Below are 173,694 nucleotides of genomic sequence, written 5' to 3'. Positions count from 1 at the left end.
TCGCATCACGGTGCGGCCGCCCTGGTATCGTACCGGATGGGCCTACGCGCTCTGGATCCGGGCGGGCGGCGTTATGCTGGCTGGAGGGGTGCGCTTCGGCGTCCACTTGCAGACACGCCGTCTGGCTGCGCGAAACCGCATGCTGGGCCGGCTGGTCGACGAACAAACCGCCGAAATTAACGCCCAGAAGCGATCGCTCGAGGAGGTTGTTGTATCGCTCGAAGCCGCGTATGAGGAGGTTCAGACGGTCAACGAAAACCTCCTGAACACCAACCATGCGCTGGAAGAGCGTACCGATCAACTCCATCAGGCGCTGGAAGCCAACAAGGAGATTCTGGGGATCACGGCGCATGACCTCAAAAACCCCCTCGGGGGAATCATTGGCCTGGCGGAGATGATCCTGGAAGACGCGAGGGCGGACGCCAGCCTGGCGTACGAATCGGTGGAGGACAATCTTCCCCTGTTGAAAGATGAGGCAGAACGGGTGCTCCAGATCATCAAGGATCTGCTGGACAGGCATCGCGAGGGCGAGGAATTGCAACTTCGAAAAGCCCGGGTCGACCTGGGGGGCATCATAACATCGGTGGTTCGATGGAACACGAAGCAGGCCGTCGACAAGGGCATTTCACTCCATGCCGATATCGAGGAGCCCATCCTCGTCGAAGTAGACGAAGTCTCGATCCAGCGCGTGCTGGACAACTACGTATCCAACGCTATAAAATACAGTCCCCCCCAGCGCAACGTCTGGATTGAGATCGCCCGTGGCGCGGCGTCGGATACCCCTCCGGTCATCCGGGTCTCGGTGCGGGATGAGGGTCCCGGCCTCACGGAGGAGGACAAGCAGAAGGTCTTCGGCAAGATGCAGCGACTCAGTGCGAAACCGACGCGCGGCGAGCATTCTACGGGTCTGGGGCTGTACATCGTCAAGCAACTGGTGGAGGCGCACGGGGGACGCGTCGGGGTGGAAAGCGAGCCCGGGAAGGGGGCGACGTTCTGGTTCAGCCTGCCGGCGGGATGAAGCGGCCCGGTGGATGGGCGCATTTCAGCAGGGCCCCGGATTTTTTCGCGCTGGCCGAGCGATGAACGGGTCATGTCCGGGAACGGTTGGATGTCCGTGCCGTTGATTTTTAGGGTTAACACTGTTAATCTGACGCATGGACGAGAGACGAACCGATAAGGCCCATTTCCGGCGGTCCATCCTGGACGCCGCGCGCGTATTGCTCCACCGGGGAGGATACGCCGGGCTGTCCATGCGCAATATCGCGCGTTCCATCGGGTACAGCGCCACCAGCATCTACCTGTACTTCGAGAACAAGGAAGCCCTGTTTAATGCGCTGATCGACGAGGGCATGGCGTTGCTCTACGAGGATCTCGGCGCGGCATGGCAGGCTGCCGCCGGCGACGTGGACGCGCAGTTCCAGGAGCTTTGCGCGCGGTACATCCGGTTCGGACTGCGCTGGCCGGAATATTACGAGATCATGTTTCTGCTCCACCCCGAGCGCAACGCGCGGTTTCCGAAAGACATGTACCGGCGGGCGCGGCGAAATCTGGATTTTATGGTCGACGTGCTCCGCGAGGGGAGGCGTCAGGGGGTGTTTCAGGTGGATGATATCCGCGTGGCGGCGAGCGCGATATGGGCGTCGCTGCACGGGGCCGTGTCGCTGCTGCTGGCGCAGCGGGTCGATGTCGGCATCCCGCACGAGGCGTTTATCGATTCGATCGTCCACCAGCAGGTTCGGGCGGTGAGGGTTCCGTCTCCCGTGACCACGGTGTAACGTTTGTATCTGTACCGGTAGCGCTTCCAGGGTAAGGCCGACGCACGGCCGGGGAAGCCACGACAACCAACCCGCGAGGGCGATTATGAACGAAACAGCCGACAAGCTCAAGCCTGCCCGCACGACCCGGCGCCGGGTGGCGGAAACGCAAGGGCCGCTTCTGGGGAAAACGCTGCCCGATCTGCTCTACGATGCCTGCGCCCGGTACGAGAACCCGAACCTGTATGCGCGTCGGACCGCCGGGACGTGGGAGACGCTTTCGCTCGATGCGTTCCGGATCGAGGTGGAGGAGGTCGCGATGGGATTGCTCGACTATGGCATCGAGCGTGGCGATCGGGTGGCGATGTACATGGAGAGCGATACGCTGTTTTGCGTGGCCGACATGGGGTGCCTGCTCGCCGGCCTCATCGACGTGCCGATCTACCTCTCCCAGGCGCCGGCGACCAACGCGTACATCCTTCGGCACTCGGGCGCCGTGGCCCTCTTCGTCACCAGCATGCCTCTCCTCGAGGAGCTGAATGCCCTCCTGGCCGAAACGGACACCCTCAAGACCATCGTCGTCGCCGAACCGCCCGAGCCGAAAGCGATGACGCTCATGCCCGAGGGCGTCCAGTGGGTCACGATGGACCGGCTCCGCAAACGCGGGCGCGAGCGGATCGACGCCGCGCCGGATGCGATCGCCCGGCTTCGGTCGCGCATCCAGCCCGGGGATCTGGCCACCATCGTCTACACCAGCGGCACCACCGGCGAGCCCAAGGGCGTCATGCTGTCGCACGAAAATATCTCGTGCAACGGCGTCACGGCGGTGAGCGAACTGGGTGATTTTGAACCCGGAGCCGGAGGCGAAATCAGCCTGTCCTTCCTGCCGCTGTCGCATATCTTCGCCCGTACGCTGTATTACGGCGTGCTCTATTTCGGCGTCACGACGTATTTCTCGAACCCGGACCGGCTGTCGGACGACCTGGTCGAGGTACGGCCTACGCTCTTCATCACGGTGCCCCGGCTGCTGGAGAAGATCTACGCCCGCATCCTGGAGAAGGCCACGACCCTGCAGGGGTTGAAGAAAAAACTCCTCAACTGGTCGCTCGAACTCGCCGGCGCCTATTCGCTCGACGATCCGCCGGCGGGGACGTACCGTTTTCAGCTCAAGCTGGCGGATGCGCTCGTGTTCAAAAAATGGCGCGCCGGCCTGGGCGGCCGCATCAAATACATCATCTCGGGCGGGGCGGCCCTGAACGCCGACCTCGCCAACCTCTTCGCCGCGGCCGACGTGAAGGTCCTCCAGGGCTACGGTCTGACGGAGACCAGCCCCGTCATCGCCTTTAACCGCCCGACCCGCAACCGCGCCGGCACGGTAGGCGAACTCCTCCCCGGCGTCGAGGTGAAGATCGCCGAGGACGGCGAAATCATCACCCGGGGCCCGCACGTGATGCAGGGCTATTACAAAAACCCGGACAAGACGCGCGAAGTCATCGACGCCGAGGGCTGGTTTCATACCGGCGATATCGGTGAGATGTCGCCGGACGGATACCTCCGCATCACCGACCGAAAGAAGGACCTGTTCAAGCTGTCGACCGGCAAATATGTGATGCCGCAGCCGCTGGAGAACAAGCTGCTCGCGCACCCGCTCGTCGAGCAAGCCGTCGTCGTCGGCGCCGGCTATAAATACTGCGCGGCGCTTATCTTCGTTAACCAGGAGACCCTCAAGGTCTTCGCCGCCTCGCGAGGCCTCGATCCGAAGATGCCTGTGGAGCGCCTCGTCGAGGAGCCGCAGGTCCTCGACCGGTATCAACAAATGGTCGATGCCGCAAACGAGGACATGGACCACTGGTCGACCATCAAGCGGTTCAAGCTCGTGGCGGATCACCTGTCGATCGAAAACGGCATGCTGACCCCGACGCTGAAAGTCAAACGCGCCCGCCTCCGTGAGGCGTATGCGGATCAGATCAAGGCGTTGTATCCGGCGGACGAGGGGGAATAAAAAGGGGGCGCTGGATACAGAAAGCTCGATACTGGATACTTTGAACGAACTGAGGACGTATGGAAACGCTGACACATAGATCCCCCCAATCCACCCGGACCGGCGCTCGGGCCGGCGTGCTCCCGTTTCGCCGCGTCGCGGTGCTGGGAGCCGGCACGATGGGGGCGCAGATCGCCCTGCACATCGCCAATGCCGGCCTGCCGGTGGACCTGCTCGACATCGCCCCGAAGGAAGGGGGCGACCGCAACGCGGTGGTCGAGAAACTCTTTAAACAGGCCGTCAAACTCAACCCGTCGCCGCTGTTCACCGACGCCGTCGTGAACCGGGTGCGGCTCGGCAACTTCGACGACCACTTCGACCGGATCGCCGCGGCCGACTGGGTCATCGAGGTCGTGGTCGAGCGGATGGACATCAAGCGCGACCTGCACGCCCGCATCGAGGCGGCCGCCGGCCCGGACGCGGTGATCTCCACCAACACGAGCGGTCTGCCGATCCATGCCATCGCCGAAGGGCGCTCCGTCGGGTTCAAGCGCCGATTCCTGGGCACCCATTTCTTCAATCCGCCGCGCTATCTCCATCTCCTCGAAATCATCCCGACGCCGGATACCGAGCCGGCGATCGTCGAGCGGGTGTCCGAGTTCGGCCGCGTGCACCTCGGCAAGGGCATTGTCGTCGCCAAGGATACCCCCAACTTCATCGGCAACCGGATCGGCATCTTCGGGATGATGAAGGCGATCCACGCCTTCGCGGACGGACGGTACACCATCGAGGAAATCGACACGCTGACGGGCACGCTCACCGGCCGGCCCCGCTCTGCCACCTTCCGCACGGCCGACGTGGTCGGTCTCGATACGCTCCGCCACGTAGCCGTGAACCTGTTCGACGGCGTGCCGGACGACGAGAGCCGGGAGACGTTCGCGGTGCCGGCGGTGCTGAACCAGCTCGTCGAAAACGGCGCGCTCGGCGCGAAAACCGGCGCCGGCTTTTATAAAAAAGAAGGCAAGGAAATCAAGTCGATCGACCTCGCCGAAGCCGGCTACACCGCCGCAAAGCCGCTCGACCTGGGCGACATCGCCGCCATCGAGAAGGCCGGCGACCTGGCGGCCCGGCTACGGGCCCTGTACGCCGATACGGGCCGGGCCGGGGCGTTTTTCCGGGAGTCGATGCACGAGCTGATCGGCTACAGCGCCCGCCGCATCCCCGAGATCGCGGACAGTCCGGCCGACATCGACCGGGCGATGGAGTGGGGTTTCGGGTGGGAGATGGGGCCGTTTGCGTCGTGGGACGCCCTCGGCTTCGAGACGGTGCTGGCCGGCTTGCGGGAGGCCGGGGTGACGTTGCCGGCCTGGGTGCCGGCCATGGAGGCGTCGGGCAGCCGGGCGTTTTACCGGGGCAGCGGCGCCGCACGGGAAGTCTACGTTCCGGGCGAAGGCTACGTGAGCGACACGACGCCGGCGGACGAGATCGATCTCGCCGCCATCAAGCAGCGGCCGGCGGCCACGCTGTGGACGAACAAGGAGGCGGGCCTCATCGACATCGGGGACGGCGTCGCGCTCTACGAGTTCAGATCCAAGGCCAATGCGCTCGGCTTCGAGGTGATGCAGGGGTTGATGGATGTCATCGACAAGGTCGAGAACGATCGGGATCTGCGCGGCCTCGTGGTCGCCAACGCCGGCAAGAACTTCGCCGTGGGCGCCAACCTGGCCGAACTCGCCGCAGCCGTGATGGGCCGGCAGTTCGACGTCGTCGATCAGGCCATCGACCGCTTCCAGCAGGCCGTGCTGCGCATCCGCTACGCCCGCAAGCCGGTTGTCGTCGCCACGCACCAGCGCGTGCTGGGCGGTGGCTGCGAACTGGCGATGGCGTCGCCGAATCCCGTGGCCGCGGCGGAGACCTACATGGGGCTCGTCGAGCTGGGCGTCGGGCTCATCCCCGCCGGCACGGGCACGACCCATCTGGCGGCGCTGGCCTCCGAGCGGTCGGCCGGCGGCTTCCCGAGCCAGATCCAGGCGCACATCCAGCGGTTTTTTGAGAACGTCGCGATGGCGAAGGTCTCATCCAGCGCGCGCCAGGCCCAGGAACTCGGCTACCTGCCGCCTCACGCGATCGTCGTCATGAACGACGCCCGCCGCTTCCACGCGGCGAAGCATACCGTCATCCAGCTTTCGGAAGCCGGCTATCTCCCGCCGCCCGAGCGCACGCAGATCCAGGTGCTGGGCCGGCCAGGCAAGGCCGCGCTCGAAGTCGCCGCCCGGCAGTTCGAGGCCGGCAAGTTCATCAGCGCGTACGACCGCCATCTCGCCGTCGAACTCGCCCACGTGCTCACGGGCGGCGACCTCAGCGGGCCGGCGTTTGTGCACGAACGGTATCTGATCGAGCTGGAACGGGAGGTCTTCCTCCGCCTGCTCGGCGAAAAGAAAACCCAGGACCGGATCGAGGCCATCCTCAAAACCGGAAAACCCTTGAGGAATTGACCCCGCAGGGGTCATCCTGAGAAGCGAAGCGACGAAGGATCTCCCTGGCTATAACGCGAGGGTCATCCTGAGAAGCGAAGCGACGAAGGATCTCCCTGGCTAAAACGCGAGGGTCAACCGGGATGACGACACAAGTTTATGGAGAGTGATCATGCAAACGCACGAAGCATACATATTGAGTTCGATCCGCACGGCGGTCGGGAAGGCCAACCGCGGCGCGCTGGTGAACGTCCGGCCCGAGGCGCTCGGCGGGTTTATCGTCTCCGAAGCCATCGGGCGGGTCAAGGGGCTTGAAAAAGAGCGCATCGAGGACGTCCTGATGGGGTGCGCGATGCCCGAGGGGCCGCAGGGCCTCAACATGGGGCGCATCATCGCGCAGATCGCCGGCCTGCCGGACGAGGTGCCCGGCGCCACGATCAACCGGTTCTGCTCGTCGGGCCTTCAGACCATCGTGATGGCGTCGCAGGCCATCATGGCCGGCCACAACGACCTCGTCGTCGCCGGCGGGGCCGAGTCGATGAGCCAGGTGCCGATGAGCGGCTTCTACTTCTCGCCGGACCCGGCGACGGTGGATGCCGACCCCGACGTCTACATCGCCATGGGGCAGACGGCGGAGAATGTCGCGGAACGCTACCAGGTGAGCCGGGAGGATCAGGACCGGTTCGCGCTCCAGTCGCACCAGCGCGCGCTCGCCGCCATCGAGGCCGGGCGCTTCGCGGACGAGATCGCGGCCTACCCGGTCCACGACGTGGTTTACGCCGATGGCGCCACGAAGACGCTGGCGTTCGACTTCCAGGTCGATGAAGGGCCGCGCCGCGAGACGTCGCTGGAGGCGCTGGCGAAACTCAAGCCGGTCTTTCGCGCCGGCGGCACCGTCACGGCCGGCAACGCCTCCCAGATGTCGGACGGCGCCGCGGCCGCCGTCGTCGCCAGCGGCGAGGCGACGCGCGCGCTCGGCGCGGAGCCCATCGCCCGCCTCGCCGGTTACGCCGTGGCCGGCGTGGCGCCCGACGTGATGGGGATCGGACCCGTGCCGGCGATCGCGAAGGTGCTGCGGCAGACGGGGCTTTCGGTCAAGGATATCGGGCTCGTCGAACTCAACGAGGCCTTCGCGGCCCAGGCGCTGGCCGTCATCCGCGAGGTCGGGTTCGACGAAGCCATCGTCAATGTCAACGGCGGCGCCATCGCGCTCGGTCACCCGCTCGGGTGCACCGGGGCGAAGCTCACGGCGACGCTGCTCCACGAGATGAAACGCCGCGGCGTGCGCTACGGCATCTGCACGATGTGCATCGGCGGCGGCATGGGCGCCGCGGCCGTGTTCGAACGGTTGTAACCGCGCGAAGCCGCGCGGACGCGACGTTTTCGTGAGGACGCCCGGGTGGCGCCCACACGGAGACGGCATTTGAAACCTGTTCGGGGGCGACGTTGCGCGACCCTGCAACAAAAAAACCTGCTGCCATGGATCTGCCCTTCTTTCACTTCTTCGCTCAACTGCCCGGATGGCTCGTAGCGCTCAGCATCCTGGCGGTGTTTGTCGTCCTGGGTTATACCGGGGCCTCGCTCCCGATATGGACCATCGCCGGCGTGGCGGCGCTCTACGGGTTCGGCGCGCCGGCGTGGTTGTGGATCGCGTTTGCGGTGCTCGCGGTGGTGTTCAACCTGCCGCCGCTCCGCCGCGCCCTCTTCAGCGGCCCCGTCATGCGGCTGCTGAACGCGCTCAAGTTTCTGCCGACGATCTCGGAGACGGAGCAGGTGGCCATCGAAGCCGGCAACGTGTGGGTGGAAGGCGAGCTGTTTTCGGGCAAACCGGATTTTAACCGGATCATGGCCGAGGCCTACCCGGACCTCACGGCCGAGGAACAGGCCGTGCTCGACGGCCCCATCGAGGAGCTCTGCGCCGTGACGCACGACTGGGACGTCTTCCAGCAAAAAGACCTGCCCGACGCCGCCTGGGAGATCATCCGGCGCGAGCGGCTGTTCGGGATGATCATTCCGAGGGAATACGGCGGCCTTGGCTTCTCGCCGCTGGCGAACAGCGCCGTCGTCCAGAAGCTCTCCTCGCGGTGCGGTCCGCTCGCGACCACGGTCATGGTGCCCAACTCGCTGGGGCCGGCCGAGCTGCTGATTCACTACGGCACCCAGGCGCAGCGCGACCACTATCTGCCACGCCTCGCCACGGGGGAGGAAATTCCCGCCTTCGCGCTTACCGAGCCGGGCGCGGGGTCCGACGCCGGCGCCATCGCCTCGAGCGGCGTGGTGTTCCGTGGGGACGACGGGCAGCTGTATCTCCGCCTCAACTGGAAGAAACGCTACATCACCCTGGCGGCGATCTCGACGGTGCTCGGCCTGGCCTTCAAGCTGCGCGACCCGGAAAACCTGCTCGGCAAGGGCGAGAACCCGGGCATCACCTGCGCCCTGATCCCGACCCAGACGCCCGGCGTGGAGCTGGGCCGGCGGCATAATCCGCTCGGGGTGCCGTTTTATAACTGCCCGACCGAGGGCCACGACGTCGTGCTCCCCGTCGACGCCATCATCGGCGGCGCGGAGGGCGCCGGCCAGGGATGGCGGATGCTCATGGAGTCGCTCGCGGCCGGACGCGGCATTTCGCTGCCGGCCTCGGCTGCCGGCGGCAGCAAGCTGGTATACCGCGTCGCCTCGGCGCACGCCAAGGTGCGCAAGCAGTTCGGCCTGCCCATCGGGCTGTTCGAGGGGATCGAGGAGCCGCTCGCCCGGATCGGCGGCTTCAACTATGTCATGGAGGCGGCGCGCCGCTACACGTGCGGAGCGCTCGACAAGGGCGTCGCGCCGGCGGTGGTGACGGCGATGGCGAAATACAACTTCACCGAGCTGCAGCGCAAGATCATCAACGACGGGATGGATATCCTGGGCGGCAACGCCATCTCGTGGGGCCCCCGCAACCTCCTGGCCACGGCGTATATGAATACGCCGATCGGCATCACGGTCGAAGGCGCCAACATCCTGACGCGGACGCTGATGATCTTCGGTCAGGGCGCCATCCGCTGCCATCCCTATGTCTATGCCGAAACGCAGAGCCTGATGAACCGGGACGCCGCCGGCTTCGACCGGGCGTTTACCAGCCACGTCGGGCACACCATCCGCAATACGGCGCGCGCGATCGTCCTCTCCCTCACGCGGGGGATCTTCGCCGCCTCGCCGGCCGGCGGCGTCGCCCGCCGCTACTGGCAGAAACTGGCCTGGGCCTCGGCGTCGTTCGCGCTGCTGGCGGACATCGCGCTGATCACCCTGGGCGGCAACCTGAAGCGCAAGGAGAAAATCACGGGTCGGTTTGCGGATATCTTCTCCTGGCTCTACCTCTCCGCCGCGACGCTCCGGCGGTTCGAGGCGGAAGGGCGCCGTGAGGAAGACGAACCGTTCCTTCGCTGGGCGATGCAGCACGCCTTCGGCGAGATGCAGCACGCGTTCGACGGGCTGTTCAAGAACTACGAGGTGCCGCTCATCGGATGGCTCTTCCGCGGTCCGGTCGCCTTCTGGTCGCGGCTCAACCCGCTCGGAAACGGACCCCGCGACGCCGTCGGCCACGCGGTGGCGCGGGCCATGCAGGCGCCCGGCGAACAGCGCGACCGGCACACGGCCGGCATCTATATCCCCACCGACGTGGAGGAGGCGCTGGGCCGGCTGGACCATGCCCTCAAGCTGGTCTACGAAGGCGACCACGTGGCGCGCACGATCAGCAAAGCCGTCGGCGCCCGCAAACTGCCCAAGGCGCGGCCGGAACAGCTCGTTCAGGATGCGCTGGCGGCCGGCATCATCTCCGCCGACGAGGCCGAGGTGCTGAAACGCGCCGAGGAAGCCCGCGAAGACGCGATCCAGGTGGATTCGTTCACCCTCGAGGAATACATGCAGGGCGCCGTGACGCCGGAGCGGGTTTAGACGCCTGCCGAGCCACCGGCCCTGTGTCCTGCGCGCCCTAGCGCGTCAGGTTCCACTGAAGGCCGAACGCCGGCATGATGGGGAGCCACGTCTGCGGCTCGGGGATGAGGAGCACCGAGTCGTCCTCCTGGTTGATGGGGAGGTAGTTGAAGAGGCGGATGTTCTTCCGGTTGTAGGCGTTGCGCACCTCGATGTACGCCTCGAGCGTCGACTGGCGGAGGCTGAAGTCGCGCTGGATGCGCACGTCCAGCCGGTGGTAGGCCGGCAGGACCTCCTCGTTCAGCGGCCCGAAGTGTTTCCGGTAGAAGCTTTCGCCACCGGGCGGGCGGACCAGCTCGACATCGATCGCCGTGTAGCGCCACCCGGTGTGATATTGCCAGGTCAGGTTGATCCCCATCCGCGCGCCGAGGCGGAAGCTGGCGTCGGCGAAGAACGTGTGGCGCTGGTCGAAGCGCTTGGCGACGCGGCGTCCATCCACGCGGTCCTCGGCGCGGGACAACGCGTACGAAAGCCAGCCGTTGAAGCGGCTCCCGAATTTTTTATCCAGCAGGATTTCGATGCCCTCGGCGGATCCTGAAGACGGCGTCAACTCGATCCGGTCGTCGCCGATTTCCGGGAAGAGGTTGGTCGCGTCGCCGATCAGGCTGACGAAACGCGGACGGAGGTTCGTTTTGCGTTTCTGGTAGACGTCGACGCGCAGCGAAGCGCTTTCGCCCAGGACGCGGCTCAGTCCCAGCACTCTGTGCTCGGCCCGCTCGGCCGGGTAAAACCGCGCGTTCGGGTCGGGCAGCATCAGTTCATGCAGCCCCTGGGTCTGGTGGAAATACCCCCAGCCGGCGAGGAGGGTGGTTTGCGCGTCGAGCTGGAAGCCGGCGTTCAGGCGCGGGCTGAGGTGGCGGTCGTGGCTCCACGTCGCGGCGTCGTACCGAAGGCCGGCTTCCGCGATGAGCCGCTCGCCCAGGCGCTGGCGAAAACTGCCGTAGCCGCCGGCGCTCGTTCCGCCCCGGCGCTGGGTGAGCCGGGTTTCGAGGTAGGCGGGGCCGGCCTGCAGGGATGCGGCCTCCTCGATAAAATCCGCGCTCGAGTACCGATAAAACGCGTCGTGATTGCGGAGGACAACGCCCCATTTGAGCTGGCTTCGGTCCCCCAGCTCAAGCTGCCAGTCCTGCTTCAGCGCGTAGGTCATGAACGAGCGATGGTCGTACACGCGGTACGAGGCGCGCCCGTCGCTGACGCGGGTATCGACGCCCCGCCGCAGGTGGGCGACATGGCTCAGCGACAGGACGGTTTCCGAATACAATCGGCTGGACCATACGCTGCGCAGCTGGCTCCAGACGTAACCGTTGCCGTAGCTCGTCCGCGCCCGATCGTCGGGTTCGTCTTCCTCGGCGAACTGCAGGTCGTCGCGCGAGCCCAGCGCCTGCAGGGAGACAGTGTGCCGCCGGCCGAGCCGATGGGTGATCCGGGCGAAACCGTCGTAATACCGCGGGGCGTAGTTCTGGCTCTGGCTGGTGAGCTGGAGGAGCAGATCCATATAGCCGCGCCGTCCGAGCACGAGCCAGCTGCCGGCGCCCTGGTTGAACGTGCCCTGTGACTTGACGCGTGCGTTCATCAGGCTGATGCCGACGGACGTCTCGATCCGCTCGGGATCCGGTTCGATCGAGGTCAGGGCGAATACGCCGCTGAGCCGGTTTCCGTATTCCGCCGTAAACGCGCCCGTCATGAGGTCGACGCCGCCGATGGCCTCCACATCCACGATGCTCAACGCGCCGCCGCCGATGTCCTTCAGATGAAAGGGATCCTGCAGTTCGAGGCCATCGAGCGTGACCAGCACCTCGTCGTGTTCGCCGCCGCGTACCGTAAAACGCGCGGAGTAGTCGCTTCCGGATAAACCCGGCATGCGCTGGACGGCCCGATAGATATCGTCGCTGAGGTTGGGCATCCGGTTCAGCTCGTCGCTGGAGAGCGAGCGGAGCGAGCCGGCCGCCGCGCGCTGCATGGAAAAGCGGCCGGGGGTGACGACGATTTCGCTCAGGGAGAGCGAGGCATCGGCCAGCGAGAAGAAGAGGCTCGTGCCGGCCTGGGCGGCCTGGACCTCCACGCCGGCCTGCCGGGTCTCGAAACCGAGCATGCCCGCCTCGGCCGTGTAAAAGCCCGGAGCGATGCCCGCGATGCTGAAGCGGCCCAGCGAATCGGTCGCCGCGCCGAACGAGGTGGTGAGCAGCCGGACATGCGCGCCGGCGAGCGGAAGCCCGGTGGCCGCCTCGACCACCTGGCCTTCGAGGCGCACCGTACGTTCCGGCACGGGGCGGGATGCCGCCGTGCCGCGAGAAGCAGATTGCCCGTACGCGTTCGCCGCGAACAGGCATACCAGCAGTGCCCGGCATGCCACTGGTCGAATCGAGCCCATCAAGGGGAAAACACGGTAAGTCAGACGCATACACACGGCCGGGGGGCCCTGGTTAGCGCGTATCGTCTGTGGTGGGTAAGGGGTAGGTGGGTGGGAAAAGCCGCGCGTCCCGGTGAATTCACGGGCTGTGGGAAGTCGGCGTTTCGCGTGCTCAATTAGCTCATTTTCGCCAACAAATTCAAGTATTTACGTGCATATAAGCAAAGCTGCAACCACGCCGGCCGGCCATGCGCCTGAGGCTACGGCAGCCCGGTCCGGATGGCTCCCCGGGCATTCGCGAATGACCCCGGGGCGGGGTATCCAGCTTTACCTTGCATCCCTGGAACCGAACGGATATTGTTGAACTTCGTGTTAAGGAGACGGGGTACTCAAATAAAGAGACCGCTTCCGTTGACGATAGCTTTAATAACAGACCTTGCGCACCATGGCGCTCCGATCATCCGCTGCCGGTTTACCGGGATGCAGGATCACCGGTGAACGACCGGTCGCTCCGGGGGAAATCCTGCAGCTTGTCCTGCATCCCTGGATCGCTTCGATGACGGGCGTGACGATCCATGAGGTACCACGATGGCTGAATTGCGTCTCGATCACTTTATTGGCGCCCTTCGGGATATGGAGAGCGCGCAGTATCGCATCCTCGACTCGCTCCGGGAAACCCGGGCGGCCTTTCGGAGCAACATCATCTATCCGCATCTCGGCTCGCTCGTCCAGCTTTATGGCGCGCTCCGGCAGATCGCCGGCGGGATGGACGATGTCCACAAGGGCCGGCCGAAACGCATCCGGGAGATCGACCTCCAGAATCAGCAGCTCATGTACGACATCCCCTCGCTCGAAGACGAGAAGTTCGAACTCGTCCGCGAACTCATCGACTGGGCGCTGCCCCACGTCCAGGAGGCGATCGAGGAGGGGAAGACGATTTTTGAATTCGTGGAGGACCAGCTGCACCTCGGCGAAGTGGGCATCGTGCCTTCCTATGTGGAGGAGGGCTACCTGCTCGTGCCCAACCGGCAGCAGGACGAGCTCTACATCCTCCAGTACACCATCTCGCTCTTTACGGATGTCAACGAGCGCTACCGCAGCCTCAAGACGTCGCACGTAAAGACCATCCCGCACCGATCCGTCTTCCGCTCGCCGCACAGCATCAAGCTGGAGCTGATGGAAGAAAATCGCAGCCTCCCCAACCCCGCGACGTTCCTGTGCAACGTCGACCTCGATCTACCCTTCGAGCAAACCCTGCTCCCTGTCGCCAAACGCAAACTCATGCGGCGGCTGTTCACGCAGGGAGGGATGGCGTGAGGGAAGCAAAACGAAACTGCAGCCTGTCGCGAATGCCCGTGACTTCAGCAACACGGGAAGCCCCGAATTTGCGATGTACGATGTGCCTTTAGCGAGGCCACAGATTCTCCCTTCAATCTTAACACGGCGGAGAACTTGTTTTGAAACAAGGCCGAACCGGGTCCGGTTTGTAAAAGAACACGTTTCGAAGTCCAATCAGTTTACGGTGAAAGCTTATGGCGACCAGCAACATGAACGACAACTGGACCTTTGTAAAGTCGCAAATCGAGCTGATCTGGCGAAATGCTGAATTCGACGACACGGAGCTGAAACGCGCCCGCGGCAACCTTCGCAAGATGGTGGACCTGATCCACGAGAAGACGGGAGAGTCTCCGATGGAGATCCGTCAGAAGATGAGCGCCATTTTCTAGTCGCGCTCTGGTTATCGATCGTTTTTGAGGCGCGATGGGGGGTGAACACCGGGTTGAGGGCCATACGTCCTCGCCCAGGATAGCACTGCATCGCGCACGCGGCGGCACCGGTTCTGCACCGGCGCCCTGGAATTGAGCCGGCCCCGAAAAGGCCGGCTTCTTTTTTGCGAACGGGTCGGCGGCACGAGCGTACAAGCGACGCTCCGCCCAGCGCCCGTCGTTTGCGGGCAAAATCTGCCATCCAACGGTCCCGGCCGGCTGTCCCGGAAGTCCGGCCATCGACCCGATCCGTCAATCCCCGAATTATGTCGACCCTCTCTCTAGGAAGACTTGCTCCGGTAACCTCCAAGCCGTTTCAGGACCGCCGGGCCCGGTATGAAACGCTCCTGGCCGAGCTGTTCGAGCGCGCCGACGAAGTGAAGCCGGGCGGCGGGGCACAACGCATCGCGCGCGAGCACGAACGGGGCAAGCTCACGGCCCGCGAACGCATCGCGGCGCTGCTGGACGACGAGAACGATTTCATGGAGATCGGTCTCTTCGCCGGCTACGGCATGTACGAGGAGGAGGGGGGATGCCCGTCCGCCGGCACCGTGATGGGGCTCGGCAAGGTGAGCGGGAAACTCTGCCTCGTGGTGGCCAACGACGCCACGGTGAAGGCCGGCGCCTGGTTTCCGATCACGGCGAAGAAGAACCTCCGCGCCCAGGAGATCGCGCTCGAAAACCACGTCCCGATCATCTACCTGGTCGACTCCGCCGGCGTCTATCTGCCCATGCAGGCCGAGATCTTCCCCGACAAGGAGCACTTCGGACGCATCTTCCGCAACAACGCCATCCTGTCGAGCCGCGGCATCCCGCAGGTCGCGGCGATCATGGGGAGCTGCGTCGCCGGCGGCGCGTACCTGCCCATCATGAGCGACGAAGCCCTGATCGTCGACGGCACCGGGTCGGTCTTTCTCGCCGGCCCCTTCCTCGTCAACGCGGCCATCGGGGAAGTCGTCGACGCCGAGACGCTCGGCGGGGCGACGACGACGTCGGAGATTTCGGGCGTGACGGACTACAAGGTGCCGGACGACGAGACGGCGCTCCGCACGATCCGTGAGCTGGTGAGCCACATGAACCTGAAGCCGCGCGCCGGCTTCCTGCGCGACGAACCGGTGGAGCCGGCGTATCCCGCCGAGGAGATCTACGGCATCATCCCCGAGGCCTCCAACCAGCCGTACGACATGCAGGAGGTCGTGGCCCGGATCATCGACAAGGACTCGTGGACGCCCTACAAAGACGCCTATGGCCGCACGCTGCTCACCGGCTATGCCCGGATCGACGGCTGGAGCGTGGGCATCGTGGCGAATCAGCGGCTCGTCGTGAAAAACAGCCAGGGGGAGATGCAGGTCGGCGGCGTCATCTATTCCGACGCGGCGGACAAGGCGGCGCGGTTCATCATGAACTGCAACCAGAAACGCGTCCCGATCGTGTTCTTCCAGGACGTGACCGGCTTTATGGTCGGCACGCGCGCCGAACACGGCGGCATCATCAAGGACGGCGCCAAGATGGTCAACGCCGTGGCCAATTCGGTCGTCCCGAAGTTCACCGTGATCGTGGGGAATTCGTACGGCGCCGGCAACTACGCCATGTGCGGCCGCGCGTACGATCCGCGGCTGATCTGCGCCTGGCCCACCGCCAAGATAGCCGTTATGGGTGGCAAACAGGCCGCGAAGACGCTGCTCCAGATCGAGGTGTCGAAACTCGAGCGGCAGGGGAAGACGCTGACGCTGGAAGAACAGGCCGCGATGCTGGAGGAGATCGAGGAGATGTACCGCGAGCAGATGACTCCATATTACGCCGCCGCCCGTCTCTGGGTGGATGAGGTCATCGACCCCGCCGTCACCCGCCAGTGGATCAGCCGCGGGATCGACATGGCCGACCACAACGCCGAGATCCCGCCGTTTAATCCGGGGGTTTTGCAAACGTAATCGGCGAGAGGCCGATTACGTGGTCATTTGCTCGCTTCGCGAGCGGTCATTGGTCATAAGCGGCCTTCGGCCGCGGTCATTGGTCGTTTGCTCGCTTCGCGCGCGGTCATTGGTCATACGCGGCCTTCGGCCGCGGTCATTGGTCATTTGCTTGCTTCGCGCGCGGTCATTGGTCATTTGCTCGCTTTGCGAGCGGTCATTGGTCATATGCGGCCTTCGGCCGGGGTCATTGGTTATTTGCTTGCTTCGCGCGCGGTCATTGGTCATTTGCGGTCATTGGTCATTGGTGAGAGTCCCGTAGGTCGGGTTAGCCGTCCTCCAGACGGCGTAACCCGACAGTCCTCCAGCCGGCGTACCTCGAGTCCTCCAGCCGGCGTAACCCGACGGTCCTCCAGCCGGCGAACCCCGACGGTCCTCCAGTCGGCGTAACTCCAGTCGGTGTACCTCGAGTCCTCCAGCCGGCGAACCCCGACCGTCCTCCAGCCGGCGTAACCCGACAGAGGTCTCATCACGTCGACGTCCCCAGTTCTATCGCCTCCAGCTCTTGACCTACGCGTGTCTTCGCAAACACGGCCCGCGCCGGCTGCAGCTTCTCCTCCGTCAATCCCGGCGGGAGATGAACGAGCACCAGATCCTTCGCGCCGGCCCTGCTGGCGATGCGGGCCGCATCCTGCGCCGAGGAGTGATTCGGGAATTCGCCGGTGGCCTCGTGGACGAGCAGGTCGGCATCCCGCGCCAGCTCGACGACCGAATCCGCCGGCTCCGTATCGCACGAGTACGCCAGCACGAAGCCCGTCGACTTCACCTCGATCCGCATCCCGATGGTGGGGACGCTGTGGGTGACGGGGGCCGCGGTAATCCGCCACGAGGCGTCGTCGAGCACGAGATCGTCCACCGGATGCCAGCGCATCTCGGGGAGGCCGATCCAGCGGCTCGTGTCGTACGCGGCGAAGCAGCGGCGCGCCTGGTCGAGCGCCGGCACCGGGCCGTAGATGGGGATGGACGCATGCGTGCCGGCGATGAAGATCTTCTCCATAAACAGCGCAAAGCCGCCGACATGGTCCGGGTGCTCGTGGGTGAGGATGAGGCCGCGGATGGAGGCGATCTCCAGGCCGGCGGCGAGCACGCGCTGGATGACGTCGCCGCCGCAGTCGATCAGGAGCGTGCCGGCGTCGTCGGACAGCGCCAGCATCGTCGTGGTGCGGTGCGCGTCGCTCAGCGAGGCGCCGGTGCCGAGGAGGTGGAGGGTGGGCATAAGGTATGGGGTCGACGATGTGTCCGTATGCCCGTATCCCGTAGGTCGGGTTACGCCGCGTCGGCGGTGTGTCGGGTTACGCCGCCTGTTGCGCGGCTAACCCGACCTACGGGACAAAAATGACCAATGACGGCGGCCGAAGGCCGCTCATGACCGCATGCGAAGCATGCCATGACCGAATAAAACGCGTGCGTTTTATTTCTTCCGCTGCACAATGTAATGCGAAAGCCCCACCAGCGCGGCACGGGCTTCGGAGGCGGGGAATTGAGCGAGCAGCGTGCGCGCCTCGCCGGCGAGCGCCTGCATCCGCTCCTCGGCGTACGCAATCCCGCCCTCGGCGTGGACGAACGAGGCCACGGTCTGGATATCCGACTGGTCTTTCTTTTTCTTCCTGACGATCCGCAGGATCCGCCGGCGCTCCGACGGCGCGGCGGTCCGCAGGGCGACGATCAGCGGCAGCGTCATCTTGCGCTCCTGCAGGTCGATGCCGAGCGGCTTGCCGACGTCCTGCGCGCCGTAGTCGAACAGGTCGTCGCGGATCTGGAACGCGAGGCCGAGGTGTTCGCCGACGGTGTTCATGGCCTCGACCTGCCCGGCATCCGCCGTCGCGCTGAGGGCGCCGCAGGTCGTGCAGGCGGCGATGAGGGACGCCGTTTTATCGGAGATGATGCGGAAATACGTGGCCTCGTCGATGTCGAGCTGGCGCGCCTTCTTGAGCTGCAGCAGCTCGCCCTCGCTCATGCGGCGGACGGCGTCGGAAAGCGCGTGGAGCATGGCGTAGTCGCGGTGCTCCAGGGCCAGCAACAGGCCCCGGCTCAGGAGGAAATCGCCAAAGAGGACGGCGGCCTTGTTTTTCCAGATCGCGTTGATGGAAAGCATCCCGCGCCGGCGGTCGGCCTCGTCCACCACGTCGTCGTGCACGAGCGTCGCCGTGTGCATGAGCTCGACGAGCGCCGCGCCGCGATACGACGCATCCGATACGCCGCCGCAGACCTTCGCGCTGAGCAGCACGAGCAGCGGCCGGATTCGTTTGCCCTTTTGCCGCAAGACGTACCGCGTGACCGTGTTGAGCAGCGCGACATCCGTCTTCATCGACTCCCGGAAATAGGCATCGAACGCCTTCATCTCGGCGTCCACCGGGGCCTGGATGGCCTTGAGCGTACGCGGTACGGGCGTCGACATGGAGGGTGGCTCCATCGGAGAGACGTCTGGGAAGGGCGTGTCCGGCATATCGATCTTTCAAAAAAAATTGAAAGTTTCGGCTATATACATCGGGGCGCAAAAGAAGGTTGCCGCGAGCGGGGTAAAAAACGCCTGGCGCGGGTCGGATGCGGGATGTTGGATGCAAGATGCGAGATGTGGGATGCAAGATGCAGGATGCAGGATGGTGTGCGCTTTTCCACTCCCATAGAAAAAAGCACTCGCATCCCGTATCCCGCATCTTGCATCCTGCATCCCGCATCTAGCATCCGAAACGCTATAGACCAGAGCGGCTCTCACCCAAACTGATAGCCCCGCTTCCGAATCAGCCACAGGAAAAACGGCACGCCGCACAGGGCGGTGACGACTCCGATGGGCAGCTCGACGGGGGCGAAGACGAGGCGGGCCAGGGTGTCGGCCCAGACGAGGAAGATCGCGCCGGTCAGGAAACACGCCGGCACGAGCCGACGGTGCGGCACGCCGACCAGCGAGCGCACGGCGTGGGGGATGATGAGCCCGACGAACCCGATGGCGCCGGCCGCCGCTACCAGGCTGCCGGTGACGAAGGCCGACAGCACGAGGAGCACTTGCTTGAGCCGGCGCACCGGCACGCCGAGGCTCGCGGCGGCTTCGTCGCCCAGGAGCAGCGCGTCGAGCGGGCGCGCGAGCAGCATGAGCGCCGCGGCGCCGATGGCCGCGGAGACCAGCGGCAGGCCGAGGTCGCCCCAGCGCGCGCCGGCGATGGACCCGAGGAGCCAGAACATCACCGTCTTCATCTTCTCCAGCTCGGGTGATGCGAAGGTGGCGAAGGCGCTGACGGCGCCCATCAGGGCAGACATGGCCACGCCGGCGAGCAGGAGCCGGACGACCGACACGTCCCCATCCTCGCGGGCCACGAAATACACCACCGCCATCGTCCCCAGCCCCCCCACGAACGCGGCCAGCGGGAGCGACAGGTGGAGCGAGATCAGCGGGGGCAGGAAGCCCAGATAAAACAGCGAAGCGCCGGCGGAGGCGCCGCTGGACAGACCGAGGATATAGGGCTCGGCAAGCGGGTTGCGCACGAGGGTCTGCATGGCGATGCCGACGACCGCGAGCCCGCCGCCCACCGCGATGGCCAGCAGGGCCCGGGGCATGCGAATCAGCCACACGATGTTCTCCGCCACGGCGTTGCCGGCGGGCGCGGCGTCGAACGTCAGATGCCGCCAGATCACCGCGGCCACGTCGCCGGCGGCGACCCGCGTCGTGCCCAGCGCCAGCGCGGCGATCAGCGTCGCCGCGAGCGCGAGGAGCAGCCCGGCGTAGCGGAGGACGAGGGTCTTCATGGGGTCTCGAACGCCTCCGGATGCAGCTTCATCGCGAGCTGCGTGGCGCCCTCGACCAGCCGGGGGCCCGGTCGGAGGAAAAGGGACGGGGCGAAGCTGTACACGCGTCCGTGTTCGATGGCCGGGGTCAGGCCCCAGCTCGGGTACCGGCGCGCCAGGTCGGCCGCCGTCCGGTCGCCCAGCGTGCCGGCGATCGCGTCGGGCATGGCCGTCAGGACGAACTCTTCGCTGAGCGTCGGCGCGGGCGTATCGATGTTGGCCGTGAGGCTCGTTCCGCCGGCGGCATCGATCAGGTCATGCACGTAGCTGCCCCTGCCGAAGGAAAACAGCGGGTCCTCGCCGATGAGAAACACGACGGAAGGGCGCGAGCCGGCGGCGGCGGTGCGCGCGCGCAGCGCCCGATAGGCCGATTCCAGCCGGCTGGCGGCGGAATCGGCCTCGGCGTGGAGGTCGAGCGCCACGCCGAGGGTGCGCATGACACGGAAGACATCCTCCACGCTCTGGAAGTCGAAATACACGATCGGGATGCCGAGCGAGGCGAACAGGCCGGCGTCGCGGGGATTGTTGACCTGGGTGGCGGCGACGAGCAGATCGGGCTGGAGGGCGGTCAGCGCCTCGAAATCCATCGGATACGAGTTGAAATGCGGCAGGGACGCGACGGCTTCCGGGTAATCGTCCGCGACGCTGACGCCGGCGACGCGCGGTCCGGCCCCGATCGCGTAGAGGATTTCGGTGACGTTGGGAGCGAGCGGGACCACGCGGCGGATGGGGCCGGCCGGGAGGGGCGTTCCGATGTCGTCGGTCAGCCCGGTCGGCGCGTTTTGCGGGCCCGGGGCGTCGCCGCCGCACGCTGCCAGGAGGCCGCCCATCAGGCAGAAAAGGAGCGTGCGGAGCGGGATTCGGAAACGTAGAGGCATGAGGCGGCCGGCTCGAAAAGGGTGCGGAGGTCTTAAAACCCGGGAGCCGGCGTGGCGTTTCGCCGGAGCGGCATTCTGCACCGGCGTAGCGGGCGCCGGGTTAAAACCACGGCGAGACGGTCGATTCCTTTAGGGATCGTCGGACCCGCCGCATCCACCGTGCGGCCGGGCATCGATGACGAGGAATGACAACAGTCGGGCAAAACGTGGCTAAAAAACGCATCTACATCGTCGACGACGAACCGAAGATCGGGGAGCTGTTCGTGAATGTATTGCATCGCGACGGCTTCGAGGCCCTGGCGTTCGTCAGTCCGCAGGCCATGCTCGAGCGCGTAAAAAGCGAGGCGCCCGACGTGATCCTGACGGACCTGGTGATGCCGGAGATGAGCGGGATCGAGGTGATCAACGCGCTGAAGGATCGCGAACCGCCAATTCCCGTCATCATCATGACGGCCCATTCCTCGATCCAGTCGGCCGTCGACGCCATGCGGCTCGGCGCGTTCCATTATCTCCAGAAGCCGGTCAATCTGGAAGAAATGCGCGCGCTCATCGGCAAGGCGCTCGACCTGTATGACGTGCCGGCCGAGGCGGCGGAGAAAAAGAAGCCGCCGGTCCCTCGCAAGGCGCCGCCCGACGATACCCTCATCGGCGAAAGCCCCGCCATCCAGCAGGTGCGCGACGTCGTGCAGACGCTTCGCAACGTCCCGAACACGACGGTGTTGATCCGCGGGGAGACGGGTACGGGTAAGAACCTCGTGGCGCGCGTCATCCACGACACATCGGTCTACAACGCCGGCCGCTTCGTCGAAATCAACTGCGCCGCGCTGCCGGACAACCTCCTCGAAGCCGAGCTGTTCGGGTACGAGCGGGGCGCGTTCACCGACGCGCGGGACGCCAAGCAGGGGCTCCTCGAGGTGGCGGACGGCGGGACGCTGTTTCTCGACGAGATCGATTCGATGAGTCTCGCGCTGCAGGCGAAGCTGCTCTCGTTCCTCGAAAGCCGCAGCTTCCGCCGGCTTGGCGGGGTCGAGGAGATCAAGGTGACGACGCGGCTGATCTGCGCGACGAACGCCCGGCTCGAAGAGCAGATCTCGGCCAAGAAATTCCGGAGCGACCTGTTCTACCGGATCAACGTGGTCAACATCCGGCTTCCCGCGCTGCGCGCGATGGGGCGCGACATGCTCGTCATCGCCCGCCGGCTGCTCGACCAGTTCTGCAAGGATCTCGGCCGGTCCTTCGAGGGGTTCTCGCCGGAGGCCGAGAGCAAGATGCTGGCGCATACCTGGCCGGGCAACGTGCGCGAACTGCGCAACGTGCTCGAACGCGCGGCCATCTTCGGTGCCGGCGCGCGCATCGGCGCATCCGATCTGCTGATCGACCCCGCGCCGGCCGACGCCTTCCACGACGCCGAGGACACGTTCCGTTTCCCGAGTGGCGGACCGCTGGAAGAGCTGGAAAAAGCCTACATCAAACACATCCTCGGTTCGGCCAACGCCAGCTACGCCGAGGTGGCCCGGATCCTCGGCATCTCAAAAAAAACCCTCTGGGAGAAGCGGAAACGCTACGAACTCGACCCGGCTACGGCGGAGGCGGAGGAGGACGTCGAGGGGTGAACCTTTTATGAGGCGTGTCGTTTGTGCGAGAAAACGCGTAGATTCCTCGCGACCCGTTTCTCACCATCCCACGCGCTGTCACCTCCATCATGAGGTCGATTTTACCCGCTCTCGCTTTCGTAGTGCTTTTTCTGGTCGCCGGCTGCTCGGGCGCGCGAGATACGACCACCGTCGCGCCGCCGGAGACCGGGCCGACGATGTCCGAGATTCTCCAGCGGCTCGATGAGTACGAAGACTTCGATGTCTCGCTCTATCCCAACGAGTTGATCGAGACCAACGTCGAACTCGAACACCTGGTGCCGGACGAGCTGATGGAAAACCGGGCCGGCGACGGCGACGGGGCCTCGCGTCGCGGCTACCGGATCCAGCTCGTTTTCGCGCGCGACAAGGAGACGGCCGACAATTCGGTCCAGGAAGTGATCGACTGGTGGCACGAACAGCAGAACCTGCGCCCGAACGACCCCCTCTTCCGCGGCGAACTGCCCGTCCACAACATCTACCAGCAGCCCTACTACCGCGTCCGCATCGGCGACTTCAACAGCCGCGCCGACGCCGAGATGCTCCTCAACCTCGTCATCGAGGACTATCCCCGCGCCTTCATCGTCGTGGATGCCATCGGGCAAGACTGAGGGAAATGGCAAATCGCAAATTGGAAATCGCAAAATGAGGGCCTACAGGTTCGCCTGAGATACCAATTTGTGATTTGCGATTTGCCATTTCCGATCACCTGAGCGCTTGTTCCAGCGTCGTCGATGCGTTCGTTTTTTCGTCGCGGTATTTAACGATGACCGGGGCGTAGAGCGAGATGCCCTGGCTCTTGCCGAAGGCGCTGCCTGAGGCCCGGCTGCCGGGGACGACGACGGCGCCGGCGGGCACTTCGAGCGTTTTCCCTTCCTGCTTCTCGATCACGCGCTCCTGCACCAGGTCGTAGATCCGCGTCGCCCCCGTCAGGATCACGCCCGACGCCAGCACGGCGCGCTCGCGCACGATGCACCCTTCGTAGATCCCGCACCCGCCTCCGACGAACACGTCGTCCTCGACGACCACGGGCATCGCGCCGATGGGCTCCAGGACGCCGCCGATCTGCGCGGCGGCCGAGAGGTGCACGCGCTTGCCGATCTGGGCGCAGCTGCCCACCAGCGCGTGGGAATCCACCATCGTGCCCTCATCCACATACGCCCCCACGTTGATGTACATCGGCGGCATGCACACGACGCCGGGCGCCAGGTAGGCGCCGGTGCGCACCGCCGAGCCGCCCGGGACGATCCGCACGCCGGCGGCGGTCGTCATCGGCTTCAGCGGATAGGTCTCCTTGTCGAAAAACGGAAAGCCGGCGATGGACTGATCCACGATGCCTCCGAGCCGGAAACCCAGCAGGATGCCTTGCTTGACCCACCCGTTTGCGATCCAGGAGCCGTCGGATCGGCGCGTGGCGGCGCGGAGCGTGCCGGCGTTGAGCCCGTCGAGGACTTCCTGGAAGGCGGCGAACGCGAGGGTGCGGTCGAGCTGGTCGGTGGGGAGAGCGGCGTATGCTTCGATTCGAGCCTGGAGGGACATGAGATTAGCGATTAGCGATCAAGGAATGCCGAATGAGGATTATCGGTTAGCGATTAGCGATCAAGGAATGCCGAATGAGGAGTATCGATTAGCGATTAGCGATCAAGGAATGCCGAATGAGGATTATCGGTTAGCGATTAGCGATCAAGGAATGGCGAATAAGGATTAGGGGTTAGCGATCAAGGAATGCAAATTGGCGAGGGAAAGCAGTACGAGCGGGGAAAATAGCCCTCACCAATCGCTAATCCTTGATCGCTAATCGCTAATCAAGTCGGTATCCAGATGTTTTTTACCTGGATGGAGGCGTGCAGGAACGCTTTTCCTTCGCCCTGCGCTCGGGAGGTCCAGTCGATCGGCAGGCCGTGGCTGACCCAGGTTCGCTTCATGTTGTCGGCGGAGCGTTTCTCGACCTGCCGGCTTCCCTCGGCATCCCCGAAGTACCACATGGCGTCGACGTCGTCGTGTTCGACGAGGGTGCGGGCCAGATGGTCGCGGTCGCCGGTGACGATGTTGACCACGCCGCCCGGCACGTCGCTGGTGTCGAGCACCTGGTAAAAATCGGTCGCGGCGAGCGGATGGAGGGGGGAGGGGATGACGACGACGCTGTTGCCCCGCGCGATGGCCGGCGCCACGAGCGAGACAAACGCGAGCAGCGGGCGCTCGTCCGGACACGCGATGCCGATGACGCCGAGGTCGTCGTGATGCGCCACCACGAAACCTTGCAGCGTCGTTTCCTGGACGGTCCCGCCGAATTTGTCGGCCCAGGCGGCGTAGGTGAAGAGCCGCTGGATGCTGAGGTCGACTTCCTTCTTCGCCTCCTTCTCGCCGTAACCGGTCATGGCGCGTAGCGTGCCGGCGAACTCGTCGCGGCGCACGGCCAGGTTTTCGGCGAGATAATAAAGCACCTGGGCGCGGTTGTGCGGCGACCGGTCGGCCCAGCCGCGCGCCTTGTGGGCGGCCTCGACGGCATTGCGGATGTCTTTCCGGTTGCCCTCGCCGACCTGCCCGATGAGCCGGCCGTCCGGGCCGAGCACGGGCCGGCTGTAGTTGCCGTCCGGCCGCGCCTGCTTTCCGCCGATGTAGAGCTTGGCCGTGCGGTCGATCGCCGGCTTCGAGCCGGAACGCGCCAGCGAGGGCCGGCCCGACACCGCTGCACCCCAGCCCTTGTCGCTGGCGTCTGCGCCGTTGGTGTGCGCGGGCGGAGCGGACCGCTTCTGTTTGGCCATCCAGGCAGGGCGCACGTATTCGCGCAGCCCTTCGAGGCCGCCCTCGCGGCCATAGCCGCTCTCCCGATACCCGCCGAATCCGGCGGCGGCGTCGAACAGGTTGGTGCTGTTGACCCACACGCTGCCGGCCTTGATGCGGTGCGCGGTTTCGAGGGCAATAGTGATGTTCTCGGACCAGACGCTGGCCGCCAGGCCGTAGCGGGTGTTGTTCGCCAGCGCGATGGCTTCGGCCGGCGTGCGGAAGGTCATCGCGACGAGCACCGGGCCGAAGATCTCTTCGCGCGCGACCGTCGATGCCGGCGACACGTCGCTGAGCAGGGTGGGGGGATAGAAACAGCCGTTGTCCGGCAGCGCAATATCCGGCTGGAACAGCGTGGCCCCCTCGTCCACGCCCTGCCGCACCCAGCGCTCGATGGTTTCGCGCTGGATGGGGTCGACGACGGCACCGATGTCGATTCCCTTGTCGAGGCTGTCGCCCACCCGGAGGGTCTCCATCCGCCGGCGCAGTTTGTTCAGGAAGGCTTCGGCGACGTTTTCCTGGACGAGCAGGCGCGAGCCGGCGCAGCAGACCTGCCCCTGGTTGAACCAGATCGCATCCACCAGCCCCTCGATCGCCCCGTCCTGGTCGGCGTCGTCGAAGACGACGAAAGGCGATTTGCCGCCCAGTTCCAGCGAGAGCTTCTTGCCCGAGCCGGCCGTGCGGCGGCGGATGATGCGGCCCACCTCGGTGGATCCCGTAAACGCGATCTTGTCGACATCCGGATGGTCGACCAGCGCGGCGCCGGCCTCGTCGCCTCCCGTCACGATGTTCACGACGCCGTCCGGCAGACCGGCTTCGCGGAGGATGTCGGCGAAGACCAGCGCGGTCAGCGGGGTGTACGGCGCCGGCTTCAGGACCACGGTGTTGCCGAGGGCGATCGCCGGCGCCACCTTCCAGGCCAGCATCAGCAGCGGGAAATTCCAGGGGATGACCTGCCCGACGACGCCGAGCGGGACTTCACCGGGGAGCAAGTCGTCCTGCAGCTGGGCGCAGCCGGCGTGGTAATAAAAATGCCGCCCCACGAGCGGGATGTCGATGTCGCGCGACTCGCGGATCGGTTTGCCGTTGTCCATCGACTCGACGACCGCGAGCAGGCGGGCATGTTTCTGGATCTCCCGCGCGATCGCATAGAGCTGTTTCGCGCGCTCGTGTCCGCTGAGCCGGGCCCATCCTTTCTGCGCCTTGCGCGCCGCCTTCACGGCCGCGTCGATGTCGGCCGCCGACGCATCCGCAACGTGCGCGAGCAGGGCGCCCGTCGCGGGATTGCGCACCTCGATGCTCTTTTTCGATGCCGGCTGGACGCTCTTCCCGTTGATGAACAACCCGAACGACCGTCCGTGGTCGTCGAGCCAGGCCGAGGCCACATCGGATGCTTCAGGCGCCGGGCCGTATTCCATGGAGTCGAAGAGTTCAGATATGGTCATCGTCATGATCGTTTCGGGTTCGAGGTTTAAGGTTCAAAGAGGACTGGTCCCCGACCCTTGACCCTTGAACATAGAACCTTGAACTGTTACCCCATCGGCACATGGTGCTTCGCCGCATAGCGTCCGGTGGCGCAATGGGAGAGCTGGCGCTCGAGGTCTGTCAGGAGGCTGCTGGCGCCGATCCGGAACAGGTCGGCGTTGAGCCAGGCGTTGCCGAGTTCTTCCTTGACGAGGATGAGCCAGTTGAGCGCGAGTTTGGCGGTGCCGATGCCGCCGGCCGGCTTGAGGCCCACCCGGACGCCTGTCCGATCGTGGTAGTCGCGGATGCAGCGGGTCATCACCAGCCCGGTTTCGAGGGTGGCGTTGACGGGCTCCTTGCCGGTGGAGGTCTTGATGAAATCCGATCCGGCCATCATGGCGACTTTGCTCGCCATGGCGATATGCCAGGGGGGGCCGATTTCGCCGGTGGCAAGGATGGATTTCATGTGCGCGTCGCCGCAGGCCTCGCGCATGATCCGGATCTCGTCGTACAGGGCCCGCCAGTTGCCCCGCAGGACGTGCTCCCGAGAGATGACGATGTCGATTTCCGATGCGCCGGCTTCCACCGAGGCCCGGATCTCGGCGATACGCTGCGCGAACGGGCTCTGTCCGGCCGGAAATCCGGTGGATACGGCGGCGACCGGGATGCGGCTGCCGGCGAGCGCCTCGAGCGCGTCGCCGATCCGGCTGTGGTAGACGCACACGGCGCCGACGCGCAGCGGCATGTCCGGGACGCCGAGCGCCGCCAGGATGTCGGGCCGGACGGGCTGGCGCGCCTTGCCGCACAGCCGGCGCACGTTGCCCGGGGTATCGTCGCCGGCGAGGGTCGTGAGGTCGAGGCACGAAACGGCGCGGAGGAGCCAGGCGGCCTGCCAGGCTTTTTTGACCGTCCGCCGCGTCCCGAGCGTCGCGGCGCGCTGCCGCAGCGCGGCGGGGTTGACGCGGGAATGCCGCACCCAGGCGAGGTCCAGCTCCGTGCCGGCGTTGCGGGCGATTTCCGTAGGGATCATACGCTGGATTCGGGCGAAGTGAAACGGGCGACTGCCGCGAGCGCGGGGATGCGCCGGAGCGCGATCCGCTCCTCGGGCGACGGGTAGACGGGGCGATCCCGCTCGCGCTCGACCACGCACAGGAAGCCGAGCGGCTGGTCGGGGGCGGCGATGAACTGATGCCACGTATCCGGTGGAACGCGGACGACGTCGAACGGCGCCAGCGTCAGCACCCGCTCGCCCACGACGGCCTGGCCCCGGCCGCGGAGGATAAATACAGCATGTACATGGCGATGTTTCTCGAACGAAGAGTGCCCGTCGGGCCCGATTTCGAAGTATCGGCCCTGGACGGGGAGACCCTCCTCGAACAGAACCTGCCGGCACACGGCCGCGTGTCCGGCGTCATCGGTTTTGTAGGGATGCACGTCCGTTTCGGTCCATCGAAACCCCTCGGGGGCATCTACGAAGCGGCGATGCACCGGCGCGTCGTCCATCGGATTGGCGGGATCAGGAGAGCAGGGAACGGGCGGCGGTCTCGACGCTCTCGCGGAGCGTGCCGGCCCGGGCGGTAAGGTCGGCGGCCTGGAGCAGGCTTCCGCCGATCAGCAGCATGGCATCCAGGCCGAACGCGTCGACGAGCTCGCCGGCGCGCTCGACGGTCATGCCGCCGGCCGGCACGGGCAGCGCGGGGCGGACGCCCGCAAGCGGCGCGCGCATCGTCCGCGCCATCGCGATGCAGGTGTCCCGGTCGTAGCTGAAGCGGCCGCCGTAGTTGGCGAAAATTACGGCATCGGCGCCGAAAAGGCGAAACAGCTTGCCGAACAACGCTTCCGGCGCGATGCGCGTCGCGCCGGCGAAGCTGGGATGCGCAAACAGGGGGATGTCGAGCCGATCGGCGAGCGCGCGGTACGCCGGCAGGCCCACCAGCATCGGAGCGGCCATGACGGCGCCGACGCCGAGCTGCTGCGCGAGGTCGGCCTGCCGTTCGAGCTGCGCCGGCGCGCCGGTGAGGTTGGGCACGTACACGATGCGCCGGCCGAGCCGCTGGCCGGCGTCGTCAACCGCCCGCTGGCAGGCGCGGACCCGGGCCTCGAAAGGGGCGAAAGGGGCGTCGGAGAAATAGTGGTCGTCCTTGATGAAGTCGATCCCGCCGTCGGCGATGCGCGCGCATACGGATGCGATCTCATCCACATTCATCCCCACCGGCTTGATGGCGGCGCAGAGGAGGGGGCGGTCCTGGATGCCGACGGCGGCGCGGAGCCCGGCGATGCCGTGGCGCGGCCCGGGCAGCAGGCTCGTCCAGGCGGCGGTCGGCTCGAAATCGAGCAACGACACCTTTTCGTGCAGGGATACGTTGCCGAACAGGACGTTCAGGCATTGCGCGGCGTCGGTGCAGCCGGTGTCCGGGAGCTGGAGCGTCAGGTGGCAGCCCGGATCGGCCGGCACGAGCGAGAGGATTTCGCCGGCGAAGCGTTCGCGCACGAACGGGTACGCGTGGGCGACGTCGGGCGGCGTCTCGACCGTCTGTTCGATCAGGATCGAGGACGCCAGCGACGCCGCTTCCGCGAGCGGGAGAGCCAGGTTGAGCGTGACCCGCATGCCGGCGCCCGGGTCAGGCGACGGTGCGGGCGTGATAGGCGGCGCCGATGATGCCGGCGTCGTTCTCGAGTTCGGCCGTGATCAGTTCGGCCTCGGTATGCAGCAGGTCGAAAAACTTGGCGCGTTTGTTCGGTTTGCTGACGCCGCCGCCGATGATGATGACGTCCGGCCCGAAGAGAAACTCGATGTGGTCGAGGAATTCCTGCACGCGCTTGGCCCAGGCGCTCCAGCCGAGGTCATGTTTCTTGCGGGCGCTGTCGGCGGCGTAATGCTCCGCATCCCCGCCCTTGAATTCGAGGTGTCCGAGTTCCGTGTTGGGCACGAGGCACTGGTTGATGAAGAGCGCGCTGCCGATGCCGGTGCCGAAGGTGAGGAGCAGGACGAGCCCTTCCCGGTTTTTCCCCGCGCCGTAGGCCAGTTCTGCCACGCCGGCGGCGTCCGCGTCGTTCACGACGACGGTCTTGCACCCCGTCCTGTGCTCGAACAGGGCCTCGGCGTTGGTGCCCAGCCACGATTTGTCCACGTTGGCGGCCGTTTTGGCGACCCCCCGTTTGATGCGGGCCGGGAACGTGCACCCGATGATGCCCTTCCAGGAGAAATGGTCGACGATTTGACAGACCACGTGCGCCACGGCCTCGGGCGTGGCCGGCTGCGGGGTTGGGATGCGGTAGCGTTCCTTCGTGAGCGAGCCGGTTGCCAGATCCACCGGGGCGCCCTTGATGCCGGATCCGCCGATATCGATGCCTAGAATCTCCACGGTTTCTTAAATCTTTATCTGAGTCGGACGGGACAATGCTGCGTGTAAGTGCTAAAATCGAAAACCTAGTTTATCGGGTTTTCAAAAGACGTGAAAAAACAGACAAGTCTATGCGAACGTTCCTTTTTGCCTGCTTGCTGATGACCCTCTCCCTCGGTTCCTGCCAGTGCTCGAACAAGCCGGAGACCGGCCCGGTCGAAAACACGAACTGAGAGCCGGCGTCAGGGTTGCCAGTTCCAGTAGGTGAGCTTCCAGTCGTTGCCTTCGGCGGCGACGGCAGCCACATAGCCGTGCTCGAAGGGGATCGCCTGGAGCGTCCATCGCGCCGGATCCTCCGGGTCGACGCGTGATTGCAGCAGCCGGGCCGGTTCGCCCGGCGTCAGGCTCACGTCGAACTGGTTGAGCGGAAGCGACAGGCCTTCGCCGCGCGCCTTAATATACGCTTCTTTTCGCGTCCAGCAGTTAAAGAACGCGAGCGGCTGTGCGTGCGACGGAAGACCGCGCAGGGTAGCCACTTCCCTGGGCGAAAAAAAGCGTTCGGCCACGCCGTCCTGCGCGGCTTCAGGGCGGACGCGTTCCACGTCGATGCCGATCTCCCGGCCTCGGGCGATGGCGTACAGGGCGTAGCCGCCACTGTGCGACACGTTGAAGGAGAGTTTCTGGCCGTCGATCTCGGCGTTGAGCGCCGGCTTGCCGTAGGGGCTGTAGTAGAATTGCAGCGATTCGGGCCGGCGATCGACGTAGGCGCCGAGTATGTGCCGCAGCACGCCCCGGGCGACGATGTAATCGTTCCGGTTATGGTCGAACTTGTACCGGCCGGCTTTGGCTCGCTCGTCCATCGACAGCACGCTTTCCAGCAGGGCGATGTCTTCGGGGCGCTGGTGTAGCAGCGCGCGCCACACATGGATCTCCTGCGCGGCAAGCGTTAACGATGCGGGTGGCCGGCGCCAGGGAATTGAGGGAACCATTGGATGTGTCACTTATCAAAAAGGCGTATCGCTCGCGAATGGCCCGCACACGCGGCGTGAGGCGCAACGGCCCCGGCGTGTGTGATCGAATGTCGTCACGCCCTGCCCGGGGTTCAGATTTTTGTACCGCAACCGTTCCATCGCCCGTCCTGGCGTCGCATGCGCATTCCTGAAGAGAAGGTAGATGAAGTACGCAGCGCCGTCGGCATCGTCGACGTCGTGGGGGACTACGTTGCGCTCAAGCGGCGGGGGTCGAACTATGTCGGCCTCTGTCCTTTCCACAAGGAGAAAACGCCCTCGTTCAACGTCAACCCCGAAATCGGCATCTACAAGTGTTTCGGGTGCGGCGCCGGCGGCAACAGTTTCCAGTTCCTCATGCGCCTCGAGAACATCGGCTTCGTCGAGGCCGTGCGTATGCTGGCCGACAAGGCCGGCATCGCGCTCCCCGAGGACGACGCGCCGCCGGAAGCCAGCGAAAACGAGGCGATCTACCACGCGCTCCGCTTCGCCGCCCGCTTTTTTTATCGGCATCTCACCCAGGAGCCTGAAGGCCGGGCCGGCCTCGCGTACCTGACGGATCGCGGCTTCACGCCGGAGACGATCAAGCACTTCGGCCTCGGCTATGCGCCGGATGCCTGGGATGCGCTGCTCACGGCGGCCGGCGCGGCGTCGATCGAGGTCGACATCCTCGAAAAGGCGGGGTTGATCATCCCCCGGAAGGACAAGTCGGGCCATTACGACCGCTACCGCGGACGGGTCATCTTTCCCATCTTCTCGCACATCGGCAAGGTGCTCGGGTTCGGCGGGCGCATCCTCAAGCCGGCGGACGACCAGCCCAAATACATCAACTCGCCCGAGACGAGCGTCTACCACAAGAGCCAGGTGCTCTACGGCCTCTCGCAGGCGCGCGACGAGATCCGCCAGCGCGGCGAGGTCATCCTCGTCGAAGGCTACACCGACGTCATCACCCTGCATCAGGGCGGCGTGCGCCATGTGGTGGCGTCGAGCGGGACCGCCCTCACGCCCGAGCAGGTGAAACTGCTGGCCCGCTACGCGAAGCGGGTGCTCGTGCTGTACGATGCCGACTCCGCCGGCGCGAACGCGGCCGTCCGCGGGATCGACATCGTGCTGGAGCAGGGGCTGGCGGTGTATAGCCTGGCGCTGCCGGCCGGCGCAGATCCCGATTCGTTCGTGCGCGACAAGGGCGGCGAAGCGCTGCTGGCGTATATCGACCGCAACCGGCAGGACTTCGTGGCCTTCAAATACGCCCAGGCCCGGGCGTCCGGCGCGCTCGACACGCCAGAGGGACAGGCCCAGGCCATGCGCTCCATCCTGGAAACCGTCGCCCGCCTGCCCGATCCGCTGTTGCGCGAGACCTACCTGCGCCGGGCGAGCGATGTGCTGAAGGTGCCCGACATCGAATTGCGCGGGGTGCTAGATACCATCGGAAAGAAGCAGCGCAAGGCGGCCCCGGCGCCACCGCCTCCGCCCGATCCGTACGCGGTCTACACGGCGGACGACGATGTCGTCTACGACGAGGCGGGCTTCGCCGAGGCGGCGTCAGCCGGCGGCAGCGCGCCGGCGTCCGTCTCCCTGCAGCCCCTCCCTCAGGAGAAGATGCTGTTCCGGCTGATGCTGGAGCACGGCAACCCGATGGTCGAATACATCCTCGGCCACATGTCGATGGATGAGTTCAGCGAAGGCGTCATGCGCAACGCCGTGGAGAAGGTGCTCGAGATGTATCACGCCGGCGGCGTGGAGAGCCAGCGATTCATCGAGTCCGATGCGCCCGCGCCGATCCGCGCGCTGGCGACGGAGGTCCTCATGCAGGAACACGAACCGTCGATGCACTGGGAGCGCAAGCAGAACATCCCCATCCCCCGGTTCAACAAGGAGCCCTACGAGACCGCCGGCGACAGCATGATGCTTCTCAAGCTGCGCCGGGTGAAACAGGCCATCGAGCGACACAATGAGGTCCTCTTCCGGGCGGAAAAAAACGGGGAGGAGCTCCGCCCCATCCAGGAGCAGCTGATGGCGCTCCACGAACTCCAGAAACAGATCAAACGGAAAGCGTTTCTGGAATCGACGTGACGGCCTCCCCCCCGTCCCGTTTATAGACGGTAGACGACGCCGCCGCTCAGGCGGAACGCCTTGCCGACGTTTTCACCGGACACCGTGTAGCCGAAACCGACGCCGACCCCCAGCGAGGAGGTCAGGGGCGTATAGAGATTTCCGCCCAGCCGCAGGAACGAGATCGCGTTCGATGGAAACGGGACGCCCGGCCCGATGTCCGTGCCCTCGCCCGACCGCTGGAGGTGCGCCCATCCATCGGCGTAGATGCGGCGGGCACCGAATCCGCCCCGCAGGATGGCATCGAACGCCCCCGGGACGTCCACCGAGGCGCCGGCCACCGTGACGTCGCTTCGCCAGATGTAGCCGGCCTGCGCGGCCACGAAGGCCCCGCCGGGGAGGTCTACCTGGGCAATGGCGCGGCCGTCCAGGTTGGTCGATCGGTGCCCGATGGCCACCGGCGCATCCACCGCATAGTGGGTGGTGGGAGTCATGGCGCCGACCGATGCGAACAGCTTGAAGGTCGCGTCGGCGAGCGACCGCGTGAGCACGCGCGCCTTCACGCACAGGGCGAGGTCCTGCAGCGCCGACTCGTCGAGCGCCGGGTTGTTGGCCGACCGGGCCGAGATAAACGGCAGGTTGACGATCAGGTCGATCTTCGAGGTCAGGCCATAGGCGGCGTACAGGCTCACACTCTGCGTGGTGATTTCACCGAGACCGGGTTCGGATACCTTTTCGCTGCCGACATAAAACGACTCGTATTGCTCCCAGCTGTAGGATAAGGCGAGGTCCAGGCGGCCCTGGCCCTTGTTGAAGCCGTCGATCAGGCCCTGGGCGGCGGCCGGAGCGGGAATGAGGATGAGGCCGGCCAACACGGCGCCGGCCAGGCGACGCAGGGCGCGCCTGGAATACAGGAATACAGACATGAGGTTGGTAGAGGTTGGTGGACGGCTGCTCAGGCCGGATGATTGCCGTGTGCCGGCAACGGATGCGTCGGGGTATCGAGGGCTTGCAGTAAACGATACCCGCCGGCTTACCGGCGACGTTCGAGCGATGGGTTATATACTGACATGTCGCCTTGAATCGCAATCCGGCCCCTTCATTTTACCCTTTCATGGCGGCGCGGCCTCCTGGAATTTGGCGTCCGCCGCACGGCCCCGGAAGCCGTTTCGGCCGCCGCGTTCTTTCTTCGGATAGGAGGCGTTTGTACGTTCTCGCATAAATAGACGGCGATTCCCGTCGATAAATCATTCAAAAGGCGTATCTTGAGGCGCCCACTCGACGGCGTTTCGCGCGTCAGGCAACCGGCGTCGCGCCGCGACGGCCCGGCGCATCGTGTACGAATCGCACCTGTCACCACCCCTGGAACGTTATTTGGCGGCAATGAAACAGCAGGATATGCCCGAACTGGTCGGCGCGCGCGTGCGCAGCAGCAACGGGCATGAGGAATCCGGCGTGATAGCGCGGTTTCCCACGGCGACGTCCGCCCAGCGCGTGCCTAAAAACGCGTCACTCGATCACACCGGCCTCTACTTCAACCGGGAGCTGAGCTGGATCGACTTCAACTGGCGCGTCCTCTATCTCGCCATGGACGAGCGCATACCGCTGCTCGAACGGGTCCGTTTTCTCGCGATCGCATCGTCCAACCTCGACGAGTTTTTCCGCAAACGCATCGGCGGGCTCAAGCGGCAGGCGGCCGCCGGCGTGCGCCGACTTTCCCCCGACGGCCGCACCCCCGAGCAACAGCTCGCCCTGATCTCGCGCAGCGTGCCCCGGATGTACCGCGAGATGGCGACCATCTGGCAGCGGACGCTCAAGCCGCTGCTGGCGTCGGAAGCCGGCATCCAGGTGGTCAACTACAGCGACCTCGGCACCCGTCAGAAAGAGCGGCTCGACCGGTACTATCAATCCAATATTTACCCGATCCTCACCCCGCTGGCGGTGGACCCCGGGCATCCGTTTCCGTTCATCTCCAACCTCAGCCTGTCGCTCTCCGTCATGCTGCGGCATCCGCGGCGCGGCAGCGAGCATTTTGCGCGCCTCAAGGTGCCCAAGAGCCGGCAGCGCTGGGTGGCGCTGGAAGAACCGAACCACTTCGTGCCCATCGAGCAGGTCATCGAACACAACGTCGAGAGCCTGTTCCGGGGGATGGAGGTGCTCAACGTCAATGCCTTCCGCATCACCCGCAACGCCGATATCCGGCGCAACGAGGAGGAAGCGGATGACCTGATCGAGATGATTTCGGATGAGCTGCAGGAGCGCCGGTCGGCGCCAGTGGTGCGTCTCGAAGTCGATAGCGACATGCCCAACCACGTCCAGCTGCTGCTGATGCGCGAGCTGGAGCTGTCGCCGGAGGACATCTACCAGACCACGGACGGTCTCGTGGATCACACGGATTGCGCGTTTTTCGCCAACCTCGATCTGCCCGAGCACAAATACCCGGTGTGGGAGCCGGCGACGCCGGTCCGCTTTCATCCCACTAGCGACCCGAAGGACGACCCCAACATCTTCGAGGAGATCAAGCGGCGCGACATCCTCGTGCACCATCCGTACGAGTCCTTCCGCGGCACCGTACAGCACTTCCTCGAGATGGCGGCGGACGATCCCCAGGTGCTCGCGATCAAGCAGACCCTCTACCGCACGTCGTCCGACTCCCCCGTGGCGCTGGCGCTGATGCGCGCCGCGCAGAGCGGCAAGCAGGTGGCGGTGCTCGTGGAGGTGAAGGCCCGGTTCGACGAGGAGAACAACATCGAGTGGGCCCAGATGTTGGAGAAGGCCGGCGTGCACGTCACCTACGGCCTCGTCGGTCTCAAAACGCACACGAAAGTCACCCTGGTGGTGCGCGAGGAAGGGTCGCAGGTACAGACCTATTGCCACATCGGGACAGGCAATTACAACCCGACGACCGCGCGGCTCTATACGGATCTGGGCCTCTTCACGGCCGACCAGGCGCGCGGCTACGACCTCGTCAACCTGTTCCACTACCTGACGGGCTACGCGCCGGAGCAGCAGTACAACGAACTGCTCGTCGCGCCGCGGGACATGCGGGACGCCTTCATTCGGCTCATCCGCCGGGAAGTCGATTTTCAGAAAAGCCACGGCAACGGACGCATCGTCGCGCAGATGAACGCCCTCGACGATGTGGAGATGATCAAGGAGCTCTATCGGGCGTCGCAGGCCGGCGTGTCGATCGACCTCATCATCCGCGGCCACTCCCGGCTCCGCCCGGGCCTCGCCCGCTTCTCGGACAACATCCGCGTCATCAGCGTGCTGGGCCGTTTCCTCGAACACGGACGCATCTACTACTTCCACAACAACGGCGCACCGCGCGTCTACATCGGAAGCGCCGACTGGATGCGGCGCAACCTCGACGATCGGGTGGAAGTGGCTACGGAGATCGTGGACGAAGCCATCAAACAACGGCTGATCGAAACGCTGCGCGTCGCCCTCAACGACCGCCGCTCCGCCTGGGAGCTGCGCTCGGACGGCCACTACGTCTTGCGCCGCCCCGGTCCGGGAGAAGAGGATTCAGGCTACCAGGAAGTGATGATGCGCCGCGTCCACGCCTGGAGTCGGGAAGAATGAGGTTCAAGGTTTGAGGTTCAAGGTTTAAGGTTTAAGGGGAAGCATCCTTGAACCTCGAACCTCACACCTTGAACCCTTCTACGGCATCGACGGCGCCTGGTCGGCGGCGAACACCATCCGCTGGGTGAGGCCCATCGGCTGGCCGGGTTGCACGTCTTCGTGGAACCGCCGGCTCGCGACCTGGGCGGAGGTGGACAGCTCCCGCCAGAATCCCGTCTTCCAGAGACTCAGGTGCAGGCTGATGATCGCGTGCTGGATCTGCCGGTAATAGGTGGGGTGCTCCTCGGCCAGCGTCTCGAATCGCCGCGTGAGCAGTTCGAGCTGGGTCATGTTTTCGGTGGTGAATCCGAAGTGACCGATGTCGTCCACCAGCGCCTGGTACTGCTGGTCCCATACCGTCACCTCGGTCGGGTCCGACAGCCAGAAGGCCTCGCGATCGAACCGGAAAACCCGGCTCGGGTCGAACACGGCGAGTCCGTTCGCCTCCAGCCGGCTTGAGGCGCCGAGGGGGAGGAAGAAGCGGACCGGCCCGTTGGCATGCCAGGCGGTGAGGCGGGCATTGCCGGCCGCCGGCACGCGCTCGCCGGCCGCGGCGTCGGGCAGGTCGAAATGGGGATTCAGGGTCCGGAAACGGTTGTAGACCGACGTGTCGGCCGCGGCCGCGCCCCATTCCACTTCGCCATCCAGGCAGGCCAGCGCCTCGATCAGCTCGGCCAGCGTGACGCTGGCGTCGTCGGCCAGCTGGACGCGCTCCATCCGCAGCGTCAGCGACGTGTCGATGGGCGTGCTCTCCGTGCTGCGGAGCGCGCCGTACGCGGACGGCACATAGGTGCGCGAATACGTGCGGAACCCGGTGTCCTCCGAGACCTGGTCGTACCCTTCGGTCAGCGCCCACATGTAGGCGTCCAGCACGGTGGAGGACGGCGTGTACCGTGTCGACGGGTCGTTGAGGTATTTCTGGTAGATCTTGTAGATGTTGAACGGACCCGTGTGGTAGGCCGAAATGCCGGGGATTTCGTGCCCGACGGCGTTGCTGTAGCCTTTCATCAGGATGAACGCCGGCTCCATGGTCAGCATCGGGTGCCATTCTTCCCAGATCTGAACGGGGGCCCCGCGGTCGGTCTGCAGCGCGTAGCTGTAGATCCCGTTTTTTCGGAGCAGGTACGGCATCATCTGGTAGCGCCCGCGCGCGCCGACGGAGGAGACGAGCCGGTCGTCGTTGAAGGTTTCGACGGTGCCGATCTCCGTCGACAGCAGGCTCAGCCCGAGCATGCGCGACAGCTTGATTTCGTATTCGATGAAGCCGGCCTCGCGGCGGCGCGCGTCGTAGATCTGGTCGACGCGGCCCCATTTCACCACAATCGCATCGTTCGGGATGCCCTTGCGGCGGTACTTGGCGACGAGCCGGTTGCTGACGGCCGCGCGGAGCTGGTCCACCAGCTTCCAGTCGGTATCCGGGCCGGCGTAGAATTGTGTGCGCTCCTCCTCGAGGGTGTACCGCTCCAGCAGGCTGTTCGTGCGGCTGTCGATCACGCGGATCGTAAAGTTGTCGTCGACGGCCTGCCGCATCACGTAGATGTTGAGCAGGTCGCGGAACGGCGCGACGAGTTCGCTCTCGATCGGGCTGTGTTTGAGCGAATAGAAGGGCGCCGAAAAGAGGGCGCTGTGGAGGCGGTCGGGGTGATTGTCGAGATCCTTGAGCGTGAACGAGGTACCGACGGGCCGGCCGAACGGGAGCGTGGCCGGATCGACGCGGGTCGACGGAACGTCGGTCCGGTTCGCCGCGAGCCGATCGAGGAACGCCTCCGCCAGCCCTTCGAGCGGACGGGCCCAGACAAAAACGACGAGGATGCAAACCGACACGCCAACCGTCATGACGCTGAGCGAGCGGAGCCACGAGCTGCGCCCGCCAAGCGTGGCCTCTGCCGAGTTTGCGACAAGCTTATCCATAGGTTAATTACACAGCAAAAAGAGTTCTGCACGAGGTGCAAGGAGACGTGCCTGAAGGGAGAGGAGGGACGCGGGCCGGCGAGCCCCGATCATCGCTCGGCCGGCGCCGTCGACGCGGACAAGCGGCGTGCCCGATCGCCGGCGCACCGAGGAGGATGCTTCCATGGTCATGCCGTGGCCTTATCGACCGAAAACGCGCGGGCGCGATCGGTCAGGTGCTGGAAAAGAGGGCGCATCGCTGCACCCATTTTTTCCGGATGAAACTGGACGCCCAGGATCCGGCCGTCCGGTCGCTCGATAGCTTCGATGACGCCGTCGGGCGCGGTGGCCGAAACACGATATCCCTCACCAACAGACGCAAGCGCCTGAATGTGTCGGGTGTTGACCGACACGTTCGTGCGCCTGAGAATATCGTGCAGGACGGATTCGGGTCTGATCTCTATATCGTGCATTTTGGCTCCGCGTTTAGCGCTATGCACCATCGTTTTTTGTTGACGCTCCACGTCGCCATAGATCCGCCCCCCGGCGCGCGCATTGAGCAATTGCATCCCGTAGCAGATGCCCAGGATCGGCAGATGCCGCTCCAGCGCACGCGTCAGATAGCGCTCGTCCGCCGCCGTACGCGCCGGATCTGTGGCCCCGAGGTCTTCCGGCAGCTCGCCGATGAGCCCCTGCACGATCGCCGGCCCGCCGGTGATCACCAGCCCGTCGAGGCGCGCGACCAGCGCGTCGATGACCTCGTCCGGAACGGACATCGGTAAGATCACCGGGATCGCCCCGGTCGACGCGACCGCCTCCACATAGGCGCGGTCGAGCCGCTGCTCGTCTTCGTTGAACGACGTAGTAATTCCGATCAAGACGTCCATCGGTTGGTCTCGGAGGCTGGTTCAGGATGCGCTGGCCGGCGCACCCCTGAGGTCGATGTGAACGGGGCCTGACCGTGGTGGTGGCGCTCATACCACGTCTCGGTCTGCTGCCATCGAGAAAGTCCCCGCCCGGGTGTCCATCCGCTACGTCCTGTGCCCTCTAATAAGCATCATGTAACGCAGGGACCTGTCACGGGGCGGTCACAAAATCGTGCTATCTTCTTTGCATTACGAACTGACGGACGGACAGGGGGCTGGATGCCGGATGCTGGATGTTTGGAATCGCCGGGTATCCTGCGTCCAAACCATGACCCCACGACGTCGAAAGGCCTCGTGCGAAATGAGGAAGAGAGAAGGGCAAACCGCGAGAGGCCCCGGGAGGGGCAGGCAGGCGGTCAGAATGCTGCGGAGGTGCTGCCGCGGCCTTGCGTGCTGAAGACGCGGAAGAGGAACGAGGAGCCGGCCGGCAACGGACCCTCATACCGCGCGGCGCCGGCGTCGGGTTCCGTCCCGTCGGATGAAAAATGGATCGCCATCCCGGGGAAGGCCGTGTTGGCCCTCACCAGCCCGCCATCCACCCGGACCCCCGGAGGCGGAATCCGATACGCAATCCCGCCCGCCAGCCGGTCCAGCCGCGGCAGTTCGCGCTGCCCGAGGCGGTTCGCGAAGACGTTCCACGCGGCCGCGCGCTCGACGGCGCCCCGCGCCGGCGAACTCGTTTCCCAGGATGGCGCCGGAGCCCAGGCGCGTTCGGCGAGGCCGAGCAACTTCGGGAAGATGAGGTACTCGAAGCGCTCCCTCGACACAGCATTTTCACTCCAGAGCTGCCCCTGGATCCCCCGGATCCTGTCGCGCCCGGAGGCCGTAAGCCGCTCGCGGCCGGCCGCCAGGGCGTCGGGGTCGAGCGGGTGCCCCATCCGGTCGGTCCGCGCCGACTTGAACAGGTCCAGCGGGGTGAAGGCGAACGCCGCATAGGTGTCCACAAAGCCGGCCCAGTAGTAGCCGGGTTCTTCCGGGTCCTTGTCGTACGCCAGGTCGAAATACAGGTCGCCGGCGTTGCTCATCACCACGTCGTAGCCGGCATTGGCGAGGCGGTAGGCGTTGTCCTCATCCCCCCAGCCCCATACGGTATTCCAGGTATTGGCCCGCACCTTTTTACCCCGCAGTACCTCGCTCGGGACCTTGCCGGCCTCGCCGTGATGCAGTGCCATCTCTTCCCAGCCGGCCATGACCAGGCCATAGGGCTCGAGCATGGCATAGATCGAGGCGAAAAACGATTCCTTGAGCGCTTCCGGATCCGGGGCGCCGCCGGCATCGCGGCAGGCCGGCGAGCCGACCCATGCGCCACGCGGCACCTCGTCCCCGCCGACGTGGAAGGCGGTGAGCGGGGCGCCGGCCTCGCGGTACAGGGCGACCGTCTCATCGATCACTTTCTGGATGAAGGTGTACGTCGAGGGCAGGCAGACATCGATCACGTTGTCGTTCCACAGCTGGACGGACTGGTACGACGAGGCGTCTTCGGGGTGGATGAGCCGGTATGCCGCGGCCTCGGGGTCGCCGGCGGCCGCCAGCCGGTTGTAGCGCGCCTCCATCGACCGGATCGCGGCGCGGGAGTGCCCCGGGAAGTCGAATTCGGGAATCACCTCGATGTGCCGCTCCAGCGCGAAACGAAGCAAATCGATAAACGCCTCGCGGCTGTAGTATCCCGTGCCGGCAGAAGGCTCGGGGGCGGGTCCAGAGGCGTACGAAGGATACAGCCGGTCGGCCTCGTCGATGGTGTGGCCGCGCCGGGCTCCTACGGCGGTCAGTTCGGGCAGGCCGGCGATTTCCAGCCGCCAGCCCTCGTCGTCCGACAGATGGACATGGAGCCGGTTGAGCTTGTAAAACGCCATCGCCTCCAGGAGCCGCTTCATGCGGTCCGGCTCGTGGAAATTGCGGGCGACATCCACATGCATGCCCCGGAAGGGGAATCGCGGCGCATCGACGATGGCGACGGCCGGCATCACGGCCTCGGGGCCCGTCGCGTCCGGCGGGATCAGCCCGCGCAGGCTCTGGATGCCGTAAAACACGCCGGACGCCGTGGCGCCGCGGATCACGATGCCCTGCGCGGTCGCGTCGAGCCGATAGGCCTCGTCGGCTACGCCGACGCCGGCGCTGACCGGTTCGATCAGCAGCGTGACGATGCCGGGGCCCGTCCCGGTGCCCTCGGCCGTCGCCGGATCGATGCCGAGCGTCTCCCGCAGCGCGCCGGCCAGGTAGCGGGCTTCGCCCGCCAGCCCCTCGCCATGCTGGATGCGGGTCGCGGCGTCGATACGAACGTCACCGCCGGTACGGGTGAGTCGAACAGGGGTGGGGAGGACGGGCGGCAGTTCGGCGGTCGGCAGCAGGGTCAGGCTCGCGTTGGCGTCGTACCGCGAGGCGGGGGTGGGTACCTGCACGATATCGCCCGGGTACCGCGTCGTCTGCTCCGGACGCGTGAAGGGATGGATGCGGACGTGTTCGATGGGCAAGGGGTCGCCGCCTTCGTCCGCCACGAGGTAAAAACCCGCCGGCGCGTCGGTCTTTTTGATCAGCCAGTCGGACGACCGCAGGTCGACGGATACGGAGGCGCCGGGCTCCAGGGGCTGGAAGCCGGGGCCGGGCGAGAGGCGGTAGAAATCGCCGTTGACGTGCTCCACGAGCAGCGGTGTGTCCGGGGCTCCGGCAGCGAAGAGACGGCTGAAGTTGAAATACAGCCGCCAGCCGTGGACCGGGAGGGTGGATGAGCCCTCGTTGGTGATGGTCAGGCGGGAGACGGCCTGCAAGGGCTCCTGAGTCGGGTTCTGGAGGACTTCCCAGTCGACCGCGATCGCGTAGGTGGGAGAGGAAGGAGGCATCGGGTCGCCGGCGCAGCCGGCCAGCAGGAGAAGGACGACCGCAATCAGGAGGCGCGGCATGGTCTGTTACCGTTGGATGTCGAGAAGCGTGATCGGGCGCGGGTCCGGCCTGCCGGCGTGGCCGAGCGACAGTACGAGGACGTCGTCGCCGGCGACTGCGTTGCTGGCCGGAATGCCCAAGCGGCCGTCCAGGAGCAGGTCGGTGACGGCGCTTTTGATCGTCCGCCGGCCGCCTCCGCTGGTCGAAGAGCCGTGAATGAGGCGCAGGGACGACCGGCCGCGCCGGCGGGCCTCGCTCACCGCGCGCTGCGCCAGCCGCACCGCCTCGTCGACGGTCGCCCCGTGCAGGTCGAGCGTCACGGTCTGACCGTCATCGCTGAGGGTGGGAAACGGCATGGCGGATTAAAACTCGTAGAAGGCAAATTGCAAAATGGACCAGGCTCATCGCGGTAGAGGAAGTACCGGAACGTCGCCTTGAACGTTGAAGCTCGATCCTTGGACCTTTAGAACGCGTCGCTTTCGAGCACGACGTTGTCGCGGCCGAACAGGCGTGAGAGGCCGTTCATGAGTTCCGGCGTGGGTTCGACGACGTATTTCCGGCTGTGGACGCGCTGTTTGCCGCCCGGAAGTTCGGGGGCAAAGATATCGAAATAGAGCTTGCATTTGCCCCGGTTCGCGTCGCACAGATCGCGCAGCGCCTCGATGTCGCCCAGTTCGGTCGAGGTGGCATCGACCCGCAGGACGATGCCCTGGATGTACTGGTCGCGCACCTTCCACATCGGGACGATGTCCTGCACCTTGATCTTGACGCTGCCGCCGCGCACGTCGGTGTTGCCGCGGACGAGCACGATCTCATCGACCTTCAGGTACTGCTGGAAGCGATCGAACTCGGACGAGAAGCACGTGATTTCGCCCTGGCCGGTAAAATCCTCCAGGGTGGCGAAGACGATGGGTTTGCCGGTTTTGGTGACCCGTCGCTGGATGTCGGTGATGATGCCGCAGAAGCGGTGCACCGGCGCCTGGGCTCGGAACGGATCGCCGCCGCCGCCATAGGACGGGGCGCCGTCGCCGCTGCCCTGGGCCCGGGCGGCCTGCTGTTCGAGGGCTTCCACGTCGCCGAGTTTCGCCGTCGAGAAGGCGCGCGCTTCCGCGGCGAACTCCTCGAGCGGGTGGCCTGAGACATAGAAGCCGATCAGTTCGCGTTCGGCCTTCAGCGCCCGCGAGCGGGGCCAGGCCTCGACGATGGGCAGGTTGGGCTCCATGGTGAAGGCGTTCGACGAGGCGTCGCCGAAGAGCGAGCTCTGGCCGGCGGCCAGGTCGGCCTGGATCTTCTGCGCGTATTTCATCGCCGGCCCGACGCTTTCCACGAGCTGTGCCCGGTGGCCCTCGAATTCTTCCATCGCGCCGGCCTCGGCCAGGCTTTCGAGGGTCTTCTTGCCGACGACGCGCAGGTCCAGCTTCTTGACGAGCTGAAAGATCGTCGTGTACGGATGCTCCGGATCGCGCGAGGCGACGATGGCTTCGATGGCCGCGATGCCGGCGCCCTTGATGGCGCCCATCCCGATCCGGATCTTGCCGTTCTCGACCGTGAAATGGGCCTGGCTGCGATTGATCGACGGAGGGAGCAGATCGATGTTGAGCCGGCGCGCTTCCTCGAGGAGCACTGCGAGCTTCTTCGTATCCCCCATTTCGTTCGTCATCGCCGCGGCCAGGAACTCGGGGGTGTAGTTCGCCTTCAGATACGCCGTGTGGTAGGCGACGAGCGAATAGGCGGCGGAGTGGCTCTTGTTGAAGCCGTAGCCGGCGAACTTCGCCATCATGTCGAAGACTTCGTTCGCCTTGACCGCGTCGATGCCCTTCTGCGCCGATCCCTCCACAAAGATCTGGCGCTGGGTGTCCATCTCGGACTGCTTCTTTTTGCCCATCGCGCGGCGGAGGATGTCCGCCTGGCCGAGCGAGTAGCCGGCCATCTCCTGCGCCATCTGCATCACCTGCTCCTGATAGATCGGGATGCCGTAGGTGGGGCGGAGGATTTCCTCGAGGACGGGATGCGGATAGACCACCGTCTCGCGGCCGTGTTTGCGGTCGACGTAGTTCGGGATCAGGTCCATCGGGCCGGGGCGATAGAGCGCGTTCATCGCGATGAGGTCGTCGATGCACGTCGGCTTCAGCTTGCGCATCCACTCGCGCATGCCCTCGGATTCAAACTGGAAGATGGCCACCGTATCGCCGCGCTTGAACATGTCGTACGTGGCCGTGTCGTCCAGCGGCAGGGCGTCGACATCGATCTCCACGCCGCGGTTTTCCCGGATGAGGCTGAGCGCGTCGTTGATGATGGTGAGCGTCTTCAGCCCCAGGAAGTCCATCTTCAGCAGCCCGAACGCCTCGATCCACTTGCCGTCGTATTGCGTCGTGACGACCTCGTCGCCCTTGCTTTTCGCGACCGACACCGGCACGTAGTCGCTCACGTCGCCCGGGGCGATGATGACGCCGGCGGCGTGCACCCCCGTGTGGCGTGCGGAGCCCTCGAGCACGGTGGCGTAGTGCATCAGGTTGCGAATCTGGGGATTCGGATCCTTGAGCAGCTGTTTGAACTCGGGGACGGTCGAAAGGGCGAGGTCGAGGTCCACCTTCGGGCCTTCCGGGATCATCTTGGCGATCCGGTCGGCCTCGGACAGCGGGATGCCCAGCACGCGGGAGACGTCGCGAATCACCGACCGGGCGCCCATCGTCCCGAAGGTGATGATCTGGCAGACGTTTTCGCGGCCGTATTTCTGGACGACGTAGTCGATCACGAGCCCGCGACCCCGGTCGTCGAAGTCGATGTCGATGTCCGGCATCGAGACACGTTCGGGATTCAGGAAGCGCTCGAAGAGGAGGTCGTACGCGAGCGGGTCGATGTTGGTGATGCCGAGGCAGTAGGCGACGGCGCTGCCGGCGGCCGAACCGCGCCCCGGCCCGACGCTGACGCCGAGGGTGCGGGCCGCCGTGGTGAAGTCCTGCACGATGAGGAAGTAGCCGGCGTAGCCCATCGTCTTGATCACCCCGAGCTCGTAGTTGAGCCGGTCGACCACATCCTGGCTGAGGGGATGATACCGCTCCACCGCCCGCTCGAACACGAGGTGCTTGAGGTAGGCGTCCATGTCGTTGCCGTACGACTCCGGGATCGGGTAGTGCGGCATGAGCAGGGTGCCCATCGGGAGGTCGAAATGGCATTTGTCGACGATGTCGCGCGTGTTGTTGAGCGCGCTTTCCCGCTGGATGGGCGTAAGCCCCTTCAGCGAGCCGAGCATCTCGTCGGTGCTCTTCAGAAAGAACTGATTATTCTCGAACCGCATCCGGTTCGGGTCGTGCAGGTCCTTGCCGGTCTGCAGGCACAGCAGCACGTCCTGCGCTTCCGCATCCACCTGTTCGACGTAGTGGACGTCGTTCGTGGCGATGATCTTGACGTTGTATTCCGAGGCCCACCGCAGCAGCACCTCGTTGCACCGGTGCTGCTCGGGGATGCCGTGGTCCTGGATTTCGACGTAATAGTCCTCGCCGAAGATCTCCAGATACCGCTCGAACGCGACGCGCCCCGCTTCTTCGCCCTTGTTGAGGATGGTTTGAAGCACCTCGCCCTGGAGGCAGCAGGTGGTGGCGATGAGCCCGGACGAGAGCCGCTTCAGCAGGTCCAGGTCGATGCGCGGCTTGTAGTAGTAGCCCTCGGAGTACGAGAGCGAGGAGAGCTTGATGAGGTTCTGGTAGCCCTGGGCGTTTTTGGCCAGGAGGATCTGGTGGTACCGGACCTTGTCCGACCGGTCCTGCATGCCGCTCGGCGTGATGTAGAACTCGCAGCCGAGGATGGGCTGGACGCCGGCTTTTTTGGCTGCCGTGAAGAATTCCGGCACCCCGTAGAGGTTGCCGTGATCGGTGATCGCCAGGGCGGCCTGCCCGTGTTCGGCCGCCTTCGCTACCATGGTCTTTATCTGGGCGGCTCCGTCGAGCAGCGAGTACTGGCTATGGCAATGAAGATGGCTAAAATCACACGTGTGCATTCCTGAGCGGAAACGTTGGATCCGGAGTTGGCTCGACCTCGAGGCGCGCGATCATCCGGCGAAGAGCGTAGGCCGGCGCGACACCTCCAAGGAACGGAAAATGCGGCCCCCGATCAACGGGTGTGGATAACTCGAATCGGGTCCGGATTCGGCCGGCCGAGGCCACTTTTTTTGCGAATTTGAGCCCTTAAAAGTGTGAATTCCGCCTAAACGGCGAAAAAACCGCGGTGTGAGGCGGGAACGCGAGGGCGACGGACGAGTTTTCCGTGTGACACAACGGAGGCGTGACCGCCTTCCATAGCCAAATGGTGTCATCTGGCGCCTGAAAAGGGGCCAGATTCGGGCAGAAAAGCATTAATGCTTGACTCCACTGGGAGTGGGTGTTACGTTTTTTCCGTCATTTCCCGGGGTAACAGGCGCTGTTGTCTGGCCTCTCGACATCTGTTTCGATTCATCTCAAGGAGAGTAGAAAATGAGCAAATTCGAAGAACTTAGAGATTTTGTACATGGACTGGAGCGCGATTTTTCTCAGTTCTACGAGAAAGGCAACAAAGCCGCCGGTACGCGTGTCCGTAAAGCCATGCAGGATCTGAAGAAAATGGCTCAGGATATTCGTACGGAAGTGCAGGAGAAGAAGGCGTAACCGCTGCTTCCTCCGCCACTTACGATGTGAAAGGCTATGCCATCCGGCATAGCCTTTTCCATTTCCGGCCGGCACGTCTATGCCACGCATTGCTAACCCGTTTGCAGCCCGGGGTCCGGTAGCCGCCATCAGCGCCGTCTGTTATGCGGCGCTGTGTCTGGCGCTGTGGCCCGTACCGCTGCTCAACAGGCTCCAGGTGGAATCGGCCGCGCTGCTCGCGACGGCGGGCTTTTTTGCGGCCGGCCTCGGCGCGCTCCGTTCGTTCGCCGCCGGCGGCGGCTTCGGGCGCGAACTGGGGCGCGCGCTGGCTGCAACCCTCGTCCCGCTCGCGCTGATGACCGCGGCCATGCTCTGGGCGCCGAATTGCACGTACGGGCAGGGGCTGGCCTTTTTCGTGCTCTTCGTACTGCCCAGTGTGGTCCTGGGCGTCTCCCTCGCCTGGGCCCTCGCGCTGCCGCACGGCCGCCGCCGCACGGGCGCCTTCCTCGCCGCCGGCGCGGCGCTGCTCGTCGCGCCGGTCGTGTTCGACATCGGTTTTCATCCCCAGTTTTACAGCTACAACCACGTCTTCGGGGGATTTCTGGGGCCGATATACGACGAGGAACTCCTCATCCGGTCCGGCCTCGTCGTCTACCGCGCGATGACGATGCTCGTCGCGCTGCTGGCCTACACGCTGGGCGAAGCGCGGCGCGGGCGTCGGAAAACGGGGCTGGCGCTGGGCGCGGCGCTGCTGCTGGCGGCCGGCTACGCGCTGGCGCCGCGGCTCGGCATCGTGACGACCTACGGCCGCCTGGCGAGCGAGCTCGGCGGGATGATCGTGACGCCGCATTTTGAGATCTATTACGATCCCGCGTCGCTGACCGACGGCGAACTCCAGGTGCTGGCCGAGGATCACGAATACCGCTATCACGTGCTCGCCACGCGGCTGGGCGTCGAGCCGCCCGAACGCATCCGTTCCTATCTCTACCCCGACGCGGACACACGGGCCCGCCTCACCGGGGCGCGTTTTACCAACGTCGCGCCGGTATGGCTCGGCCGGCCGCAGGCACACGTGCTCCTCGACGCCTACACCGACGTGTTTCCCCACGAACTGGCCCACGTCTTTTCGCGGAGCTTCGGGATGCCCGTCATCCACGCCTCGTGGTCCGTCGGCCTGGTCGAGGGGTTCGCCGAGGCGATGGAGCCGCCGAGCGGCCGGCCCTCGATGGACGAGCAGGTGTATGCCGCAGCGTCGGCCGGCGGCGCGGATCAGGAGGCCATGCTGGCCGTACGCGCGCGAAGCCTGGCGGACCGGCTCTCGCCGTTCGGGTTCTGGACCGGGCGCGGGGCCGTTTCCTATACCATGATGGGCTCGTTCGTGCAGTACCTCATCGCGGCGTACGGCGTGGACCGGTTCAAGGCGGTGTACGCCCGCGGCGATTTCGAGCGGGTCTATGGAAAGTCGGTCGATGCCCTCGCCGGCGAGTGGGAGCGCCATGTTGCGCGTCTGCCGGCGCTGGATATCGGTGTGCGCGGCTATGTGGTGCAGCGTTTTGGCCGGCCCTCGTTGTTCGAGCGGGAGTGCCCCCACTACGTGCCTCCGCATATTCGCCGGTATCGCGAGGCACTCGAGGCGCTGGCCGCCGGCGATACCGTGTCCGCCGAAGGCGCCATCGAGGCCGCACTGGCGATCGATCCGCGCTTCGAGGCGGCGCAGGTCGCGCGGGCCGGACTGCTACTTTCGCATGGCGATGCCGCCGCTGCCCTGGAACGATTCGGCGCCTACACGGTCATTCCCCGGGAGGCGCGTGGCGACACCGTCTCCGTCGGGATGCAGTTTGTGATGGCGGATGCTCTCGCGATGGGCGGAGAGGCCGAGCCGGCGCGCGCGCTTTACGCCGCCATCGAACGCAGCCTGCCCCCGTACCAGCACAACGAGCGGGCGCTCGTCCAGCTGCGCGGTGTCCTCGCCGGGCATCCGGGCCTCGTTCGCATCGCGCGCTCGGCGCTGGAGCCGGAAGCAAAGGCGGAGCGGCTGGACGCCTGGCGCGAGACGACGCCGGCGGTGGCCTACCTGCAGAGCCAGTACCTGGCCGCGGCGGAACGCTTCGACGACGCCATCGCGGCGCTCGACGCGGCGCCGGCGCTGTCGCCGGCCCTCGATCGGCAACGGCTGGTATGGCTGGCCCTGTTTCAGTACCGGGCCGGCCGGGTCGTTGACGCCCTCGCCACCCTCGATCGCGCCATCGCGGCCTTCGACGCCGCCGGCGCGCTCGGTGAAGTGCTTCGGCTGACCGACTTTAAGCGCCGGCTGACGTATATTCAGACGCATCCGCTCCCCATCGAAACGCCCCCGACCGCTCCGTCCTGACCGCCAGACGCCCCAGCCCCATGCCCAGCGCCCTGTCGACCCGTATCTCCAAGCGCCCGTGGCGGCGGAACGTGCCCGTGCTGGCGGCATGGATCGTCCTCGTAGCCGGCTGCGCCGGCGCGAAAGAGGCCGGCGAGGGGAAGGAAAGAGAGCCCTTCATCATCGAGCGCGCCGAAAAAAAGACACGCATCGACATCCCGCTCGGCGAGCCGGATTCCGCCGTGCGCAGCATCCAGCTGTACCGGGTCGGGGTATCGGATGGCCCGGGGACGGAGACCGTGGAGGAGACCCAGTTTCCGGTGATCGCGCTCGGCGCCTCGGGGCAACTGGAGCTGAAATTCGACCTGATGGAACAGGTGGGCCGGCCGCTGAGCGTCTTTTTCTATCATGCCGATGCGGCCTGGGAGCGCGATCTTACGCCGTCGGAATACCTGGGAGGCTTCCATCGGGATCAGCTGATCCAGTATACCCCGTCGCGCGCGACGGACGTGCCCTATGTCCACTACGCGTACCGGTTTCCCAACGATGCGATTTCGTTTTTGCTGAGCGGCAACTACATCGTCCGGATCACGGAGCAGGGGATGGAGGACGACGTGCTTTTCGAACGGCCGTTTTACGTGACCGAACAGGCGATGGGGTTGCAGGTCGGGGTCGAAAACATGCTGCTCAGCGATGGCGGGTTCAACGCCGTCCAGCCCTCGGCCGTTTTCCTGCCGTCGCAGTCCCTGCAGCCCAATGCCTACGATTTCCAGGTATGCTTCGTGCGGAACGGTCGCTTCGAGGCCCCGCGCTGCACGGAGCAGCCGCGGCTCTATCAGACGCCGTCGCTGCAGTTTTATCTGGAACCGAACCAGGCGTTCGAGCCGGAGACGTCGGATTATTTCCTCGATTTGAGTGCGCTCCAGGTCGGGCGGCAGCTCGCGCACATCGCCTTCAACGAGGCGCCGTACCGGGTTCAGCTCGAACCGGATTACGCGCGGTTTCCCGGCAACCCGCTGGCCCCGTTTCTCCGGGGGCAGACCGTCATCGCCGGCGCGGTTCGGGATGTCGCGAGTCCGGACGTGTCGGCGCAATACGTCCAGGTGCGCTTCAGCTTCGTGACGGATTCGGGCCGGCCCATCGAGGGCGGCGTGTCGATCCTGGGCAGTTTCGACGGGTGGGATCGCCGGCGGGCTACTCCCATGACGTGGAACGACGACGAGGAGCGCTACGAGGCCGAGATGCTGCTCAAGCAGGGGCAGTATGAATACCGGTATGTCGGCGGTGGTGGCCGGCTGCCACGCGGCACCGTGCCTCGCCCGGAAAATCTGTACACGGCGCTGGTCTATTTCTCCGACATCCGCTTGCAGACGGATCGGTTGCTCGCGGTGGGCGGCGTGCTCGCGCCCTGAACGCCGGGCTAGCGATGCCGCTCCAGGGCGCGTTCGTAGAGTGCCATGTACTTTTTCGCCGAGGCTTCCCAGGAAAAATCGGCGTTCATCCCTCGCCGCATGATGGCTTCCCAGCGTTCGGGTTGCTGGTAGGCCTCGAGTGCGCGCACCAGGGTGTCGTACACCGATTCCGGCGTAAACCAGCCGAAGGTGAAGCCGTTGCCGGTCTCCGGGTCGCCGTCGCTGTCGTGCACCGTGTCCGCCAGGCCTCCGGTGTGGCGGACGACCGGCACGGTGCCGTAGACCAGGCTGTACATCTGATTCAGGCCGCACGGCTCATAGCGGGAGGGCATGAGGAAGAGGTCGCTGCCGGCTTCGATCAGATGCGACAGGCCCTCGTTGTACCCCACGTACAGGCCAACCTGCTCGGGGAACGTCGCCTGGAGCCAGGCAAAAAACCGCTCGTGGCGGGCATCCCCGCTCCCGAGCACGACGAATTGCACGTCGTGGGCGCGGAGGAACGGTTCCATCATGGGGTGCAGCAGTTCGAACCCTTTCTGGTCGGCGAAGCGGGAGACGATGCCCACGACCGGCGTCCGCTCCCGATAGGGGAGTTTGAAGGCTTCCATGAGCCGGCGTTTGTTCAGCGCCTTCCGTTTGAGCGTCTTGGCCGTGTAGTGGTCCTTTAGGTAGGGATCGATGCCCGGATTCCAGATGTCGACGTCGATGCCGTTCAGGATGCCGAACAGGTCGTGGCTCCGCGAGGCGAGGAGGCCCTGGAGCCCTTCGCCGAATTCCGGGGTCTGGATCTCCCGGGCGTAGTTCTCGCTGACGGTGACCAGCAGGTCGGCGAAGACGAGTCCCGTCTTCAGAAAGGAAAACGAGCCGTAGAGTTCGAAGGGGCCGGCGGGGTAATAATGCTCCTGGGGCAGATCCGCCTTGACGACCGTGAGCGGATTGAACCGACCCTGGTATCCGATATTATGGATGGCCATGACGCTCGCCGCACCCCGAAAGAGGTCGTCCCAGGTATATTTGAGCCGCAGGAAGGCGGGAATGAGCCCGGTTTGCCAGTCGTTGCAGTGGAAGATATCCGCCTTCCAGTGATACCGCTGCAGCACGGCGAACACGGCCTGCTGAAAGAGGATGAAGCGCTCGTCTTCGTCCGGGTCGGACGTGTAGGGGGTGGGGCGGTGGAAATACCTCGGGCAATCGATGAAATACACCTCGACGTCCGAGTCCGGCAATTTGCCGTACCAGGTATGGAATCCGACGTCTGCCAGCCCGACGCGCACCACGATTTCGGACAGATCCGCGGCGTAGACCAGGTCGTGATCGATCGTATGGATCGACTCGTAGAGCGGCAGAAAGACCTTGACGTTGCAGCCCAGACGCGCCAGCGCCTTGGGAAGCGCCCCGCTTACGTCGGCCAGGCCGCCGGTTTTGACGAAGGGTACGCACTCGCTGGTGACGAAGCAGATGTTCATGCAGGGATCGTTGAGAGGTTTGGGGTGGCGGTCGACCGGCAGAGAGCGGCAAGAAAAGGGAACGGGTATTGATTCGCCAGTGGCCACCGGGCGTTATCGGGCCGGAATCCAGAAAAAAGACGGCGTAACCTTAATTTTCTGTTAAGATTCGGAGCGAAGCGCTTTCAGTTAAAAACCGGAAAATACCTCATTCGTTGAGGAAGACAAACCCGATTCAATTCCGACAAAAACGTTTTTAGATATGGTAGACAAAAAACAAAGCCCGAAAGGCAAGACGGTCCGCGTAACGTTCGAGTTGCCGGCGGATGTTGCATCCGATCGCGTCGCCGTCGTCGGCGATTTCAACGCGTGGAATCCCGAGAAAGATCTCATGAAGCTCGACCCCAAAAAGGGGATCTGGAGCAAGGCCATGAGCTTCAAACCGGGCGAGACGCACGAATTTCGCTATGTGATCGATGGCGTTCACTGGCGCAACGACGAAAGCGCCGACCGGTACGTCTCCAATCCGTTCTTCTGCGAGAACAGCGTCCTGGAGCTCTGATCGGGCGGCAGGCGACCTGATGTTAAGGCGCGGCGGGCATGGCCCTCCGCGCCTTTTTTTGTGCCCCCGGCGCCCCCCGGTGTGCGTGCGTTTTTGTGGGATTCGTTGGCCGCCTGACGAAAAAGGGTTGCATCATAATGTACTACTTTAGGAAATTACGGTAACAAAAACGGCACAGGTGCGTTTTGGGGTGAAAACAGCCCGGCAAGCCGGCGGCTTTTGGCCGGCTTCCAGGCGACTTGTGATAGGCACGTGCACACAGCGACCCTGGTGACGCATGGCTTGTCGAAGCGCGCAGGTACCGCCCTGAACATAACGAGGACGCGGACCGAGCGTTCGATATTCAATCACCAATCGGAAAATGGTATGCAAGGAGCATATACGAAATCCTTGATCGCTTTCGCGTTGGTTCTGGGCTTCGCTGGCCAGAGCTACGGGCAGATGGTGCGCCCCTCGCAAACGCTCTTCTTCCGGCCCAGCGTGGGCTACGCGAACTATATCGGGGACAACAACAGCGCGATCACATCCGGCGGCTGGAACGTCCTCGGAGAACTCGGTTACCAGTTCTCCCATCATTTCAGCCTGAGCGGCGTTTATGAATATGCCGACTACTCGGACGTAATCCGCCCGGTGGCCTCGACGAACTTCCCGCGCGTCGGCGCCAATTCGACGCGTTCGTCGATCCAGGCCATCCTCCGCTATAAATTCGGGGTCGATACCGCCAAGATTACGCCCTACGTCCAGGCCGGCGGCAGCGTCGCCATCGGCGGCGACCACCCGCTCGACGAACCGGGCTGGGGCCCGCTCTTCGGCCTCGGGCTCGACTTCTCGGTGTCCCCGCGGACGTCCCTGTTCATCGAACTCAACGCCTCCGGCTCGACGCCGGACGAAGCGACGGACGATATCGACCGCAACCGGGTCGGGAGCATGGACTTCCTGAACCGGTTCAATTTCGGCGCCCAGTTCAATCTGAAGCGCCGCTTCACGCCGGTTGAGGTGGACATGATCAACGGTCCGACCCAGCTCGAAGTCGGCGAAGTCGGCACGTTCACCGCGACGTCCAACGTCGACGCCGCCACGCCGCCGGTCGCGTACCGCTGGGAATTCGGCGACGGCACGGACTCGCCGATGCTCGACGGCACGCACTCGTTCTCGCAGCCGGGCACCTACACGGTCCGCTTCAGTGCCGAAAACAAGGGCAGCTCGGACTCTGGCGTGCACACCGTCGTGGTCGTGCCGCGCCCGAATCCGCCCGAGATCGTGACGATCACGGCGAATCCGCCGACGCCGGACACGCAGACCCCCGTGGCCTTCACGTCCAACGTCGTGGGCGAGACGCCGCTCACCTATGCGTGGACCTTCGGCGACGGCGGTACGGCCAACACGGCCAACCCGTCGCACACGTTCACGACGCCCGGACGTTATACGGTGACCCTCAACATCACCAACCGGAACGGTACGGATCAGCAGACGATGCAGGTCGTCGTCGCGCCGACCGAAGCGGCGTACTGCTCCGAGATCCTGGAGCTCAACGCGGCCTATTTCCCGGCCAACTCGAGCGTGCTTTCGGCGCAGGCCCGCGCGAACCTGCAGGAAAACGTCAACATCCTCCAGGATTGCCCGAACCTCAACGTCCGCATCGCCGGCTACGCCGCGCAGGGCGAACGGAATCCGGACTCGCTGTCCAACGACCGCGCCCGTGCCGTCGAAGAGTTCTACATGCAGAACGGCATCCTGCCGAGCCGCGTGTTGAGTGAAGGCGTCGGCCTCGTGCCCGGCCAGACCAGCGCGAAGGAGGGCCGCGAGCTCTATCGCCGCGCCGATACGCTGCCGATGCGATAGCGTCGTCCGGACGTGCCCGGGGCGGGGCCTGACCGCCGCGCGCCGCGACACGATCGGAAACTGAATTGCCTCAATACAACAGGGCGGCTCCGGTACTCCGGGGCCGCCCTGTGTCGTTTCTTGTAACCGGGGTCGTTCTGGAAAAGCGCATAAAAAAGCAGAAGCCCGATCTTACGGGATCGGGCTTCTGCTAAAGGAGAAATAAACTCTGGCTGAGAAAGGGCTTTACGAAAAGCGTGCCAACTCGGGCGCCGGCCTGCATCGCCGGGCCAATCCCGTTTTCTGCTTCAAATTCGACGGTAGCACGTGATCGTCGTCCACGTTTGATACGCCGCCCCTCAGATCCAGTCTCAGATCGAAGCGCCGGGCGTCTCACCCGAAGAGCCACCGCACGACGTACACCGCGATCAGCATCGCGCTGATGTCGGCAATGAGGCCGGCCGGCACGGCATGCCGCGTTTTTTTGACCTGGACGGCCCCGAAGTAGACCGCGATGACATAAAAGGTCGTTTCGGTCGACCCGAACATCGTGGCGGCCATCTTCACCAGGAGCGAATCCTCCCCGTACTGCTGGATCATGTCCGCAACGATGGCGGCCGAGCCCGAACCCGTCAGGGGGCGGATGATCGCCATGGGCAGCACCTCCGCCGGCACGCCCAGCAGGCTCATCAGCGGCCGCAACCCTTGGATGAGGAAATCGAGCGCTCCCGATGCGCGAAACATGCCGATCGCAAACAGGATGGCGACCAGATAAGGGATGATCTTGACCGCCACGCCGAATCCTTCCTTCGCGCCCTCGACGAATTCCTCATAAACGGGTACGCGCTTGATGAGGCCGTAGAGCGGAAAGCCGACGATGATCGCGGGCAGCACAAAAACAGAAACGAGATCGATGATTGAGCGAAAGACGTCCATGGCGTGCCAGGTGGGTGGTTATTCGTGGAGATCGGCGCCGGCGAGCGGGTCGGACACGCGGTACCGCCGCGACCGGCCAAGCAGCCGGGCGGAGACGACGGCGATGATCAGCGAGAGGGTCGTGGTGATCAGGATCGAGAAAAAGAGCTGGTTCACCTGCAGCCCCATGATGGCCACCAGCAGCGCCGGCGGCACGATCTGCACGCTGGCCGTGTTCATCGCCAGCAGCATCACCATGGCGTTCGTAGCCGTGTCTTTTTGCGGGTTGAGCTCCTGGAGGGATTCCATCGCCTTGATCCCCAGTGGCGTGGCGGCATTGCCGAGGCCGAGCACGTTGGCGGTCAGGTTCAGAACGATGAGTCCGAGCGCGGGATGGTCTTTCGGGATGTCGGGGAAAAGCCGGCGGAACAGCGGCTGCGTGAAACGCACGAGGCCGTGCATCATGCCGGACGTCTCGGCGATGCGCAGCAGCCCCATCCACAACGCCAGCACCCCGACCAGCCCCAGCGCCAGGGTGACGGCGGTCTCGGCGAAATCCAGCGCGGCCGCGGTGATGCGCTGCATCCGCACAAAACGCACGGGCGCGAAGGCCACCGTGGCGGTGAGCGTATCGCCGGCGGCGCCGGACTCCAGCACGCCGCGCAAGTCGTTGTCGCGCGGGGACGTGACGCTCCGGATCGTGCTCAGCGGCTCCGGCAGGGCGACGTCCTTGCCGAACTGCAGCTGCCGGCCCTCGGCTGTGCTGATGACGACGCCGGTGTACGAAGCGGCGAGACCGGATTCGATCCCGTAGCGCTCGCGCGCGATATCGGCCGCGATGCGGACTTCAACCGGCGCGCGGCGGGTTGCCGGACGGTAGCCGTCCGTATAGATGACCGTGACAGGGAGCGGCTCTCCGTTGCGATAGGTGTCGCGCGACAACTCGCCGACATCGACGACCAGCGCGAAGACCAGGCTCAGGATGATGAGACCGCCCCAGATATAGTTCAGCATGGCGAAGATCCGGTGGTGATGGACTGGCCGGAAGATACTGATTTGCGCTCGACTTGCCTTGCACGCCAGCCGGCTCGTATTCTCCGGTGTGGTCCCACCCCTCCATCCTCAACCGGCAACACCGTCTCCATCATGCGCGCCATCACTCGTCTCGCGTTCCTGCTCCTCGTCGCCATGGGCGGCTGCCAGTCTGCCGCCGAGCTCAAGACGCCGGCCGCGCCGGCGCCGGCGCGCGATTTTCCTCTGCACGTGCTGTTTGTAGGGGATCACGGGCACCATGCGCCGTCCGACCGGATGCTGCAGGTCCTCCCGCACCTCGCCTCGCGCAGCATCTTTCTGACCTACACCGACGACCTGCGCGACCTGAACGCGGGGAATCTGGCGCACTACGACGTGGTCGCCCTCTACGCCAACTACGAGGGCGACATGCCGGCGGAGGCCGAACGCGCGCTCGTGGCGTTCGTCGAGCAGGGCGGGGGCTTCGTGCCGATCCACAGCGCCGCCGGCAACTTCCGCACGTCGGACGCTTTCATCGACCTCGTCGGCGGCGCCTTCGAGAGCCACAAGACCGATACCTTCCGGACGGACGACGTGCTTCCCGATCATCCCGCGATGCGGGGCGTCCCGAACTTTGAGAGCTGGGACGAGACGTACGTTCACAAGCGCCACAATCCGGACAAAACCGTGCTGTCCTACCGGGTGGAGGGCGATCACCGCGAGCCCTGGACGTGGGTGCGGACGCAGGGGCAGGGCCGGGTGTTTTACACGGCCTGGGGGCACGACGAGCGCACCTGGGGCAATCCGGGATTCCAGCTGCTGCTCGAGCGCGGCATCCGATGGGCGGCCGGCGACTGGGCCGTCGACCACGACCCCGCGCCACTGCCGTTCGCGTACGTGACCGCAGCGCTCCCGTCCCTCGAATTCAACTCCACGCTTGAAAACGAGCAGAAACCGCGCGACATGCAGCTGCCGCTCGACCCGGCCGCCTCCGAGCGGTTGATGGTGGTCTCGCCGGCGTTCGAGGTCGAGCTCTTCGCCGCCGAGCCCATGATCCAGAAGCCGATCGCGATGAACTGGGACGAGCGCGGCCGGCTCTGGGTGCTCGAAACCGTCGACTACCCCAACGACCTCTACGAGGAGGAAGGGCGCGGCAACGATCGCATCAAGATTCTGGAAGATACCGACGGGGACGGGCGCGCCGACAAAAGCACGATCTTCGCGCAGCAGCTCAGCATCCCCACCAGCTTTGTGTTCGCCAACGGCGGCATCGTCGTCACCCAGGCGCCGCATACGGTGTTTCTGAAAGATACCGACGGAGACGACGTCGCCGACGTGCGCCAGACGCTGTTCTCTGGATGGGGGACCTTCGACACCCACGCCGGCCCGAACAACCTGAAATGGGGCTTTGACAACTGGATCTGGGGCGTGCTCGGCTATTCCGGCTTTGAGGGGAAGGTCGGTGCAGATTCGCTCCGGTTCCGGCAGGGCTTCTATCGCTTCAAACCCGACGGCTCGGAGCTGGATTATCTGCGCAGCACCAATAACAATACCTGGGGCTTCGGCTTTAGCGAGGAGGGCTTTGCCTTTGCCTCCACCGCGAACAACAACCCCAGCGTCTACATGCCGATCCCCGAGCGTTATTACCGGGCGACGCGCGGCTGGGAGCCCGAGCGCCTCGGTTCGATCGCGGAAGACCGGCGCGTCTTCCCCGTGACGACGCGCACCCGGCAGGGGGATCACAAGGGCCATTACACCGGCGCCGCCGGCCACGGCCTGTACACGGCGCGCAGCTTCCCGCCCCTGTACTGGAACCGCATGGCGTTCGTGAGCGAGCCCACCACCCACACGCTGGGCCAGTTCGCGCTGGAGGCCGACGGGGCGGATTTCAAGGCCCTCAACCAGTACAACCTGCTCGGCAGCATGGACGAGTGGACCATCCCGATCCAGGCCGAGGTCGGGCCGGACGGGGCGCTCTGGATGATCGACTGGTACAACTACATCCCGCAGCACAATCTGGGGCCGTTCCGCGAACACTGGGAGGCCGGCAAGAACAACGCCTACGTCACCCCGCTCCGCGACCGCGAGCGAGGGAGGATCTACCGGATTCGCTGGAAGGATGCGCCGGCGTACACCCCCATCCGGCTCGACACCGCCACGCCGGAGCAGCTCGTCGCCACCCTCCGCCACGAAAACCAGCTCTGGCGTATGCACGCGCAGCGGCTCCTGGTGGAGCGCGGCCGGACCGACGTGGCGCCGCAGCTCTACGCCCTCGTGCGCGATCCCTCCGTCGATGCCCTCGGGCTCAACGTCGGCGCCATCCACGCGTTGTGGACGCTCCACGGTCTCGGCGCCCTCGACGGGCGGACGCCGGCCGCGACGGATGCCGCGCTGGGCGCCCTGAGCCATCCCTCCGCCGGCGTGCGGCGCGCCGCGCTCATGACCGCGCCGCGGACGGATGAACTGACCGGGCGCGTCCTCCCGCTCCTCACGGATCCGGATGCCCAGGTGCGCAAGGCGGCGCTGCTGGCTCTGGCGGAGGTGCCGGCCTCGGAAGCCGCCGGCCGGCCGATCCTCCAGGCCATGGGGCGCCCGGAAAACATGGACGACGCCTGGCTGCCCGACGCCCTCGCCATCGCGGCGGCGCGGCATGCGGACGCGTTCTTCGCGGCGCTGGCGGCCGACGGACTGCCGGCCCTCGCTGGCGACGCGGGCACGCGGCAGGCCCAGGCGCTGGCGCGCGTGGCCGTGCATCACGCCGCCGGCGAGTCGCCGGCCGGTCTGGCCTCGGCGCTGATGGCCCTGAAGCGGCTCGACCCGGACCTGGCGGCGGAGGTGCTCGCCGGCATGACGAAAAACGTCCCGGAAGGCGCGATGCCACGCATCCAGATCAACGACCGCATGATGGAAGGCTGGTCGGATGCCGCCCGCGAGCAGCTCCGCGCGCTGAGCGAAAAGATCGGCGGCGCCGCGGCGCCCGGAAACTGATCCCGACGCCCGCCCCGTCTATCAACCGCATTGAACGCGCCAGCGCCGGCATGCCCACCGTCCTCCTCATCGGAACGCTCGACACCAAAGGCGACGAGTTCGCGTTTGTGCAGGAACTGATCCATGCGAACGGCTGCCGGACGCTGGTGATGGATGCCGGCGTGATGGATGAGCCGGCGTTTGCCCCCGACATCCCGGCGGCCGCCGTCGCCGAGGCGGGGGGGACCGCCCTCGAGGCGCTGCGCGCCGAGGGCGACCGGGGGCGCGCGATCGAGGTCATGCTCCGCGGCGTGCGCCGGCTGACGCTCGACCTCTTCGAGGCGGGGCGGATCGACGGCGTGTTGGGGCTCGGCGGCGGCGGCGGAACGAACATCGCCACGGCCGCCATGCGCGCGCTGCCCGTCGGCGTGCCCAAGCTGATGGTCTCCACCGTCGTCGCGGCGGACGTCCGCCCCTACATCGACATCAAGGACGTTACCCTGATGTATTCGGTGGTGGATATCGCCGGCATCAACCGGATCTCGCGCCGCGTACTGGCCAACGCCGCCGGCGCCATCTCGGGGATGGTGCGTCAGGCCCTGCCGCCGGGCGACGACCGCCCGCTCATCGCCGCCTCGATGTTCGGCGTTACGACACCCTGCGTGACGGCGCTACGCCAGCGGCTCGAACGGGAGGGCTACGAGGTGCTCGTGTTTCACGCCAACGGCTCGGGCGGACGCGCCATGGAGAGTCTGATCCGCGACGGGTTTATCGCCGGCGTCGCCGACGTCACCACCACCGAGTGGTGCGACGAGCTGGTGGGCGGGATGTTGTCCGCCGGCCCGGAGCGTCTCGACGCCGCCGGCCAGGCCGGCATCCCGCAGGTCGTGAGCGTAGGCGCGCTGGATATGGTAAATTTCCACGCCAGGGCGACCGTGCCGGATCGGTTTCGCGACCGCACGCTCTACGTGCACAACCCGAACGTGACCCTGATGCGGACGACGCCGGAAGAAAACCGCCGGCTGGGGGAGGTCATCGCGAACAAACTCAATGCGGCGGCGGGGCCAGTCTGCCTGATGCTGCCGCTGCGCGGCGTCAGCACGATCGATGCGCCGGGGCAGCCGTTTTACGACCCCGCGGCCGACGCCGCCCTGTTCGATGCGCTCCGGGCCGGCGTGCTGCCGCACGTCGCGCTCCGCGAGCTAGATGTCCATATCAACGACCCCGTCTTTGCGGAGGCCCTGGCGGACGAGCTGCTGGCGCGGCTTCACGCCTCCTGATACAACCTTACGCGCGTTTGCGAGGCGACCAATGGATGCGGGATACGGGATACAAGATGCGGGATGCAGGATGCAGGATGATTTCCGAAGAACCGTGCGTTTGATCCTGCATCCCAGTATCCTGCATCCCAGTATCCTGCATCCCAGTATCCTGCATCGGAAGACCTGAGGCTATGGTGCTGAAAATCTGTAACTACCTGGTATGATGAACACACTCTTGGTACGGTGTACGGTCGCCGGCCTCGCCGCCGCCGGCGCCGCGCTGCTGGTCGGGATGAGCGCCGTGCATCCGCGCGACGCCGGGCACGTGGCGCCCGATGGGGAGGAAGTCTATATGCACAACTGCATGGACTGCCACCAGGACGGCACCGGCACGCCCGACACGGCACCGCCACTCGATGGCGCCCCCTGGGTGCAGGGCGAACCGGAACGGCTCGTCCGCATCGTGTTGCACGGACTCGTGGGCGAAGTCGTGGTGGACGGGACGACCTACAACGGCGTCATGCCCGGATGGCGCAATCTGCTCGACGACGAAGAAATCGCCGCCGTGCTGAGCTATATTCGCTCGTCCTGGAGCAACGACGCCGCCCGGATCACCCCCGCCGAAGTCGCCGCCATACGCGCCGCCACCGCCGACCGCACCCAGCCCTGGACCGTCGAAGAGCTTGAAGATTAGCGATTAGCGATTTCAGATTTTCACGTTCAACCCCTCACCCTTACCCTCTCCTATGCCTTTCATCCCCTACAACGAATGTCTCCGCCGGCTGCGGCATGAGGTGGCCTCCGGGCGGCCAATCATTGGAACGGGCGCCGGCACCGGCATCTCCGCGAAGTTCGCGGAGCGCGGCGGTGTGGATCTCATCATCATCTACAATTCGGGCCGGTACCGGATGGCGGGACGCGGGTCGGCGGCCGGCATTCTGGCGTATGGCGATGCCAACGCGATCGTGGTGGATATGGCCGGCGAGGTGCTCCCCGTGGTCAAAAACACCCCGGTGCTCGCCGGCGTGAACGGCACGGATCCGTTCCGGATGATGCCGGTCTTTCTGAAGCAGATCAAGGAGATGGGCTTCGATGGCGTGCAGAATTTCCCGACCGTCGGCGTGATCGACGGCAATTTTCGCCAGATCCTGGAGGAGACGGGGATGAGCTACGACCTTGAGGTCGAGATGGTGCGGATCGCGCACGACATGGAGCTGTTGACCTGTCCGTATGTGTTCGACGTGGAGCAGGTGGAGAAGATGGTCGACGCCGGCGCCGACGTGCTCGTGACCCACATGAACACGACGGTGAAGGGGTCGATCGGCGTGAAGACGACCGCCCCGTCGCTGGATGAAGCCGTGGTGCGCATCCAGGAGATGTGCGACCGCGCCAAGGCGCTGCGCCCGGACATCATCGTCCTCTGTCATGGCGGGCCGCTCGGGGAGCCGGAAGACGTGCAGTACGTGCTGGACCGGACGACCGGCGTCGAAGGGTTTTTTGGCGCATCCAGTGTGGAACGGCTGGCGACGGAGGTGGCGATCGAGAACCAGGCCGCACGGTTCAAGGCGATCAAGGTCTGACCCGATGGATATCGAGGATCCGGATCAGCTGGCGGCGTATCTGCGGGCCCGTGGGGACGCGGCGGCCGGCGCGCCGTTCCGTGTGCGGACGCTCGCCGGCGGGGTCTCGAACAAAACCGTCTGGGTGGAACGCCCCGATGGAGCCCACTGGGTCCTCAAGCAGGCGCTCCCGAAGCTCCGGGTGAAGGACGACTGGTTCAGCGATCCGGCCCGCATCCACCGGGAGGCGGAAGGGATGCGCGTTCTGGCCGGCCTGGCGCCGGCGGGTGTCATCCTGCCGTTTCTTTTTGACGACCCCGCGCATCACGTCCTCGCCATGGCGGCGGCGCCCGAGCCCCACCGCAACTGGAAGGACTTGCTGCTCGCCGGCCAGGTAGATCTGGACCTCGTCGATCAGTTCGGGCGCATCCTCGGATGCCTGCACGCCCGGTTCGATGAAGCCGCCTACCCGGGCGATGGGATGCTCCGCGATCGATCTTTTTTTGAAACGCTCCGGCTCGAGCCCTATTACGGGGCGTCGGCGGAGCGTGTCCCGGAGTCCGCGGCGTTTCTCGCGTCGTTGATGCAGGACACGCGGCGCACGGCGCTGACGGTGGTGCATGGCGACTACAGCCCCAAAAACGTGCTGGTCCACGCCGGCCGGCTCATCCTGCTCGACCATGAGGTCATCCATGTCGGCGACCCCGCCTTCGATGTGGGCTTTGCGCTCACGCACCTTCTGAGCAAGGCGCGTCACCTGGAGCCGCATCGCGCGGCGTTCGGCGAAGCGGCCCGTCGGTTCTGGCGCCGATACCACGCGGAGGTGAGCGGCAAGGACGGGTACGACGGGGTCGAGTCCCGCGCCGTCCGCCATACCCTCGGTTGCCTGCTGGCGCGGGTCGTCGGGCGGTCGCCGCTCGAATACCTGTCGGACCGCGAACGCGTGAACCAGCGCGCCGCGGTGGTCGGGGTGATGCAGGACCCGCCCGCCCGTATCGATGCCTTGATCGACCTCATGTTAGCGCAGATGACGCCATGCCCGTAATTCAGCAACTGGAAGGGTTCGAAATTCTGGACAGCCGCGGCCGGCCGACGGTCAGCGCGCGCTGCGTGCTAGCGAGCGGGGCGGTGGGGCAGGCCTCGGTGCCTTCCGGCGCGTCGAGCGGCGCCGCGGAAGCCCATGAATGGCGGGACGGCGACCCGTCGCGGTATGGCGGTCTCGGGTGCCGGCAGGCGGCGCTTCACATCGACACCGACCTCGCCGGCGCGCTCATAGGGCACGAGCTGGCCGATCAGGCTGATCTCGACACGCGCCTCATCGCGCTGGACGGCACGCCGAACAAGGGGCGCCTTGGGGCGAACGCGCTACTCGCCGTATCCATCGCTTTCTGCCGGGCCGAGGCCGCCGAGCGCCGGCTGCCGCTGTTCGTCCATCTGGCCGACCGCGCAGGGAGCGAGCCGGCGCTGCCGCGGCTGACCATCAACCTGTTCAGCGGGGGATTGCACGCCGGCGGCCAGGTGCCCATCCAGGATACGCTGGTGGTGCCGGTGAGCGCCGGGAGCATCGACGACGGGCTGGCGATGACCTACGCCGTCTACCAGGCGGCGGCGCGGCTGGCGAAGGCGCGTTACGGCTACCGGCTCCTCCGCGCCGACGAGGGCGGGCTCGCGCCGCCGTTTCCCGGCGCCGAGGCGATGTTTGACATGGCAGTGGAGGCCATCGAGGCCGCCGGTCTGCGTCCGGGCGCCGATATGGCGCTGGCCATCGACGTGGCGGCGAGCCATTTTTATGCGGATGGCCGGTACGCGCTCGGCGGGGCGCCGCGGGACAGCGACGCGATGATCGAGACCGTGGCCGGCTGGGTGGATGCCTATCCCATCGTCAGCGTCGAGGACGGGCTGGCCGAAGAGGACTGGTCAAGTTGGCCGTTATTGCACGATCGGCTCCGGCATCGGGCGCGAACGGTGGGGGACGATCTGCTGTGCACCAACCCGACCCGCATCGCCCGCGCTATCGCCATCGGTGCAGCCGACACCTTGCTGCTGAAAGTGAACCAGATCGGGACCCTCACCGAAGCGGCCGAGGCGCGCCGGCTCGCCCGCGAAGCCGGCTGGCAGGTGACGGTCAGCGCCCGCAGCGGCGAAACGGAAGACAACTGGTTGGCCGACCTGGCCGTCGGATGGGCAGGAAATCAGATCAAGATCGGCTCGATCACGCAGTCGGAACGACTATCCAAATACAATCGCCTTCTTGAAATCGAACGCCTGGGATCGTTGGGCATGGAAGCGTGGCCCGGGTGAGGCGTGGGGATCGGGTATAGTTGGGGCAGGGCAGGACGATACAAGGGGCGCAAGTCTCATCCGAACGACATCCTGCAATGCGTGCACATTGCACCCTTTTCGTATGTATTCTGGCGTGGCAGGCATGTTGCGTCGCGCTGGCGCAGGATCAGGACGCATCGCGCGCGCTGACGACCGCCGCGGCCATCCATGCGCTTTCCATGGACGAGGCGGCCACCGGACGGCCGATCCGCCTGGAGGGCGTCGTCACGTTTTGCGGCGCACGCGATAGCTGGTACTGTTTCGTGCAGGACGAGACGGACGGGATCTTTCTCGAAAGTCCCAATCGGATGCCGAACGTCGGGAGCCGCGTGGTGGTTACGGGAAAGACCGATGCCGGCTGGTTCACGCCACAGGTGGCGATTGGAAGCCGGATCGACGTCGTGGGGCCCGGGAGATTGCCCGAGCCGTCGGATCGCCCCAATCTGTTTCTCTTCGCCGGCCTGGAGGATTCCCGGATGGTGGAGGTGGAGGCCGTCGTCGCCAGCATCTACGTCAATCCGGACACCGTGCTGAGCACCCAGTTTCAGGGTACGCTGCTTCGGCTGGCTCTCGGGCAGGAAATGATCATCGGCAATGTCAACGACCGTGTGGTTCCCGATGCCCTGCTGGGGGCGCACGTGCGGATCCGCGCGGTGGCCGGCGGGCTCTTCAACGAAGAGCGGCAGCTTACCGGAATCGTCCTGTATATCCCGGGCTGGCATACCATCGACATCGTGCATCCGGGTTTTCAAGATCTGTCCCAGGTGCCGCTGTCGGATATACACGATGTCGGACGCTATGTGGATACGGCGACCGCCCTGTTTCGGCGCATCGAAGGCGTTGTGACGCACCGGACAGCCGAAGGCGTCTATTATGTGCAGGATGAACACGGCGGCATGAGGGTGGAGCCGAATGCGTGGAATACGTCGGTGGTGCAGGTCGGGGAATATGTCGAGGTAGTCGGCATAGCGCGCAAGGGACGCATCGCACCCTATCTGGTCGAGGGACACCTGATCAACCATGGCGCTGCAGCCAGGGCGCCTGTTCCTCGATCCGTATCCCTGGAGGAGCCGCTTGAGTCCATCGTACACAGTAACCTCGTGCGCATCGAAGCCGTGCTGGAAAGCGCCATCGTCGGTCAGGGCGGCGCGTCGCTCGTTGTCAGGGCGGGCGACACCATGGCGGATGCCCGGTTGATCGATCCCTCGGCAGCGGACCTGGACGGACTCCGACCTGGAAGCCGCGTACAACTCACGGGCATCGCCGAACTCACGTTTTTGCCCCGGTTCGACGAACAGCCGACCGTTCGCCCATTGACCCTCACGTTGCGGACAGCCTCCGATGTCGTGGTCGTCGAGGCGGGAAGCTGGTGGACGCGGGACCGTATCCTCGGCGGCGCCATAGCGCTCATGGTGTTCATCGCCCTGGTGCTCGTATGGTCGGGCACGCTGCATGAGCGGATCGCCGTACAGACGCGGACGATACGACAACAGCTCGACAACATGCAGGAGCTAAAGTTCGCCGCGGAACAGGCGAGCATCGCCAAGAGCGCCTTCCTGGCCACGATGAGCCATGAAATACGCACCCCCATGAACGGCGTCATCGGGATGGCCAGTCTGCTCGAAAGCACTGAACTGGATGAGGAGCAACGCGACTATGTCGCCACGATGACGGCATCGGGGCATGCGCTGCTTGCCATCATCAACGACATCCTGGACTTTTCGAAGATCGAAGCCGGCAAGATCGAGATCGATCCGCACGAGGCGGATTTGCTCGAAGTCGTCGAGGCGTCGATGGACACGATTACGCATCGCGTGGTCGAAAAAGGGCTGGAGCTCATCGTATGGATCGACCCGGCCACGCCGCGCAGGGTGATGGTGGATGCGATGCGGCTCCGGCAGGTCGTGATCAATCTATTCTCGAACGCCATCAAATTCACCTCCAGGGGCTCCGTTCAGCTCCGGGTCGAGCCCGAAAAGGAGAATCCCCGGATGCTGCGTTTCCAGGTGATCGACTCCGGCATCGGCATCCCGGAAGATCGGATCGGCCATCTCTTCCAGGCCTTCAATCAGGTCGATTCATCGACGACGCGGATGTACGGAGGGACGGGCCTGGGGTTGGCGATATCGCGGCGGCTGGTCGAATTGATGGGCGGCGAGATCGGCGTATCGAGCGTGAAAGGCCAGGGGGCCACCTTCACCTTCACCGTCGAGGCGCCGGCGCTTCCGGGGGGTGACGCCGGGGAAGAACAGCTCCGCGCGGCGTTGAACGCCCGCCGGATCGTCGTGATCGTGCCGCACCCGGCCGGCCGCGAAGCCGTGGCGTGTTGTCTTCGGGCCTATGGCTGTGAACTGGTCGCCGCGGCGTCCGTGGAAGAGGCGCTGCCTGCTGTGGATCCGGGATGGGCCGACGCGGTGGTGATCGACGAGCGGTCGCTATCTGGATCCGACAGCCAGGCGCTACGGATCGGTGCGCCGGTGATCGTCTTGACCGGGCCCGCCACGCCCCGGCCGGCACTCCCCGGGGCTGTCCTGGTGTCTCGGCCGGTGAAGTCCACCCGGCTGCTTGCGGCGTTGAAGGAGGCGCTGACGGCGCCCCCCGAACCTCCGCGGATCCTGCTGGGCAGCCCGAACACGATCGAACGCCGCATCCTGGAGCGTTTTCTTTCTGAAAGCGGCGTCCTGTTCGAGTTGGCGGAGGACCTGGAGGCCTTCGATGCGGCGCGTCACGCCGGCGACTTTGCCCTCGCCCTCGTCGACGAAGCCTGGTGGCGGAGCCTGCAGACGAAGCCCGGGAAAGGGCGCGTTCAGCGGTACGTCGTGCTGGGCGATGCGGCCGGCGAGGCGCCGTCGTTGCCACGGCCGGTCCGCCGCGAAGCGCTGGAGGGCCTGCTGGGCGGGCTCGCGCAAAACGTCCCGCGCACCCTGGTGTGAAGGGGACACGAACCTTTCGGAGACGTCGCCCGCCGCCGAATAACAGGTTGTCGCAGTTCGCTTAATGCGCGTTCGATTGCGGTCGATACCCCCTGCGTTCTCCCTATGTCTCCGTGCACCCGCAATGCAGATAGATAAACGTATCTGGTGGCCTCTGGCGATCCTGTTATTCGGAGCGCTCCCGCATCGCGCTGCAAGCGGACAAGATGCCGGTGCCGGGTCGTCGGTGCTGACGAGCATCCGCGCGGTACGGAGCATTTCCGCGGAGGACGCGGCGCGGCAGCTGCCCTTGCGCCTCGAAGGCATCATCACCTACTGTGGGGCGCGCGACCGGACGTACTGCTTTCTCCAGAATGGGGAAGACGGCATTTATCTGGAAAGTCCGGCCTCCACGCCGCCGGCAGGCAGTAAGGTGGTGGTGACCGGCACGACGGTGGCCGGCTGGTTCGCGCCGGACGTCGGGCCGGGCGCCCACGTCGAGGTCATCGGCCAGGCTCCGCTCCCGCCGCCATCCGGCCGTCCCATCCACTATCTGTTTTCGGGGATGGAGGATTCGAAGCGGGTCGAAGTGGAGGCGGTCGTGGCGCGGTACACCATCAACGACGACCCCGATGACGTGCTCGTTCCGTACGGCACCCGCCTGAAACTGATGATCGGCCGGGAAACCGTATACGGCTATCTGAACGACACGTCGGTGCCCGAGGGGCTCGTAGGCTCGGTCATCCGCTTCCGCGGCGTCGCCGGCGGCGTCTTCAACGAGTCCCGCCAGCTCATGGGCGTCAATGTGTTCGCGGACGACTGGACGTCGGTGGAATTCGTTCATCCGGGGTTCAGCCGGATGGAGGACGTGCCGCTGACGCACATGGAGGGCCTGATGCAGTTTTCGTCCGACGAAGCGACCCCGCGCTACACGCGGATCGCCGGCGTCGTGACGCACATCGTACCCCGGGGCGGCTTCTTCCTGCAAGAGGGGCGCAACGGGCTGCTCGTGCTGCCGGTGGATTCGGTGGCGCTGGCCGTCGGCGACTCCGTGAGCGCCATCGGGTTTGCCCGACAGGGCGCCGTCAACCCGTATCTCGAGGATGCGCAGATCATGTCGTTCGGCTCAGGCCGCGTCGAACCGGAGCCGATCGTGGTCGATCTGAGCCGGCCGCTCGAATCGAACCTCGACGGCCATCTCGTGCAGATCGATGCCCATCTGAGGGAGAGCCTCGCCTACGGCGGCGGCCTGATCCTGACGTTGCAGCACGGCGACATGACGTTTGATGCCGAAGCCACCGACGAAGAAGCCGTGGCCGTCCTCGGCAGGCTGCGGCCCGGAAGCCGGCTCCGCATGACCGGCGTGGCGACGCTGCATTTCCTGCCGCGTTACGATCCCCAGCCCAATGCGCGTCCGTTTACCCTGGCGCTCCGCACGGCCGGCGACGTCACCGTCCTCGCCGCCGGCTCCTGGCTGACGCGTGAACTGACGCTCTGGATCGCCGGCGCGCTGGTGCTTGTCGTCGCCATGTTTCTCATCTGGAATGGTACCCTGCGGCAACGGATCCTCGTGCAGACGCGGACGATACGCCAGCAGCTCATGCGCGTGGAGGAACTGAAAGAGGCGGCCGAGCAGGCCAGCATCGCCAAGAGCGCCTTCCTGGCCACGATGAGCCACGAAATCCGCACCCCGATGAACGGCGTGATCGGCATGGCGAGTCTGCTCGCCGGCACCGAGCTGGACGATGAACAGCGCGACTATGTGGAGACCATGGCCAGCTCGGGCAATGCCCTGCTCGGTATCATCAACGACATCCTCGATTTTTCGAAGATCGAAGCCGGCAAGATCGAGATCGATCTCCACGAGATGGAGCTGTTCGATGTGGTGGACGAGGCGGCCGACGTGATCGCCCCGCGCGCGGCCGAGCGGGGGCTCGACTTTGTCGTCCGGATCGACCCGGGCACGCCTCGGCGGATCGTCGGCGATTCCACCCGATTGAGACAGGTGCTCATCAACCTGCTCTCCAATGCGGTGAAGTTCACCTCGGCCGGCGAGATCCGGCTCGATGTCGCACCGGAACCGGGCACCACGGACCGCATCCGTTTTTCGGTGACCGATTCGGGCATCGGCATACCGCAGAGCCGCATCGACCAGCTCTTTCAGCCCTTCAGCCAGGTCGACGCGACCACGACGCGACGTTTTGGGGGGACGGGCCTCGGCCTGGCCATCTCCAAACGGCTGGTCGAACTCATGGGAGGCGACATCGAGGTCTACAGCGTCGAGCGGGAAGGTTCCACGTTCACGTTTACCATCTGCGCGGAGGTCGTCGCACTGCGCGACGAGCAGGATCGGGCGCGCCGGGTCATGCTGGATGGGCGCCGGCTCTGCCTCATCGATCCCGTGTCGTCCAGCCGCGAGGGCTTCGCGTTGTTTCTGGGTACGTTCCGGCTCGATGTCGTGGGCGTGAGCACAATCGAGGAGGCCGCCGAAGCGTACGGCGCGGACCGGCCCGATCTGATCCTGATCGACGAGCGCGCCGTGGAGGAAACAGGAGGGGCGTTGCCGGCCGCGTGGACGGGTGTGCCGGTGATCCTTACCACCGCGCTGGACAGCCAGGGGCCGCCGGTGCATGGGGCCATCGTGCTGTCGAAGCCGGTCAAGTTGCGCCGGCTTCTCGCGGCCCTGGAACGGGCCGTCGAGCAGCTCCGCCCGCCGGCGGTGAGCGTGCAGCGTGATGCCGGGCCACGCCGGATCCTGCTGGCCAGCCCGAACCGGATCGAGCGGAAGATCCTCGGGAAATTTCTGTCGGATCTCGGGTACGGCTTCGATGAGGTCGAAGATCTGGCCGAGTTCGTCACGCTGCGCCGCGTCGGCGACTACGCGCTGGCGATCGTGGACGAGATCTGGTGGAAGGACCTCGGGTCGATGCCGCCGTCCGACAAACAGCTCGACTATTTCGTGCTGGGCGCCGCGAAGGACGCCCCCGCCATCCCCCGTCCCGTCCACCTCGATGCGTTGCGCACGGTGCTCGATGCGTGGCAGACCGGCGTGCACGTGGGGTAAACGGGTCCGGGCGGTGCGCGCCTCCTGCGTGTCTTCCAGCCGCTAGGTCTGCTCCCTCTGGCTTTCGGCGTGGAGAAAGCCGAACACCTTCTCGGCGGTTTTTTTGCCCACCACGCCGGCGAGTTCGTCGAAGCTGGCCTCGCGCGTCCGTTTTACAGAGCCGAACGTCTTCAGCAGCTTGCGCGCCGTCTTTTCGCCCACGCCCGGAATGTCGTGCAGCACCGTCGTCAGGGTGGCCGTCGCCCGCTGCTTCCGCTGGAACGTCACCGCGAAGCGGTGCGCCTCGTTGCGAATCCGCTGGAGGAGCTGGAGGGAGGCGCTTGTCCGCGGAATCATCACACTTTCCTGATCCCCTGGGAAGAAGACCTCCTCGAGGCGTTTGGCGAGGCCGACGACCGTGAACTTCCCGTAGGCGTCCACCTCTTTCAGGGCCTGCGCAGCGCTCGACAACTGGCCCTTTCCGCCGTCGATGACCACCAGATCCGGCCAGGGGCCGTTTTCCTCGACCAGCTTGGCGTAGCGCCGGGTGATGACCTCGTACATGGACTGGAAGTCGTCCGGTTTGCCCTCCACGCTGCGGATCTTGAAGGTGCGGTAGGCGCTCTTCTTGGGCCGGCCGTCCTCGAACACCACGCACGAGGCCACGGTGCCGGTGCCGCCGAGGTGCGAGATGTCGAAACACTCGATGTGGCGGGGGAGGCCGCTCATGTGGAGGTCGGTCTGCAGCGTCTTGACGGCATGGGGGATGCGTCCTTCTTCCTGCTTGGCTTTCTGCAGCTTGTATTCGTCGAGCAGCAGCTGGGCGTTGGATTCGACCATCCGGTTCAGGCCGGCCTTGTCGCCACGCTCCGGCGCCTTAATCGTCACCTTTTTGCCCCGCCGCTCACGCAGCAACTCTTCGAGCGGCTCGGGCTCCGAGGGCATCACCGAAACGAGCACTTCTTCGGGGAAAAAGGTCGACTCCGTGTAGTAGTGCTCCAGGAGCGACTGCATCAGCTCCTCGTCGGTCCGGTCCTCGATCTGGCGGAGGTATTTGTGCTGCCGGCCGACGACGGTCCCCTCGCGCACCTTGAAGAGCACCCCGCAGGCCGTGTTGATTTCACGATCGATGGCGAGCGCGAAGACGTCGCGGTCGACGAAGTCCTGGCTCACCATCCGCTGCTTCTCGGAGTACTTCTTCAGCGCCACCACCTGATCACGCAGGGCGGCGGCCTCCTCGAACTTCATCAGGCCGGCCAGACGCTGCATTTCGTCTTCCAGCAGCCGGATCAGTTCGCGGGTATGGCCGTTGAGCAGTTTTTCGATCTGCTGGATGGTGGTGTTGTAGGACGCGGGCGTTTGCTCCCCGACGCAGGGGCCCAGGCATTTTTTGATGTGATACTGAAGGCACACCTGGTACTTGCCGGCGGCGATCGGCTCGGGCGCCAGGTTGAGGCTGCACGTGCGGATCTTGAACAGGCTCCGGATCGTGCTGAGCATCAGGTGCATGTTCTTGACGTCGGTGTACGGGCCGAAGTATCTGGAACCGTCGCGGTGGACGCGGCGTGTGGGGAAGACGCGCGGAAACGGCTCGTTCTTGATGCAGATGAACGGGTAGGTCTTGTCGTCGCGGAGGTTGACGTTGTAGCGCGGCTTGAGCTTCTTGATCAGGTTGTTTTCGAGGATCAGCGCTTCGGCTTCGGTGTCCGTGACGATGATCTCGATGTCCGCAATCTTGCGGACCATGATGTCCAGCCGGCCGTCGCGGGGGCGGCTCTCCTGAAAATACGAGCGCACGCGGCTGCGGAGGCTTTTCGCCTTGCCCACGTAGAGCACCTGCCCGCCGGCGTCCTTGTGCTGGTAGACGCCGGGCCGGGCCGGCAGATTGGCCAGCTTTTCGGCAAGCAGGGTATTTTCCGTCGGCTTCACAGGGCAGAAGGTGGGGAATATGAGGCACATCGGGACATGCTTCAGCATGCACCTGCCCAATTAATCGTTACAACGCATGAAGATCCGGCTCGATGCCAGCTTTTTCAACGTCCGTGCCCGGTGGCGTTCCATCGCCGGCGGGATCGCGTGCGCGCTGACGCTCGCATCCTGCGCCGGCGTCGCGCCGTCGCGGTCGGACGTCGGCTTTCCGGTGCTGGGTTATTATGCCTGGTGGATGGCGCCGCAGGATGCCGAGATCGACCTCACCCTGATCGATACGCTGTTCTTTTTCGACATCGAGATCGATTCGACCGGCGCCATCGCCACCGACCGCGGCTGGCCCGGCGCGTGGACGGCGCTGATCGATCGCGCCCGTGCGGCATCGACCCATGTGGTGCCCGTCGTGACCGTCCCGAACGAGGCGGCGTTCCGGTCGCTCTTCCAGCATCCCGAGGCGGTCACGCGCCTCCGCGAGACGCTGGTGGCGCTGGCGCTCGATCCGGCGTCCGACGGGCTGCATATCGATTTCGAAGTGTTCAGTCCGATGCCCTCGGGCACCCGGGAGGCGTTCACGGCGCTCGTGGCAGGGGTGGCGGCGGAGGTGCGTGCGGCGCGGCCCGTGGCCCTGCGGCCGGAGGGGGGCGGTGAGGCCACGCGTCCGTACGCCGGCCTCTCGGTATTCCTCCCCGCGTTCGACCGGCCGGACGCGTTCGACGAGACCGCCATCGCGGCGGCGGCCGACTACGTGGTGGTGCAGGGTTACGACATCCACTGGAAGGATGCCCCGCGCGCCGGCCCCATCGCACCGCTCCGCGGCTGGGGCGGCGAGAACTGGGAGGCCATCCTGGCGCGGTACGACGCGCTCCGCATCCGCCGGGACCGCATCGTCTTCGCCGTCCCGTATTACGGCTTCGAGTGGCCGACCGTGAGCGACGAGCCGGGCGCCGCCACGCGCGGGCCGGCGCAGATGGTCACCTACGCCCCCTTCGACTCGCTCATGCCGCCCGACTTCGCCGTCGCCGCCTCGCACCGCATCCGCGAGAACGGCCACCGGCGCGACACCCTGAGCGGGGCGCCCTATTACGCCTACCAGGGCGAGGATGGCTGGTATCAGGGCTGGTTCGAGGACCGGGAGAGCCTGAAGCTGAAATACGATTTCATCCGCCACGAACGACTCCGAGGCGCGGCTCTTTTCGCCCTCGGGTACGACCGGGGGGAGATGGAGCCGGCGTTGTGGGAGGAGTAGAATGCACTATTGCTGACTGGTTAGAAACTGTTGAGAATTGGCCCCCCTCTCGTCATCCTCCGGTCAAGCCGGGGGCAGGCTCCCAACTCGATTGGGGATCCAAGCCATCCATGCAAAATGGCTTGGATCCCCGCATGCGCGAGGATGACGAACCCGGAGTATCGCGAGAGCGGGCTTTCGACAACCCCGTCGCGAGCGCCGGAGGCTCCTTCAGATTGGCATGCTGCTCGACTACAGGAGATCCCCGCGTACGCGGGGATGACAAAGCAACTTATTGTTTCACACCACTCGGCGGCATACCGGATGGCGATTTTTGTATCAATCCTCGATAGAACATGGCCGAGATAACGGTTTTTTACGACAAGGTTGGTCAGACCCTCACGGTCTGGTTTGCTGATCGTTCTCGGGAAGTGATATCCGAGGAGACGGGCCATGAAATCGTTCTGATGAAAGATCGCTCGGGCAACGTAATTGGGCTCGAAAAACTCAACTTTGTAGCACCGGATCAGGAGAATCTTCGGGTAACATTCGAAACGGTCTCTCTTTAAATATCGGATCCGTATGAGCGCGACGTAGCGCGTCCCTCCAGTTCATAAAATCCCCAGGTCACCCGTGCAACAACTTCAATTCACCCTTATTCTGCTCAGTGTTCTCTCATTCCCGGCCCTCGCCCAGCCGGCCTCCGTCGACCTCCCGCCCGAGCTCGACCGCGTCCTGCGCGACTACGAGGCGGCTTGGACGGCCCGCGATCCCGCCGCGCTGGCACAACTCTTCGCCGAAGACGGCTTCGTGCTGCCCGGCAGCCACGAGCCGGCCCGGGGCCGTGAGGCCATCGAGCAGTTTTACACCGGGCACGGCGGACCGCTTTTCCTCCGCGCATTCGCCTATGCCACCGAGCGCGAGATCGGCTACATCATCGGCGGCTACGCCGGCCAGGAGGGCGGCCCGGACGACGGCAAATTCACGCTCACCCTCCGAAAGGGCGAGGACGGCCGGTGGCTGATCATGTCGGATATGGACAATTCGAACCGCCGGCGGCCGTGACGGGCCTCCGTTCGATGTGCTAAAAAATGGCCAGGCGTGCATCCTTCCTGCACGTACCACGCATACCCCGGCCAGTATCTTCCTTTGAATTACGCTGATCGCATGCCCCGATCCGTCTTTTCCCGATACGACCTCCGCACGACCGACCTGGCCGGCGCGCGCGCCTTCTACGAACAGCTTTTTGGCCCCGGCTTCTGGAGCGAAGATGTCCGGCTCACGCCGCTACCCGAGCAGGCCATCGCGCGGGGAGCGCCGGCGCACTGGCTCGGATATATCGGAGTGGAGGATGTGGAAGCTATCGCGGGGCAGATCGTCGCTGCCGGCGGGATGCGGCGGGGTCCGACGCTGGTAGATGACGACGGCATCCGCCGCGCGGCGTTGAGCGACCCGTTCGGGGCCGGCGTGGGCGTCGCGTCGGGGCTTGGCGACGTGTTCGCGGACGTGGCGGCGCATCTGCATCACAGCAACGACCCGGAGGCGGCCTCGGTGTATTATGCCAACCTGTTCGGTTGGTCGATCGCGGAGGTCGACGCTACACCGGCCGATATGGGGCGGCATCTCGGGTTTTCGTACGGGGGAGACGGGGCGCCGGTCGGCCGCTTCACCGACGCCGCGCGCCTGCCGCAGGTTCACCACCAGTGGCAGTACTTTTTTCCGACCGGTGACATCGATACAGCCGTTGCCCTCGTGAAGGCCGGCGGGGGCATAGCGCTCCCGATTGTCAACCTGCTGGACGGCACCCGTGTCGTCGCGTGCGACGATCCGCAGGGCGCGGCGTTCGGACTCGTCCAGCGGCGAGGCTGATGGGGGGATGCGGAATATGAGATACGGGATGTGCGATACTGGATCGCTTGTCTTTGAGCGTAGAGATGATTATCGGTACCTATGCCCGTCATCTCGCATCCAGGATCTCGCATCCAGGATCCCAAAACAGTAAAAAGCTCCGCATGAAACACCGGATTACAGGACTTCTCTTATCCTCCATGCTGCTTGCCGCCTGCTCGGCGCCGCCGGTGCGGCAGCAGCCGGTCGGGCGCATGCACGTCCGGTACGAAGATCCAGAGCGGGTGAACTGGGTGCAGGAGGGGCCCCGACCGCTGCTCACGACGCTCTGGTATCCGGCCGTCGCCGGAACCGCGGAGGCGGACTGGACGATCGGGGTTTTCGCCATGGGGCGGAATGCCGAAAACGCCCCGATGGCCGATGCGCCGGCGAAGTTGCCGCTCGTGGTGCTGTCGCATGGCACGGGCGGTGCCGCGGCCCAGCTCTCCTGGCTGGCGGAGGAACTGGCGTCGAACGGGTACCTGGTGGCGGCGGTCAGCCATCACGGCAATACCGGCGCGGAGCCGGCCTACGCGCTGCAGGGCTTCATGCTCTGGTGGGAGCGCGCGCGGGACATCTCGATGGTGATCGACCGCCTGCTGGCCGACGCGCGGTTCGGCCCCCGCATCGATACCACACGCATCGGCGCGGCCGGCTTCTCACTCGGCGGGTACACGGTCCTCGAAATCGCCGGGGCGCGGACGGACCGATTGGCGTGGGAACGATTCTGCGAGCAGGCCGGCGCGGATCCAAGCTGTGTACTCCCTCCCGAGGCGCCCTTCACGCGCGCGCAGGCCGAGTCGCTCGTTGTGCACGACCCGGTCGTGCAGCGGTCGATCGCGCGTTCGGGAGATAGTTATCTGGACGGGCGCGTGAAAGCAGTCTACGCCATGGCGCCTGTCCTCGGGCCGGCGTACGAGCCAGCGAGCCTGGATTCGGTCGCGATCCCCGTCCGCATCGTCGTCGGCGCCCGCGACGATCAGGCGGTGCCGGATGTGACGGCACGCCCTGTCGCCACGCGGATATCCGGGGCGACGCTTGACATCCTTCCCGGCGTAAGCCACTATGCGTTCCTGGCGGAATGCACGTTGCGGGGCCGCATGTTTCTCCGGCAGCTCTGCGCCGATGCGGGGCCCATCGAACGTGGTGAACACCATATCGCCGTTGCAACCGACGCGCGCGCGTTTTTCGATCAATCTTTATCGGGTTCGTCCCACGAGTAGCATCGCTCCGAGCTTATGATCTCATTTCACCCACTGCCCGATTCGTCGTCCATTCGCGACGTGAAAGCCGCCTATCTCGGCAGTCTGCTCGCCCCGATGGACGGCATGTGGGAAAGCGGCATCACGGATCCCGCGCCACACTGGGAAATTCGCCTGGACGGTGTTACCGCCGGCTACTACGCGGCAAATGGCGCCGGCACGCTGCTCCAGTTTTATATACTACCGGCGTTCGAGCGGCAGGCGCGGCGCCTGTTCGACCGGGTAATCGCCCAGGATACGATAGACCGGGCCGTTGTCAGCACCATCGACCCCGCGTTCCTGACGCTCTGCCTGGACGTGCAGAAAGGTATTGCCGTCCACACGTATCTGTACGAAGCGGGCGAGGAAACGCCCCTCTCTCAGCCGGCAGCGGACAGGCCGCTATTTCGAGCCGCGGAGGCAGACGAACTGGAACGCGTCGTGGCGTTTCAACAGGCATGCCTCGGGGGGGAGGCGGATCTGAGCGGCTGGCTTCGGGGGTATTCGACGACCCTGATCGAACGCGGGGAGCTTTTTGTGCTGGCCCATTCGGCGGACTGGATCGGCCTGGGTGAATACCGGAAGAGCGGCACCCAGTCGGGCATCGTCGATCTCGGGATGATGGTAGCGCCGGAGCGGCGAGGCGCCGGCTGGGCGACCTACATCCTCGCCCTGCTCCGGCAGCGCAGCGGCCGGAGCGGGCACAAGCCGATCTGTTCGACGACGGTTGACAATGTGGGCGCGCAAAAGGCGATAACACGTGCCGGATTCATCAGCCGGCACCGCATCTTGGACGTCACGCTGTAGTCAGCGCGCGTGCCCCGCCAGCCACCGCACCGTTTCTTCACCCAATGAAGGACGCCCCTTGCCGTTGCCGGGGGAGATCGAGAGCCGCACATCCGGGTACCGTTCCAGCAAACGGACGGCGTCCGCCGGCGTGAAAGCCGGGTCGGCGTCGTGCCCTGCGATGAGAATGGGTATTTCCGGAGCTTGGGCGCCCGGCGGCATCGGATGCGGCGCGTGCGCAACGGCAGCGCGAACCCGGTGCGGAGCGGCTGCGGCGAGCTGTAACGCCGCGGATGCGCCGAGCCCGAATCCCACCACAGCGGCCGCCGGCACATCGTATGCATCCAGCACGGCGAATGCCTGCCGCGCGATGGCCTCGAGCGTCAGGCGGGTGGCGCGTCCGTCGCCGATGTCCTGCAAATCCACGGCGAGCGTGCACCAGTCCGGCGCGAGGGTATGCATGAGTGCCGCCAGTCCTGAATGAACGGTTTCGCCGGCGTCGTGGAGCAAGAGCACGGCAGGTGCGCCGGGTTTTCCCGTTGCGTACGTGGGCAGATCTTGTCCGGCATGCTCCACAAAGCGCGGCGCAAGCGTGATGGGCTGCTGGGCGCAGAACTCGATCAGGATGCCGCCGGTCGAGCGCGGGTGAAGGAAAAAGATCGATTTGCCGTCCGCGCCGGTCTTCGGGCCCGGGCCCAGCGGCTCCAGGCCGGCATCGACGGCGCGCTGCCAGGCCGACTCGATGTCCGGCACCTCAAACGCCAGGTGATGCAATCCCTCCCGGTGTTTCTCCAGATAAACCGCGATGGCGGAGTCCGGCGCCGTGGCCTCCAGCAGTTCGAGCTTCGCCGAGCCGGCGTTCAGGAAATGCGTGCGCACCCGCTCCGACGCGACCTCTTCGATCTTGTAGACACCAAGATCCAGAACCTTTTCAAGGACAGATGCCGTACGCGTAGCATCCGCTACGGCGATTCCGATATGTTCGAGGCGGGTGGGTAAGGGCATGGGGCGAAGGATGATCGTATATTCCAACCGAAACCATTAACGAGGCATACCACCTATGCGACACAAAGGTTTGATGCGCGCCACGCTATGGACGTCCCTGTTGACGCTGAGCCTGTTGACCGCGCTGCCGGCGGCGGCGCAATCCGAAGAAGAGGCCGTCATGGCCGTCATCCATCGGCTGTTCGACGGCATGCGCGCCGGCGACGGAGACGTCGTCCGCAACGTCTTCACGGCGGATGCGCTGATGCACAGCGTCGTCGTGCGCGACGGCGTAACGTCGCTCCGTCCCGGATCGGCGGCGGAATTCGCGAACGCCGTCGGTCAGCCGCACGACAAGGTATGGGACGAGCGCATCTGGGACCCGCAGGTGCATGTCGACGGCCATCTGGCCACGGCGTGGACCCCATACGCCTTTTATCTCGGCGGGCAGTTCAGCCACTGCGGGGCCAATTCGTTCCAGCTGATGAAAGGGTCGGAGGGATGGAAGATCGTCTATATCGTCGATTCGCGGCGCCAGGCGGACTGCGAGGTGCCGGAGTCGGTGAAACAGGGGAAATGAGCGATGGAAGTTGAAAATCAGGCGCCGTACGAAGGGCCCGAGCCCGACGATCTGTCGGGGTGGAACTGTCTGTTGACCATTCTGGGCATCAACCTTATGATGTTTATCATCGCCACGTACGTAGCGCAGTGCTGGTGAATGCGGTGGTTTGAGGTATAAGGTTCAAGGTTTAACGAGGATGCGTGTATGGATGAATTAACCCTTGACAAAGGGCGCCGGCGCGCGCTCAAACTGCTCGGCGTGTCGAGCGCGGCGGCGCTGGCAGGCGCCTGCCAGACCGAGCCGGCGGCGCCGCCGGCCGAAGAGGCGCCATCGTTTTTCAAGGACACAGCCGGTTTTGTCGAGCACGGCACCCTCAGCCTCGAGCCGCGTATCGAGGATCTGGGCGGCTACATCACGCCGAACGACCAGTTTTTCGTCCGCAACAACTCCTACAGCATCGCGCTGAATGCGGCCGACTACCGGCTGGAAGTGGCCGGCGACGCCGCCGCAAGCCCGCTCACGCTCACCTACGATGAGCTGCTGGCGATGCCGAGCCGCACGGTGTATGCCTACATCGAATGCGGCGGCAACCAGCGGTCGTTTTTTGCCTCCGCGATGGGGCAGCCCGCGCAGGGCACCCAGTGGCAGCGCGGCGGCGTCGGCATGGCGATCTGGGAGGGCGTGCCGCTGCGGGACGTGCTGCAGCGCGCCGGCGTGTCGGAGAAGGCGTCTTTCGTGCAGATGATCGGGATGGACAAGGACTCGCCGGAAGGCGGCTTCCGCCGGCCGATGACCCTGGAGAAGGCGCTGGACGAAGACACGATCCTGGCCTATCGGATGAACGGGGCGCCGCTGCCGAAAGACCATGGCTTTCCGGTCCGCGCCATCGTGCCGGGCTGGGTGGGCAGCAACCAGGTCAAGTGGCTCGGCCGCATCGAAGCGCTCATGGAGCCGGCGTGGACCCGCAACGTGACCACCTCCTACGTGCTGATCGGCGACGCGTACCCGAAAGAGGGCGAGGCGTCCGGCAAGATCATTACCGAACAATCGATCAAGAGCATGCTCATCCTGCCCTGGCCGGCGACGCTGAAACCGGGCCGGCAGCGGCTGCGCGGCTACGCCTATTCGCCCAACGGCCCCGTGGAGCGGGTCGAATGGAAGGCCGATGGGGGCGCGTGGCAGTCCGCGCAGCTGATCGATCCGCCCATGAAATATGCCTGGCGCCGGTTCGAGTTCGAGTGGGACGCCGCCGCCGGAGCGCACACGCTGTCGACCCGCGCGACCGACGCCGCCGGCGTGACGCAGCCGGACGTCCTACCGTTCAACGAGAAAGGGTACCTGTACAATGTGCCCCTGGAGCATCCAGTCACGGTAGCCTGAGGGGAAGGAATGAGGATTCCGTACGTCGCGGTGGCGGCGCTGTTGTTCTGGGGATGCGAGGACCCTGCCGCCGCGGCGCGCGAGCAGCAGGCGCAGGGGAGGCTCGCCTACGAGACGTATTGCGCCAGTTGCCACGAGATCGATCAGGGCATCGGGCCGCGGTTGAAGAATGAGGTGCTGGCGAGCCGCATGGATGCCGGCTCGCTGCTGCAGTATACCCGCCGCAACATGCCCTACCAGGCCGGCAATACCCTCACACCCGGGCAATACCTCGATATTACCGCCTATCTGGTGGCCCGTGGCGGGTTCATGGATTCAACTCGGGTGCTGCTGGAAACCGACGCCGCTTCGATCCGCCTGGCGCAGTGATGCGTTGGGAATCAACCCATCCGGGCGCTGAGGTGCGGTGACATCGAACACGCTTCTCCGCTACGATCGCCCGATGCAGGATCCCCGCCAGCACGCCGCACCCCTCATGTTGCGATGTGCGCTGGCACGCCTCAGTCCTTCACCCGATTCAGCCCCATCGCCCGGATCATCCAGCGGGGCAGGGGCTTGTCGGCCGGGCGCTTGCGGAGGTCGAGGTACCAGTTCCACTTCTTCATGATCGGCACCTTGTGCGCTTCGACGAACTCGATGAGGGTGCCGTCGGGGTCCTCGACATAGCTGAACTGGCCGCTGGCCTCGCCCATGTCGAACGAGTTCATGCTGTCGACCACGAACGGGAAGCCGGCCTGGTTGCATGCGCCCTCCAGGGACGGCATGTTGCGCACGTCGAAGCAGAGGTGGATGAAGCCGAGATCCCCCCAGTATCGATCCTTGAACACCGGCACCGGGAAGCGATCGAAGACCTTGACGAGTTCGATCTCCGAGGCGCCGAACAACGGCCCGAATCCGCCGCGGCCGGGCTGTTCGAGGGCGAGCAGGACCCGGCGCACCCGCGTATTGCCTTCGGGACGGATGGCGGCGAGATCGTCGAACACGCCCTCCTTTTCATAGACGACCTTCGTGTAGCCGAGGACGTCGCCGTACAGCGTCCGCGCCTTGTCGATGTCGGATACGCCGATCTGGCAGCCCACGACGCCGCCGGTGAGGTGGCGGTTGTTTTTCGTGAACCAGGTGTCCGATCCGACGATATCGAACACGTTGCCGTAGGGGTCGCGCAGGAAAAAGTGAGGCCGGCCGGCCGGGTCGGGTTGTACCGGGGACATCACGTCGAGGCCGGCCTGCACGAACTGGCGATGGCTGGCCGCCACGTCGCGCGACTTGATGCGCGCCGCGAAGATGCCGTAGTCGCCGATGCAGATCGGCGCCGCCGGGCCGGTGGGCGTCCGGCTCGTGAACTGCCAGATCTCCATCCCGCCGCCCCCCTGCATATTGATCGCCAGCGTCGCGTTGCGCGCCTGGACCGCCTGCCCGGTGTAGGCCTTCATCAGCGGCGCCTCGGCGGCTTCCTGGAAGACGCGGACGTCCATCCCGAAGTGTTTGCGGTACCAGGCGAAAGCGGCGGTCATGTCGCTCACGCCGATCCCTATTTGCTGGATGCCGCAAATGAGCGCGCTCATGGAAAGGTCCGGTGGTGGGGGGATAGCGGGAGACCGCCGGGCGATGGGCTCCCGGCGGTGTGTTTCGAGACCGACGCGGTGCGCGGAGCCTAGCGGGTGGGCTCGACCAGGTCGCCCGGGACGTCGGTGACGTAGCCGTCGCCCGACGCCGGCTCGAGCCGGAGGTAGTCGCGCAGCGCCGCGAAGGCTTCCAGCGTCCGGGCGACATCGTCGTCCGTATGGGCGGCCGTCGACGTCATCCGGAACAGCACCACGCCTTTCGGCACGACCGGGTACGACACGGCGGAAACGAAGATGCCGTACTGGGTACGGAGCAGATGCATCGCTTCGGTGGCCGTCTTTTCGTCGCCGGCGGGGATGTAGACGGGCGTGATCGGGGATTCCGTCTCGCCGACATTGAAGCCGAGCGCCACGAGGCCGTCGCGCAGCGTGTGGGCGATGTGCCACATGTGGGCGCGCCGTTCGTCGCCGTGCTCCACGAGGTCGAGTGCCGCCATGACGGACTCGACATAGACCATCGGCAGGCTTTTCGCGAAGATCTGGGTGCGGGCGTTGTAGCGGATGTAGTCGATCACCCGCTCGTCGCCGGCCGTCACGCCGCCGATGGCCGCGAAGGATTTGGCAAAGGTGCCGAAGTAGAGGTCGATCTGGTCCTGGCAGCCCTGCATCTCGCCGACGCCGGCGCCGGTCTTGCCCATGATCCCGAAGCCGTGCGCGTCGTCGACGAAGAGGCGGGCGCCGTACTGATTCTTGAGGGCGCAGATCTCGTCAAGCCGGCCGATGTCGCCGGTCATCCCGAAGACGCCCTCCGTGACCACGAGCACGCCGCCCTTGCGGGTCTCGTTGGCTTTCTGGAGCTGTTCTTCCAGGCTGTTCATGTCGTTGTGGCGGAACACCCGGAACGGCTTCCCGCTCGAAGCGACCAGCGCGCCGTCGACGATGCAGGCATGCGAGAGGCTGTCGATGATGATCGTGTCGTTGCCGTCGGTGACGGCGTCGATCGTGCCCATCACGCCCATGTAGCCGTAGTTGAACACCATCGAGGCCTCCTTGTGGAGGTAGCGCGCCATCCGGCGTTCCAGCTCCAGGTGCCGCTCGGTGTTGCCGGACAGCATCCGGGAGCCCATCGGCGACCAGATGCCGTGCTGCCGGACGGCCTCCTCGGCGGTCCGCTGGATGGTCTCGTTTCCGATCAGGCCGAGGTAGTTATTGATCGACCAGACGACGACATCCTGGCCCTTGAACCGCATCCGCGGCGCCGGCGTGCCTTCGAGAATCGGCTGGGTGAAGTACTGATCCTTGGCCTGGCGGTACTTGCCGAAGTACCCGCCGTCGGTGTCGCACTTCTCGAACAGGTCCTTCCGCTCGGCCTTTTTGGCCGCCGGCGCGGGCGTGGGGGCCGGCGCGCCGGTGAACTGGTACGACAGCTTGTCGGCCAGTTCGGAGACGGTGAGGTCGTTAAGCGCCTCGTCCATCGGGACGGTGACTTTCAGGTTGCGCTCGATTTCGAGCTTGAGCTCGACGGTGTCGAGCGAGTCGAGACCGAGCACGCTGAGCGACTGCTCGGGGTCGATGCTCGCGAACGGCATCTTGAGCGCCTTGGCGACGAGTTGCTGGAGGAAGAAGGTGACCAGCGTCTTGCGTTCCCCGTGCGGCAGGTTGGCTAGCGCGCCGCGGTCGAGGAAGGCCTCCGACAGGTCGTCCTCCTCCTCGGCGCGGGCTTCGAGGGCGTGCTGGCCAAGCACGTCGAGGGTGCCGGCCAGGTAGCCGCTGCGGGCGGCATGCCGCTGGATCTTGCCGCTCGAGGTCTTGGGCAGGCTTTTGGGTTTGAGCAGGACGATGGCCTGCACCTGCAACTCGTGCACCAGCGAAACCGCCTTGCGGATCGCGCGGGCCACTTCCTCCACGTTGAGGCCGCGCATGTGGGTGCGTTTGACCTCGATGGCCACCGCCAGCTTTTCCTGGCCGTCGGCGGTGATCGAAAACGCCGCCGCGGCGCCGTGTTCGAGCGCGGCGTGGGATTCCTCGATCGTCTTTTCGATATCCTGCGGGTAGTGGTTGCGGCCCCGGATGATGATGAGATCCTTCAGCCGGCCCGTCACGTACAGGTGGCCGGCCTGGACGAAGCCGAGGTCGCCGGTCCGCATGTACGACACGCCCGGCGTCTCGGCGAGCGTGGCCCGGAACGTCCGCTCCGACTCCTCCTGCCGCTTCCAGTAGCCCTGTGCCATGCTGGGGCCGGAGACCCAGATCTCGCCCACGGCGCCGTCCGGCCGGCGGACGCCCGTGTCGGGGTCGACGATCTGGACGGTCTGGTCCAGCCAGGTCTGGCCGCAGCTCACGAGCGTGCGCTCGTCGTCCACCTTGCCTTTCGCCAGGATGACCTTGTTCTGCTCGAGCGCGGTGCCGCGCACGTTGAGGAGGTGGACGGGCGAATGATGGGGATTGCCGGCGACAAACAGCGTGGCCTCGGCGAGCCCGTAGCAGGGCGAAAAGCCCGTGGCGGCGAAACCGTAGGGCTCGAACGTCTGGATGAATCGATCCAGGGTGTCGGAGGCTACCGGCTCGGCGCCGTTGTAGGCCGTCACCCAGCTGCTGAGGTCGAGACCGGCGCGGTGCTCCGGCGCGATCTTGCGTGCGCAGAGGTCATACGCGAAGTTCGGGCCGCCGCTGATTGTCGCGCGGTACCGGGAGATGGCCTCGAGCCAGCGGACGGGTTTCTGGAGGAAGGCGACCGGCGCCATGAAATAACACGGATAACCCAGGTACAGCGGGTTGAGGATATTGCCGATCAAGCCCATGTCGTGGTAGAGCGGCAGCCAGCCCACGACCACCGAGTCGCCGCTGGTGCCGAAGGCGGCTTCCATCTGGCGCTCGTTGTGGAGGAGGTTGCCGTGGCTCACCATCACACCCTTCGGCGTGCCCGTAGAACCCGACGTGTATTGCAGGAATGCGATCGTGTTCGCGTCGACCCCCGGATCGGTCCAGGCCTCGGCGAGCTCCAGGCCGATGGTGTCGGTGGAAATCACCGTCATGTCCTTCAGGGCCTCATCCTCCGCGAAACGCGCCGCGATGTCGCCCACGATCAGGTCGTTCGTAAGCGTGATGCGCGCGTCGGCATCGCCCACGATACCCTCAATGCGGCTCATCGACCGGTTGCGCCGCGGCGGATACGCCGGCACGGCGATGGCGCCCGCATACAGGCAGCCGAAAAACGCCGCGATATAGTCCAGACCGGCCGGGTAAAGCAGCAGGACGCGCTCGCCGGCGGCGTTCAGCTGCTGCAGCCGGGCCGCGATGCTCCGCACGCGCCGGTCGAGCTCGGCATAGGTATACCGGTCCCCCTCGATTTCCCCATCGATCAGGAAGGTATAGGCCAGACGGTCGGGCTGATGAAGCGCTCGCCAGCGCAGGATGTCGACAAGGCTGGACGGATTCAGGGCGTTAAGGTCTGTACGATCGATCATAGAATGTGTCGGATCACCAGGAAAAAACGGAGAACGCAGCGCGGAATCGTAGGGTTGCTACGCGTGTGGGGCATGGGTGCCGGCGGCGATCGGGCGCATCTTCCGTACTACGCGTACCGTACACCCCTGCGCGGATCGCCTGCGGTCGGGTGTGGTGCGGAAAGGCGGCCTCCCGGCATATGTTCTTCAGGAATGGACCCTAAAATAGGCGAAACGTAGCAATAATGAATGCGGGGTAGCCCGCTTGCGCCAATATTAGCGGAAGATTTAAGGTAGAGCGCCCTGGATAAGTCATTGAAAATCATGAAAATGCGAGATGACGCGGAGCCCCCGCGTGACGCCCGTCGAGGCCCGTTGGGAGGCGCGGCGAAAGCGCCGGCCGGCCCCTCCGAATTGGCCTCTCACGGTTTTTTTTCGGGGTCCGCTAACTTTTCGTCCTCGGGCCGACTCTTGTTGGTAGTTGGATGTAAGAGAGCCTGAGGATCGGATGGGCGCGAGCCGGCAAGAAACTCCGGATGAGGTGCTGGTCGTCGCGGCGATCCTGGGCGACCTGGAAGCCTTCGACGAACTCGCCTTCCGGTACCGGCCGGCGGTGCTGCGGCTGGCCGACGACATCGTCGGGCCGGCGTTCGCCGAAGACATCGCGCAGGATGCGTTGCTGCTCGCCTTCCGGGCGCTGCCCTCGATCGACGATCCATCCCGTTTCGGCGGCTGGCTCCGCGCGATCGCCCGAAACCGGGCCTTCCGGTTTCGACGGCAGTCGGGGCAACGCGCCGGGCAGCGAGTCGAACTCGACCTGTTTCTGCTCGACCAGCTCGGCGTCTTCGTCGCCCCGCGGCCGGTGCTCGACGAAGACCGCGAACAGCTTCGCCGCGCCTTGCGCGACGTGCCGGCGGAATACGCCGAGACGCTCCGGTTGCGTTACCTCGACGACATGCCGATCAAACGCATCGCCGCGTTTCTCGACATCCCGCTTTCAACCGTTAAATGGCGCGTGCACCGGGGCCGGACCCTGCTCCGGGACGCGCTCGACCGACTCGACCCAGACCTGTCATGACCGACCCGTTAGATCGCCTCGCCCGCGTCCTCGCGCAACTGGTAAGCGACGCCGGCTTCGCCCTGCTCTGCGACGCCGACGACGCCGTCCAGCATCATTGCGTCCGGCAGTATAACCAGGTGCTCGCGCAAGTCCGCAAGCTGGAGCCGGATCTGACCGCCGGCTTCGCCCCGCTCGACCTTTCCGCCGGCGCTGGCGTCGTCCGCATGCGTGGCCGCGATCTCCTCGTGCAGCTCAGCTCGACCCGCTCGTCGGACTGGCTCGGCGCCTGGCTCGACCGGATCTTCTCGCCGGGCGACCGTCTCGTCTGCTGCTGATCCACATCCCCTTCTCCTTCATTCGGTATAACGACATGGAACGTGCGCAAGAGATCGCCAAACTGGTCAACGTGCTGCGTCGCACCGCGCGGATGGCGCAACAGGCGGCCTGGGCCGGCGGCGATGCGGACAGCGTCGCCTTCTGCATCAAACAGCACAACAAGGTGCTGGAGCGGCTCACCGAACTGGACGAAGCGGCGGCCGGCGTGTTCGAGCCCCTCGGCGACGACGCCAACCTGACGGTGGTGGCGATGGCGTGCCGGCAGCTCGCCGCGTTTTACGAGGATGAGGTGTCTCACGGCTCCAAATGGGAGCGCATCTACGGGGCCGCGTTCGATACCGGCTCGTTCAAGGAGTTCTGGCGCCAGTCCGCCAAGGACATCGAAGACTTCGGGGAATTCATCCGTGAAAACCTCGACGCCTGGGCGGCGATGCGCAAGAAAGGCGAGGGCAAGGAGGAGAAGAAGGAAGGGGAGGCTTGATGGGTGTGGGAGTTTGGGAGCCTGGGGGTATGAGGATACGGTTTGACTTCCAGGCAGTGCTTTTCCAGAACGCCACTTTTTCGGGGCAAGCTCAAGCTCACCCACACTCCTACTACCGATCCCCTTCTGAAACGTCCGCGCTCCCGTGGCGCACGTAGGGTTCGCGCAGCCTGACGGGTTCCACCGCCGGCTTCTTCTTGCGCACACGCAGATTGATCATTTCCACGAAGACCGAGAAGCCCATCGCGGTGTAGATGTAGCCTTTGGGCACGTGGTGGTCCAGTCCGTCCGCGATCAGGGTGAAGCCGATGAGAAGCAGGAACGAGAGCGCCAGGATCTTGATGGTCGGCCGGCGCTCGACGAAGTCGCCGATGCGCTTCGCAAACAGCATCATGAAGCCCACGGCGATGACGACGGCCGTCACCATGATCCCGACCTCGCTCACCATGCCGACGGCCGTGATGACGGAATCCAGCGAAAAGACCACGTCGAGCAGCATGATCTGGATGATCACGCTCTGAAACGAAGGGGCCCGGGCCACCGACAGCTCGGCCTCGTCGCCTTCCAGCTTCTGGTGGATCTCGTGCGTGCTCTTCGCGATCAGGAAAAAGCCGCCCACGATGAGGATGAAGTCGCGCCCGGAAATTTCATTGCCGAGCACGGTGAACCAGGGGGCCGTCAGCTGGATCACCCAGGCCAGCGAAAACAGGAGCGCGAGGCGAGAAATCATCGCCAGCCCGAGGCCGACGAGTCGCGCCCGGTTGCGCTGATCCGGCGGCAGCTTGCCGGCCAGGATCGAGATGAAGATGATGTTGTCGATCCCGAGCACGAGCTCGAGCGCGGTCAACGTGACGAGCGCGATCCACGCCTCGGGAGAGGAAAGCCATTCCATGGGAACGAGGTACGGGGAAGATGGAGAGGGGAGCCGGACGGTGCGCCGTCAGTTGGGGAAATCGATGCGGACGACGCGGCCCTGCATGCCGGCCGCCCAGCCTTCGCCGGATGGGGCGAAGCCGACGGTCCAGTAATTCAGGGAGTCGAGCAGCGTCCACGTGTGGGCGAGGTCGAGCGTAACGGCCAGCCCCTTCGGGCCGGCGGCGACGAGCGTGGGGGTGGGTCTGCCCGGGGCGAAGGCGATGCCGTAGATCGCGCCGGCAAACGGAGGCGGGGTGGCGAGGTTCCAGGTGTCGCCGCCGTCGGTCGTGACGGCGATGTTCTTCTGGGAGGCATCCGGCGCGGCCATGTCGCCGCCGGCGGCTACCCCCTGGCGGCCGTCCAGCAGTTCGACGGAGGCCAGCCCGGCGGCCGGCGAATCGTGGACGACGGGGGTCTCGGTGATGCGCCACGTCTTGCCGCGGTCGTCGGTGCGCAGGACGCGCGCCGCGCCGCCGGCGCCCGTGCCGATGATCGCCGCCTGGTCGCCGACCGTGCGGACGCACGTGCCGCTGGCCGCGAAGCTGCCCTCGCCGGGCAGGGCGCCGGGCAGGCTCGACGGCGGAATCCGTCGCCAGGTCTCACCGTCGTCGGTCACGATCAGGTAAAATTCCCCCTCGATGGAGTCGCTGAAGGCGATGCCGTGTTGGGCATCCCAGAAATCCATGCAGTCCAGAAAGCCGGCGGGTTCGGGGTTGGTGAACTGCAACTTCCAGGTGGCGCCGCCATCCGTCGTCTTGTAGATGCGGGAGTCGTCGCCGTTGCCGATGCTGAGGAGGTACGCCGTCTGCGCGTCCACGCCGTGGACGTCACGAAACTGGAGGGAATCGGCGCCGGGCACAACGCCCGTCTGCCAGGTGGCGCCGCCGTCCGTCGTTCGGGCGAAGGTGCCGCCCGTTCCGCTGAGCCACACGACGCGGTCGGATACGGGGCTGAGGCCGATGAAGAGCGCGCTGGCGCCGCTGGGTTGGGGTGTCGTGGTGGGCAATACCGGGGGCGTGGTGCAGGCGGCACAGAGCGCGCCAAACGCCACGCAGGCAAGCAGAATGCGGGACATGGGACAACCGAATGCTGAACGTCAGTCCAGAATATACGGCGCGAGCATGTCTTCCACTTCGCGGACGGATTTTTTGGAGACGAGGACCCGGTTGAACCCGATCGGTTCGATGCGGAGGAAGACGACGTCCCCCGACTGATAGATCGCGAATTCGCGCGTCGCCGGCAGCAGGTCGTCAGCCTCGGGGATCTCGCCGGCGCCCACGACCAGCTCGTACGCCTCCGGATGATAGCGGTACCGGAGGTGCTGATAGAGGATCGTGATCGGATTAAACGCCGGCCGCAACTCCTGCGTGACGTACTGGTGGAGCCGGGCGATGCCGCGGCGGTCCAGCCGGTGGTTTGCATCGGCGCCCTTGATGACCATGGCGCGGCCGTAGCTCTCCGGGCGCGCCAGAAACACGGGGCCCCGGTTCCAGAAAGGAATCACGACGAGCGAAAAGAGGACGAAAGCCGCCAGGTAACGCAGGACGCTCTCCTTCAGGTTGTGCGTCCGCGGGTAATAGGTCGTCGTGCTGCGCATGTCGGGCAATAAACGGATCCGTGCTGTCGAAGGATCGCTCCGGCGCAAGCACGGTGCCAGTTCCGCTATGCCCGTCTATCGGTCACCATTCGCCCTTCTTGCCGAAGGCTTCCTTGGCCGCCGCCTGAAAGGCTTTCCGCCCGGCGTCCATCTGTGCCAGGATCTCGTCGGTGGATTTGCCCGCGACATCCCGCGCGGCGGGGATGACCGTGTTGCACTCGTTGCGATCCATGAAGACGGCGGCCTCGAGCAGCCGCGCCTCGTCTTCCGCCGGCACGGCGAGGAAGCCGTGTTTGTCGGCATGGATGAGCTGGCCGGGTTTGATTTTGCGGCCGAAGACCTCCACCTCGCAGTTCCAGCGGACCGGGTAGGCGTGCGCGTGCCCCACGCACAGCCGGCGGGCGATGGCCTTGAAGCCGGCGTTGGTCATCTCGTCGATGTCCCGGATCGCGCCGTCCGTGATCGTCCCGACGCACCCGAGCGCCCGGTGGGTGTTGGCGTTGACCTCGCCCCACATGGAGCCGGCGATGTGGGGCGACTCGAGGTCCTGCACCACGATGATCTTGGGACCGGGCGCATAGGCCACATACCGCCGGTAGGCGTCCAGATTGCCGGGGTTCTCCCGCTTGTGCGCGGCGTTGCTCGGTTCGATGACGAGCGTCACCGCGTAACCGACCATGGGCCCCATCTGCGGCATGAAGTCGGTCACGGGGTCGAGATTAAACGCATCCGCGGCGGGATCGTGGCGGGTGATCTGCTCCCAGCCGTTGTAGATGGTGGGGGTGTTCCAGCGTTTGAGCTGGAGGAGTTCGGCGTGGGATAACATGGGGTTGTCGATCTGGGAGGTTGCGGATGCTGCGCTGCGAAATCTACCGGGATACCCTGGCGGTGGCGACGCCGATCCCGGAGTCGCCCATCCCGTAATAGAGAAACCAGGTGCCGTTCTTTTCGACGAGCCCTTCGGCGAAGACGACGTTGGCGATCTGCCCGGATTTTTCGAGTTCGTTGGTGACTTCCAGGAAGGGCGCGTCCGTCCGGTCGATCAGCACGGCGGGGTTGCGGGGATCGAAGAGCGCCTGGCCGGCGGCGTACTGCAGGTTTTCGTCGGCGCTGTTGTAGATGAGGAGGATGCCGTCGTCCGTCAGCAGGGGCGGCGGGCCGGGCTCGACGAGCCGGCTGTCGAACATCCCGGGCCGGGGTTTGATGGCCGGCTCCTCGACCACGGTCCAGTGCAGGAGGTCGGTCGAGTGCGCCGCCCAGATGTTGGTGTCGCCGAAATACATCCAGTAGGTGCCGTCGATGGGCTCGGGCAGGATGGCGCCGGACTTCGTCCAGCCGCGTTCCGGGAAGAGGGGACCGTGTTTCGTCCAGGTGTGGAGGTCGGTCGATGTCGCCATCCCCAGCCGGGCGGTTTCCCCGTCGTAGCCGGTGTAGGTGAGGTAATAGGTGCCGTCGATATGCACGATGCGCGGATCCTCGGTGCCGCCCGGCAGCTCCCACGGGTCCGACGGCTCGAAGATCGGATCGGGCTCGCGGTCGAACCGGATGCCGTCCGTGCTGGTGCCCAGGCCGATGCGTGAGGTGCCGTTCCAGATCCCGACGCCGGAGGAGTCTTCAGCCCGGTAGATGAGATAGATGGTTTCGCCGTCGGTCCAGGCCGCCGGGTTGAAGATGTCCTTGGCCTCCCAGGTGTCGCCCTGCGGGGTGAGGATCGGGTTGCCGGCGTATTTCTCGAAGGGGCCGAGCGTCCAGGAGTCGGCCCCTGAATCGACCTGTGAATCGGCCGGCGCATCGGGCGATGCGCAGCCGGCGGCGAGGCCCAGGAATACCAGAATGGGGATGTATTTCGACATGGGAAGCTAGCTCTTTTGAGGATGCGCTCGGGGGTGAACGGGGTCGAGACGCGTCCCGATATTACCAGCGCCCGGCCACAACGTCAACCGATATGGATGTCCATCTTCGCGCCGAGCCGGCCGAGCAGCGCCATATACCAGGCCAGCGCGTCCTCCGTCTGGGTGGCCAGCGACGCGGCGCCCCAGATCACGGTGAGGGTTCTGACGGTGCCGGCGTCGGTTTTCGTGCGCTGGGCGTCCTTGACCGGATTGGCGCACGGGCCGGCCGCGTCGTGGACGCACAGCAGGCCTTCGACGTTGATTTCCTGCCCCGAGGCGTTGAATACATAGATCTGGCCGGCCTCGCCCGGCCCGATCCGGAACGGCGCGCTGGCCTTGCCCAGATCGATCACGCTGATCGGCAGCCCGCTGTGGAGCGACACGGCATTGCAGACATCCACGGCCACGTTGATCGGCTGCAGGGTGTCTTCCTCTGCGGCCTTGAGCAGGTACTCGGAAGCCGGTTTGCCGCGTCCCGTCGGCTTGTACCCCCGGTGCCGCAGCAGGTCGCGCACGCGGGCGCGGACGTCTTCCGAACGGGAGATAGGCGCCGGGGCCTCCAGCTTGAGCAAGTCGGCGAGCCAGCCTTGCCGCTCGAAGGCGCCGAGGTCTTGCGGCCACTCGGTCGAAAAGACGGCCGGGTGGAGATCGGGGTAGGGGTCTATCGTTACCATAGGCGCGCGGGTTCTGCAGGGGGCCATGCGTAAAAGTTCGGGATGGAGGAGGCGGGATGCAATACGGGGATACGGGATGCGGGAAACCGGATGCCGCCGGAACCTCAATTGGGCCGACCGGTAACACATCACACGATCCATCCAGATACCTGCCTCCATGCCGGCTCCACGGCACGCATACCGCCTGTCCACGCGTCTCATCGCGCTGATCCTGCTCGGCGCGAGCCTGCTCCCTTCGGTCCAGCATGTCTGCCGGATGACGGAGATGGCGTCCGTCGCCTCGTGCTGCCCGGAAGACGCGGTGGACGCCCACGCGGCGCATCGGGGGCACACCGGCGCGCCTGACACGCCGCCCGCTACCGACCCGCCCTGTTCCGGGCCCACCGATCCGTGCTGCGCCATGCAGGCCGCGGATTCGTCGACGTTCCGGCTGGTGGGCGACGCCGCAGGCCGCGTCGCTCATGCCGGCGTGCTGCCGCCGGCGCTCGATGTCCTTCCTGCCGCGAGCCGCATCTCCCGAGCCCTGAACTGGTTCGATTCCGGTCCGCCGCTACCGCCATCCCGGCCACTCCACCTCCTGTATTCGCTCTTCCTGAATTGAAGGAGTCCGCGAGTTGATGGTTCACTCCGGACGCGCCGTGCCTGGGTTGCACGCCGCGCCTGTCCGGTGTTCGCGCTGAATCGCTTCTATTCCGTTGAGTCATGTCCTTATTTCTCCGAACGCTCCGGGGGCTCCTGCTCCTGTGGACGCTGCTGGCCGTCCCTCGACTGGCGGCGCAGGACCGTGCAGCGGAGCCGCTGCCGCTGGATCTGGCAACGATACAGGCCGCCGTACGGGCCGGCAACCCCGCGCTCGAAGCGAGTCGCCTCGAGGTCGACGCCCTCCGCGCGCGCCGCGATCAGGTCGCCACGATGCCCGATCCGCGGGTGATGGTCACCTACCTGCCCGCCCCAATCTACACCGCCGTCGGCGCCCAGCGCAGCCAGTGGCGCATCGAGCAGGCTGTCCCTTATGCCGGCACCCTCGGGCTGCGGAGCGACGTCGCGATGCTGAGCGCCGACGTGGCGCGCCATGAGGCGGAGGCCTACGGGCTCGATCTGGTGCTGGAGGCGACGAAGGCCTTCCTGACGCTGGATCGTGTCGCGCGAATGCGGGGCGTGATCGCCGCGTTTCGCGATCGGTTGACGGATTTCGAGGCCGCCGCGGCCTCGCAGTACGAGGTCGGCGCCGGCTCGCAACAGGCCATCCTCAAGCTGCAGCTCGAACGGAACAGCCTCGATCAGCGCGAACTGGTGCTGGAGCGGGAGTGGCGCACCGCGCACGCCCTCCTGGAGCGACTGACCAACCGCTCCGTGGCCACCGAGGGTCAGCCTGTGTCGGGGTATGACGGCGTGGCGTTGCCTGGACTTCCGGTGGATTCGCTCGAGACCCTGGCTCGGCGGCTGCGCCCGGAGGTGCAGGCGCTCGACCTGGCGGAAGCCCGCGCGGAGGCGCAGGTTGCGCTCGCGCGCAAGGCGGCGCTTCCTGAACTGGGGGTGAACGTCACGTACTTCGACCTCGCGCCGGCGAATCGTCCTCCCGGCGCTCCGGGGCGCGATGCGCTGGCACTCGGCGTCTCCCTCAGCGTGCCGCTGCACCGGGATCGCGTGCGTGCGCAGGAGACGGAAGCCCGGTTGCGCGGCGATCAGGTCCGCGCCCGCCAGGAAGCGCTCGCTTCCGCCATCTCGACCCAGCTGACCGACGCGTGGCATCAGGTACGCCTCGAATCCGAGCAGGTCGCGTTGCTGCGCGACGCCCTCATCCCCCGGGCGGAGACAACGCGGCAGGCAGCCCTCAGCGCCTATGCGACCGGTGCGGCGCCGTTCCTCGATCTCCTCGATGCGGAGCGCATGCTGTTCTCCCTCGACCTCGCCCTCGAAGAGGCGCGCTACCGCTACCTCAATGCCCACGCCGCCCTGGAGCGCGCGCTGGGCGTGTCGTCGCTGAACGACACGATTCGATAACCGACATCATGGACCCTTTATCCAAACCGAAGATGACGACTCCGATGCGCATCGCCGGCATCCTGCTCCTCCTGGCGCTCGTGGGCGCCGGCGGGTATTTCGCCGGCAGGCACGGCCAGCACGACGAGATGGCCACGCCCGCGGACGCCGCGCCGGCGGGCAAGATCGCCTACTGGCGGGCCCCGATGGATCCGACCGAGATCTACGACGCACCCGGCAAATCGAGGATGGGGATGGATCTGATACCCGTCTATGAGGACGAGGCGGATACGGCGTCGAAAACGACCGTGTCGATCGATCCCTCCGTCGTCCAGAACATGGGCGTGCGCACGGCGCGCGTCGAGCGCACCGATTTCTCCCGCATGATCCGCACCGTCGGCGAGGTGCAATACGACGAGGAGCGCCTGTATCAGGTGAGCGCCCGCATCTCCGGCTGGATCGAGACGCTGCACGTCAACTACGTCGGCGATCAGGTGCGGCAGGGGAGTCCGCTGCTGGATATCTATTCCCCCGAACTCGTCGCGACCCAGCAGGAATTCGTCCTGGCGCTCGCGAACGCCCGCCGTCTGGCCGCGCAGCCTGCCGCCTCGATGAAGGAGGATGCCGAGCGCCTGCTCTCCTCCGCGCGCAAGCGCCTCGCGTACTGGGACATCCCGGCCGACGAGATCGAGCGGCTGGAGCAGACGGGCGAGGTGCGCAAGACAATCACCCTGCGCGCGCCGGCGACGGGGGTCGTCATCCAGAAGGATGTCGTCGACGGCGCCCACATCAAGGCCGGCGACAACCTGGTCCAGATCGCCGACCTGCGCACGGTGTGGGTGCACGCCAGCTTCTATGAAAACGAGGTGCCCTGGATCGAGGAAGGGCAGCCGGTCGAGATGGAGCTGTCCTACCTGCCGGGCAAGACCTACAGCGGCCGGCTCGCCTACGTGTATCCGTACCTGCGGGAAAAGGCGCGCGACGTCCACGTCCGGATCGTCGTGTCCAACCCCGACCTCGAGCTCAAGCCCGGGATGTACACCAACGTGCAGGTCCAGGGCGCCCCGATCCAGGACGCACTCGTGATACCGACCGAGGCCGTGATCCGGTCGGGCGAGCGTTCGCTGGTGTTCGTCGTGCGCGCACCGGGCTCGTTCGAGCCCCGCGAAGTGCGCATCGGCGAGGAGGGCGGGCCGAACAACGCCTTCGTTCGGGTGCTTGACGGGCTCGAGGTCGGCGAGGAGATCGTCGTCTCCGCCCAGTTCATGCTCGACTCCGAGAGCCGCCTGCAGGAAGCGCTCCAGAAAATGCGGGAGGTCTCGAATGCGCCCGCCGACATGAACCACGACCATCCGATGGACATGCCCGAGGCCGCTCCGCCGGCCCCGGCGGAGCACCACCACTGATACGCAGCACGCGCATGGATGCGTGAAATCACATGCTAGAACGCATTATTGAAGCCAGCGTGCGCCATCGCTTCCTGGTGGTGCTCTTTACGGCGATCGCCGCGGCGGCCGGCGTCTATACGATGCTGCGAACGCCTGTCGATGCCATCCCGGACCTGAGCGACGTCCAGGTGATCCTCTTCACCGAATACGCCGGCCAGGCGCCAGAGGTGGTGGAAGATCAGGTGACCTACCCGCTGACGACGGCCATGCTCGCGGTGCCGCACGCCAAAACCGTCCGCGGCTACTCGTTTTTCGGGTATTCGTTCGTCTATGTCATCTTCGAAGACGGCACCGACCTCTACTGGGCGCGCAGCCGGGTGCTGGAGTACCTGAACTACGTGTCGAAGCGCCTGCCCCCGGGCATCACGCCCACCCTCGGGCCGGACGCCACCGGCGTGGGCTGGGTGTACGAATACGTGCTCGACGGCGGCGACCGGTACGACCTCCAGCAGCTTCGTTCGGTGCAGGACTGGTTCCTCCGCTATGAACTCACCAGCGTGCCCGGCGTCTCGGAGGTGGCGAGCATCGGCGGGTTCGTGAAGCAGTACCAGGTGGAGGTTGACCCCAATCGCCTCATCGCCTACAACATCCCGCTCTCGAAGGTGCGGACCGCGCTCCAGCGTAGCAACAGCGACGTGGGCGGCCGGCTCATCGAGATGGGGGAGACCGAATTTATGGTGCGCGGGCTCGGCTACATCGAGTCGATCGAGGACATCGAGAACGTCGCGGTGGGGGTCGATGAAAACGGGACACCGATCCTGATCCGCAACATCGCGCACGTGCATGCCGGCCCCGAGCTGCGGCGCGGTGTGCTCGACTGGAACGGCGAGGGCGAGGTGGTCGGCGGGATCGTCGTGATGCGGTACGGCGCCAACGCGCTGGAGACGATCAACGCGGTAAAAACAAAGCTGGCCGACCTGCAGGCCGGCCTGCCCGAAGGCGTTACGATCAAGACCGCCTACGACCGCTCCGGCCTCATCGAACGCGCCATCGACAACCTCAAACGCACGCTCATCGAGGAGAGCCTGATCGTCGCGCTGGTGACGATCCTCTTCCTGCTTCACGTGCGCAGCGCGCTGGTTGCCGTCTTCACGCTGCCGATGGGCATCCTGCTCGCGTTTCTCGCGATGAGCGCGCAGGGGCTGAACGCCAACATCATGTCGCTGAGCGGGATCGCGATTGCCATCGGTGCGATGGTCGACGCCGCGATCGTGATGATCGAAAACGCGCATAAACATCTGGAGCGCGACGCCGGCAAAAAGGAGCACTGGCAGATCGTACTCGACGCGTCGAAGGAGGTGGGGCCGGCGCTGTTTTTTTCGCTGCTCATCATCACCCTCTCGTTTCTGCCGGTTTTCACGCTCCAGGCGCAGGAGGGCCGGCTGTTCAAGGCGCTCGCGTATACCAAAACCTACGCCATGGCCGCCTCGGCGCTGCTGGCGATCACCATCGTGCCGATCCTCATCGGCTATTTCATCCGGGGCCGTATCCTGCCTGAGGCGCGCAATCCGATCAGCCGGTTCCTCATCGCCGGGTACCGCCCCATGATCCATGGCGTCCTCCGCTTTCGCTGGGCGACGATCGGCGTCGCGCTCCTCGCGCTCGCAGCGACGGCGTACCCGCTCTCCCGGCTCGGCTCCGAGTTCATGCCGCCGCTCAACGAGGGCGATCTCCTGTACATGCCGACGACAGACCCCGGGATCAGCATCACCAAGGCCAAGGAACTGCTGCAACAGACCAACAAGATCATCCGCCAGTTTCCCGAGGTGCAGCATGTGCTCGGCAAGGTCGGACGCGCCGAGACGGCTACCGACCCGGCGCCGCTTTCGATGATGGAGACCACGATCACGCTCCGCCCGCCGGATGCCTGGCGCCCGGGGATGACGATCGAAAAACTGGTGGATGAACTCGACGCCGCCATCGCCTTCCCGGGGCTCACCAACGCCTGGACGATGCCCATCCGCACCCGGATCGATATGCTGTCGACCGGCATAAAGACCCCGGTGGGGATCAAGGTGATGGGGCCGGACCTCGACGTGTTGTCCGTCGTGGCGCAGCGCGTCGCCGGCGCCGTCGAATCCGTCCCGGGGACGGTGAGCGCCTTTCCGGACAAGACCGTCGGCGGCAACTACCTCGACTACCGCATCAAGCGCGAAGAGGCCGCGCGCTACGGGCTGACGGTCGGCGATGTGCAGGACGTCATCATGTCCGCCATCGGCGGCATGAACGTGACGCAGACCGTCGAGGGCCTCGAGCGCTACCCGATCAACCTGCGCTACAGCCGCGAACTGCGCGACAACCTGCCGGCGCTCCAGCGCGTCCTCATCCCCACGCCGACCGGCGCCCAGATCCCGCTCAGCTACGTGGCCGCGTTCGACATCGTGAAGGGCCCGCCGGTCGTCAAGAGCGAAAATGCCCGCAAAACCGCCTGGGTGTATGTCGACACCCGCGACGCCGACATCGGCACGTTCGTGCGGCTGGCGCGCGAAACCGTCGAGCGCGAGGTGGCGCTGCCGGAAGGCTACAGCCTGGTCTGGAGCGGGCAGTACGAGTACATGGAGCGGGCGCGGGAGCGGCTGCGGATCGTCGTCCCGCTGACCCTCGTCATCATCTTCGTGCTGCTCTACCTGAGCTTCAAGAACGTCACCGAAAGCCTGATCGTCATGCTGTCGCTGCCGTTCGCGACGGTCGGCGGGTTCTGGCTCGTCTATCTGCTCGGGTACAACCTCAGCGTGGCTGTCGGCGTCGGCTTCATCGCTCTAGCCGGCGTGGCGGCCGAAACCGGCGTCATCATGCTCATCTACCTGGATCACGCCTGGCGCGACCGGGTGGCCCGCGGCGCCATGCGATCGCCGGCGGATCTGTACGAAGCCGTGGTAAACGGCGCCGTCGAGCGGGTGCGGCCGAAGATGATGACGGTCGTGTCCACGATGGCCGGCCTCATCCCGATCATGTGGGGCGCCGGCACCGGGTCCGACGTGATGAAGCGCATCGCCGCCCCGATGATCGGGGGGATGGTCTCGTCGACCGTGTTGACGCTGCTGGTGATCCCTGCCATCTATTACATCTGGAAACGCCGGTCCCTGCCGGCCCGCGCGGATGCCGAGGAGGCCGCATCCGCATCTTCTCCACCCCGATAGCCCCCGAATCCATGTCCCACGACGCACACACCCATCACGCCGAATCCCACTCGCGCAAAACATCCGCGCATCCGTCCACCCACGACGGGGCGCACCACGGCCACGCCGGCCACGGCGACATGGCGGCCGACTTCAAGCGGCGTTTCTTCATCGCGCTGGCGCTGACGGTCCCCATCCTCCTCCTGAGCCCGATGATCCAGGAGGCCATCGGACTCGGGGGCGCATGGTCTTTCCCGGGTGACCTGCTGGTGTTGCTCGGCCTCTCCGCTGCCATCTACGGCTATGGAGGATGGCCCTTTCTGAAGGGGTTCGTATCGGAACTGCGCGACCGCCGGCCCGGCATGATGACCCTCGTGGCGATGGCGATCAGCGTGGCGTTTTTCTACAGCGCGGCCGTGGTGATCGGCCTCGACGGCAAGCTGTTTTTCTGGGAGACAGCCACTCTGATCGACCTGATGCTGCTGGGACACTGGATCGAGATGCGGAGCGTGATGGGCGCCAGCCGCGCGTTAGAGGAACTGGCGCGCCTGATGCCGGCGGATGCGCACCGGATCGACGCCGATGGCTCGGTGGTCGACATCCGGCTGTCCGACCTCAAGAAAGGAGATCGCGTACTGGTCAAGAGCGGCGAGAAGATTCCGGCGGACGGAGACGCGACGGAGGGCGAAAGCAGCGTGAACGAGAGCATGCTTACGGGGGAGAGTCGGCCCGTCAAAAAAACGACGGGGGACGGCGTCATCGCCGGCTCGGTGAACGGGCAGGGCTCGCTGACGGTAGAGGTTAAAAAGACCGGTGAGGAGAGTTATCTCAACCAGGTCATCGACCTCGTCAAGACGGCGCAGGCGTCGAAAAGCCGGACCCAGAACCTCGCGGACCGGGCGGCGCTTTGGCTTACGGTCGTGGCCCTCTCGGTCGGAGCCGTGACGTTCGTCGCGTGGTTCATCGCCGCCGGCCGTGACCTCGCGTTTTCGATCGAGCGCGCGGTCACGGTGATGGTCGTGGCCTGCCCGCACGCGCTCGGGCTCGCGATCCCGCTCGTCGTGGCCGTATCGACCTCCGCGGCGGCGCGGCGCGGGCTGCTCATCCGCAACCGGACCGCCTTCGAGCAGGCGCGGCTGCTGGATACCATGGTCTTCGACAAGACGGGCACGCTCACGGAAGGTCGTTTCGGCGTCACCGACATCCTGGTGTACGACGCCGACGGCGAAGACGAGGTGCTCCGTCTCGCTGCCGGCGTCGAGCGGGGGAGTGAACACCCCATCGCGGCCGGCATCCTCCACGCGGCGGAGGAGCGTGGCATCGATGCGCCGGCGTCGAAGGGATTCACGTCGATCACCGGTCAGGGTGTCCAGGCGGACATCGACGGGCGTCGCATCCGGGTGTTGAGTCCGGGAGCCATCGCCTCGGCGGGTCTCTCGCCGTCGGATGGGCGCGTCGACGAACTCGGCCGGCAGGGCAAGACCGTCGTGTACCTGGTTGGCGGATCGGACGACGAGGCCGAGTTGCTCGGCGCGCTGGCGCTGGCGGACGTCATCCGCCCGTCCGCCCGCGAGGCGATCGAGCGGCTGCACGCGATGGGCATCGACGCGGTGATGCTCACCGGCGACAGGCAGGAGGTGGCAGACTATGTGGCCGGCGAACTCGGCATCGACCGCACGATCGCGGAGGTGCTCCCGGACGAGAAGAGCGCGAAAATCAAGGCGCTGCAGGACGAGGGGCGGCGCGTGGCGATGACGGGCGACGGCGTCAACGATGCGCCGGCGCTGGCGACGGCGGATGTCGGCATGGCCATCGGGGCCGGAACGGACGTCGCCATCGAAGCGGCCGACATGGTGCTGGTCGACAGCGACCCACGCGATGCCGTCCGCGTCATCGCGCTCGCGAAGGCGACGTACCGCAAGATGATCCAGAATCTCTGGTATGCGGCCGGCTACAACATCGTGGCCCTGCCGCTCGCCGCCGGCGTGCTGGCCGCTTGGGGCATCATCCTGAGTCCGGCCGTGGGCGCCGTGCTGATGAGCCTCAGCACCGTGGTCGTCGCCATCAACGCGCGTATCTTGCGCGTCGAGTAACGGTTGTCTGCGGCGGGATATAGATGCGGGATTCGCGATGGGTTTAGTCCAGCCGCTTGCACTGGCGGTCCCACGATGATTCCGCATCCAGGATCCCGCACCCCGAAACCCATCTCCCCGACCCACCATGCCCACCCCCATCCTGAATCGCCCCGTGAAATGGCATCGCATGCGCCGGCGGCTGCTGCGCCATCATCTCCCGCTCCTCGCGCTTTCGGCGATCGTGACAGCGCTCTGCTACCGGTGGGTCGGGGCGGAGGACGTGATCCACAACTGGAGCATGGCGACGGCCTATGCGGGGATGGCGCTGCTGGCGGCCACGCTCCTGACGGGCCCGCTCGCCGTACTCCGGGGCCGTGCGCGGCCGGTATCCAACGACCTCACACGCGACATCGGGATCTGGGCCGGCATCCTGAGCATCGCGCACACGGTCTTCGGGCTCCAGATGCATTTTCGGGGGCGTATGTGGTTGCTCTTCGTTCCGGACGAGCCCCTGGCCTTCCCGTTTATCCGCATGGATCAGTTCGGATCGGCCAACTTCACCGGACTTTTCGCGACGCTCATCGTGGCGATGCTGATGGCGATCTCGAACGACCTGTCGCTTCGCCGGCTCGGGACGAAAACCTGGAAGAAGCTCCAGCGCTGGAATTACGCGCTGTTCGGCCTGGTCGTCGTGCACGGCATCTTGTACCAGATCCTCTCGTCCCGCGCGATTCCGTTCGTGCTGGTCTTCGGCGCGATGGGACTGGCGGCGGTGGCGCTGCAGTTCGCCGGCCGGCGTCGGGTACGGCGCGAAGCGGCTACCGAATCCGCGGCGTAGCCTGCCACATGTCGGGATTCGGGCCCATCGCCTCTTTCAGGGCGTTCGAGATATCGTCCAGCGCCTGGGCAACCTCCGGCCTGAGCGCCAGCTCGGCGGCGCGGACGTTGCGGCGGACCTGGTCCGGGTTGCGGCCCCCGACGATCACCGACGCCACGCCGGGGCGCGTGAGGAGCCACGCGAGCGCCAGATCCGCCATCGGCTCGCCGGCCTCCTCCGCGAGCGCGCGGATGTCCTGGATGGTGTTGAACAGCAGGTCCTCGAAGCCCCGCTGGCCGTGGCGCACCTGCGCCCACTGGCCGGATGAGAAGTGGCGCGTCCGGGCGCGGTCTTCCGGGACGTCCGCGGGGTTCTTGAATTTGCCCGTCAGCAAACCGTGCAGGAGCGGCGAGTAGCAGAGGATGGACACGCCGGCATCCAGACAGGCTGGCTGGATGGCGTACTCCGGAGCCCGGAAGAGGAGGCTGTAGGCGACCTGGTTGCTGGCGGGCGCGAAGCCGGCGCGGAGCGCGTCACGGAGGTCGAGCGGGCCAAAATTGGATACGCCGTATTCCCGGATCTTGCCCTCCTGTTTGAGGGCCTCCAGCGTGCGCATCGGGACCTCGATGGGCAGATCCCAGTTCGGCCAGTGGAGCTGGTAGAGGTCGATCCAGGTCGTCCCCAGGTTTTTGAGGCTGCGTTCGCAGGCCGCGCGGAGGTCGGCCTCGGCGAAGTTCGCCGGCACCACCTTCGAGGCGATGACCAGCCGGTCGCGTACGTCGCCGAGGGCCTCGCCGATGAGCTGTTCCGAGTAGCCGTTGCCGTACATCTCGGCGGTGTCGATGGTGGTCATGCCGGCGTCGTACGCCGCGCGGAGCGCCGCGAGGGAGTTGGCCTTCTCCTGGTGTCCCCAGTTCAGGCCGCCGACAATGCCCCAGCCGCCAAAGCTCAGGGCGGAGACGGAGAGGGACGTGGTGCCGAGTGTACGGTGTTGCATGGTGTGTTTGCGCCCCCTCGCGATCGCGGGGAGCATCGGGGATCTCGTGGATCAGGGGCTGTTGCGAGGCAGATACCGCTCGGGAATGGGCTGGTCCGGCCGCTCGCTGTCCCAGTAGATCGTCACGATCCACCAGCGACTCCCATCCCACAGCAACTGGAAACTATTGATCCCGCGCGCGAACGGTTTTGCGTCGTCGGGCTTGCTGCGGGATTCGTAGGTGCTGAAGGCGTGCAGGATGTGGCCGTAGCGCTCGATCTTGCGTTCGACCTCGACCTCGAAAAATCCGTTCTGTACGAAATAGGGGCTCGCGCGCTGGATGTACTCGTCGACCGTGCTCACGGCGGCGGTGACGCCTTCGGGGCGGACGGAGACGGGAATCAACCGGGCGCCCGGGATGAACAGCGAGCGGAACCGGTCCCAGTTGCGCTCCTCGCCGATCGGGCCGGAGATGACGTCGTAAGTAGCCGCCATGATGGCATCCACCGTGGCGACATCCTCGGGGTTGGCGGCCGGCGGGGTCTGCGCGCGCGCCGGGAGGGCGAGGAGCAGGAAGGTGAGAGCGAGGAAGGTGTAGTTCATGGAGTGAGTATGGTTGAGATGTCGTCTCGAACGGATCCCCGACAGGGTCGGGGGGAAGGGGCGAGATCGCCCGATGGATGGCGCAGCGGCATGCTGCTGGAGGTCCCCCCGCCTTCTCAGGAGCAGGCTCTCCACGGCAGGTTGGCTACGCTGAACCTTCGGTCGGGATGATAAAAAGGGCTATGATGGTCGCCATGCGCTGGCTTTGTCACAGGGTGGCGCTGTACACCCGGCCGAATCGGTCGCGGGCTTCCACGCGGATGCTGTTTGCCTCCGGGGAGACGGGGGCATAGAACAGATGTTGCGTCTTCCGTGGCTCCACCCAGGGACGGTGGCTGGGCAGTTCGGGGCCGGCGTGGAGTTCAATGGACATCGGGTCGAGCCCGAGACGCTGCCCCATCCGGCCCTTGCGTTCGCCGTCCTCGTACCAGACGACCTCCCATTCCGGATCCGCATCCCAGACGTTGGCCACGATCTCGTCCGGCGCCGTGGGGTCGGAGCCGCGCGGGTAGATGCGAAGCTGATGATCGAACGGCATGCCGGTGCTCTTGTAGCGCCAGGACACGTCCGACCCGTCCATCTCGAACACCGCGTAGCCGCTCGGCGTCCCGTCGTAGCAGATCGGCCCGCTCCACCAGGCGCCGCAGGCGGTGCCGAGGACGTGCTCGTGCACGCCGCCCTCGAAGACATGCTCGTGCTCGTGGGTGTGCCCGGTGATGAGGTGGGCGGTATAGGGTTCCAGCAGCCGGTACAGGCGTTCGCGGTTCGTGATCGACCCGCTGATGTCGGGGGATGCCGCGCCGTTGCGCAGGGAGGCGGTGCCCATGCCCGGGATGTGGGTGAGGACGATGACGGTGCGGCCGGCCTCGACCGTCGCCAGGTCCGCCGCGAGCCAGGTAAGCTGGATGTCGTCGAGATACCCGATATACCCCTTGCCGTGGTAGAACACGTCGTCCAGCACCACATAGTGCACCTCGCCGCGTTCGAAGGAATAATAGCGGGGGCCGAATCGCCCGCAGAACGTTTCGGTGGAGGTCAGATCCGATCGCCCGGAGAAGTCGAGGTCGTGGTTGCCCACGACCTGGAAGAACGGCACGCCCATCCGGCTGACGGCGCGCTCGTACTCGGGGTAGAGCGAGAGGTCGTCGAACATGATGTCGCCGCACGCGACGCCGAAGGCTACGGATCCGAGTTCCTGTACCGTGGAGATCACGTCCGGCACGGTCTGGTCGTGCAGCAGGCCCATCTCGTACGGCGTCTGCGTTTGCGTGTCGGCGAGGACGACGAAGCGATGCCGGCTGCCGGCGTCTGTCGCCTCCAGGTCGAAGCTCGCATCCATCTCCCCGCGGGCATTGGGGGCGATCGGCTGGTAAAAGCGGGCCGTCCCGGGTGCATTCTGGGGGATCTGGTATCCGTCCGGCAGGCCGATGTGCACAAAAGGCTGCGCGTCCGTCGTCGTCAGTTCATACCGGCCGTCGGCGCCGGTCCGCACGACCGATACGCCATCGGTCACCGAGACCCCCGCGAGGTTCGCCCGCCCGGCGCGGACGCGGCCGCGAACCCGCACCGGTTTGCCGGCCGGCGCGTGAAAGATCGGGGCGTACGGGTCGGCGAGGATCCGAAGCGGGAGCGCCAGGCCGGCGCCGGCGAAGGCGGCGTGGCGAAGGAATTGGCGGCGGGAGGTCGGGGTGGGGAGCATGGGGGTGATGAATGAAAATGTTAAAATGGAAAAAAATGGGAGGCGGATACGCCAGGGCGCTAGCGTTGCCCGGCGGGTGCAGGCAGCACATCCGGTTCCGGATCGGGAAAATCGGCCAGGGTGGCGGCGTGGAGGGTGTTGAAGATCAATTTGAACGTGCCGCCGGGCTGGCCTCTGAACTGGGGGCGGAAACCCGTGATCACCACGTTGCCCTCTCCGACCGGCACCCGCACCATGGCGGCCTTGCCGGCGAGGTATTCATCCTCTCCCAGTGCCCATCCACTCATGAGGAGATCGCTTTTGGCGTACCGGGCGATGACGTCGATCACGGGTGCCGGCGCCGGCGCGATGGACTCGCGCCCGCCCTCGCCGGTCGATGAACGGACCACCGCTTCGAACGCCCGGCCCTGCTGGAAGGACGCGGCCGTCTCTTCCTGCATCCCGTACGCGAGCGGGTGGCCGGTGTCCACGTCCATCCGGATCAGCGATCCGGGAATGAAGAACCGCGAGGACGGCACGCCGCGGACGGCGTTGCGCACGGGCAGACCGAACTGGTCGATCACAAAATCGCTCGCGCTGTCCAGCGCCAGCAGCGTGCCGCCTTCCTCGACGAATTGCTTGAGGGCCAGTGTGCCCTCGAGGCCGATCCCGCCGGTGTATTCCGCCGGCATGGTGTTCGGCGCATGCCCCTTCAGCAGCGCATCGCTGCCCTGGTCGGGCAGGATGACGGCGTGGTAGGTGGACAACCGGTCGTAGCGGAGGTCGGCGTCGTGCAGTGTATCCACGGCGAACGCGTACTGGTCGAGCAGCCAGCGCGTCCATCCTTCGTCCATGTTGGCGAGCCACGATTTGTACAGGCCGATGCGCGGGACGGAGAGCGGGTAGGTGGTGACAGCGGGCCGGGTTTCCAGACCGGCGAACGACAGCCCCGTCTCCTCGGCGAGCGCCTCGAGCCGGCGCTCGGTGTCGGCCCCTTTTTCGATGACGATGGTGCCTTCGGGGAACGGCGCGTTCTCGGGGCCGAATGCCTCGCCGGCCCAGGCGACCTTCTCTCCGGCCTTGAGCAGTCGGTTTACGACCAGTGCGCTGCCGTTGGCGCTATGCCCGAGCGCGTAGCCGAACGCGGGGTTTTCCGCGACCGTGCCTTTTTTCGGCAAGACGCGCGTTTCCGTCACCGGGTACAGCGGCGCCTGGAAGGGCGCGTCGATGCGGTCGACGCGGACGCCCATCTGCATGGGGAGCGTCCAGCCGGCGAGGTCGTAGGGCACCTCGGGTGATCCATCCGCCTTCCGGCGGTCGGGGTAGTCCTGGGGCTCCATGAGGTCGACGAGCATCGGCCGATAGGCCTGGGCGCTGAAAGCCACATAACTGTCCGCGTCGTAGCGCGTTGCCCCCGCGGTGAACGGGCGCTCGGCGCGCTGGACCTCGATGCCGGTTTTGCGGAGGACTTCCACGAGCCGGCGGGCTTCCGTCGGGTCGGCCTGGTCGGCGGGGATGATGTAGGCGTACGGTTTCGCGGTGTCGCCCCTGGCGATGGCGTCGCGCCCCATCGCGTAGCTGTCGTACAGCCAGCGCTCGCGCCGGTCCGCGGCGATTTCGAGGATGCCCATCGAGGCCGTGACCATGTAGTCGACCGCGTCCCGGAAGTGGGACTCGCCGCCCGGCCAGGGATAGGGGTAAAAGATGTCGGTGCCGTCGGTGGGGGTGTCGGGGTGGCCGGCGAGCGTGCGCGGCAGCGAATCGGGGGCATAGTAGCGCGGTGTGGGGGTGGCGTGCGCCGTCTCCGTGAGGATCCCGATCATGTTGTGGAAATACGGCGCCGTCCGCATCCCCCCGTTCCACCACATGCTGTACGCTACATCGGAAACGACGCCGGGCTTCTTCTCCATCGCGAACCGGTTCGCCATGGCGGAGCCCACGAGGTTGACGCCCGTCGTGACGCCGGGGTGGATGTTGGGATTGACCGGATCGGAGAAGGGCGGGAGGAAGATGCGCGCCCACGCCGGCGAGGTCTGATGATGGTTATGGACGATCTGGGGATACCACTCGTTGTACAGCACCTGCGACACCGCCTCCGACTCCGGCATCGTGTTCATGAACCAGTCCCGGTTGTTGTCGTGGCCTACGTAAGGATGGTAGAGCCAGGCCGGACTCGTCGTTTCGTAGGGCGTGCCCACATACTTCCGGTACCAGCTGGTGACGATGTCGAGCCCGTCCGGGTTGATGTTCGGCATGAGCAGCACGACGACGTTGTCGCGGATGCGCTGCATCTCGAAGCTGTCTTCGGCAACCAGCTTCCAGGCCAGCAGCGGCGTCATCTGCCCGTGTGCTTTTTCGCTCGCATGCATCCCGCCGTCGATCCAGACCACGGTTTTGCCCTCGCGGGCATACCGGCGGGCGGTGGCATCGTCGATGCGGGCGCGGGAGAGGGCCTCGCTCATCGTTCTCCAGCGGTCGAGCTGGGCCATGTTGGCCTCGCTGGAGATGAACATCACGTACAGCGGCCGGCCCTGGGCGGACCGCCCGATTTCGATCATCCGCGCCCGATCCGAGGCGGCGTCGAGGCGCTGGAAGTAGTCGGTGACCTGGCTGTAATCGGCCAGCTGGTAGTCCGCACCCGGCTCGAAGCCGAACACATCGACCGGGCGCGGGATGACAGGCTGCGCACCGGCCGGCAGGGCCAGGAACGCGAGGAGGAGAAACCAGAAAAACTTCATGCAGGCAACGTGGCTGGGAGTGCTGCCGATGAAGATAGGAGATGAAGGATTCGGATAAAAGGCGCGCCGGGGATCGCGCCTCGAGATCGAACGGGCCGTGTTACTGGATCAGTTCCTGGAGACGCTGGTCGATGATCTGGCTTTTCAGGTCTTCGCGTTCCTCGAAGCGGCGTTGCAGTTCGGTGAGCTGTTTTTCGAGCTGCTCGACTTCCATCCGGCGGTTTTCCTGCTTGAGTTCGAAGATGCGCTCGAGCAGCTGACGCAGTTCGGCCACCTCGGCGTCGCGCGCCGGGCCGGCAGCCATATTCCGGATGCGCTGGGCGCGTTCGAGGGTCTGGTTCTCCAGGTCGAATTCGGTTACGAGCCGGCGGTAGAGGGCATTGTCCTCCCGCTGCACTTCGAGGAAATAATGCTGCATGAGCGGGTTTGCGCCGACCGGCTCCGCCGCTTCGCCGTAGGCTACGTCCGCCTTGGCGGCGGCGCGCTGGCGGATGGGGGGCGGCGGGTTGCGGAATACCACCGTCGTGCGGCTGGACTCCATCTCCTCGGCCGGCAACTCGTGCAGGCGGCCGTCCATGATGGTGTAATAGTGATCGTTCAATTTAAACGAAGTGCCCGTCGAGCCGCTGAAGGACAGCTGCACGGTGACACCGTCGACTTCGAGCGAGGAGGGGATCTGATCCGGCTCCTGGAGCCGGCCGTCCACACGGACCTCGCCATTCTGGATCGTCAACGTGTGCGTTTGCGCGAAGGCTGGCAACGCCAGGGTGGCGAAGAGCAGCAAAGCGGGCAAGTGGACGATGAGACTGTTTAAAAAGCGTCGCATGGTCTGCTAGTTGCCTCTGGGTGAACGCGTGCTGGACGCCTCGTTGAGACGAAGCCCGGCCGGCGGAGCGGTCGGGGCGGCGCCCTGGAGCGATTCGAGCGGGACGACATGATCCCAGCTCAGGTCTTCGCTCTGTTCGAGGAGCTGGTCGATCCGGCTTTTATACTGGATGAGGGCATCGGCTTCCTCCCAGGTCGGTTGCCGGGATTCCGTGACGGGGGCGAGTGCGCCGGCCATCTGGAAACCGGAGTCGGCGAGCGAACGGCTGGCGGCCGGCGCTTCGTCGGCGAGGGCTTCGGCCATCGGCTCCGCGTCCCTGTCGAGCCCGAATCCATCGGCTTCGAGTTTCTGAAGCGGCACCGACTGGGCGGCGACGGGGGCTTCCTGGAACGACGAGGTCGGCGTCCGATTCACGAGAAAAAGTGCGACGAGGGCGACGACGCTCAGGGCGGTGGCCGCATAGCTCCAGTTCCGGATTCGGAGCCCGAGGGCCCGGCGCGGTGCGGGGGCGCGATCGATCGGCACTGTGCTGCCAACTGTGTCGCTAACTGTGCTGCCAACTGCGCCGGCTGACGCGGCGGCCATGATGCGGGCGAGCACGTCCGCATCCGGTTTTTCGGCGATGGAGTGGTCAAGCCAGAACTTGGCCTCGCTCATGGCCTGGTATTCCGCCTTGAGGTCGGAATCCTGGAGCAGCTCCTGGAGGGGGGCTGCATCCTCGGCTTCGCCATAAAGATGAGCTAGGAGTTGTAGCTTCTTGTCCATAAAAACGTGGCATGCGAGCTCTACGGAAGCTCGGAAAGTTCAGTCTGAGGTTTTTTTTTATCGGTCATCATCCGCCGAAGGTTCAGCAGCGCGTAGCGCATGCGTCCGAGGGCGGTGTTGATCGAGCAGTCGGTGAGCTGGGCGATTTCCTTGAAGGTCATCTCCGATTCGTGGCGAAGCAGCAGCACCTCGCGCTGCTCCGGGGGGAGCCGATCGATACAGGCCTGAAGCCAGTCCGCCTGCTCGCCGCGATGCATCAACTCATCGGCTGCGATCCCGTCGGCCGGCAGCCGTTCCCAGAACGAGGGGGCGTCGTCGTCCCCGAGATCGGGCACATCCTGCCATTTTTTCCGGCTGCGCAGGTAATCGAGCGCGGCGTTGCGGGCGATGCGCATCACCCAGGCCAGCCACCGGTCTTGCTGGGCGTACGAACCGCGCTGGTTCTGCATTGCGCGAATGACGCGCAGGAAGGTCTCCTGGAAGAGATCGTTCGCCACGCTCCGGTCGCGCACCATACCCAGCAGGTAGCCGAAGATTCGCTCCTGATGACGACTCACGAGCAGGCTGAACGCCCGTTCGTCGTTATGGTCGAGGTAAGCCGAAACCAGTTGCTCGTCGCTGGGATGCATCCGCGGTGTCGATGGCAAAACTACCGGTCGTTTCCGGGGCCGATAGGGTAAAAACGAGTAGACCTGGCCGATAGTATAGGCGGCGCAGAAAAAAGTTCTGGAAGGTGGTTCTATGTTCGAGCATCAAGGTTCAAGGCCCAACGACACCGCGCTGGGCGTCCTTGTTGATCATGCCGCCCAGGTAAGGGCGAGTTATATGGACTCCGAACCTCGATCCTTGACCCTCAGACCTTGAACCTCCCCCCATGGACTTCTCCGATTCGATCTGGTCCGCCGCCGTTGTGCTGCTGTTTATCATGGACCCGCTCGGGAATATCCCGGTGATGCTGTCCATCCTGAAGGATATCGATCCGGCGCGCCGGCAGAAGATCATCGTTCGCGAGCTGTTCATCGCGCTGGCGATTTTGCTGATCTTCCTGTTCAGCGGCCAGAAGATCCTCGATTTCCTCCATCTTCAGCAGGAGTCGGTGACCATCGCCGGCGGGATCGTGCTGCTCATCATCGGGCTTCGGATGATCTTTCCGAACAAAGAGGGCGTGATGGGGCACAGCGCGGTGGGGGGCGAGCCGTTCATCGTGCCGCTGGCCGTACCCATGATCGCCGGCCCGTCCGCCCTGGCGATGCTGATCCTGATGGTACGCAGCGCACCGGGTCAGATGACGAACTGGTTTTATGCCCTGATGATCGCCTGGGCGCTGACGTCGGTCGCGCTCCTCGGCGCCCCGTTGCTCTACCGGGTCCTCCGCGACCGCGGCCTCGCCGCCATCGAACGCCTGATGGGGATGCTCCTCGTGATGATGGCCGTGCAGATGCTGCTCAACGGGCTGAAGGCCGTAGGATGAAAGGCATCGCAAAAGGCAAATCGCCAAATCCGTAGGTCGGGTTAGGTCCCCCTTAGGGACCGTAACCCGACGCTTCCCCCAATGGGCCCCCCTCAAAGCCCGTAGGTCGGGTTAGGTCCCCCGGGGACCGTACCTCGACGTTTCCCCCAATGGGCCCCCCCGCAAAGGCCCGTCCCCGACGTTTTCTCCAATTCGCCTACATGCGCTCCCCACACAGGTTATATGACCCCCAAATTTCGTGTCTAGAAGGATGTGGGTAGCCGAAACCACGTGCTATCAGGGATGTATATACGAATTGTATTTACGCTTACATGGAATTTGAGTGGGATGAGGCGAAAAACCAGATCAACCTTCTAAAGCATGGGATTGGCTTCGATCGTGCCAGAGCCGCATTCGATAACGCATGCCTGATTCGGGAGGATGATCGCCAGGACTACGGCGAGCAACGCTGGCAGGCGTTGGGTGTCATTGAAGGAACCCTGGTACTCCTGGTCGCCTTCACAAGGCGCGAGGACAGTATTCGGATCATCTCGGCTCGAAAGGCAAATGAACGAGAACGGAGGATTTATCATGCCGCGCTACCAAAAGGAACTGACCCCCGGTGAGCTGGCTGCGCTAAAAGATGAGGATATCGACTTTTCGGATATCCCCGCCACGGACGAAGCGTTCTGGAAGGAGGCGGTGATTGTTCAACCTCAGCCCAAGAAGGCCATTTCGCTTCGCCTGGATGCAGACGTGTTGGCGTACTTTCAGCAGGATGGTCCGGGATACCAAACGCGAATAAACGCTGTACTCAAGGCCTATGTGGAGACGATGCGCAGCAAATCGAATCCCGCGCTCCATCGGCAATGATGACTACAAGGAAGAGGCTTCGATTTCTGGCGCAGGGTATGGCGCCGTGATGTCCGGACCTCAGTGGGCACATGCGCCAGGTAATCGCCCGGATTCGTTCCAAATTGCGATATGTTGAGAAGGCGGTCTTGCGATGAGGGCGGCGCGAACAACCTGTTCCTAACTGGTCTTACGCATCATGGGCTCAGGTCTTCCGATGCAGGATACAGGGTGCACGAATGATGTCACTGCCGTTCACCTTTAAACACAGTTGACCCCGTTAAAATATCCCCACACGTATCCCACGGGCCCGTCGTCTCGTCAAGAGGAGGGTGTGATCCTCTGAACCAAACGATGAGGCGCTATGAAAGCCAGGTATGTGCTGATGGGGGTGGTTGCGCTGCTCTTTTTCGCCGGATGTACGCCGGGTCCCAATGTGGCGATCGATCTCGCCGACCCCATGCGGGAGGTCGCCGGCTTCTGGCTCGGGCTCTGGCACGGGTTCATCTGCATCTTCACCTTCATCGTGTCGCTGTTCAACGACCAGGTGCAGATGTACGAGGTGGTGAACAACGGGCCGCTCTACAACCTCGGGTTTTTGCTCGGCGCGTCGTGTGCGCTGGGTGGTGGGGGAGCGGCATCGCGGCGATAGGATGCGGGTGGATCGGGTTACGGTCCCTCGGGGGTTGGGGTGTGTCGGGTTATGGTCCCTGTTGGAGTGTGTCGGGTCACGGTCCCTGGCAGGGACCTGACCCGACCTACACGGTGCCCTTTTCGTTTATCCGCATCCGGCGAACCCGACACCGCTGTGGGGGTTTGCCTGTTTTCTTCTGCCGAGAACAAAAGCTTGCAACCTGTTTTTATGGTTTGCGATACAAAGTGGTGTGTGTTGCCAACTTGAGCGATCTGGAGCTACCGCCATGAATAAACACAGCGATCTGGAGCGGCTGGAGAACAGTCTGTTTGCGTCCTACTGGTCGGACGGTCTGGTGGATGTCGTGGTAGGCATCGGCATACTGGGCATCGGCGTCTGCTGGACCTTGGACATTGTCGCCGTGTCTGCCGCCTTGCCGGCCATACTGGTGCCGCTCTGGTTAGCGCTACGGACGCGGTTCACCGAGCCGCGGATGGGGGTGGTGCGGTTTTCAGAAAAGCGAACGAACGGGACCAGGGAAAAACTGGGGTTGGTCGCCGGCATCGGGGTGGGCGTTTTCCTGCTAGTCGTGACGGGGGTGTTTGTCTCGAATACGACGATTCGCCGGGACGTCGCGTCCGAGGGGCTGCTCTGGATCATTGCGCCGGGCATCCCGAGTATGCTGATCGCCGTTGCCCTTGCGCTGGGCGGCTGGATGATCCGGCAGATGCGGTTCGTCGCCTACGTCCTCATCGTGACAGGCCTGGCTGCCCTCGGGGTCGTATTCGCCGTGGAGCCGCACCTGCAGATGACGATTGCCGGCATCGCCATCCTGGCGATCGGGCTGTTTCATGTCGTCAGATTCGCCCAACACTATCCGTTGCCCGACCATGCTGGATAACGAAGAGGTTCTCCCGAAGGCCTTGCTGAAGTTAGTGGACCTGGATCGCCTGGTCCATGAACCTGCGCGCCACCTGTTGATGGCGATACTCTATGTGGTGCGTGAGGCCGATTTTCTTTTTCTGCACCATCAGACCGGGCTATCTGGCGGTAACATCTCCTCGCACATGAACAAGCTGGAGCAGGCGGATTATGTGGAGATCAGAAAGACGTTTAACGACCGGAGGCCGCAAACGATATTCGCGCTGACAGACCGCGGAAGGTTGGCCTTTGAGACCTATCGAGAGGCGATGGGCGCGATCTTAAACGGCAGCGGGGAGAATCCACCGTGAAGAACGTCCTTGATTCATACCTCGTCACGGGATGCATGGCCTGCGCCATGCTCTGTTTTGCGTTCGATTTGAGCGCTTCGGGGCGCACCTGGATCGACTAGGTCGTCTTCGCGCTTCTGTTGGGAGCGATCGGAGGGAATGTCGTTCAACTCGGGCGGCGGCTTTACCCCTCGTCAGGCCTGGCCGGCATCGGCCACATCGTCCGCGTTTATAGCTTTCTTGCGGCAGGACTCGCGTGCGCCCGGCTCATTCCCGGTGTGCCGTCGTTCCCGATGAAGCGTGTAGTGGCCGTTGCGTTCGCTGCCGTGGGTATCTTCGACGCCTACCGACGCTATCAAAAGGAGAGGGCGTGCGTGCAGGGGAGGGCCGGAGCGGGTAATCCCGTGCGTATCGCGCATCATGGATCCTTACGGGAGCCGTATACAGATGACGACACAGCCTGAAAGGGGGCGTGTGGGTTACGGTCCCTCGGGGGTTGGGGTGTGTCGGGTTACGGTCCCTCGGGGGTTGGGGTGTGTCGGGTTACGGTCCCTGTTGGGGACCTAACCCGACCTACGGGGTGGCGAAAATCTGTTACCCGAAATTCGGCCATGTCCACGGCTTGCGGTACTCCGGCTTGAGGTATCCGTCGGCGATGGGGTTGCCGGCGAAGCGGTTATTTGCCGCGTCCCACGAAAGCCGGCTTCCTGTTCGATAGGCGATGTTGCCCATGTGGGCGAAAAACGCGGCGTTGCGGCCCATCTCGACGGTGCACGCGGGGTCCTGACGGCTTTTGATGGCATCCACGAAGTTACGCGCATGCAGGTCGTGGTTGCCGGGACGGCCGGCGCGCTCGGGGAAGGGGGGGATGAGGTAGGCGCCGCTTCGGATTTCGGGGACGACCTCCCAGCCGGCGCGATTCACAACCAGGGTGCCGTTATTGCCAATGAATGCGATGCCGTAGTTGCGGTCGTACAGCCCGCGCTCGATGCCTCCGAAGTGCTCCCAGGAGATCGTATACCCGTCCATCTCGTAGAGGACGGACAGCGTGTCCGGCGTCTCGATGGCCCGCTCGGGGTAGGCGTAGATGCCGCCGACGGAGGAGACGGATTTCGGCGGACCGTCGACGTGCATGGCCCAGAGGACGATGTCGAGCAGGTGCACGCCCCAGTCGGTCAGCAGGCCGCCGCCGAAGGACCACTGGTGCCGCCAGCCGTTGTGGAGCCGGTTCGCGTTATAGGGTTGTTCCGCGGCGGGGCCGAGGTAGAGGTTGTAATCGAGGTTCGCCGGCGGCGTCCCGTTCGGGATGCGTTCCTGCCCCCGCCCGTAATCGTAATGCCCCCAGACACGCACCTGCCGGATGGTGCCGAGCTGACCGCTGTGCACGAAAGCGACCACATCCTGCCAGTGCTCCCCGCTCCGCTGCTGCTGGCCGACCTGCACCACCCGGTTGTAGTGCCGCGCGGCGCGCACCATGAGGTCGAGCTCCGCGATCGAGTTCGCCATGGGCTTTTCGACATACACATCCTTGCCGGCCTGGCAGGCGAGCACCATGATGAGCGCGTGCCAGTGGTCCGGTGTGCCGATGATCACCGCGTCGATATCCGGGTCGTCCAGGATCTTTCGGAAATCCTGATGGAGGTCGGGCTTCCGGCCGGTGCGCGTTCGATCTCGGCGCCGCGTTGTTGCAGGATCGGTCGTCGACATCGCACAGGGCGCCGCAAACGACATCCGGCAGGTTGAGGTGGTTGTTCAGGTCGCCGAAGCCCATCCCCGGCATCCGATGAGGCCAACGGTGAGGGTATCGCTCGGGCGACGCGCTGGACGGGCGGACAACACGCCGGCGGCCGCCAGCGAGAGTCCGGATCGTTTGAGGCCCGACGATTGGAAGCCATGCGGGGAATCAATGCAAAATGAAACGCAAAATGCAAAATGGGGAGCTGCGCAAGACAACGTCCGGGGTGGGCGGACCTCGATCGTTAAACCTGCCCCTTAAACTCCCAAAGCACCAGATCCAGCACCTCGCTCAATTTTTCGACGCCCGTCACCTCGAGTCCCTTCGGAATCGTGGCGCCCTTGAGGTTGTTGGCCGGCGCGATGGCGCGCGCGAAGCCGAGCTTGGCGGCCTCGTTCAACCGCGGCTCGATCTGGCTGACGGTGCGGATTTCGCCGCCGAGGCCGACCTCGCCGATGAGCACCGTTCCCGTGTCCGTCGGGATGTCGCGGAACGACGACGCCACGGCCATGATGACCCCGAGGTCGACCGCCGGCTCCTCGAGCCGCACGCCGCCGGCCATGTTCACGAACACGTCGTGCGTCGAGAGCCGCAGCCCCTCGCGTTTTTCGAGCACGGCCAGCAGCATCTGGAGCCGCCGGCTGTCGAACCCGGTGGCGTTGCGCTGCGGAGTGTTGTAGGACGTCGACGTCACCAACGCCTGGATCTCGACCAGGATTGGCCGGGTGCCTTCGAGGGAGCAGACGACCGTGGAGCCGCTGGATCCGTAGCTGCGCTCGGAGAGGAAGATCTCGCTGGGATTCTTGACTTCGAGCAGTCCGCCGGCGCGCATCTCAAAGACCCCGATCTCGTTCGTCGATCCGAACCGGTTTTTGACGGCGCGCAGGATACGGAAGGCGTGGTGCCGGTCGCCTTCGAAATAGAGCACGGTATCGACCATATGCTCGAGCACCCGCGGGCCGGCGATGGCTCCTTCTTTGGTCACGTGGCCCACGATGAACGTCGGGATCTCGTTTTCCTTGGCGAGCTGCAGCAGGGCGGCGGCGCTCTCGCGCACCTGGCTGACGGAGCCCGGGGCGCTCTGGATATCGGGCCGGAAGATGGTCTGGATGGAGTCGATCACCATCACGTCGGGCTGCATCTCCTGGACGGCGGCGATGATGCGTTCGACGTTGGTCTCGGCGAAAAGGAAAAAGTTGTCGGACGCGACGCCGAGCCGTTCGGCGCGGAGCTTGACCTGGCGGACGGACTCTTCGCCGGTCACATACAGCAGCCGGCGTTCCGGCAGGTACCGTGCCAGCTCCGTCATGAGCGTGCTCTTGCCGATCCCGGGGTCGCCGGCGATGAGCACGAACGAGCCCTGCATGATGCCGCCGCCGAGCACCCGGTCGAACTCCTGGACGCCGGTCATCAGCCGGCTCTCGGACGTCAGCGCGATGTCCTTCAGCGGAAGCGGGCGATCCGGCCGGTCGGCGCGCTGCCCGAGCGAAGACACCCGGGCGCGCACCGGCGCCTGGGAGATTTCCTCCACGAACGTATTCCAATCTTCACACGAAGGGCATTTGCCGAGCCACTGCGGCGACACGTGGCCGCAGTGCTGGCAAACGAAGCGGGTTTTGGTCTTGGCCATCAGAAGGAGCGCGAAACGGATTGCGAATCAGGGGAAGTATACCCAAAATAGGGCGCCAACAATTAACTGCACGGCTATGACAACGGTCTGTCATGTGACGACAGCAAAGGAACTAAGTGCGGCCTGGGTCATATGGGTTTCTTCGTTTTCAAAAGCCGCGGTCCCACGTTCTTGCCGCCGGAACGCGTACGTGTGCGTCAGCCCTGGTGTCTCCGAATATGTCGGTCTTAAAGCTCTACATGCTCGATCCTGTTCGTGCACTGGGGCGATACAGTTTGCTCATGACCCATGCGTTCGGGTCGCTGAATGAGTTTTACACGTACCGGAAAAACCTCCTCGACCAGATGGTCAAGATCGGCATCGAATCGCTGCCGATCACGGCCCTGGCGGCGGCCTTTTCCGGCGCGGTGACGACCGTGCAGACGGCGTATCAGCTGGTCTCGCCCCTCTTTCCCAAGTCGATCATCGGATCGATCGTCGCGCCGTCGATGATTCTGGAGCTGGGCGCCGTGGTGACGGGGTTTATCCTGACCGGTCGCGTCGGCGCGCGCATCGCGGCGGAACTGGGGACGATGCGGGTGACGGAACAGATCGACGCCCTCGAGGCCATGGGGCTCAACTCGATCGGTTATCTCATCATTCCGCGTGTGCTCGCCGGCGTGTTGATGTTTCCGGTGTTGTACATTGCGGCGGTCCTGGTGGGGATCGGAGGCGGCGTGATCGTGGCGCATATGGGCGGCTGGGTGCCGGCCGGCGAGTTTATCGACGGCGCGCGCGAGTTCTTCAACCCGTTCGATCCGGTCTTCGGCGTCATCAAGTCGCTGGTCTTCGGCTTCGTCATCACGTCGATCTCCTGCTACAAGGGGTACTATACCGACGGCGGCGCCGAAGGCGTGGGGCGCAGCACGACCGAGGCCGCGGTAACCAGCTGCGTGTATATCCTGCTGGCCGATCTCGTCCTCGCCATGACTCTGCTCTAGGCCGTATGATCGAAGCGAAACAGCTCTACAAGAGTTTCAACGACCGCCCCGTGCTCCAGGATGTCAATATCCAGATCCAGGAAGGGGAGACGTTTGCGATCATCGGCCGTTCGGGGTCGGGCAAGAGCGTGTTGATGAAGCATCTCATCGGACTCCTCAAGCCGGATCGGGGCGAGATCCTGATCGACGGAGTGGATATCAACCAGCTCAGCTACCGCGAGCTGCGGAAGGTCCGCCGGCAGTTCGGCGTGCTCTTCCAGGGCGGGGCGTTGTTCGATTCGATGACCTCCTTCGAAAACGTCGCCTTTCCGCTGGTGACGTTTACCGACAAGAAGCCGGCGGAGATCGATCGGATCGTGCACGAATGCCTGGAGATGGTCGAACTCAAGGATGTGGGCGCCAAGATGCCGGCGGAGCTGTCCGGCGGGATGAAAAAACGCGTGGCGCTCGCCCGCGCCATCGCGCTGCGCCCGAAATACATCTTCTACGACGAACCGAATACCGGGCTCGACCCGGAGACGTCGAACACGATCGACGAGCTGATCAGCGGCTTGTCCGACCGGCTCAACGTGACCAGCATCGTCGTCACGCACGACATGCACTCGGTGCTCAGCATCGCGGACCGGGCCGCGTTCATCCACAAGGGGTCGATCCGGTGGGTCGGCACCGTGCAGGAGCTGCACCGGAGCACCGACGAGGTCCTGCTCGATTTTGTGAAAGCACATGAATATCAGATCGGCGTCCCCGCGCCGCCGGTCCAGGCCAATTCTCCATCCTACCGTTGATCTGATCCGTGAAATATTCGAACGAATTCAAGGTCGGCGCCTCGATCGTCATCAGCGTGATCGTCTTTATCCTCGGCACGCGCTTCTTCGACAGCATTCCGTTGTTTCGGGGGACGTACGATCTGTACACGACGTTTGAGGACGCCCGAGGCATGGTGAACGGCAACGCCGTGCGCATCAACGGCGTCAACGTGGGCAGCGTGCAGGACGTCGCGCTCGACCCGGCGACCAACCTGGTGAACATCCGCCTCCGGCTGGATTCCAAGATCCAGGTGCCGCAGGGTTCGTACGCCGAAATCACCGGCATCGACGCGCTCTCCGCCGTGCAGCTCACCATCCACCCCGGGCCGGCGGGCAACCCGCCGATGGAGCCGGACAGCAGGATGCCGAGCCAGCCGGCGTCCGATCTCGTCGCGACGATGACGGCGCGCGCGCCCGCACTGGTCGACCGGATCGACAGCGTGCTCGTCGGCCTCAACGCCACCCTGGGCGACACACGCGGCATCATCGAGCCGCAGAGCGACCTGCGGCTGATGCTCACCTCGCTGCGCAGCAGCGCCGAAACGCTGAATGCGATGGTCACGACCGAGCGGTCGCGCATCTCGCGCGTCCTCGCGAACGTGGATACGCTCTCCGCCAACCTGGGCGACGTCGCCGGCAGCGCCAACGACTCGCTCGCCATCGCGCTGGGCCAGCTCAACAGCCTCCTCGCCCGGATGGACCGCAACATGGCGCAACTCGAAGGCACCATGGCCAGCATGGACAACATCGTGGGGCGCATCGACCGCGGCGAGGGCACCCTCGGCCTGATGATCAACGATCCGTCCCTGTACAACAACCTGGATTCGACGGTCCAGAGCATGAACGCGCTGCTCATCGACCTGAAGAAGAATCCGGTCCGCTACATGAAGGCACTCCGCCTCGTGGATGTGTTTTGACCCCCCATCCCCCCATGCCTACCTACGACGAAGCCCTCGCACTCTTTCATCGCTGGACCGAAGGCGAGAGCCTCCGCCGGCACGCCTATGCCGTCGAAGCCGCCATGGGCGAATACGCCCGGCTGCTCGGCGCGGACGAAACGCTCTGGCGGATGACGGGGCTGCTGCACGACATGGACTACGAAAAACACCCGTCGCTGGAGGAGCATCCCTTTGTCGGCGTGGGCGTGCTGCGGGAGCAGGGGTACCCGGAAGACATGCTGCAGGCCATCCTGGGGCACGCGACCTATAGCGGCGTCGCCCGCGTGACGCCCCTGGCGCGCGCCCTGTTCGCGGTGGACGAACTCGCCGGCTTCGTGACGGCCGTCGCCTATGTGCGCCCCGAAGGACTCAACGGCATGACCCCCAAGTCCGTCAAGAAGAAGCTGAAGGACAAAGCCTTCGCCGCCGCCGTCAGCCGCGAGGACATCCAGGTCGGCGTGGAAGAAATGGGTGTCGATCTCGACACACACATCGCGAATGTGATCCGCGGGATGCAGGCCGACGCCGCCCGCCTTGGTTTTTGACGCCGACGAATCTCCGTGTCCCGTTTTCCGTTGGATGGAGGGTTGATCCTTTGCAGGTACACCGCCAACCATGACCGATCCTGAAACGGCCCCTTCCGACGCCACGACGCCCCCGCTGACCCCCGAGGCGCTGCAGGAGGCCGGCCTTCCCGAAGTGTCGTCGCTGCCCGAGGTGCGCGATGCCACGCGGGAGAGCGCCCGCAACCTCCGCACCGTCCTGTGGAAATACATCCGCCGGCATCTGCCCGAGCGCGTCGAGCCGCCTTCTGAATTTCCCGAGCCGCCCCGGCAATCGACGGGGCATGCGTCCGCCCTGCTGCTGCTCCAGCTCGTCCCCTGGCTGCTGACGGTCCTCTTTGGTCTCTCGTTTTTCTGGGATTTCAACGGCATGGCGGCGACGATCGCGGGCGTCGAGTTCCGGTTCGACGGCCTGCTCCGCATTCTCGCCGTCAGCGGCCTGATCGGGTTCCTGACGAACTGGCTGGCCATCACGATGCTATTCCATCCCCGCCGGCGGCGCCCGCTGCTCGGCCAGGGCCTCATCCCGGCCCAGCGGGAGCGGGTGATCTACCGCCTGGCCTCCACGGTGTCCGAGGAGCTGATCAACGCCGACATCATCAAAAAGAAGATCGAGGAGAGCGGGATCATCGGGCGGTACCGCGACATCGCGTTCGACGTGACGCGCGGCGTGATCGAGGACCCGGAGTTCCGGAAGGAGCTGAAGGGGCTCACGGGGACCTATATCGAGCAGATGGTGGGCTCGGAGGAGGTGCGGCAGAAGATCGTGGCGTTTATCATCCAGAAAATCGAGGAGTACGCCGGCCAGGGGCTGGGCGGGATCGCCCTCAAAACCTACCGGTTTCTGGGCGAGCAGGACTTCAAACGGCGGATCGAGGAGGCGGTGACGCAGCTCCCGACGTCGATCGACAGCGCCCTGGATCAGCTGGACGGCCTGCTGGATTCGATCCCGGAAAAGATCCAGGCCCGGTCGGAGGACATCGAGGAGGCGGTGACCAAGCTGGTGCTGACGTTTGTCGAGAACCTCGATGTCTACAGCATCGTGGCGACGAACATGCAGGCGTACGACGAGCGCCGGCTGGAGGATCTGATGAAGCGCGCGACGAACGAGCAGCTCAACTACATCAAGTACCTCGGCGGCGTGCTGGGCAGCATCGGCGGGCTGGTGATCTGGGAGCCGGTGGCGGCGATGACTGTGCTGGGCGTGCTCGGCGCGCTGGTCGTGGGGCTCGATCAGTTGCTCATGAGGCGGGCGTAGCGGCGGTCACGGGCGCCGGCAGCCGCGCCGGCTTGACCGCGATCGGACGCGAGGGGGCTTCCCCGCCCGGGGCAAAGTGGAGGAGCAGGTCGACCACCTCCGCCATCGCGGTCTTTTCCATGATGAGGCTTCGGAGCCGGCTGGCGTCCGGGAAGCCTTTGAAGTAGCCGCCGTACATCCGGCGCATCTCCAGCACGCCTTTCCGTTCGCCGAGCCACTCGCATTTCAGCGTCAGGTGCTCGACCACGACCTGGATCCGTTCTTCCCAGGTAGGAGGCGGCGGCGTCTCGCCGGTCTCCCGGTAGATCTTGGCGTCGCGGAAGATCCACGGGTTGCCGATGGCGCCGCGCCCGATCATGACGGCGTCGACGCCGGTGACCTGGAACATGCGCTCGATTTTCTCCGGCGTCGTGGCGTCGCCGTTGCCGATCAGGGGGATCGTGATGCCGCTTTCCTCCTTGATGCGCTTGAGCCACTCCCAGCGCGCTTCGCCCTTGTACATCTGGGAGCGCGTCCGCGCATGCACGGCGAGGGCCTGCACGCCCGTGGATTCGAGCATGCGGGCGACATCCATGATCTGGATGGTGTCGTCGCTCCAGCCGAGGCGGGTCTTGACCGTCACCGGCCGCGTGGCGGTTTCGACGACGGCTTCCGTGATGGCCTGCATCTTGGGCAGGTTGCGGAGGATGCCGGCGCCGCCGTCCTTGCACACCACCTTCTTCACCGGGCATCCGAAATTGATATCGATCAGGTCCGGCCCCACGTCGTCGACGATCCGCGTAGCCTCCCGTACCTGATCCACCTCGCCCCCGAAGATCTGGATGCCGACCGGGCGCTCCTCGTCGTAGATGTCCAGCTTCTGCCTGGAATCCTCCGCGTCGTACAGCAGCCCGCCCGTCGAGATGAACTCCGTGTACAGCATGTCCGCCCCGTACCGTTTGCAGAGGATGCGAAACGGCGGATCGCTCACGTCCTCCATGGGCGCGAGAAACAGCGGCCTGTCGCCAAATTCAATCGATCCGATGCGCATTCAGGTTGGCAAGTTACAGGTTGCAAGTCACAGGTAGCAGGTAGCAGGTTGCCGTGTAATAGGCCTCGCTACCACCAGCATGCCCTCATTTTGCGATTTGCGATTTACATTTTTCACTCCCCTCAACCTCCCAGCTTGCCTCTGAACAGGAAGTACACGGCCCCGAGGAGGCAGAGGCCGGCCCAGAGGTAGTCCATCGTCAGCTTCTCCTTCAGGTACAGGACGGAAAACGGGACGAAGACGGTGAGGGTAATAACTTCCTGGAGGACTTTGAGTTGCCCGACGGTCATGACCTCATGGCCGATGCGGTTCGCCGGCACCTGGAGCATGTATTCGAAAAAAGCGATGCCCCAGCTGACGAGGGCTGCGACGATCCAGGGTTTGTGCGACAGGTTTTTGAGGTGCCCGTACCAGGCAAAAGTCATAAAAACGTTGCTGCAAACCAGCAGCAGCATGGTGTACAGAGTGGGTTGCATGAAGATGACGCCGCGGCGCCGGTAGCGTTGCGGCGCGTAAACGGTGGGAGGGCGGTTCAAAGTTCCACGTTCCAGGTTTAAGGGTGGCCTTCCTTCACCATTAAACCTCGAACCTGAAACCCTCCTCCGCAACCTATAGACAGTCCCCCGTATACCACCCTAGTTCATGCCTTTTCCACCAGCCCACTTACGTTCCATGTCTGGAAAACGAGCTGTACTTCCGGCGATCTTTCTGAGCGCGTTGACTGTCCTTCTGGCCGGCTGCGGCGGGCCGAACCTGTTCGACCATGTGCGCGCCTTCGGGCACACCGGCATCTGCTGGACGATCGTGGTCGTGCTCGATGTGATCGCCCTGATCGAAGTGGCCGGCAGCTCCCGTTCCACCGGCGACAAGCTGCTCTGGGCGCTGATCATCGTCTTCTTCCCCCTGTTTGGCTGCGTGATCTACTACCTCTTTGCGAGGAAATAGACCAGGCGTAGCGAGGCGGGAGGTTCCGGCGACCGTACACCCGAGCCGGCCTCCCGATCTCACTTTTAGGTCGCGCCCTATTCCCGGGGACTCATAACGAGAACACCCACTCTGCATGCCACGGCCGAAGCCCGGCGTGGCGCATGGCCCTGCGCCAGAAGCGCAGGCCCTGTGCGCCAAAAGAGGTTGGCATTGTAGGGCGATCTTTTGTTTTTTTCCGGGTCTGAGTTCTGGTCGACCCACACGCACCGCTCAGGTGCGATTTTTGTATATCCATCCGTTCATTGCCCCGACCATTCCAGCTGCCCCCCATCTGGATACCGCCTGCGACGCGCTCGCACAAACTTTTAGGCAGTAGTAGTACACGATGGGAAAAGCAACGCTCTTTCTTGTGGCGGCCATGGTCGCTGCGGGACTTATCACCCAGCATTTTGAGATATTCTCGAAGGACACCAACGATCTGAACTCCGAATACGGAGAACAGGTGGTGGCCCGGGATATCGCGCGATCGGCCTACAACCTGGCCTATGCGGAGGCAAAGCGCGATTTCGCGAACGCAGCCACCAATCTGGCCATCAACAACAAATCGTTCGGAGGCGGAACGTTCGACATCGTCCCGACGAAATACGGCGCCGACTCGCTTGTCCTCAATATCACCAGTCATATCGGCGATGCCGACTACCAGATCCGTACGACGCTGGTGGAGATCAGTCTGCTCGATGCCGCGCTGATCGTTGAAGCGCCGGATGCCGCGCCGACCATCAACGCGCCTACGGTCATTATCACGGGTGAAGATACCGATCCCCCGACGAACCCGAAGGGTCTCAAGGGCATGAATCGCTACGGCATCAAGGCGAACCGTCCGACGGTCGCGGGGCAGTTCGGAGCCGCTTTCGGGATTGGCCACAAAAACAAGGTTCGGGGGCTTCTCGGCAACGGAGCAGTCGGCGACGGCAGCATTGCAGCCGGCGCGTTTACGGCCGCGGTGCAGGATATCTACTCGGAAGGCCTGCTCGAACGTGACGGCTTTCCTCTATCTGGCGACATAAACACCCCGACGCCTCTCGGCTCCGACACGGCCCCGACGATCATCCAGGTGCTCGCGGGCAGCCGGGTCAAGAGCGGCGACGTGCTCCGTGGCACGGGACTCCTTCTCCTCGGCGATGATTTCGAGATAGAACCGGGCGGCCGCCTGGATTGGGAAGGTCTGGTGATTTCCAAGGGCGAAGCGAGCATCGACCTGCGCTATCGCGGCATCGTAAACGTCTATGGCAGCCACATCATCCTCCAGGGCTCATCCGCCTTCACGATGCCCGTGCCAGGGAAGCTGCACATCGCGTATCTCTATTCATCGGCCTATTATCAGTCGAGCATCAATATCCATCCCTATGGCATGGCGGCTCAGGAGGTCTTCGCTAGAGCGGCCAACAAGACGGCCACGATCACCGACGTTTGGGAGCAGGATTTCGAGCAGGGTCAGCAGGTGAACTTCTTTATCACCACCTGGCCTAGTGAGTACAGTCCCGATTCATACAACCACTATGCGCGCGGTCATGAGTCTGAGACGACCCATCACCCGTATGCCGATGTCGAGCAACTCGATGACCTCGGGTACCGCTGGCGGATCGGTTTCGAAGATATTGATGAACCCTCTGCGACGCCCGATTGGGACTACAACGACCAGATCATCGAGGTCCAGGTCATTCCGGACACGACGTGGACGCCAACCGATGAGGTCCTTTCTGATTGGTGGATGCCGGGCGACGGTAGCGGTGTGGGCGGCGGCGGTAGTGGCAGCGGTGGCGGTGGTGGCAGCGGTGGTGGAGGCGGTACATTGCCCGGTGCGACTACCCTTCGGCTCGAAATGCAGGGGAATATTGGCTTCTACTATAGCACGGAAGCCATTGCCCGACTGAACGATCGGCTCGCCTCTGTGAGGGAATCGCGCAGGATGATCGAGTTGAAACGTTCCGAAAAACCGCTCTGATCGACCTGACATAGCGTTTGGACCCAGCGAGGCGTCTGTTACCGGGCGCCTCGCTTCTTTTTTTGCGCCGGTTCTGGCACAGCATTGGCGGGACGGATGCGCGCCCCACTCGGCGCGTCGGTCGCGGATTCTTGCCGGCTGGCGCATGCACTCATCCACCCCATCCCATGTTTGTATGATGATTCACGTTACCGCGCTATGGCGTGCCGGCGCGCGCCGCAGCCGGCGTATCGCCTCGGTTCTGTCGTGCTGGATCCTGTCCGGCCTCTTTGTCTCGGCCGGCTTCGCCCAGGGGGGTGTACCGCGCTGGGACGACCGTTTTCAGGGATACGGCGTCGACGGCGCCATTTACGCGATGGCCATGGACGCCGCCGGGCACGTCTATGTCGCCGGTTCCTTCAACCGCGCCGGCGGGTTGCCGGCGAAGAATGTCGCCATGTGGGACGGCACCCGCTGGAGCGCGCTGGGCAAGGGCGTTGGCCAGTCGTCGGCTGATGCGGTCAATGCGCTTTTTTTCGGGAATGACGGGCGTCTGTATGCCGGCGGTTCGTTCGAAGCCGCGACGCAGTCCGACGGCGTCGTGATCGAGGCGAACAACCTCGCCGTGTGGGACGGTGTCCGCTGGGAATCGCTGGGATCCGGCGTAAACGACGAGGTGTTCGCGCTGGCTGGCGCAGCGAACGGCTCGGTCTACATCGGAGGCATCTTCTCACAGGACGGCCAGGGCGAGTTCGACCTCGGCAAGGTGGCCGTCTGGGACGGCAACGACCTTTCGCCCGTCGGCGACGGGCTCGGCACGTTCAGCTCGGTTTCGGTGCAGGCCTTTGCATTCGACTCGGCCGGCGACCTCTATGCCGCCGGCGCGAGCCTGGCGGGCGGCATCTTCAAGTGGGACGGCGCGACCTGGGCAGCCATCGGCGCGCCGCACAACGGCGCGGTCTACGCCATGGCGATCGACAGTCAGGACCGCATCTATGTAGGCGGCACGATGACCCAGGTGACGCAGCCCGACGCCTCGCTGGCGAGCGTCGGCCGGATCGCGCGATGGGAATCCACCGGGTGGGACCTGCTTGCGGGCGGCCTCAACACGGATGTGCGCGCGCTCGTCATCGACGATCAGGATCGGGTGTACGCCGGCGGCCTCTTCACGCGCACGCCGGGCGGCGGGATGACGCTCAACCACGTGGCGCTCTGGAACGACGCCTGGTCGCCCCTCGGCACCGGCGCCGGCGACGACCCGTTCGATGAAGTCAGCACGCTGCTGCTCGCGTCGGATGGCGCGCTGCTCGTCGGCGGCGATGTGTATTATATCGACGGGAAGATCGCCAACGGGTTCGGCATATGGCGGAACGGAGGCTGGGATACGGCCGGGGGCGAGGCCTCGGACAGCGAGGTGCACGCGCTGGCCTACGATGCGGCCGGCGGTGGCCTGTACGCCGGCGGCGCCTTTCTTATGCGGGAGCGGTCGCTTCTCGGGTGGGTCAATGGATGGCGATACCTGGTCCGCCGTCGGCGGCGGCGTGGATGGGGTTGTCCGGGCCGTGGCGGTCGGTGGCGACGGCACCGTGTATGTCGGCGGCGAATTCACCAGCGTGATTCAACCCGGTGGCGCGGCGCTCGAAGCGTTCAACATCGCCGCGTGGAACGGCAGCGCGTGGTCGGCGCTCGGGGAGGGGCTCGATGATACCGTCTATGCGCTCGCCATCGATGCCGACGGCGGGCTCGTCGCGGGTGGCGCCTTCGGTTACAACGGGCCCGGACAGATGGTGCTCAATTACGTGGCCCGCTGGGACGGCGCGGCCTGGAACGGGATGAGTGTGGGGATGGATGCCGATGTGCTCGCCCTCGCCGTCGCGTCGGACGGGACGCTCTACGCCGGCGGCGCGTTCACGGCGGCGGATGGCGCGGCGAATGCGGCCCATCTGGCGCGGTGGACGGGCTCGGCCTGGGAAGGACTCTCGGCGGACGCCCTGATCGATAACACCGTACGCACGCTGGCCGTGGACGACGCCGGCATGCTGTACGCCGGCGGCGACTTTACGAGTGTGACCAACAACCTGGTGGCGGGGTATGTCGTCGGGTGGGACGGCGCCCAGTGGGTGTTTCTCGGCGGCGCGCAGAGCAACGGGGTGACCGGGTGCTGCGTGACGTCGCTTGCCGTGGCCTCGGACGGGGCGGTTATCGTCGGCGGTAGTTTCGAGGGGGCGAATCGCCCGGTGGGTCCGCCGGTCGCGGTGGCGGGGCTGGCCTCCTACGCCGGCGGCGCGTGGGAAGCGCTTGCGTCGGGCATCGACGGGTCGCCCGCGGCGATGGCCGTCAACGGCGCCGACCTCTACGTAGGCGGCGCGTTCAGGGTGGCCGGCGGGTTCGCCTCGTCGCATCTCGGGCGGTGGAGCGTAAACGTGTCGTATGTGTCGACGGAGGACGGGGAGCCGGCGCTGCCCGAAACCCACGCGCTTTCGGCCGTGTATCCGAACCCGTTTAACCCCACGGCCCACTTTTCGTTGAACATCCGGGAAACGCAGGATGTGCGGGTGGATGTATACGACATGCTCGGCCGGCGCATCGCGCAACTCTATCAGGGCGTGATGACGGGGGGCGTGACGCACGAGTTCGCGCTCGAGGCCGGCGCCTGGCGCAGCGGCACCTACCTGATCCGGGTTACCGGCGCGGGTTTTACGGATACACGGAGCGTCGTCCTGTTGAAGTGAGGGGGAGGGGGGTCCAGGTAGCAGGTTTAAGGTTTAAGGCGACGCGCCATTTCCTGAACCTTAAACCTGCTACCTTGAACCTGATTTCCCAAGTGCATCTCTTGTGAAACCTGAAGTTTTACTTTAAGTTAGAGCGGAGGATAGCACGTAGGTGGGCCGTCGCACGCGGGCATGGTCTGAAGAGCGCAGGTCGATTGCGCTGATGGCGCATGCATCGTGGGGAGCTGGTGCTTATTTTTGTTACCTACCTGCTGATACAAGGAAGAATGGCCGGCATTTCTCGCGGTCGAGTTCCTTGTAACGAAAGAAAACAGCGAGTAACCTCGTTTTCTTGCGATTTGCACTTGAACGCAGCAATGTTCAACCGATTCCATTCGACGATCCGCTATACCCTGGCGCTGGCTTGCCTGGCTCTTGCCGCCATGCCTGTCCAGGCCGACACCGTCATCCGCCGTGTTTCGTTCGCCACGCGGTCGGACGGGCAGGGCATGGTCATCCGTCTGCATACGGATCAGCCCATCAGCGCGTACAGCGAACCGCGCATGAGCAACGAGCACGCGCTCGAGATCATTCTCTTTAACGCGGCGCTGGCCGCGGATTACAAGCTGGACAACCCGTTTCTCCCGATCCGCGACGTGTCGGTAGAGGAGCGCAACGGTCACCTCCTGTTCCGTTTCAACATCGAGGATCAGGTCACGGTGGAGGCTGCCGCTTACCCGGACAACCGCACGAGCGACCTGCTGGTGGGGCTTTCCATGCTGGCCCGGCACACGGAAGCCGTCGCCGCCGACATCAATACGGCCGGCCAGCCGTCGTCCTCCGCCCGGCTGGGCGCGGCGCCGGAGCCGTCGGCGACCCCTGCCCGGTCCACGAACGTAAATCCTTCCGCGGCCAACGATACGCCGATCCCGGTGCGCCCGAAGTCGGCGTCCATGTCCGGTGAACGGTGGCAGCTGGACACCATCGTGATCGACGCCGGCCATGGTGGCCACGATCCCGGCGCCTCGGCGAACGGCGTGCGCGAAAAAGACCTCAACCTGGCCGTAGCGCTCAAGCTCGGGCGTTATCTGGAAGAATTGCTGCACGTGAACGTCGTCTATACCCGCACGGACGACCGGTTCATCGAACTTCATGAGCGCGGCAAGATCGCCAACCAGGCCGGAGCCAAGCTCTTTATCTCGATCCATGCGAATGCCTTCCCCAAAAAGCCGCAGGTGCGGGGGACCGAGACCTATTTCCTCGGGATGCACAAGACCGACGAAGCGCGGGATGTGATCGAGCGCGAAAACAGCGTGGTCAAGCTGGAAGACAACCAGGATCATTACGTCGACTTTTTCCAGAACAGCATCCTGCGGTCGCTGGCGCTGAGCGCGAACATGCGCATGAGCGAAAAGCTGGCGGCCAAGGTCAATCAGGAATTCGTCGAACGCGCCCGCCGGCCCAGCCGCGGCGTCAAACAGGCCGGCTTCATCGTCCTGTGGGCCGCCTCGATGCCGGCCATTCTCGTCGAGATGGGCTATGTGACGAACCGCTTCGAGGCCGCCTACCTCAACAGCGAGCAGGGCCAGGATTATCTGGCGAGCGCGATCTACCGCGCCGTGCGCGACTACAAGGCGGAATACGAAAAGGGTCTCGAACTCGCCACGACGCGCTGACCCCTCCACAGCCCCCACAGCATGCCTTCCCTCTCCGCACTGCGTGAGGCGGTGCGCACCGTACCGGACTTCCCGACGCCGGGCATCCTGTTTCGGGACATCACGCCGATCCTGTCCGACCCTCACCTTTTGGGCCGGGCCGTGCAGTTGCTCGCCGAGCCCTATGCGTCCGCCGGCATCACCAAAGTCGCTGCCATGGAGGCCCGCGGGTTCATCCTGGGCGCGGCCCTCGCCCGCGAACTGGGAGCCGGCTTCATTCCCATCCGTAAAAAGGGAAAACTCCCTTTCGACACCCACGTCGCCTACTACTCGCTGGAGTACGGATCCGACGCCCTGGAAGTCCATGTGGACGCCTGCGCACCGTCGGACCGCGTCCTGATCCACGATGACGTCATCGCCACGGGAGGCACGGCGCTCGCGGCGATCGAACTCATCGAGCAGGCCGGCGGGGACGTCGCAGGGATGTCGTTCCTGGTCGAACTCGAGGCCCTCAGAGGACGCGACGCGTTTGCGCAACGCCGCGTGCCCGTGCAAAGCCTCATCATCTACTGAAGCCCATGAGCCTCATCCGGCGCATGTATGTGGCGACGCTCGGCGTTTGCCTCATCCTGCTTGGCGGCTGCGATACACTGGAAGAAACCGGGGTCATCACCCTGCAGCCCGCGACCGCGGAACTGAGCTTCCGGTTTTCCAACACCCAGCAGGGCATCTCCCGGGAAGTCACGGCCGAGTCGTCCGTCAATCTGGAGAGCTTTCTGAACGACAACCAGTACACGCGGTCCGACGTGGTGGCGGCGCGGGTCACGGGGGCGCGTATACGGATCACGACGCCGTTTCAGGAAAATCTGGCGGTGCTGTCGGATCTCGAACTGGCGTTGCAGTCGAATCAGGACGGGCCGGACGCCATCGCCACGCTCGCTGATCCGCCGGCAGACAAGAACGCGAGCATGAGCGTGCTGTCCGGCCGATCGATCACGTCTTACGTCCAGGGAGGCCCCTTTCAAGGCGTGTTATCCCTGGTGGGCCAGAAAGATGTGGAGGACGAATATCTGCTCTTCGTGACCCTGACGATCGAGGTCGACGTCGAAGGGATCTAGCGCGCCTCAGCGCACCGCCACGCAGGAGATCTCGACGCGCGCGCCGCGGGGCAGGGCGGTAACGCATACGGCCTCGCGAGCCGGCGCCATCTCATCGAAATACCGCGCATACACTTCGTTGACCAGCGCGTAGTCGTTCATGTCGGTCAGATACACCGTGCACCGCACGACGTTGTGGTACGACATGTTGGCTGCCTTCAGCACGGCGCCGAGGTTTTCGAGCACGCGTTCCGCTTCATTCTCGACGGAGTCGGTGATCATGGCGCCGCTTTCCGGATCGATCGCGATTTGCCCGGAGCAATACAGGGTATCGCCAGACAGAATGGCCTGGCTGTATGGTCCGATGGCGGCGGGCGCCTGATGCGTCTTGATGCTCGAACGCGGGGTAGACATATGCCGGAAAACGCTAAACGATGTGGAGTGTGCATGTGATCGCACAGGGCCTTAACTTCTGGCCTGAAGGGCCTGAAATCAAACGAATTATACACTAAGAATCATGGACCTGGGCTTGATGGGCAGGGTAGCGCTGGTCTCTGGCGCGAGCGGCGGACTCGGTTTCGCCACGGCGGAGGCGCTGGCGCGCGAGGGATGCCGGGTGGCGATCGGCTCCAGGGACCGCGCGCGCATCGACGAGGCAGCCGCCCGGTTGCGCGCGCAGGGCGCCGAGGTGCTCCCGCTGGTCTGCGACGTGCGGGACGAAACCCAGATCGCGCGCGCCGTCGCGGCGGTGGCCGAGGCGTTCGGGGGGCTCCACATCCTGATCGCCAACGCCGGCGGCCCGCCGGCCGGTTACATCGACGACTTCGACGCGAACCAGTGGCGCGAGGCGCTCGAACTCAATCTCCTCGGGACGATCAACCTGTGCCGGCATGCGCTGCCGCATCTGCGCGCGGCCGCCGCCGCGCCCGATCCGCTCGCCCGCATCCTGATGATCACTTCGGTGTCCGCCAGGCAGCCCATCCCGAACCTGTACCTCTCGAACACGGCGCGTGCCGGCGTGCAGGGCTTCGCGAAGAGCCTCTCGGAGGAGCTAGGTCCGGCCGGCATCACGGTCAACACGATCCTGCCGGGCTATACACAAACGGACCGACTGGGCGAACTGGCGGACGCCATCCAGCAGCGCACCGGGCAAACCCGGGATGCCATCGAAGCCTCCTGGGCCGAGGCCAACGCGCTGAAGCGGCTCGGCACGCCGCAGGAATTTGCCGCCGTCGCGGCATTTCTCGTTAGCAAGCCGGCGGCGTACATTACCGGCATCGGGCTGGCCGTCGACGGCGGCCGTATCAAACACCTTTTCTGACCCCCATCACGGCATCCCATCATGCGATTTCCGACTCCCCGCCTGTTGCTTCTCGTCCTCCCGCTCGTCGCGATGACGGCGCCTTCCGCGGCGCAGAACGTCCAGCCCCCGCCGCCGTGCGCCGCGGCCGACGATCCCTACCGGGCGTTCGACTTCTGGGTCGGCTCGTGGGATGTGATGCTGGCGAACGGCAACAAGGCCGGCACCAATCGGATCGAGAAGACGGAAAATGGCTGTTTACTGCTCGAAAACTGGACGGCCGCCCGCGGGACGACGGGCAAAAGCATGAACTATGTGGATCCGACGGACGGCCGGTGGCGCCAGGTCTGGGTGGATCAGGGCGGTTCGGTGATCTATCTCGCCGGGGGCGTCGAGCACGGCGCGATGAAGCTCTCGGGCGAGCTGATCGATGCGGCCGGCAACCGCTCCCTCCTGCGCGGCACCTGGATCCCGCTCAACGCCCAGCTCGTCCGCCAGCTTTTCGAGCAGTCGCTCGACAACGGCGCCACGTGGTCGACCTGGTTCGACGGGTACTATCATCGGACGGAGTAAGGGGAGGGGGAGTTCGAGGTTCAAGGTTCGAGGTTCAAGGAGTACAAGCCATTGAACCTTGAACCTCAAACCTTGAACTTCATCAACATTCTCCGCCGGCACAAACCTTGCCCTGCGACCGCGCAGCGCGGTATGGCGCTCCGAAGCGGTGTAATTTTCCGTCAAGAACCGTCCGTAGGTAAGCGCGTACTAACCGACATGCAACGGCGCACGCCGTTGCCCGCCAACAGCTCCCCGGCTTTGCATATCCCTTTCAAGTAGTCGCCGGCGTATCACGTCTTCTCTTTGCGCCGGGGAGCACCAACGACATGTCTATTCGTGGCGATCTGCTGATGCCAGCGCCCACGCACGCGACCCAGTTTCCGGGCGGTGCGGTGAGCTCTTACCTCCTTCCGATTACGATGGGCATCGACTGGGGGACCTCCTTCACGAAGGTGGTGCTCCGGACCGCCGGCCGCGCCTTTGCCGTGCGTTTCGACGACGCCGCGCTGGGCATCGACGCCTTTCTGCTGCCATCGCTCCTGCATCTGGACGATCGCGGCCGGGCGTTCCATCGCCGGCGTTCCGGAGGGCAAAACCTGGGGGGGCTCAAGATGGAGCTCTTCCGCCTGGCCGACACCGGAGAATCCGCCGACGAAAACGGCGCGCTCGCGGTGGTCTACCTCGCCGGCGTGATCCGCCGCGCGCGTACGTGGTTCCTCCGCGAGCAGGCCGCCACCTTCCGCAGTTGCCGGCTTCGGTGGAGCATCAACCTGGGCATGCCGGCGGAAGACTTCGGCAACGAAAGCCTCGTGGAACGGCTGTTCACCATCGTCCAGGCGGCCTGGCATCTGTCCACGCAGCCGGGCCCCCTGCGCGTCGAGACGGCGCGGTACGTGTGGCGCGACGTGGTGACAGGGCATGCGCTGCCCGGTCTCGATTGCGAGCAGGTGGATGTGCTCCCGGAGATCGCCGCGCAGGTGGTGGGGTACTCCCACGAAACCCGGGCGCGTTCCGGCCTCCGGGTGCTGATGGATATCGGGGCGATGACCGTCGACCTCGCGGGTTTCGCGCTGTTCGACCCGGAGGGCGCGGAACGGTTTGCGTGTTACGGCACCCAGGTCAGCCATTTCGGCGTCCAGAACCTGCACCGGAACCGGATTCGGTATCTCCTCAGCGCGCTTGAGGGCAAGCCGCTCGAGAACGAGACCTTCGTCCGCCTCCAGATGGCGATGCGGAAGATGGAGGACCCCGGGCAGCCGGTGCCCCGCAGCGTGCGCCCGTATCTGTCGGGTCAGCTGCGGACCCTCGTGAGCGCGCCCGAACATCCGGACGGCGACATGGCCGAACGCTGCCGCCAGGCGCTGCATGCCCAGCTCTCGATGTTGTGGAAGCAGAAGGCGATGCACCAGCGGAGCTGGAAGGAAGGGCTGCCGATCTTCATGTGCGGCGGCGGATGCACGCTGCCGGTGTACCAGCAGGCGGTGCGCGAGGTGAGCGATCGGTGGCGGGCCTTCGCCGGCGTGGGGGCGTTCCGGCTGTTTACGCTGGCTCCGCCGGCCGACCTCGACGCGCCCCGTCTCGCGCCGGCGTATTATCACCGCCTCTCGGTCGCCTACGGCCTGAGCTATCCGGCGGAAGAAATCAGCGCCCTGCAGATCGCCCGCCCCGAACCGGTATAAACAGGGGAAACCGCGTGGAGGCAGGGGGGCATCAAGGCCCTGCGGCCCGGCCCGGCGCGCGCCTCACGCGAGGAGCGGCGCCACCACCTTGCCGTGCACGTCCGTCAGCCTGAACCGCCGGCCCTGGTGGCGATACGTCAGGCGCTCGTGGTCGATGCCCAGCAGATGGAGCACCGTGGCCTGGAGGTCGTGGATGTGCACCCTGTCCTCCGTCGCGTTGAACCCGAACTCGTCCGTGGCGCCATAGCTCATGCCGGGGCGTACGCCTCCGCCGGCCATGAACACCGTAAAGGCGTACGGATGGTGGTCGCGGCCCCAGACGTCGTAGTCTTCGATCTTGCCCTGGAGAAACGGCGTACGGCCGAACTCGCCGCCCCAGATCACGAGGGTGTCGTCCAGCAGGCCGCGCTGTTTGAGGTCCTTGATCAGCGCCGCGCTCGGGGCGTCGGTATCCTGGCACTGGATCTTGAGTTGGTGGTTCAGATTCCGGTGCTGATCCCAGCCGGCGTGCATCACCTGGACGAAGCGGACGCCGCGCTCGGCGAGCCGGCGGGCCATGAGGCAGTTGTAGGCATAGCTGCCCTGGCGGTGGACGTCGGGCCCGTACATCTCGAGCACGTGCGCCGGCTCGGTTGAGAGATCCGTCAGCTCGGGCACGCTGGCCTGCATCCGGTACGCCATCTCGTACTGGGCGATGCGTGTGGCGATCTCGGGGTCGCCGTAGGCGTCGAGGTTGAGTTCGTTGAGTTGCGCCAGGTCGTCGAGGATGCCGCGGCGCATGGACGTGCTCATCCCGTCCGGGTTAGACAGATAGAGCACGGGGTCGCCGCTGCCCCGGAATTTGACGCCCTGGAACCGGGTGGGAAGGAAGCCGCTGCCCCAGTAGTAGTCGTAAAAGATCTGTCCGCAGCTGGCCTCCTTGTCGCGCGAGGTCATCACCACAAACGCCGGCAGGTCCTGGGTGTCGCTGCCGAGTCCGTACGTCAGCCACGAGCCCATGCTGGGCCGGCCGGGGATTTCGGCGCCGGTGAGCAGAAAGGTGATGGCCGGCGCATGGTTGACAGCCTCGGTGTGCATCGACTTCACGAAGCACAGGTCGTCCGAGATCTCCGCGATGCGGGGGAGGAAATCGGACACCCAGGCGCCGCTCTGGCCGTGTTGGGCGAAGTTGGTGATGGGGGAGAGCACGGGCCGGTCCGTCTGCCCGCCGGTCATGGTGCTGAAGCGCTTGCCGTCGGTCAGTGAGTCGGGGATCTGCGTGCCGTGCCACTGCTTCAGCGCGGGCTTGTAGTCGAAGAGGTCGACGTGCGAGGGGGCGCCGTTCTGGAAGAGGTAGATGACGCGTTTGGCTCGCGGAGCGAAGTGGGGGAGGTCGGGCAGGGCCGCGCCGGGGGCGCCGCCGCTGCCGGCGAGCAACGAGCCCAGGGCTGCGGCGCCGATGCCGGCGGAAAACCGGCCAAAGAACTGGCGACGCGTGATCGTCGCGTGCATCTCGCGGATGGGATTCATGGCGGTTTAGGAGATTGGGAGTATGGGGTTTGGGAGATTGGCGGTATGGGGGTGTGGGAGATTGGGCACGTTGAGGCGTACTCCCCCATACTAACCTACTGCTTTGTCAGCGTTTCGTCGAGGTTCAGGATCAGGGTGGCGAGGCCGGCATAACTGGCGGCTTCACGGGCGTCGAGGGCCTCGTTGCGCGGGTGTTCGCCCACGGCCAGGAGCTGCTCGGCCGCGCCGGGTTCGGCATCGAACTGTTCGCGCAGGGCGGCGAGCCGGCCGGCGAGGATGGCCCGTTCGGCATCCGTCGGGTAGCGGGCGGTGGCGAGGCGGAACGCGAGATCGATCCGCTCGGCGTCGGTGGATGCCATCGTCATCACCCGTTCGCCCATGACGCGCGCGGCCTCGACGTAGGTGATGTCGTTGAGCGTGGTCAGGGCGTGGAGCGGTGTGTTCGTGCGCGATACGTTGACCGTACACGTCTGCCGGGCCGACGTGTCGAACAGCATGGTCGGGCCGACGATGCGGCGCCAGAAGGTATAGAGGGTGCGGCGATAGAGGGCCTCCCCGTGATCCTGGACGTAGGTGCGCTGTCCGAAGGTGGCTTCCTCCCAGATGCCTTCCGGCTGATAGGGGTAGACCGGCGGTCCGCCGAGGGAGTCGGCGAGCAGCCCTGCGACGGCCAGCGCCTGGTCGCGCAGCATCCACGACGGCATTCGGAAGCGCGGTCCGCGCGCCAGCAGCCGGTTTTCCGGGTCGCGTTCGTGGAGGGCCGGATCGACGACCGACGCGCGCCGGTAGGCCTCGCTCAGGACGATCTTCCGGTGGAGCGCCTTGACGTCCCAGCCCGACTCGACGAAGTCCACCGCCAGCCAGTCGAGCAACTCCGGATGTGACGGCTTTTCGCCCTGCACGCCGAAATCTTCGGCGGTCTTGACGAGTCCGACGCCGAAGAAGGCCTGCCAGAAACGGTTCACAGTGACCCGCGCCGTGAGCGGGTGTTCGGGGCGGACGAGCCACCGGGCGAGCGCGAGCCGGTCGTTCGCGGCGTCGCCGGCGAGCGCGGGCAGGAACGCCGGCACGTCGCGCGACACGGTTTCGCCGGGCTTGTTGTACACGCCGCGCTCGAGGATGGCCGTCGTCCGGGGCTCCGGCCGGCTGTCCATCACCATCACGCGCACGTTGGCGTTGTTCTGGCGGTCGCGGGCGTTGACCGCGTCGCGGAGGCGGCCCAGCTGCGCGGCATAGGCCGGTTCGCGCTCCTTGAACGCCGCGATGAGCAGGCCGAGGTAGTAGCTGCTGCGCTTCTCCGGCGTGAGCTTGAGGGCGTCGACGTTTTCCCCGATCAGGCCCGAGGCGTTAGGGGAGTCGGCGGCCGTCTGGCCGGCGGGGCGGGGGAAGAGGCCGAGTTCGGTCGCCGCGACGCGCCGGGCTTCGGCATCGACGACCGCCTGAAGCTCCTCGATGCGCGCCAGATCCTCGGGGGTGCTGAGGTCGAGCACGGGCTCGACCTTGCCGTGTGCGTAGCCGCCTTCCTCGGAGGTCTGGTTGAAGTAGTCGTAGAACTGATAGTACTCTTTCTGCGTCAGCGGGTCGAACTTGTGGTCGTGGCAGCGGGCGCAGGTGACGGTGAGGCCCAGCCAGACGGTGCCGAGCGTCTCCACGCGGTCGAAGACGTTTTCGACGCGCGTTTCTTCCGGGATGCGACCGCCCTCGCCGTTGTACATGTGATTCCGGTTGAATCCCGTGGCGAGCACGGCTTCGACGCCGGCATCGGGTAGCAGGTCGCCGGCGAGCTGTTCGACAGTGAACCGGTCGTAGGGCATGTTGCTGTTGATGGCGCGCACGACCCAATCGCGCCAGGGCCACATGGTCCGCGTGGGGTCCCCCTGGAATCCGTTGGTGTCGGCGTAGCGGGCGGCGTCGAGCCAGTCCCACGTCCAGCGTTCGCCGTACGCCGGCGAGGCCAGGAGGCGGTCCACGACGCGCTCGTAGGCGTCGGGTGCGTCGTCGGCGAGGAAGGCGTCCAGGTCTTCGAGCGTGGGCGGCAGCCCGGTGAGGTCGAGCGTGACGCGGCGGAGGAGGGTTTCGCGGGGCGCCGGGGGAGCCGGCTCGATGCGTTCGCGTTCGAGCCGCGCGTCGATGAAACGGTCGATCGGATTATCGGACTGCGCGCGTCGGCGGGTGGGCGGCAGGGGGGCCTTGACGGGCGGGATGAACGCCCAGTGCGGCTTCCATTCCGCCCCCTGTTCGATCCATTTGACGAGAACGGCCTTGTCCTGGGCCGAGAGGACCAGGTTCGACTCCGGCGGCGGCATCATCGCGTCCGGGTCGTCGGACAGGATACGCTGGACGAGGACGCTTTCGGGGAGGCTGCCCGGGACGATGGCGTAGCCTCCAGAGTCGAGGCGCGTCGCCAGCGCGCCCTCCTCGATATCCAGCCGCAGATCCGCCTCGCGCGCGGCCTCGTCGGGCCCATGGCACTTGTAGCACCGGTCCGACAGGATGGGGCGGACGTCGAAGTTGAAGTCGACGCGCTCCGGGGCGTCCGAATACGCCCGCGCGACGTCGCGCGGCAGATCGCCGCGGCAGGCGGCCAGGCTGAGGGCGAGCAGGATCGGGAGCGATAGCGAGAGAAACCGATGCATGGTCGTCGGACGACTTGGGAAAGGGGTTCCAGAACATACAACCACGGGCTCGCAATGTCAGCAGGCGTGGACTTTGAGATCGGTCCGACCGTGAGATTTCTTGTCGACGAGGCCACGTTGCTCTCCCGATCTTTCGCCTGCTCTAGCTTCGCGCCACATGTCGGCGGCTCACCGTCTCGGCGATCGGTTCACGAGCCGGCCCGTCCTCGTGGCCCACGGACGGCCGACTGAATCCCAACCCTTCACGCGGTGGATCGCTACGGACGCAGGGAGGCGCGCGTTTTATCGCAGCCAGATCCACCAGATCATGCCGAGCGCCGTGGTCATGGTGATGGCGTTGAGGGGGAGGCCGGACCGCAGGTAGTCCTTCGTCCGGTATCCGCCGGCGGACATCACCATCAGGTTGGTCTGGTACCCGAACGGCGTCGCGAACGCGAGGGACGCCGCGAGGGCGATGGCGACCGCGAAGGGCAGCGGGTCCGCGTCGACCCGGTGCGCCACGTCCATCGCTACGGGCAGCATCAACGCCCCCACGGCATTGTTGGACAGCAGCTCCGTGAGGATCATGGTGGCGCCGTAGAGGATGCAGAGGGACCAGAACGCGCTCTGGCCGGCGGTGAGCGCGACGACGCCTTCGGCCGCCATCGCCCCGAGACCGGACGACCGGACGGCCTCGCCGACGGCCAGCGAGGCGCCGATCATCAGGATCAGCCCGGTGTCGATCCGGTACCGCAACTCGGCGAGCGGGACGCATCCGGTGAGCATCATCATCAGCGCGGCCAGGAACGCGGCCGTCACCAGCGGGAGCCAGCCCAGCGCTGCGGTGACGACCATCCCCGCGAAGAGCGCCAGGGCCAGCGAGGCCTTCTCGCGAGGGGGCTTTTTTTTCTCCCGCCGGCAGGGCGCCACCAGGTAGAAGTCGTCCCGCAGCAGGTTCGAGCGCCGGTCGAACCCCGGCAGCGCCTCGATGAGGAGCAGGTCGCCCGGGCGCAGCTCGATGCGGCCAAGGGATGCGAGCACGCGTTCGTTTTTCCGGAAGATGGCCAGGACCACCCCCTGGAACCGGTCCCTGAACTGCACGTCGCGGATCGTTTTGCCGACGAGGGATGACGAGGCGGCGATGACCGCCTCGAACAGCGGGAGCTGTGCATCGTGCGCGTCGTCGACACGCGGGATCGCGCGGCCGATGCCCGGCATCTGGAGGAGGCGATCCAGCGCGGCGTGCCGGCCCACGAACGTCAGCACGTCGCCGGCTCGCAGCGGCTCGGCCGGCGACACCATGCCGATCAGGTGGCCATCCCGATGGATGTGGCTCAGGAAGGCGTCGCCGAGCGCGCGGAGGCCGGCCTCCTCGATGGTCTTGCCATCCAGCACCGAGTCGCCGGGGAGGCGCACGTCGAACTGGTATTCTTCCGTCCGCTCCTCCGTAAAGGCGAACGCGCCCTCGGAACGCACCGTGTCCGGCAGGAAGCGATGGCCGATCAGCGCGAAATAGAGGATGGCGACCAGCGCCACCGGGAGGCCGACGCCCGTCTGATCGAAAAACGACAGCGGGGCGCCCGTCGCCTCGAGGTACAGCCCCGAGATGACGAGGTTGGTGGACGTCCCCATCAGCGTGATCGTCCCCCCGAGCACCGCCGCGTACGACAGCGGCAGCAGCACGCGCGAGGCCGGGATCTGCATCTTCGCCGTCCAGCGCTGGAGGGCGGGGATGAGCATCGCCACGAGCGGCGTGTTGTTCACGACGGACGACAGCAGGGCGACGGGGAGCATCAGGCGGAGCGTGAGCGTAAAGCCGCTGCCGCGTTTTTCGGGCAGGAAGCGATCGACCACGCTCAACGCCTCGGTGTGCTGCACGCCGGCGGCGATGACGAGTAGCGACGCGATGGTGATGCAGGCCGCGTTGGAGAAGCCGGCGAACGCCGTTTCCGGCGTGAGCACGCCGGCAAGCAGCAGGAGCCCCACGCTCGCCAGCATCATGAACTCGGTGCGGAGCCACTCGCGCAGGAGTCCGGCCACCATCACGGCAAGGATTACGGCGGTTACTACCGCGTCGATTGGCATGGATGTCCTCGTTGAATCCGATGGGCTCAGACCTTTCGCTTCCGGAAGATCTTCCCGAAAGACCAGACCGTCAGGGCGATCACGAGCATCCAGCTCAGGAACATGAAGGCGAAGGAGGGCAGGGTCATGGCGATACCTCGTTCAGGGGGGCAGGGTGCTGCACGACAGGCGCTTCTTCCGCTTCACGGAAGCCGGCGCGGTCGTCGTAGCGATGGCGCCGCCAGGCGACGCGGATCAGGAGGAGGAAAACCAGGACGATGGCGACGAGCAGGGCGCGCGAGGCCGTCACGTAGGGCATCGCCTCGGGCGCGTACGGGGCGCCGTTGGGGTCCCTGGCGAGCGACAGGATGGGCCACGCCTCGGTGATGCCCCACCACAGGAAAATGGCGATCAAGTAGGCCGGCGTGACATAGGTCATGATCAACTTGAAGATGCCCGGCAGCCGCACATCCGCACCCTCGTGGAGGTCGCGCCACGCGTTGTCGGGCTTGAACACCCACATGTAGAGCACGACCTCGATGACGGCGAAGAGCGACAGGCCGAAGGTGCCGGCCCAGTAATCCCACTCATCCAGGAAGCCGTATTCGAGCCACCGGATGTGGCAGAGCCCGAAGGCGAGGACGACGGCGCCGAGCCCCCAGGCCACGTGTTCGCGCTTGAAACCGAATTCCTCGCGGAAGAAGGCGAGCACCGGAGTGGCCATGGCGACGGACGACGTGATGCCGGCGAAAAACAGCAGGCCGAACCACATGAACCCGAGCAGCGGACCCATCGGGAGCTGCTGGAAGACGACGGGCATGGTGGCGAAGCCGAGGTCGAACGAGCCGGAGGCGGCGATCTGGGTGACCCCGGTGACCCCGAAGAATACGACTGCGGCGGGGATGGCGATCGTCCCGCCGAGGATGACTTCGGCCGTCTCGTTGGTCGCCGCCGTGGCCAGTCCGGAGAGGATGAGGTCGTCCTTCCGGCTCAGGTAGGAGGCGTAGGCCTGGAGGGTGCCCATGCCCACGGAGAGCGTGAAAAAGATCTGCCCCGCCGAGGCGAGCCAGACGCCGGCGTCGCCGAGGCCCGAGAGATCCGGGTTGTAGATGAAGGCCAGGCCGTCCGCCGGCGTCGCGCCGATGCCCGGGCGCGCCGGGAGGAACAGCACGACCGCCGCCAGGATGGCCGCGAAAACGAACAGGATGGGCATGCCGATCCGGGCGAGCCGCTCGATGCCGCCGGCGATGCCCTTCGACACGACCCAGACGTTGACGCCCAGCGTGATCCCGAAGAACACCAGCGGCTTCCACATGCCGGCGAGGCCCGTCGTCCCGAAGGCCTGGAATCCATGCAGGAAGCCGACCATCGCCTCCTGCGTCTCCAGCCCCCAGTAGCTTTTCGTCACCGAAAAAAACGTGTAGGCGAGCGTCCAGCTTTCGATGTAGGTGTAGTAGGTCAGGACGAGGAGCGGGACGGCGAGCCCGACCACGCCGAGGTATTTCGCCGCCGGATGTTTCCACAACGCGGCGAACATGCCCGGGACATGTCCCTTGCGAAACCGGCCGGCATGCCGGCCCACGCCCCACTCGATCCACATCAGCGGGATGCCGAGGAGCAGCAGCGCGACGAAATAGGTGATCATGAACGAGCCGCCACCGTGGTTGGCGGCCTGCGTCGGGAAGCGGAGGAAGTTGCCGAGGCCGACCGCGTTGCCGGCCATGGCCAGAATGAGGCCGATGCGCGAGCCCCAGGCTTCGTGCGAGGAATGGGATAGGGTTGACATACGTAGGCGCAGAAAATGGAACCGGGAGGGGCGTGGACAGCGCAGACTGCCCCCTGTCTCGAACCGTGGGGGTGCGCTGAGGAACGGATTGGAGGTCGTGACCGCCGGACAGGCGCGAGCGAACGGTATCGGCCGGCCGCACGACGGCGGCGGCCCGCTATATCCGGTAGATGTGCAGGAGACGGTGGAGCGAGAGGACGGCTTCCACGAGGCCGACATGCGCGTCGTCGCTGGCGCGCGCGGCGGTCAGACGGGCGATGCGCTGCGCGAGCGACGGATGCCACGCCAGGTCAGGCCGGGTGCGGTAGGAGGTGGATTCGACGCGCTTTTCTTCGGACCCGGAGGACGACGTGTCGTCCTGCAGGGGGCGCCAGGTCGGGTGGGCGACGGGGGCGGTGGGGGAGTGCACGTGCGCAACGGCCCCGCCCTGCGGCTCGGCGACCGAGCTGTACGCGGAGCTGTACATGGAGCTGTACATGGAGCTGTAACCGGCGCACCCGAGCAGGGCGACCCCGACGATCGCGAGGAGGAGGCACGCTCCCGTGGAGCGCGCGAGGAGGAGGGACGCGTAAACCCGTGATGCCATGTGACGACCTCCGGCCTGTGCAGGCGCCGGCAAGACGCAGCGACGAGCGGCGTGCGTGTCGCTCATCGAGGGGGTTTAACACGGCGTTTTGGCGAAGTTTCTGGCGCGCAGAAATATCGCCGCGGCGGGCCTCAGGACGGCCGAACGGCAGTGCGCTGGCGGGTCTCGTGGGGATCTACCCGGAGTTCGTCCATCGACGACTGATCCCACTGTTCGCTCGCGATGATCGCCTCCAGGTGTTCGATGCGTTTCTGCAGCTGCTGGGACGCCTCGGTCTCCTTGACGGGCCCGGCGCCCGCCGGCGACTTGAGCTTTTCGATGGCCTGAATCAGCGTGAACTGCTCCTCCGGCATCTCCTCGCCATTCATCAACTCGTAGATCATCCGCTCTTCCCAGGCTTTCGTCTTTTTGCCCTTCCAGCCGAACACGCGCCGCGCGTGCGCGAACAGGAGGCTTCCGGTTAGGACGAGCGGGGGAAGGAAGATCGGGCCGGCATTCTGGGCCTCCGTGATGTTGAGCGTGATCGCGAACACGTTCACGGCGAAGAACGCGGCCAGATGGAAATAAAAGCGGGCTTCTTCGTGTTTCCGATCCTTGAAACTGGCGAGGAGGCCTTTGGCTTCGCGGCGCGTCATCATGGGTGTGCTCATGGTTGTGTCAAAAGAAGAGGTGACGGTGCGTACGGTAGGCTGCGGAGAAAGTTGGGGGCAGGGCGCGTTGACCGGCAGGCGTTTATATCGCGCAATGTACTATCTTCCGATACGCCTTCCAACGCGGGCGGTCCGTTTGCCGCCATCTCGCTCATCATGTTGCCCGCCTTTCCGCGATCGGTATGTTCGAACGGTTTATCATCCTCGTCGTGCTCCTGACGCTGACGTATGCGCCGGCGCGGGCCGACGATAAGGTGCGCTCGGAAACCCGCGTAGACCGCCTCCATGCGATGGGCTACACCGGGCAGGGCGTGATCGTCGCCGTGCTCGGCAGCGGCATCGACTACGCGCATCCCGACTTCCGCCGCGCCGACGGCACCAGCCGCATCCTGTATCTGTACGACATGACGGACGACGCCGGCGCCGGCGCGCCGGAAAACCTTTTCGGCCTGGGCACCATCTACTCCCGCGCCCAGATCGAGGCAGCGCTCGCCTCGGGCGTCCGGCTCGCCGCGCGCGACGCGGGCGGGCAGGGCACCGCGGCGGCCGGTCTGGCGGCCGGCAACGGACTTGCGAGCGGCGGGCTCTATGCGGGCATGGCGCCCGATGCCGAACTCATCGTCGTCAAACTCGTGGGCGGCGCGCCGGCGCATGGCGACGAGCCCGCCGAGCCGGAGGCCGGCGTGCGCGACATCGAGGCGGCGCTGGATTTTGTCATCCAGAAAGCCGCTGAAGAAGGGCTGCCCTTTGTGGCGCTCGCCAACATCGACCGGATCGGCGGCGTGCCCGACGGGACGACCGCCTGGGCGCGCGCCGTCGACGCCCGCTTCGGGGACGCCTTCCCCGGGCGCGTCTTTGTCAGCGGCTCCAGCGACGCCGGCGGCACGGCCAACCACGCGGCCGGCTTCGTCCCCCGCGACGCGTCCGTCGACCTGCTCATCCACAAGGGCGAGCCGGATGCGCTCCGCCTGGAACTGTGGTACAGCGGTGGGGACCGGTTCGACGTCACGGTGGTCGCGCCGGACGGCACCTTCGGTCCGTACCCGGCTCCCCAGAACAACGGTGAGCAGGACGAACGGCAGGAGGCCGGCTTCACCTATTTCCACAACGGCGCGAACGTCGATTTCTGGGAAGCCGGCAGCCAGCGCCGGGAGATCGCGATCGACTTCGCCACCCCGGGCGACTATACGGTCCGGTTGACCCGCACCATCGGTCTTGACGGCCGGTTCGACGCCTTCCTCGAACCCGCGCGGCTTTCGGACGGCGCCGGCAACTTCTTCGCCTCCCTGGCCGTCCCGGGCTACACGGTGTGGGATATGGCCAGCTCCCAGACCAGCATCACCCCCGGCGCCTACGTGCTGCGGGAGGGCTGGACCGATGTCGACGGCGTCGCGCACGACGCGGGCGATGCGGGTGACCTCGGCGACCTCTGGGCCGGCAGCGGCGTTGGCCCGACGGTCGACGGCCGCTACGGGATCTCGGTCGGCGTACCGGGGGATGTGCTCGTGGCGCCGTATGCGCCCCGCTCGGTGTATGCGGCGGACCGAAGCCGGGTCGTGCTGGACGACGGGGCCGGCGGGATGTATGGCATCCACCGCGGCGTGACGGCCGCGGCGCCGGTGACCGCCGGCATCGTGGCGCTGCTGCTCCAGGCGGACCCGCTGCTGAGCGCCCTCGATGCCCGCGCCACCCTCCAGCAGTCGGCCCGCGACGACGCCTTCACCGGCGACACCCCGAATCCCCGGTTCGGCTACGGGAAGATCGACGCCTACGCCGCCATGGCGCGTATCGTCGAGCTTCCGGACGCCATCCAGCTTTCGGATGCGCTGCCAGCGGGGCCGGCCCTGACGGAAAGTTACCCGAACCCCTTTCGCGACGCGGCCACGATCCGGTTCGCCCACGCGGCATTCGGTCCCGCCCGGCTGGCGGTGTATGACCTGCTCGGCCGCGAAGTGGCCGTGCTCCACGACGCCTTCCTGGCCCCAGGGATCTACGAGGCGTCGCTGGATGCGTCGGCCTTGCCGGCCGGCGCCTATGTGCTCCGGCTCGATGCCGGCGGCGAGGTGCGCAGCCGGGTGGTTGTCCGGGTGAGATAATCGGACCCCAACCAGACTCTGCATCCATGCCCCACCTCGAACGACATCGAACCCATCGCATCGGATGGCTGCGCGCCGCCGTCCTCGGCGCGAACGACGGCATTGTCTCGACCGCCAGCCTCGTGCTGGGCGTTGCGGCGTCGAATGCTTCTTCGGAGAGCGTGCTCGTCGCGGGCGTCGCCGGCCTCGTCGCGGGCGCGATGTCGATGGCGGCGGGAGAATATGTCTCCGTGAGCTCGCAGGCCGATACGGAGCGCGCCGATCTCGACAAGGAGCGCCGCGAGCTGGCCGAGGATCCTGTGTTCGAGCGGGATGAGTTGACGGCGATCTACGTCGAGCGCGGCCTGGACCCGGCGCTTGCGGGCCAGGTGGCCGATCAGCTGATGGCGCACGACGCGCTCGGCGCGCACGCGCGCGACGAACTCGGCATCTCCGAGACGCTGACGGCGAAACCCGTGCAGGCCGCGCTGGCCTCGGCCGGCACGTTCGCGGTGGGTGCGGCCCTGCCGCTCCTCGTCGCCGCACTATCCCCGGCGCCGGCGCTGCTCTGGGCGGTGGGTTTGAGTTCGCTGCTGTCGTTGGCCTTGCTGGGCGCGGTTTCAGGCGGCGCCGGCGGCGCCTCGATGGGGGTCGCGGCGTTGCGCGTGACCTTCTGGGGCGCGCTCGCGATGGCGCTGACCGCCGGCGTGGGCGCGCTGTTCGGCGTGGCGGCGTAAAGGTGCTGTATGATCAAAAAGCTATCCGAACGGTGAAATCAGAAAGCCTCGACGCCTTCCTGGCGCAACTCGATCATCCCCGCAAGGCGGACATCCTGGCGCTGCGCCGGCTCATCCTGGATGCCGACGCGTCGATCTCGGACGGCGTCAAATGGAATTCCCTGAGCTTCCGGACGACGGAGTGGTTCGCGACGGTGCATCTTCGGGCGAAGACCGGCGTGCAGCTCATCCTGCATCTCGGGGCCAGGGTGCGCGAGCAGCCGGGCATCACGATCGCCGATCCGGCCGGCCTGCTGACGTGGCTCGGGAAAGATCGGGCGTCGGTGACGTTTCGGGATCTTGCCGATATCCAGGCCCGGGAAGACGCGTTTTCCGAGCTCATTCGGGCCTGGATCGGTTTCGTTTGATGTGGGGGGATCGCCGTGCGGAGTGGGCGTAAGGGCCCGGCAGCGCGCCGGCCGGCGATTGGATGCTTGACGCGCGCAGCGTAGTTTCGAGGGTGACATCCCATTCCCAGAGATCATCCATGCGCAAGTTTACGATCCGGCGTACGCTTTACCTCCTGGCGCTCCTCGCCCTGGCCGCCATGCCGGCCCCCGCCCAGACCTACGATCCGGCCAGCATCGACCGCTTCGCCGGCCGGCCGCGGCTCTTTGTGCTGACCGACATCGGCAACGAGCCCGACGACCAGATGTCGTTCGTCCGCCTGCTGATCTATGCCAACGAGATCGACATCGAGGGCCTCGTCGCCACCACCTCGACCTGGCAGCGCGACAAGACGAACGAGCATACGCTCCATGAAATCATCGCCGCCTACGCCGAGGTGCGGGACAACCTGCTGCTCCACATCTCGGGCTGGCCACAGGCCGCCGATCTGGACGCCGTCGTGTTCGCCGGGCAGGCAGCCTACGGGATGGCGGCCGTCGGGCCGGACAAGATGTCCGCCGGCGCCGAGGCGCTCATTCGCGCCGTCGACAAGCCCGACAACCGGCCGCTGTGGGTCAGCGTTTGGGGCGGCGCCAACACACTCGCGCAGGCGCTGCTGCACGTGCGCGACACGCGGTCGGCGGAGGACGTTGCGCGGTTCGTGCGCAAGCTGCGGGTCTATTCGATATCCGACCAGGACGACGCCGGTCCCTGGATCCGCCGCGAATTTCCGGGGGTGTTCTACATCGTCGAGCCTTCGTCGCCGGACGCCGGCGAGTATTATTACGCGACGTGGACCGGCATCGCCGGCGACATCTACTACCGCAACGGCGCCGGGGCGGACTCGACGCTCATCTCGAACGCCTGGCTGGAGAAAAACATCCGCGCCAAGGGGCCGCTCGGGGCGCATTACCTCCGCTTTGCCTTCATCATGGAAGGCGATACCCCCTCGTTTCTGGGGCTGACCAACAACGGCCTCAACAGCTACCGCAACCCGAGCTGGGGCGGCTGGGGCGGGCGCTACGTCTACCGGCAGCCCTATGGCGAAACGCACCCGATCTGGACGCAGGGCGGCGACCTGTTCTCCCGCGTCACCTCGCAGGACGAAGTCGTGGGTGTCGACGGGCAGACGCATATTTCCGACCACGCCACGATCTGGCGCTGGCGCGAAGCGTACCAGAACGACTTTGCGGCGCGGATGGACTGGACGATCAAGCCGTTTTTTCAGACGAATCATCCGCCGTCCGTGGTGGTCAACACCGCCCTCGGCTCGGCTCCGCTCTACATCGACGCCCGCGTGGGTGAACCCGTGCAGCTGGACGCGCGCGGCACCTCCGACCCCGACGCGAACCCGCTCAGCTACCACTGGTACCTGTACCCCGAGGCCGGCTCCACGCCCGGTCAGGGCATGGCGGACGTGGAGATCGCCGGCGCCGAAACCCAGCGCGCGACGGTGACGCCGACGGCGGTATGCCGGCCGAACTGGCTGCGGACGGAGGCCCCCTGCGAGGAAGGCGTCGCGCACATCATCCTCGAGGTGAGCGACGTGGGGAGTCCCTCGCTGACCCGGTACAAGCGGATTATTCTGCGGGTGACGGAGTGAGCTCTTTGTGTAAGACGTTGGGAAGTCGTAGCCCAACCCCCCTGGTCATCCCCAACTCGATGGGGAATCCAAGCTAGTCATTAGGCTTTGCATGGATCCCCGCTTTCGCGAGGAAGACCATACCCAAAAGAGGAGCTAAACCGTGCGGCCGGCCCATCCCGACGACATCCCCACCCTGCTCGATCTGATGGAGGCGTTTTATGCCGAGTCAGACTACAGGCTGGATCGTGCAGTGGCAGGAGCGGCCTTCGGAGCCTTATTGGCCGACGAACGGCTGGGCCGAGCGTGGCTCATTGAAGCGGACGGATGGCCTGCCGGCTACCTCGTCATCACGGTCCGTTTCGCCATGGAATTCGGCGGCCTCGCCGCGATCCTCGACGACCTGTACGTGGCGCCGGCCTTCCGCAAACGCGGCCTGGCGACGGCGGCCCTGGAGGTCGTCCGGCGCTGGTGCGAGGCGGAGGGCATCCGTGCAATGACCGTCGAGGTGGCGCCGGACAACACGCCGGCGCAGATTGTCTATCGCCGCGCGGGCTTCGGGGATGTGTCCGGCCGGCAGTTGCTGGCGCTCGAACTCGCCCCGCCGGCGCACGAGGGGTAAAATCGCATGTCCGGCGGGTTTGGCCTTGTCGAATTGAGCCACGACAGCGACTTTTCTGGCTAGATTGAGCAGGGACGGGAGACGCTGACTCGCCCATACATGCCACGTCATACGCATCCGCCATGAACGCACCGCTGCAAGATCACTACACCACCGGAACTCTGCTCTCGGCCATCGAGGCTGGCTTGCGTGCCCTCGGCCTGTCGCCCGAGAACGTCAGCGCGGACGACCTCGCGCCGGCCGATGAGTTTCACATCGGCGGCCGTGAGGCGACGGTGGCTTTTTTCGAGGGGATGACCATAGCGCCGGCGGACCGGCTGCTCGATATCGGATGCGGACTCGGCGGGCCGGCCCGGTACGTGGCCCGCACGTATGGCTGCCGCGTGGCCGGGGTGGATCGGACGGCCGAATTCGTGGAGACCGGCCGCGAGCTGAATCGGTGGGTCGGGCTGGAGGATCGGGTGGAACTGGCCCACGGCGACGCCACCGACACCCCGTTCGAGGAGGCGTCGTTCGACGGGGCCTACATGCTGCATGTGGGGATGAACATCCCCGACAAGCAGGCGCTCTTCCGCGAGGCGTTCCGCCTGCTGAAGCCGGGCGCCTGGTTCGATGTGTACGAAATCTGCCGGACGGGCGAGGGGGAGCTTGCGCTTCCGCTGCCGTGGGCGTCGACGCCGGCGATCAGCCATGTGGTCGACCTGGAGGCCTACGAGCGCGCCATGGGGGACGCCGGCTTTGGGGTCCGGTCGACCGAAAACAGGCTGGCCTTTGCCCTGACGTTCTTCGAGCGGATGCTGCAGCGAGCCCGCGAGGCCGGCCCGCCGCCGCTCGGGCTGCAAACGCATATGGGGCCCGAAATGGCGACGAAATTCCAGCACCTGATCCAGGGGCTGAAGGACGGTGTCGTCGCGCCGTTTACGATGCGAGCGGTAAAGCCGGCGCGGTGACGGCGCGGCCCGATCCTGTCTGCTCCTCCCACGAGTGCGCGTAGAGGCCGCCCTGCATCAGCAGCTCCGCGTGCGAGCCCGACTCGACGATCCGGCCTTCCTCCATCACGAAAATCCTGTCCGCCCGCATCGCCGTCGTGAGCCGGTGCGTGACGATGACCGTCGTGCGTTCGCGGGCGAGCGCGAGGAAGCGGTCGAGCCAGCGCGCCTCGGCCCAGGGGTCGAGGTAGCTCGTGGGCTCGTCGAGCAGGAGGATCGGGGCCTCGCGGAAGAAGGCGCGGGCGAGGGCGACGCGCTGCCACTGCCCGCCGCTGAGGTCGACGCCGCCGCTGAAGCGCTTGTCGAGCTTGGTGTCGTAGCCGTCGGGCAGCCGGTCGAGCATGTCGGTGACGCCCGAGGCCTCGCAGGCCTTGCGGACCCGCTTCATGTCGATCGTCGCGGCGTGGTCGCCCATCGCCACGGTTTCGGCGAGGGTGCCGGCGTAGTTGACGAAATACTGGAAGAGGGCGGTGATCTGGTCGAGCAGTTTCCGGTGATCCCACGCCTGGAGATCGACGCCGTTGAGCCGGATGACACCGCGTTGCGGCGAATAGAACCGGCAGAGCAGGCTGATGAGCGTGCTTTTGCCCGCGCCGTTGGGTCCGACGATCGCCACCGTCTGGCCGGCGGGGATCGACAGCGAGAAGCCTTTCAGCGCCGGCCGTTCGCTGCCGGGATACGCGAAGTCGACGTCCTCGATCTCGATGGCGTAGGGCGGCGTCGCGGGCGCCATCGGGGCGACCGGCGGCGCGAGTTCGGGTTCGATGTCGAGGAAGGCGAAGAGGTGTTCGAGAAACTGGATGCTCGCGTAGATCTGTCCGAGGTTGCCGAGCAGGGTGCGGGCGAGGCCCTGGCCCTGCTGGAACGCCTGGTAGAACAGCGCAAGATCGCCCAGCGACGCCGCGCCCTGCACCGCGCGGGATCCCATCCAGATCATGACGCCTCCCGTCACCAGAAAGGCGAAGAAGCCGGCGCCGGCCTGGGTCACGCCCTGTTGGCGGAGCAGATCGAGCTGGTCCTGGCGCAGCGCGGCGCGCGTCGTGTTGTAGAGGGAGCGGAAGTGTTCGCTGAGCCCGAAAAGCCGCACTTCCGGCGCGTGGTAGCGGCTCGTGAGGATCCAGTCGAAATACTGCGTGTGCCGGCGCTGCTCGGTGGTCCGGGCCCACCAGGCATGATGCAGTGCGCTGTGCCGGACGACCACCCAGAGCGCCGGCAGCGTGCTCGCGACCAGGAGGGCCGGCAGCCAGTAGCCGTAGGGGATGATCAGCGCGGCGATGGCGACGAGCGTGACGCCGTGCTGCACCACGCTGCCGAGGTTTTCGAGGAGCGAGAGGGAGTGTTTGTCCGCCTGGCTGTTGGCGCGCTCCATCTCGTCGTAATACGCCGGCGACTCGTAGAACGCCATGTCCACCCGGGCCGACTGCTCGTGCACGAGGGCTTTGACGTGATCCTGCACGTACTCCGCCTGCGCCGCGCGCACCCACCGCCCGACGCCCTGCAGCAGCTGCGTGAGGATGAGGGCGCCCCCGAGCCCGAGGGCGGGCAGCGCGAGGCTCCAGAGCCCGTCGCCCGATCCCGCGGCATGCGCGAGGCGGTCCACGAGCACCTTGGTGCAATACACGGCCACGGCCGGGAGGAGGCCCTGCGCGATGAGGAGGCCGAACGAGAGCGCGGTCCACGCGCCGGCGGCGTCGACGATCAGGCCGATGGCGCGGCGCAGCAGAACGAACCGGCTTTTGAGAAAGGTCAGACGAGCAACGGGCATGACGGGCGGAAAGGTCAGGGCGCGATCGCGCGCGCCAGATCGTCTTCGATGGCGTCCGCCATCGCGTCGAGGAGGTTCAGGTTGCGGGGGCGCGTGAGCCGGGCGACGAGGCCCTGGCTGGCGAGGCGCTGGCAGTGCCGGAAGTGGGTGCCGTCCGCACCCCGGTTGCCGAGGAAGCGCAGGGCGTACGACTGGCTGACGAGGGCGATGAGCGCCTCGGCGGGCGCGAGCGGCTGGATGGCCGGCGCGTCGCCGCCGTATTCGAGGACATAGATGCGGCGCAGCGGCCGGGGGGAGGTGACGAAACGATCCGCGACATCCCGGATTCGTTTTTCGGTGGTCGCGAACAGCGCCGGCAGCGTCGCGGGGTCCTCGTCGAGCGCCGCCTGCACGGACTCCGGCCAGAGCTTCATGCTCGGGACCCCGGGCATGACGCGCGGCGTCGCGGGTGCGGTGTCGATCGCCATCACATCGTCGGTGACGAGCGGATAGCCGCGTGCGAAGAGGGCGGACGTGGCCGTGGACTTGCCGGCGCCTTTCCATCCCACGAAGCCTACCGCGCCGCCGGCCAGCGCGACGGCGCTGCCGTGCAGCGTCAGGGTGCCGCGCTGATGCAGGGCCACACCGACGGCCATGTTCTGGACGACCTGCCGGTAGAAGCCCTCGTCGATGCCGGGGGCGCGGTCGATGACGATGTCGGTGCCGCCGGCGATGCGGACGGCGCCGAAGCCGTCCCAGTAGATCGTGACGGCCCCGTCGTCGACGGCCACGCGCCGCTGCTCGCAGAGGGGCAGCGTGTCGGTCCGCGGCGCGATGGCGCCGAAGCGGACGGTCGTATCGGCGGCTTCCGGTCCGGCCGGCAGATCGCCGAGTTCGAGTTCCGAGGCGATGTGGAGGCCGAATGCCGCGTAATGATGCATGGGCTGATGCATGGGGCAATCAAAAAGTTGGATTCATGATCGGCGGCGGGCGCGCGCTTGCAGGCAAGCGCACACCCGCCTTCCGGATCGCAAAACCGGGGGGCGGTGGCAGCTTCGGGCGGAGGCCGGCGGCGTCAGCCGGTTAAGGCGAGCCGTCCGTCAACGCCCATGCGCTGCCGGGCATCAGCTCATCGGAGGGTAAGCGGACGGCGAGTTGCCGTTCGGCACGTCCGAGTTCTGGACGTTACCCTGCTTGGTGAGGTCGACCACGTTGCCGTAGTCCACCACCACCGGCATCTTGTACGAGCGCTTCTGAGAGGCTTTCATTGGTTTATCGGTTTTGTGTGTGTGTTGTGTGTGATTCTGCCGGCCTTCGCGTGGAATGCCGGCATTTTCGTCGGCTAGAACCCATGTTCGTTGAGCCAGAGGGCGAGCGAGAGGGCCCGCCAGTGAAAATGTGTTGGCTGACCGGCGCGGGGCGGGTCGAGCCGGGGATACTGCGCCTGCAGGACGCCGAGGTCGACGAAGCGGCCCACGCCGCCCAGGTCCTGGTCGATGGCCTGGTGCAGCGGCTCGCCAGCATGCACGAGCAGGCCGCGGTTGAACGCGTGGCCGAGGTCGCCTTTCGACTCGCGCCACTGCACTTCCGGGGGCAGGATCCCCTGCATGGCCTGGCGCATCGCGTAGCGATTCCAGCCCATGCGGCGTTTCTGGTTCGGGGGGAGCGAGAGGCAGAATTCGAGGAGCCGGCGATCGCAGAAGGGGAGCCGCAGCTCGAGGCCGGCGGCGGAGGCCGAGGCTTCGAGCAGTTCGACCGTCCGGTTCATCAGCGGCCGCATGATCTGGCGATAATGGTCCTCCCGCTCTGTCTCAGGTATCGGCAGCGAAGGCGCGAGGTGTTGCTCGATGCGCGACAAAAAATCGGGCGAAAGGATCGTTCGCCACGAGAGCGTCGCGGCCTCCGGCGCGGGCAGCGTCTGCCGGCGAAGCGGCAGCCTGTTTTTTACATGCCGGGCCAAACGCAGTCCGGCCGACGTCTGCAAGCCGGGCTCGATCTTGTATCGTTTTACCCACCGCCACATGACCTGCTGCCACGGCTGGCCGGCCCGGCCGGTCTGCGCCTTGATCTCGCGGTACAGGGTATACCATTGCTGGCGGGTGGCGAGTTCGTGGAGATACCCCACGCCGTGCGACAGCGTCGTGTCGCCGTCGAATCCCTCCAGGATTACCCCGCAGCCGTCGGCACGCGCCTGCTGGTGCAGCGTCCAGTTGATGTAGAAATTGCCGGCCTCGACGGGGCTGTCCTGGTGCCGCATCATGCGGTCGCTCTCGTGAAGCGGACTGTACCCGTCGGCCGCCATGAAAAACGGTGTCATCTGGCCGCGGTACCGGTCGAGCACGGGCTGGATGAAGGCGCGCTCGTCGCTGGCCGTCGCGATGTCGAAGACGGCGGAATACGTGCGGAGCGTGCCGCCCTCGTCGGCCGCCTGCGGGGCGGCGACGGAGGCGATGGACGACGAGTCGATGCCGCCGCTGAGCATCGCGCCCACCGGGAGCGCGCTGCGCGTCCGGCAGCGGACGGCCTCGATGAACAGGGCGCGGAGCGCCTCGGCATATTCGCCATCCGACCCGAGGCGCAACTCGTGCGTCGGGTCGAGCTGCCAGTAGCGTTCGTGGCGAATCCGGCCGTCTTCCACGACGAGAAACGTCCCGGGCGTGAGGCGCCGGATGTGCCGGTAGAAGGTGCCCGACGCGTCGCTCTGGACCGGCGCGCAGAGGTGCTCCGCCACGGTCGCCTCGTCCAGTTCGCGGGGCACTTCGTCGAGCGCGAGGAGCGCCTTGGCTTCGGAGCCGAAGGCGAAGAGCCGGCCCGGGATGAAGCTGTAGAAGAAGGGTTTGAGGCCGTAATGGTCGCGGGCGCAGAAGAGGCGGCGCCGGCGGCTGTCCCACACGGCAAAGGCGTACGCGCCGATGAGCCGTTCGGGGCACCGGTCGCCCCAGCGCTCGTAGGCCGCGAGGATCAGCGCGGCATCGGTGACGGGCCGGTGCGCGATGCCGAGCGCCGCGATCAGCTCGTCCCGGTTGTCGATCCGGGCATCCGCCGTCAGGTGCAGCGTGCCGGCGGCGTCGGTCATGGGGAGGCGCTGGAAGACCGACTCCAGCGTGGCGTTCAGCGCCAGATGGCCCAGGCCGGCGTGGTCGTCGTGCCACACCCCGCGGCCGTCGGGGCCGCGATGCGCCAGGGGCGCCATCATGGCGTCGAGATCTTCGCCGCGGACGGGGCGTCCGTTCATCCGGTGTATGCCGATGATTCCGCTCATGCTGCGTGTCGCGTTTCGAGTCGTTGGTACTGGGCGGGAGCGAGCGTCCCGCCGATGAGAATCTGGCCTTCGCGTTCCAGCCAGGCGTGCGCGAGCAACGCGCCGGCGTCGTCGCGCCGTACACCGATGCGCAGGGTCGTCTCGTCGCCATGCCGGCGCAGGATCCACTGCACCGCCATCGCCTCGGGCAGGCAGGGCTTGTCGCCCAGCACGCGCCGGCCGACGGCATGCACGGCCCAGACGACGCGCCGGCGGTACGTTTCCGATGGCGCCCGCCGGCCCGCCCGCGCGGGGCGATCGAACAGACGCCGCGCGGCGCGGTAGGGGAGCACGGCCAGCGTCAGGCGGAGCGTCAGGAGCAGGACGCTCACGCCGAGGAGCAGCCGGCGCTCCTTCCACACGATATGCCGGCGATCAGGCATCGACGGTTACGCGGATGAGCTGCCGCCCGGCCATCTCGTCGATGAAGCGCAGGATGTCGCGTTCGAGTTCGTCGGGGTCGACGTCGTATTCGCCCTGCAGGATGGCGACCAGCTCGGCCACGGGGGTCGGCTCGGCGATGAGGGTCCAGATGCGGCACCCTACGTCGTTGAGCCCGTAGTACCGGCCCGTCTGGGCGCTGAGGAGGACGGCTTCGCCTTCGAGGTCGGCCATCATGAGATCGGGTGCGGCCGCGATGGTGTCGTGCGGTGTGATCATGGAATTGACATGGCTAGGTGTCGGGATGCGGGGCGGCTTCAGGCGTCGGCGCGGCGTTTCCGCCGCACGTGTTCGATGCAGACGTTCACGAGGTAGCGCCCTTTTTCGATCGCGCCCGGGAGGATGCGCGCCTGGAGGAGATGAAAGGCGATCGGATGGTTGGGGGCGCGGTCGTCGAACATCCGGCCGGCGATGCGGTCCACCAGCGCGCCGAGGTTGCGGTCGTCGACGAGGCCGGCCCAGGGAGCCGGCAGCTCCAGCCCGCACAGGCGATGCGCGAGCAGCAGGCTGATCGCGACGAACCGCTCCGCGCGCAGCGTCCTGGCCAGCTCCGAGACCCGATTCCAGTCGATCGGGTTGTTCGCGACGTACGCGGCCAGGTCGAGCGTCATGAACAGCAGGTACCAGGCGTGTTTGGCGCTATGGATGCACAGGAAACAGAAGAGGTCTTCCGGACCCAGCGCGCGTACGTCCCGGTCGCCCACGGAGACCCACCGGCTGCGGGCCCAGAACTGCTGGTCGTCCACGCCGGAGGAGTAGGCGATGCGCAGGAAAGACGACTGTTCGAGCGAGAGGTGCACGTCGACATCGCTCGGCTCGCCGCGAAACGTCATCTGTTTTTTCCAGCGCAGCTCCTGGTCCGCCTCCTCGCCCGTCAATTCCGCACGCAATCCCATCGCGTTCAGCACCTCGCAGACGACCGGATAGGCCTGCGGCTGAATGAGGAGGTCGATGTCGCCCGGCTTGCGCCAGATCGGGTTGCCGTAGGCGAGTCGGCCCAGGGGGATCCCCTTGAGAATCAACGAGGATATGTTGCGTTCATCGAGCGCGTCGAGCAGCCGGCACAGCGCCGAGGTCTGCAAGTGCACCAGCATCGACATCCGATGGAAATCCTGCTGGAGCGCCGCGAGCTGTGCTTCCGGAACGAGGCGCTGCTCGCGGGTGCGCAGCGTGCGGTACAGCAGCGGCAGGACGCCATGGGCGCGGGCGAGGCGGCCGACGCGGTCCCAATCGACATACCCGGAGGCCAGGATGCCGTCGATGGCGTCGTCGTTCTCGGCATCCGTCACGGGGCGGACGCTGCGCAGGAGGAGCTCCAGCGCGATCAGGTCCGTTGGCCGCGACGCCCGCGTGTCGGGCGGAGCCGGAGCGGCAACCTGGGTTGCCGGGTCGTATGCTTCCATAATCAGTCCTCCGACAACGCTTTTTTCGGCGCGGTCTGTTGCGGCGGGCGCGCGACGTCGCGCGGGAGCACGATCGGCTTGCGCCAGAACATCGGGTCCGTCCGCCACGAATCGTCGGTCTCCAGGCGCGGTTTTTCCTCGCCGTTTTCCCACTGTCCGCGCGGCACCTGTCTCCCGAGCTTGGTTTTGATGAGTTGCTTCAGCAGCCGCGCCCCCTGGCGGACGCGCAGATAACCCAGCTTGTGCAGCAGCACCCCGAGCATCAGCGCCGCCACCCCGACGATGACCGCGAAATACCGGGCGTCGACGATCACGAGCATGATGGCCATCAGGCCCAGCGTGGCGTTCAGCACATAAAGGAGCATCACCGCGCCCGGCACCGACATCTTGAACTTCTCGATGAGCCGGTGATGGATGTGGTCCTTGTCAGGCGCGAAGGGCGACTGCCCCTTGAGTATCCGCCGGATGAACGCCACCGACGTGTCGAGCAGCGGGAAACCGACGGCCATGATCGGGATGATCAGCGCCATGATCGGGTTCGTGTGGCTCGTGCCGGTGAGCGTGTAGGTGGCGAGCATGAAGCCGAGGAAGAGGCTCCCGCTATCGCCCATGAAGATGGTGGCCGGGCTGAAGTTGTGCACCAGAAAGCCGGCGATGCTGCCCGCGACGACCAGCGCGATCGGCAGAAACCGCAGGTCGCCGAGCGCGCTGAACACCAGCGCGAGGCTCCCGAACGCGATGAGCGTGATGCCGCCGGCGAGCCCGTCGAGGCCGTCGATCAGGTTGACGGCGTTGATGACGGCCAGGTACCAGAGCAGCGTGAGCGGCAGCGCCAGCGAGGCCTGGATGTAGGGGTCGTCGCCGAGCAACGGGATGCTGGTGACCTGCACCCGGAAGCCGGCCACAAACATGAGGTAGCCCACCAGCAGCTGGAAGAAAAACTTCTTCTTGAAGCCCAGGCCGTAGGCGTCGTCATACAGGCCAGTGAGCGCCATGGCGAAGGCGCCGAGAAGAAAAGGGATCGACGGGATGTACAGTTCGAAGCCGAACGTGGCCAGGAGATCGGACCGGAGCATCTGGAAATACGCGATGCCCATCATGAAGGCGACGAAGATGGCGACGCCGCCGGCGCGGGGCGTGGGCCGGCGGTGCATGGTCCGCTTGCCGTCGGGCACATCCACCCATTTGAGCCGCAGGGCCAGCCGGGACATGACCGGCGTAAGGATCAGCGCGGAGAGAAATGCCAGCGAGAAGCCTGTGAGCAAGGCGATGGTACTCATACTCGTTCCTGTCCCGGGTCGATGGAGCGCATCGTCCGGGCGTCTGTTGAAGAAGTGGATCGTTGTCTCACCTCGACGACGGCAAGGGGGGGCGTCGTGCGAGATCCGAGCGCGACAGGGGCTGACGGCGTCGCGTTCAGGGGACGTAGAAAAGCGTGTTGGCGATCGATAGGACCGATTCTCCCCGGGCAACAACCCGACTGTAAAGCAGGGTAATGTTTTCCGGTCCGGGAAAGAGTTTCCGAATCAACATGGCCTCGAGCTTCATCGCAAAGGCCCTTTTTTGCGGCTTTTGGCGCGGTCTGAAGACGCCGGCCGGCCTTTGCGATGCTACAGGCTCGTTAGAGCAAGCGGTGCTCCAGTTTTGGTCGCCCCGGCCCGCGTGCCGGCGGCCCGTTCGAGCAGTTCCAGGATCTGGCTGGCGTGGCGCTCCGGCCGGCACATCGCCAGGATGCGCTCGCGACCGGCCCGGCCCATCCGCTCGGCCTCTTCCGGGTGTTTCATGAGGTGCGCGATGCGGGCTCCCATCGCCTCGAAGTTGTGCTCCTGGACCAGAAAGCCGGTTTCTCCATCCACCACATTTTCGGTCAAACCGCTATGCGCCGTCGCCACCACGGGCAGCGCATGCAGGGCGGCTTCTGCCGGACTGACGGGAAATCCTTCCTGGTCGCCCGTCATGGATGTAACGCTGTGTTGGGCAAAGACCCAGCTGCTATTCAGCACCGGGAAGGAGACCTCGCGTCCGACGGCGCCGTACATCGTGACGGCGTCGCGCAGTCCGAGCGCGTCCATGCGGCGCTCCACCTCCCCCCGCAGCGGGCCGTCGCCGATCAGGGCGAGCCGGGCCTCCGGGACCTCCCGGCGGACGAGGTCGAAGGCATGGAGCAGCGCGATCGGGTGCTTCTTTTCGGTGAGGCGCCCGAGATGCACCAGCGTAGGGGGCCGGCGGCGGCGTGCCTCCCAGTCGAGGGGTTCGATGCCCTCGCTGCGGATGCCGAGCCGGACGGTATGGATCGTTTCCGGCGCGACGCCGGCCAGGATCAGGATGCGACGGATGTGATCGGACACCACCGTGACGGCCGTTGCATGGCGGGCCGCTTCAAGAAATGCGGCCTTGTAGTGCGCGCTCGAGAAGGCGGTCGTGACGTCGAACGCGTGCACCTGGACGACGTAGGGGATGCTGAAGGATCGCAGCGTTGGGGCGAGGAGCGCCGCCGAGGTGCCGTATTCGACAAACGCGGCGTCGATGGAGGTGAGCTCCTCGGCGTACGTGCGGATGACCCGCGCGGCGCCGGCCTGCGCGTAGCGGAAACGGAGGAGGTCGCCCTGCCGGCGAAACGCCTGCCCGATCTGGTGCAGGCGGTGGCTATGCGTCTCGAAGCGGTCGAAGTAGCCCGTCTCGAAAACGCGGATACCGGGTAGCTGGCAGCCGGACGACGCCCCGCTGAAAAACGTGAGCCGCTCGGCGCGTTCGTTGAGGGCATGGACGAGGTCGTGGATGAAGGTCTCGCTGATCCTGACCGGCGAGTGCGTGAAATAGCCGATGTGCATGGCTGCTCAAGAATGGGGTGTTAAGAATGGATTGAAGTGTTCAGAAATGGCCGGACGATTGCGGATCGGGTGCTCGAAGCAACCCCATCCTGCATCCCTATCGCGCTTCGCTGAAATGCGCCACGTCACATGCTCAGATGAGCATCCACTCGGGAGGCAGCCTGTCGGCAGAGTCCGCTTCGCCGTTATTTGACCATTTTTTGGGCGCCATCACCTTTTTGTCTGGATGGCTTCCGAGCCAGGCGCCCCACCAGCTAAAGGTGCTGTTCGGGATGATGAAGTGCTTGCATCGCGTCATCAGCATAAGATCCTGGACAGGATCTCCCCCGGTAAACGGGGCGCCTACATAGGTAGTCGGTTTTTCCGGTCGTATGTGGTCGACGCACCAGGGTATGTCATCCGAAAAGATGAAGTAGTGCGGGTTCTCGACCATGGATTCCATGCGATCGAACGCCTGCCGATAATAATCCGGGCCCTTGGTGCCGAGGAGTTCCGTATAGATCGGATTGGTCACGTAGTCGCCCCGGCGAACATGGACGGCGACGGCCTCGGAATGGGCGATCTGCTGTGCGACGGGTTTTGCGTTTTCATGGAGCCGTGTTCGGAAGACCAATTCGCTTCGCAAGAGCGGTTCGATCGATTTGAAGTAGCGTTCGCTCTGGAGCGATCCGATCAGGCAAACGGGTGCGGCAAGGGTAGAAACGCGTTCGTCATAATCAGTGCCATTCTGGATGTAAACCCGCGAGGGAAGCAGCAGGCGTTTTGCTTTATTCACGACGCGTTCGGCAAGATTTCCTGGTGTCGGATTGAAGTAATCGATCTCTTCTTCGGAAGCAAAAGCCACCCTGACATCGAAGGCATCCAGCTCGAAATCGCGGTAAACCGTGTGCTCGTTGCCATCCCGATTCTTCAGCAGGGTCAAATCGACTTTTAGCGACGCATCGTTTTTGACGGCAAGGGCGCGCGCCGTCGCATACTGGAATAGCTGATTCCCCAGTCCACCCATCAGGCGGATCAGAATCATGTTCTCTTTTGCGCGTTTCATGGTTTTGGGATACGTGTGAAGGCCAGGAGGTGCCTTCGGGGATATGACGTGCAGGAGAACGCACGCGCGATCTCGCTATCAGAACGGCGCATGGGCCGATGCGACCGGGTATTCGCTATCGAGGGTCTTCGCCGTGTCGGCGTTTTGAGAAATGTCGGTGTGCTCAGCGCTTCCCGCCGGCCTGGCACAAGAGGTCGATCGGCAGGCAGTCGATCAGACCCACCACGCGTTGCAGGATATAGGAGGCGTCGAGGGGGGTGACGAGGCCGTTGCCGGTGACGTCGGCGGCGATAAAACTCGCTCCCGTGAGGATACGCTGGCCGGCGACATGCTCCAGCACGAGCGCCGCGTCGAGCGCGCTCACGATGCCGTTGCCGCTCGCGTCGCCGGGGACGGTGTCGGAAGCCGGCGCGATGGTATAGGTTACGGACGTCTGGGCCGGCATGGGGGCGGAAAGGCCCGGGCTGTCGAGCAGATCGATCATCACATTCTGGATGCGCGATCCGATGGCCGTAGACGTCCACACCGTCGGCGCGAGCCGGACGCGCCGCGGGGTGTCGAACGTAATCTGAACGGATTGACCGTAGCGGACCGTCCGAAGCGCCGTCACGCCGGTCTGCGTCGTCGTCGAGGTCGCCACCCAGGCGTTGCCGACGCGGGATTCGATCCGGGCGTCGCCTTCGGTCTGGTTCACGTCGCCCAGGTAGAGCGGAAGCATCTCCCACAGGGCGCTCACGCGGTCCGTGCCGTCGGAGGCGAGCGACGAGGTGACCGTCAGCCCGGCGGGCGACAGGGTGAACGTCCGCGTGTAGCTGACCTGCCCGGCGATGGCCCCGTCGGGGGCGCTGCGGCCCTGATCGTGGGCGCCGATGGCGCCGTTCACCACGACGACCGCGCCGGTCGTGCCGTCTACGGTTCGCGTCACAGTAGGGAAACGGTTGCGGGCTGTGCTGAACGGCAGTCCGCTCTCGCTGGTGCCCGATATCGCGTGGACGGCCCAGGTCTGCCATCCCCGATCGCCGGTCCACTGGTCGTTGATCGTATTCTGCGCACCGCGCGACCGTCCCAGGATTGCCGAGCCGCCGTCGGGCGTCCAGAAGGCCGAGAGCGCGCCGCCGGAGAGTCCGGGAATGCCGGTCGCCCAGGCGGCCACCGTCGTGCCGGTATGGATGATCGCCCCATAGCCGGGAAAGCGCGCGATCACGAAGTCGTCGCCGAATGTCTCGATGAACGGCGTGTCGCGCAGCATCGGCGGCCGCATCAGCGGGCTGTCGGTTGCGGCCAGGCCGGCCAGCTCCTCGTAGAAGCCCGGGGGGTAGTAGTCGGCCGACTCGACGATGCCGTTGAGCCAGTGCTGGGGGGCCCACACCGCCGGCGTGGCCGCCGATGGCGCGTTCCATGCCCACCCCTGGGCGCCGTCGGCATCCGCGTTGCGCTGCGAGATCGCCAGCGCGATGTCGGATCGCATCTGGTTCTCGTCCGGCAACCCCTGGGTGTAGGTCGAACCCAGCGCGCGCCCGGTCCATACCAGGTATTTCGCTTCGTCCGTCGTCATCGCCACCGCATGATCGCGGTGGTAGGTGAACCACTGGTCCGTGGCGGATCCCCAGATCGTGCCGGTGTTGAAGTGGGAAGGGCTGTTGAAGCGTCCTTCCGGTTCCGGCAGGGTCTGATAGGCCTTGAGCCGGGCCGACTTGTCGAGGAAGCCGGAAATCGTGGCGTCGCGGTAGAGCAGGGCCGCCCACGACATGAAACGCTGCGCGATGCCCTCGTACGAGAGGTCGATGCCGTCCTTTCCGTGTTGATGGAAATGGCCGTCGCCTTTCATGATCGCCTCCAGCACGAACCGGGCCTGCCGCAGCGCCTGGTCGCGCATGACGTCGTCGTCGATCGCCTCGGCAGCGTACCACATGCCGACGAGCTGGAACGTCTCCATGTCCGCCCCTCCGGAGCCGGAGGGATAGTGGACGATGAGTTCGTTGAAGATCAGCCGGAGCCCTTCCTCGTAGGCGGTGCGCACATCGGCCGGCAGATAGGGTTTGATCCGGTAGTAGGCATACGCGAGCCGCGTGATGTAGCCGCCGATGTAATCGCTCCGCCGATTTGCGGTGGACGTCGCGAGGTTGTTGGCGGTCATGATGAGGTCGACGGCCGAAGCGGCGATGACGCGGTTGATGCCGGCCTGATTCAGGTAATACGGGTTTCCGGGATAGTCCCACGTCACCCACCAGGCGGCGTCGATCGGATCGAAAAAATTGCTGTTCCGGCCGACCTGCATGTACACCGCGCCGGATCGTTCGATCGAGGCCAGGGTGAAGAGGGCCGGGGCCACGCGCAGACCAGTATTCGCGGGCATCTTGCGACCGCGGTCCTCCATCAGGATCCACATGCGGTGCAGGTCATCGAGGCTGGCGAAGTAGGCGTCGTCGTAGCCGACAGGCTGCAGATCGAGCGCAAAGTCGGCTTCGGTGAAAGACGCCAGGTAATTGCGCAGCACCACCTGGTAGTTTTGCGACTGCGGCAGCTGCGCACTCACCGGCGCGGCGCACCAGGCGATCAAACCTACCGTTGCGAACAGGATACGACGTGCGTGGATCATGCGTGCGAGGTGCGCCGGCAGGCGAGGCGGATGAGAACGGGGATAAAAGGCACCGTTAGTATCGGCTGAAAGCGGCCGGGGTTAATCGGGCGCCGGAGAACGTCCGCCGCGGAGAGTTTCAAGCCGCGGTCACGGCGGTTTCGGGCGCCGGAACGCGCCCCTCGAGGCATCGCGCCCAGGCCTCGCAGACCACGTCCATTTCAAAGGCGGCGAGAAAGGCCTCGCGTCCGCGCAACCCGTATGCCGTGCGCAGGTCATTCCGCTCGGCCAGCGCCAGAAGGGCCTGGATGAGTTCGTCCACGGTGCGACCTCCCGCCCGGTCGGGATCGATCACGATGCCGGCGCCGGCGTCGAGGATCGCCTGTGCGGGCTCGGAAGCTTCGGGGCCCACCATGAGGGTGGGTTTGCCCGCCGCCATGCTACCGTAGAGCTTGCAGGGGACCGCGATCCCGGCCATTTCGCGCCGGAGCGTCAGCAGATGGACATCCGCGAGGTTGAGGGAGTAGACGAGCGCTTCGCGCGGCACGTAGTCCACATAGCTGAAATTCCGGATGCGATGCCGCTCCGCGAAGGCGATGATGTCCTGCTTGCGGGGGCCGTCGCCGGCGAACAGGAAATACAGGTCGGGGTGATCGCGGAGGGCCAGCATGGCCTCCAGGACCTCGTCGAACCGGTGCGCGAGGCCGGCGTTGCCGGAGTACATCACCACGCAGCGGTCGCGCAGATCGAAGCGGTCGAAAAGCGGGTTTTCGTCCGGCGGCACCGGATAGATGGCTTCCTTGCGATCCCACATCGGGAGGATGGCCACGCGCTCCGGCGCGACCCCTCGGGCCAGAATCCGGGCGCGCATGAACGGCCCGAGCGCGGCGACGAAGGCGGCGTTGCGGTAGCCGAAATCGTTCAGCGCATGGAGCAGGCGGGTGACGGGGTGGCCCGCCGGCGCCATCCCGAGGGCCTCCTCGGCGTCGGGGTGGAGGTCCATCGACCAGATGGCGTACTCCTGGCCCCGCAGCCGCCTCGCCAGCCCCCCGGCGACGCCGAGCAGCGGCGGCGTCGTGAGCAGGATCACGCGGTCATACCGTCGTCCGAACAGCAGGTGCAGCAGCACCCGGGCGTAGAAGCCGGCGTAGTCGAGGAGGCGGCGGAGGTGCGTGGACCGACCATGGCTCGTCCGGCCGGTGCGGCGGATGTGCACGCCGTTGCGCGTCTCGCGGGCGGGCGCGTCCAGCGCGCCGGCCAGGTACTTGCCGCGGCTGCACAGGATATGCACCGCGTGGCCGCGCGCCGCGAGGTATTCGGCGAGGTCGGTCAGCTTCTGGCCGGTCGCAGCGACATCGGGGTAGTAATGCTGGTTGACGAAGAGCAGGGTCATGGAATCGCGCATCGGAACGGGTAACGGATGTTACGCACGTGAAAGAGGAGTATGGCTACGGGATACAAGATGCAGGATGTTTGCCATCGGAAGACCTGAAGCGATCGTGCGAAAGATCAGCTGGTGCATCTGAACGGGGCGGTCGGACCGCCCGGATCGAGGCGGCGACGGGGCTATGCGAGGCGACGGATGACGGTGGCCGGGTTGCCGGCGACGAGCGTCCGCGGCGGGACGTCGCGGCTGACGACGCTGCCGGCGCCTACGACGCTGCCGGCGCCGATGGTCACGCCCTTGAGAATGAGGCAGTTCATCCCGATGAAGACGTCGTCATGGATGACGACGGGCCGGTGTTTGCCGTTGGACAGATCCTGGAGCCGACCTTCGGGTGTGATCGGGTGGAAGTCGGTGTCGACGATCGTCGTGTTCGCCCCGATCAGCACGCGGTGGCCGATGTCGATGCGTTCCTCGGCGACGAGCGTGGTGCCCGTCAGCCCGCAGTCGTCTCCGATCCGGATGCGCGCGCCGGCCGAGCGGGTCGAGAGGACGACCGGGTGGTGCGGCATCAGCGGGTTGGTCCGCGGCCAGCAGCGGAGCACCAGGCCGGCGCCCAGCTCGATGCGGCTGCCGCGGTGCCGCTGAATGACCGGCATGCCGAGGATGCGCCACCGGTCGCCCCACGCGAGGCCGTGCCAGGCGAAGCCGGCGCGGATGAACGGCAGCGCCGCGAGCCGGCGCAGTTCGGTGCGGAGGAGCCACGGCATGTCGAGCGCCGTGGCAAGGCGGGTCGATCGGGGCGCCGCCGGCGTCGCGACGACGGGGTCAAGCGTGTCGGGGATCGAGTACGTTTTCATACATCGTGAGGAGTTGTTGCCCGACGGCCTCGGGCGAAAAGGTGTCGGCTACGAGGCGCGGGCCCTCCTGCCGGCAGCGCGCCTGGGATGCGCGGTCTGCCAGGGTCTCCGCGATGGCGCCGGCGAGCCCCGCCGGCTCCGGGTCGACGACGCGGCCGAGCCGGTGCCGCTCGACAAACGAGGCGAGCTGCACGGCAGGTGCGATGACGACGGGAAGCCCCGCCGCGATCGCTTCCAGCACGGCGACGCCGAAATTTTCCTGGAATGAAGGGAGAACGAAGAGCCGGGAGCGGTCCAGCAGCCGCGTTTTCGCCGCTCCGTGCACGAAGCCGGCGAAGTGGACGCGGTCGGCGATCCCGAGCGAGGCGGCGAGGGCGTGGAGCTGGCTCACATAGCCGGGCTCGCCGTCGCCGGCGATCGTGAGGCGCGCCGCCGGCGCGCGCTCCAGCACATGGGGCCAGGCGCGCAGCAGCCCCTCGACGTTTTTTTTGGGGTGCAGCCGGGAGAGAAACACGACATCCTCCCCCCGATCCAGCCCCGAATCCGCATCGACGGGGGGCGGCAGCGCCAGCGGCGGCGGCACCACGAAGCTGCGCCCGCGCAGTCCGAGCCGGTGCCACTCGGCCTCATCGCGTTCTTCGCCGGTCGTGAAATGCAGCCCACGCGCGCGCCGGAGGTTTGGGCGATCCAGCGTGCGAAAATAGCCGTGCTTCAGCCAGGCGCGACGGTGCGCGAAGGTGTAGCGGGAGAGCGTCCCGAACGGGCGCACGACCAGCGGCCGGCGCATCGACACGGCCGTTCGCGCCGCGAGGCTGCTCACGAGGTTCAGCAGGCCGTGGACGTGCACCACGTCGAACGCGCCGGCATGTGCTTTCATCCATCCGATGAGCGCCGGCGACGCCATAAACGTTCCGCTCGCCATGCCGGGGAAGAGTTGTATGTCGGTCCCGGGAAGCTGGGCCTCCAGCCAGGCCCGGTCCGCCTCCTGGCAGGCCGGCGCGGCGACGGTCGTCGAGAGGCCCACCGCTCGCGCTGCGTCGACATAACCGACCAGCGACTGCGTCGGCCCACCGAATGATCGGGCTACCGAGGGCATGATGTGGAGGATGCGCATGGGGTGTGGTTCGACGTGTTCAGTTTCAGGCTCAAGGAGAGCGTTCGTGCATGGCGCGTATCGGTCAAACCGCCTGATGGGCCTTGCACCAGGCGCCGAGGCTGACGAGCAGCCACAGCCGGCTCCACGAGAGCTCTTTTTTTCCGGCGCGGAAGGCATCCCAGTATTGATGGATGACGGGCGCGCGGAATGCCGGCGAGTTGGCGAGGACGTCGAGGTTGTCCAGGCACAGCGTTTTGAGCGGACCCTTCATCCACTGGTCGAACGGCATGATGAAGCCTTGTTTGGGCCGGTTGATGATCGACGCCGGCAGCAGATCGGAGAACGCCTCGACGAGCAGGCGTTTGGGCACCCCGTTCGGGCGCTTGACCTCGTCGGAGAGGCCCATGGCGTATTCGACGAGCGTGTGGTCGAGGAACGGGACGCGCACTTCGAGCGCGTTGGCCATGCTCATCTGGTCGGTGTCGCGCAGCAGGACGTCGTGCATGTAGGTCCGCGCCTCGGCGAACGAGATCCGCGAAAAAAGCCGCGTGCTGTGGTCGGCGCGGAAGCTGTCCTGGAGCAGGGCGGTGTAGGGGTCCTGGACGACGCCTGTTTCGGAAAGGAGCCGCGCGGCCTGGGCCGGCGCGAAGCACTGCCGGCCGAGCGGATACACCTGGGGCAGGCTGCCGTCGGATACGAGGAGGTCGCCGATCTTCTGGGTCGCGATCGACGGCGAAACGGCATGCAGCGCATGGGCGATGCCGGAGCGGAGCGGTTGCGGGGAGACGCGCCAGAGGATCTTCGCCCGTTGCTGGCGCGCGATCCGTCCGAACAGGCTGTATCCGGCGAACAGTTCGTCGCCGCCCAGGCCGGAGAGCGCGACGGTCAGGCCGGCTTCCTTCACGGCCCGTGAGACGATGTAGGTGTTGATGCCGTCGCCCGACGGATGGTCCTGCGCCGCGAGGGCGCCGGGGATCTGCTGCAGGATGTCCATGTACGTCAGCGAGATCTCGGTGTGGTCGGTCTTGAACTGACTGGCCATCCGGGCGGCGTGCATGCCGTCCTGAAACGCCGGATCGTCGAACGCGATGGTGAAGGTGCGCACAGGGCCGCTGCTCATGCGGCTCATGAGCCCGACGATGATCGAGGAGTCGATTCCGCCCGACAGGAAGGCTCCGAGGGGGACGTCGCTGATGAGCCGGCGCTCGACGCTGTCGATCACCCGCTGCCGCACTTCGGCCCGCGCGCGCTCCGGGGAGTGTGTGCCGGCCTCGGAGTCGGCGTTGCCGAGCAGGTGCCAGTAGGGCTGGGTCTCGTCGCCGTGCGGCGTTACCTCGATCCAGTGACCGGGAAGCAGCATCTCGACATCCTCGAGGAGGGTGCTCGGCGCCGGCACCGTCTGGTATTTCAGGTAGAGCGGCAGGATCCGCCGGTTCAGACGGGGCGGCACGAGCCCGCTTTTCAGCAGCGAGCGCACCTCCGAACTGAAGAGCAGCGCGCCTTCCCGGGTGCGCGCCACGTACAGCGGCTTGATGCCGAGCCGGTCGCGGGCGATAAACACCGACTGGCGCGCCCGGTCGTAGATCGCGAACGCGAACATCCCGTTCAAGCGTTCGAGGCAGGCGCGCCCCCATTCGCTGTAGGCGTTGAGGATGACCTCGGTGTCGGTGTCCGATCGGAAGACATGACCCCGGTCGACCAGCTGGGCACGGATCGACCTGTAGTTGAAGATCTCGCCGTTAAACACGATGAGATACCGGTCGTCGTGGCTCGCCATGGGCTGATGGCCATTGGCGGAAAGGTCCAGGATGCTGAGCCGGCGCTGTCCCAGCGCGACACGGTCGTCGACAAAAATGCCGGCGTCGTCCGGCCCACGATGGGCCAGGCTGTCCGTCATGCGTTGTATGGTTTGCGCCGGGTTATGAACGCCGGAGCCGATGATGCCTGCGATGCCGCACATATGGATATGACAGTTGCGAGGTGAGAGGGAAGGGGGCGGGTACGTTCGGTCAGGACCGACGAGCGATGACGCTGTAGCTGAAGGCGATCAGGAGCCAGAAATAAAGACCGTATGCTCCGAACGAAAAGAAGGCCATCTCCCCGATGTTGACCAGCAAACAGGACAGCATGACGGCCGTCACCGCATAGTCATTGTTTCTGAAGAGATGTCTGAGAAGCGAAAAGCCGAATGCCAGGACTAAAATGGCCCCGATGAGACCGGTCTCTTCGAGTACGGCGCTCGGCAGAAACCCTTTCTCGGTCGTGAAACTCGTCGGTATCCCCAGGAAGCCTGTCTGTACGCGCACCCAGGCGTCGGTCGTCGAAGGAATCCCGAAGCCGATGCCCGAGACCGGGTGCGCCAGGAAGTTTTCCCATTGCTGCTGCACCATCGAGGCACGGACGTGGAACGACTCGGCTTCCTCGTAGATGCTCGACTCGTCCGATTTGAGGAAGAACATCGTAGCGCGGTTGACGACGCCATCCCATTTCATGACCAGCATGCCGGCAAACAGCACGCCCAGTACGAGGGGGATAAAAGATGCCTTTCGGCGGACGCGGCGTTTCGGGGTGTTCCAGCGACGGACCACCGACAGGATCATGGCAAGGCCGATGCTGCCGGCAAGCATCGCCAGCGCCGTTCTCGCTTCGCTGAAATAGATGGTCAACAAGCCGAGAACGATGGAAACCAGTACGATGGGCGTCCGGGTTTCGTGAAACAGGTATCGTCCGATCATCCATGCCGTCATCGGAGCGGTGATCGGCCCGAGCGTTTGCGGATGCACGAGGATCCCCCGAAATCCGCCCCCACTACCGAAGAAGGCGGCCGGAAACCGGAACACGAGCAGACTCGCCGCGATGATGCACAGGAAGAACGTCGTGTACCAGGATAGCCAGTAGGCTTTGTGGTCGGCCGTGCGATAGTGCGACGTAAGGACGGTGACGGTGCCCAATACGAAGGCAACCAGCTTGAAAAAGGAAATGACGGGTATTCGGCTGGTCGAGAGGGCCAGCACGGCGACGGAGGCGGCATATACCCCGAGCGCGAAGAGCAGGTGTGCCGGCCATCTTTCTCTGCCCAGCACCCCGTCCCAAAGCACCCGACCGAAGGCTCCGAACAGGACGAGCCATCGCAGCGAGGCCACGCTCGGGGGGAGGTGGAAGAGGGCCGGGTTCAGGTTCGAGACGAGAAAAAGCATCGTCAGCGCCTGAATCGTCTGGCGAGCGCCGAGCAGCGCATAGCCGGCGATGCCGGCGAAAACCAGATAGGCTGCTACAGGCGCGACATAAAGCAGCGCGATCACCCCGGTCATCACCAGCGCCTCGGGCACCAGCAGGCGGACTTCATCCCCCTGCGCGGGATCGATCGCCCGCGTCATCTCGCCGGCCATCGCCGGACGCAACGGCATCGTGTCGTTTATCAACATGGATTAAAAAAAGGAGGGGAGGGGCTCGGAATGCCCGATGTTAATCGCGCACACCGGCGTTGGCGTGCAGATCCGGCCAGTACCGGAGCACGGCATCCGCCAGGAGGCGTTGTCCTTCCCGCGTAAGATGTATGTTGTCGGAATACGGATGACCGCCAGCCTTAAGGGCAGCGGTAAGTGGATCGCGCAAATCGAAGGTGGCGATGCCGAGCTTCCTGCAGAGCGCATCGATGTGCGCAAAGCCTTCGGTAGGCCCCGGCTGATCGAGCTCCTGGATTTCGAGATGCTGGATGACGAGCACGGCTCGGGTTTGTGCGCTGGCCAGGAGGAGAAAACGCTCCAGGTCGGTCAGTGCATGTTGCATGGCGGCGTCGGGGGATGTGGACCCCGTGCCTGGTGTGGCTAAGGCCGGTGCCGGCTTTGCCAGCCCGGGCAGATAGCGCGGCACATACCGGGTAAGCGCTTCGTAGAGCGCAAGGACCGGTTTCTCGGTAGGATGTGTGGACGGATCGAGCGGCGCAAACGTGGGATTATCCCGGGCGTCATGGCTTGAAATCACCAGCACGATCACATCCGCGTCGAAGAACCCATACGTTTCAGCCCAGGCCAGCCAGTTTCCCGGGCCCCAACTTCCTGCCGAGACGTTGCCCACCGTGACGTCTATGCCCGATTGCCCAGCGAGGCGGTCCTGCACGAGCGTCGTCGCGAGTTCGGACTGATCGATGAGGCTTCCTCCGTTTACGACCGAGTCACCGAAGAAAAGTATTCGTAATTCATTGCGGCCCTTAGGGTTTTGGATCGGGTCCGATCGCATGCCGTACGCGTTGGTGGCGAAGTGATGGTGAAAGCGATATAGATCCTGGTCCGGCTTGAACCGGTATTCGATGCGCGGGTCGGCGACGGACAGGGGTGGATCCCCGAGACCCAGTCCGTACCGTGCGACGAGTTCGCCGGCGCTGGTCAGCAGCACCAACAGCACCACACCGCGCCGTACGTGATGCCGCCATGAAAGACGCGTGTCGACCTGGGAAGAATGGGGAGGCATCATGGCGTTCCGGCTACCGGCTGAGGGTGCGTTTCGAGGGCGGACAGGAGCGTGTCGGCCCAGCGTTCCGGGGTGAACTGGCGGGACAGCTCGTGGCTTCGCGCTCCCATCGCGTCGCGCGCCGCCGGCGCCATCGATGCCATGCGAAGCATCCGGTCCGCCAGCTGCCCGGCGTCGCCGGCTTCGACGAGGAAGCCGTTGTAGCCATCCTGCAGCAGGCTCGTCGTGGCGCCGCAGGCGGTGGAGCAGATGAGCGGAAGGCCGGCGGCAGCCGCCTCGTGGATCGCCACGCCCCAGGGCTCGTGGCGGCTCGGGAGGACAAACGCGGATGCCGAGGCCATCAGCCGGGGCAGGTCGTCCGGCTGAACAAAACCACGGTCGATCACGCCGGGAACGCCCGAAAGCCGGGTCTGGAGCGGGCCCGTGCCGGCGCACACGAGGGGCCAGGGATCGGGCGACAGGGTGCGGTAGCGCCGGTAGGCGTCGACGAGTTCGTCCACGCCCTTGACCGGGTGATAGCGGCCGACAAAAAGAAACGCCGGCTCGGCCGCGTCGCGGTGCCCGTAGGCTCCGGCAAAGCGTGCCCAGTCGCATGCGTAGTACCCGCTGAGGCACCGGTTGCCGCGGAAGCCGAGCCGGCGCGCGAAGGTGCGCTGCCGCTCGCCGGCCACCCACAGGATGTCGATCGAGGCGTGCAGCATCCGCGTGGCGGCCAGGGTGGCGGCGCGCTGCCGCCAGGTGCCGCGCCACGGCGCGTCCGAGCCGGCGACGACCTTCACGCCGCGTCGCCGGAAGGCGCGCGCGACCTGCAGGTAGTCGCGGTCGATCCAGCCGGACATCAGGATGCCGTCGGGGTCGAAGTCCTCCACCAAGCTGAACAGCTCGGCGGCGGTGCGTTCGCCCTTTGGGCACGCGGCGTCGGCCCAGCCGTCCGCATCTTCCGCGAACGGGGCTTCGCTGGCGACGGGATAGTGGATGACGAACACCTCCGCGCCGTGGCGCGCGCGCAGCGCCGCGAGGCAGGCGCGCATGTAGCCGGAAAGCTCGGAGAAAAGGACGGCAATGCGGGGGGCCTGCGTGGACGCCGGCCGAGCGGCCGGCGCATCCAGTTGGGCGGTACTCATGAGAGGGTAGCCTCGATGCGTCGCAGCGTGTCGCTGGCGACGGTGTTCCAGAGATAGGCGGCACGGATGCGCTCCTGGCTGGCGCGCCGTTTGGATGCGATCGCCGGCCGGGACGCGATGGCGTCGAGCACGGCATCGCGCAGCGCCTCGACATCGCCGGTCGGGATGATCCAGCCGTTGTCGCGCGAAACGAGATCGGCCACGGCCCCGACATCGGTGGCGATCACGGCGAGGCCGGATGCCATCGCTTCGAGGATGACGGTCGGCATGCCCTCGGCGTAACTGGGGCAAACGAGGATGTCCGCCCGTTTCAGGATGTCGCGGATGACCCCTTCCTCGCGCAGCAACCCGTGATAGGTCACGCGCGGCGAATCCAGACGTAGCGCATCCGGGATCGGCCCGATGAAATCGAAATGATAGTCGGCCGAAGCCGGCATCCGGGCGATGACTTCCTGCAGTTCCTCGATGCCCTTGCGCCGTTCGTAGCGGCCGATGAATACGAAGCGCGTGGGGCCTTCGGGCCTGCCGGCGTCGGGCGTGAGCCACTCGGGCGTCACGCCGTTGGGGGATTCGACCAGGTGGCGGGGGACGACGCCCATACGCGCGAACACGGACTCGAGCGAGCGGCCGAGCAGCAGCGTGGCGTCGGCGTGGCGCACGTTCCATTTTACGAAGGGGCGCAGCAGCCACTGCTCGAGCCGCGACCGGGCCGATGCCGGCCGCTGCCACATCTCGAAGCCGTGGAAATTGACCCCGATCGGCGGGACGGGTGCGCCCATCCGTTTCCGGCGGATCGTCTCCCAGCCGGCGAAGCCCTGCGCGTAGATGAAATCCACATCGAGCCGGCTCTTCAGCGCCTCCCAGACGGCTACCGACGACCGGTACGATTCCCAGACATAGTGCCCGGGAAATCGATCCGGACGGGCGCGCTCGACGGGGATGAGGCGGATGTTCGGCAGGTGCTCCCCGGCGAATACATCGCTCTTTCCGTCTGCGCCGGCGTCATGCGGGAGGACGTGGTAGACGTCGACCCGCGCGCCGGCCTGCGCGAGATGCCGCGCGAGCTGGT

Annotated in this window: 140 protein-coding genes; 72 read left to right on the top strand and 68 right to left on the bottom strand. The window is 65.6% G+C overall.

The features are described from left to right. The 6 genes from R2834_12720 to R2834_12695 all read left to right on the top strand — a co-directional run. Positions 1-1,018: HAMP domain-containing sensor histidine kinase (locus R2834_12720; protein ID MEZ4701192.1), on the top strand; the 1,018-nt coding region annotated here is incomplete at its 5' end. A gap of 136 nt (positions 1,019-1,154) precedes the next feature. Next, positions 1,155-1,775, top strand: a complete 621-nt coding sequence (locus tag R2834_12715) for a TetR/AcrR family transcriptional regulator (protein ID MEZ4701191.1) — start codon at positions 1,155-1,157, stop codon at positions 1,773-1,775. Positions 1,776-1,860: 85 nt separating this feature from the next. Next, the gene (locus tag R2834_12710; protein ID MEZ4701190.1) at positions 1,861-3,756 is read left to right on the top strand and encodes a long-chain fatty acid--CoA ligase; all 1,896 of its coding nucleotides are present in this window, start codon (positions 1,861-1,863) and stop codon (positions 3,754-3,756) included. Positions 3,757-3,815: 59 nt separating this feature from the next. Continuing rightward, entirely contained in the window at positions 3,816-6,230 is a 2,415-nt protein-coding gene (locus tag R2834_12705) for a 3-hydroxyacyl-CoA dehydrogenase NAD-binding domain-containing protein (protein MEZ4701189.1), read from the top strand. Between the two features lie 151 nt (positions 6,231-6,381). After that, positions 6,382-7,563 carry an acetyl-CoA C-acyltransferase gene (locus tag R2834_12700; protein ID MEZ4701188.1) on the top strand — a complete coding sequence of 394 codons (1,182 nt, stop codon included), beginning with the start codon at positions 6,382-6,384 and terminating at the stop codon, positions 7,561-7,563. Between the two features lie 125 nt (positions 7,564-7,688). Then, the gene (locus R2834_12695; GenBank protein MEZ4701187.1) at positions 7,689-10,142 is read left to right on the top strand and encodes an acyl-CoA dehydrogenase; all 2,454 of its coding nucleotides are present in this window, start codon (positions 7,689-7,691) and stop codon (positions 10,140-10,142) included. A gap of 37 nt (positions 10,143-10,179) precedes the next feature. Here the strand turns inward: R2834_12695 and R2834_12690 are convergent, their stop codons facing one another. Further along, a complete protein-coding gene (locus R2834_12690) occupies positions 10,180-12,447 on the bottom strand; it encodes a TonB-dependent receptor (GenBank protein MEZ4701186.1) in 2,268 nt (755 codons plus the stop codon). Between the two features lie 672 nt (positions 12,448-13,119). Between R2834_12690 and R2834_12685 the strand changes: the two genes are divergently transcribed. The 3 genes from R2834_12685 to R2834_12675 all read left to right on the top strand — a co-directional run bounded on the left by R2834_12685 (position 13,120) and on the right by R2834_12675 (position 16,228). Further along, positions 13,120-13,848, top strand: coding sequence for a hypothetical protein (locus R2834_12685; GenBank protein ID MEZ4701185.1), 729 nt, complete (start codon positions 13,120-13,122; stop codon positions 13,846-13,848). Positions 13,849-14,063: 215 nt separating this feature from the next. Then, entirely contained in the window at positions 14,064-14,258 is a 195-nt protein-coding gene (locus R2834_12680) for a general stress protein CsbD (protein ID MEZ4701184.1), read from the top strand. 305 nt (positions 14,259-14,563) lie between these two features. Next, entirely contained in the window at positions 14,564-16,228 is a 1,665-nt protein-coding gene (locus R2834_12675) for an acyl-CoA carboxylase subunit beta (GenBank protein MEZ4701183.1), read from the top strand. 508 nt (positions 16,229-16,736) lie between these two features. Here the strand turns inward: R2834_12675 and R2834_12670 are convergent. The 4 genes from R2834_12670 to R2834_12655 all read right to left on the bottom strand — a co-directional run bounded on the left by R2834_12670 (position 16,737) and on the right by R2834_12655 (position 20,925). Next, the gene (locus R2834_12670) at positions 16,737-17,483 is read right to left on the bottom strand and encodes an MBL fold metallo-hydrolase (GenBank protein MEZ4701182.1); all 747 of its coding nucleotides are present in this window, start codon (positions 17,481-17,483) and stop codon (positions 16,737-16,739) included. Between the two features lie 195 nt (positions 17,484-17,678). After that, positions 17,679-18,665 (bottom strand): polyprenyl synthetase family protein, encoded by a 987-nt coding sequence (locus R2834_12665; GenBank protein MEZ4701181.1) that lies wholly within the window; start codon positions 18,663-18,665, stop codon positions 17,679-17,681. A gap of 314 nt (positions 18,666-18,979) precedes the next feature. Continuing rightward, positions 18,980-20,008, bottom strand: a complete 1,029-nt coding sequence (locus R2834_12660) for an iron ABC transporter permease (protein ID MEZ4701180.1) — start codon at positions 20,006-20,008, stop codon at positions 18,980-18,982. Beyond that, positions 20,005-20,925, bottom strand: a complete 921-nt coding sequence (locus tag R2834_12655) for a helical backbone metal receptor (GenBank protein ID MEZ4701179.1) — start codon at positions 20,923-20,925, stop codon at positions 20,005-20,007. Before R2834_12655 ends, R2834_12660 begins: the two co-directional genes overlap by 4 nt. Before the next feature lie 206 nt (positions 20,926-21,131). On the opposite strand from R2834_12655, the gene R2834_12650 reads away from it, so the two are divergent. Further along, the gene (locus R2834_12650) at positions 21,132-22,538 is read left to right on the top strand and encodes a sigma-54 dependent transcriptional regulator (protein MEZ4701178.1); all 1,407 of its coding nucleotides are present in this window, start codon (positions 21,132-21,134) and stop codon (positions 22,536-22,538) included. Positions 22,539-22,627: 89 nt separating this feature from the next. Next, a complete protein-coding gene (locus R2834_12645; protein ID MEZ4701177.1) occupies positions 22,628-23,167 on the top strand; it encodes an SPOR domain-containing protein in 540 nt (179 codons plus the stop codon). Between the two features lie 94 nt (positions 23,168-23,261). On the opposite strand, the gene R2834_12640 is transcribed toward R2834_12645, so the two are convergent. The 7 genes from R2834_12640 to R2834_12610 all read right to left on the bottom strand — a co-directional run bounded on the left by R2834_12640 (position 23,262) and on the right by R2834_12610 (position 31,137). Then, a complete protein-coding gene (locus R2834_12640; protein ID MEZ4701176.1) occupies positions 23,262-24,095 on the bottom strand; it encodes a 2,3,4,5-tetrahydropyridine-2,6-dicarboxylate N-succinyltransferase in 834 nt (277 codons plus the stop codon). Positions 24,096-24,361: 266 nt separating this feature from the next. Then, on the bottom strand, positions 24,362-26,785 hold the full coding sequence (locus R2834_12635; protein MEZ4701175.1) for an aldehyde dehydrogenase family protein: 2,424 nt from the start codon (positions 26,783-26,785) through the stop codon (positions 24,362-24,364). 86 nt (positions 26,786-26,871) lie between these two features. After that, positions 26,872-27,834 carry a deoxyribose-phosphate aldolase gene (gene deoC, locus R2834_12630; protein MEZ4701174.1) on the bottom strand — a complete coding sequence of 321 codons (963 nt, stop codon included), beginning with the start codon at positions 27,832-27,834 and terminating at the stop codon, positions 26,872-26,874. Further along, positions 27,831-28,307 (bottom strand): cupin domain-containing protein, encoded by a 477-nt coding sequence (locus tag R2834_12625; GenBank protein MEZ4701173.1) that lies wholly within the window; start codon positions 28,305-28,307, stop codon positions 27,831-27,833. The genes deoC and R2834_12625 overlap by 4 nt, the downstream gene beginning before the upstream one ends. Positions 28,308-28,320: 13 nt before the next feature. Beyond that, on the bottom strand, positions 28,321-29,412 hold the full coding sequence (locus tag R2834_12620) for a RuBisCO large subunit C-terminal-like domain-containing protein (GenBank protein MEZ4701172.1): 1,092 nt from the start codon (positions 29,410-29,412) through the stop codon (positions 28,321-28,323). A gap of 13 nt (positions 29,413-29,425) precedes the next feature. Further along, positions 29,426-30,169, bottom strand: coding sequence for an ROK family protein (locus R2834_12615; GenBank protein ID MEZ4701171.1), 744 nt, complete (start codon positions 30,167-30,169; stop codon positions 29,426-29,428). Between the two features lie 221 nt (positions 30,170-30,390). After that, positions 30,391-31,137, bottom strand: coding sequence for a 4'-phosphopantetheinyl transferase superfamily protein (locus R2834_12610; protein MEZ4701170.1), 747 nt, complete (start codon positions 31,135-31,137; stop codon positions 30,391-30,393). 159 nt (positions 31,138-31,296) lie between these two features. On the opposite strand from R2834_12610, the gene dnaG reads away from it, so the two are divergent. Further along, on the top strand, positions 31,297-33,228 hold the full coding sequence (dnaG, locus tag R2834_12605) for a DNA primase (protein MEZ4701169.1): 1,932 nt from the start codon (positions 31,297-31,299) through the stop codon (positions 33,226-33,228). A 20-nt stretch (positions 33,229-33,248) separates the two neighbouring features. Here the strand turns inward: dnaG and R2834_12600 are convergent, their stop codons facing one another. After that, positions 33,249-34,133 (bottom strand): hypothetical protein, encoded by an 885-nt coding sequence (locus R2834_12600; protein ID MEZ4701168.1) that lies wholly within the window; start codon positions 34,131-34,133, stop codon positions 33,249-33,251. Positions 34,134-34,590: 457 nt separating this feature from the next. Here R2834_12600 and ppk1 point away from each other — a divergent pair, with 457 nt between their 5' ends. Next, on the top strand, positions 34,591-36,792 hold the full coding sequence (ppk1, locus tag R2834_12595) for a polyphosphate kinase 1 (GenBank protein ID MEZ4701167.1): 2,202 nt from the start codon (positions 34,591-34,593) through the stop codon (positions 36,790-36,792). A gap of 78 nt (positions 36,793-36,870) precedes the next feature. Here the strand turns inward: ppk1 and R2834_12590 are convergent, their stop codons facing one another. The 5 genes from R2834_12590 to dnaE all read right to left on the bottom strand — a co-directional run bounded on the left by R2834_12590 (position 36,871) and on the right by dnaE (position 46,521). Then, a complete protein-coding gene (locus R2834_12590) occupies positions 36,871-38,742 on the bottom strand; it encodes a hypothetical protein (protein ID MEZ4701166.1) in 1,872 nt (623 codons plus the stop codon). A 167-nt stretch (positions 38,743-38,909) separates the two neighbouring features. Next, positions 38,910-39,608 (bottom strand): type 1 glutamine amidotransferase, encoded by a 699-nt coding sequence (locus tag R2834_12585; GenBank protein ID MEZ4701165.1) that lies wholly within the window; start codon positions 39,606-39,608, stop codon positions 38,910-38,912. Between the two features lie 395 nt (positions 39,609-40,003). Continuing rightward, on the bottom strand, positions 40,004-42,544 hold the full coding sequence (locus R2834_12580; GenBank protein ID MEZ4701164.1) for a family 20 glycosylhydrolase: 2,541 nt from the start codon (positions 42,542-42,544) through the stop codon (positions 40,004-40,006). A 6-nt stretch (positions 42,545-42,550) separates the two neighbouring features. Continuing rightward, positions 42,551-42,880, bottom strand: a complete 330-nt coding sequence (locus R2834_12575) for a Smr/MutS family protein (GenBank protein MEZ4701163.1) — start codon at positions 42,878-42,880, stop codon at positions 42,551-42,553. A 107-nt stretch (positions 42,881-42,987) separates the two neighbouring features. Beyond that, positions 42,988-46,521: a DNA polymerase III subunit alpha gene (gene dnaE / locus R2834_12570; GenBank protein MEZ4701162.1), complete on the bottom strand. Its 3,534-nt coding sequence runs from the start codon at positions 46,519-46,521 to the stop codon at positions 42,988-42,990. A gap of 472 nt (positions 46,522-46,993) precedes the next feature. Between dnaE and R2834_12565 the strand changes: the two genes are divergently transcribed. The 3 genes from R2834_12565 to R2834_12555 all read left to right on the top strand — a co-directional run bounded on the left by R2834_12565 (position 46,994) and on the right by R2834_12555 (position 50,905). Then, on the top strand, positions 46,994-47,164 hold the full coding sequence (locus R2834_12565) for a histone H1 (protein ID MEZ4701161.1): 171 nt from the start codon (positions 46,994-46,996) through the stop codon (positions 47,162-47,164). A gap of 79 nt (positions 47,165-47,243) precedes the next feature. Continuing rightward, positions 47,244-49,514, top strand: a complete 2,271-nt coding sequence (locus R2834_12560) for a hypothetical protein (GenBank protein MEZ4701160.1) — start codon at positions 47,244-47,246, stop codon at positions 49,512-49,514. A gap of 20 nt (positions 49,515-49,534) precedes the next feature. Continuing rightward, complete coding sequence (locus R2834_12555) at positions 49,535-50,905, top strand: DUF5103 domain-containing protein (GenBank protein ID MEZ4701159.1); 1,371 nt, start codon at positions 49,535-49,537, stop codon at positions 50,903-50,905. 8 nt (positions 50,906-50,913) lie between these two features. Here R2834_12555 and glgA read toward each other — a convergent pair whose 3' ends face one another. After that, on the bottom strand, positions 50,914-52,371 hold the full coding sequence (gene glgA, locus R2834_12550) for a glycogen synthase GlgA (protein ID MEZ4701158.1): 1,458 nt from the start codon (positions 52,369-52,371) through the stop codon (positions 50,914-50,916). A 241-nt stretch (positions 52,372-52,612) separates the two neighbouring features. On the opposite strand from glgA, the gene R2834_12545 reads away from it, so the two are divergent. Together R2834_12545 and R2834_12540 are read left to right on the top strand one after the other, a co-directional pair. After that, positions 52,613-52,912, top strand: a complete 300-nt coding sequence (locus tag R2834_12545) for an isoamylase early set domain-containing protein (GenBank protein MEZ4701157.1) — start codon at positions 52,613-52,615, stop codon at positions 52,910-52,912. Positions 52,913-53,317: 405 nt separating this feature from the next. Further along, a complete protein-coding gene (locus tag R2834_12540; protein ID MEZ4701156.1) occupies positions 53,318-54,754 on the top strand; it encodes a PKD domain-containing protein in 1,437 nt (478 codons plus the stop codon). Positions 54,755-55,126: 372 nt separating this feature from the next. On the opposite strand, the gene R2834_12535 is transcribed toward R2834_12540, so the two are convergent. Both R2834_12535 and R2834_12530 read right to left on the bottom strand, forming a co-directional pair. Continuing rightward, the gene (locus tag R2834_12535; protein ID MEZ4701155.1) at positions 55,127-55,669 is read right to left on the bottom strand and encodes a spore maturation protein; all 543 of its coding nucleotides are present in this window, start codon (positions 55,667-55,669) and stop codon (positions 55,127-55,129) included. 18 nt (positions 55,670-55,687) lie between these two features. Then, positions 55,688-56,662, bottom strand: a complete 975-nt coding sequence (locus R2834_12530) for a nucleoside recognition domain-containing protein (GenBank protein MEZ4701154.1) — start codon at positions 56,660-56,662, stop codon at positions 55,688-55,690. 132 nt (positions 56,663-56,794) lie between these two features. On the opposite strand from R2834_12530, the gene R2834_12525 reads away from it, so the two are divergent. The 8 genes from R2834_12525 (at position 56,795) to R2834_12490 (ending at position 70,745) form a co-directional block, all read left to right on the top strand. Then, positions 56,795-59,647 (top strand): ThuA domain-containing protein, encoded by a 2,853-nt coding sequence (locus tag R2834_12525; protein MEZ4701153.1) that lies wholly within the window; start codon positions 56,795-56,797, stop codon positions 59,645-59,647. A gap of 50 nt (positions 59,648-59,697) precedes the next feature. Further along, complete coding sequence (locus R2834_12520; protein ID MEZ4701152.1) at positions 59,698-60,906, top strand: Tm-1-like ATP-binding domain-containing protein; 1,209 nt, start codon at positions 59,698-59,700, stop codon at positions 60,904-60,906. 205 nt (positions 60,907-61,111) lie between these two features. Next, on the top strand, positions 61,112-61,582 hold the full coding sequence (locus R2834_12515) for a cytochrome c (GenBank protein MEZ4701151.1): 471 nt from the start codon (positions 61,112-61,114) through the stop codon (positions 61,580-61,582). Between the two features lie 52 nt (positions 61,583-61,634). Further along, positions 61,635-62,468, top strand: a complete 834-nt coding sequence (locus R2834_12510) for a phosphoenolpyruvate hydrolase family protein (protein ID MEZ4701150.1) — start codon at positions 61,635-61,637, stop codon at positions 62,466-62,468. Between the two features lie 4 nt (positions 62,469-62,472). Next, on the top strand, positions 62,473-63,492 hold the full coding sequence (locus R2834_12505; GenBank protein ID MEZ4701149.1) for an aminoglycoside phosphotransferase family protein: 1,020 nt from the start codon (positions 62,473-62,475) through the stop codon (positions 63,490-63,492). Then, positions 63,483-64,748: a phosphopyruvate hydratase gene (eno, locus tag R2834_12500; GenBank protein ID MEZ4701148.1), complete on the top strand. Its 1,266-nt coding sequence runs from the start codon at positions 63,483-63,485 to the stop codon at positions 64,746-64,748. The genes R2834_12505 and eno overlap by 10 nt, the downstream gene beginning before the upstream one ends. Before the next feature lie 77 nt (positions 64,749-64,825). Then, entirely contained in the window at positions 64,826-67,702 is a 2,877-nt protein-coding gene (locus R2834_12495; protein MEZ4701147.1) for an ATP-binding protein, read from the top strand. Positions 67,703-67,928: 226 nt separating this feature from the next. Next, positions 67,929-70,745, top strand: coding sequence for an ATP-binding protein (locus tag R2834_12490; protein ID MEZ4701146.1), 2,817 nt, complete (start codon positions 67,929-67,931; stop codon positions 70,743-70,745). A gap of 42 nt (positions 70,746-70,787) precedes the next feature. Here the strand turns inward: R2834_12490 and uvrC are convergent, their stop codons facing one another. Then, positions 70,788-72,653, bottom strand: a complete 1,866-nt coding sequence (gene uvrC / locus R2834_12485; protein MEZ4701145.1) for an excinuclease ABC subunit UvrC — start codon at positions 72,651-72,653, stop codon at positions 70,788-70,790. 76 nt (positions 72,654-72,729) lie between these two features. Between uvrC and R2834_12480 the strand changes: the two genes are divergently transcribed. The 6 genes from R2834_12480 to R2834_12455 all read left to right on the top strand — a co-directional run bounded on the left by R2834_12480 (position 72,730) and on the right by R2834_12455 (position 77,813). Beyond that, positions 72,730-73,899 (top strand): glycosyl hydrolase family 18 protein, encoded by a 1,170-nt coding sequence (locus tag R2834_12480; GenBank protein MEZ4701144.1) that lies wholly within the window; start codon positions 72,730-72,732, stop codon positions 73,897-73,899. A 335-nt stretch (positions 73,900-74,234) separates the two neighbouring features. After that, on the top strand, positions 74,235-74,447 hold the full coding sequence (locus tag R2834_12475) for a DUF2283 domain-containing protein (protein MEZ4701143.1): 213 nt from the start codon (positions 74,235-74,237) through the stop codon (positions 74,445-74,447). Between the two features lie 64 nt (positions 74,448-74,511). Further along, complete coding sequence (locus R2834_12470) at positions 74,512-74,943, top strand: SgcJ/EcaC family oxidoreductase (GenBank protein ID MEZ4701142.1); 432 nt, start codon at positions 74,512-74,514, stop codon at positions 74,941-74,943. A gap of 102 nt (positions 74,944-75,045) precedes the next feature. After that, positions 75,046-75,747 (top strand): hypothetical protein, encoded by a 702-nt coding sequence (locus tag R2834_12465; protein ID MEZ4701141.1) that lies wholly within the window; start codon positions 75,046-75,048, stop codon positions 75,745-75,747. Between the two features lie 179 nt (positions 75,748-75,926). After that, complete coding sequence (locus R2834_12460) at positions 75,927-76,988, top strand: prolyl oligopeptidase family serine peptidase (GenBank protein ID MEZ4701140.1); 1,062 nt, start codon at positions 75,927-75,929, stop codon at positions 76,986-76,988. Positions 76,989-77,003: 15 nt separating this feature from the next. Beyond that, a complete protein-coding gene (locus tag R2834_12455) occupies positions 77,004-77,813 on the top strand; it encodes a GNAT family N-acetyltransferase (GenBank protein MEZ4701139.1) in 810 nt (269 codons plus the stop codon). Here R2834_12455 and mce read toward each other — a convergent pair whose 3' ends face one another. Continuing rightward, positions 77,814-78,797 carry a methylmalonyl-CoA epimerase gene (mce, locus tag R2834_12450; protein MEZ4701138.1) on the bottom strand — a complete coding sequence of 328 codons (984 nt, stop codon included), beginning with the start codon at positions 78,795-78,797 and terminating at the stop codon, positions 77,814-77,816. Between the two features lie 55 nt (positions 78,798-78,852). Here mce and R2834_12445 point away from each other — a divergent pair, with 55 nt between their 5' ends. The 4 genes from R2834_12445 to R2834_12430 are packed head-to-tail and all read left to right on the top strand — an operon-like array spanning position 78,853 to position 81,087. Then, the gene (locus R2834_12445) at positions 78,853-79,356 is read left to right on the top strand and encodes a nuclear transport factor 2 family protein (protein MEZ4701137.1); all 504 of its coding nucleotides are present in this window, start codon (positions 78,853-78,855) and stop codon (positions 79,354-79,356) included. 3 nt (positions 79,357-79,359) lie between these two features. Next, positions 79,360-79,494: a hypothetical protein gene (locus R2834_12440; GenBank protein MEZ4701136.1), complete on the top strand. Its 135-nt coding sequence runs from the start codon at positions 79,360-79,362 to the stop codon at positions 79,492-79,494. A 48-nt stretch (positions 79,495-79,542) separates the two neighbouring features. Continuing rightward, positions 79,543-80,718 carry a sulfite oxidase gene (locus tag R2834_12435; protein MEZ4701135.1) on the top strand — a complete coding sequence of 392 codons (1,176 nt, stop codon included), beginning with the start codon at positions 79,543-79,545 and terminating at the stop codon, positions 80,716-80,718. A gap of 9 nt (positions 80,719-80,727) precedes the next feature. Beyond that, entirely contained in the window at positions 80,728-81,087 is a 360-nt protein-coding gene (locus R2834_12430; protein MEZ4701134.1) for a cytochrome c, read from the top strand. A gap of 131 nt (positions 81,088-81,218) precedes the next feature. Here R2834_12430 and R2834_12425 read toward each other — a convergent pair whose 3' ends face one another. Then, positions 81,219-82,283, bottom strand: a complete 1,065-nt coding sequence (locus R2834_12425; GenBank protein MEZ4701133.1) for a VOC family protein — start codon at positions 82,281-82,283, stop codon at positions 81,219-81,221. An 89-nt stretch (positions 82,284-82,372) separates the two neighbouring features. Beyond that, positions 82,373-85,750, bottom strand: coding sequence for an aminotransferase class I/II-fold pyridoxal phosphate-dependent enzyme (locus tag R2834_12420; protein MEZ4701132.1), 3,378 nt, complete (start codon positions 85,748-85,750; stop codon positions 82,373-82,375). Between the two features lie 460 nt (positions 85,751-86,210). Between R2834_12420 and R2834_12415 the strand changes: the two genes are divergently transcribed. The 3 genes from R2834_12415 to R2834_12405 are packed head-to-tail and all read left to right on the top strand — an operon-like array spanning position 86,211 to position 87,606. Further along, positions 86,211-86,807 (top strand): sigma-70 family RNA polymerase sigma factor, encoded by a 597-nt coding sequence (locus R2834_12415; GenBank protein ID MEZ4701131.1) that lies wholly within the window; start codon positions 86,211-86,213, stop codon positions 86,805-86,807. Then, on the top strand, positions 86,804-87,124 hold the full coding sequence (locus tag R2834_12410; protein ID MEZ4701130.1) for a hypothetical protein: 321 nt from the start codon (positions 86,804-86,806) through the stop codon (positions 87,122-87,124). The genes R2834_12415 and R2834_12410 overlap by 4 nt, the downstream gene beginning before the upstream one ends. A 35-nt stretch (positions 87,125-87,159) precedes the next feature. Then, complete coding sequence (locus R2834_12405; GenBank protein ID MEZ4701129.1) at positions 87,160-87,606, top strand: hypothetical protein; 447 nt, start codon at positions 87,160-87,162, stop codon at positions 87,604-87,606. A 112-nt stretch (positions 87,607-87,718) separates the two neighbouring features. Here the strand turns inward: R2834_12405 and R2834_12400 are convergent, their stop codons facing one another. The 6 genes from R2834_12400 to R2834_12375 all read right to left on the bottom strand — a co-directional run bounded on the left by R2834_12400 (position 87,719) and on the right by R2834_12375 (position 92,684). Then, entirely contained in the window at positions 87,719-88,498 is a 780-nt protein-coding gene (locus tag R2834_12400) for a TerC family protein (GenBank protein ID MEZ4701128.1), read from the bottom strand. Between the two features lie 48 nt (positions 88,499-88,546). After that, entirely contained in the window at positions 88,547-89,596 is a 1,050-nt protein-coding gene (locus R2834_12395; GenBank protein ID MEZ4701127.1) for a hypothetical protein, read from the bottom strand. Between the two features lie 21 nt (positions 89,597-89,617). After that, on the bottom strand, positions 89,618-90,118 hold the full coding sequence (locus R2834_12390; protein ID MEZ4701126.1) for a hypothetical protein: 501 nt from the start codon (positions 90,116-90,118) through the stop codon (positions 89,618-89,620). Positions 90,119-90,200: 82 nt separating this feature from the next. Next, positions 90,201-90,944, bottom strand: coding sequence for an RraA family protein (locus tag R2834_12385; protein ID MEZ4701125.1), 744 nt, complete (start codon positions 90,942-90,944; stop codon positions 90,201-90,203). A 43-nt stretch (positions 90,945-90,987) separates the two neighbouring features. Next, positions 90,988-91,971 carry a glycoside hydrolase family 130 protein gene (locus tag R2834_12380; GenBank protein MEZ4701124.1) on the bottom strand — a complete coding sequence of 328 codons (984 nt, stop codon included), beginning with the start codon at positions 91,969-91,971 and terminating at the stop codon, positions 90,988-90,990. Positions 91,972-92,054: 83 nt separating this feature from the next. After that, positions 92,055-92,684, bottom strand: a complete 630-nt coding sequence (locus tag R2834_12375; GenBank protein MEZ4701123.1) for a hypothetical protein — start codon at positions 92,682-92,684, stop codon at positions 92,055-92,057. Positions 92,685-92,841: 157 nt separating this feature from the next. On the opposite strand from R2834_12375, the gene R2834_12370 reads away from it, so the two are divergent. From R2834_12370 to R2834_12345, 6 genes are all read left to right on the top strand, one after another. Further along, a complete protein-coding gene (locus R2834_12370; GenBank protein MEZ4701122.1) occupies positions 92,842-93,285 on the top strand; it encodes a hypothetical protein in 444 nt (147 codons plus the stop codon). A gap of 101 nt (positions 93,286-93,386) precedes the next feature. After that, entirely contained in the window at positions 93,387-94,688 is a 1,302-nt protein-coding gene (locus tag R2834_12365) for a TolC family protein (GenBank protein MEZ4701121.1), read from the top strand. Positions 94,689-94,720: 32 nt separating this feature from the next. Next, the gene (locus R2834_12360) at positions 94,721-96,073 is read left to right on the top strand and encodes an efflux RND transporter periplasmic adaptor subunit (GenBank protein ID MEZ4701120.1); all 1,353 of its coding nucleotides are present in this window, start codon (positions 94,721-94,723) and stop codon (positions 96,071-96,073) included. Positions 96,074-96,105: 32 nt separating this feature from the next. Then, a complete protein-coding gene (locus tag R2834_12355) occupies positions 96,106-99,255 on the top strand; it encodes an efflux RND transporter permease subunit (GenBank protein MEZ4701119.1) in 3,150 nt (1,049 codons plus the stop codon). An 11-nt stretch (positions 99,256-99,266) separates the two neighbouring features. Further along, positions 99,267-101,327 carry a copper-translocating P-type ATPase gene (locus R2834_12350; GenBank protein ID MEZ4701118.1) on the top strand — a complete coding sequence of 687 codons (2,061 nt, stop codon included), beginning with the start codon at positions 99,267-99,269 and terminating at the stop codon, positions 101,325-101,327. A 127-nt stretch (positions 101,328-101,454) separates the two neighbouring features. Beyond that, positions 101,455-102,147 (top strand): hypothetical protein, encoded by a 693-nt coding sequence (locus R2834_12345; protein MEZ4701117.1) that lies wholly within the window; start codon positions 101,455-101,457, stop codon positions 102,145-102,147. Here R2834_12345 and R2834_12340 read toward each other — a convergent pair. From R2834_12340 to R2834_12310, 7 genes are all read right to left on the bottom strand, one after another. After that, entirely contained in the window at positions 102,128-103,123 is a 996-nt protein-coding gene (locus R2834_12340; protein MEZ4701116.1) for an aldo/keto reductase, read from the bottom strand. The genes R2834_12345 and R2834_12340 overlap by 20 nt on opposite strands. Positions 103,124-103,174: 51 nt before the next feature. After that, entirely contained in the window at positions 103,175-103,705 is a 531-nt protein-coding gene (locus tag R2834_12335) for a hypothetical protein (protein MEZ4701115.1), read from the bottom strand. A gap of 208 nt (positions 103,706-103,913) precedes the next feature. Further along, positions 103,914-105,404 carry a calcineurin-like phosphoesterase family protein gene (locus R2834_12330; GenBank protein MEZ4701114.1) on the bottom strand — a complete coding sequence of 497 codons (1,491 nt, stop codon included), beginning with the start codon at positions 105,402-105,404 and terminating at the stop codon, positions 103,914-103,916. 59 nt (positions 105,405-105,463) lie between these two features. Then, positions 105,464-108,121, bottom strand: a complete 2,658-nt coding sequence (locus R2834_12325) for a M14 family metallopeptidase (GenBank protein MEZ4701113.1) — start codon at positions 108,119-108,121, stop codon at positions 105,464-105,466. 100 nt (positions 108,122-108,221) lie between these two features. Next, positions 108,222-108,914 (bottom strand): hypothetical protein, encoded by a 693-nt coding sequence (locus R2834_12320; protein ID MEZ4701112.1) that lies wholly within the window; start codon positions 108,912-108,914, stop codon positions 108,222-108,224. Between the two features lie 39 nt (positions 108,915-108,953). Next, positions 108,954-109,712, bottom strand: a complete 759-nt coding sequence (locus R2834_12315) for a hypothetical protein (GenBank protein ID MEZ4701111.1) — start codon at positions 109,710-109,712, stop codon at positions 108,954-108,956. Between the two features lie 20 nt (positions 109,713-109,732). Then, entirely contained in the window at positions 109,733-110,341 is a 609-nt protein-coding gene (locus R2834_12310) for a sigma-70 family RNA polymerase sigma factor (protein ID MEZ4701110.1), read from the bottom strand. A gap of 245 nt (positions 110,342-110,586) precedes the next feature. Here R2834_12310 and R2834_12305 point away from each other — a divergent pair, with 245 nt between their 5' ends. The 6 genes from R2834_12305 to R2834_12280 all read left to right on the top strand — a co-directional run bounded on the left by R2834_12305 (position 110,587) and on the right by R2834_12280 (position 113,880). Next, on the top strand, positions 110,587-111,183 hold the full coding sequence (locus R2834_12305; protein ID MEZ4701109.1) for a YhgN family NAAT transporter: 597 nt from the start codon (positions 110,587-110,589) through the stop codon (positions 111,181-111,183). 311 nt (positions 111,184-111,494) lie between these two features. Next, positions 111,495-111,788, top strand: coding sequence for a BrnT family toxin (locus tag R2834_12300; protein MEZ4701108.1), 294 nt, complete (start codon positions 111,495-111,497; stop codon positions 111,786-111,788). Further along, positions 111,754-112,035: a BrnA antitoxin family protein gene (locus R2834_12295; GenBank protein MEZ4701107.1), complete on the top strand. Its 282-nt coding sequence runs from the start codon at positions 111,754-111,756 to the stop codon at positions 112,033-112,035. The genes R2834_12300 and R2834_12295 overlap by 35 nt, the downstream gene beginning before the upstream one ends. A gap of 343 nt (positions 112,036-112,378) precedes the next feature. Next, positions 112,379-112,666 carry a hypothetical protein gene (locus R2834_12290; protein ID MEZ4701106.1) on the top strand — a complete coding sequence of 96 codons (288 nt, stop codon included), beginning with the start codon at positions 112,379-112,381 and terminating at the stop codon, positions 112,664-112,666. Between the two features lie 268 nt (positions 112,667-112,934). Continuing rightward, positions 112,935-113,549: a hypothetical protein gene (locus R2834_12285; GenBank protein ID MEZ4701105.1), complete on the top strand. Its 615-nt coding sequence runs from the start codon at positions 112,935-112,937 to the stop codon at positions 113,547-113,549. Next, positions 113,539-113,880 (top strand): transcriptional regulator, encoded by a 342-nt coding sequence (locus R2834_12280; protein ID MEZ4701104.1) that lies wholly within the window; start codon positions 113,539-113,541, stop codon positions 113,878-113,880. The genes R2834_12285 and R2834_12280 overlap by 11 nt, the downstream gene beginning before the upstream one ends. 573 nt (positions 113,881-114,453) lie before the next feature. Here R2834_12280 and R2834_12275 read toward each other — a convergent pair. Both R2834_12275 and radA read right to left on the bottom strand, forming a co-directional pair. Continuing rightward, positions 114,454-115,566, bottom strand: coding sequence for a Gfo/Idh/MocA family oxidoreductase (locus R2834_12275; GenBank protein ID MEZ4701103.1), 1,113 nt, complete (start codon positions 115,564-115,566; stop codon positions 114,454-114,456). A 272-nt stretch (positions 115,567-115,838) separates the two neighbouring features. Beyond that, positions 115,839-117,224, bottom strand: coding sequence for a DNA repair protein RadA (gene radA / locus R2834_12270; GenBank protein MEZ4701102.1), 1,386 nt, complete (start codon positions 117,222-117,224; stop codon positions 115,839-115,841). A gap of 218 nt (positions 117,225-117,442) precedes the next feature. Between radA and R2834_12265 the strand changes: the two genes are divergently transcribed. The 5 genes from R2834_12265 to R2834_12245 all read left to right on the top strand — a co-directional run bounded on the left by R2834_12265 (position 117,443) and on the right by R2834_12245 (position 121,769). Then, positions 117,443-118,204 (top strand): ABC transporter permease, encoded by a 762-nt coding sequence (locus R2834_12265; protein ID MEZ4701101.1) that lies wholly within the window; start codon positions 117,443-117,445, stop codon positions 118,202-118,204. Positions 118,205-118,209: 5 nt separating this feature from the next. Continuing rightward, on the top strand, positions 118,210-118,989 hold the full coding sequence (locus tag R2834_12260; GenBank protein ID MEZ4701100.1) for an ABC transporter ATP-binding protein: 780 nt from the start codon (positions 118,210-118,212) through the stop codon (positions 118,987-118,989). A gap of 8 nt (positions 118,990-118,997) precedes the next feature. Next, complete coding sequence (locus tag R2834_12255) at positions 118,998-119,927, top strand: MlaD family protein (GenBank protein MEZ4701099.1); 930 nt, start codon at positions 118,998-119,000, stop codon at positions 119,925-119,927. A gap of 14 nt (positions 119,928-119,941) precedes the next feature. Next, the gene (locus tag R2834_12250) at positions 119,942-120,493 is read left to right on the top strand and encodes an HDIG domain-containing protein (protein ID MEZ4701098.1); all 552 of its coding nucleotides are present in this window, start codon (positions 119,942-119,944) and stop codon (positions 120,491-120,493) included. 70 nt (positions 120,494-120,563) lie between these two features. Continuing rightward, a complete protein-coding gene (locus tag R2834_12245) occupies positions 120,564-121,769 on the top strand; it encodes a DUF445 family protein (protein ID MEZ4701097.1) in 1,206 nt (401 codons plus the stop codon). Here R2834_12245 and dusB read toward each other — a convergent pair. Together dusB and R2834_12235 are read right to left on the bottom strand one after the other, a co-directional pair. Then, positions 121,753-122,799, bottom strand: coding sequence for a tRNA dihydrouridine synthase DusB (gene dusB / locus R2834_12240; GenBank protein MEZ4701096.1), 1,047 nt, complete (start codon positions 122,797-122,799; stop codon positions 121,753-121,755). The two genes, R2834_12245 and dusB, sit on opposite strands and share 17 nt — an antisense overlap. Positions 122,800-122,921: 122 nt before the next feature. Then, on the bottom strand, positions 122,922-123,275 hold the full coding sequence (locus R2834_12235) for a DMT family protein (protein ID MEZ4701095.1): 354 nt from the start codon (positions 123,273-123,275) through the stop codon (positions 122,922-122,924). A 196-nt stretch (positions 123,276-123,471) separates the two neighbouring features. Here R2834_12235 and R2834_12230 point away from each other — a divergent pair, with 196 nt between their 5' ends. The 7 genes from R2834_12230 to R2834_12200 all read left to right on the top strand — a co-directional run bounded on the left by R2834_12230 (position 123,472) and on the right by R2834_12200 (position 131,194). Continuing rightward, entirely contained in the window at positions 123,472-123,744 is a 273-nt protein-coding gene (locus tag R2834_12230; GenBank protein ID MEZ4701094.1) for a PLD nuclease N-terminal domain-containing protein, read from the top strand. Positions 123,745-124,111: 367 nt separating this feature from the next. Beyond that, positions 124,112-125,731 carry a hypothetical protein gene (locus tag R2834_12225; GenBank protein ID MEZ4701093.1) on the top strand — a complete coding sequence of 540 codons (1,620 nt, stop codon included), beginning with the start codon at positions 124,112-124,114 and terminating at the stop codon, positions 125,729-125,731. A 175-nt stretch (positions 125,732-125,906) separates the two neighbouring features. After that, positions 125,907-127,415 (top strand): hypothetical protein, encoded by a 1,509-nt coding sequence (locus tag R2834_12220; protein ID MEZ4701092.1) that lies wholly within the window; start codon positions 125,907-125,909, stop codon positions 127,413-127,415. Then, entirely contained in the window at positions 127,324-128,442 is a 1,119-nt protein-coding gene (locus R2834_12215; GenBank protein MEZ4701091.1) for a T9SS type A sorting domain-containing protein, read from the top strand. Before R2834_12220 ends, R2834_12215 begins: the two co-directional genes overlap by 92 nt. Before the next feature lie 356 nt (positions 128,443-128,798). Further along, positions 128,799-130,097, top strand: a complete 1,299-nt coding sequence (locus tag R2834_12210) for an N-acetylmuramoyl-L-alanine amidase (protein MEZ4701090.1) — start codon at positions 128,799-128,801, stop codon at positions 130,095-130,097. Positions 130,098-130,118: 21 nt separating this feature from the next. Continuing rightward, positions 130,119-130,649 (top strand): adenine phosphoribosyltransferase, encoded by a 531-nt coding sequence (locus R2834_12205; GenBank protein ID MEZ4701089.1) that lies wholly within the window; start codon positions 130,119-130,121, stop codon positions 130,647-130,649. A gap of 5 nt (positions 130,650-130,654) precedes the next feature. Beyond that, positions 130,655-131,194 (top strand): hypothetical protein, encoded by a 540-nt coding sequence (locus tag R2834_12200; GenBank protein ID MEZ4701088.1) that lies wholly within the window; start codon positions 130,655-130,657, stop codon positions 131,192-131,194. Positions 131,195-131,200: 6 nt separating this feature from the next. Here the strand turns inward: R2834_12200 and R2834_12195 are convergent, their stop codons facing one another. Further along, the gene (locus R2834_12195) at positions 131,201-131,587 is read right to left on the bottom strand and encodes a RidA family protein (GenBank protein MEZ4701087.1); all 387 of its coding nucleotides are present in this window, start codon (positions 131,585-131,587) and stop codon (positions 131,201-131,203) included. A 103-nt stretch (positions 131,588-131,690) separates the two neighbouring features. Between R2834_12195 and R2834_12190 the strand changes: the two genes are divergently transcribed. From R2834_12190 to R2834_12180, 3 genes are all read left to right on the top strand, one after another. Next, entirely contained in the window at positions 131,691-132,494 is an 804-nt protein-coding gene (locus tag R2834_12190) for an SDR family oxidoreductase (protein MEZ4701086.1), read from the top strand. Between the two features lie 21 nt (positions 132,495-132,515). Next, complete coding sequence (locus R2834_12185) at positions 132,516-133,046, top strand: hypothetical protein (protein ID MEZ4701085.1); 531 nt, start codon at positions 132,516-132,518, stop codon at positions 133,044-133,046. Positions 133,047-133,354: 308 nt separating this feature from the next. Continuing rightward, positions 133,355-134,707, top strand: a complete 1,353-nt coding sequence (locus R2834_12180; GenBank protein ID MEZ4701084.1) for a hypothetical protein — start codon at positions 133,355-133,357, stop codon at positions 134,705-134,707. A gap of 63 nt (positions 134,708-134,770) precedes the next feature. Here R2834_12180 and R2834_12175 read toward each other — a convergent pair whose 3' ends face one another. From R2834_12175 to R2834_12150, 6 genes are all read right to left on the bottom strand, one after another. After that, positions 134,771-136,216 carry a DUF1501 domain-containing protein gene (locus R2834_12175; protein ID MEZ4701083.1) on the bottom strand — a complete coding sequence of 482 codons (1,446 nt, stop codon included), beginning with the start codon at positions 136,214-136,216 and terminating at the stop codon, positions 134,771-134,773. Between the two features lie 95 nt (positions 136,217-136,311). Continuing rightward, positions 136,312-138,852 (bottom strand): PSD1 and planctomycete cytochrome C domain-containing protein, encoded by a 2,541-nt coding sequence (locus R2834_12170; GenBank protein ID MEZ4701082.1) that lies wholly within the window; start codon positions 138,850-138,852, stop codon positions 136,312-136,314. Between the two features lie 282 nt (positions 138,853-139,134). After that, entirely contained in the window at positions 139,135-140,916 is a 1,782-nt protein-coding gene (locus R2834_12165; GenBank protein MEZ4701081.1) for an SLC13 family permease, read from the bottom strand. Between the two features lie 124 nt (positions 140,917-141,040). Continuing rightward, on the bottom strand, positions 141,041-142,681 hold the full coding sequence (locus R2834_12160) for a hypothetical protein (protein MEZ4701080.1): 1,641 nt from the start codon (positions 142,679-142,681) through the stop codon (positions 141,041-141,043). Positions 142,682-142,838: 157 nt separating this feature from the next. Continuing rightward, positions 142,839-143,267 (bottom strand): hypothetical protein, encoded by a 429-nt coding sequence (locus R2834_12155; protein MEZ4701079.1) that lies wholly within the window; start codon positions 143,265-143,267, stop codon positions 142,839-142,841. Positions 143,268-143,398: 131 nt separating this feature from the next. Beyond that, complete coding sequence (locus tag R2834_12150) at positions 143,399-143,917, bottom strand: 2TM domain-containing protein (protein MEZ4701078.1); 519 nt, start codon at positions 143,915-143,917, stop codon at positions 143,399-143,401. Between the two features lie 182 nt (positions 143,918-144,099). Between R2834_12150 and R2834_12145 the strand changes: the two genes are divergently transcribed. The 6 genes from R2834_12145 to R2834_12120 all read left to right on the top strand — a co-directional run bounded on the left by R2834_12145 (position 144,100) and on the right by R2834_12120 (position 150,309). Then, the gene (locus R2834_12145) at positions 144,100-146,013 is read left to right on the top strand and encodes a S8 family serine peptidase (GenBank protein MEZ4701077.1); all 1,914 of its coding nucleotides are present in this window, start codon (positions 144,100-144,102) and stop codon (positions 146,011-146,013) included. Positions 146,014-146,039: 26 nt separating this feature from the next. Then, positions 146,040-146,729 (top strand): VIT family protein, encoded by a 690-nt coding sequence (locus R2834_12140; GenBank protein MEZ4701076.1) that lies wholly within the window; start codon positions 146,040-146,042, stop codon positions 146,727-146,729. A 32-nt stretch (positions 146,730-146,761) separates the two neighbouring features. Continuing rightward, complete coding sequence (locus tag R2834_12135) at positions 146,762-147,136, top strand: DUF1801 domain-containing protein (protein MEZ4701075.1); 375 nt, start codon at positions 146,762-146,764, stop codon at positions 147,134-147,136. Positions 147,137-147,255: 119 nt separating this feature from the next. Beyond that, the gene (locus tag R2834_12130; protein ID MEZ4701074.1) at positions 147,256-148,758 is read left to right on the top strand and encodes a DUF1593 domain-containing protein; all 1,503 of its coding nucleotides are present in this window, start codon (positions 147,256-147,258) and stop codon (positions 148,756-148,758) included. A 142-nt stretch (positions 148,759-148,900) separates the two neighbouring features. Beyond that, on the top strand, positions 148,901-149,359 hold the full coding sequence (locus R2834_12125) for a GNAT family N-acetyltransferase (GenBank protein MEZ4701073.1): 459 nt from the start codon (positions 148,901-148,903) through the stop codon (positions 149,357-149,359). A 122-nt stretch (positions 149,360-149,481) separates the two neighbouring features. Continuing rightward, a complete protein-coding gene (locus R2834_12120) occupies positions 149,482-150,309 on the top strand; it encodes a class I SAM-dependent methyltransferase (GenBank protein MEZ4701072.1) in 828 nt (275 codons plus the stop codon). Here the strand turns inward: R2834_12120 and R2834_12115 are convergent. From R2834_12115 to R2834_12025, 19 genes are all read right to left on the bottom strand, one after another. Further along, positions 150,278-152,113, bottom strand: coding sequence for an ABC transporter ATP-binding protein (locus tag R2834_12115; protein ID MEZ4701071.1), 1,836 nt, complete (start codon positions 152,111-152,113; stop codon positions 150,278-150,280). The two genes, R2834_12120 and R2834_12115, sit on opposite strands and share 32 nt — an antisense overlap. A gap of 14 nt (positions 152,114-152,127) precedes the next feature. Then, positions 152,128-153,045 (bottom strand): hypothetical protein, encoded by a 918-nt coding sequence (locus R2834_12110; protein MEZ4701070.1) that lies wholly within the window; start codon positions 153,043-153,045, stop codon positions 152,128-152,130. Positions 153,046-153,216: 171 nt separating this feature from the next. Beyond that, positions 153,217-153,360 carry a hypothetical protein gene (locus R2834_12105; protein ID MEZ4701069.1) on the bottom strand — a complete coding sequence of 48 codons (144 nt, stop codon included), beginning with the start codon at positions 153,358-153,360 and terminating at the stop codon, positions 153,217-153,219. A 74-nt stretch (positions 153,361-153,434) separates the two neighbouring features. Continuing rightward, positions 153,435-155,354 carry a lasso peptide isopeptide bond-forming cyclase gene (locus R2834_12100; GenBank protein MEZ4701068.1) on the bottom strand — a complete coding sequence of 640 codons (1,920 nt, stop codon included), beginning with the start codon at positions 155,352-155,354 and terminating at the stop codon, positions 153,435-153,437. Continuing rightward, positions 155,351-155,776, bottom strand: coding sequence for a lasso peptide biosynthesis B2 protein (locus R2834_12095; protein MEZ4701067.1), 426 nt, complete (start codon positions 155,774-155,776; stop codon positions 155,351-155,353). The genes R2834_12100 and R2834_12095 overlap by 4 nt, the downstream gene beginning before the upstream one ends. After that, positions 155,769-156,053, bottom strand: coding sequence for a PqqD family peptide modification chaperone (locus R2834_12090; GenBank protein MEZ4701066.1), 285 nt, complete (start codon positions 156,051-156,053; stop codon positions 155,769-155,771). The genes R2834_12095 and R2834_12090 overlap by 8 nt, the downstream gene beginning before the upstream one ends. Positions 156,054-156,091: 38 nt before the next feature. After that, on the bottom strand, positions 156,092-157,237 hold the full coding sequence (locus R2834_12085) for a nucleotidyltransferase family protein (protein MEZ4701065.1): 1,146 nt from the start codon (positions 157,235-157,237) through the stop codon (positions 156,092-156,094). 2 nt (positions 157,238-157,239) lie between these two features. After that, entirely contained in the window at positions 157,240-158,517 is a 1,278-nt protein-coding gene (locus R2834_12080) for an MraY family glycosyltransferase (protein ID MEZ4701064.1), read from the bottom strand. Between the two features lie 330 nt (positions 158,518-158,847). After that, the gene (locus R2834_12075; protein MEZ4701063.1) at positions 158,848-160,068 is read right to left on the bottom strand and encodes a glycosyltransferase family 4 protein; all 1,221 of its coding nucleotides are present in this window, start codon (positions 160,066-160,068) and stop codon (positions 158,848-158,850) included. 133 nt (positions 160,069-160,201) lie between these two features. Beyond that, the gene (locus R2834_12070; GenBank protein MEZ4701062.1) at positions 160,202-161,113 is read right to left on the bottom strand and encodes an alpha-1,2-fucosyltransferase; all 912 of its coding nucleotides are present in this window, start codon (positions 161,111-161,113) and stop codon (positions 160,202-160,204) included. 163 nt (positions 161,114-161,276) lie between these two features. Then, complete coding sequence (locus R2834_12065; GenBank protein MEZ4701061.1) at positions 161,277-163,712, bottom strand: dockerin type I repeat-containing protein; 2,436 nt, start codon at positions 163,710-163,712, stop codon at positions 161,277-161,279. 118 nt (positions 163,713-163,830) lie between these two features. Continuing rightward, a complete protein-coding gene (locus tag R2834_12060) occupies positions 163,831-165,096 on the bottom strand; it encodes a glycosyltransferase family 4 protein (protein MEZ4701060.1) in 1,266 nt (421 codons plus the stop codon). A 161-nt stretch (positions 165,097-165,257) separates the two neighbouring features. After that, complete coding sequence (locus R2834_12055) at positions 165,258-165,935, bottom strand: acyltransferase (GenBank protein MEZ4701059.1); 678 nt, start codon at positions 165,933-165,935, stop codon at positions 165,258-165,260. After that, on the bottom strand, positions 165,904-167,049 hold the full coding sequence (locus R2834_12050) for a glycosyltransferase (GenBank protein ID MEZ4701058.1): 1,146 nt from the start codon (positions 167,047-167,049) through the stop codon (positions 165,904-165,906). Before R2834_12050 ends, R2834_12055 begins: the two co-directional genes overlap by 32 nt. Before the next feature lie 64 nt (positions 167,050-167,113). Continuing rightward, positions 167,114-168,991 carry an asparagine synthase (glutamine-hydrolyzing) gene (asnB, locus tag R2834_12045; GenBank protein MEZ4701057.1) on the bottom strand — a complete coding sequence of 626 codons (1,878 nt, stop codon included), beginning with the start codon at positions 168,989-168,991 and terminating at the stop codon, positions 167,114-167,116. A gap of 49 nt (positions 168,992-169,040) precedes the next feature. Then, positions 169,041-170,456, bottom strand: coding sequence for an O-antigen ligase family protein (locus tag R2834_12040; GenBank protein ID MEZ4701056.1), 1,416 nt, complete (start codon positions 170,454-170,456; stop codon positions 169,041-169,043). A 40-nt stretch (positions 170,457-170,496) separates the two neighbouring features. After that, a complete protein-coding gene (locus R2834_12035) occupies positions 170,497-171,504 on the bottom strand; it encodes a hypothetical protein (protein MEZ4701055.1) in 1,008 nt (335 codons plus the stop codon). Beyond that, entirely contained in the window at positions 171,501-172,625 is a 1,125-nt protein-coding gene (locus R2834_12030; GenBank protein ID MEZ4701054.1) for a glycosyltransferase family 4 protein, read from the bottom strand. Before R2834_12030 ends, R2834_12035 begins: the two co-directional genes overlap by 4 nt. Continuing rightward, the coding region (locus R2834_12025) for a glycosyltransferase family 4 protein (GenBank protein MEZ4701053.1) at positions 172,622-173,694 on the bottom strand (1,073 nt) is incomplete at its 5' end. The genes R2834_12030 and R2834_12025, both read right to left, overlap by 4 nt.

It is taken from the genome of Rhodothermales bacterium (assembly GCA_041391505.1).
Lineage (GTDB): Bacteria > Bacteroidota > Rhodothermia > Rhodothermales > JAHQVL01 > JAWKNW01.
This window is presented reverse-complemented; position numbering and strand designations above follow the sequence as displayed.

What these genes read in the sequence shown, in the direction of transcription:
- R2834_12715 (MEZ4701191.1), top strand. Translation starts at nt 1,155, where the DNA reads ATGGACGAGAGACGAACCGATAAGGCCCATTTCCGGCGGTCCATCCTG.
- R2834_12710 (MEZ4701190.1), top strand. Translation starts at nt 1,861, where the DNA reads ATGAACGAAACAGCCGACAAGCTCAAGCCTGCCCGCACGACCCGGCGC.
- R2834_12705 (MEZ4701189.1), top strand. Translation starts at nt 3,816, where the DNA reads ATGGAAACGCTGACACATAGATCCCCCCAATCCACCCGGACCGGCGCT.
- R2834_12700 (MEZ4701188.1), top strand. Translation starts at nt 6,382, where the DNA reads ATGCAAACGCACGAAGCATACATATTGAGTTCGATCCGCACGGCGGTC.
- R2834_12695 (MEZ4701187.1), top strand. Translation starts at nt 7,689, where the DNA reads ATGGATCTGCCCTTCTTTCACTTCTTCGCTCAACTGCCCGGATGGCTC.
- R2834_12685 (MEZ4701185.1), top strand. Translation starts at nt 13,120, where the DNA reads ATGGCTGAATTGCGTCTCGATCACTTTATTGGCGCCCTTCGGGATATG.
- R2834_12680 (MEZ4701184.1), top strand. Translation starts at nt 14,064, where the DNA reads ATGGCGACCAGCAACATGAACGACAACTGGACCTTTGTAAAGTCGCAA.
- R2834_12675 (MEZ4701183.1), top strand. Translation starts at nt 14,564, where the DNA reads ATGTCGACCCTCTCTCTAGGAAGACTTGCTCCGGTAACCTCCAAGCCG.
- R2834_12670 (MEZ4701182.1), bottom strand. Translation starts at nt 17,483, where the DNA reads ATGCCCACCCTCCACCTCCTCGGCACCGGCGCCTCGCTGAGCGACGCG.
- R2834_12665 (MEZ4701181.1), bottom strand. Translation starts at nt 18,665, where the DNA reads ATGTCGACGCCCGTACCGCGTACGCTCAAGGCCATCCAGGCCCCGGTG.
- R2834_12660 (MEZ4701180.1), bottom strand. Translation starts at nt 20,008, where the DNA reads ATGAAGACCCTCGTCCTCCGCTACGCCGGGCTGCTCCTCGCGCTCGCG.
- R2834_12655 (MEZ4701179.1), bottom strand. Translation starts at nt 20,925, where the DNA reads ATGCCTCTACGTTTCCGAATCCCGCTCCGCACGCTCCTTTTCTGCCTG.
- R2834_12645 (MEZ4701177.1), top strand. Translation starts at nt 22,628, where the DNA reads ATGAGGTCGATTTTACCCGCTCTCGCTTTCGTAGTGCTTTTTCTGGTC.
- R2834_12640 (MEZ4701176.1), bottom strand. Translation starts at nt 24,095, where the DNA reads ATGTCCCTCCAGGCTCGAATCGAAGCATACGCCGCTCTCCCCACCGAC.
- R2834_12635 (MEZ4701175.1), bottom strand. Translation starts at nt 26,785, where the DNA reads ATGACCATATCTGAACTCTTCGACTCCATGGAATACGGCCCGGCGCCT.
- deoC (MEZ4701174.1), bottom strand. Translation starts at nt 27,834, where the DNA reads ATGATCCCTACGGAAATCGCCCGCAACGCCGGCACGGAGCTGGACCTC.
- R2834_12625 (MEZ4701173.1), bottom strand. Translation starts at nt 28,307, where the DNA reads ATGGACGACGCGCCGGTGCATCGCCGCTTCGTAGATGCCCCCGAGGGG.
- R2834_12620 (MEZ4701172.1), bottom strand. Translation starts at nt 29,412, where the DNA reads ATGCGGGTCACGCTCAACCTGGCTCTCCCGCTCGCGGAAGCGGCGTCG.
- R2834_12610 (MEZ4701170.1), bottom strand. Translation starts at nt 31,137, where the DNA reads ATGGTTCCCTCAATTCCCTGGCGCCGGCCACCCGCATCGTTAACGCTT.
- dnaG (MEZ4701169.1), top strand. Translation starts at nt 31,297, where the DNA reads ATGCGCATTCCTGAAGAGAAGGTAGATGAAGTACGCAGCGCCGTCGGC.
- R2834_12600 (MEZ4701168.1), bottom strand. Translation starts at nt 34,133, where the DNA reads ATGTCTGTATTCCTGTATTCCAGGCGCGCCCTGCGTCGCCTGGCCGGC.
- ppk1 (MEZ4701167.1), top strand. Translation starts at nt 34,591, where the DNA reads ATGAAACAGCAGGATATGCCCGAACTGGTCGGCGCGCGCGTGCGCAGC.
- R2834_12590 (MEZ4701166.1), bottom strand. Translation starts at nt 38,742, where the DNA reads ATGGATAAGCTTGTCGCAAACTCGGCAGAGGCCACGCTTGGCGGGCGC.
- R2834_12585 (MEZ4701165.1), bottom strand. Translation starts at nt 39,608, where the DNA reads ATGGACGTCTTGATCGGAATTACTACGTCGTTCAACGAAGACGAGCAG.
- R2834_12580 (MEZ4701164.1), bottom strand. Translation starts at nt 42,544, where the DNA reads ATGCCGCGCCTCCTGATTGCGGTCGTCCTTCTCCTGCTGGCCGGCTGC.
- R2834_12575 (MEZ4701163.1), bottom strand. Translation starts at nt 42,880, where the DNA reads ATGCCGTTTCCCACCCTCAGCGATGACGGTCAGACCGTGACGCTCGAC.
- dnaE (MEZ4701162.1), bottom strand. Translation starts at nt 46,521, where the DNA reads ATGCACACGTGTGATTTTAGCCATCTTCATTGCCATAGCCAGTACTCG.
- R2834_12565 (MEZ4701161.1), top strand. Translation starts at nt 46,994, where the DNA reads ATGAGCAAATTCGAAGAACTTAGAGATTTTGTACATGGACTGGAGCGC.
- R2834_12560 (MEZ4701160.1), top strand. Translation starts at nt 47,244, where the DNA reads ATGCCACGCATTGCTAACCCGTTTGCAGCCCGGGGTCCGGTAGCCGCC.
- R2834_12555 (MEZ4701159.1), top strand. Translation starts at nt 49,535, where the DNA reads ATGCCCAGCGCCCTGTCGACCCGTATCTCCAAGCGCCCGTGGCGGCGG.
- glgA (MEZ4701158.1), bottom strand. Translation starts at nt 52,371, where the DNA reads ATGAACATCTGCTTCGTCACCAGCGAGTGCGTACCCTTCGTCAAAACC.
- R2834_12545 (MEZ4701157.1), top strand. Translation starts at nt 52,613, where the DNA reads ATGGTAGACAAAAAACAAAGCCCGAAAGGCAAGACGGTCCGCGTAACG.
- R2834_12535 (MEZ4701155.1), bottom strand. Translation starts at nt 55,669, where the DNA reads ATGGACGTCTTTCGCTCAATCATCGATCTCGTTTCTGTTTTTGTGCTG.
- R2834_12530 (MEZ4701154.1), bottom strand. Translation starts at nt 56,662, where the DNA reads ATGCTGAACTATATCTGGGGCGGTCTCATCATCCTGAGCCTGGTCTTC.
- R2834_12525 (MEZ4701153.1), top strand. Translation starts at nt 56,795, where the DNA reads ATGCGCGCCATCACTCGTCTCGCGTTCCTGCTCCTCGTCGCCATGGGC.
- R2834_12520 (MEZ4701152.1), top strand. Translation starts at nt 59,698, where the DNA reads ATGCCCACCGTCCTCCTCATCGGAACGCTCGACACCAAAGGCGACGAG.
- R2834_12515 (MEZ4701151.1), top strand. Translation starts at nt 61,112, where the DNA reads ATGAACACACTCTTGGTACGGTGTACGGTCGCCGGCCTCGCCGCCGCC.
- R2834_12510 (MEZ4701150.1), top strand. Translation starts at nt 61,635, where the DNA reads ATGCCTTTCATCCCCTACAACGAATGTCTCCGCCGGCTGCGGCATGAG.
- R2834_12505 (MEZ4701149.1), top strand. Translation starts at nt 62,473, where the DNA reads ATGGATATCGAGGATCCGGATCAGCTGGCGGCGTATCTGCGGGCCCGT.
- eno (MEZ4701148.1), top strand. Translation starts at nt 63,483, where the DNA reads ATGCCCGTAATTCAGCAACTGGAAGGGTTCGAAATTCTGGACAGCCGC.
- R2834_12495 (MEZ4701147.1), top strand. Translation starts at nt 64,826, where the DNA reads ATGCGTGCACATTGCACCCTTTTCGTATGTATTCTGGCGTGGCAGGCA.
- R2834_12480 (MEZ4701144.1), top strand. Translation starts at nt 72,730, where the DNA reads ATGAAGATCCGGCTCGATGCCAGCTTTTTCAACGTCCGTGCCCGGTGG.
- R2834_12475 (MEZ4701143.1), top strand. Translation starts at nt 74,235, where the DNA reads ATGGCCGAGATAACGGTTTTTTACGACAAGGTTGGTCAGACCCTCACG.
- R2834_12465 (MEZ4701141.1), top strand. Translation starts at nt 75,046, where the DNA reads ATGCCCCGATCCGTCTTTTCCCGATACGACCTCCGCACGACCGACCTG.
- R2834_12460 (MEZ4701140.1), top strand. Translation starts at nt 75,927, where the DNA reads ATGCTGCTTGCCGCCTGCTCGGCGCCGCCGGTGCGGCAGCAGCCGGTC.
- R2834_12455 (MEZ4701139.1), top strand. Translation starts at nt 77,004, where the DNA reads ATGATCTCATTTCACCCACTGCCCGATTCGTCGTCCATTCGCGACGTG.
- mce (MEZ4701138.1), bottom strand. Translation starts at nt 78,797, where the DNA reads ATGCCCTTACCCACCCGCCTCGAACATATCGGAATCGCCGTAGCGGAT.
- R2834_12445 (MEZ4701137.1), top strand. Translation starts at nt 78,853, where the DNA reads ATGCGACACAAAGGTTTGATGCGCGCCACGCTATGGACGTCCCTGTTG.
- R2834_12440 (MEZ4701136.1), top strand. Translation starts at nt 79,360, where the DNA reads ATGGAAGTTGAAAATCAGGCGCCGTACGAAGGGCCCGAGCCCGACGAT.
- R2834_12435 (MEZ4701135.1), top strand. Translation starts at nt 79,543, where the DNA reads ATGGATGAATTAACCCTTGACAAAGGGCGCCGGCGCGCGCTCAAACTG.
- R2834_12430 (MEZ4701134.1), top strand. Translation starts at nt 80,728, where the DNA reads ATGAGGATTCCGTACGTCGCGGTGGCGGCGCTGTTGTTCTGGGGATGC.
- R2834_12425 (MEZ4701133.1), bottom strand. Translation starts at nt 82,283, where the DNA reads ATGAGCGCGCTCATTTGCGGCATCCAGCAAATAGGGATCGGCGTGAGC.
- R2834_12420 (MEZ4701132.1), bottom strand. Translation starts at nt 85,750, where the DNA reads ATGATCGATCGTACAGACCTTAACGCCCTGAATCCGTCCAGCCTTGTC.
- R2834_12410 (MEZ4701130.1), top strand. Translation starts at nt 86,804, where the DNA reads ATGACCGACCCGTTAGATCGCCTCGCCCGCGTCCTCGCGCAACTGGTA.
- R2834_12405 (MEZ4701129.1), top strand. Translation starts at nt 87,160, where the DNA reads ATGGAACGTGCGCAAGAGATCGCCAAACTGGTCAACGTGCTGCGTCGC.
- R2834_12400 (MEZ4701128.1), bottom strand. Translation starts at nt 88,498, where the DNA reads ATGGAATGGCTTTCCTCTCCCGAGGCGTGGATCGCGCTCGTCACGTTG.
- R2834_12395 (MEZ4701127.1), bottom strand. Translation starts at nt 89,596, where the DNA reads ATGTCCCGCATTCTGCTTGCCTGCGTGGCGTTTGGCGCGCTCTGTGCC.
- R2834_12390 (MEZ4701126.1), bottom strand. Translation starts at nt 90,118, where the DNA reads ATGCGCAGCACGACGACCTATTACCCGCGGACGCACAACCTGAAGGAG.
- R2834_12385 (MEZ4701125.1), bottom strand. Translation starts at nt 90,944, where the DNA reads ATGTTATCCCACGCCGAACTCCTCCAGCTCAAACGCTGGAACACCCCC.
- R2834_12380 (MEZ4701124.1), bottom strand. Translation starts at nt 91,971, where the DNA reads ATGTCGAAATACATCCCCATTCTGGTATTCCTGGGCCTCGCCGCCGGC.
- R2834_12375 (MEZ4701123.1), bottom strand. Translation starts at nt 92,684, where the DNA reads ATGGTAACGATAGACCCCTACCCCGATCTCCACCCGGCCGTCTTTTCG.
- R2834_12370 (MEZ4701122.1), top strand. Translation starts at nt 92,842, where the DNA reads ATGCCGGCTCCACGGCACGCATACCGCCTGTCCACGCGTCTCATCGCG.
- R2834_12365 (MEZ4701121.1), top strand. Translation starts at nt 93,387, where the DNA reads ATGTCCTTATTTCTCCGAACGCTCCGGGGGCTCCTGCTCCTGTGGACG.
- R2834_12360 (MEZ4701120.1), top strand. Translation starts at nt 94,721, where the DNA reads ATGACGACTCCGATGCGCATCGCCGGCATCCTGCTCCTCCTGGCGCTC.
- R2834_12355 (MEZ4701119.1), top strand. Translation starts at nt 96,106, where the DNA reads ATGCTAGAACGCATTATTGAAGCCAGCGTGCGCCATCGCTTCCTGGTG.
- R2834_12350 (MEZ4701118.1), top strand. Translation starts at nt 99,267, where the DNA reads ATGTCCCACGACGCACACACCCATCACGCCGAATCCCACTCGCGCAAA.
- R2834_12345 (MEZ4701117.1), top strand. Translation starts at nt 101,455, where the DNA reads ATGCCCACCCCCATCCTGAATCGCCCCGTGAAATGGCATCGCATGCGC.
- R2834_12340 (MEZ4701116.1), bottom strand. Translation starts at nt 103,123, where the DNA reads ATGCAACACCGTACACTCGGCACCACGTCCCTCTCCGTCTCCGCCCTG.
- R2834_12335 (MEZ4701115.1), bottom strand. Translation starts at nt 103,705, where the DNA reads ATGAACTACACCTTCCTCGCTCTCACCTTCCTGCTCCTCGCCCTCCCG.
- R2834_12330 (MEZ4701114.1), bottom strand. Translation starts at nt 105,404, where the DNA reads ATGCTCCCCACCCCGACCTCCCGCCGCCAATTCCTTCGCCACGCCGCC.
- R2834_12325 (MEZ4701113.1), bottom strand. Translation starts at nt 108,121, where the DNA reads ATGAAGTTTTTCTGGTTTCTCCTCCTCGCGTTCCTGGCCCTGCCGGCC.
- R2834_12315 (MEZ4701111.1), bottom strand. Translation starts at nt 109,712, where the DNA reads ATGGACAAGAAGCTACAACTCCTAGCTCATCTTTATGGCGAAGCCGAG.
- R2834_12310 (MEZ4701110.1), bottom strand. Translation starts at nt 110,341, where the DNA reads ATGCATCCCAGCGACGAGCAACTGGTTTCGGCTTACCTCGACCATAAC.
- R2834_12305 (MEZ4701109.1), top strand. Translation starts at nt 110,587, where the DNA reads ATGGACTTCTCCGATTCGATCTGGTCCGCCGCCGTTGTGCTGCTGTTT.
- R2834_12300 (MEZ4701108.1), top strand. Translation starts at nt 111,495, where the DNA reads ATGGAATTTGAGTGGGATGAGGCGAAAAACCAGATCAACCTTCTAAAG.
- R2834_12295 (MEZ4701107.1), top strand. Translation starts at nt 111,754, where the DNA reads ATGCCGCGCTACCAAAAGGAACTGACCCCCGGTGAGCTGGCTGCGCTA.
- R2834_12290 (MEZ4701106.1), top strand. Translation starts at nt 112,379, where the DNA reads ATGAAAGCCAGGTATGTGCTGATGGGGGTGGTTGCGCTGCTCTTTTTC.
- R2834_12285 (MEZ4701105.1), top strand. Translation starts at nt 112,935, where the DNA reads ATGAATAAACACAGCGATCTGGAGCGGCTGGAGAACAGTCTGTTTGCG.
- R2834_12280 (MEZ4701104.1), top strand. Translation starts at nt 113,539, where the DNA reads ATGCTGGATAACGAAGAGGTTCTCCCGAAGGCCTTGCTGAAGTTAGTG.
- R2834_12275 (MEZ4701103.1), bottom strand. Translation starts at nt 115,566, where the DNA reads ATGTCGACGACCGATCCTGCAACAACGCGGCGCCGAGATCGAACGCGC.
- radA (MEZ4701102.1), bottom strand. Translation starts at nt 117,224, where the DNA reads ATGGCCAAGACCAAAACCCGCTTCGTTTGCCAGCACTGCGGCCACGTG.
- R2834_12265 (MEZ4701101.1), top strand. Translation starts at nt 117,443, where the DNA reads ATGTCGGTCTTAAAGCTCTACATGCTCGATCCTGTTCGTGCACTGGGG.
- R2834_12260 (MEZ4701100.1), top strand. Translation starts at nt 118,210, where the DNA reads ATGATCGAAGCGAAACAGCTCTACAAGAGTTTCAACGACCGCCCCGTG.
- R2834_12250 (MEZ4701098.1), top strand. Translation starts at nt 119,942, where the DNA reads ATGCCTACCTACGACGAAGCCCTCGCACTCTTTCATCGCTGGACCGAA.
- R2834_12245 (MEZ4701097.1), top strand. Translation starts at nt 120,564, where the DNA reads ATGACCGATCCTGAAACGGCCCCTTCCGACGCCACGACGCCCCCGCTG.
- dusB (MEZ4701096.1), bottom strand. Translation starts at nt 122,799, where the DNA reads ATGCGCATCGGATCGATTGAATTTGGCGACAGGCCGCTGTTTCTCGCG.
- R2834_12235 (MEZ4701095.1), bottom strand. Translation starts at nt 123,275, where the DNA reads ATGCAACCCACTCTGTACACCATGCTGCTGCTGGTTTGCAGCAACGTT.
- R2834_12230 (MEZ4701094.1), top strand. Translation starts at nt 123,472, where the DNA reads ATGTCTGGAAAACGAGCTGTACTTCCGGCGATCTTTCTGAGCGCGTTG.
- R2834_12225 (MEZ4701093.1), top strand. Translation starts at nt 124,112, where the DNA reads ATGGGAAAAGCAACGCTCTTTCTTGTGGCGGCCATGGTCGCTGCGGGA.
- R2834_12220 (MEZ4701092.1), top strand. Translation starts at nt 125,907, where the DNA reads ATGATGATTCACGTTACCGCGCTATGGCGTGCCGGCGCGCGCCGCAGC.
- R2834_12210 (MEZ4701090.1), top strand. Translation starts at nt 128,799, where the DNA reads ATGTTCAACCGATTCCATTCGACGATCCGCTATACCCTGGCGCTGGCT.
- R2834_12205 (MEZ4701089.1), top strand. Translation starts at nt 130,119, where the DNA reads ATGCCTTCCCTCTCCGCACTGCGTGAGGCGGTGCGCACCGTACCGGAC.
- R2834_12200 (MEZ4701088.1), top strand. Translation starts at nt 130,655, where the DNA reads ATGAGCCTCATCCGGCGCATGTATGTGGCGACGCTCGGCGTTTGCCTC.
- R2834_12195 (MEZ4701087.1), bottom strand. Translation starts at nt 131,587, where the DNA reads ATGTCTACCCCGCGTTCGAGCATCAAGACGCATCAGGCGCCCGCCGCC.
- R2834_12190 (MEZ4701086.1), top strand. Translation starts at nt 131,691, where the DNA reads ATGGACCTGGGCTTGATGGGCAGGGTAGCGCTGGTCTCTGGCGCGAGC.
- R2834_12185 (MEZ4701085.1), top strand. Translation starts at nt 132,516, where the DNA reads ATGCGATTTCCGACTCCCCGCCTGTTGCTTCTCGTCCTCCCGCTCGTC.
- R2834_12180 (MEZ4701084.1), top strand. Translation starts at nt 133,355, where the DNA reads ATGTCTATTCGTGGCGATCTGCTGATGCCAGCGCCCACGCACGCGACC.
- R2834_12175 (MEZ4701083.1), bottom strand. Translation starts at nt 136,216, where the DNA reads ATGAATCCCATCCGCGAGATGCACGCGACGATCACGCGTCGCCAGTTC.
- R2834_12170 (MEZ4701082.1), bottom strand. Translation starts at nt 138,852, where the DNA reads ATGCATCGGTTTCTCTCGCTATCGCTCCCGATCCTGCTCGCCCTCAGC.
- R2834_12165 (MEZ4701081.1), bottom strand. Translation starts at nt 140,916, where the DNA reads ATGCCAATCGACGCGGTAGTAACCGCCGTAATCCTTGCCGTGATGGTG.
- R2834_12160 (MEZ4701080.1), bottom strand. Translation starts at nt 142,681, where the DNA reads ATGTCAACCCTATCCCATTCCTCGCACGAAGCCTGGGGCTCGCGCATC.
- R2834_12155 (MEZ4701079.1), bottom strand. Translation starts at nt 143,267, where the DNA reads ATGGCATCACGGGTTTACGCGTCCCTCCTCCTCGCGCGCTCCACGGGA.
- R2834_12150 (MEZ4701078.1), bottom strand. Translation starts at nt 143,917, where the DNA reads ATGAGCACACCCATGATGACGCGCCGCGAAGCCAAAGGCCTCCTCGCC.
- R2834_12145 (MEZ4701077.1), top strand. Translation starts at nt 144,100, where the DNA reads ATGTTCGAACGGTTTATCATCCTCGTCGTGCTCCTGACGCTGACGTAT.
- R2834_12140 (MEZ4701076.1), top strand. Translation starts at nt 146,040, where the DNA reads ATGCCCCACCTCGAACGACATCGAACCCATCGCATCGGATGGCTGCGC.
- R2834_12130 (MEZ4701074.1), top strand. Translation starts at nt 147,256, where the DNA reads ATGCGCAAGTTTACGATCCGGCGTACGCTTTACCTCCTGGCGCTCCTC.
- R2834_12120 (MEZ4701072.1), top strand. Translation starts at nt 149,482, where the DNA reads ATGAACGCACCGCTGCAAGATCACTACACCACCGGAACTCTGCTCTCG.
- R2834_12115 (MEZ4701071.1), bottom strand. Translation starts at nt 152,113, where the DNA reads ATGCCCGTTGCTCGTCTGACCTTTCTCAAAAGCCGGTTCGTTCTGCTG.
- R2834_12110 (MEZ4701070.1), bottom strand. Translation starts at nt 153,045, where the DNA reads ATGCATCAGCCCATGCATCATTACGCGGCATTCGGCCTCCACATCGCC.
- R2834_12105 (MEZ4701069.1), bottom strand. Translation starts at nt 153,360, where the DNA reads ATGAAAGCCTCTCAGAAGCGCTCGTACAAGATGCCGGTGGTGGTGGAC.
- R2834_12100 (MEZ4701068.1), bottom strand. Translation starts at nt 155,354, where the DNA reads ATGAGCGGAATCATCGGCATACACCGGATGAACGGACGCCCCGTCCGC.
- R2834_12095 (MEZ4701067.1), bottom strand. Translation starts at nt 155,776, where the DNA reads ATGCCTGATCGCCGGCATATCGTGTGGAAGGAGCGCCGGCTGCTCCTC.
- R2834_12090 (MEZ4701066.1), bottom strand. Translation starts at nt 156,053, where the DNA reads ATGATCACACCGCACGACACCATCGCGGCCGCACCCGATCTCATGATG.
- R2834_12085 (MEZ4701065.1), bottom strand. Translation starts at nt 157,237, where the DNA reads ATGGAAGCATACGACCCGGCAACCCAGGTTGCCGCTCCGGCTCCGCCC.
- R2834_12080 (MEZ4701064.1), bottom strand. Translation starts at nt 158,517, where the DNA reads ATGAGTACCATCGCCTTGCTCACAGGCTTCTCGCTGGCATTTCTCTCC.
- R2834_12075 (MEZ4701063.1), bottom strand. Translation starts at nt 160,068, where the DNA reads ATGCACATCGGCTATTTCACGCACTCGCCGGTCAGGATCAGCGAGACC.
- R2834_12070 (MEZ4701062.1), bottom strand. Translation starts at nt 161,113, where the DNA reads ATGAAACGCGCAAAAGAGAACATGATTCTGATCCGCCTGATGGGTGGA.
- R2834_12065 (MEZ4701061.1), bottom strand. Translation starts at nt 163,712, where the DNA reads ATGATCCACGCACGTCGTATCCTGTTCGCAACGGTAGGTTTGATCGCC.
- R2834_12060 (MEZ4701060.1), bottom strand. Translation starts at nt 165,096, where the DNA reads ATGCGCGATTCCATGACCCTGCTCTTCGTCAACCAGCATTACTACCCC.
- R2834_12055 (MEZ4701059.1), bottom strand. Translation starts at nt 165,935, where the DNA reads ATGAAAACGTACTCGATCCCCGACACGCTTGACCCCGTCGTCGCGACG.
- R2834_12050 (MEZ4701058.1), bottom strand. Translation starts at nt 167,049, where the DNA reads ATGCGCATCCTCCACATCATGCCCTCGGTAGCCCGATCATTCGGTGGG.
- asnB (MEZ4701057.1), bottom strand. Translation starts at nt 168,991, where the DNA reads ATGTGCGGCATCGCAGGCATCATCGGCTCCGGCGTTCATAACCCGGCG.
- R2834_12040 (MEZ4701056.1), bottom strand. Translation starts at nt 170,456, where the DNA reads ATGTTGATAAACGACACGATGCCGTTGCGTCCGGCGATGGCCGGCGAG.
- R2834_12035 (MEZ4701055.1), bottom strand. Translation starts at nt 171,504, where the DNA reads ATGATGCCTCCCCATTCTTCCCAGGTCGACACGCGTCTTTCATGGCGG.
- R2834_12030 (MEZ4701054.1), bottom strand. Translation starts at nt 172,625, where the DNA reads ATGAGTACCGCCCAACTGGATGCGCCGGCCGCTCGGCCGGCGTCCACG.